Source organism: Halomonas binhaiensis (genome assembly GCF_008329985.2).
GTDB lineage: Bacteria > Pseudomonadota > Gammaproteobacteria > Pseudomonadales > Halomonadaceae > Halomonas > Halomonas binhaiensis.
Genome location: NZ_CP038437.2, coordinates 1,727,019 through 1,957,704 on the forward strand (window position 1 = coordinate 1,727,019; position 230,686 = coordinate 1,957,704).

General features: G+C 57.8%; 194 protein-coding genes, 1 tRNA gene and 1 riboswitch (2 of these 196 only partly in view). Of the genes, 133 read left to right on the forward strand and 62 right to left on the reverse strand.

The features are described 5' to 3' along the window. The 8 genes from E4T21_RS07555 to acpS all read left to right on the forward strand — a co-directional run. On the forward strand, nucleotides 1–680 hold the final stretch of the coding sequence (locus E4T21_RS07555) for a DegQ family serine endoprotease (protein WP_149284416.1). Its footprint begins 739 nt before the window's first position; only the last 680 of its 1,419 coding nucleotides appear in the window; the start codon falls outside the window, past its left edge; the stop codon is at nucleotides 678–680. 228 nt (nucleotides 681–908) lie between these two features. Then, nucleotides 909–2,726 (forward strand): translation elongation factor 4, encoded by a 1,818-nt coding sequence (lepA, locus tag E4T21_RS07560; RefSeq protein ID WP_149284417.1) that lies wholly within the window; start codon nucleotides 909–911, stop codon nucleotides 2,724–2,726. Nucleotides 2,727–2,737: 11 nt separating this feature from the next. Next, nucleotides 2,738–3,523 carry a signal peptidase I gene (gene lepB, locus E4T21_RS07565; RefSeq protein ID WP_149284418.1) on the forward strand — a complete coding sequence of 262 codons (786 nt, stop codon included), beginning with the start codon at nucleotides 2,738–2,740 and terminating at the stop codon, nucleotides 3,521–3,523. Between the two features lie 70 nt (nucleotides 3,524–3,593). Then, nucleotides 3,594–4,283, forward strand: a complete 690-nt coding sequence (rnc, locus tag E4T21_RS07570; RefSeq protein WP_149284419.1) for a ribonuclease III — start codon at nucleotides 3,594–3,596, stop codon at nucleotides 4,281–4,283. Continuing rightward, complete coding sequence (gene era, locus E4T21_RS07575) at nucleotides 4,280–5,179, forward strand: GTPase Era (RefSeq protein WP_149284420.1); 900 nt, start codon at nucleotides 4,280–4,282, stop codon at nucleotides 5,177–5,179. Before rnc ends, era begins: the two co-directional genes overlap by 4 nt. 211 nt (nucleotides 5,180–5,390) lie before the next feature. Next, a complete protein-coding gene (recO, locus tag E4T21_RS07580; RefSeq protein WP_149284421.1) occupies nucleotides 5,391–6,086 on the forward strand; it encodes a DNA repair protein RecO in 696 nt (231 codons plus the stop codon). Nucleotides 6,087–6,247: 161 nt separating this feature from the next. Next, a complete protein-coding gene (gene pdxJ, locus E4T21_RS07585; protein ID WP_149284422.1) occupies nucleotides 6,248–7,045 on the forward strand; it encodes a pyridoxine 5'-phosphate synthase in 798 nt (265 codons plus the stop codon). 24 nt (nucleotides 7,046–7,069) lie between these two features. Continuing rightward, a complete protein-coding gene (gene acpS, locus E4T21_RS07590; RefSeq protein WP_149284423.1) occupies nucleotides 7,070–7,483 on the forward strand; it encodes a holo-ACP synthase in 414 nt (137 codons plus the stop codon). Nucleotides 7,484–7,546: 63 nt separating this feature from the next. On the opposite strand, the gene E4T21_RS07595 is transcribed toward acpS, so the two are convergent. After that, on the reverse strand, nucleotides 7,547–10,303 hold the full coding sequence (locus E4T21_RS07595; protein ID WP_240349324.1) for an ATP-binding protein: 2,757 nt from the start codon (nucleotides 10,301–10,303) through the stop codon (nucleotides 7,547–7,549). Between the two features lie 214 nt (nucleotides 10,304–10,517). On the opposite strand from E4T21_RS07595, the gene cysM reads away from it, so the two are divergent. From cysM to ppc, 5 genes are all read left to right on the forward strand, one after another. Next, nucleotides 10,518–11,414, forward strand: a complete 897-nt coding sequence (gene cysM, locus E4T21_RS07600; protein WP_149284425.1) for a cysteine synthase CysM — start codon at nucleotides 10,518–10,520, stop codon at nucleotides 11,412–11,414. A gap of 1 nt (nucleotide 11,415) precedes the next feature. Then, nucleotides 11,416–12,852 carry a 23S rRNA (uracil(1939)-C(5))-methyltransferase RlmD gene (gene rlmD / locus E4T21_RS07605; protein WP_149284426.1) on the forward strand — a complete coding sequence of 479 codons (1,437 nt, stop codon included), beginning with the start codon at nucleotides 11,416–11,418 and terminating at the stop codon, nucleotides 12,850–12,852. Between the two features lie 349 nt (nucleotides 12,853–13,201). Continuing rightward, nucleotides 13,202–15,532: a GTP diphosphokinase gene (relA, locus tag E4T21_RS07610; protein ID WP_149284427.1), complete on the forward strand. Its 2,331-nt coding sequence runs from the start codon at nucleotides 13,202–13,204 to the stop codon at nucleotides 15,530–15,532. Further along, nucleotides 15,532–16,416, forward strand: a complete 885-nt coding sequence (mazG, locus tag E4T21_RS07615) for a nucleoside triphosphate pyrophosphohydrolase (protein ID WP_149284428.1) — start codon at nucleotides 15,532–15,534, stop codon at nucleotides 16,414–16,416. Before relA ends, mazG begins: the two co-directional genes overlap by 1 nt. A 223-nt stretch (nucleotides 16,417–16,639) precedes the next feature. After that, nucleotides 16,640–19,288, forward strand: a complete 2,649-nt coding sequence (gene ppc, locus E4T21_RS07620) for a phosphoenolpyruvate carboxylase (RefSeq protein ID WP_149284429.1) — start codon at nucleotides 16,640–16,642, stop codon at nucleotides 19,286–19,288. Between the two features lie 233 nt (nucleotides 19,289–19,521). Here the strand turns inward: ppc and E4T21_RS07625 are convergent, their stop codons facing one another. The 3 genes from E4T21_RS07625 to E4T21_RS07635 all read right to left on the reverse strand — a co-directional run bounded on the left by E4T21_RS07625 (nucleotide 19,522) and on the right by E4T21_RS07635 (nucleotide 23,414). After that, nucleotides 19,522–20,370, reverse strand: a complete 849-nt coding sequence (locus E4T21_RS07625) for a hypothetical protein (protein ID WP_149284430.1) — start codon at nucleotides 20,368–20,370, stop codon at nucleotides 19,522–19,524. A 105-nt stretch (nucleotides 20,371–20,475) separates the two neighbouring features. Then, a complete protein-coding gene (locus E4T21_RS07630; protein WP_149284431.1) occupies nucleotides 20,476–21,426 on the reverse strand; it encodes a ketopantoate reductase family protein in 951 nt (316 codons plus the stop codon). After that, complete coding sequence (locus E4T21_RS07635; protein ID WP_149284432.1) at nucleotides 21,423–23,414, reverse strand: DNA topoisomerase III; 1,992 nt, start codon at nucleotides 23,412–23,414, stop codon at nucleotides 21,423–21,425. Before E4T21_RS07635 ends, E4T21_RS07630 begins: the two co-directional genes overlap by 4 nt. Nucleotides 23,415–23,729: 315 nt before the next feature. On the opposite strand from E4T21_RS07635, the gene E4T21_RS07640 reads away from it, so the two are divergent. Next, complete coding sequence (locus E4T21_RS07640; RefSeq protein ID WP_149284433.1) at nucleotides 23,730–25,568, forward strand: SEC-C metal-binding domain-containing protein; 1,839 nt, start codon at nucleotides 23,730–23,732, stop codon at nucleotides 25,566–25,568. Between the two features lie 214 nt (nucleotides 25,569–25,782). Here the strand turns inward: E4T21_RS07640 and E4T21_RS07645 are convergent, their stop codons facing one another. Next, nucleotides 25,783–27,147, reverse strand: coding sequence for an AmpG family muropeptide MFS transporter (locus tag E4T21_RS07645; RefSeq protein ID WP_149284434.1), 1,365 nt, complete (start codon nucleotides 27,145–27,147; stop codon nucleotides 25,783–25,785). A 172-nt stretch (nucleotides 27,148–27,319) separates the two neighbouring features. Between E4T21_RS07645 and rfaH the strand changes: the two genes are divergently transcribed. After that, on the forward strand, nucleotides 27,320–27,847 hold the full coding sequence (rfaH, locus tag E4T21_RS07650) for a transcription/translation regulatory transformer protein RfaH (protein ID WP_149284435.1): 528 nt from the start codon (nucleotides 27,320–27,322) through the stop codon (nucleotides 27,845–27,847). 25 nt (nucleotides 27,848–27,872) lie between these two features. Next, nucleotides 27,873–28,379, forward strand: a complete 507-nt coding sequence (locus E4T21_RS07655) for an FKBP-type peptidyl-prolyl cis-trans isomerase (protein ID WP_149284436.1) — start codon at nucleotides 27,873–27,875, stop codon at nucleotides 28,377–28,379. Nucleotides 28,380–28,745: 366 nt separating this feature from the next. Here the strand turns inward: E4T21_RS07655 and E4T21_RS07660 are convergent, their stop codons facing one another. The 5 genes from E4T21_RS07660 to E4T21_RS07680 all read right to left on the reverse strand — a co-directional run bounded on the left by E4T21_RS07660 (nucleotide 28,746) and on the right by E4T21_RS07680 (nucleotide 34,115). Continuing rightward, a complete protein-coding gene (locus E4T21_RS07660) occupies nucleotides 28,746–30,467 on the reverse strand; it encodes a proline--tRNA ligase (protein ID WP_149284437.1) in 1,722 nt (573 codons plus the stop codon). 232 nt (nucleotides 30,468–30,699) lie between these two features. After that, a complete protein-coding gene (locus E4T21_RS07665) occupies nucleotides 30,700–31,605 on the reverse strand; it encodes an N-acetylmuramoyl-L-alanine amidase (RefSeq protein WP_240349325.1) in 906 nt (301 codons plus the stop codon). Nucleotides 31,606–31,688: 83 nt separating this feature from the next. Next, nucleotides 31,689–32,438 carry a DUF3307 domain-containing protein gene (locus E4T21_RS07670; protein WP_149284439.1) on the reverse strand — a complete coding sequence of 250 codons (750 nt, stop codon included), beginning with the start codon at nucleotides 32,436–32,438 and terminating at the stop codon, nucleotides 31,689–31,691. Continuing rightward, a complete protein-coding gene (locus E4T21_RS07675) occupies nucleotides 32,435–33,115 on the reverse strand; it encodes a sigma-70 RNA polymerase sigma factor region 4 domain-containing protein (RefSeq protein ID WP_149284440.1) in 681 nt (226 codons plus the stop codon). Before E4T21_RS07675 ends, E4T21_RS07670 begins: the two co-directional genes overlap by 4 nt. A gap of 73 nt (nucleotides 33,116–33,188) precedes the next feature. Next, the gene (locus E4T21_RS07680; protein ID WP_149284441.1) at nucleotides 33,189–34,115 is read right to left on the reverse strand and encodes an NAD(P)-dependent oxidoreductase; all 927 of its coding nucleotides are present in this window, start codon (nucleotides 34,113–34,115) and stop codon (nucleotides 33,189–33,191) included. 402 nt (nucleotides 34,116–34,517) lie between these two features. Between E4T21_RS07680 and E4T21_RS07685 the strand changes: the two genes are divergently transcribed. Then, the gene (locus E4T21_RS07685) at nucleotides 34,518–36,077 is read left to right on the forward strand and encodes an amidase (protein WP_149284442.1); all 1,560 of its coding nucleotides are present in this window, start codon (nucleotides 34,518–34,520) and stop codon (nucleotides 36,075–36,077) included. Here E4T21_RS07685 and E4T21_RS07690 read toward each other — a convergent pair. Continuing rightward, entirely contained in the window at nucleotides 36,001–36,936 is a 936-nt protein-coding gene (locus E4T21_RS07690) for a helix-turn-helix domain-containing protein (protein ID WP_149284443.1), read from the reverse strand. The two genes, E4T21_RS07685 and E4T21_RS07690, sit on opposite strands and share 77 nt — an antisense overlap. A 178-nt stretch (nucleotides 36,937–37,114) precedes the next feature. Next, nucleotides 37,115–37,337, forward strand: a riboswitch (cobalamin riboswitch). Between the two features lie 88 nt (nucleotides 37,338–37,425). Between E4T21_RS07690 and E4T21_RS07695 the strand changes: the two genes are divergently transcribed. The 10 genes from E4T21_RS07695 (at nucleotide 37,426) to cobJ (ending at nucleotide 49,980) form a co-directional block, all read left to right on the forward strand. Beyond that, nucleotides 37,426–37,563 carry a CbtB domain-containing protein gene (locus E4T21_RS07695; protein WP_205423516.1) on the forward strand — a complete coding sequence of 46 codons (138 nt, stop codon included), beginning with the start codon at nucleotides 37,426–37,428 and terminating at the stop codon, nucleotides 37,561–37,563. A 21-nt stretch (nucleotides 37,564–37,584) separates the two neighbouring features. After that, nucleotides 37,585–38,343 carry a CbtA family protein gene (locus tag E4T21_RS07700; protein ID WP_149284445.1) on the forward strand — a complete coding sequence of 253 codons (759 nt, stop codon included), beginning with the start codon at nucleotides 37,585–37,587 and terminating at the stop codon, nucleotides 38,341–38,343. Continuing rightward, complete coding sequence (locus tag E4T21_RS07705; RefSeq protein ID WP_149284446.1) at nucleotides 38,336–40,183, forward strand: AAA family ATPase; 1,848 nt, start codon at nucleotides 38,336–38,338, stop codon at nucleotides 40,181–40,183. Before E4T21_RS07700 ends, E4T21_RS07705 begins: the two co-directional genes overlap by 8 nt. Then, nucleotides 40,180–41,568 (forward strand): cobyrinic acid a,c-diamide synthase CobB, encoded by a 1,389-nt coding sequence (locus E4T21_RS07710; RefSeq protein WP_149284447.1) that lies wholly within the window; start codon nucleotides 40,180–40,182, stop codon nucleotides 41,566–41,568. Before E4T21_RS07705 ends, E4T21_RS07710 begins: the two co-directional genes overlap by 4 nt. Beyond that, complete coding sequence (gene cobW, locus E4T21_RS07715) at nucleotides 41,559–42,683, forward strand: cobalamin biosynthesis protein CobW (RefSeq protein WP_149284448.1); 1,125 nt, start codon at nucleotides 41,559–41,561, stop codon at nucleotides 42,681–42,683. The genes E4T21_RS07710 and cobW overlap by 10 nt, the downstream gene beginning before the upstream one ends. Further along, nucleotides 42,683–46,609 (forward strand): cobaltochelatase subunit CobN, encoded by a 3,927-nt coding sequence (gene cobN / locus E4T21_RS07720; protein WP_149284449.1) that lies wholly within the window; start codon nucleotides 42,683–42,685, stop codon nucleotides 46,607–46,609. Before cobW ends, cobN begins: the two co-directional genes overlap by 1 nt. After that, nucleotides 46,599–47,762, forward strand: a complete 1,164-nt coding sequence (locus E4T21_RS07725) for a cobalamin biosynthesis protein CobG (protein WP_149284450.1) — start codon at nucleotides 46,599–46,601, stop codon at nucleotides 47,760–47,762. Before cobN ends, E4T21_RS07725 begins: the two co-directional genes overlap by 11 nt. 81 nt (nucleotides 47,763–47,843) lie before the next feature. Continuing rightward, complete coding sequence (locus tag E4T21_RS07730) at nucleotides 47,844–48,473, forward strand: precorrin-8X methylmutase (RefSeq protein WP_149287097.1); 630 nt, start codon at nucleotides 47,844–47,846, stop codon at nucleotides 48,471–48,473. Next, on the forward strand, nucleotides 48,470–49,195 hold the full coding sequence (gene cobI / locus E4T21_RS07735) for a precorrin-2 C(20)-methyltransferase (protein ID WP_149284451.1): 726 nt from the start codon (nucleotides 48,470–48,472) through the stop codon (nucleotides 49,193–49,195). The genes E4T21_RS07730 and cobI overlap by 4 nt, the downstream gene beginning before the upstream one ends. Beyond that, complete coding sequence (cobJ, locus tag E4T21_RS07740) at nucleotides 49,192–49,980, forward strand: precorrin-3B C(17)-methyltransferase (protein ID WP_149284452.1); 789 nt, start codon at nucleotides 49,192–49,194, stop codon at nucleotides 49,978–49,980. Before cobI ends, cobJ begins: the two co-directional genes overlap by 4 nt. Here the strand turns inward: cobJ and E4T21_RS07745 are convergent. Further along, a complete protein-coding gene (locus tag E4T21_RS07745) occupies nucleotides 49,941–50,702 on the reverse strand; it encodes a cobalt-precorrin-6A reductase (RefSeq protein ID WP_149284453.1) in 762 nt (253 codons plus the stop codon). The genes cobJ and E4T21_RS07745 overlap by 40 nt on opposite strands. A 1-nt stretch (nucleotide 50,703) precedes the next feature. Here E4T21_RS07745 and cbiE point away from each other — a divergent pair, with 1 nt between their 5' ends. From cbiE to E4T21_RS07780, 7 genes are all read left to right on the forward strand, one after another. Beyond that, nucleotides 50,704–51,957 carry a precorrin-6y C5,15-methyltransferase (decarboxylating) subunit CbiE gene (cbiE, locus tag E4T21_RS07750; protein ID WP_149287098.1) on the forward strand — a complete coding sequence of 418 codons (1,254 nt, stop codon included), beginning with the start codon at nucleotides 50,704–50,706 and terminating at the stop codon, nucleotides 51,955–51,957. A gap of 26 nt (nucleotides 51,958–51,983) precedes the next feature. Further along, entirely contained in the window at nucleotides 51,984–52,361 is a 378-nt protein-coding gene (locus E4T21_RS07755; protein WP_149284454.1) for a cobalamin biosynthesis protein, read from the forward strand. Then, nucleotides 52,358–53,239 carry a precorrin-4 C(11)-methyltransferase gene (cobM, locus tag E4T21_RS07760; protein WP_149284455.1) on the forward strand — a complete coding sequence of 294 codons (882 nt, stop codon included), beginning with the start codon at nucleotides 52,358–52,360 and terminating at the stop codon, nucleotides 53,237–53,239. The genes E4T21_RS07755 and cobM overlap by 4 nt, the downstream gene beginning before the upstream one ends. Continuing rightward, a complete protein-coding gene (cobF, locus tag E4T21_RS07765) occupies nucleotides 53,236–53,991 on the forward strand; it encodes a precorrin-6A synthase (deacetylating) (RefSeq protein WP_149284456.1) in 756 nt (251 codons plus the stop codon). The genes cobM and cobF overlap by 4 nt, the downstream gene beginning before the upstream one ends. A 96-nt stretch (nucleotides 53,992–54,087) precedes the next feature. Further along, on the forward strand, nucleotides 54,088–54,732 hold the full coding sequence (locus E4T21_RS07770) for a LysE family translocator (protein WP_149284457.1): 645 nt from the start codon (nucleotides 54,088–54,090) through the stop codon (nucleotides 54,730–54,732). 170 nt (nucleotides 54,733–54,902) lie between these two features. Next, nucleotides 54,903–55,688: a metallophosphoesterase gene (locus tag E4T21_RS07775; protein ID WP_149284458.1), complete on the forward strand. Its 786-nt coding sequence runs from the start codon at nucleotides 54,903–54,905 to the stop codon at nucleotides 55,686–55,688. Next, nucleotides 55,685–58,078 carry a DNA polymerase II gene (locus E4T21_RS07780; protein WP_149284459.1) on the forward strand — a complete coding sequence of 798 codons (2,394 nt, stop codon included), beginning with the start codon at nucleotides 55,685–55,687 and terminating at the stop codon, nucleotides 58,076–58,078. Before E4T21_RS07775 ends, E4T21_RS07780 begins: the two co-directional genes overlap by 4 nt. Before the next feature lie 293 nt (nucleotides 58,079–58,371). Here the strand turns inward: E4T21_RS07780 and E4T21_RS07785 are convergent, their stop codons facing one another. From E4T21_RS07785 to E4T21_RS07805, 5 genes are all read right to left on the reverse strand, one after another. Then, a complete protein-coding gene (locus E4T21_RS07785; protein ID WP_149284460.1) occupies nucleotides 58,372–59,370 on the reverse strand; it encodes a nucleoid-associated protein in 999 nt (332 codons plus the stop codon). A gap of 73 nt (nucleotides 59,371–59,443) precedes the next feature. Further along, nucleotides 59,444–60,205, reverse strand: a complete 762-nt coding sequence (locus E4T21_RS07790) for an ABC transporter permease (RefSeq protein WP_149284461.1) — start codon at nucleotides 60,203–60,205, stop codon at nucleotides 59,444–59,446. Beyond that, nucleotides 60,202–61,209 carry an ABC transporter ATP-binding protein gene (locus tag E4T21_RS07795; RefSeq protein WP_149284462.1) on the reverse strand — a complete coding sequence of 336 codons (1,008 nt, stop codon included), beginning with the start codon at nucleotides 61,207–61,209 and terminating at the stop codon, nucleotides 60,202–60,204. Before E4T21_RS07795 ends, E4T21_RS07790 begins: the two co-directional genes overlap by 4 nt. A gap of 60 nt (nucleotides 61,210–61,269) precedes the next feature. Continuing rightward, nucleotides 61,270–61,812: a cytochrome b gene (locus E4T21_RS07800; RefSeq protein WP_149284463.1), complete on the reverse strand. Its 543-nt coding sequence runs from the start codon at nucleotides 61,810–61,812 to the stop codon at nucleotides 61,270–61,272. 216 nt (nucleotides 61,813–62,028) lie between these two features. Continuing rightward, complete coding sequence (locus E4T21_RS07805; RefSeq protein ID WP_149284464.1) at nucleotides 62,029–62,307, reverse strand: peptidylprolyl isomerase; 279 nt, start codon at nucleotides 62,305–62,307, stop codon at nucleotides 62,029–62,031. Nucleotides 62,308–62,509: 202 nt separating this feature from the next. On the opposite strand from E4T21_RS07805, the gene E4T21_RS07810 reads away from it, so the two are divergent. Genes E4T21_RS07810 through E4T21_RS07820 form a run of 3 tightly spaced genes read left to right on the forward strand, consistent with a single transcriptional unit; the run spans nucleotide 62,510 to nucleotide 64,893 of the window. Continuing rightward, nucleotides 62,510–63,085, forward strand: coding sequence for an HdeD family acid-resistance protein (locus E4T21_RS07810; protein ID WP_149284465.1), 576 nt, complete (start codon nucleotides 62,510–62,512; stop codon nucleotides 63,083–63,085). Further along, the gene (locus E4T21_RS07815) at nucleotides 63,085–63,606 is read left to right on the forward strand and encodes a 2-thiouracil desulfurase family protein (RefSeq protein ID WP_149284466.1); all 522 of its coding nucleotides are present in this window, start codon (nucleotides 63,085–63,087) and stop codon (nucleotides 63,604–63,606) included. The genes E4T21_RS07810 and E4T21_RS07815 overlap by 1 nt, the downstream gene beginning before the upstream one ends. 9 nt (nucleotides 63,607–63,615) lie before the next feature. Next, nucleotides 63,616–64,893, forward strand: a complete 1,278-nt coding sequence (locus E4T21_RS07820; protein ID WP_240349326.1) for a methyltransferase — start codon at nucleotides 63,616–63,618, stop codon at nucleotides 64,891–64,893. A gap of 73 nt (nucleotides 64,894–64,966) precedes the next feature. Here E4T21_RS07820 and E4T21_RS07825 read toward each other — a convergent pair whose 3' ends face one another. From E4T21_RS07825 to E4T21_RS07840, 4 genes are all read right to left on the reverse strand, one after another. Further along, on the reverse strand, nucleotides 64,967–66,211 hold the full coding sequence (locus tag E4T21_RS07825; protein WP_205423475.1) for a cation:proton antiporter: 1,245 nt from the start codon (nucleotides 66,209–66,211) through the stop codon (nucleotides 64,967–64,969). Nucleotides 66,212–66,801: 590 nt separating this feature from the next. Then, nucleotides 66,802–67,272, reverse strand: coding sequence for a secondary thiamine-phosphate synthase enzyme YjbQ (locus E4T21_RS07830; protein ID WP_149284468.1), 471 nt, complete (start codon nucleotides 67,270–67,272; stop codon nucleotides 66,802–66,804). A gap of 159 nt (nucleotides 67,273–67,431) precedes the next feature. Further along, nucleotides 67,432–68,559 carry an HlyD family secretion protein gene (locus E4T21_RS07835; RefSeq protein ID WP_149284469.1) on the reverse strand — a complete coding sequence of 376 codons (1,128 nt, stop codon included), beginning with the start codon at nucleotides 68,557–68,559 and terminating at the stop codon, nucleotides 67,432–67,434. Nucleotides 68,560–68,565: 6 nt separating this feature from the next. After that, on the reverse strand, nucleotides 68,566–68,928 hold the full coding sequence (locus E4T21_RS07840) for a DUF3302 domain-containing protein (protein WP_149284470.1): 363 nt from the start codon (nucleotides 68,926–68,928) through the stop codon (nucleotides 68,566–68,568). A 341-nt stretch (nucleotides 68,929–69,269) separates the two neighbouring features. Here E4T21_RS07840 and E4T21_RS07845 point away from each other — a divergent pair. From E4T21_RS07845 to E4T21_RS07850, 3 genes are all read left to right on the forward strand, one after another. Continuing rightward, a tRNA-Leu gene (locus E4T21_RS07845) sits at nucleotides 69,270–69,354 on the forward strand. A 483-nt stretch (nucleotides 69,355–69,837) separates the two neighbouring features. Beyond that, nucleotides 69,838–70,197 carry a phage integrase central domain-containing protein gene (locus tag E4T21_RS21645; protein ID WP_420827739.1) on the forward strand — a complete coding sequence of 120 codons (360 nt, stop codon included), beginning with the start codon at nucleotides 69,838–69,840 and terminating at the stop codon, nucleotides 70,195–70,197. Nucleotides 70,198–70,615: 418 nt separating this feature from the next. Then, nucleotides 70,616–71,023, forward strand: a complete 408-nt coding sequence (locus E4T21_RS07850) for a YybH family protein (protein ID WP_149284471.1) — start codon at nucleotides 70,616–70,618, stop codon at nucleotides 71,021–71,023. A 747-nt stretch (nucleotides 71,024–71,770) separates the two neighbouring features. Here E4T21_RS07850 and E4T21_RS07855 read toward each other — a convergent pair. Next, nucleotides 71,771–71,929, reverse strand: a complete 159-nt coding sequence (locus E4T21_RS07855; protein ID WP_187775132.1) for a hypothetical protein — start codon at nucleotides 71,927–71,929, stop codon at nucleotides 71,771–71,773. 269 nt (nucleotides 71,930–72,198) lie between these two features. On the opposite strand from E4T21_RS07855, the gene E4T21_RS07860 reads away from it, so the two are divergent. Further along, a complete protein-coding gene (locus tag E4T21_RS07860) occupies nucleotides 72,199–72,441 on the forward strand; it encodes a hypothetical protein (RefSeq protein ID WP_149284472.1) in 243 nt (80 codons plus the stop codon). A 179-nt stretch (nucleotides 72,442–72,620) separates the two neighbouring features. On the opposite strand, the gene E4T21_RS07865 is transcribed toward E4T21_RS07860, so the two are convergent. From E4T21_RS07865 to bioB, 6 genes are all read right to left on the reverse strand, one after another. After that, the gene (locus tag E4T21_RS07865) at nucleotides 72,621–73,232 is read right to left on the reverse strand and encodes a hypothetical protein (RefSeq protein ID WP_149284473.1); all 612 of its coding nucleotides are present in this window, start codon (nucleotides 73,230–73,232) and stop codon (nucleotides 72,621–72,623) included. A gap of 373 nt (nucleotides 73,233–73,605) precedes the next feature. Further along, nucleotides 73,606–74,301, reverse strand: coding sequence for a dethiobiotin synthase (bioD, locus tag E4T21_RS07870; RefSeq protein WP_149284474.1), 696 nt, complete (start codon nucleotides 74,299–74,301; stop codon nucleotides 73,606–73,608). 29 nt (nucleotides 74,302–74,330) lie between these two features. Further along, nucleotides 74,331–75,116, reverse strand: coding sequence for a methyltransferase domain-containing protein (locus E4T21_RS07875; protein WP_240349327.1), 786 nt, complete (start codon nucleotides 75,114–75,116; stop codon nucleotides 74,331–74,333). Nucleotides 75,117–75,202: 86 nt separating this feature from the next. Then, on the reverse strand, nucleotides 75,203–75,988 hold the full coding sequence (locus E4T21_RS07880; protein ID WP_149284476.1) for an alpha/beta fold hydrolase: 786 nt from the start codon (nucleotides 75,986–75,988) through the stop codon (nucleotides 75,203–75,205). Continuing rightward, complete coding sequence (gene bioF, locus E4T21_RS07885; protein WP_149284477.1) at nucleotides 75,985–77,130, reverse strand: 8-amino-7-oxononanoate synthase; 1,146 nt, start codon at nucleotides 77,128–77,130, stop codon at nucleotides 75,985–75,987. The genes E4T21_RS07880 and bioF overlap by 4 nt, the downstream gene beginning before the upstream one ends. Beyond that, nucleotides 77,127–78,278, reverse strand: coding sequence for a biotin synthase BioB (gene bioB, locus E4T21_RS07890; RefSeq protein WP_149284478.1), 1,152 nt, complete (start codon nucleotides 78,276–78,278; stop codon nucleotides 77,127–77,129). Before bioB ends, bioF begins: the two co-directional genes overlap by 4 nt. Nucleotides 78,279–78,369: 91 nt before the next feature. Here bioB and E4T21_RS07895 point away from each other — a divergent pair, with 91 nt between their 5' ends. From E4T21_RS07895 to E4T21_RS07915, 5 genes are all read left to right on the forward strand, one after another. After that, nucleotides 78,370–79,131 carry a ComF family protein gene (locus tag E4T21_RS07895; protein WP_240349328.1) on the forward strand — a complete coding sequence of 254 codons (762 nt, stop codon included), beginning with the start codon at nucleotides 78,370–78,372 and terminating at the stop codon, nucleotides 79,129–79,131. Nucleotides 79,132–79,165: 34 nt separating this feature from the next. Continuing rightward, nucleotides 79,166–80,176 (forward strand): serine/threonine protein kinase, encoded by a 1,011-nt coding sequence (locus E4T21_RS07900; protein WP_149284480.1) that lies wholly within the window; start codon nucleotides 79,166–79,168, stop codon nucleotides 80,174–80,176. A 61-nt stretch (nucleotides 80,177–80,237) separates the two neighbouring features. Further along, complete coding sequence (gene folE / locus E4T21_RS07905; protein WP_149284481.1) at nucleotides 80,238–80,795, forward strand: GTP cyclohydrolase I FolE; 558 nt, start codon at nucleotides 80,238–80,240, stop codon at nucleotides 80,793–80,795. 150 nt (nucleotides 80,796–80,945) lie between these two features. After that, complete coding sequence (folX, locus tag E4T21_RS07910; protein WP_149284482.1) at nucleotides 80,946–81,362, forward strand: dihydroneopterin triphosphate 2'-epimerase; 417 nt, start codon at nucleotides 80,946–80,948, stop codon at nucleotides 81,360–81,362. A gap of 92 nt (nucleotides 81,363–81,454) precedes the next feature. Continuing rightward, nucleotides 81,455–82,915 (forward strand): NAD-dependent succinate-semialdehyde dehydrogenase, encoded by a 1,461-nt coding sequence (locus E4T21_RS07915; protein ID WP_149284483.1) that lies wholly within the window; start codon nucleotides 81,455–81,457, stop codon nucleotides 82,913–82,915. 233 nt (nucleotides 82,916–83,148) lie between these two features. On the opposite strand, the gene purH is transcribed toward E4T21_RS07915, so the two are convergent. From purH to dsbD, 7 genes are all read right to left on the reverse strand, one after another. Continuing rightward, nucleotides 83,149–84,729: a bifunctional phosphoribosylaminoimidazolecarboxamide formyltransferase/IMP cyclohydrolase gene (gene purH, locus E4T21_RS07920; protein ID WP_149284484.1), complete on the reverse strand. Its 1,581-nt coding sequence runs from the start codon at nucleotides 84,727–84,729 to the stop codon at nucleotides 83,149–83,151. A gap of 97 nt (nucleotides 84,730–84,826) precedes the next feature. Beyond that, nucleotides 84,827–85,159 (reverse strand): DNA-binding transcriptional regulator Fis, encoded by a 333-nt coding sequence (fis, locus tag E4T21_RS07925; protein WP_149284485.1) that lies wholly within the window; start codon nucleotides 85,157–85,159, stop codon nucleotides 84,827–84,829. Beyond that, the gene (gene dusB, locus E4T21_RS07930; RefSeq protein ID WP_149284486.1) at nucleotides 85,156–86,214 is read right to left on the reverse strand and encodes a tRNA dihydrouridine synthase DusB; all 1,059 of its coding nucleotides are present in this window, start codon (nucleotides 86,212–86,214) and stop codon (nucleotides 85,156–85,158) included. The genes fis and dusB overlap by 4 nt, the downstream gene beginning before the upstream one ends. A gap of 104 nt (nucleotides 86,215–86,318) precedes the next feature. Further along, complete coding sequence (prmA, locus tag E4T21_RS07935; protein ID WP_149284487.1) at nucleotides 86,319–87,230, reverse strand: 50S ribosomal protein L11 methyltransferase; 912 nt, start codon at nucleotides 87,228–87,230, stop codon at nucleotides 86,319–86,321. A gap of 101 nt (nucleotides 87,231–87,331) precedes the next feature. Then, on the reverse strand, nucleotides 87,332–88,672 hold the full coding sequence (gene accC / locus E4T21_RS07940) for an acetyl-CoA carboxylase biotin carboxylase subunit (RefSeq protein ID WP_149284488.1): 1,341 nt from the start codon (nucleotides 88,670–88,672) through the stop codon (nucleotides 87,332–87,334). A gap of 62 nt (nucleotides 88,673–88,734) precedes the next feature. Continuing rightward, on the reverse strand, nucleotides 88,735–89,202 hold the full coding sequence (gene accB, locus E4T21_RS07945; RefSeq protein ID WP_149284489.1) for an acetyl-CoA carboxylase biotin carboxyl carrier protein: 468 nt from the start codon (nucleotides 89,200–89,202) through the stop codon (nucleotides 88,735–88,737). Nucleotides 89,203–89,418: 216 nt separating this feature from the next. After that, nucleotides 89,419–91,389, reverse strand: coding sequence for a protein-disulfide reductase DsbD (gene dsbD / locus E4T21_RS07950; RefSeq protein ID WP_149284490.1), 1,971 nt, complete (start codon nucleotides 91,387–91,389; stop codon nucleotides 89,419–89,421). A gap of 318 nt (nucleotides 91,390–91,707) precedes the next feature. On the opposite strand from dsbD, the gene E4T21_RS07955 reads away from it, so the two are divergent. Beyond that, on the forward strand, nucleotides 91,708–93,252 hold the full coding sequence (locus tag E4T21_RS07955; protein ID WP_187775133.1) for a DUF2333 family protein: 1,545 nt from the start codon (nucleotides 91,708–91,710) through the stop codon (nucleotides 93,250–93,252). A 100-nt stretch (nucleotides 93,253–93,352) separates the two neighbouring features. Here the strand turns inward: E4T21_RS07955 and ppa are convergent, their stop codons facing one another. Further along, on the reverse strand, nucleotides 93,353–93,880 hold the full coding sequence (gene ppa / locus E4T21_RS07960) for an inorganic diphosphatase (protein ID WP_149284492.1): 528 nt from the start codon (nucleotides 93,878–93,880) through the stop codon (nucleotides 93,353–93,355). 377 nt (nucleotides 93,881–94,257) lie between these two features. On the opposite strand from ppa, the gene E4T21_RS07965 reads away from it, so the two are divergent. Continuing rightward, nucleotides 94,258–95,979 carry a bifunctional protein-serine/threonine kinase/phosphatase gene (locus E4T21_RS07965; protein WP_149284493.1) on the forward strand — a complete coding sequence of 574 codons (1,722 nt, stop codon included), beginning with the start codon at nucleotides 94,258–94,260 and terminating at the stop codon, nucleotides 95,977–95,979. On the opposite strand, the gene E4T21_RS07970 is transcribed toward E4T21_RS07965, so the two are convergent. Beyond that, nucleotides 95,976–96,935 (reverse strand): LysR family transcriptional regulator, encoded by a 960-nt coding sequence (locus E4T21_RS07970; RefSeq protein ID WP_149284494.1) that lies wholly within the window; start codon nucleotides 96,933–96,935, stop codon nucleotides 95,976–95,978. The two genes, E4T21_RS07965 and E4T21_RS07970, sit on opposite strands and share 4 nt — an antisense overlap. 179 nt (nucleotides 96,936–97,114) lie before the next feature. Here E4T21_RS07970 and E4T21_RS07975 point away from each other — a divergent pair, with 179 nt between their 5' ends. Further along, a complete protein-coding gene (locus E4T21_RS07975) occupies nucleotides 97,115–98,056 on the forward strand; it encodes a DMT family transporter (RefSeq protein ID WP_149284495.1) in 942 nt (313 codons plus the stop codon). A gap of 68 nt (nucleotides 98,057–98,124) precedes the next feature. On the opposite strand, the gene E4T21_RS07980 is transcribed toward E4T21_RS07975, so the two are convergent. Continuing rightward, a complete protein-coding gene (locus E4T21_RS07980; RefSeq protein WP_149284496.1) occupies nucleotides 98,125–99,384 on the reverse strand; it encodes a 6-phosphofructokinase in 1,260 nt (419 codons plus the stop codon). Nucleotides 99,385–99,775: 391 nt separating this feature from the next. Between E4T21_RS07980 and mpl the strand changes: the two genes are divergently transcribed. The 3 genes from mpl (at nucleotide 99,776) to E4T21_RS07995 (ending at nucleotide 102,513) form a co-directional block, all read left to right on the forward strand. Further along, the gene (gene mpl, locus E4T21_RS07985) at nucleotides 99,776–101,158 is read left to right on the forward strand and encodes a UDP-N-acetylmuramate:L-alanyl-gamma-D-glutamyl-meso-diaminopimelate ligase (RefSeq protein ID WP_149284497.1); all 1,383 of its coding nucleotides are present in this window, start codon (nucleotides 99,776–99,778) and stop codon (nucleotides 101,156–101,158) included. After that, nucleotides 101,151–101,795, forward strand: coding sequence for a flavin prenyltransferase UbiX (locus E4T21_RS07990; protein ID WP_275898221.1), 645 nt, complete (start codon nucleotides 101,151–101,153; stop codon nucleotides 101,793–101,795). Before mpl ends, E4T21_RS07990 begins: the two co-directional genes overlap by 8 nt. A 94-nt stretch (nucleotides 101,796–101,889) precedes the next feature. Then, on the forward strand, nucleotides 101,890–102,513 hold the full coding sequence (locus E4T21_RS07995; RefSeq protein WP_149284498.1) for a LysE family translocator: 624 nt from the start codon (nucleotides 101,890–101,892) through the stop codon (nucleotides 102,511–102,513). Nucleotides 102,514–102,560: 47 nt separating this feature from the next. Here the strand turns inward: E4T21_RS07995 and E4T21_RS08000 are convergent, their stop codons facing one another. From E4T21_RS08000 to E4T21_RS08010, 3 genes are read right to left on the reverse strand one after another with little or no spacing between them, the layout of a single operon-like run. Continuing rightward, entirely contained in the window at nucleotides 102,561–103,970 is a 1,410-nt protein-coding gene (locus E4T21_RS08000; protein ID WP_338036117.1) for a bifunctional DedA family/phosphatase PAP2 family protein, read from the reverse strand. Between the two features lie 34 nt (nucleotides 103,971–104,004). Next, on the reverse strand, nucleotides 104,005–104,976 hold the full coding sequence (locus E4T21_RS08005; protein ID WP_240349329.1) for a diguanylate cyclase domain-containing protein: 972 nt from the start codon (nucleotides 104,974–104,976) through the stop codon (nucleotides 104,005–104,007). Then, entirely contained in the window at nucleotides 104,973–105,836 is an 864-nt protein-coding gene (locus E4T21_RS08010; RefSeq protein ID WP_149284499.1) for a hypothetical protein, read from the reverse strand. Before E4T21_RS08010 ends, E4T21_RS08005 begins: the two co-directional genes overlap by 4 nt. A gap of 94 nt (nucleotides 105,837–105,930) precedes the next feature. On the opposite strand from E4T21_RS08010, the gene E4T21_RS08015 reads away from it, so the two are divergent. From E4T21_RS08015 to E4T21_RS08095, 17 genes are all read left to right on the forward strand, one after another. Continuing rightward, nucleotides 105,931–107,229, forward strand: a complete 1,299-nt coding sequence (locus E4T21_RS08015) for a glutamate-5-semialdehyde dehydrogenase (RefSeq protein ID WP_149284500.1) — start codon at nucleotides 105,931–105,933, stop codon at nucleotides 107,227–107,229. A gap of 47 nt (nucleotides 107,230–107,276) precedes the next feature. Then, the gene (gene nadD, locus E4T21_RS08020) at nucleotides 107,277–107,921 is read left to right on the forward strand and encodes a nicotinate-nucleotide adenylyltransferase (RefSeq protein ID WP_149287103.1); all 645 of its coding nucleotides are present in this window, start codon (nucleotides 107,277–107,279) and stop codon (nucleotides 107,919–107,921) included. Between the two features lie 71 nt (nucleotides 107,922–107,992). Beyond that, nucleotides 107,993–108,394 (forward strand): ribosome silencing factor, encoded by a 402-nt coding sequence (gene rsfS, locus E4T21_RS08025; protein WP_149284501.1) that lies wholly within the window; start codon nucleotides 107,993–107,995, stop codon nucleotides 108,392–108,394. Next, on the forward strand, nucleotides 108,391–108,858 hold the full coding sequence (gene rlmH, locus E4T21_RS08030) for a 23S rRNA (pseudouridine(1915)-N(3))-methyltransferase RlmH (RefSeq protein ID WP_149284502.1): 468 nt from the start codon (nucleotides 108,391–108,393) through the stop codon (nucleotides 108,856–108,858). Before rsfS ends, rlmH begins: the two co-directional genes overlap by 4 nt. A gap of 34 nt (nucleotides 108,859–108,892) precedes the next feature. Continuing rightward, nucleotides 108,893–110,806, forward strand: a complete 1,914-nt coding sequence (mrdA, locus tag E4T21_RS08035; protein ID WP_149284503.1) for a penicillin-binding protein 2 — start codon at nucleotides 108,893–108,895, stop codon at nucleotides 110,804–110,806. A gap of 2 nt (nucleotides 110,807–110,808) precedes the next feature. Then, entirely contained in the window at nucleotides 110,809–111,966 is a 1,158-nt protein-coding gene (gene rodA / locus E4T21_RS08040) for a rod shape-determining protein RodA (RefSeq protein WP_149284504.1), read from the forward strand. A gap of 56 nt (nucleotides 111,967–112,022) precedes the next feature. After that, complete coding sequence (gene mltB / locus E4T21_RS08045; protein WP_420827730.1) at nucleotides 112,023–113,114, forward strand: lytic murein transglycosylase B; 1,092 nt, start codon at nucleotides 112,023–112,025, stop codon at nucleotides 113,112–113,114. Then, on the forward strand, nucleotides 113,111–114,097 hold the full coding sequence (locus tag E4T21_RS08050) for a septal ring lytic transglycosylase RlpA family protein (protein WP_149284505.1): 987 nt from the start codon (nucleotides 113,111–113,113) through the stop codon (nucleotides 114,095–114,097). Before mltB ends, E4T21_RS08050 begins: the two co-directional genes overlap by 4 nt. 151 nt (nucleotides 114,098–114,248) lie before the next feature. Next, nucleotides 114,249–115,403, forward strand: coding sequence for a D-alanyl-D-alanine carboxypeptidase family protein (locus E4T21_RS08055; RefSeq protein ID WP_149287105.1), 1,155 nt, complete (start codon nucleotides 114,249–114,251; stop codon nucleotides 115,401–115,403). Nucleotides 115,404–115,565: 162 nt separating this feature from the next. After that, on the forward strand, nucleotides 115,566–115,898 hold the full coding sequence (locus tag E4T21_RS08060) for a YbeD family protein (protein ID WP_149287106.1): 333 nt from the start codon (nucleotides 115,566–115,568) through the stop codon (nucleotides 115,896–115,898). After that, nucleotides 115,834–116,502, forward strand: a complete 669-nt coding sequence (gene lipB / locus E4T21_RS08065) for a lipoyl(octanoyl) transferase LipB (RefSeq protein WP_149284506.1) — start codon at nucleotides 115,834–115,836, stop codon at nucleotides 116,500–116,502. Before E4T21_RS08060 ends, lipB begins: the two co-directional genes overlap by 65 nt. Nucleotides 116,503–116,541: 39 nt before the next feature. Then, a complete protein-coding gene (lipA, locus tag E4T21_RS08070) occupies nucleotides 116,542–117,543 on the forward strand; it encodes a lipoyl synthase (protein ID WP_149284507.1) in 1,002 nt (333 codons plus the stop codon). Nucleotides 117,544–117,894: 351 nt separating this feature from the next. Beyond that, a complete protein-coding gene (locus tag E4T21_RS08075) occupies nucleotides 117,895–120,681 on the forward strand; it encodes a DUF3141 domain-containing protein (protein ID WP_149284508.1) in 2,787 nt (928 codons plus the stop codon). Between the two features lie 403 nt (nucleotides 120,682–121,084). Beyond that, on the forward strand, nucleotides 121,085–123,730 hold the full coding sequence (gene topA / locus E4T21_RS08080) for a type I DNA topoisomerase (protein WP_149284509.1): 2,646 nt from the start codon (nucleotides 121,085–121,087) through the stop codon (nucleotides 123,728–123,730). Further along, the gene (locus E4T21_RS08085; protein WP_149284510.1) at nucleotides 123,727–124,200 is read left to right on the forward strand and encodes a DUF6586 family protein; all 474 of its coding nucleotides are present in this window, start codon (nucleotides 123,727–123,729) and stop codon (nucleotides 124,198–124,200) included. Before topA ends, E4T21_RS08085 begins: the two co-directional genes overlap by 4 nt. A gap of 157 nt (nucleotides 124,201–124,357) precedes the next feature. Beyond that, complete coding sequence (locus E4T21_RS08090) at nucleotides 124,358–124,999, forward strand: L,D-transpeptidase family protein (RefSeq protein ID WP_149284511.1); 642 nt, start codon at nucleotides 124,358–124,360, stop codon at nucleotides 124,997–124,999. A gap of 199 nt (nucleotides 125,000–125,198) precedes the next feature. Continuing rightward, a complete protein-coding gene (locus tag E4T21_RS08095) occupies nucleotides 125,199–125,462 on the forward strand; it encodes an Lpp/OprI family alanine-zipper lipoprotein (RefSeq protein ID WP_149284512.1) in 264 nt (87 codons plus the stop codon). 350 nt (nucleotides 125,463–125,812) lie between these two features. Here the strand turns inward: E4T21_RS08095 and E4T21_RS08100 are convergent, their stop codons facing one another. Both E4T21_RS08100 and mfd read right to left on the reverse strand, forming a co-directional pair. Then, on the reverse strand, nucleotides 125,813–126,856 hold the full coding sequence (locus tag E4T21_RS08100; protein WP_240349330.1) for a L,D-transpeptidase family protein: 1,044 nt from the start codon (nucleotides 126,854–126,856) through the stop codon (nucleotides 125,813–125,815). A 183-nt stretch (nucleotides 126,857–127,039) separates the two neighbouring features. Next, nucleotides 127,040–130,489, reverse strand: a complete 3,450-nt coding sequence (mfd, locus tag E4T21_RS08105; RefSeq protein WP_149284514.1) for a transcription-repair coupling factor — start codon at nucleotides 130,487–130,489, stop codon at nucleotides 127,040–127,042. A gap of 181 nt (nucleotides 130,490–130,670) precedes the next feature. Between mfd and E4T21_RS08110 the strand changes: the two genes are divergently transcribed. From E4T21_RS08110 to sthA, 9 genes are all read left to right on the forward strand, one after another. Beyond that, entirely contained in the window at nucleotides 130,671–132,128 is a 1,458-nt protein-coding gene (locus E4T21_RS08110) for a glyceraldehyde-3-phosphate dehydrogenase (protein WP_149284515.1), read from the forward strand. A 323-nt stretch (nucleotides 132,129–132,451) separates the two neighbouring features. Next, nucleotides 132,452–133,804: a Na(+)-translocating NADH-quinone reductase subunit A gene (locus E4T21_RS08115; RefSeq protein ID WP_149284516.1), complete on the forward strand. Its 1,353-nt coding sequence runs from the start codon at nucleotides 132,452–132,454 to the stop codon at nucleotides 133,802–133,804. After that, nucleotides 133,804–135,030: an NADH:ubiquinone reductase (Na(+)-transporting) subunit B gene (locus E4T21_RS08120; RefSeq protein ID WP_149287107.1), complete on the forward strand. Its 1,227-nt coding sequence runs from the start codon at nucleotides 133,804–133,806 to the stop codon at nucleotides 135,028–135,030. The genes E4T21_RS08115 and E4T21_RS08120 overlap by 1 nt, the downstream gene beginning before the upstream one ends. Next, the gene (locus tag E4T21_RS08125) at nucleotides 135,030–135,857 is read left to right on the forward strand and encodes a Na(+)-translocating NADH-quinone reductase subunit C (RefSeq protein ID WP_149284517.1); all 828 of its coding nucleotides are present in this window, start codon (nucleotides 135,030–135,032) and stop codon (nucleotides 135,855–135,857) included. The genes E4T21_RS08120 and E4T21_RS08125 overlap by 1 nt, the downstream gene beginning before the upstream one ends. Before the next feature lie 2 nt (nucleotides 135,858–135,859). Then, nucleotides 135,860–136,528, forward strand: coding sequence for an NADH:ubiquinone reductase (Na(+)-transporting) subunit D (locus tag E4T21_RS08130; protein WP_149287108.1), 669 nt, complete (start codon nucleotides 135,860–135,862; stop codon nucleotides 136,526–136,528). 1 nt (nucleotide 136,529) lies between these two features. After that, on the forward strand, nucleotides 136,530–137,147 hold the full coding sequence (nqrE, locus tag E4T21_RS08135; protein WP_149284518.1) for an NADH:ubiquinone reductase (Na(+)-transporting) subunit E: 618 nt from the start codon (nucleotides 136,530–136,532) through the stop codon (nucleotides 137,145–137,147). A 64-nt stretch (nucleotides 137,148–137,211) separates the two neighbouring features. Beyond that, complete coding sequence (gene nqrF, locus E4T21_RS08140; RefSeq protein WP_149284519.1) at nucleotides 137,212–138,444, forward strand: NADH:ubiquinone reductase (Na(+)-transporting) subunit F; 1,233 nt, start codon at nucleotides 137,212–137,214, stop codon at nucleotides 138,442–138,444. A gap of 288 nt (nucleotides 138,445–138,732) precedes the next feature. Beyond that, nucleotides 138,733–138,990: a (Na+)-NQR maturation NqrM gene (gene nqrM / locus E4T21_RS08145; protein WP_149284520.1), complete on the forward strand. Its 258-nt coding sequence runs from the start codon at nucleotides 138,733–138,735 to the stop codon at nucleotides 138,988–138,990. Nucleotides 138,991–139,090: 100 nt separating this feature from the next. Then, complete coding sequence (gene sthA, locus E4T21_RS08150; protein ID WP_149284521.1) at nucleotides 139,091–140,494, forward strand: Si-specific NAD(P)(+) transhydrogenase; 1,404 nt, start codon at nucleotides 139,091–139,093, stop codon at nucleotides 140,492–140,494. Between the two features lie 129 nt (nucleotides 140,495–140,623). Here the strand turns inward: sthA and E4T21_RS08155 are convergent, their stop codons facing one another. The 3 genes from E4T21_RS08155 to E4T21_RS08165 are packed head-to-tail and all read right to left on the reverse strand — an operon-like array spanning nucleotide 140,624 to nucleotide 142,550. Continuing rightward, nucleotides 140,624–141,127, reverse strand: a complete 504-nt coding sequence (locus E4T21_RS08155; RefSeq protein WP_149284522.1) for a DUF488 domain-containing protein — start codon at nucleotides 141,125–141,127, stop codon at nucleotides 140,624–140,626. Beyond that, entirely contained in the window at nucleotides 141,124–142,140 is a 1,017-nt protein-coding gene (locus tag E4T21_RS08160; protein WP_149284523.1) for a PA2778 family cysteine peptidase, read from the reverse strand. The genes E4T21_RS08155 and E4T21_RS08160 overlap by 4 nt, the downstream gene beginning before the upstream one ends. A 20-nt stretch (nucleotides 142,141–142,160) precedes the next feature. Next, a complete protein-coding gene (locus tag E4T21_RS08165; protein ID WP_149287109.1) occupies nucleotides 142,161–142,550 on the reverse strand; it encodes a PA2779 family protein in 390 nt (129 codons plus the stop codon). 745 nt (nucleotides 142,551–143,295) lie between these two features. Between E4T21_RS08165 and E4T21_RS08170 the strand changes: the two genes are divergently transcribed. The 34 genes from E4T21_RS08170 (at nucleotide 143,296) to ypfJ (ending at nucleotide 184,118) form a co-directional block, all read left to right on the forward strand. Next, nucleotides 143,296–143,817, forward strand: coding sequence for a copper resistance protein NlpE N-terminal domain-containing protein (locus E4T21_RS08170; protein ID WP_149284524.1), 522 nt, complete (start codon nucleotides 143,296–143,298; stop codon nucleotides 143,815–143,817). A 60-nt stretch (nucleotides 143,818–143,877) separates the two neighbouring features. Further along, nucleotides 143,878–144,627 carry a hypothetical protein gene (locus E4T21_RS08175; protein WP_149284525.1) on the forward strand — a complete coding sequence of 250 codons (750 nt, stop codon included), beginning with the start codon at nucleotides 143,878–143,880 and terminating at the stop codon, nucleotides 144,625–144,627. Between the two features lie 54 nt (nucleotides 144,628–144,681). Beyond that, complete coding sequence (tssB, locus tag E4T21_RS08180; RefSeq protein ID WP_149284526.1) at nucleotides 144,682–145,212, forward strand: type VI secretion system contractile sheath small subunit; 531 nt, start codon at nucleotides 144,682–144,684, stop codon at nucleotides 145,210–145,212. A gap of 15 nt (nucleotides 145,213–145,227) precedes the next feature. Beyond that, nucleotides 145,228–146,733 (forward strand): type VI secretion system contractile sheath large subunit, encoded by a 1,506-nt coding sequence (tssC, locus tag E4T21_RS08185; protein ID WP_149284527.1) that lies wholly within the window; start codon nucleotides 145,228–145,230, stop codon nucleotides 146,731–146,733. 142 nt (nucleotides 146,734–146,875) lie between these two features. Next, nucleotides 146,876–147,337, forward strand: a complete 462-nt coding sequence (gene tssE, locus E4T21_RS08190) for a type VI secretion system baseplate subunit TssE (protein ID WP_240349331.1) — start codon at nucleotides 146,876–146,878, stop codon at nucleotides 147,335–147,337. Beyond that, nucleotides 147,337–149,172, forward strand: coding sequence for a type VI secretion system baseplate subunit TssF (tssF, locus tag E4T21_RS08195; protein WP_149284529.1), 1,836 nt, complete (start codon nucleotides 147,337–147,339; stop codon nucleotides 149,170–149,172). Before tssE ends, tssF begins: the two co-directional genes overlap by 1 nt. After that, the gene (gene tssG / locus E4T21_RS08200) at nucleotides 149,136–150,215 is read left to right on the forward strand and encodes a type VI secretion system baseplate subunit TssG (RefSeq protein WP_149284530.1); all 1,080 of its coding nucleotides are present in this window, start codon (nucleotides 149,136–149,138) and stop codon (nucleotides 150,213–150,215) included. The genes tssF and tssG overlap by 37 nt, the downstream gene beginning before the upstream one ends. Next, nucleotides 150,212–152,839, forward strand: coding sequence for a type VI secretion system ATPase TssH (gene tssH, locus E4T21_RS08205; protein ID WP_149284531.1), 2,628 nt, complete (start codon nucleotides 150,212–150,214; stop codon nucleotides 152,837–152,839). The genes tssG and tssH overlap by 4 nt, the downstream gene beginning before the upstream one ends. Nucleotides 152,840–152,849: 10 nt before the next feature. After that, a complete protein-coding gene (tssJ, locus tag E4T21_RS08210; RefSeq protein ID WP_149284532.1) occupies nucleotides 152,850–153,467 on the forward strand; it encodes a type VI secretion system lipoprotein TssJ in 618 nt (205 codons plus the stop codon). 46 nt (nucleotides 153,468–153,513) lie between these two features. Beyond that, entirely contained in the window at nucleotides 153,514–154,857 is a 1,344-nt protein-coding gene (gene tssK, locus E4T21_RS08215; RefSeq protein ID WP_149284533.1) for a type VI secretion system baseplate subunit TssK, read from the forward strand. Between the two features lie 8 nt (nucleotides 154,858–154,865). Continuing rightward, nucleotides 154,866–155,585 (forward strand): type IVB secretion system protein IcmH/DotU, encoded by a 720-nt coding sequence (gene icmH, locus E4T21_RS08220; protein ID WP_240349332.1) that lies wholly within the window; start codon nucleotides 154,866–154,868, stop codon nucleotides 155,583–155,585. A 9-nt stretch (nucleotides 155,586–155,594) separates the two neighbouring features. Then, a complete protein-coding gene (locus E4T21_RS08225; protein WP_149284535.1) occupies nucleotides 155,595–159,542 on the forward strand; it encodes a type VI secretion protein IcmF/TssM N-terminal domain-containing protein in 3,948 nt (1,315 codons plus the stop codon). 67 nt (nucleotides 159,543–159,609) lie between these two features. Beyond that, nucleotides 159,610–160,548 carry a type VI secretion system-associated protein TagF gene (gene tagF / locus E4T21_RS08230; RefSeq protein WP_149284536.1) on the forward strand — a complete coding sequence of 313 codons (939 nt, stop codon included), beginning with the start codon at nucleotides 159,610–159,612 and terminating at the stop codon, nucleotides 160,546–160,548. Further along, nucleotides 160,548–163,013 (forward strand): type VI secretion system membrane subunit TssM, encoded by a 2,466-nt coding sequence (gene tssM, locus E4T21_RS08235; protein WP_149284537.1) that lies wholly within the window; start codon nucleotides 160,548–160,550, stop codon nucleotides 163,011–163,013. Before tagF ends, tssM begins: the two co-directional genes overlap by 1 nt. A 204-nt stretch (nucleotides 163,014–163,217) precedes the next feature. Further along, nucleotides 163,218–163,763, forward strand: a complete 546-nt coding sequence (locus E4T21_RS08240) for an Hcp family type VI secretion system effector (protein WP_149284538.1) — start codon at nucleotides 163,218–163,220, stop codon at nucleotides 163,761–163,763. 221 nt (nucleotides 163,764–163,984) lie between these two features. Further along, nucleotides 163,985–165,088 (forward strand): type VI secretion system protein TssA, encoded by a 1,104-nt coding sequence (gene tssA / locus E4T21_RS08245; RefSeq protein ID WP_240349333.1) that lies wholly within the window; start codon nucleotides 163,985–163,987, stop codon nucleotides 165,086–165,088. Nucleotides 165,089–165,091: 3 nt separating this feature from the next. Next, the gene (locus E4T21_RS08250) at nucleotides 165,092–166,261 is read left to right on the forward strand and encodes a hypothetical protein (protein WP_149284540.1); all 1,170 of its coding nucleotides are present in this window, start codon (nucleotides 165,092–165,094) and stop codon (nucleotides 166,259–166,261) included. A gap of 5 nt (nucleotides 166,262–166,266) precedes the next feature. After that, complete coding sequence (locus tag E4T21_RS08255) at nucleotides 166,267–168,924, forward strand: type VI secretion system Vgr family protein (RefSeq protein WP_149284541.1); 2,658 nt, start codon at nucleotides 166,267–166,269, stop codon at nucleotides 168,922–168,924. 38 nt (nucleotides 168,925–168,962) lie between these two features. Then, nucleotides 168,963–169,817 (forward strand): DUF4123 domain-containing protein, encoded by an 855-nt coding sequence (locus E4T21_RS08260; RefSeq protein WP_187775134.1) that lies wholly within the window; start codon nucleotides 168,963–168,965, stop codon nucleotides 169,815–169,817. Further along, nucleotides 169,817–173,185, forward strand: coding sequence for a T6SS effector BTH_I2691 family protein (locus E4T21_RS08265; RefSeq protein WP_149284543.1), 3,369 nt, complete (start codon nucleotides 169,817–169,819; stop codon nucleotides 173,183–173,185). The genes E4T21_RS08260 and E4T21_RS08265 overlap by 1 nt, the downstream gene beginning before the upstream one ends. Further along, on the forward strand, nucleotides 173,163–174,068 hold the full coding sequence (locus E4T21_RS08270; RefSeq protein WP_205423476.1) for a tetratricopeptide repeat protein: 906 nt from the start codon (nucleotides 173,163–173,165) through the stop codon (nucleotides 174,066–174,068). Before E4T21_RS08265 ends, E4T21_RS08270 begins: the two co-directional genes overlap by 23 nt. Before the next feature lie 136 nt (nucleotides 174,069–174,204). Then, the gene (locus E4T21_RS08275) at nucleotides 174,205–175,062 is read left to right on the forward strand and encodes a tetratricopeptide repeat protein (protein ID WP_149284545.1); all 858 of its coding nucleotides are present in this window, start codon (nucleotides 174,205–174,207) and stop codon (nucleotides 175,060–175,062) included. Between the two features lie 69 nt (nucleotides 175,063–175,131). Further along, nucleotides 175,132–176,055 (forward strand): tetratricopeptide repeat protein, encoded by a 924-nt coding sequence (locus E4T21_RS08280; protein WP_149284546.1) that lies wholly within the window; start codon nucleotides 175,132–175,134, stop codon nucleotides 176,053–176,055. 184 nt (nucleotides 176,056–176,239) lie between these two features. Next, nucleotides 176,240–176,521 carry a PAAR domain-containing protein gene (locus E4T21_RS08285; RefSeq protein ID WP_149284547.1) on the forward strand — a complete coding sequence of 94 codons (282 nt, stop codon included), beginning with the start codon at nucleotides 176,240–176,242 and terminating at the stop codon, nucleotides 176,519–176,521. Between the two features lie 20 nt (nucleotides 176,522–176,541). Next, the gene (locus E4T21_RS08290) at nucleotides 176,542–176,856 is read left to right on the forward strand and encodes a hypothetical protein (RefSeq protein WP_149284548.1); all 315 of its coding nucleotides are present in this window, start codon (nucleotides 176,542–176,544) and stop codon (nucleotides 176,854–176,856) included. 49 nt (nucleotides 176,857–176,905) lie between these two features. Beyond that, on the forward strand, nucleotides 176,906–177,391 hold the full coding sequence (locus tag E4T21_RS08295; RefSeq protein ID WP_149284549.1) for a hypothetical protein: 486 nt from the start codon (nucleotides 176,906–176,908) through the stop codon (nucleotides 177,389–177,391). A 370-nt stretch (nucleotides 177,392–177,761) separates the two neighbouring features. After that, the gene (locus E4T21_RS08300) at nucleotides 177,762–178,148 is read left to right on the forward strand and encodes a DUF2170 family protein (protein WP_149284550.1); all 387 of its coding nucleotides are present in this window, start codon (nucleotides 177,762–177,764) and stop codon (nucleotides 178,146–178,148) included. 13 nt (nucleotides 178,149–178,161) lie between these two features. Then, nucleotides 178,162–178,845, forward strand: coding sequence for a PspA/IM30 family protein (locus E4T21_RS08305; RefSeq protein WP_149284551.1), 684 nt, complete (start codon nucleotides 178,162–178,164; stop codon nucleotides 178,843–178,845). A gap of 8 nt (nucleotides 178,846–178,853) precedes the next feature. Further along, nucleotides 178,854–179,915: a potassium channel family protein gene (locus tag E4T21_RS08310; protein WP_187775135.1), complete on the forward strand. Its 1,062-nt coding sequence runs from the start codon at nucleotides 178,854–178,856 to the stop codon at nucleotides 179,913–179,915. Continuing rightward, nucleotides 179,893–180,657: a YjfK family protein gene (locus E4T21_RS08315; RefSeq protein ID WP_149284552.1), complete on the forward strand. Its 765-nt coding sequence runs from the start codon at nucleotides 179,893–179,895 to the stop codon at nucleotides 180,655–180,657. The genes E4T21_RS08310 and E4T21_RS08315 overlap by 23 nt, the downstream gene beginning before the upstream one ends. A 45-nt stretch (nucleotides 180,658–180,702) precedes the next feature. Next, nucleotides 180,703–181,119: a DUF350 domain-containing protein gene (locus E4T21_RS08320; RefSeq protein WP_149284553.1), complete on the forward strand. Its 417-nt coding sequence runs from the start codon at nucleotides 180,703–180,705 to the stop codon at nucleotides 181,117–181,119. Between the two features lie 10 nt (nucleotides 181,120–181,129). Continuing rightward, on the forward strand, nucleotides 181,130–181,747 hold the full coding sequence (locus E4T21_RS08325) for a DUF1190 domain-containing protein (protein WP_149284554.1): 618 nt from the start codon (nucleotides 181,130–181,132) through the stop codon (nucleotides 181,745–181,747). Nucleotides 181,748–181,750: 3 nt separating this feature from the next. Then, complete coding sequence (locus tag E4T21_RS08330; protein ID WP_149284555.1) at nucleotides 181,751–182,917, forward strand: glutathionylspermidine synthase family protein; 1,167 nt, start codon at nucleotides 181,751–181,753, stop codon at nucleotides 182,915–182,917. 304 nt (nucleotides 182,918–183,221) lie between these two features. Beyond that, complete coding sequence (gene ypfJ, locus E4T21_RS08335) at nucleotides 183,222–184,118, forward strand: KPN_02809 family neutral zinc metallopeptidase (RefSeq protein WP_149284556.1); 897 nt, start codon at nucleotides 183,222–183,224, stop codon at nucleotides 184,116–184,118. Nucleotides 184,119–184,150: 32 nt separating this feature from the next. On the opposite strand, the gene holA is transcribed toward ypfJ, so the two are convergent. From holA to leuS, 3 genes are all read right to left on the reverse strand, one after another. Continuing rightward, a complete protein-coding gene (holA, locus tag E4T21_RS08340; protein ID WP_149284557.1) occupies nucleotides 184,151–185,203 on the reverse strand; it encodes a DNA polymerase III subunit delta in 1,053 nt (350 codons plus the stop codon). 7 nt (nucleotides 185,204–185,210) lie between these two features. Beyond that, nucleotides 185,211–185,705 carry an LPS-assembly lipoprotein LptE gene (locus E4T21_RS08345; protein WP_149284558.1) on the reverse strand — a complete coding sequence of 165 codons (495 nt, stop codon included), beginning with the start codon at nucleotides 185,703–185,705 and terminating at the stop codon, nucleotides 185,211–185,213. Between the two features lie 137 nt (nucleotides 185,706–185,842). Then, nucleotides 185,843–188,410 carry a leucine--tRNA ligase gene (leuS, locus tag E4T21_RS08350; RefSeq protein ID WP_149284559.1) on the reverse strand — a complete coding sequence of 856 codons (2,568 nt, stop codon included), beginning with the start codon at nucleotides 188,408–188,410 and terminating at the stop codon, nucleotides 185,843–185,845. 224 nt (nucleotides 188,411–188,634) lie between these two features. On the opposite strand from leuS, the gene E4T21_RS08355 reads away from it, so the two are divergent. Then, nucleotides 188,635–189,165: a zinc ribbon-containing protein gene (locus E4T21_RS08355; RefSeq protein WP_149284560.1), complete on the forward strand. Its 531-nt coding sequence runs from the start codon at nucleotides 188,635–188,637 to the stop codon at nucleotides 189,163–189,165. 36 nt (nucleotides 189,166–189,201) lie between these two features. Here E4T21_RS08355 and E4T21_RS08360 read toward each other — a convergent pair whose 3' ends face one another. Both E4T21_RS08360 and E4T21_RS08365 read right to left on the reverse strand, forming a co-directional pair. Next, nucleotides 189,202–190,596, reverse strand: a complete 1,395-nt coding sequence (locus E4T21_RS08360; protein WP_240349334.1) for a hypothetical protein — start codon at nucleotides 190,594–190,596, stop codon at nucleotides 189,202–189,204. Between the two features lie 10 nt (nucleotides 190,597–190,606). Then, entirely contained in the window at nucleotides 190,607–191,533 is a 927-nt protein-coding gene (locus E4T21_RS08365) for a LysR family transcriptional regulator (RefSeq protein WP_149284561.1), read from the reverse strand. A gap of 548 nt (nucleotides 191,534–192,081) precedes the next feature. On the opposite strand from E4T21_RS08365, the gene leuC reads away from it, so the two are divergent. The 16 genes from leuC (at nucleotide 192,082) to E4T21_RS08445 (ending at nucleotide 209,788) form a co-directional block, all read left to right on the forward strand. Further along, the gene (leuC, locus tag E4T21_RS08370) at nucleotides 192,082–193,524 is read left to right on the forward strand and encodes a 3-isopropylmalate dehydratase large subunit (RefSeq protein ID WP_149284562.1); all 1,443 of its coding nucleotides are present in this window, start codon (nucleotides 192,082–192,084) and stop codon (nucleotides 193,522–193,524) included. Nucleotides 193,525–193,526: 2 nt separating this feature from the next. After that, nucleotides 193,527–194,180 carry a 3-isopropylmalate dehydratase small subunit gene (leuD, locus tag E4T21_RS08375; RefSeq protein WP_149284563.1) on the forward strand — a complete coding sequence of 218 codons (654 nt, stop codon included), beginning with the start codon at nucleotides 193,527–193,529 and terminating at the stop codon, nucleotides 194,178–194,180. Between the two features lie 45 nt (nucleotides 194,181–194,225). Continuing rightward, on the forward strand, nucleotides 194,226–195,299 hold the full coding sequence (gene leuB / locus E4T21_RS08380) for a 3-isopropylmalate dehydrogenase (protein ID WP_149284564.1): 1,074 nt from the start codon (nucleotides 194,226–194,228) through the stop codon (nucleotides 195,297–195,299). Between the two features lie 180 nt (nucleotides 195,300–195,479). Beyond that, on the forward strand, nucleotides 195,480–196,592 hold the full coding sequence (gene asd / locus E4T21_RS08385) for an aspartate-semialdehyde dehydrogenase (RefSeq protein ID WP_149284565.1): 1,113 nt from the start codon (nucleotides 195,480–195,482) through the stop codon (nucleotides 196,590–196,592). Between the two features lie 244 nt (nucleotides 196,593–196,836). Continuing rightward, nucleotides 196,837–197,877 (forward strand): tRNA pseudouridine(38-40) synthase TruA, encoded by a 1,041-nt coding sequence (truA, locus tag E4T21_RS08390; RefSeq protein ID WP_149284566.1) that lies wholly within the window; start codon nucleotides 196,837–196,839, stop codon nucleotides 197,875–197,877. 6 nt (nucleotides 197,878–197,883) lie between these two features. Further along, nucleotides 197,884–198,531: a phosphoribosylanthranilate isomerase gene (locus E4T21_RS08395; protein ID WP_149284567.1), complete on the forward strand. Its 648-nt coding sequence runs from the start codon at nucleotides 197,884–197,886 to the stop codon at nucleotides 198,529–198,531. 217 nt (nucleotides 198,532–198,748) lie between these two features. Next, entirely contained in the window at nucleotides 198,749–199,774 is a 1,026-nt protein-coding gene (accD, locus tag E4T21_RS08400) for an acetyl-CoA carboxylase, carboxyltransferase subunit beta (protein ID WP_149284568.1), read from the forward strand. A 9-nt stretch (nucleotides 199,775–199,783) separates the two neighbouring features. Next, nucleotides 199,784–201,103 (forward strand): bifunctional tetrahydrofolate synthase/dihydrofolate synthase, encoded by a 1,320-nt coding sequence (folC, locus tag E4T21_RS08405; protein ID WP_149284569.1) that lies wholly within the window; start codon nucleotides 199,784–199,786, stop codon nucleotides 201,101–201,103. After that, nucleotides 201,100–201,768, forward strand: coding sequence for an SPOR domain-containing protein (locus E4T21_RS08410; protein WP_149284570.1), 669 nt, complete (start codon nucleotides 201,100–201,102; stop codon nucleotides 201,766–201,768). The genes folC and E4T21_RS08410 overlap by 4 nt, the downstream gene beginning before the upstream one ends. Beyond that, nucleotides 201,768–202,400, forward strand: coding sequence for a CvpA family protein (locus E4T21_RS08415; RefSeq protein ID WP_149284571.1), 633 nt, complete (start codon nucleotides 201,768–201,770; stop codon nucleotides 202,398–202,400). The genes E4T21_RS08410 and E4T21_RS08415 overlap by 1 nt, the downstream gene beginning before the upstream one ends. Nucleotides 202,401–202,524: 124 nt before the next feature. Beyond that, nucleotides 202,525–204,048 carry an amidophosphoribosyltransferase gene (purF, locus tag E4T21_RS08420; RefSeq protein WP_149284572.1) on the forward strand — a complete coding sequence of 508 codons (1,524 nt, stop codon included), beginning with the start codon at nucleotides 202,525–202,527 and terminating at the stop codon, nucleotides 204,046–204,048. Between the two features lie 11 nt (nucleotides 204,049–204,059). Further along, nucleotides 204,060–205,253, forward strand: coding sequence for an O-succinylhomoserine sulfhydrylase (locus tag E4T21_RS08425; protein ID WP_149284573.1), 1,194 nt, complete (start codon nucleotides 204,060–204,062; stop codon nucleotides 205,251–205,253). A 306-nt stretch (nucleotides 205,254–205,559) separates the two neighbouring features. Continuing rightward, complete coding sequence (locus tag E4T21_RS08430) at nucleotides 205,560–206,114, forward strand: cytochrome b (RefSeq protein WP_149287112.1); 555 nt, start codon at nucleotides 205,560–205,562, stop codon at nucleotides 206,112–206,114. Between the two features lie 85 nt (nucleotides 206,115–206,199). Beyond that, on the forward strand, nucleotides 206,200–206,778 hold the full coding sequence (locus E4T21_RS08435; RefSeq protein WP_149284574.1) for a YceI family protein: 579 nt from the start codon (nucleotides 206,200–206,202) through the stop codon (nucleotides 206,776–206,778). A 209-nt stretch (nucleotides 206,779–206,987) separates the two neighbouring features. Next, nucleotides 206,988–208,292 (forward strand): MATE family efflux transporter, encoded by a 1,305-nt coding sequence (locus E4T21_RS08440; RefSeq protein WP_149287113.1) that lies wholly within the window; start codon nucleotides 206,988–206,990, stop codon nucleotides 208,290–208,292. Between the two features lie 236 nt (nucleotides 208,293–208,528). Continuing rightward, entirely contained in the window at nucleotides 208,529–209,788 is a 1,260-nt protein-coding gene (locus E4T21_RS08445; protein ID WP_149284575.1) for a D-amino acid dehydrogenase, read from the forward strand. Nucleotides 209,789–209,886: 98 nt separating this feature from the next. Here E4T21_RS08445 and moaB read toward each other — a convergent pair whose 3' ends face one another. From moaB to E4T21_RS08480, 7 genes are all read right to left on the reverse strand, one after another. After that, a complete protein-coding gene (gene moaB / locus E4T21_RS08450) occupies nucleotides 209,887–210,447 on the reverse strand; it encodes a molybdenum cofactor biosynthesis protein B (protein WP_149284576.1) in 561 nt (186 codons plus the stop codon). A gap of 204 nt (nucleotides 210,448–210,651) precedes the next feature. Continuing rightward, the gene (locus E4T21_RS08455) at nucleotides 210,652–211,458 is read right to left on the reverse strand and encodes a peptidylprolyl isomerase (protein ID WP_149284577.1); all 807 of its coding nucleotides are present in this window, start codon (nucleotides 211,456–211,458) and stop codon (nucleotides 210,652–210,654) included. Next, on the reverse strand, nucleotides 211,458–212,147 hold the full coding sequence (gene narI, locus E4T21_RS08460; RefSeq protein WP_149284578.1) for a respiratory nitrate reductase subunit gamma: 690 nt from the start codon (nucleotides 212,145–212,147) through the stop codon (nucleotides 211,458–211,460). Before narI ends, E4T21_RS08455 begins: the two co-directional genes overlap by 1 nt. Beyond that, nucleotides 212,144–212,899 carry a nitrate reductase molybdenum cofactor assembly chaperone gene (gene narJ / locus E4T21_RS08465; RefSeq protein ID WP_149284579.1) on the reverse strand — a complete coding sequence of 252 codons (756 nt, stop codon included), beginning with the start codon at nucleotides 212,897–212,899 and terminating at the stop codon, nucleotides 212,144–212,146. The genes narI and narJ overlap by 4 nt, the downstream gene beginning before the upstream one ends. Next, nucleotides 212,892–214,457, reverse strand: a complete 1,566-nt coding sequence (gene narH / locus E4T21_RS08470; protein WP_149284580.1) for a nitrate reductase subunit beta — start codon at nucleotides 214,455–214,457, stop codon at nucleotides 212,892–212,894. Before narH ends, narJ begins: the two co-directional genes overlap by 8 nt. Further along, a complete protein-coding gene (locus tag E4T21_RS08475) occupies nucleotides 214,454–218,215 on the reverse strand; it encodes a nitrate reductase subunit alpha (protein ID WP_149284581.1) in 3,762 nt (1,253 codons plus the stop codon). Before E4T21_RS08475 ends, narH begins: the two co-directional genes overlap by 4 nt. A gap of 54 nt (nucleotides 218,216–218,269) precedes the next feature. Next, nucleotides 218,270–220,984, reverse strand: a complete 2,715-nt coding sequence (locus E4T21_RS08480; RefSeq protein ID WP_149284582.1) for a nitrate/nitrite transporter — start codon at nucleotides 220,982–220,984, stop codon at nucleotides 218,270–218,272. Nucleotides 220,985–221,189: 205 nt separating this feature from the next. Here E4T21_RS08480 and E4T21_RS08485 point away from each other — a divergent pair, with 205 nt between their 5' ends. Further along, the gene (locus tag E4T21_RS08485; RefSeq protein ID WP_149284583.1) at nucleotides 221,190–222,992 is read left to right on the forward strand and encodes a histidine kinase; all 1,803 of its coding nucleotides are present in this window, start codon (nucleotides 221,190–221,192) and stop codon (nucleotides 222,990–222,992) included. Between the two features lie 29 nt (nucleotides 222,993–223,021). Next, complete coding sequence (gene narL / locus E4T21_RS08490; protein ID WP_149284584.1) at nucleotides 223,022–223,666, forward strand: two-component system response regulator NarL; 645 nt, start codon at nucleotides 223,022–223,024, stop codon at nucleotides 223,664–223,666. A gap of 114 nt (nucleotides 223,667–223,780) precedes the next feature. On the opposite strand, the gene E4T21_RS08495 is transcribed toward narL, so the two are convergent. The 3 genes from E4T21_RS08495 to phhA form a co-directional block, all read right to left on the reverse strand. Then, nucleotides 223,781–224,977, reverse strand: coding sequence for an amino acid aminotransferase (locus tag E4T21_RS08495; RefSeq protein ID WP_149284585.1), 1,197 nt, complete (start codon nucleotides 224,975–224,977; stop codon nucleotides 223,781–223,783). Continuing rightward, nucleotides 224,978–225,316 carry a 4a-hydroxytetrahydrobiopterin dehydratase gene (locus tag E4T21_RS08500; protein ID WP_149284586.1) on the reverse strand — a complete coding sequence of 113 codons (339 nt, stop codon included), beginning with the start codon at nucleotides 225,314–225,316 and terminating at the stop codon, nucleotides 224,978–224,980. Nucleotides 225,317–225,393: 77 nt separating this feature from the next. Continuing rightward, nucleotides 225,394–226,278, reverse strand: a complete 885-nt coding sequence (gene phhA, locus E4T21_RS08505; protein ID WP_149284587.1) for a phenylalanine 4-monooxygenase — start codon at nucleotides 226,276–226,278, stop codon at nucleotides 225,394–225,396. A gap of 343 nt (nucleotides 226,279–226,621) precedes the next feature. On the opposite strand from phhA, the gene E4T21_RS08510 reads away from it, so the two are divergent. Beyond that, nucleotides 226,622–228,181, forward strand: coding sequence for a sigma-54-dependent transcriptional regulator (locus E4T21_RS08510; protein ID WP_149284588.1), 1,560 nt, complete (start codon nucleotides 226,622–226,624; stop codon nucleotides 228,179–228,181). A gap of 32 nt (nucleotides 228,182–228,213) precedes the next feature. Here the strand turns inward: E4T21_RS08510 and E4T21_RS08515 are convergent, their stop codons facing one another. Next, complete coding sequence (locus tag E4T21_RS08515; RefSeq protein WP_338036118.1) at nucleotides 228,214–230,463, reverse strand: RecQ family ATP-dependent DNA helicase; 2,250 nt, start codon at nucleotides 230,461–230,463, stop codon at nucleotides 228,214–228,216. A 1-nt stretch (nucleotide 230,464) separates the two neighbouring features. Between E4T21_RS08515 and E4T21_RS08520 the strand changes: the two genes are divergently transcribed. Then, a protein-coding gene (locus E4T21_RS08520; RefSeq protein WP_240349335.1) for a hypothetical protein crosses the window boundary here: on the forward strand, nucleotides 230,465–230,686 show its start. Its footprint extends 1,197 nt past the window's final position; only the first 222 of its 1,419 coding nucleotides appear in the window; its start codon is at nucleotides 230,465–230,467; its stop codon lies off the right edge, out of view.

Genomic DNA, 230,686 nt, shown 5'->3' on the forward strand with positions numbered 1-230,686 from the left:
CTATCAACGTGGCAATGGACGTGGCTGATCAGTTACGCACTGAAGGACATGTAACGCGTGGCTGGCTGGGCGTCATGATTCAGCCCGTGTCTCGTGATCTGGCTGAGTCCTTTGGCATGGACAAGCCTGAAGGTGCATTGATTGCCGACCTGGATCCAGAAGGGCCAGCAGCCAAAGATGGCCTGAAGGCCGGTGATATCGTGCTGTCAGTGAACGGTGAAGCCGTTGATCGTTCCAGTTCTCTGCCGCGCCTGATTGGCCAGGTCAAACCGGACCAGGACGTCGAGCTCAAGGTGATGCGAGATGGCAAGACGCTGACCCAGACGGTCACGGTGGGTGATTGGCCTGATGAGCTGAGCGGTGGTGACAGCAGTGGGCATGGTGGCCAGACCTCTCCTGCTCGCCTGGGGGTGGCGGTGCAATCCCTGAGCGATGACGAACTGGAACGTTATGGCGTAGACGCTGGTGTTCTGGTGGCTGATGTGGATCCTCGCGGTGTTGCTGCCGAGTCTGGCATTCGTCCTGGAGACATCATCGTCAGCGTCGATCAGCAGGCCGTTGAAAGTGGCCGTCAGTTGAGTGAGATCGTGTCCAAGCTGCCCAGCGACCGCGCAGTACCGGTGCGCATCTATCGCGATGGCAGCTCCTTGTTCGTTGCCCTGAGACTGGGCGACGAATAAGTTTTCTCGCCATTTTTCCGCAATGTTCTGCAGCGCCCGAGACCATTTCTCTATGGTCCGGGCGCTGTTGTTTGTAGCAGTTCAGTGCTCTCATGTCGGCTCGGGGTGCGTTGACAGGGGGATGCCGGTACAATATCGCCAACTTTCTTTGCGCGTCGCCGAAATTTCGCTTTCTTCAACCGCGAACCCTTCGCCGTCCGGCGCGTTCATATGACGGAAATACAGTGCATGTCACAAGCTGATAACCGCAAGGTAATCAACAATATACGCAACTTCTCCATTATCGCGCACATCGATCATGGCAAGTCGACGCTCTCTGATCGATTGATTCAGAGCTGTGGTGGCCTGAGCGAGCGTGAACTCAAGGAGCAGGTCCTGGACTCCATGGACCTTGAGCGCGAACGTGGCATTACCATCAAGGCTCAGTCGGTGACGCTGGATTACCAGGCGGCTGATGGTGAAATCTACCAGCTGAATTTCATTGACACCCCTGGGCATGTGGACTTTTCCTACGAAGTCTCGCGCTCCTTGTATGCCTGTGAAGGGGCGCTGCTGGTGGTGGATGCCGCTCAAGGTGTCGAGGCGCAGTCCGTGGCCAATTGCTATACCGCCATTGAGCAGGGCCTTGAAGTGTTGCCGGTGCTCAACAAGATGGACCTACCGCAGGCGGATCCGGAAAAGGTCAGCCACGAGATCGAGGAAATCATCGGTCTCGATGCCACTGATGCCTGCCAGGTTTCGGCCAAGAGCGGTTTGGGTATCAATGAGTTGCTTGAGCGCTTGGTGCGTGACATTCCGCCTCCCAAGGGAGACAAGGAAGCACCGTTGCAGGCACTGATCATCGACTCATGGTTCGATAATTACCTGGGGGTGGTATCCCTGGTACGGGTGTTCGATGGCACGCTGAAGAAAGGCGACAAGATTCGCATTCTGTCCACCGGGCGCGACTGGCAAGCCAATGAAATTGGCATCTTCACTCCGCTGCGCAAGGAAACCAATATCCTGCGCGCCGGAGAGGTTGGCTTCGTGGTCGCGGGTATCAAGGATATCCATGGTGCACCAGTGGGCGATACGATCACGCATGCCAAGACGCCGGAGGTGAAGCGCCTGCCGGGGTTCCTGAAGGTCAAGCCGCAGGTCTATGCCGGCATGTTCCCGGTCAGTGCCGATGATTACGAAGACTTTCGTGATGCACTGGCCAAGCTGGCGCTCAATGATGCTTCCCTGGATTATGAACCGGAAAATTCCGATGCCCTTGGCTTTGGTTTTCGTGTTGGTTTCCTTGGCACCCTGCACATGGAGATCGTGCAGGAGCGTCTGGAGCGTGAGTACGATATCGACCTGCTGACCACTGCACCGACGGTGGTCTACGAGCTGGCCATGAAGAATGGTGAAGAGCGCTATGTTTCCAACCCATCCAAACTGCCAGACATGGCCGATGTGGAGGAAATGCGTGAACCCATTGTTCGAGCCAGCATTCTGGTGCCTCAGGAATTCGTCGGTAATGTGATTGCCGAATGCGAAAACCGCCGCGGAACTCAGAAGGACATGCAATTCCTCGGTAGTCAGATCCAACTGACCTATGAGCTGCCGATGAGTGAAGTGGTGATGGACTTCTTCGATCGTCTCAAGTCCATCTCCAAGGGATATGCTTCCCTGGATTACAACTTCGAGCGTTTCGAGGCCGCCAAGCTCGTACGTCTCGATGTGCTTATCAATGGCGACCGGGTCGATGCGCTGGCTGTCATCATTCATCGCGACCATGCTCACTCCCGTGGCCGGGTGTTGGTGGAGAAGATGAAGGAATTGATTCCACGCCAGATGTTCGACGTGGCAATTCAAGCAGCTATCGGTGGTCAAGTCGTGGCCCGCTCCACCGTAAAGGCGCTGCGCAAGAACGTGACAGCCAAGTGTTACGGTGGTGACGTGACCCGCAAGAAGAAACTGCTGGAGAAGCAGAAGGCAGGTAAGAAACGGATGAAGCAGGTCGGCCGGGTGGAAATCCCCCAGGATGCCTTCCTTGCTGTGCTCAAGGTGAATGACTAGGAAGGACGTATATGGATTTTTCCCTGATGTTGGTGATCGCGGTGGCGGTCACGGGCCTGGTCTGGCTGGTGGGGGTGGTTTGGTGGCGGCCACGTAATGCTGCGGCGACCGCCGGGGCTGATGGTGATGGTGTTTCTGCAGCGAAGCCGCACAAGGACCCCTGGCCGATCGACTATGCGCGCTCCTTCTTTCCAGTGTTGCTGGTGGTACTGGTCGTGCGTAGCTTCATTGTCGAGCCGTTCCAGATTCCTTCTGAGTCAATGCGCCCAACCCTGGAAGTAGGGGACTTCATCCTGGTCAACAAGTTTTCCTACGGTCTGCGCTTGCCGGTGGTCAACACCAAGATACTCGACCTAGGAGAACCTGAGCGCGGTGATGTCGTGGTGTTCCGCTATCCGCAGGATCCATCTGTCGACTATATCAAGCGTATCGTGGCAGTGCCTGGTGATCATGTCAGTTATCTCGGCAAACAGCTCTACATCAATGGCGAGCCGGTGCACAAGACTCAGGTAGATGCGTCTCCCGAGGCTGCTCCCGGAAATGTCCTGTTGCGTGAGCAACTGGGAGAACACGACCATCAGATCTACAATACTCGTGGGGCCTTCAGCCCGCAGGTACGTGATGTTGTAGTGCCCGAAGGCAGCTATTTTGCCATGGGGGATAACCGAGACAACTCCAAGGACAGTCGTTATTGGGGCTTCGTTCCGGAGGAAAATGTCGTGGGCAAGGCCTTCGCTGTATGGATGCATTGGGAAGGCTTTATTCCGAGTTTCTCCAGCGTGCGCCTGATTCGTTGAGGTGTATCGCGATGAAGCCGGGCCCAAAGGCCACTGGCCTCAATTTCAACAATGAATGAGCAGGAGCGTCGTGAGCAATCCCCTGACCGCTTTTAGCCACCGTATCGGCCATGAGTTCAAGGATTCTGGACTCCTGGAGTTGGCAATGACCCATCGTAGCTACGGTGGTCGCAACAATGAACGTCTGGAGTTTCTCGGTGACTCGATTGTGAACTTTGTCATCGCTGAAGCTCTGTTCCAACGTTTTCCCGAGGCGCGTGAAGGCCAGCTTTCCCGCTTGCGTGCTCGTTTGGTCAAAGGGCAGACCTTGGCTGAGCTGGCGCGCGAGATGAGAGTTGGTGAATGCCTGCGGCTTGGCTCTGGTGAAATGAAAAGCGGGGGCCATCGCCGTGAGTCCATCCTGGCGGATGCCGTTGAAGCGGTGATCGGGGCCATTTATCTGGATGCCGGTATGGATGTGGCTCGAGCCCGTGTACTGGCGTGGTTTGCCGAGCGCCTTGGCAACATCAATCTCAAGGAGTCCCAGAAGGACCCCAAGACGCGCCTTCAGGAATTCTTGCAATCGCGTCAAGCACCACTCCCGCGTTATGAAGTGACTTCGGTGGAGGGAGAGGCGCATGCCCAGACCTTCACTGTGGAATGCCACGTGGAGGTGCTCGACAAGCATACTATTGGTAGCGGCTCCAGCCGTCGCCACGCAGAACAGCAGGCAGCCGAGCGTGCCTTGGCCCTGCTCGACCCCAAGGGAGTCAGTGCATGACCCAGACCTGTGGCTTCGTTGCCATCGTTGGTCGCCCCAATGTCGGCAAGTCAACGCTGATGAACCGTATTCTGGGGCAGAAAATTTCAATTACTTCACGTCGACCCCAGACGACACGACATCAGGTCATGGGGATCAAGACTGAAGGCGATGCCCAGTTTGTCTACGTGGATACTCCGGGTATCCATATTCTGGCCAAGGACCGCAACAAGGCGATCAACCGCTTCATGAACCAGGCTGCCGTACAGGCCTTGCGTGATGTGGACTGTGTCGTGTTCATCATCGACCGCACCCGCTGGTCAGATGAAGACCAGGTGGTTCTGCAGCGTCTTGAACATGTCGATGCCCCAGTGATCCTGGCGGTGAACAAGGTGGATCGCCTGCAGGACAAGGCCAGCTTGTTGCCCTGGTTGCAAGAGGTGGGGGCGCGGCGCGAATTTGCTGCCGTGGTGCCGATTTCCGCCAAGCACGGCACCAATGTCCCCGAACTGGAAGCTGAAATCGCCAGGCACCTTCCGGAAAGTATTCATTACTTCCCTGAGGACCAGATCACCGACAAGAGTCAGCGCTTTCTTGCCGCTGAGATGGTTCGCGAGAAAGTCATGCGCCAGCTTGGCGATGAGCTGCCGTATCAGATGACCGTAGAAGTTGAGGAGTTTCGTGATACGCCCAAGGTCGTGCACATCAGTGCTCTGATTCTGGTCGAGCGTCAGGGGCAGAAGAAGATTCTCATTGGTGAGAATGGCGAGCGCATCAAGAGCATCGGCCGAGAGGCTCGCATCGACATGGAGCGTTCTCTGGACAAGAAGGTCATGCTCAATCTGTGGGTCAAGGTCAAGCGTGGCTGGTCCGATGACGAGCGGGCTCTGAAAAGCCTGGGTTACGACCTCGACTAAGCCGTTAAGGAAACACTGATTTCATCAGTGTGAGGCTGCTGACAAAGGTCACGAGCGATGGTCAGGCAAGGAAAATCCGCCGAGAAAGCGCAGTTTACAAGGTGTAAATGAGCATTTTGAGGTGGATGTTAACACCGCATGGCCGAGCACAGTAGTTTGTCAGCAGTCTCTGTTTTCCTCTCCTCCCCGCCAACTTACAGCGCCACTTCCCATGCAGCCACAGCCGGCCTATCTGCTGCACAAGCGACCCTATCGGGAAACCAGTGCCCTGGTGGACATCCTGACCTTGAACCACGGGCGGATACGAGCCGTGGCTCAAGGTGTTCAGCGTCCGGGCAGTCGTTCACGCAGCCAGATGCAACCATTTGCGCCCTTGCATATGACATGGCAAGGGGAGCGTGAACTGAAGCGCTTGCGCCTGATCGAGTCCCGAGGTGCCGCGGCCATGCTGGTCGGAGAAGGATTGTTGTGCGGCTTGTATGCCAACGAACTGCTGACTCGTCTGTTACCCATGGAGCTGCCGGTAGCCGATGTGTTTGCTTTTTATACGGCTGCGATGACCGAGCTTACGGTGCCGGCTTCTCGGGCTCCGGCCTTGCGGCGTCTGGAAGTGGCGTTGCTGGATGCACTGGATGCTGCTCCGCGCTTTACGACTCCGGGAGGAACCACACTGGACCCTCAGGCACGTTACCGCTATGAGCCTCATAGCCGTGGCTTCACGCCTGCAGCAGAAGGCATGGATGGGCGAACCCTGCGCTTGCTGGCTCACTGTGATTGGGGAGAACCTGGCTTGGCAGGAGCTGCCAAGATCATCACCCGTGCAGCACTCGCCCCATTGTTGGGTGATCGGCCATTGCGCTCCAGAGCCTTGATGCAGAGTCTGGTCGAGCGTCGACGACAGCCCTGAGCGGTTTTTGGGAACAGCCCTGAGCGGGGTTGAGAACAGCCTGGGTTGAGGTTAAGCACGACCCGCACCAGTGTTATGATAAACCTCTTTTCTTCCGGCATAAGTGCTCAATGGCGATATGCCAGGCATGAGTGCTCACTATCCCCAGATGGAGATTGACGATGCATCCTCCTCGAATGCTGCTTGGCGTTAACATCGACCATATCGCCACCCTGCGTCAGGCCCGTGGTACCCGCTATCCGGATCCAGTTCAGGCAGCATTGTTGGCCGAGGAAGCTGGTGCCGACGGCATTACCGTGCACCTGCGTGAAGATCGCCGGCATATTCAAGAGCGCGATGTGCGTATTCTGGCCGAGGTCTTGAATACTCGCATGAACCTGGAAATGGCCGTCACAGAGGAAATGCTCCGCCTTGCTGAAGAAGTGTGCCCAGCACATGTGTGCCTGGTGCCAGAGAAGCGAGAGGAACTGACCACCGAGGGCGGTCTCGATGTGGTGGGGAATTTCGATGTGGTGAGTGCAGCATGCAAGCGCCTGGCTGAGGCGGGGAGTGAAGTTTCCCTGTTCATCGATCCTGATCCAGAGCAGATTGAGGCTGCATTGCGTGCCGGGGCTCCTGTCATCGAGTTGCATACGGGGGCCTTTGCCGATGCCGAATCAAAGGAACTGGCTGCCAAGGAATACCAACGCCTGATCGCTGCTGCGGAAATGGCAGTGGAGCTGGGAATCATTGTCAATGCCGGGCATGGTCTGCACTATCACAATGTGGAAGCCATTGCGGCCATTCCCGGGCTGAATGAGTTGAATATCGGCCATGCCATCATCGCTCGTGCCTTGTTTGTTGGCCTCAAGGAGGCTGTGTCCGAGATGAAGCGGCTGATGATCGCGGGCTATGAAGCCGGCCTGGTCGCTGCCATCGACGAGTTTGAACACGCTCATGATCATGATCACCATGACTGAATGTCCACCAGAGGGAGTGAGCGCGTGATTCTGGGCATTGGAACCGATATAGCCCGGGTCGAGCGTTTTGAAGCGGCAATGCGTCGCCATGGCGACCGTTTTGCCGCTCGAGTGCTGGGCCCCCATGAAGCACAGCGATTTGCCCAGCATGTGGCTCCGGCAGCGTTTCTGGCCAAGCGTTTTGCGGCCAAGGAAGCATTCGTCAAGGCGCTAGGCACTGGCCTGCGTGAAGGAATGCGCTGGACTGACATCCAGGTCGTCAACGATGCTTTGGGGCGGCCTTCCCTGATGCTGAGTGGCGAGGCCGCGGGTTTGGCGGAAAACCTCGGAGTGACGCGGATGCACCTGAGCCTCAGCGATGAACATGATGTGGCCGTGGCGTTTGTTGTCCTGGAAGGAGAGCTTCATCGCGAGCATTGCGAAGGAAATGCTGTCTAGGTAAATGCCGCCAGGTCCGCTGAATGGATATTCCATGTACGGACCTGGCGGCGAACATGGCCATCAGCTACTGGGTTCTCTCAGTGAGGCCTCGACGCCTCCTTCCCCGTGTTCTGCCTGCCATTGGCGCAGATCGTTCATGGCTTCTGTCAGACTCCCCAGCATGGGGCGAATGCCCTCAATGCCGCGGGAACGCAGGCGGGTCTCCAGCGTTTCCACCAGAAGCCCCAGGCGCGGCACCCCGCAATAGCGACAAGCCCCGTTCAGTGCGTGGATGGCATCGAGAAGCGCCTCCTCGTCTGCGCGAGACATGGCATCATCGACAGCTGCCTGTGTGTCTGTCAGCGAAGCGGTCAACTGTTCGATCAATTGGCGGGCCAACCCTTCGCGCCCACCCGCGAGGCGAATACCCAGGGTCAGATCGACCGTCGCCAGCTCATCTTCAGCGGACATGGAGGGCGCAGGTGCATGGGGTGTCTTGTCGGTGATCTGTATACCCAGCCATTTTTGCAGCAACTGATCGAGCATGGTGGTATCCAGCGGTTTTATCAGGACTTCATCCATGCCATTGGTCAGAAGTTCACGGTGTTCGTCTTCCAGTACATGGGCGGTTACTGCAATGATGGGGCACTGGCGCCACTGAGCGTTGATGCGGCGTAGTGCCTGGGTGGTCTCCAGGCCATCCATGCCTTCCATGCGAATATCCATCAGTACCAGGTCGAAGTCTTGCTCTTGTGCCAGGGCCAGGGCGCCTTCGCCACTGTGCGTCATGGTGATCTCGCGACCAGGCCCTTCAAGCAGTTCCTTGAGCAGCAGGCGGTTGGTTTCACTGTCATCGACCACCAGCAGACGAGTCGTTGCATGAGCAGGCGGTGTTGTCGGGATAGCCTGAGGAAGAAGCGTTTCAGCAGCCGGTCTATAGAGCGCAGTTTCATTGATCATTCCCATCGCTGGGTTCACCGCTGAACCCGGCGATGGGGCAGGCGATGGAATTTCTGCCTTGACTCCCAGGCTCTGCTGCACGACCTGGGCCAGGAACTGTCGTGAGATAGGTTTCGAGATGATCGTGGCATCAGCAGGCAGTGCAAGGCTGGCCATGTCGGGCAAGCCTCCATTCAACAGCAGGATGGTAGGAAAGCGGCGCAAGGAAAGCTTTTCTCTCAGGCGCTGTAGATGCTCACCCTCGATATCGGTCTGGTCAATGGCCTCCAGGGCAAGGAGTGCATGCTGTGGCGTCTTCACAGTATGAACTTGCCAACGCTCAAGCAGATGCAGCAGAGAACGGCGCGTCGGTCCGTGGGGCTCCTCGACATAGATGGCTGTTCCCTGGAGATCGAGTTCTGCCGGCCGCTCCCGATTGGGGTTGCCGTGCAGGGACAGCGTGAAATAGAAGGTGGAGCCGTGCTCAGGTGTGCTGTCGACGCCAATGGTGCCCCCCATTTGCTCGACCAGCTGGCGTGAGATGGTTAGTCCCAAGCCGGTTCCACCAAAGCGTCGAGGATGGCTGGCGGAGGCTTGATGAAAAGCCTGGAACAGTATGCGTTGCTGGTGTTCCGTCAAGCCGATGCCGGTGTCACTGATACTCAGGCGCAAGGTGACCTGATTGTCATGGAATTCCTCCACCATGACTCGGACAATGACTTCGCCATGTTCGGTGAACTTGATGGCATTGTTGATCAGATTGGTCAGAACCTGGCGGATACGCATGGGGTCGCCATTGAGTTCGGGCGGAACATCGTCGTATACCAGGCCAAGCAGCTGCAGGCCTTTTTGCTGGGCAAGAGGAGCCTGCAGTCCGAGGACTTCATCGACCAACAGCTGGATGTCGAGAGGAACGCGTTCCAGCACCAGTCGACCCGCTTCCAGCTTGGAAAAGTCGAGTACATCATTGACCAGTGACAGCAAGTTGTCGCAGGCCCGGTGTACCTGGTCGAGCCATTCACGCTGGCGTGGATCCAGTGGCGAGCGCCCGAGCAGGCGGCAGAAGCCAATGATGCCATTGAGCGGCGTTCGAATCTCGTGGCTCATGTTGGCCAAGAATTCGGACTTTACCTGATTGGCCTCGACAGCTTGGCGGCGAGCGATGTCCAGTTCGATATTCTGGACTTCAATGGTCTCCATGGATTCCTGCAGTTCTTGCGTTGCGTGCTCGATCTGGCTCTGCAGATCTTCCTGGGCGGCAGCCATATGATCGATCAAGGCGTTGACACGCTCGGCTAGTTCGGCCAGCTCCGGAGGTTGATCCAATGGCAGATGAGATGGGGTGCGGCCAGCACTGAGCTGATCAAGCAAGCGCCGTATGTCATCGACTGGCTGCAGGATACGTCGCCCCAGAGAATAGGCAATGAGGAAAAGCAGTAGTCCGGAAACCAGCAGGATGAGGCCGCTGCGTGCCAGGTCACTATACGCTGCGAGAGGGAGCAGAGAGGCGTCCACATCAAGTGTCAGCCATGCATCATCAGTCCGGGAAATGGGAGCAGTGACGACCCATTGGCGATAATGGCGCTCGATACGCGGCGCGTCAGGGCGACGAGTCGTTAATGCTTCGCCTCTCAGGCGACCCAGCTCCAGTAACGATCCCTGCGAGTTCTGGATGCGTAATGCACGCACAGATTGAACGTCCATCAGGCTATTGGCCACGGCCTGCAAGGTGGTGCTGTCGTTGATGCTCAGTGCATTGCCGAGCTGCGGTGTGATCAGGCTTATGGCAGTGGTCAGTTGATCCTGCAAGGCCTTGTGACGTAGCTCACTGCCTTGGTGCAGGGTCAACCCGACAAGCACTGTCAGTAGCAACAGAGGCAAGCCAAGCAACGCCAGCATCAGGCGAGTTCTCAAGGTAGATCTGAAAAATGATCTGAAAAGCATCTGGGAGCCGGAATTCCTGCATGGATAAAGGCGCAATGAAGTGTCAGGACGGTGCTCAGGGCATGTTGCCCTGAGACCTTATCTTCATGTCAGCGCATGAGCTGATGCCTGTCCAGTATGGATGGGCGCCGATATAATGGCCAAAAGATACCTCCATAAGGAAGCATTCATGCAATTTCCGACCCTCGATCAGGTGGTGGGCCACACGCCTCTTGTTCGTCTCAAGCGTATTACCGCGGGCCGCAACAATGTCCTGCTGGCCAAGCTGGAGGGCAATAACCCTGCCGGTTCCGTGAAGGACCGGCCCGCCCTGTCCATGTTTGCAGAAGCGGAAGCCCGTGGCGAGCTTGCCCCAGGAGATACATTGATCGAGGCGACATCAGGTAATACCGGAATTGCCCTTGCCATGGTAGCGGCTATGAAAGGGTACCGCATGATATTGATTATGCCGGAGAATGCCTCTGAAGAACGCAAGCAGGCCATGGCTGCATATGGTGCGGAGCTCATAGAGGTGAGCAAGGACGGAGGCATGGAAGAGGCCCGGGACCTGGCCGACACCATGATTGCTCGTGGCGAGGGCAAGGCGTTGGATCAATTCTCCAATCCAGACAATCCATTGGGGCATTATCGTACCACTGGGCCTGAGTTGTGGCAGCAGACCCACGGCACGATTACCCACTTCGTCAGTTCCATGGGCACAACCGGCACGATCATGGGCGTGTCTCGTTATCTCAAGGAGCAGAATGCCGGCATCCAGATCGTCGGATTGCAGCCTGAAGATGGCGCAAGTATTGCAGGTATTCGGCGCTGGCCCGAAGCCTACCTGCCGAAAATCTTTGATCCATCCCGTGTCGATCAAGTGATCGATATTGGTCAGCAGGAAGCAGAAGAGCACATGCGTCGTCTGGCGCGTGAGGAAGGTATCCTGGCGGGTGTTTCTTCCGGAGGTGCTCTAGCAGGCGCCCTGCGAGTGGCGGAAACAGTGGAGAATGCCGTGATAGCGTTCATTGTCTGTGACCGGGGTGATCGCTACTTGTCCACCGGTCTGTTTGCCCCGGAGCAGTAAAGTGTCAGGACTTGGAAAGCGGCGCCCTGCAAGAGCCCGGTCAGGTACTTCCGGCCTGACCCAGAAGCGTTCAATCTCAGAGCCAGGCAGCAGGCACCAGGCATACGATACAAGCACGCCTGCTGCTGTCTCCTCGACAGAGGTGCTGGAAGTCACTGCGCTGGCGCATGATGGACGTGGAATTGCGCGTACCTCGCAGGGCAAGACAGTGTTCATCGAAGGTGCACTGCCTGGAGAGCACGTTACGGTGGCGGTGCATCGCACACGGAAGCGCTTCGATGAGGCCCATGTGCGAGAGGTGCAGATTTCTGCTGCACAGCGCGTGACACCACCATGCCCATATGTGGATCGCTGTGGAGGTTGTGACCTCCAACACCTGGCTCTGGATGGCCAACGTCGTCACAAGGTGGCGGTACTGGCCAATCTTCTGTCCCGCCAGGGCATCGAACTGCCAGGCGAGATACAGGTGCTGTCGACGGCAACGGTGGGGTATCGCCGTCGTGCCCGCCTGAGTGTACGTGTGGGTGCGGATGGAGAAGTGCAGCTGGGATTTCGAGCCCGTCGTAGCCGTCGCCTGGCAGAGGTGGATGCATGCACCACTCTGGTGCCGGAACTGTCGGCCATGCTTCCTGCTCTATATACGCAACTGGTTGCTCTGGAAGCTTCACGCCATGTAGGGCATATAGAGCTTCTTCATACAGAGGAAGGCGTCACGCTAGTGTTGCGGCAGTTGCGCCAGCATGTGCAGGATCTGGCCAGTTGGCAGCAATGGGCAAGGAAGCAGGGAGTTCGCTTGGCCATGCGGGTAGGCCGTGATGCGCCAGAGTTCAAGTGGCTGGAGCCTGAAAACGTGGATCCTTCACTGACTCTCAAGGTGCCATCAATGGCGCAGGATCTGACGCTGAGGGTCGTGCCTGGTGACTTCTTCCAGGCGAATGATGGCGTCAATCGGTGTTTGATCGAGACAGCGGTGGCATGGCTAGGAAAGCCGGATGGTGGGCAATCTCTACTCGACCTGTTTGCTGGTGTCGGTAATTTCAGCCTGCCGCTGGCCGCGGCGGGTTATACAGTGGCTGCCGTGGAAGGGCAGCAGGAAATGGTGGCTCGCCTGAACGACAACGCACGTCGGCTCGAGCTCGAGGTGCATGCACGACAGGCTAACCTGCATGACCCAGTGAGTGTGAAACAGCTGCTGGATGAGATGCCCGCAGATGTCGTAGTGCTGGATCCTCCTCGGGAGGGCGCGGAAGCCTTGTGCCAGGTACTTGCTGAGCGTCCGGTTTCCAAAGTGTTGTATATCGCCTGTGATCCGGCGACGATGGTACGCGATTCGGCACATTTGTTGCAGGGAGGCTATCGCTTGGAACGGGCCGCCATGGCTGACATGTTCGTCCATACCTCCCATCTGGAGTCGATGTTGCTGTTTGTTCGTGATTGAGTCGTCGGTGATTGAAGCGTTCGTGACTGAACCATCGACGTGGTCACGTTATTGAAGGGAAACATAAGAGGCGTATGGAGATCACGCACGCTGCCATAGCACTGATAAATGAGAAGCACTGACAAATGAGAAGCGCCGATGAATGAGATTCCTGTCACTTTGTCATATGTGCAAGTAATCGCTGGGCAAGCAATGAGCTGTGCGAGCAATGAGCTGTGAAAATGATGGGTTGAGCAGGTGCTGAACAGCAAGCAGGGAAACAGGCAGGAAGGAAAAGAGGCCACCAGGGACGGTGTCCTGAACGTTCAATAACAGTGACAACATAGAATCTCGCAAGGAGTTGCACGCAATGGTTAAAGTACGCGAGGACCAGCCGCTTACGACGGAGGGCCTGGTCGACATCGATCAGTGGGTCGCGCGTTTGCAGGAAGACGTCAAGGTCCCAAGTCCACAGGAACTGATCGAGGCCTGTCGCCTGGCCCATGCACTGGAACGGGAATCGCCGCATCCACACAAATCCTGGCTCAAGGATGGTTCGAGTTTCCGCATGGGGTTGGAAATGGCGGATATTCTCGGCGAACTGCGCCTGGATCAGACGGCTATCGAAGCTGCAGTGCTGTACCGTGCTGTGCGTGAAGAACTCATTCCTCTCGAGCAGGTGGCCAAGCGCTTTGGTGAGGAAGTGGCATCGCTGATCCAGGGTGTGTTGCAGATGGCGGCCATCAGCAATCTTCACCCCAATACTCCTGGATTGCAGCAGCAGGATCAGGAAGACAATCTGCGCAAGATGCTGGTCAACATGATCGATGATGTGCGTGTTGCATTGATCAAGATTGCCGAGCGTACTTGTGCCCTGCGCCAGGTACGTGATGCTCCTCGGGAAAAGCGCCTGCGCGTGGCGCAGGAAGTCTTCGATATCTATGCACCTCTGGCCCACCGCCTTGGTATTGGCCAGCTCAAGTGGGAGCTGGAGGACCTGTCGTTCCGCTATCTGCACGAGGACGATTACAAGACCATTGCCAAGCAATTGGCCGAAAAGCGCCTTGATCGTGATCGTTATATCAATGATGTGGTGGAGACGCTCAAATCGTTGATGGTGGAGCAGGGCATCGAAAGCTATCAGGTCGATGGTCGGGCGAAGCATATCTATTCGATCTGGCGCAAGATGAAGCGCAAGCGCATTGCCTTTTCCCAGGTCCACGATATTCGGGCCGTTCGTATCCTCGTGCCCACTGTGCGTGATTGCTACACCATGCTGGGTATTGTGCATTCGCGGTGGCATCACGTTCCTGACGAGTTTGACGACTACATCGCCAATCCCAAGAAGAACGGCTATCAATCGTTGCATACGGCGGTCTTCGGGCCGGAAAACAAGGTGCTGGAAATTCAGATACGTACCTTCGAGATGCACGAAGAGGCTGAACTGGGCGTATGTGCCCACTGGCGCTACAAGGGGCATGACACCAGCGCCAAGAGTGCCAGCTACGAAGAAAAGATTGCCTGGTTGCGCCAGGTGCTCGAGTGGCATGAAGAAGTGGGTGAGCTGGGCGATCTGCGTGAAGGCTTGAACACCGATGTGGCGCCGGACCGTATTTATGTCTTCACTCCTGATGGCCACGTGGTCGACCTGCCACGCATGGCAACCCCGATCGATTTCGCTTACCGGGTACATACCGAGGTAGGGCATCGCTGCCGTGGGGCCAAGGTCAATGGCCGTATCGTGCCCCTGACCTATCGTCTCAAGACAGGGCAGCAGGTAGAAATCCTCACTGGTAACCAGAGTGCTCCGAGCCGTGACTGGCTCAATCCGACGCTGGGGTTCGTGCGAACTTCTCGAGCTCGGGCCAAGATCCAGTCCTGGTTCAAGCATCAAGCCCGAGATCGTAATCTCGAGGAAGGTCGGGCCCTGTTCGAGCGTGAAATGAAGCGTCTCGACGTGGAAGACATGGATCTCGACCAGTTGGCCAAGAAAGTCAACTACACCGGTGCCGAAGATATGTATGCCGCACTGGGGGCTGGCGATCTGCGTATTGGCCAGGTTCTGCACCAGGCTCAGCAGTTGTTCGGGGAAAACGATGACCAGGAGCGCCTGGAGCGCTTGCTGGCCAAACCTCGCAAGCCCAGCAAGGGCGCAGAGAGTGATATCACCGTATTAGGTGTAGGCAATCTCAAGACCAGCATGGCCAATTGTTGCCACCCTGTGCCTGGCGAGCCAATTGTCGGTTTCATCACTCAGGGGCGCGGGGTCACGGTACATCGTGAGGATTGTCCGAACATCCTCCAGTTACGCCTTGATGAGCCGCAGCGGGTGATTGAGGTGGAATGGGGAGAGCGGGCGAGGACCCAGTACCCTGTTGACGTCGAGGTGCTGGCGTGGGATCGATCCGGGTTGCTGCGCGATGTCACGGCAGTCCTGGGCCATGACAAGGTTAATGTACTGGCTATCAACACCCGTACCAATACCGATGATGGCATCGCGCGCATGTCGATCACTGTGGAAGTGGATGGTCTGGAAACCTTGGGACGACTGTTTGCGCGTATTCAGCAGCTGTCCAACATCATTGAGGTCAAGCGCCTTCGTGGTACTGGCGGAGGGGCACCTGCCTCACCCCAGCGACATTCACAGCATAACCCTTCGCACCAAGGGACTACGCATCATCGTAAGGGAGGGCGTACCTGATGAGCGATGAGACTCGTTACACAATTGATGACCTCCTGACATTGATGGCGGTGCTGCGTGACCCTGACCAAGGGTGCCCTTGGGACGTCAAGCAGAATTGGGATAGCATAGTTCCGCATACCATCGAAGAAGCCTATGAGGTGGCTGATGCCATTGAGCGTCGCGCATTCGATGAGTTGCCAGGAGAGCTTGGGGACCTGTTGTTTCAGGTTGTCTATTATGCACAGTTCGGTCATGAGGAAGGGCGTTTCGACTTCGATGATATCGTGCATGTGCTCACCGCCAAGATGGTGAATCGGCATCCTCATGTCTTTCCGGATGGCAGCATGGCATCGCGACGTTCAGGGATCAGTGCCGCAGAGCTGGAAACTCAGCAGGTGCATTCGCGCTGGGAGGCGCTCAAGGCGCAGGAGCGTGAGGCGCGTGCCGGGGACAGTAGCCTGGTTCAGGGTGATGTGGCAGGTGATACTGCCAGCCAGGCGTCGGCACTGGATGATGTTCCGCGCACGTTGCCTGCGTTGAGCCGTGCGGCCAAGCTTTCCAAGCGTGCTGCACGGGTCGGTTTTGACTGGCCGGATACCCAGGGGGTGATGGCCAAGCTTGCCGAGGAATTGGGCGAGATCCAGCAGGCGCTGGATGCAGGTGATCGTGAACATGCCGCAGAGGAAGTGGGAGACCTGCTGTTTGCTGCGGTCAACCTGGCGCGTCAGCTTGGCGCGGATCCGGAGCGTTGCCTGCGTGGCACCAACGAGCGTTTCGAGCGCCGTTTTCGTTATTTGGAAAAGGCCCTGGCAGCGGAGGGGGTTGCTGTCCAGGAGGCCGACCTGGAGCGCATGGAGAGGCATTGGCAAGCCGCCAAGCGTACAGAGAGCGTGGCGTCATAATAATCGAGGAAAATATCTACCATAACCTAAGGAAGCGCTGCATGAATGCCTGCGCGTGCGAAGCACCGCGTTGCGCGGAACTCACCATCCTCACCTATACCCAATAGGTTCCGGTTGTTGTGCTCCGTGCGCCTTGCGCTTCATCTCGCTCGGCTGATTCATTCAGCGTTTCCTTGACCTCGGTGACATCTTTTGCGTTTGCTCATGACAAGGAGTTTCCCGAATGAGCCACGACCTACATGAATCATTGCGTGACAACGTGCGTGTTCTTGGCGATAGCCTTGGACGCACCATCGCGGATGATCTGGGACCTGCCTTCGTTGCTCGCATCGAGACGATTCGTAGTCTGGCCAAGCGTGGCCGGTCCGGAGAAGAGGCCGGCCAGCGCGAGCTGATCGATTACCTGCGTCGTCTGCCCGAGAAAGACCTGCTACCTGTCACGCGAGCCTTCAACCAGTTTCTGAACCTGGCCAATATCGCTGAACAGCACTATCGCGCCCGTTTTCGTCGGGTCGAAGACTACAAGCCCGGTACACAACCGGTGTTGGGTGAATTGCTGCAACGTGCACAGAACGAGGGGCATTCTCCGCGCAAGCTGGTGGAAACACTGGCCAACATGCGTGTAGAGCTGGTGCTGACAGCGCATCCTACTGAAGTCATTCGGCGTACCTTGATTCGCAAGTACGATGCCATCGATGAGTGTCTTACCACCATTGAGTCATCCAGCGAATATCCCGAGCGTGCGGTTCGTGCAAAAGGGCGTCTGGAAGAGCTGATCAGTCAGGCCTGGCATACCGATGAGATTCGTCACGACAGGCCGACTCCCGTGGACGAAGCCAAATGGGGCTTCGCTGTGATCGAGAATTCCCTGTGGCAGGCCGTTCCAGACTTCCATCGTGACCTGGATAACCTGCTGCTGGAAGCCGCCGGTGAACGCCTGCCGCTGGATGCAGCACCGATCCGCTTTGCTTCCTGGATGGGTGGTGATCGCGATGGCAACCCCAACGTGACGGCACGAGTTACGCGAGAAGTTCTGCTGCTGGGTCGCTGGATGGCAGCGGACCTGTATCTGCGTGATCTGGAACAGCTCAAGAGCGAGCTGTCGATGTGGAATACCAACAGCGCATTGCGTGCCGAGGTAGGCAATGTGGCTGAACCCTATCGAGAACTGCTCAAGCGTCTGATTGTGAGAGTCGAGGCAACGCGCGACTGGGCCAAGTGCGAGCTCGATGGACGCAGTTTCGAAGGTGGCCCGATCATCGAGACCCGTGACCAGCTCTATGCTCCGCTGCTGGCCTGTTATCGTTCGCTGTGCGATGTCGGACTGGACACGATTGCCAATGGGGTGCTGCTCGATACGTTGCGGCGCATTGCCGTGTTTGGCGTTACTCTGACCAAGCTGGACCTGCGTCAGGAGTCAGGGCGACATTCTCAGGTCATGGAAGAGCTGACACACGACCTTGGCCTTGGCAACTATCGCGAATGGAACGAGGAACAACGCCAGGCATTCCTGCTTGATGAGCTCAGTTCTGCTCGTCCATTGATTCCTCGTCGCTGGGAATGTTCAGCCGAGACCCGCGAGACGCTGGACACCTTCAGTGTGGCGGCCTCCGAGTATGGCGAAGCCCTGGGTACCTACATCATCTCCATGGCGGGTCAGCCTTCTGATGTGCTGACCGTGGCACTGTTGATGAAAGAAGTGGGCGGTAGTGTGGAAATGCCTATAGCCCCGCTGTTTGAGACGCTGGACGATCTCAACCGGGCCGGCGATGTCATCGACCGCTTGCTGGCACTGCCGGGCTATCGCCAACTTGTCGGCGATCGCCAGGAAGTCATGATCGGCTATTCGGATTCAGCCAAGGATGCAGGGCAACTGGCGGCTGCATGGGCTCAGTATCGTGCCCAGGAAGCCCTGGTGGATGTCTGCAAGCGTCATGGTGTCGACCTGACACTGTTTCATGGTCGGGGAGGCACTGTAGGCCGCGGAGGTGGCCCCTCGCATGCGGCCATCCTGTCGCAGCCGCCTGGGTCAGTAAATGGCAGCCTGCGGGTGACGGAACAGGGCGAGATGATTCGTTTCAAGTTCGGTCAGCCGGATATCGCTTTGCGCTCCATGGAAATCTATACCTGTGCAGTGCTCGAAGCGTCGCTGCTGCCTCCGCCCAAGCCCAAGCCGGAATGGCGTGAGGAACTGGACCGCCTGGCTGAAATTGCCCATGAAGCCTATGTGGGGCTGGTGCGCAAGGATCCCGAGTTCGTGCCATATTTCCGCGCAGTGACACCAGAAACAGCATTGGCACGCCTGCCTCTTGGCTCGCGTCCGGCCAAGCGGCGCCAGGATGGAGGGGTGGAAACCCTGCGCGCCATTCCCTGGATCTTCGCCTGGACACAGATTCGACTGATGCTGCCCGCCTGGCTAGGGACTGGACAGGCTTTTGCCACTCGACTGGAGGAACCTGGTGGGCTCGAGGTGCTCCAGGAGATGCGTGCCGAATGGCCATTCTTCGGCACCTATCTGGACATGCTGGAGATGCTTCTGGCCAAGGCCGATGTGGATATTGCTGCATATTACGAGCATCGCCTGGTTGATGAGCCGGCGCTCGAAGCGCTGGGTGGGCGCTTACGCCAACGTTTCTATCACCTGCAGGAAGCACTGCTCAAGGTCCTGGACCAGGATGAACTGCTGGAGAAGACTCCGCTGATTCGCCAGGCCATTGATGTACGCAATCCATACATCGATCCGTTGCATGGCCTGCAGGCGGAACTTCTGCAGCGTAACCGGGATGCGGATGGCGCCATCAGCGCGGATCTCTCCCGTGCCCTGATGGTCACCATGGCCGGGATCGCTGCAGGTTTGCGCAACACGGGCTGATCCCGCTATCAGCCTAGACGACATGACATCGCCCGGCTCTCGAGCCGGGCGATGTCATTTGGCGATATCTGTCAGGGATTGTATAAGCCAAACCACCTGTGGCCAGTGAGTTTCCAGTAGTCAGGGCGAGAGGGCAGAGGACAGAAAGCCTAGAGAGACAAAGCGAGAGAAGGTTGGTTCAGGGGCGAGAAAGGTCAGGAGCTAGACAGGTCAGAGGCTAGACAGGTCAGGGGCTAGAAAGGCACGTGGATCGAGGCAGAGACCATGTTGAGATGCTCCAGTTCAGGCGCATCGGATTCCTCGAACTCGAGCTGGCCGATCCAGTCTTCATTCAGCCAGCGAGCACCGATTCCCTTGGTGCGGGCCATGCCGCTGGATGAGGCAATGCTGTTGGTTCCTGTTACCGGATCGGTTGCCCACTGGGAGACACCTGTCTTGCCGTACAGGCCGAAGCTGCCAAAACGCAGGCCTGCGATAAGGCTGCCGCCGAGGCTGGTGACATCCTCCACATGACGGTTGCCGCCATGGCTGGAGGCAACGTCGTCACTTTCCCTGTAGCGCAATTCTGCCCCCAGGTCGAAAACCTCGTTCCAGTCGGGGGAGAAGCCTGCGGACAAGCGGAACCCAGATGTCTGCCCATCCTGCGAGCTGACTTCATCACCCTGGATCAGGACTCGCTCTCCCAACTGGCCCAAGCGCTGATCCATGGTGACGAAGGCGAGTACCGGAGGCTCCAGCAGCTCCTCGTTCAAGATCCTCTCGGATGCTGCCGGGGAATTCTTGTCCGATGGCTTGGCTGAGAAGTGGCCTTGGGAGCGAGCAGCTTCTTCGGAGTGCTCTGTCGTGACTGCCGCCATGGCACTAGCTATCGCGGTGGCGCCAATCTGTATCGCTGTCGTGTCATGCGCTGCGTTTGCCTCATGCTCCCCTTCGATAGCCGCCATGACCTCCTGGAGAGGAATCTCATTGGCCTGGACGCTTGAGGACATGGCCAGTACACAGCCAAATAACGCTGCTGCCAACACGAAGCATCCTGATCGTCGTAGATGACGAGGGTGAATGTAGCCGAAATGATGGTGCATGGGTTGTCCCGAAGCGAATGAGCCCCAGCGCATGAATGATGTCAGTGGCCTTCAGATCATCATATTAGCGTTTTCGAGGCAGAGCACAACTTCTGACTGGAACGTCTACGAAAAGTGCCATTGTTGCCATAGTTGGTCCAGCCAGGGTATTGCGATGTCTTGCTCGATGGCAGCTTCGCGCAATGGGCCCAGAATCGCGTCATATTCGGTTGGTCTGCCTGCCAGCACATCCTGCAGCATGGAAGCGCGATTATTGGCTGTGTTGGTGATGACCTGCCAGACGAGCCGTCTCCAGCTATCGGGGTCATCTGGCTGTGGAGCGGGGATGTCGAGGGCAGTCATGAGCTGGGTCAACTCGTTCAGGGTTGCCTCGACCATGGTGCTAAAGGGGCGGTCTCGCAGTTGGCCATTGCGAATGCGGTATTGGGCCACCAGTGGATTGATGGCGGCATTGACGACCAGCTTATGCCATAGCCGGACTTCCATGTCCTCGACGGCGGTGGCCGGTAATCCGGCATGGGTCAATGTCGTGGCTATCTGCTCGGCAAGTACCTGGTGCTGACCATCCAGGTGGCCAATCACCGTGTGTCCCCGTCCTGCATGGATGACCTGAGTGTCATTGTGAACATAGGCACCTTCGGTGGTCGACGCGCACAGGACAGGACCGCTCCAGGAACGGGTCAAGGGGCGCTGCACTCGCATACCGTTCTGCCATAGAACGATGGGCGTATCACCAGGCAGGTAGGGAGCGATGGCGGAGAAAGCTGCATCGGTGGCATATGCCTTGGTAGTGACATGTACCAGAGTGGCATGGCGAGCTGCGGTGCTCGGGTCATTCAGGGTCGCGATCTCGATAGATCGGTGCTTGCCATCTGGGTCAGTGAGGCTCTGCCGGGTTGGTAGAGTACGCCGTCCGAGCAGGCGCACTTCTATCTGCGTGTCGCGAGTGAGTGCGTTGACGTTGTGATCCTGCAGATGGAGGGCGACCAGGCGACCAATCGAGCCAGGGCCGATCACCAGAGTGACAGGAGCTTGCCTGGTATCGTGCGAGCTCATCGGGATCCCTCTCCTGAAGTCTGTCTGCTGGTTCTGCGCGTTTTGCTGGAGCGGCTACTTCGGGTGCCTTTTGCGCTCTTTCTGCCCTTGCCGGTATTGCTGGCGCCGGTATTGCTGGCGCCGGCTTTGCGGCGACGACCTTTGCTTGCCGGCGCCATGCTTTCACCCTGCGCCGTCGCCATGGCTTGGCTCAGGGCCGCAGCATCCGCCGAGCCAACCAGGCCATGCAGGTCTTGCACCAGAGCGTCTATAAAGGAAGACGGGTCAGCCTGGTTGGTAATTGCCTCCAGGCGTTGCTCCCATAGTGCGGTGCGTTCGGGGCGACTGACCGCCTCCGGGAGGGAGTGAATCAGTGCCACTCCCAATCGGGTAGCACGCAGTGCCTTACCTTGGCGAACCAGATATCCGCGATCCAGCAGGGTTTCAATGATGCTGGCCCGTGTCGCTTCGGTTCCGAGGCCGTCTGTATCACGCAGTGTCTTGCGCACGTCGGGGTCGTCGACATAACGGGCAATGTTCATCATCGCCTTGATAAGGCTTGCGTCAGTAAAGGGCTCGGGAGGTGTGGTTTCCTTGTCCTCCACCTCGGCAGCATTGACGTGGCAGGCTTCTCCTTGATTCAGGGCGGGGAGAGGTGGTGCTTCCTCGCGAGTGGTAAACAGAGGCTTCCAGCCTGGTACCAGAACCTGCTGCCCAGAGGCTCGGAAACGCTCTTCGAGGATCAGGAACTCAGCCTTGACCTCGCAGGTTTCCAGGGGTGGGTAGAACTGAGCGATCACATTGCGCGCGATCAGACGGTAGACATCGGCTTCCTGGGATGACAAGCGCGCAGGTTCGAAGGGCCTGCCGGTGGGAGCCAGGGCATGGTGGGCGCTTACCTTCTTATCGTTCCATGCCTTGGAGCGTCGTGACAGGTCAGCTCCTCGCAGCCAGCCTGCAAGAGTCGGGTCGTTGGTACAGGCAGACGCCAGCTGGCGGGGCAGGGTCGTCAGGTGTTCTTCCGGCAGGTAGCGACAGTCCGAACGAGGGTAGGTGATCAGTTGGTGGCGCTCGTACAGCCGTTGGCAGATATCCAGCACGGCCTTGGCCGAGAGTCCATGGCGGCGAGCCGCATCGACCTGCAATGCCGACAATGAATAGGGCAGGGGCGGAGCCTGCCGACGTTGGCGGGTCTCCACGCTTGATACCAGCCCTTGGGCGCCGACGAGGCGCTGGGCCAAGGCCTCCGCCGGCGTCCGTTCCAGCAGTCGGCCCCGCTCATCGAGACGGTGTTGTTCGCCAGGTACCCACCAGGCCCGAAGCGTACCTGCTGCAACGGAAAGATCAGCCCAGAGGACATGAAACGGGTAGGGAACAAAGCGGCGTATCTCTTCATCGCGGCGCACCACCAGCCCCAGCACGGGAGTTTGCACCCGGCCCACCGACAGGACACCATCGATCCCTGCCTGGCGGCCAATCAGCGTCCATGCTCGTGTCAGGTTGATGCCGTATAGCCAATCGGCCCGAGCACGGCTCTCGGCAGCCTGATACAACGGCTGGAAGAGAGCATTGTCTTCCAGCCGCGCCAAGGCTCTGGCCACGGCAGGTCGGTTGAGGTCATTCACCAGCAGGCGGGCGACGGCCCCTTTCCAGCCGAGGTATTCGATGACCTCCTGTACCAGCAATTGCCCTTCGCGGTCCGGGTCACCGGCATGGACCACCACGCTGGCCTGCTTGAGCAGCGAACGAATGACCGATAGCTGACCTCTGGCCCTGGGGCGGGGAGTGAGCTTCCAGCGGCTTGGCACAATTGGCAAATGATCGCGCCGCCATGGCTTGTAGGCAGGATCATAGGCATCGGGAGGTGCCTGTTCGAGCAAGTGACCGAGACACCAGGTGACAGTGGTATCTCCAGCCACCAGGTAACCCTCCTGTCGCTTTGCTGTTGTCGGCAGTGCGGCCGCGATGGCACGTGCCAGACTAGGCTTTTCTGCAATGATGAGGCGCATGGCATCCGGCTTGGTTGGGTAGTGAGTAGAATCTATGGGTATTTTTACAGTATGTTGCGGCAAAATGTCAGGTTTACCATGGAATGTAGAGTGTATAACTCTGATATCTGTAACCGGTATCAGTAGCCGATGCCAGTAGCCAATGTCAGAAACCCCATGGTCAGTGAGTCGGCGTTGGGAGAGTGGCAAGGCGAGGTGGTAAGGTGCAGTTGCAAAGCGAAGATGCAGCAGGAGTTGATCTTTCGGTCATGCCCCCCTGCCCAGGCGTATGGACCACTGGTAGACTGTGCTGCTTTTGAATTTTGGGAGATGGCGATGCTGGCAGTATGGGTGGATCAACTGCTGGGCTTTGCCTCCGGCGCCCTGGCAGCCATTCGAAGAGATGAGCATTATCCTTACTTGGTGAGTTGGGCAAGAGAAACAGGCCCTGACCGAGTGGGAGATAATGCCGCGTTGGCCCAGGCTCTCGCTCCAGAGCTGTGGTCGCAGACTCCTCTGGAGCGGCTGAATTTTGCCTGCGAGTCCTTGGCTCGCCCGGGGCGAAACGAGCTTTGCTGGTGCGATTCAGGACGCAAGATGAAGCGTTGCTGCGGCGCAGTGGAGTTTCCCGGACCAGTGCCTCCGCACTTGATGTGGATGCTTTCTCTGCGCGAGTGGAAAGGCGCAACTCTGAAGGCTGCCCTGGCAAGTGGACAGGCGCCAGCGCAAGCCTTGCTGGAAGCCGGGCTGATTGCTGCCGAGTCAGGACAGCGTGGGCGTGCTCAGCAGATTCTTGAGTCGTTGTTCGAAAATGCCGACTGGGAACGTCTGCCTGAGCAGGCAGAGCCTGCTTTCGAAATACTGCTCGATCTGTTTCAGGAGCGTGGCTTTTACCGCAAGCGTGAGGCGCTCCTCGACGAAGTCCTTGAGCGCGGCCCGTTATTCCTGCGGGGAGCAGCTCTTGAACAGTTGTGCCTGACACATCTGGACAACGATGACCTGGATAGTGCTCGCTTGGCTTTCGTCCGGGCCCAGCAGGCGTTGCCGGATTCCCCGACCCTGGCCTATATCGAAGCCATGCTGCTGTTGCATGAAGGCAATGAAGAGGAAGCCATCGAACGTTCCCGCTTCTGGTTGCGACGCCTGACACGGCAGGGTGACCTGGATTCGGAACAGTTGGAGTTCCTGGCCGACCTGGCCGACGACCCTGGCGCAACGCTGGCCGAGCAGTTGCTCTCTGCCGAAGAGGACCTCGGCGATTCACTGGTCGGGTTGCAGACGCTGCTGGCCGAGTTGCCACCTCCACCGCCACTGCATGCCGAATGGCAGGATGGACAGTTGGTCTATCGTAGCTCGGAACGTGAAGACGCTTTGCATGACGCCTTCATGGAAGGCTTTCAGGTAGAAATAGATCTTGATTCTCCGATGGGCTTCCTGGGTGACCCATGGGTCAATGCAGGCCAGTGGTTGCCCGGCCTGTGTGCCAACCCTGAACAGCTTGATTCTCCTGCGGTCCTGCAATGTGTGTCGTTGGCGCTTACCGGCCGCTTCGGGCGCCTGCCGTGGATGGCGCCTAGTCTGTTTGAGCCTCTGGCTGAGCGACTGGAACGTTGGCTGTTGCAGGTGCGTCAGGTGGGAGATGGCAATTTCGCCTGGGACGAGGGTGACAATGCCCAGTTGTTGAGGGCGGGACTGTCGCTGGTGTTGGGCATGGAACGTGGTGCACGCCAGCAGTCGCGGGAACTGGCCGAACTGTTGCTGAGCCTGGATGAGAATGACAGCCTGGGACTCCGTGAACTGGTACTTGATCAGCTGTTGAGAGAAGGGCGCGACGATGAGGCTCTGGAAATCAGCTGCAAGGCCCTGGATGCCGAGGACAATGACAAGGAAGAGGACGAACCTCTTCTGGGAATGTACATGGGGCAAGTGCTGGCACTGTATCGCCTAGGCAAGCTCGAGGAAGCGGCCCAAGCCCTTGAACGTGCCCAGCGCCATAATGGTCATGCTGCAACGTTGCTGCTCAGCGAGAACCCTCGGCCAAGTCCAGGCATGACCCGCCCAACTGCCAACCCCGGCAGCATAGCTGAGGCCTGGCAATACCGCACCATGATGCGTGATCAGTGGCGCAGTACCCCAGGGGCGCTACAGTGGCTGGATCAACAGGCCAAGGCTTGAGCCCCTATGTTGCGTTGCAGGACGGGTGCTGGAATGCGCCGGCATGGCAAGAGCGATGAGATGCAAAGCGCAATGACAGCAGGACCCACCAACAAACAGGCCCGCCGATTGACGGCGGGCCTGTTTGTTGATTCAAGCTGTTGGCTCAAGCGTTATTCTTGTCAACTCATCCAGATGCTTCATCATTTCCGTTGCCGCCTTGGTCTTGCTGTCATCAGACGGTTGGGCGTGGTTCGCTGATGGTTGCGTGATGACGCCAGATCCAGACTGCCATCAATAGCGCGGGGATGCCCAGTGCCGAGGCAAGGATGAAGAAGCTGGAATAGCCCTGGGCTGTGACCACCAGGCCGCCGAAGCCGGACAGGAATTTGCCTGGCAAGGTCATCAAGGATGAGAACAGGGCATATTGGGTCGCGGTGTATGCCCTGGACGTCAGGCTGGACAGAAAGGCAATGAAGACGGCACTGGCCAGGCCATTGCTCAGGTTGTCGCCAGCGATGGTCAGTACCAACAAATGTATCTGGGCGCCGCTGACCGCAAGAAAGGCAAACATCAGATTGGTCAGTACGGTTGCTGCAGCACCTGCTATCAGAATGGGACCAACGCCATAGCGGGCGACCAGCACGCCGCCAACCAAGCCACCCAGCAGGCTCATGATGACCCCGAATACCTTGGTGACCGTGGCAATGGTTTCCAGTGAGAACCCCAGGTCCACGTACAGCGGATAGGCCATGGAAGCCATGGCCAGGTCACTGATGCGGTAGATGGCAATGAAGATAAGCAGCGCGAGGGCCTTGGTACCGTAGCGGCTGAAAAAGTCGATGAAAGGGCATACCACAGAGCCGATGAGCCAGGCCCCCAAGCGACGTAGCCAGGTGGGCTGGTGGCGGCTGGCGCGCAGGAAGGCGCGCACCCGGGGTTCTTTGATGAGTCGGCTGGCCAGCGTCTGGCGCTTGGGCTCCGGGCGCAGCAATATGGTGATCATGCCAACCACCATCAAGGCTGCCATGGTCAGGTAGGCCAGATGCCAGGATTGCTCGGCGGCAATATAGAGCGCGCCGGCTCCTGCCATGATCAGGCCGCCGCGATAGCCGATGATGTACATGGAGGCCATGGCGGCCTGGGCCTTCTCCTCGGCGGATTCGATACGAAAGGCGTCCAGGGTGATGTCCTGGGTGGCCGAGCCGAAGGCGACCAGCAGGGCAAAGGCCGCTACCAGAGGCAATTGGCCAGCTGGGTCCAGGGTCGATAGCCCAGCAAGTCCTGCCATGATCATGGCCTGGCCTGTCAGCATCCAGCTGCGCCTCTGGCCTAGCCAACGGGTCAGCAGTGGCAGAGGCAGAGCGTCGACGACAGGAGCCCAGAAGAACTTGATCGAGTACAGCAGTCCAATCCAGGAAAAGAAACCGATCGCTGCCACTTCCACGCCACTTGAACGTAGCCAGGTAGTGAGTGTCGAAAACACTAGAAGGAAGGGCAGTCCTGCAGAGAAACCCAGAAACAGCATGGCCAGCACTGGAGCACGAAGATAGACGGTTAAAGCCTCGAGCCAGCTTTGCTGTGAAGAAGATCCGGGCATGTAGTGGCCTCCTGCCAGGTCATGCGGAGGAAAGCCCTCCGGACGGATGGTAAAATAGGTGCTTTGCGCAAGCTGTTGAATTGTTACAGAGCCGCGTTGGTGATACCAGCCGTTCCATCGATGCAGTCGAGGAATGCTGGAAGTATGGCCACGGGCCGTTATCAGGAATGTTATGAGCCTCACCGATAAAGTGGCTGCCGAACCGCGTTGGTATGTGATTCAGTGCAAGGGTGGAGAATCCTTCCGTGCCGTGGAGCATCTTGCCAACCAGGGCTATGAACTGTTCCATCCGGTACTTGAGGTGCAGAAGAAGCGCCGCGGGCGCCTGGAGTGGGTGCAAGAACCGCTGTTTCCCTATTATCTGTTCCTGCGACTTGATCAGGTAGAAAGTAACTGGCGTCCGATCCGCTCTACTCGAGGCGTCCTCAAGATCGTGACCTTTGGCAAGTCGATGCCGGTACCGGTCAGTGACGACTTCATTGCCTTGCTGCGTGAACATGGCTCGACACGTCCTGAAGATGAGCGCCAGCTCTATTTTCGAGCAGGAGAAACGGTGGAGATCAGCGAAGGTCCCTTCAAGGATCTTCAGGCCATTTTCGAGAGCCACAAAGGGGAAGAACGGGCCATTGTGCTGCTCAACATGCTCCACCGCCAACAGCGTCTTGAAATGCCCGTGACTGCGCTCAAGCGCAGTGACTGAGGCCGAATGTATGACAGGAGGGCCAATGAAGATCTCCCCCCAGCGAGTCGTGACCTTGCACTATGTACTGACCAATGCGCAGGGTGAAGTGCTGGATGATTCGCGCAAGCGTCAAGAACCGATGGAATACCTGCACGGCCATGACAACCTGATGGCTGCCCTGGAGCAGGAATTGGAGGGAAACCAGGCTGGTGCGACATTGAGCGCTACGTTGCCGGCTGAGGATGCCTACGGTGCGCGCGACGAAGCGCTGGTACGCAAGGTCAGCCGGAGTGCCTTTCCCGTCCCTGAACTCAAGCCTGGCATGTCATTTCAGACCCGCGGCGAGGCTGGCCCTCAGATCGTGACGGTGCTGGAGGTGAATGACAGCAGCGTACTGATTGACACCAACCACCCATTGGCTGGACAAGCGCTTTCCTATGATCTGGAAGTGCTGGATGTACGTGAGGCAACGCGAGCAGAGTTGGCGAAAGGCCATCCTCTGCCTCCCGGTACGGAGCATTCACAGGTCGAGGACAAGAAAGTCTTGTGATGAGAAAAAATCCTGTGATGAGAACGCTCTATGATATCAATTGAGACTTGGGAGCTTTCCTTCTCTTGACCTGGGTCAGCATGTGAGATCTGAGCCGGCGTTAACATGTGCTCTATCGAAACGCGGCAATTCATACCCCTCTGCCGCGTGGCCCAAAAGGCCGTTCGACCCTCGTCAGGGGAGGGGGAATACCCCCTTTTTTCAGCCGATCCTTGGATCGGCTTTTTTTTGCGCTCAAAGTTATAGGAAAAGCCCGAAGTGTGGTCAAAACCCAAAAACGTGGGCGGAGAAAGGTAGACGAGCACAAAAAAGCCTGCGGGACATAGTCCCGCAGGCTTTTATTCAGACATTCATCAGAACCCGGTATCAACGCTTGATGGCATTGCCCAGGAACTCGAGGATGCTGTTCAGCGGGACCATGGTGGCATCACTGTCACGGCGTCCCTTGTATTCCAGCTCGCCGTTATCGAGGCTGCGGTCTCCCACTACCACACGGTGAGGAATACCCATCAGCTCCTGATCGGCAAAGCGTGCGCCGGGGCGCAGGTCGCGATCATCCAGCAGCACGTCGTAGCCTGCTTCAGTCAGGGCGTCGTGAAGACGCTCTGACTCTTCACGCACACGCTGGGACTTGTGGGCGTTCATCGGCACGATGGCGACCTGGAAAGGTGCCAGGGCATCCGGCCAGATGATGCCGTTGGCATCGTGATTCTGTTCGATGGCAGCCGCCACGACACGGGTCACGCCGATGCCGTAGCAACCCATCCAGGGATGGATGGCGCGACCTGAGTCATTGAGCACTGTGGCGTTCATGGCTTCACTGTACTTGCGACCCAGCTGGAAGACATGGCCCACCTCGATACCGCGCTTGATCGCCAGTACACCCTGACCATCGGGAGAGGGATCACCCTCAACCACGTTGCGGATATCGGCAACTCGGGGCAGTGCAGCATCGCGTTCCCAGTTGATGCCGAAATAATGTTTGCCATCGATGTTGGCGCCTGCGCCGAAATCGCTCATCAGGGCCACGCTGCGATCGATGATGATCGGCATGTCGAGTCCTACTGGACCCAGGGAGCCAGGACCAGCACCCACGATGGCACGAATCTCTTCCTCGTTGGCCATGGTCAGAGGTGTCGCCACCTCGGGTTGCTGCTCGGCCTTGATCTCGTTGAGTTCGTGATCGCCACGCACCAGTAATGCGACCAGACCGCCTTCGGCACCATGTACCATCAAGGTTTTGATGGTCTTCTCGATGGGCAGGCCGTGCTGCTCGACCAAGGTGGCGATGGTCTTGGCGTTGGGGGTGTCGACCAGGCGCAATTCCTCGCTTGGTGCCGGACGCTCGGGGTTGCTGCCCACAGCTGCAGGCAAGGCCTCGGCCTTCTCCATGTTGGCGGCGTAATCGGACTCGGTAGAGAAGACGATGTCATCCTCGCCGGATTGCGCCAGCACGTGGAACTCATGGGAACCTGTACCACCGATGGAGCCGTTGTCCGCGATGACCGGACGGAAATCCAACCCAAGGCGAGTGAAGATGCGTGTATAGGCATCGTACATCTTCTGGTAGGTGTCCTTGAGTGATTCCTCGTCGACATGGAAGGAATAGGCATCCTTCATGATGAACTCGCGAGAGCGCATCACACCGAAGCGCGGGCGGATCTCGTCGCGGAACTTGGTCTGGACCTGATAGAAGTTGACCGGCAGTTGCTTGTAGCTGGAGATTTCCCTGCGCACCAGGTCGGTGATCACTTCCTCATGCGTAGGGCCAACACAATAATCACGCTGGTGACGGTCAATCAGGCGCAGTAGTTCTGGGCCATACTGCTCCCAGCGGCCGGATTCCTGCCACAGTTCCGCAGGTTGTACGGATGGCATCAGCACTTCCTGGGCTCCGGCCCGGTCCATCTCTTCGCGAATGATGCGCTCGACTTTGCGCAGGGTCTTGAGGCCCAGCGGCAACCAGGTATAGAGCCCGGATGTCAGGCGGCGAATCATGCCTGCGCGCAGCATCAGCTGATGGCTGATGACTTCAGCGTCGGCAGGGGTTTCCTTCATGGTGGCGATGAGTAGCTCGGTGGCGCGCATGGGTCCGCGGATTCCTTCAAAGCGAGATAACTGGGTTGCCGCTTGATCCCCGGGGAGGCGTATGTCCGGAGACTTTCGGCAAAGTGACAAGCATTGTACGGCTAACCCGGTATCGCAGCAAAAGGGAAGCGTTCATACGGCCTGTGCATGGCACGGCTGGGAGAGTCTGGAGATCAACCGCTGGGAGATTAACCGCAGGGAGAAGAGATCTGCTGGAAAAGGCGGCTTGGCATCAGCTATCGAGTTCCTGCCAGGCGTCATCTTGGTAACGCTCCAGCAAGGCCCAGAGAATGGCGCTGGTTTCGGCATCGGGCAGGCCGCGGTAGTCCGTGGGGCGAAAGTGCATCTGGAAGGCCCGTAGTGTGGCGCGGGTGGTATCGTCCAGTTCGCCGCTGATGTCGAGTGTATAGCCCCAGGCAACCAATGCTCGTTGCAGCGTGGCGAGGTCAATCGGTGCTGCTGTAAAGCGGGCTCGGTAGTGGTCTACCCGCTCCGGCTCGGGCCAGGCGCCAATGCCGGCGTCGTGAAGGCGTTTCCAGGGAAAGGCGGGACCTGGATCGAGCTTGCGTTCGGGAGCGATATCCGAATGAGCCAGAACGTGTTGCGGAGGAATATGGTGGCGTTTGATGATATCCCGAGACAGTGCGATCAGGGCATCGATCTGTTTATCGGGATAGGGCATCCATTCAAGTCCGGGGGGAGTGGTATCGGGAGCATGGCTGCCCACCCAGGGGTGGTTTGGGCCAGTGTTGACGATCTCGATGCCGATGGAGGTGTCGTTGAGCCTGCTGCGTTGGCCCCATCGGCTGTCGCCGGCATGCCAGGCGCGGCGAGATTCATCGACCAGTTGCAGGATGACGGGCTGGTCCTGCAGGTGTCGCGTCGGCAACGTCACGAGATAGTGACTGCTGACATGGGGGCCGGTGAGAATGCGCAGGGAGTCGGCCTGGTTCTCATCGGTGTAATGCAGCACCAGAAAATGGATCCTGCTGCTGTGTCCCTGGGCGGGATGACGATGATCGACGATATAGCCATCTCGTTGTTCTACTGCTGGCCTCGCCTTGTCGTGAAACTCATGCGGTACCTTGTTCCGGGCGCAGCCAGCAAGCAACAGGGCAAGTGATAGTACGGCAAGCAATAGTATGGCGCCATGTACAAGAGTTTTTTGGAGCACAGACGTTTTTTGGAGCACAAGTGCTTTATGGGGTGATGTTCCTGAGGTCATAGCAAGGTCCTGACCAGAAGCCCCAGGATGAGTGTACTGGAGACACTGATAAGAGTGCCGAGAAGGACATATTCGGTCAGCTTGCGGTCTCGCTGCTCCTTGAGGTCGCCATAGCGCAGCACCGATTTGGCTGCGATAACGATGCTGGCGGCCATCAACTGGTCGAACAAGGTCAGCGTCAGCAGCAGCAGGCGTTCGAAAATGCCGATGCGGGCACCGGCTCGGCTCAAGGTGCCAGGGGCATCCAACTGGTCAGCCAGTGGTTTCATGATCATGGCGATGACGACCGACATGGGGCGAGTCACGATCAGGTAGGCTGCGATCAGGCCCAGCGCCTTGGGCGATGTCAGCTGGGTGAAGGCGGATTCGAGAGGAGCAAGGCTACCGCTGGCCATCAGCCAGAGAGCCAGGATGATGCTCAGGTGCAGGGTCTGATCGAGCAGGAACAGGGCCAGAGGATGTCGTGGGTAGCGTTGCTCCAGGCTTACCTTGCCGAGATCGATCAACCAATGGCTGGCACCCAGTATCAGTGCCATCAACAGCAGCATGCCGCCTAGTGACGTGGCCGTGATCGACATGGCCAGCAGGGCCAGAAGTGTATGCAGCAGCGCATGCTGCGCCAGGCGCCGGGAACGCATGCCGTGTTCGCGACGATCATGGATCCAGGCAGTCGGCTGGAGGATAAAGTCACCGACCAGGTGCGCGATCAGCAGGGCAAGCGGCAGGCTGGCATCCAGATCTGTCATGCGTTCGACTCCGAGCCGGTGAAAGGCAGGTGGCGGAAGTGATTCAGAGTAGCATCAAGCAATTCCCAGCGGGCAACCTGCAGGCGCTTGTGTACGCTAGGCTGGCGGATCCCCAAGGCTTCGGCGAGCTGTCGCTGAGTGATGTTCTCTATCGCGAGTTTCATGGCCACGACTTCGGCCGATGCGGGCGACCAGCCATCGATCATCTCATCCACATAGTGGATCAGGAGTGCATCGGCGGCCTGCAGTCGAGCGCCGTTGCCCGAAGGGTTCGGCGGCATTTCGCTGAACGCATGGACGAGATGTCGCTGATCCTGGGACAGCATATCCAGAGCCTGTCCGGAGGTGACAAAAGGGGCATCGTCGGCATCGGTCAAGGAGCTTGACGGTGTCCAGCTCGAGGGACCTACGGCGATGCTGAGACGTGCATCCCAGCGCTGGCCCTTGGGGCTGGCGGCAATCAGCTCGGCGCGTAGCATCACGGCAGCGTCGAGAGCGTTGCTGGTCATGCGCATGGCGAGTTGAAAGCCATCTCCGCGAAAGCGTGCGTGGGCGCCCTCGAAATGGCTTGCCAGTCCATCGAGGGTGTTGTCCAGGTGGCGATAGATTGCCTCGCGATCGGTTCGGCGCGAGGCAATCAGGTCACCCGTGATGACAGCAACGGCAGATGTTGCCATGAGCAAGCAACTCCTGAGCCTGTGGATGACATTAACTATAGCCCCTTGAGGCTATATTTCAAATTTATAGCCTTTATGGGCTATTTTTCCCTTGGCTGGTAGCAGAGCTGCCCGACACAGAATCTTCCCGATAGGCACTGATCAGCGTGGAGGGGTCATGCTCGCCATGGCCTTTGGCGACATGGTTGCGCATGATCTGGGCGGCCAGGCCGGTCATGGGCGTGGCTGAAACCTCGCGATGGCTTTGAGCGACTGCCATGTCGAGGTCCTTGAGCAAAGTGCGCAGATGCCATTTGGGATCCGCAAAGTCCCGGGTGGCCATGCGTGGGGCCAGCATCCTGAAGGGGGTGGAGTCGGCAAACCCTCCTGCCAGGGCCTCGCTCAGCCGGGTGGCGTCCACACCACTGGCCTCGGCCAGGGCAACCACTTCAGCAATGACTGCAGCTGCACAGCCGACAATCATCTGGTTGCACACCTTGGTGGCCTGTCCCGCACCTACATCCCCCATGTGCGTGATGCGTGCCGCCAGTGGTGCGAGGATAGGGCGAGCGACTTCCACGTCCGCAGCTTCACCTCCACACATGATGGCCAGGGTACCCGCTTCGGCACCCGCGACGCCGCCGGATACCGGTGAATCGACCCAGGAGACACCAGTACGGGCCTTCAATTCGGCAGCCATGTCCCGAGTGGCGGCTGGGTCGGAGCTCGACAGGTCGATCACGAGCAGGCCTTCTCGGGCGCTTTCCATGATGCCTCCAGGCCCCATGACCACTTCGCGCACAACATCCGTGTTGGCCAGGCACAGTAGTACCACGTCGACGTTCTCGACCAGTTCCGCGATGCTGCGGGCAACACTGGCATGGGCCTCCCTGGCCACCTGTTCGGCCTTGTCTCTCGAGCGGTTCCATACCACCAACTCGAAGCCAGCTTGTGCCAGGCGGCGTGTCATGGGGTCGCCCATCAGGCCGATGCCGAGAAAACCGAGACGGGGTTGAGACATGGGCAAGTGTCCTCCTGTTGTTATGTATGCTCTGTTATGTATGGACTGCTATGTACGGACTGTTATGTACGAACAGTTATATGTGATCTGTTGGGTGCGCTAGATTGTGCGTCATGGCGATGTAATGGAAATGTTTTCCGTTGTTTTTATCACAATATGGCAAAGCCTCGTAGTTTCCTTATTCCGGATAAACAATGCATCCACCAGCACCTTCCTGGAAGCCTGGTTCCAGGATGTGGAACCAATCTGGCTTAACGCCCCATTGCCGTCTCGCTATGGTCATTTTCTGGTGGTAGTTGGACGCCGCCAATGACCAATAACAAGGAACCCTGAAAAGGAAATTCTGCATAAAGGCCACTTTGGCCGATTTATCCAGTGTTTCCTCGTTGCGAGGCCATCATCATGACAACACCGTATTCGCTGGATCGACGTGATTTTCTCAAGCTGTCTGCGGGGGCCAGTATGCTTGCAGCTTCTGGACTGGGGGTGAGCGCCAGTGCTCATGGAACTACGCCGCAGCCAGGCACTCCCTCCGAGATCGTGGCCCTGTCGGCCAATGAACTTTCTTCCGCCATTCGTCAGGGCAATGTCAGTTGCCGTGACGTGATGACGGCTTACCTGGACCATATCGAGCGTTACAACCCGACCTATAACGCCATCGTTGCACTGCGATCTCGAGAAGTGCTGATGGAAGAAGCTGGAGCTGCCGACGATGACCTGGCACGGGGTAATTATCGCGGCTGGATGCATGGCTTTCCCCATGCCGTAAAAGATCTGGCGGCAACGAAAGGCATCACGACGACGCTTGGCTCGCCACTGTTCAAGGAATCGGTGCCGGAGCAAGATGCCATCTTCGTCGAGCGGCTGCGTAATGCCGGGGCGATTCTGATCGGCAAGACCAATACGCCGGAGTTCGGTCTCGGTTCGCAGACCTACAACCCCGTCTATGGCATCACCCGTAACGCCTATGACCCGGCGCTATGTGCAGGTGGCAGTAGCGGTGGTGCAGCGGTTGGCCTGGCGACGCATATGCTGCCGGTGGCGGATGGCAGTGACATGATGGGATCGCTGCGCAATCCTGCGGCCTACAACAACGTCTTCGGCTTTCGCCCGAGCCAGGGGCGGGTTCCCGGAGGGCCGTCGGGAGAGAAGTTCTATCAGCAGCTAGGCTATGCAGGCCCCATGGGGCGCACCGTGGCTGATGCGGCGCGCCTGCTGTCGACGATGTCTGGCTTCGATTCTCGCGCTCCGTTATCCCTGGAAACCGACAATGCCCTCTACGCCGGTAATCTGGATATGGATACCGCTGGTCTCAAGATTGCCTGGCTGGGGGACTTCGACGGCAGCTTGCCTACCGAACCCGGCGTGCTGGATGTCTGCCGTCAGGCCTTTGCTTATTTCGAGGATATGGGGGCCCAGGTCGAAGAGGCGAAGCCAGACTTTTCCATGGATGAGCTGTGGGAGACCTGGCTGACATTGCGCCATTTTCTCGTCAGCGGTGGGCTTCACGACCTGTACGTGGATGAAGCAAAGCGTGCCCAGATGAAACCTGAGGCAGTGTGGGAAGTGGAAGGGGGATTGCGCTTGACCGGTCTGGAGGTGTTCCAGGCGTCGGCTGCCCGTAGCCGTTGGTATGCAGCGATGGATGCACTGTTCGAGCGCTACGATGTCGTTGCACTACCTACCGCGCAGGTCTTTCCTTTCGAGGCAGAAACGCATTGGCCGCAGGAAATCGATGGTCGGCGCATGGACACCTACCACCGTTGGATGCAGATAGTGACACCGGGCACGCTCAGCGGGTGTCCGGTGGTCAATGTGCCAGCCGGTTTCGACTCCCGGGGGCGACCCATGGGAATCCAGCTGATCGGTCCCATGCATCAGGATCTCAAGGTTCTGAAGATTGCGCATGCCTACGAACAGGCCTCGCGGTTGACGCAGCAACGTCCCCAGTTGATTGGCTGAACGCAGGTTGAAAGGCAGCTGAAGCCGGCATGCCGGGCCCTGGAAGCAAATCGCGTTGCGACAAGGTTTCCAGGGTCGCGACATGTCTTTCTAGAACGGGCATCAGTTGCTGCCCGATGGCCTCCAGGCGTGACAGGTAGCGCTTTTCTACCGTCTTGTACGTAAAGCGCTGCTTATCCCAATACAGATTGAGGGAGGCCATGGTGCGCTGCTTGATGGATAACGCAATGGCGATGGCATCAATCTTGAAAGGAAAACGAAAGCCATATTCCCAGTTTCCGGATAGGCGACGGAAATAACCGTCCCGGTACTCATCGGCAAGTTGGCGAAGCTGGCTGTCACGAAGCGGGTTGTCTTGAGGTTGATTGTCTCGAAGCTGATTGTCTCGAAACCCAGGAGCCAGCCATGAACTGGAGCCATTCAATAGCTGGTGAGCACACAAGGCGCGCCCCGAAGCGGCATGCAAGGGGCAGGGGCGGGCTCCGATCAGTCGGTCCCGGCCAGTACGGATGCCCAGACGTGAAAAGTTGCTTTCGAGAATACTTGGACCACTGGCGGTTGCAATCACCAGGTCGGATGCCAAACCCGTTGATTCAAATAGCTGGTCGAGAAAGGGGTGTGCTTCCTTGGCCAGGTGGTAGCGGGAATCGCCTGGACCATGGATATTCGACAGTGACACATAGCGCTTGTCACCCAGGCGGCGATAGAGCCAGCCCATTTCCTCCAGGTCATCCAGGAGGCGCTTGAGGGTCGGCTTTGGCAGACCGAGCAGCAAATACAATTCTTCGAGGCCAAGCGCCTGATGTTCGTCGATGGCTTTCAGTACCCGTGCTGTCTTGTGGAGAAGTTTGTTGTGCATTCATGAGGCTCCGCTCAGGCTCCCCGAGGGGAAAGTGCCGGCAAGGAAAATTGCTCGAAGCGTCGAGCTAATCCTCTGAAAATCTAGCTGTCATTCCGCAAAGGTGCCTGGATATCTTGTCCAGGTGTCGGGGAGTGCTTGCCTTTCGCTGTTCCAGACAAGCAGCAATTGCTTTAGGATGACCGGCTGAAGGATAGGTGCCCCTGTAACCTGGGGATAATCGGGAAGTATGGTGCGGCTGTGTCATTGGCCAATCCCATCGCTGCCCCCGCAACGGTAATAAGAGCGGCCTGCGAAGACCACTGACATATGTCGGGAAGGTGCAGGCGCTGATGCATGGCAACGAACACGCATGTGCATCCTCTTTGAGCCCGGAGACCGGCCTGTCATTTCCTTTCATCCACTTACGGTGCGGCGGGCACCAAGGATAATGTCATGTCTGCTATTCCTGTTTCTTCCCCCTCTCGGTCTTCTCGTTCTGCTTCCAGAATGGCGTCGTTGTGCCAGCAAGGGGCTGTTGTGCTCTTTGGAGTGCTCGTCCTTTATGCCGTCGGTTTCCTGCCGATGAGCGCAGCGCATAATGCAGCGCATGATACCCGGCATTCCTTCGTGTTTCCGTGTCACTGAAACACCTCCGGAGGAAAGCTGATGTTGCGTTCACTTGTATTGAGTGCCTGCCTGATAGGCATGGTGCTTGGATTGATCATGACGGCCATGCAGGCGGTCGGCGTCACTCCGATCCTGCTGGCTGCCGAGCAGTATGAAATCGGCAGCGACCATCACGCTGAGGCAGACTATTCGCATGAAGTGACCGGCATGGCCGAGCACCATCATGATGAAGAAGCCTGGGCGCCTGCTGATGGTGCCGAGCGTTATTTCTATACCGCCGTTTCCAATGTCTTCGCCGGGATCGGTTTCTCCGCCATTCTCCTGATACTCATGAACCAGCTATGCGAGCGCTCTCGGCTGGCATTGACGCCGGGTCGAGGCCTGCTGGTAGGGGGGCTGTGCTATTTGGCGGTCTTTGTGGCTCCGGCACTGGGGTTGCCTCCTGAAATTCCCGGTGCTGCAGCGGCTGCCCTCGAGTCACGCCAGTTATGGTGGATCACCACGGTCGCGCTTGCTGCTGCAGGCCTGGGGTGGCTGTTTCTGGCGCGGGGCAGGAAGCGCTGGCTGGGGTTGCCCATTCTGCTGCTGCCCTATGTCTGGGTGCCTGCACATGATGGGCCACTGTTCTCTCATCCCGATCCCCAGGCCGTCGTGGCGCTGAATTCGCTGCAGCATGAATTTATCTGGGTGTCTGGATTTACCAACCTCGTGTTCTGGTTGCTGGCAGGGCTGCTGTGTGTCATTACCCTGCGGCGCCTCGGCAGCACGGCAAGTGTCGATGAGGGCGTTCATGGTTGAGTTTCCCTTTACCGCCGTTGTCGGTCAGGAGGCGTTGAAGACGGCATTGCTGCTCAATGTCATCAATCCTCGTGTCGGCGGGCTACTGGTCAGTGGTCCACGGGGAAGTGCCAAGTCCACCCTGGCACGTGCGTTGGCCGCGATTCTGCCGGATGACGAGCAGGGTAGCAGGCCTCCGTTTGTCACCTTGCCGCTGGGCGCCAGCGAGGATCGTCTGACCGGTAGCCTGGACCTGCAGCGGGTGCTGTCCGAGCGTGAGGCGACCTTCCATGCAGGGCTGCTGGCCAAGGCTGATGGCGGTGTGTTGTATGTCGATGAAGTCAACCTGTTGCCCGACAGCCTGGTGGATCTGCTGCTCGATGTGGCCGCAAGTGGCATCAATATCGTCGAGCGGGATGGTATCAGTCATACGCATCCCGCTCGCTTCAGTCTGATCGGCACCATGAATCCGGACGAGGGTGAACTGCGCCCTCAACTGCTTGATCGCTTCGGCCTATGCCTTGAGCAGGACATGGCAGTGAGCGTGCGAGAACGGATTGCCATCGTCCAACAGCGCGAGGCCTATGAACGTGATCCACAGGCCTTTGTGGTGGAGCATGAGCTTGCTCAGGCCGAGCTGACCCAGCGTATTCGTACCGCCCAGGCTGCGCTGGCCGACATCACCGCTGAGGCCTGGGTCTATGAGCATGTTGCTGTGCGCTGCGAGGCTGCGGGTGTCGAAGGCATGAGGGCGGATGTCACCTGGCACCAGGCGGCACAGGCCCATGCCGCCTGGCGAGGTGCAGAGGCGGTAGGTCGTGAGGACCTGGACACGGTCGAGCCTTGGGTGCTGGCACATCGCCGAGTGACGACGCCTGATTCAGGTACGCCACCCGCTGGCCCCGGATCGTCTTCCAGGGACTCAGGAGCGACGGATTCAGCAACAGCTCTCTCGACCTCGATGGCCGGTCGGGATGATGCAGGCAGCATTGGTGAGGCATCGACGGGGAGCGAGCAGACCCAGGGGGAGCAGACCCAGGGTGAGCAGACCCAGGGCGAGCAGGCTCAAGGCCAATGGGGGGCCATGCCTCCCGTGGCGCACGAGAGTATCAAGGTACCTCCCGTCGCCTGGACGAATAGCGTGACCGGCAAGCCGAGGAGGCGGTTACTGACGACACCGTCCCGGGGTCGCAAGGCCCAGCAGGAAATCCACCACCAGGCTCAGCCATCAGGACGCTATTCCGCCCACAACAGAATGCAGCGCGAGGCGCAGTCCCTGAACTGGTTCGCGACCCTGGTCGCCAATCGTGGCCAATGGCCCTGGCAACAATTGCGCTATCGCAAGCCTCGCATTGGACAGCAGGTGCTGCATTTCATCCTGCTGGATACCTCGGGCTCCACCTTGGGACGCCGCCTGCTGGGACGAGCCAAGGGGCTGGTCGATCAATTGGCCCACCAGGCTTACCTGGCCCGGGAGCAGATGGTGGTACACGGCTTCGGCAATGATCGTGTCACCCCGATCCTGCCACGTCGGCGCGCTCCCAAGGACATGCTCCAGCGACTCGATGACACCGGGGGCGGAGGTGGCACACCATTGCGTGAGGCCGTGCTACAGGCTGCGCGGCTGATTCGCCAATGGCAGCGACAGGATGCAGGCCTGCATGTGCGTACTTACCTGGTCACTGATGGCCGTACCCGGCAGTCCCTGCGTGGTCTGCCGTCACTGGGTGACTGTGTGGTCGTGGATACTGAGCAGTCCTCGGTCAAGCTAGGGCGAGGAACGCTCATTGCCCAGCAACTGGGAGCCCAGTACCGATTATTGCCGACTATGCAGTTACCCGCGGATATGGAGTCACGATGAGCGATACGACACTCGCCTCGAGCGGGCACGCAGCCTGTCCTGCCATTTTCATTTCCGCGCCGGCATCAGGACAGGGCAAGACGACGGTAACGGCAGCGCTGGCACGCATGCTGCGCAACCAGGGCAAACGGGTCAGGGTATTCAAGACCGGGCCCGACTACCTCGACCCACTGGTGCTTGCCCAGGCCTCCGGCCAGCCGGTCGAGCAGCTCGATCTGTGGATGGCGGGCGAGGCCTATTGTCGGCAGCGGCTGCATGAGGCGGCACGCGAGGCGGATCTTATTGTGGTGGAAGGTGCCATGGGACTGTTCGATGGCGAACCGTCCAGTGCCGATCTTGCCGTGTTGTTCGATCTGCCGATGGTCATTGTCATGGACGTCAAGGGCATGGCGCAGACCGCTGCTGCTCTGGTGGCGGGAATGGCTGGGTTCCGTGATGACCTGCGCATCGCCGGGATGATTGCCAATGCCTGTGGTTCGCAGCGTCACAGAGAGTTGATCGAAGCCGCATTACCGGCATCCGTTCCGCTGCTGGCGGCAGTGGAACGCAATGCGGACCTGGCCTTGCCAGAGCGGCACCTGGGGCTGGTCCAGGCCGAGGAAATTCGCGATGACCTGGAAGCACGTTTCGAGGTGGGCGCCAAGGTGCTGCTGGCCGAGGGCCTGGCCGATAGGTTGGAACGATTGCCCCCGATCAGCTTTGACGCCGTGCCTGAGTTGCACACTGTGGCGTTGCCATCGCTGCATGGCTGGCGTATTGGGGTTGCCCGGGATACGGCTTTCAGCTTCATCTACCAGGCCAATGTAGACCTGCTGCAACGCATGGGGGCGACGCTTCACTTCTTCTCGCCGCTGAACGATGCACGCCTGCCTGCGTGTGATGCGTTATGGCTGCCTGGCGGCTATCCCGAACTGCATGCTGCCCGGTTGGCGGCTAATGCCACCATGCAGGATGACATCCGTCGCTTTTTCGCCGCGGACAAGCCCATCATCGCCGAATGCGGCGGCTTGCTCTATTGCCTGGAAACCCTCACCGACTATGACGGTCAGGCCCACGCCATGCTGGGCTTGTTGCCTGGACATGGCGCCATGCGTGGACGACGAGGTTGCCAGGGCATGCAGACGGCGGTTCTGCCCGAAGGTGACATCAAGGGGCATGCGCACCACCGTTCGGTTGCCGAAGGCACGCCTGAGCCAATCGCTCACGGGCGTCGCCAGCGCCACCCCGCTCCCGGGGAAGCCATCTATCGCCTGCGTGGTTTGACGGCGTCCTATCTGCACCTGTTCTTCCCTGACAACCCAGCCGCTGTTGCTCGCCTGCTGATGGGCGATGCCACGGAAAGGCGTTACGACATCGAGACTGAGGAAACCAACGGATGCGACTGAACAAGATCCCTGCCACGGTAGTGACCGGCTTCCTGGGGAGTGGCAAGACCACACTGCTGGCCAGCATTCTGCGCCAGGTCAGCGGCAAGCGCATTGCCGTCATCGTCAATGAATTCGGCGAGCAGGATATCGACTCCAGCCTGTTGCGCAGTTGTGCTCTGGGATGTGAAGAAGAGCAGGCTCAGCAAGGTGCCAACAGTGGTAGTGATGAACAGAGTGCCGACAGCGGTATCTACGAGCTGGCCAATGGCTGCATCTGCTGTACGGTGGAGGAAGAGTTTCTGCCCGTGATGCAGAAGCTCGTGGCCCGCCGCGATGACATTGACCACATCCTCATCGAAACCAGCGGCCTGGCACTGCCCAAGCCCTTGGTGCAGGCATTCAACTGGCCGGAGATCCGCCAGCATTGCACGGTCGATGCGATCATTACCGTGGTGGATGGGCCTGCGGTTGCCGCTGGCCGTTATGCGAGCGATGTCGACAAGGTCGAGGCTCAGCGGCAGGCTGATGAAAACCTTGACCACGACCCAAGCTTGCGCGAACTCCTGGATGATCAGTTGAGTGCCGCGGACCTGGTGCTGGTCAGCAAGACCGATCTGCTTGGCGCCGAAGAAAAAGAGCGAGTCGAGGCCCTGGTGCGTGCTCGAGTCCCCGCAGCGGTCAAGACCCTGTTCGTGGATCAGTCCCTGACCACGGATACGGCGCAGCTGGAAGCGCTGATGGGCATCGGTGCGGCAAGCGAGGAGGGCATCGATCATATCGATAACCATCATGACCGTCATCATGCAGTGGGTGCACACCACGACCATGCCCATGACCACTTCGATTCCTGCGTGATCAGGTTGGGAGAAGTCGATGGCGCAGCCCTGGCGGACAAGCTTCAGCAGTTGCTGAAACGTCATGAGATCTATCGTGCCAAGGGCTTTGCTGCCCTCCCGGGAAAGCCCATGCGTCAGGTGATCCAGGCCGTGGGTGAACGTCTGGAGGGATACTTTGATCGTCTGTGGGGGCAGGATGAACCGCGACTGACTCAGCTTGTCATCATCGGCAAGGAACTGAACCGCGATGAGTTGCAGGCAGTCCTGTCCAGTGCCGAGACTGCGGCGGCCGACTGATGCATCTGTTTGCCGCCAAGCCGGGTGGCTTCGTCGATGACGAGGGCATCGTCGACCTGCAGCAGAGTCCGGCAGACATCGTCATCCTGTCAGCCGCCGACAGCAGCCTGTCGGCCCTGGCGCAGGCAGTCGATCATCTCGGTGATCACTATCCGGCGGTGCGGCTGGCCAATTGGATGAACCTGGTCAAGCCGGCAGCCTACGATCTGTATGAGGATCGTGTGCTGGACAAGGCCCGTGTGGTGATCGTCTCGCTGCTGGGAGGCAGTGGCTACTGGCGCTACGGCCATGAGCGCTTGCTGGCCTGGGCGGCGCGTGACCAGGGGCGTCAGTTGATCATGGTGCCTGGCTGTGATGCCCCCGACGATGCCTTGCTGGATGATTCCAGTGTGCCTTTCGAACTGGCGCATGGCGTCTGGCGCTATCTGCGTGAAGGTGGTGTGGACAATGCCGAGCAACTGCTCCGCCGTGTAGGTGCGCAGTGCCTGGGACTGGCTCTCGAATGGCATGAACCAAGGACAATTCCCGCCGCAGTGCTTTATGCACCGCAGAAGAACAAGCTTTATGCACCGCAGAAGAACAAGCTTTATGCAGCGCAGCAACAAGAGCCTCATGCAGCGCAGGCGACAGGGTCAGGGCACCGGGTCGGTCGACACGAAGCGAGCCTGGCGGAGTGGCAGGCACAGAGAACACCTGGACGCCCGGTCTGTCTGCTGGTGTTCTATCGTAGCCACTTGCAGGGCGCCAATACCGCTGTGCTGGATGGCTTGATCGAAGCACTGCAGCATCAGGGCATCGAGCCGTTGGCCGTCGCGGTGGCCTCGCTGAAGGAAGCATCCTGCGTTGCCTTCATCAATCATCTGCTTGAGCAGACGGGCGCTCCTCTCGTTGTCAACACCACAGGGTTTGCGGTCAACCGCAACTCGGCTGACGAGGTGTCGGGGGATACGGCACCAGATGATCTTTTCGTAGGGCGGCCAGTGGTGCTGCAGGCCATCCTGTCGAGCAGCAGTGAAGAGGATTGGCAATCCATGGCCGCGGGGTTGCGCAGTCGCGACGTCGCCATGCAGGTGGTACTGCCGGAGATGGATGGGCGCATCATCACCCGGGTGGTGGGCTTCAAGGCCGAGGCCCACTATAACGAGCGCTGCCAGACGGCGGTGATCCGGCATGTTCTGCACCCCGAGCGAGCGGCCTTCGTCGCCCAGCTGGCCCGCCGCTTCTGTGAACTGCGGCGGACGCCGAACCAGGCCAAGCGCCTGGCGCTGGTACTGGCCAATTACCCCAACCGTGATGGTCGTATCGGCAATGGCGTGGGCCTGGACACTCCGGCATCGACGCTGCAGATTCTGCGGGCACTGCACGCGGCAGGCTATCCGGTAAGCGACATTCCCCAGGATGGGGATGCGTTGATCCAGCTGTTGCAGGGCGCCATCACCAATGACCATCGTATGCTGGACCAGCGCGGCTGCTGGCAGAGTATTGCGCTCAATGACTATCTGGCCTGGTTTCAGACCTTGCCGGACTCCGCTCAGGAAGCTGTATGGCAGCGCTGGGGAGCGCCTGAAGATGACCCCAAATGCCGCCATGGGCGGCTGATGATTTCCGGGGTTCGCCTGGGCGAAACCTTTGTTGGCATTCAGCCGGAGCGGGACTTCATCGACGACCTGACACAGAGCTATCACGATACGCAGCTTGTGCCGCCGCACAGTTATCTGGCGTTCTATGCCTGGTTGCGCGAGCACTATCGCGTGGATGCCGTCGTGCATGTCGGCAAGCATGGCAACCTGGAATGGCTGCCGGGCAAGAGTACCGCCTTGAGCGCCACCTGCTGGCCGGATATCGCGCTGGGGCCGGTGCCGCATTTCTATCCCTTCATCGTCAACGACCCGGGCGAGGGCGCTCAGGCCAAGCGCCGCAGTCAGGCCGTCATCATTGATCATCTGATGCCACCGCTAGCCCGCGCCGAGCTGTATGGGGCCATGGCGGAACTGGAATCACTGAGCGACGAATATTACCAGGCACTGGGCATGGATCCGCGGCGCGAAGACCTGCTGCGTGAGCGCATTCTGCAACACCTGCGCGACACCGGTATCGACCAGGAACTGGCGCACAAGGTGGATAGCACGGACGACATGCAACTGCTTAATGAGCTGGACACTTATCTGTGCGATATCAAGGAAGCTCAGATTCGTCATGGCCTGCACATATTGGGTACGCTGCCGCCACGCGAAAAGCTGCCCGGTACGCTGGTCGCGATCCTGCGTCTGCCGCGTGGAGAAGGGCCGCTCCGGCGGGGCCTGTTACACAATCTGGCTGACGATCTGGGCTTGCTTCAGGACGGAGATCGACCGTTCGATCCGCTGATGGCGGGCAACGAGACCTGGAGGGGCCCGAAGCCTCAGGTTCTGGCTGAGCTGAGTCCTTCTGTCTGGCGCAGTGCTGCGGATACCCGAGAGCGCCTGGAATTGCTGGCTCATCAGCTGGTGGCGGCCTATGTGGTGGAGCAGGGATGCCTGGATACGCTGGCGGTTGATTATCCCTCTACTGCCGAGCAATGCCGCCATGCCCGGGAGACATGGTGGGTGGCCATGCAGCAGGGTGTCAGGATGGAGATTCAGTCTTTGTTGGATGGGCTTGAAGGGTACTTTGTACCACCTGGCCCTAGTGGTGCTCCCAGCCGTGGGCGTCTGGATGTTCTGCCCACCGGACGCAATTTCTTCAGCGTGGATAATCGTTCTATCCCGTCGCCGGCGGCCTGGTCGCTGGGCGAGAAATCGGCCCAGGCATTCGTGGAGCGTTATCTGCAGGATAACGGCGACTACCCGCGTCGGCTGGGGCTGTCGATCTGGGGAACGGCCACCATGCGTACGGGAGGCGATGACATTGCCCAGGCATTGGCCCTGATGGGGGTGCGTCCGGTGTGGTCGATGGGTTCCCGGCGGGTCATCGATGTCGAGGTGATCCCGGCCATGCTGCTGCAGCGTCCTCGGGTGGATGTCACTTTACGAGTATCCGGGTTCTTCCGTGATGCCTTTCCCAATGTCATTCGCCTGTTTGATGCTGCGGTACAGGCGGTAGCCAGATACGAAGAGCCTGGCAACGCCAATACCATTCGTGAGGCCGTCCTGGAACGACGCCAGCAACTTGAGCGCCAGGGTGTGGCGCGCGATATCGCCGAGCGTGAAGCCAGTTACCGGGTGTTCGGCAGCAAGCCTGGAGAATACGGGACAGGACTAAACCGTCTGATCGACAATCGTGCTTGGGATGACGCCGACGACCTGGCGCAGGCCTACCTCAAGGCCGGGGCCTATGCCTATGGTCAGTCCGGCGAGGAGGGTGTCGTCGCCCGGGACGCGCTGGAACAGCAGCTCAAGGGGTTGGAGGCGGTGCTTCACAATCAGGACAACCGCGAACACGATATCCTCGACTCGAACAACTATTACGCCTTTCAGGGTGGCATGGCCAATGCCAGTCGTTTTCTTGGCGTGAGTCAGCCGCTCATCTATCACGCCGATCATGCCAATCCGGCTCATCCGAAGATCCGCACGCTCAAGCAGGAGCTTGCCCGGGTGATGCGTTCCCGTGTGCTCAATCCCAAATGGATCCATGCCATGCGCGAGCATGGCTACAAGGGGGCTGCGGAGATGGCGGCCACGGTGGATTACCTGTTTGCCTACGATGCCACCACCAATCTGGTCGAGGACTATCAGTACGCCCAAGTCACCGATGCATTGGTACTGGATCCCGGCAACCAGCAGTTCCTGCGTGCACATAATGCTGCGGCATTGGAAGAAATGGCCGAGCGCCTGCTGGAAGCTGCCCAGCGTGGATTGTGGCAAGACCCCGAGCAACGTGATCTGGCCTTGCAGGACCTGTTGCTCGAGATGGATGAGAGCAGGGAGGCGGGTACGCATGGCCGTTGAGCAGCCGCGCATCAAGGGCTGGTGTCCCGGAGCATGGCGACCGATGCCGACTGGCGATGGTCTGCTGGTGCGCATACGTCCCCCTCTCGGCCAATTGACGCGTATCCAGATGCTGGCGCTGTGTGAGGCAGCAGAGCGCTTCGGCAGTGGGCTGATAGAGCTCACCAATCGGGCCAACCTGCAGCTGCGGGGTGTATCCGAAGCTGTCTGGCGTAGTTTGATGGCGTTCCTTGTCGAGCATGCACTGGTTGACCCGGATCCTCGTTGCGAACGCCTGCCGCCCTTGCTGTTGGCACCTGATTGGCAGGCCGGTGATGCGACACATGAAGTGGCTCGCCTATTGTCCGCGCGTCGTGATGAACTGCCGGAATTGCCGGGCAAGATAGGCTTTGCCATTGATGCCAGCGGATGCCCGCTGCTGAGCGAAGTCTCGGCGGATTTTCGACTGGAACAGAGCGCAGCGGGAACGTTGCTGGTGCGGGCCGACGGGTATGACTTGGGTACCCCTGTGCCCTCGGTCGACGCCGCAGTTGAGCAGCTGATTCGCCTGGCGCACTGGTTCGTCGAGAGTGGCGGGCGGGATGCTGGACGCATGTGCCGTCATGACGCGCCATTACCCTCCTGGGCGCTGGCAACACAGGCACCAGCCAGGGCTCGCGACGGCTTGGCTCTGGGCAGCCTGGTTCAGGAGAAGCAAGCGCAAGGCATGTTGCTGGGCCTGCCATTCGGGCGGGTCGCGGCCAGCGTGTTACGCACTGCGCTTGAACCTGAGTCCGTTACCTCTGTACGGGTGACGCCCTGGCGTCGTTTGCTGATCATCGGCGCTCCCGCCATGCCTGTTGCTGGCCTGCTGCACGATAACAGGGATCCCCGCTTGTCGATGGATGCGTGTCCTGGGTCTCCGTATTGCGAACAGGCCAGCGTTGCGACTCTGGGCCTGGCCGAAGGTATCAGCCGCCTGGCCCAGGGCACGCTGCATGTGTCCGGGTGTTCCAAGGGGTGTGCCCGTCGCCAGGCGGCCGAGGTAAGCCTGGTGGGGCGCGGCGGTCGTTACGACGTGGTGCTGAATGGCCGTGCAGACGGCACACCAGACATGACGGGCCTCAGCGAATCCGACGTTATTGCTTATCTGAAGAATCGACTTGAATTTTGATCACTTAACTGAATTTTAAGTATCTACTTGAGCTTTAAGTAGCTGCTTGAATTTGAAGAACCTACATGAAGAGGATGGATGATGCCCCACGTCTATGAAACAGATGGACCGGCGATCTACCAAGAGTCCTTCGCCACCATTCGACGTGAGTCCGAACTGGAACGCTTCTCAGTAGAAGAAGAGCCGGTGGCGGTACGCATGATCCATGCCAGCGGGCTGGTGGAGCTTGCTGCACACATTCACTTTCGCGGCGATGTGGTGAACAGGGCGCGGCAGGCGCTGGAGCAGGGCGCGCCGGTTCTGTGTGATGCGCGCATGGTTTCCGAAGGCATCACGCGCAAACGCCTGCCGCGGGACAATGCGATTGTCTGCACCCTGCACGATGAGCGCGTGCCCAGCCTGGCCCAGGAAATGTCCAACACGCGCTCTGCGGCTGCCGTGGAGCTGTGGCGCCCTTATCTGAAGGACGCGGTCGTGGCGATAGGCAATGCGCCGACGGCACTGTTCCATCTGCTCAACATGCTGGAAGACCCGCAGTGCCCTCGTCCTGCTGCCATTATCGGTTGTCCGGTCGGTTTCGTCGGGGCGGCTGAATCCAAGCAGGCGTTGTGGGAGCGCGCATCACTGGCATGCTGCATCGTCGAAGGGCGGCTCGGTGGCAGTGCCGTGACGGTAGCCGCGATCAATGCCATGGCGGACCGCAGCGAATGACACAGGGAACCATATACGGGGTTGGCCTTGGGCCCGGCAGCCAGGATCTGATGAGCGTGAGGGCAGATCGCCTGATTCGCCAGGCGTCACATGTCGCCTACTTCCGCAAGAAAGGCCGGACGGGTCACGCGCGCAGCATTGTCGAAGGCCTGCTGGCAGAGGGCGCTGTCGAACTGCCGATGGAATACCCGGTCACCACTGAGATTCCCTTCGATGACCCCCGCTATAACGAGCTGCTATCCGCTTTCTATGCACGCAGCGTGGCGCAACTGATTGAGATTACCGATGCAGGCCGTGATGTGGTGGTGCTGTGTGAAGGCGATCCTTTCTTCTACGGTTCCTTCATGCACTTGTACACGCGTTTGCAGGGGCGGGTGGCGCTGTCGGTGGTACCTGGCATCACGGGGATGTCCGCGGCGTGGACGGCATCCGCACGGCCGGTGACCTGGGGCGATGATGTGCTGACCGTAGCGATGGGCACATTGCCGGAAGATGCTTTGGCTGAGCGCATTGCCCAGACCGATGCCCTGGTGGTGATGAAGATCGGTCGCCAGTTGGACAAACTCCGGCGGGCATTGGCACGGGCAGGGCGAGAAGATGAGGCCTGGTTGATCGAGTATGCCGCCATGCCCCAGGAACGGGTGGTGCCATTCACTGAGGTCAGCGGCAGTGTGCCGTATTTCTCCATTCTGCTGATCCATGGCAATGGGAGAAGACCATGAGTGGCTGGCTGAAAATTGTCGGGCTGGGCCCGGGTGCCGAGACGATGGTCACACCAGAAGTGTCTGCCGTACTGGCGCAGGCAACCGATGTCGTGGGCTATGTGCCGTATGTCGGGCGAGTGCCGGCACGACCAGGGCTGGTGCGTCACGGCTCGGACAATCGTGAAGAGATCCGGCGTGCCGAACATGCCTTGCAGATGGCCGCCGATGGCCACCGGGTGGTGGTCGTCTCTTCGGGTGATCCGGGGGTATTCGCCATGGCGGCGGCAGTGTTCGAGGCTTTGGAGAACTCGGCACCAGAGACGCCTGACTGGCGATCACTGGATATCCAGGTATTACCGGGTATTTCCGCCATGCTGGCGGCCAGCGCTCGGGTAGGGGCTCCGCTGGGGCATGACTTCTGCTGCATCAATCTGTCCGACAACCTGAAACCCTGGACCTTGATCGAAAAGCGGCTGCGTCTGGCCGCCGAGGCGGATTTCGCCATGGCGTTCTACAACCCGCGCTCCAAGGCCAGGCCAGAAGGGTTCGGACGTGCCCTGACGGTATTGCGGGAAGCCTGTGGTGCACAGCGATTGATCGTATTTGCCCGGGCGGTATCCACGGCCGAGGAACGTATTCAGGTCACGACGCTCGGTGAGGCTACGCCAGATATGGCCGACATGCGCACGCTGGTGATTGTCGGTTCCAGTCTGACGCGCTGTATCCAGCATGCTGGAGACCCGCTGGTCTATACGCCTCGTTTTTATGCACCTTGTTCAGTCCCATCAGAGACAGTGTCATGAGCGAGCCAGGCCAGAACGCGGTCAACGCTATGGACTTCCTGCCGCTGCGGCGGCGAGTGACGCTCGACCATTACCACCGACAGCCCCAGTTGGCGGGCGGCGATGAGCTTGGACATGGCCCCTTCTCCACCGGAGTTCTTGCACACCAGGCATTCAATGTGATGCTCCCGCAGCAGTTGCAGGTCGTTGTCGAGCGTGAAGGGACCTCGGTCAACGATCACGCGGTGATGGGGCAGTGGTGGTGGCGTACTGGGTTCATCGACCAGCCTGAGCAGATAGTGGTGCTGGGGCTGGGAGGCAAAGCTGGCGAGGTGCATGCGGCCGATGGCCAGCAGTATCCGTCGGGAAGGGCCTGCCAGAGCGTCGACAGCGGCCTCTATGCTGGCAACTCGATTCCAGCGATCGCCAGACACCGGTTGCCAGGGTGGCCGAGTCAACGCGATGCAGGGAATGCCACTGAGCCTGGCCGCCGCGACGGCATGCTGGCTCATCTGGGCGGCGAAGGGGTGGGTAGCATCGATCAGGTGAGTGATGCGCTGTTGCGCCAGGAAAGCCGCCAGGCCGTCGACGCCACCGAATCCGCCAATACGTGTCGGCAATGGCTGCACCTTGGGTGTTGCCACGCGACCGGCATAGCTGAACAGCGCAGGGATTGCGCGCTCGGCCAAGGCATTGGCCAGGGCACTGGCTTCAGTGGTTCCCCCCAGAATCAGGACTCTCATGATGGCTGACGTTGACAACGCTCCCTGGCTGACCTTTCTCGGTTGGGGCGAGGGTGGCACAGAGAGCCTGACTCCAGCAAGCCGATATGTGTTGGAAAGTGCTGATGTCATCTTCGGTGCGCGTCGCCATCTGCGTCTGCTGCCGCCGCTGGATGCCGAGGTACGGGAATGGCCGGTACCCTTTGCCGACGGCATTCCGCTTTTATTGGCTGAACGTGCATTGGCCGAACGTGCATGGGCTGAGCGCGTATTGCCCAAGCGCAGACGCAAGGTCGTGATGCTGGTATCCGGGGATCCGTTCTGGTTTGGCGCTGGCTCGATCTTGGCGCGTCATCTGCGAGCTGAAGAGTGGCAAGCGATGCCACAGCCTTCCACTTTCAGCCTGGCGGCAGCTCACCTGGGCTGGCCGCTGGAACGCTGTTCATGCCTGGGGCTGCATGCCAGGCCGCTGACGCGCATTCGGCCATACTTGCATCGTGGACGCCGTTTGCTGGTGCTGTTGAGAGACGCCGAGGCAGTAGCCGAACTGGCTGCCTTGCTGGTGCGTCTTGGCTTCGGGGCCTCACAATTGCACATATTGGAAGCCCTGGGCGGAGAGAGTGAACGGCTACGTTGCGTGCGGGCAGATGCCATCTTGCCGGATGACATGGCGCATCCGCTTGCCGTGGGCCTGAGTGTGGATGGCGACGGTTTGGCTATACCGCTGACACCCGGCCTGCCGGATGACCTGTTCGAACATGATGGCCAGATCACCAAGCAAACGGTGCGCGCCATGACACTGGCTGCGTTGGCCCCTGCACCAGGGGAGCGGCTGTGGGATATCGGCACAGGATCCGGATCGATTGCGATCGAGTGGTTGCTGGCGCATCCGCATAATCAGGCGCTGGCATTCGAGTGCGATGAACAGCGTGCGGCCAGGGCGCGGCGCAATGCCGAGGTACTGGGAGTCGACTGGCTCGAAGTCGTCGAAGGACGAGCCCCGGAAGTATTGAGCAATCAGCCCCTGCCAGACGCGGTATTTGTCGGAGGCGGGCTATCGCAGACACTGCTGGAAACGTTGTGGCAGCAGTTGCCGGCTGGCACTCGCCTGGTGGCCAATGCCGTGACCCTGGAGTCGGAATCCTTGCTGGCTCATTGGCAGCAGCAAGCAGGTGGCGAACTCCTGCGCCTGGAACTGGCATCCGCTGCAGCACTTGGCACACGGCGAGGCTGGAAGGGCAGCTATCCCATCGTGCAGTGGCGGGTAACGCGATGACGTCGTGGGGGGAGGCGATAACGGTAATGGATAACCTGGTACTGGTGGCAGGTTTTGGCTTTCGCCAGGGGGCGTTGCTGTCATCGTTGAGTGAAGTGCTGGATCAGCTTGAAACACAGTTTGGTGGTGTCGACCGCTTGGCGGTGGCCGACAGCATGTGCTCGCTGGTCCAGCAATTGGGGCATCAACGTGGCACCGAGGTGCTGAATATTCCAGATGCGGTTCTGCCGGCGATGACCACGCTCACCCGTTCCACGCATAGCCTGAAGGCACGGGGCTCGGGCAGTGTCGCCGAGGCCGTGGCGCTGGCAGCCGCGGGCCCTGGCGGGCAACTGCTTGGCCCACGCCTGATTTCGGCAGACCGTATGGCAACGGCTGCAGTGGCAAGAGGAGTCATGACATGACAGTACATTTCATCGGTGCTGGCCCCGGCGCCCCAGACCTGCTGACATTGCGCGGGCGAGACCTCATCGCCGCGTGTCCGGTATGCCTTTACGCCGGATCATTGGTGCCGGAGCAGATACTCGAGCATTGCCCGCAAGATGCTCGTGTCATCAATACGGCTCCCTTGTCCCTGGACGAGATCATTGCAGAGATGCGTCGTGCACATGCCGCCGGTCTGGATGTGGCTCGACTGCATTCCGGCGACCTGTCCGTATGGTCTGCCACGGGTGAGCAACTGCGTCGGCTGCGCGAACTGGACATCCCCTATACGCTGACGCCTGGCGTGCCATCGTTTGCCGCCGCTGCGGCGGCACTGGGACAGGAATTGACGCTGCCAGGGGTCGCGCAGTCTGTTGTTCTGACCCGAACCTCGGGGCGTGCCAGCCCTATGCCCGACGGTGAGACACTGGCCAACTTTGCGAGAACCGGCACTACCTTGGCCATTCATCTCTCCATCCACAACCTTGCCCGACTGGTGGAGGAGTTATTGCCGTTCTATGGCGTGGATTGTCCGGTCGCCATCGTCTGGCGGGCCAGCTGGCCTGATCAACGCATCGTTCGGGGACACCTCGCAAGTGTGGCATCCCAGGTGGATGAGAGCATGCAGAGAACGGCACTGATTGTGGTTGGGCCGGTGCTGCAAAGCGAAGACTTCCAGGAAAGTTGTTTGTATGCGATCGGCTATGACCGCCGCTTCCGTCCGCAGTCTGCTGATTCCCCTTTTGCGATGCCTGCTACCGATGAAGTTGAGATCGGCAAAGATGAACATGGGAACAGCAGGAGTGAGACAGGCGGGCGTGAGAAGGTCGGGTGTGAGAAAGGAGAAAGGGGCGCATGATCCAGCTTTCCCTGATTGGCATCGGTACCGGCAACCCCGATCATGTCACCCTGGCCGCAGTGCGTGCGCTCAATGCCGCTGATCTTGTCCTGCTGCCGCGCAAGGGAGAGGCCAAGTCGGACCTGGTGGACCTGCGACGTCTGTTGTGCCGTAACCTTGTGACAGACCTCGAGCGTACTCGGATCGTGGAGTTCGATCTGCCAGGGCGCGATGCACAGGCTGAGTACCTGGACGCGGTGGATGCTTGGCATGCTGCGATTGCCGATGTCTGGGCGGAACTGATGGACCGGTATCTGCCCGAAGGTGGCCTGGTCGGCATGCTGGTGTGGGGCGATCCGTCGCTCTATGACAGCAGCCTGCGTATTGCAGGACGACTGAGTGCCTCCGGGCGAGAGGTCGAGGTAAAGGTGGTGCCGGGCATCACCAGCCTGCAAGTGCTCACGGCAGAACACCGCATACCCCTCAATGCACTCGCAGAACCCATACAGATCACCACCGGACGTCGTCTGCGCGAGCGTGGCTGGCCTGATGATGCGGCTACGGTCGCTGTCATGCTCGACAGTGGGGGAGCGTTTGAAGCACTGCCTCCTGAAGGCTTGTATATCTGGTGGGGCGCCTATCTGGGGATGGGCAAGCAAAGCCTGATTGATGGCCCACTGGCCGATGTCGGTCCATTGATCACCGAACGCCGGGCAGCCCTGCGCGAACAGCACGGCTGGATCATGGATATCTATTTGTTGAGGAAATGCTGACCTCGTCCACCGAACTGGATTTTGTTGTGCCGCGCCTATAATCTCAAATGTCTCGTCTATCCCTTCCCCGTTCTTCACGTATCCGCAGGCACGGCAATGCTCGACTACTCCTTGGCGCACTGGACCACCTTTCTGATTGCGGCGATCTTGCTCAATCTGTCTCCTGGGCCGGACATGGCATTTATCCTTGGCCAGACGGCGCGGCATGGGCGACGTGGTGGTTTCGCCGCCATGTTCGGTGTGTGGAGTGGTGCAGGGGTGCATGTGTTGATGGCGGCACTTGGCCTGTCGGCGATTCTGGCGACATCCGCCACGGCCTTTACCATTGTCAAATGGGTGGGGGCGGCTTATCTGGTATGGCTGGGTATTCAGGCGCTGCGCGCACGTCCTGCTGCTGAAGGGCAAGCGCATCAGGCCCCACCGGCGCTGCGCCCGGGCAATATCTATCGCCAGGGTATCCTGATCTCGTTGCTCAACCCCAAGGTGGCCATCTTCTTTCTGGCCTTCCTGCCTCAGTTCGTGGTGCCGGGGGCTGGTCCCGCCAGTCTGCAACTGGCGTTGCATGGCTTCCTGATCATTGCGGTGGCCGCTGTGATCGAACCCCCTTTGGTAATGGCGGGGGCACGCCTGGTGAGCGCACTGAAAGGCAATCAGCGCCTGGGCTTATGGTGTGAGCGTGGCCTTGGAGCGTTGTTCATCGCCTTGGGCGTTAAGCTGGCCATGAGCAGCCGTGCTATCTGACGGCAACCCCGCCCGAAAACGTTACCGATAGCATGGAAAGCGAGGCCATTCTATAATTGTTCACTGTATGGATAGCCAGTTGTTGGCCGGCAGTGTTTCCAGACCTTCGAGCGTGAGTGGGTGGTGAGCACGGCCGCAACCCCTGGTTCAAGGCAACTCGGAGATAGGTCATGCGCCTCAGGATACTGTCAGACCTGCATCTGGAGCATTTCGGTGGGGAGCGGGAGCTACCTGACGTCGATGCGGATGTGGTGGTGCTGGCTGGCGATATTCATGTCGGTCTGGCTGGCCTGGATTGGGCTGCGCAGCGTTTTCCCGGACAGCCGGTCATCTATGTGCCAGGCAACCATGAGTTCTATCGTCATCGCATGACGCCTCTGCGAGCCGAAATGCGCGAGCATGCGGCACGCCTGGGAATCCATCTGCTCGATAACGAGAGTGTCGACATCGGCGGAGTGCGTTTCCTCGGTACGACACTATGGACCGATTTTGCACTCTATGATGAGCGTCCGCAGCAGCAGCGTGAGGAGATTCCCGCAGAGACGCTTTCCGCAGCATTACGCTTGATGCCGGATTTTGCCATCGTCGAACAACCGGATGGTGAAGTGTACTCGCCAGAAGAAAGTGTGCGTCTGCATCAGCAGGCGTTGAGCTGGCTGAGCGAGCATCTGGCGAAACCTTTCAACGGGCTTCGCGTGGTGGTCAGTCACCATGCACCGCTGGCGGCCTGCATTCCCGAGCGCTACCAAGGCGATGAGCTGTCGCCGGCCTTTGCTTCGGACTTGAGCCATCTGATGGGCTCTGCCACCTTGTGGTTGCATGGCCATGTGCACGACTCGGTGGATATCGAAGTGGCTGGTACTCGGGTGCTGGCGAATCCTGGTGGCTATCCCGACGAATTCGATCCGCCGATGTTCATTCCGGACATGGTCGTCGAGGTGGGAGACCTCAGGTGAGTATCCCACGACAGGCTTTTGTATTGACGCGGCATTGGCAGGACACACCACAAGGCACCAGGGTCGAGCTGTGGCTGGCCAGCGATAATGGGCCTGTTCGGGTATGTCTGCCAGCCCAGACTGCAGTGGCCTTTGTGCCTGCAGACAAGCGTGCTGTGGTGGAATCGCTGTTGGCAGACGGTGATGGGTTCTCTGCTGTCCAGCTACGTGAATTGAAGCTCAAGGATTTCCATCAGCGTCCGGTGCTGGGGCTGTACTGCGCGCATTATCGCCAGTTGGTGCAGCTGGAAAGGCGCCTGAATGAACGGGGCGTGACCTGCTATGAGGCGGATATTCGTCCACCGGAGCGCTACTTGATGGAGCGCTTCATCACCGCGCCAGTCTGGGTGGTCGGGGAAGCGGATGGTAACGGAGGGCTTCATCACGCACGTTTGCGTCCTGCTCCGCGATATCGCCCCACATTGACGACGGTATCGCTGGATATCGAGACCAGCGCCAGGGGCGAGCTGTACTCCATCGCTCTGGAAGGTGTCGGGCAGCGTCAGGTCTACATGCTGGCAACCGTGGAGCAGCTGCCACCGGGGGACGACATCGATTTCGCGCTGGAATACTGCTCCAGCCCCGGGATGATGCTCGAGCGGCTCAATGCCTGGTTCAGGGAGCATGACCCGGATGCCATCATTGGCTGGAACCTGGTGCAGTTCGATCTGCGTATTCTGCGCGAACATGCCTTGCAACTCGGCATCCCTCTGCGCCTGGGGCGTGACGGTGCGGAGCTGGAGTGGCGTGCTCATGGCAATCGCGAAGGCTATTACTTTGCCGAGGCTGCGGGGCGCTTGATCATCGATGGCATCGAGGCACTGCGTTCGGCAACCTGGCATTTTCCTTCGTTCAGCCTGGAAAGCGTGGCACAGAAACTGCTGGGCGAAGGCAAGAATATCGACAACCCCTACCAGCGCCTGGCGGAAATCCAGCGCATGTTCGAGCAAGACAAGCCTGCCCTGGCGCGTTACAACCTGCATGATTGCGAGCTGGTGACGCGTATCTTCAGCAAGGCTGAATTGATGGACTTCCTTCTCGAGCGGGCAACGGTCACCGGGCTGCCGGTGGATCGTAGCGGGGGCTCGGTGGCTGCTTTTACCCATCTCTACCTGCCTCAGATGCATCGCCTTGGGCTGGTGGCGCCCAATCTTGGCGATGGACTGAAGGGGGAAAGTCCTGGCGGCTTCGTCATGGACTCGCGTCCGGGGCTCTACGATTCGGTGTTGGTACTCGATTTCAAGAGCCTCTATCCCTCGATCATTCGCAGCTTCCTGATTGATCCTGTGGGGCTGGTGGAAGGCCTGGCCGATAGCAACGAAGATGCCACGGTGGATGGCTTCAGGGGGGCGCGCTTTTCGCGTACCCGGCATGCGCTGCCGGCTATCGTGGAGCGTGTCTGGCAAGGCCGCGAGCAGGCCAAGGCAGATGGTAACGGGCCCCTGTCCCAGGCATTGAAGATCATCATGAACAGTTTCTACGGTGTACTTGGCTCCAACGGGTGTCGCTTCTTCGATTCGCGGCTGGCATCCTCTATCACCTGCCGGGGGCACGAGATCATGCAGCAGACTCGGGGGCTGATTGAAAGCGAAGGGTATACCGTGATCTATGGGGATACCGATTCCACCTTCGTATGGTTGGGCCATGCCCATGAAGAACAGGAGGCGGCAGCCATCGGCGAGGCGCTGGCGACACGGGTCAACCAGTGGTGGCGCGAGCATCTGAAGCAGGCATTTGGCCTCGATAGCGTGCTGGAGTTGCAGTTCGAGACACATTACCGCCGTTTTCTGATGCCGAGAATTCGTGGCGCGGAATCCGGCAGCAAGAAACGCTATGCGGGTCTTGTCCAGGCTGCCGAGGGTGAGCGGGTGGTGTTCAAGGGCATGGAAACGGTGCGTACCGACTGGACGCCGTTGGCCCAGGAGTTCCAGCGAGAGCTCTATCGGCGCATCTTTGTCGGTGAACCCTACCGGGATTACGTGCGCCAGTATGTGCGCGATCATCTGACCGGCCCTCTGACGCAAGACAGTGAAGCGCACCTGGTCTATCGCAAGCGCTTGCGCCGCAAGCTGGAAGAGTATCAGCGCAATGTGCCGCCTCATGTTCGCGCAGCACGGTTGGCCGATGCAGAAAATCAGCGTCTAGGGCGTCCGAGACGCTATCAGAGCGGGGGCTGGATCAGCTATGTGATGACTTTGGCGGGCCCTGAGCCACTGGAGGCTCGCCATTCTTCCATCGATACCGATCACTACCTGACTCGTCAGTTGCAGCCGGTGGCAGATGCCATCTTGCCTTTCGTCGGCGATGATTTCAGCGCGCTGGTCGACCGCCAATTAGCCTTGTTCGAATAGAGGAAACACTGCATAAATGCCTACGCGTGCGAATCACTGGGCTATAGCCGCCATCCATGGCAGCTACCCTTCGGGCCATCCGAAGGATGTTCCAATTCGCTCCCGGCGAATTGGTGTGCGGTGCTCACAATCCTCACCTATACCCCATAGGCTCCGGTTGTTGCGCTCCATGCGCCTTGTGCGACCCACATGGATGTGGGAAGTGCGATGGTTCGTCGGGAACGAACATAGCCTTCATCACGCTCGGCTGATTTATTCAGCGTTTCCTTCGGGAGGAAGTTAGAACTGTTGCATCACTTGCTTTGGAGTTGTTCCTTGAGCTTGTTGGGCAGCTTCTTGATGATCAGTCGATCGCGCTCTTCGTCGTATTCGATGCTATTGCCGAGCAGGTGGGAGTCAAAGCTGATCGATACGCCTTCCGCGCGTCCGGTGAAGCGCCGGAATTGGCTGAGCGTACGCTTGTCTGGTGGAATTTCCGGGGACAGGCCGTAGTCGGCGTTGCGAATGTGCTCATAGAAGGCCTTGGGTTGCTTGTCATCGACCAGGGCTGACAGCTCTTCCAGGGTGATGGATTCGCCACGGCTGGCCTGATCGCTGGCATAGTCGATCAGCGCATCGGTCTTTTCCCGGGAAGCCTGTTCTTCCATGTCTTCCTTTTCGACGAAGTCACTGAATGCCTTGAGCAGTGTGCGTGTCTCGCTCTTGGGATCGACGCCATCAGTGATGCCGAGCAATGCCTGCATGTCATCGGCGAGTTTCTGGCCGCCACGGTCGGCGAGCAGGGAAAGGTATTGGCTGGAAGGACCTCCCTGTTGCCACTGGCTTAGATTGATGCGCAGTGCCAGTGACATCTGGGTGTGATTGATCTGGCCGCTGATAGCCACCTGCTGGTCATTGCCGATGACAAAGCCATCACGATGATGGACCAGTGCCAGCAACAGGCTGCGGGTTTCGCCCTGTTGCTGGTCGGCCAGGATCAGATGGCCTCCCGTGGGCAGATGGTCGTCCACCAGCCCGGTCAGGCGCTCGCCAAGCTGGTTGGCCAGGGCTACCAGGCCCAGCGAGCCTTCTGCATAGGCGGCCAGTTCGGCGGGAAACGGACTTTCGCTGTCGCTCGGTTCGACAAGACGTCCCCAGCGCTTGGACTTGCCATGGTAAGCGTCCGAAAGCCGTGTGATCAGGCCATCGAGTGCATCGCTTTGCGGATGTGGCTCGGAGGCGCTGACCAGGCGGGCAGGGCTGTCGCTATCGGCTTTGTCGAGGCGCTGGATGACACAGGCGGAAATGGGCATGGATGCTTCTCATCCTGAATTCAATCAATAAGGGCGGCGTCATCGAATGCGATGCGGCCGCCGATGATAGCACTCAAGGCTTGAGTCGATAACCACTGCGGAAGATGGCATGAATCACCAGCAGGGCCAGCAGCATGAACAGAACGATCATCAGCAGGCTGATCCAGATGCTGACATCGCCCTGGCCGTAGAAGCTCCAGCGGAAACCCGAAACGAGATAGACCACGGGATTGAATAACGTCACGATCTGCCATGTCGGTGGCAGCATGTCGATAGAGTAGAAGGTGCCGCCGAGAAAGGTCAGGGGAGTGATGATCAACAGTGGCACCAGCTGCAATTTCTCGAAGCCATCGGCCCAGATGCCGATGATGAAGCCGAGCAGACTGAAGGTCAGCGCGGTCAGCACCAGGAACAGCAGCATCACGGCGGGGTGCTGGATGGTGAACGGCACGAACAGGCTGGCAGTGGCCAGTACAATCAGCCCCAGTACAACGGATTTGGTCGCGGCGGCGGTGACAAAGCCCAGCACGATTTCCAGCGGTGAGATAGGGGCCGATAGAATCTCGTAGATGGAGCCAGTGAAGCGAGGAAAGAAAATACCGAAGGAAGCATTGCTCACGCTTTGGGTCAGCAGCATGAGCATGATCAGACCAGGGACAATGAACGCGCCGTAGGGAATGCCTTCCACTTGGGTGATACGGGCACCGATCGCGGAACCAAAGACAACGAAATACAGCGATGTCGATACTACGGGGGAGACGACACTCTGCAGTATCGTACGCAGGCTGCGAGCCATTTCGGCGACATAGATCGTCTTGATCGAGGTGACGTTCATTCCTTGCGCTCCTGCACCAGGCTGACAAAGATCTCTTCCAGAGAGCTTTGCCGGGTATAGAGATCCTTGACGCCGACACCGGCATTGTCGAGTCCGGCCAGCAGCTTGGCGATACCGCTTTGTCCTTCAATGTCATGTTCTTCTGTGCCATGTTCTCCGCCATCATGGCCATCGCTGTCGCTCGTGACGCTGGTATCGTCGTAGGTATACACCAGGGCATGACCATCATCGGCCAAGGCCAGTCCGAAGCGGGTCAGGGATTCCGGGACTTCATCGAGCGGCTGGCGCAGCTGCAGGGTAAGCTCCTTGCGTCCGAGGCTGCGCATCAGGGCGTGCTTCTCTTCCACCAATACCAGCTCGCCGGAGCGGATGACCCCGATGCGGTCGGCCATTTCCTCGGCTTCTTCAATGTAATGCGTCGTGAGAATGATGGTGACACCGTTGTCTCTCAGCTCGCGCACTACCTCCCACATGTCGCGGCGCAGCTCGACATCAACACCGGCAGTGGGCTCATCGAGGAACAGGACGTCAGGCTCGTGAGCCAGTGCCTTGGCGATCAATACCCGGCGCTTCATGCCCCCGGACAAGGTGATCAGGCGGTTCTTGCGCTTGTCCCATAGGCTCAGCGAGCGCAGCACCTGCTCGATGTGAGCAGGATTGCGGGGTTTGCCGAACAGACCACGGCTGAAGCTGACGCTGTCCCATACGGTGGAGAAGGCTTCATTGGTCAACTCCTGCGGGACAAGGCCGATATACGAGCGCGCGGCACGAAAGTCGCTGATGATGTCATGACCCGCTACCCGAACATGGCCAGAGGATGGGTTGACCAGGCCGCAGATGATGCTGATCAGCGTGGTCTTTCCCGCACCGTTGGGCCCAAGCAGCGCAAAGATTTCACCACGGCGAATGTCCAGGTCGATGCTCTTGAGCGCCGTGAAGCCTCCACCATAGGTCTTGGTGAGCCCTTTGACCTCGATCATTGGCGCTGGCCGTGCTTCCTGCATGGGTGACTCCTTGAACGTCATGACATGACCCACATCCGCTGGAAGAGATGGGAGGCTGTCTCAGCGGGACGATACATCCAGCATGCGTGGCATTACATCTTCGCTCTTGCGGCTGAAGCGGCGATGGAACGTCATCAGCACATGCCCCAGTGCGAGAACGAACAGTGTCCAGCCCAGCCAGCCATGCAACAGGTTGGCAGGAGCCATCATCCATTCGATCTTGCCTCCTTCGAAACCGGACATCAGAGGCAGGCCGAAGGGCTCGAAAGCGCGTCCCGAACCATACTGACGCAGCAGTGCCAGTGCCGGGATGATCAGCAACAAGGCATACAACGCGATATGGCCCAGGCGGGCAAGGGCGCTGATACTGGCCGGGCGGCGAGAGAGGTTGAACAATGCCCAGATCAGGCGCAGTACCATCAGTGTCAGAATGGTGAAACCGACAGGTTTGTGAGTCGCCCAGAGCAGCTCATCCAGGGCGGAGTCTTCTGCCAGAGCGGTAACGGAAGCTGTGACCAATTGCCAGATGACCAGAATGGCCACGATCCAGTGCAGAAAGCGAGTGAACGTTCCGTAGCGTTGTGGCGTATCGATGACGGGCATGCTGAACCTCCTGTTCATTGGTCGACGATGCGAATGCCAACTCCAAGTAGCTTCTCCAGCATAGCCGGAGAATCCTTCCCTGGACGACACGAGGGGAACGCTGAATACATCAGCGTCCCCCGCAGACACATGCAGTGTCAGGCATTTTCCAAGAGTGGAGCGTTCATGGAGAGGATAGTTCCATGCCGGCGTCCTCTTAGGGAATCGCTGAATAAATCAGCCGCGGCTGGTGATTTCCAGCAGATGATAACCAAACTGCGTCTTGACCGGGCCGTGGACCTTGTTCAGTTCACCAGAAAACACCACTTCGTCGAACTCACGAACCATTTGACCCGGGCCAAAGCTGCCGAGCTCGCCACCCTGACGACCGGATGGGCAGCTGGAATGCTCGCGAGCAGCATCGGCAAAGTCGAGCCCATTCTCGATTTCGCTCTTGAGGGCCAGGCACTGGGCTTCGGTGTCGACCAGAATATGGCGGGCGGTAGCTTGTACCATGAGGAGTACTCCTGATGAGAGGGATTGGAGCAGCGCAGCTTAACATGGGGCAGAGAGAGATGGCATGGCAGTGCAATGCTAGAAACAGCACATACATGAAGAGTGTTTATTCACTACGTTGAGTAAAGCAGGTGGTCAGCGGGATGGAAGGTGTCTCGCCGCTACATTGCTTCTTGCGATTCTCATCTCACGGACGAATATCATGACGACACAGACTCTCGATATGTCTCGCCTGGCAGGGCTGTTGGCCCAGCATTGGTGGGTACTGTTCTTGCGTGGTTGCGCTGCTATTGCATTCGGAGTGCTGGCCTGGATATACCCTGCCATGACGGTGGAAGTACTGATTATCATGTTTGGTGCATACTGCCTGGTCGATGGCGTATTAGGCGTGATCACTGCCGTGGCTGGCCGGAAGCATAATAAGCACTGGGCTTGGTTGCTGCTATGGGGATTGGCAAGCATCAGTGTGGGCGGACTTACCTTTGCCTCACCTGGTATCACGGCTCTGGTTTTGTTGGTGTATATCGCTGTCTGGGCCATGGTTACAGGGCTTTCACAATTGGTTATGGCCTTTCGTTTGCGCAAGGAAGTGCGTGGTGAGTGGTTGATGGGCCTATCGGGTCTGGCTTCAGTGGTCTTCGGGATTCTGTTGATTGTCGTCCCGGGGGCCGGTGCCATAGCGCTACTATGGTTAATCGCTTTTTATGCCGTATTGTTTGGTATTCTGCTCGTCGTCCTTTCTATGCGGATACGCAAATTTGGTAAGCGGGAGACCTGATGCCCATTCCCTATGATAACGAGCCTCATACTGAAGGGGCTCGTATTCTGGTAAGCGCTTGCCTGCTGGGTGAGCCGGTACGCTATGACGCTGGCCACAAGCGGCTGTTGGACGAGCGCTTGGCGCACTGGCGCATGGAGGGGCGGCTGGTCCCGGTATGCCCAGAAGTTGCTGCTGGACTACCGACACCAAGGCCTGCCGCCGAGATTCTCGGGGGGAGTGGCGTCGATGTGCTGGCCGGGCGTGCCCATCTGGTAACGCAGGAAGGTGACGACCCCACTGATGCTTTTCGACGGGGGGCGGAACTGGCCCTGGCCATTGCCCAGCGTCACCATTGTCGCTTGGCGCTGCTGACAGAAGGCAGCCCTTCCTGTGGCAGTTCCACCATCTACGATGGAAACCTTCAAGGTGTGAAAAGGCCCGGTGAGGGAGTGACGACCGCCTTGCTGCGGGCTCATGGCATCACGGTCTATTCCCCTGATCAGCTGGATGAGCTGACACAACATCTCGAACGACTCTGATTCTTTTACATGTCATACCCATCCATGTTTCCCACTCACGTTGAGCGCCTGGAGCGATTGACGGAGCTGTTGGCCGAGTGGCAGTGGCTGTGGGCTCCTGCGCCTTTCATGCACCGTCAGAGCCCCTGGCAACAACATGTTTCCCGGTATGGCTGGGTAGCGCATCTGGCCGAGTGTCTGACTGAGCTGGATGATGAAACGTGCATGCGTCTTCAGGATGATCCTTTTGATGACTCGCCCTTGGCGGCATGGTTGCCCGTGTCTGAGCTGGCCGAACTGGTCGCAGTGCCCAATGGCGTGGAATCTGAACGACTGTCGGCCATCATGGAGGCGCCATCACGCTGGGCGGACCATGTCGGTGGGCGAAAGTGGCAGCAAATGGCGGCGTTTGCTGCTCATATGTTGCCACCCGGTTTGCAACCCGGTTTGCAACCCATGGTGGAATGGTGCGCAGGAAAGGGACACTTGGCACGTCTGCTGTCGCGCCTGCATGGTGTCGAGGTGACCGGCCTAGAGTGGCAGCGGGTATTGTGTGATGAAGGCCAGCGCCTGGCGGATAGGCAGGGGGTAGCGGTGCAACTTTCCTGCCAGGATGTCATGCAGGACGACGTCGTGACTTGGCTTGAAGGTCGTTCAGTGGTTGCCTTGCATGCCTGTGGAGATCTGCATGTGCGGCTATTGGAACTGGCTCGTCAGCATGCTACGACGGTCACGCTGGCACCATGCTGCTACCAACGTACCCGGTATACGGATTATCGCCCTCTGTCGCATCTGGCTCGAGAAGAGACCACACGTCAAGGGTTGTGCTTGAGTCGGGAGCATTTGGCTCTGTCTGTACAGGAAACCGTGACAGCGTCTCATGGCGAGCGTCGCAAACGTGAACGTGCCAGTGCATGGCGGCTGGGCTTTGATGAACTCCAGCGCGAGATATCAGGTATCGACGAGTATCTGCCGATTCCGAGCCTGTCGCATGGGCGGTTGCCCCAGGATTTTGCAGGTTTCTGTCATTGGGCTGCGGACCAAAAGCACGTGGCGTTGACACCATCCATTGATTGGTCGGCCTTCGAGGCGCAAGGCTGGGAAAGGCTGTCTCGTGTACGTCGCTGGGAACTGGTGCGCCATCTGTTCCGCCGGCCACTGGAAATGTGGTTGGTGCTGGACCGTGTGGTATGGCTTGAGGAAGCAGGCTTCGATGTTGAACTCTGCGAGTTCTGCGAACGTCACCTGACTCCCAGAAACCTGCTGATCAGGGCGCGCCCTGTAGTGGATCCATCTCTGGGTCACTGAAAAGGGCGGCCATGTGGGCCGCCCTTTTTCTTTCGAGAACACGCTGTCTGGAAAAGCCTGCCAGGCTAAGCGATCAATTGCGCTTGCCGCGGCGGAACTGTTCGACTTCCCATTCCTTGGCGCGCTCGATCATTGGGGTGATGCTGGAGCCCTGGATCAAGATGGAGAACACCACGACGGAGTAGGTCATCACCAGAATGATCTCACGCACATCGATATGCTTTTCCGGTATGACCATGATGCCGGCAGGAATAGACATCGCCATTGCCAGAGCCAGTCCACCGCGCAGACCGCCCCAGGTGAGGATGCGTACCGACCAAGGGTTGTAGCGACGGAAGCGGTTGAAACCTACGTAGGCGGCACGCACGCTGATGTAGCGACCCAGCAGGACGAGAGGAATGGCAGTCAGCATCAGCACCCAGTCTTCGGGATGGAAAGTGAACGCGATCATCGTCATGCCAATCAACAGGAACAGCACTGCATTGAGGAATTCATCGACCAATTCCCAGAAATGGTCCAGGTGCTGTTGGCTTTCTTCGGAAAAGCCTTTTCGACGGGTTCGGTTACCAATGATAAGGCCAGCCACGACCATGGCCAATGGGCCAGAGACATGTAGCACTTCAGCGAATACATAGCCGGATGTTGGCACTAGCAGGGTCAGCATCAACTCGATGGAGTGCTCTTTTGTATTCCGAATCAGATAGTGGAACAGCTGGCCCAGTACGAAGCCATAGAGAATACCCCCGACGGCTTCCTGCAGGAACAAGTGAGAGACACCGAGTAGCGTAGGCTGTGTTCCGCCGAAGGCTATGGCGTAGATAGTGACGAAAACGACCAGACCGAAACCATCATTGAACAGTGATTCACCTTCAACCTGAGTCGATATTCGGCGCGGGGCGTTCATCTTCTTGACGATCGCCAGCACGGCAATAGGGTCCGTCGGCGAGATCAGGGCACCAAACAGCAGGCAGTAGACCAGGCCGAAATTGATGCCGAGGACTTGCACAACCCCCCACAGAGCGAAACCGATGAAAAAGGTTGAGATCAAGGTGCTGCCCATAGCCAGCACAGCGATCTCCCATTTCTGGTCGCGCAGGTGGGGAAGCTTGGTTCCCAGTGCGCCGGCAAACAGCAAAAATCCGAGCATTCCCTTCAACAGGAAATCCTCGAAATTCAACTGATTTATGGCGTCTGCTGCATGATCGTCAAGAGTGATCCAACTGGCGTGGCCGGCAATGACGATGATCAACGACAGAATCAGAGCACCGGCGGTGATCGCTATGGTGGTCTGAAACTTGATGAACTTTTCGTTGATCATGGATATTGCCATCGCCATGGCAGCGAGTAAGCAAAGGGTGGCGTACACCGACATTTAGGTTGGCCTCAGAAGTCAATGAATGAAGCTGGTGTGCCCGGCCGCAATGCGTCCGAACAGAAATGTCTGGGAAAGAAGGGGTAGAGAAATTCGAGAGGAGGGCGGATGGCGAAAACACAAGCACACACGGCCGAACCGAGTCGGTCTGCGGGAGTGTGATGAGCGATATTGACGTATCCATCGCCTTAAGCAGTCCTGAACGTGACATCTACCCGGGGCTCTGTTGGGGGGAGCCTTGACGGGGGAAGGGACGATACGCGGCAGGGCAGTGACCCAATCCCTGTTGCTGATCTAGATGGTTGATCCAGATGAATTGGGGAGGCTCAGGTTCAGAGCCTTCGGCCATTGTCGCGGTGCAGCGAAGTATACGCCTCTCGTTGTCCAGGTGCAGCCGGCAGGTCGCAATTTTTGAAGTTTTTCTTGTTTAATTTGACATTGAATGCGAGTCATTCGACCAAGGTAGAGGGCAGGTGTGGGGCATTCTCCCTTCAATGAAAACTTGATGCCGATGTGTCACCAGGGTTGCCTGAGTATCAGCGGCGCCGGTAAGGATCGAGCGTCTGCTGCTCGGGGCGCCAGCGTTGCCGTTCCCCATTCAGCGTCAGCACCAATTGACGTGCACCGCCATGGTTGCGGTGTTCACACAGATAGATGCCTTGCCAGGTACCCAGCGCCAGACGACCTTCGCTGACAGGAATGGTCAAACTTGGTCCCAGCAGGCTGGCTTTCAGGTGAGCCGGCATATCGTCACTGCCTTCATAGGTGTGGCGATAGTAGGGCGCATCCTCTGGCACCATCTGGTTGAAGTGGCTTTCGAAGTCCTCACGCACCGTGGGGTCGGCATTCTCGTTGATGGTCAGCGAAGCGGAGGTGTGTTGAATGAACACATGCAGCAGGCCATGGCGCATGTCACTCAACATGGGCAGCGCAGAGATGACATCTTCCGTGATCAAGTGAAAACCGCGTGGGCGCGGGGAAAGGCGAAGGGAAGTCTGGAACCACATGTATGGAATATGTCTCGTGGTGAAGGAATGGAACTTTGTCCCTATAAAAATAAAGCCCTTCCCCGGCTGGGGAAAGGGCTGTGAGAAAAGGGCTGTGAGAAAAGGGCTTCAAGGAAAAGCTCCGTTGTTGGGTAATGTAATCAGTTGTCCATGTAGATATCAGTGATCCACGTAAAGATAGTGCTGCCAGCTGACCATGCGCAGCAGGATCTTGCGCAGAATGGACAGATGATGGAAGTGGTGGCTGTACACCGCGGCCTGGGCTGACACGCCCAAGGGCAACGGTGGCAATTCCTGGCCGTCTTTGAGGCGCAGGGTGACCAGTGCACGGTTGCCCATCTGAGTGAAGGCTTCTGTGCCGCGCAGGCGGTCGGAGGGGGTGATCTGCGACTCAGCAATGGCTGGCAGCACTTCTATCACTGTCGCTTCGAAGACCTTGCCGGGCAGGGCATCAAAGATCAGCTCTGCATCGGCACCTTTCTCGATGCGGATGAGGGACTGCTGACGGAAAGCTGCAGTGAACACACCTTCCTGTTGGTGCAGGAAGACCCCCAGGGGGCGTAATGGCAGGGGGACTGCCATCATGCCGGGGCGTACCGCCAATTGGGTCAGATAACCCTCGGTGGGAGCGCGCAACACGGTATCGCTCAGGTTAAGCTCTGCTTCTTCCAGGGCAGCCTGTTTGGCAAGCACAATCGGGTCAATGCCGCTGTCGTCGGTTTCCTGGGCCGAACGAGCACGTTCCAGTGCCGCTTGCGCTTGCCCCACCTGAGCCTTGGCGGTATCGAGATTCTCGCGTCCCTCGTCGATACGTTGCTGACTGAAGGCTGATGAGGCACCTAGCATGCGGTTCAGGGTGCGTTGGGCTTGGTCACGGCGGGCTACGGCGGCAGCCAGGGCCGCCTCGGCTTCTGTCACGCTGGCCACGCGGCCTTCAGTGCCGCGCAGGGCATCGCTCAGCTCGGCGCTGGCCTGGGTGACGCGTTCCTCGTAACGTGTTGGATCCAGGGTGATCAGTGGGTCTCCTGCCTTGACCAGGGTATTGGGAGTGGCATTGACCTCCTGCACCCGAGCACGTACTTCGGAGACGATGGGAGTGACCACATAGGTCTGGCGTACCAGGCGGGTGAACGGGTGGTTGTAGTTCATTACCAGGATCAGGGTGGCGAGGATGATGATGCCACCCAGGGCTGCCGTGGGGATCGTCCACTTGTTCTTCGGGATACGGAAGATCTTGAAGATTGCGACGCATAGCGCGGTATAAGTCAGTATGATCAGCGTTTCCATCGCGCTTTATTCTCCCTTGTGTCCCATGCGTTCTTCGAGGCGTGCTTCGAGGACCGCGATACGATGCTGCATACGGCTCAGTTCGTTTTCCATGCGCGAGAGTTCATTGCGTTCGCGTTGCTGCTCTTCCTCGATCTTGTTGAAGCCCCAGCCACGTTCCGGCCGGTAAAGCGTCGCCCAGATCCAAAGGAAGGGCCACAGGACATGGAGGGTGAAGAGGCTGACCCAGCCGGCAACGTGGATAGCATCCTGATGAGGGTGTTCTCGTTTCTTGGCGATTTCGTAGGGAATATCGTGAATGGCGATGATGCCGTAGAACAGGACCAGGACGACGAAAACCATCATTCCCAGGGCGATATTGTTGAGCATGGTCGGATCTCCACTCCATGGTTGCGTGTTAGGCCTATGCCGGCAAGGACGCAGGATGCTTCTTACAAGATACTCAAAATACCGACAAAAAAATCCTTCGATGCCCACAAAGAGAGGGCTGTGCTGATAAGGGCGGCGTATTTTAATAGGGCCCGAGTCAATACTCCTCGCTTTGCTGTGGTTTTGTTGATGCAGATCAAAAAATGCAGCGTGTTGTGGATCCATAAAACCAGGGATCAGGGTGTATAGCATGGCAGTACCTCGTGCCGCCATGCCCGATGTGGTCAGTAATGGATTGACTTGCAAGCCTGGTTGCGTAAAATACGGCCCCGCCTACCCATGCGGATGTGGTGGAATTGGTAGACACGCTAGATTTAGGTTCTAGTGCCTTCGGGCGTGGGAGTTCAAGTCTCCCCATCCGCACCATATTCAATATCTCAGAATCTCCTGATGTATCCCGAACCCCTTGTCTTTCCTGTATTTTCCCGTAGTCCTATCATCTGACGTAACCTGGTTTATTTATTGCACCCCTCTTGGTGTACGCCTGCGCGTATGCCCAAGTTTGAGGCATACATGATGGACTGCGTAGGGAAACGGGAATGAAGCGAACGCAGATCAAGCGTGGGCCGCTTGCTGATACCGTCTTGGTAGCATTGGAGCAAGAGGCAAAGGATTACCGCGAGCTGGACGGGCAGGGCTGTACTTCCGGGTAAAAAGCAACGGCTCGACATCCTGGGCTCAGGTATGAGCGGTCTAATGGTAAATGGCCTTGGAAAGAGCTTGGCGGGTTTCCTACCACCTGCGGAAAAGCCGATCGCAGAGAAGCTGGGGATCGACGTTGGCTACTGGCCGATGGTATAGACCTTGCCACGGTTGGCCAGCACACTAAGCCTCAGTGCTTGTTTCGAGATGCTGCCGAGGCTTTGGTACCAGAGAAAACTGGATTCAGGTCGTTCCCGTGGCACCACCAGTCATATGCGCCTATATCTCGACCAGGACATCCTGCCTGCTATTGGTAGTCATCCTCTAGACGAAATCACGCGCCAACATTGTGCAGATCTCCAGCGTACTCTCGTGAATAGAAGTGCCCATAATATCGCCGAGAAAGTGCGTGGATGGGTAAGTCAAACCTTCTTGCTAGTAATCTCTGGTGGAAAGTGTGAGATGAATCCCGCAAGCGAGCTTCGCCACGTTGCAGCACCGCCCTCCGCAACATCCTATTATCCCCATCTTCTGGACCAGAGCTGCCAGGCTGACAGATATCATTGATGCGTCGGAACATCCGCGCTGCAGTGGTGTACAGGCCAGGTATTTGGTGTGTGCATTGATGATTTAGTTTAGGGTAACCACTGCAAGGTGCGTCTTGCCGATCCAGCGTTTGACGGTGGGCTCTTCGTTCATTCTGTCCTCCTGATGGCTGCACTATAACCTGTGCAACTCTGGAGGGGATCACTTCATCAGTGGAGGCCGGTGTAGTGGCAAGCGATGTGTCCATACAGGATTGTATCAGTTGCTTTTCTTGGCTTTATGCGGCAGATTCATGCCATGAACAGTTACAGTTTCCGTTGCGCAAGTTCAATTATTACCGCCTTCATATAGGTGGTGGGGCTGCGAACGATCAGCCGAACCCCGCCTCAAAAGCGGGGTTTTTCATTCCTGCTTCTGAGGCTCATACAGGAGCACAGGAATGGACGCACTTACCCGAACTCTCAAAGAGACAATCGAGGCCGCTGATCGCGCTATCACAGCCGAAGACTTCGACGAGCTGATGAAGTTTTATGCGGATGACGCCAGTCTCGTGGTCAAGCCAGGATTGACCGTCGTAGGCAAAGAGAGCATCCGCCGAGCTTTTGTCGCCATTGCGGATCATTTCAACAACAGCATCGTTGTCACACAGGGGGAGATCCAGGTTATACAAGGAGGTGATGTAGCTCTCGTTATCATGGAGACTTTGCTACAGGCCACGGATAAAGCCGGTGCGAAAACTGAGATTTCGCGCAGGGCGACCTACGTGTTTCGACAAATCTCGGAAAAGTGGCTATGCGTAGTGGACAACTCCTATGGGACGGCGCTACTAGATAGCGTCGGATCGTAGGACATTAAAAGGGTGGTGGTTACCTCCTGTAAGTACGCTCAATCACCCACAAACGGAAGGCGGCAATTTAGCTATCAGCACTGCAGACGCTTACGATTGATGTAACTACAAAGCTGAATGTGGCGATTATGTATTTGTAAATATTCATTTTTGTTTCCTGCTGATGCGCTTGTTTCTGCATAGCCGTAACTGGCCATCTCTCGGTGGCCTTTTTCATACATGAAAGATGCAATGCGAACCAAACCACAACAACGGTTTCTCGACTAAGGGCTGGCGATTGTTTGATGGTACCCCAGTACACCGACGAACGATTGAGTCGTTGTCCATGCAAGGCTAGCTGGCACCGAGCGAGGTGCACGTGTACTGTTTCGCCTTTCTGAGGCATACCAATATAGCGAAACCCTGATTGAGCGGTCCCAGGCTTAATGCCTGGGAGGCAGAATTGTGAATCAATTCAAGAGCTATATTCTTGTATGCCCAGCTGTATGTCTAATGCAAATTCATCGGTTAATTTGCTGTTTTGTGAAGGTAGTTAAAGTCTCCTCATTCACACCATGATTTCCTTGTTTTTCAATCGATTATACACATGTCGATTACCATGATGTAGTTTGCTTTGGACATGGCGTGGTCTGTTTTTGGTCAGCATTTATTATCGGCTCCGGCTCACGGGCTGCGCAGCCACGACACCCGATAGCATTGCTCTCAGCTTCGACGCTCTCAGCTTCGACGCCCTCAGCTTCGACGCCCTCAGTTTCGACGGCGGAAGCGAAAGGCGCGCAGGCGAGCCATGGCCTTGCGCGGGGCACGCCCTATACAGCGAAACAGCTTGGCAAACAGTTCGGCACGCAACTGTGCGTTGCGCCGCTCTATTGCTCGGATCTTCCGGTTTGGAGTATGGAAGGCCATTGCAGACAACCCCATCTCGTTGCACTCTGACTGGTGCGATAACGCCCAAATTACCACAGGGACGAAGCTTCTCCCACAGAGACTTCTCCTACAGAGGATGCGTTGTAAATGGATAGAGATCGATAGTGAAGAAAGGCGTCTGAGTTTAATGATTGAAATATAAAAATACTGGAAAAGAAATATCCACATATTATTATTGCACGGCGTAACACTTCTTTGTTGATGAGAGACTAGAATCAGAGACCCACATAGACGCTCTGGAGGGCACTATGAAAGGCTCAACCATTCGTACTCTCAGTAATGATGAACTTGATATTGTCACCGGTGGCATTCTTGAGCCTTGGTTGGCCGAACCAGATGGTGGTTCTGGCCTCTCGCCAGGTATCGACGGTAACAATGGTATTCTTCCCGGCGGCTGTGTGAGACCTGGCCCTTTTGCTGACCATGGCGCCATCATCGATGGCTTTCTTGATGGTTCCCTTGAAGGATGGACAGTAAAGATTACCTGGTGATGGGCGCAAGATGTGTGTAACTTCAGGTAGATATGCAACTTGTTGTTCATTTCTCTGATCAGGAGAAAGCGACCCTTACACTTCACGACCAGTGAACCACGCCGCTTTACCATGGAATGCGTCGCCCTGGCCATAGAGCCAGGGCGTTTTGTTGCTGGCTTTACGGTGCCAGGCGACGGTCACTTCATGCCATAGATCCGGTATGCTCGTTCAAGAAGTACCTGCCAGTCTGCTTCCGTCATCGCCGCCCTGGCCTGACAGGTGATACTTTCCAGATAGGTGCCTGCAAACAGGTACCGGGAGTCAGGTGACAGGCTGATCAGCTCTACGCCAATTCCGCAGCCATCGGCAAATGGCTGGACCTGGATACCCTTTGGGTCCGACCTGGCCGCAGAGGTTGACATGAAAACGTGTCGAACCTTCTTGCCGCCAATGAATTGATAACCGGAAGTGTCTGGTAGTTTATAGCGAGTTTGTAATTCCAGAAGGCTGAACTCGGTATCCATCAGTCGGCTACCATCCTGATTAGACTTCCATACGAAGCGGTAGGACTTTTCAGTGATATTGCCTGAGTTGCTGGCCATGCTGGGGTCTTTCTTTGTGTAATCTTGGCTGGCCGAAAAGTAATGAAAGCCAGGGGGCATATCAACTCGTTCTATTGGATAGCCCTTGGCAATGATAGCTCGTTTCTGGTAATCGTAATAGGGAGGATTTGACACTCCAGGTAAGGAAGAACAACTCGCCAGAGTAGCTGATATGAAAAGTGAAGAAATAATAAAGAACGGTCTCATGGAATTATCCCTGCATGGAAATTATCGTATACATGCTGAGTGATGTTTCCTTTTTATACTTAAATTCTATTCGGAGTTTTCCATTTATTTTATTTCCATTACCCATGTGATTCAGGGTTTAAATAATTTGTCGAAAAAATGGGCCGGTTTTTTTGTCTAGAGCGGGATACGTAATTGGGGATATGAAACCAGGCTGCTTGAGCCTGCTTCCATGAAAGATACTCAGGAAATAGAAGTCTGTTAAGTGTTTAAGGAATTATTCGATATGCGGGTATATAAATTCAGCCAATTCCTACAAGGAAAGTAAGAGCTGGCTGAAGATATTGGTCTTTGTGTGGTCGCGCTTTGTGCCGTTATATGCAGAGATTGACGGTCAGGAAGGCAGCGATAAGTGATTGGCTGCTGCATCAGCAAGTGCCTGGTGCCCGCTGACAGGCAAGCGGGGAACGATGCCCAGGCAGGGAGCGGAGATCCGCTGCTCGAGGTGGCGAATATTGTCTTCGTAAAGGCGCTTGTCTTCGGCAAAGCCAGGGTCGATGACATTGCCTACCCATCCTGCCAGGGGCCGCCCGTCGCGAAGTATGGTTTCGGCACTGAGTACGGCATGGTTCAGGCATCCCAGCTTGAGTCCCACGACCAGAATCACGGGCAGCGATAGACGCGTTGCCAGTACTGCAATGTCCTCTTCATCATTGAGTGGCACTCGCCAGCCCCCGGCGCCTTCGATCAGGACCAGATCACGCTGCTCAGCGAGCGGGGCTGAAAGCGCGCTTTCCAGGTCTGCCGCACACAATGTTCTACCGGCGTAGCGCGCTGCGAGATGTGGGGCAATAGGGGGCGCGAAAGCGAACGGATTGATAACGTCATAGGGGAGCTCGGGCCTGGTCTGCGCCTGCAGGGTCAAGGCATCGATATTGCGCAGGCCATCCTGGGTGTCATCGCAACCGGAAGCAACCGGCTTCAGCCCCAGTGTGCTCAGCCCCTGACGTCTTCCCAGGGCGAGCAGGCCAGAACAGATGAGCGTCTTGCCGGCATCCGTATCGGTGCCGGTGACAAAGTAACAAGGCATTTCAGTAGCTCTCCAGTCTTCTCATCGTCTCAGGCTTGCAGTACCAGGGTCAGTAACTCGTAACTGACAGGGAGTCCTTCGGGCTGGCGCAGCAGTTCGTATCTAGCGCGGGCTGTAGCGACGTCGCGACGAGTTAAATGTGCCCCTTGGCGCGCAACCTGTGCGCCAACTCCCTTGACCGAGTCCATGACAGCCTTCAAGTCCGGATAGAAGAAGCGCTGCCGTTGCTGGTTGACGGTGACCTGCGACCAGCCTGCGGCATAGGCTGCATCGATGTGGGTCTGGCGGAGGTGAAATTCCAGAACCCCCGGGGTTCTGGTAGAGCTGTCTGCAGGTGAAGGCGACCATGCCTGCTGGATTTCCTGAAGCGTGCCTGGCGCCAGAGTGTTGATCACCGCCTTGCCGCCAGCCTTTGTTACCCGGCGTATTTCCTGCAGCGCCAGCATCATGTCGGGGCACCACTGTATGGCCAGATTGGAGATCACCAGGTCCTGGCTGCCTCCTCCCAGAGGCAGTCGCTGGGCATCACCGCACAGCCACTGAATGTGCTCGGAGAAGGGAGCAGCAGTACTGCGCTGGGCCTCTGCCAGCATGGCAGCGGAGAGATCCAGTCCCGTCACAAAGGCTTGTGGATAGCGACGGGACAGTGCTTTGGTCAGGTCGCCAGGTCCGCAACCGACATCCAATATGTGTTGGGCTGAAGAAGGCAGATAGGGGAGCAGCGCGTCTGCCATGACGGCCTGAGCCCGAGCCAGTTCGCGATAACGTGGCGCTGCTCTGGAGAAAGCGTGAGCGACACGGCGCTGCCAGTCCATGGAGGGGGCTTCCTGACAAGAGAGGACTTCTCGGCAAGGTGCGGTCTCTGGATGCGAGCCATGAGGCAAGGACGGGGCGAGGGCAGTCATGAGGATATGGGCTCCCTGTCAGACGAGATGGCATGACGCATCTGGCGGGCTTGGTGCACGATAGTATCTGCCAGAGCTTCAGGCTGGCTGAGCATGGGGCAGTGGCCGGCCGAAGGCAGTTGTACATTCATGCCATCGCGGACCTCGGGAGCAAGCAGTGGGTCCTGTGCTCCGCATAGCGTCACCACGAAGCCTGGAAAGTTCGTGAGAGTCGCTGAGATATCGGCATGCGTCAGTAGCTTGAGCCCTGCCTCCAGGGTTTCCACATCGGGCGGGGAATCTGCTGCCAATAGTGTCCGGAGCTGGCGCACTGCATCACGAAGTGAAGGTTCGCCACTGGCTTGCCAGCGCAGGAAGGACTCTCTGGCGGCAACGGGGTCATGCAGGAAAGCGCGGTGAAACTGCGCGAGCTCGCTCTTGCTGACGCCATGGGGATGGCAGAAGCGATGACCCATTCCGAGCAGCATCAATCCCTGGGGAGGCGACAGTGTCTGGCTCAACAGGGCTGCTTGCAGTGCTCCCAGAGACCAGCACACCCAGATGGCATCAGCAGGCAGGTCGTCCTCCATGGCCTTGGCCAATGCCTCCGGGGAGTCGGGCTGGGCCAAGGCAGGGCGCTTACCCATGCCGGGCCAGTCTGGCGCTGTCACGGATATGTCAGCAGGCCAGTAAGGCGCGAGAGGTTGCCAGATGCGTGCATCAATGCCCCAGCCGGAAAGCAGGACGAGCTTGGTGGAGGGGGCAGTGGCCGGGTTGGTGTCAGGTTCCTGGAGGTGATTCATTGCGCCTCCTTGTGCAGACAGGCTGCCAAGGCACTCAATAGGTGATCCAGCTGTGCGTCACTGTGTCGAGCGCTCAAGGTGATGCGCAAGCGTGACTCGCCTTTGGGTACTGTCGGTGGACGAATGACGCCGACCTTGATGCCTGCCTGGGCCAGCCACTCACCCCAGCGCAGAGCCCGCGCCTCGTCTCCCAGCAGGATGGGCTGGATCGGTGTGGATGAGGGGAGGAGGCATAGCCCCAGGTCGCTGGCCTGCCGGCGGAATTCGCTGGTCAGGTGGCTCAGGCGCTTGCGCCGTTGAGGCTCCTGGGTGCAGATGCGTATGGCCTCCATGGTCGCTGCCGCGACACCTGGCGGCATGGCTGTCGTATAGATGTAAGGACGAGCGAACTGGATCAGGTGATCGATCAGGTTGCTGTCACCGGCGACGAAAGCGCCGGCCGTGCCCAGAGCCTTGCCCAGGGTGCCGACCAGCACTTGCACGTGTTCGCTGCCATGGCGCTGACCCGTGCAGCCGCTGCCATGCTCGCCCAGCACGCCCAGCCCGTGGGCATCATCGATCATCAGCCAGGCCGAATGCCGGCTGGCCATCGTGGTCAGTCCGGTGATATCTGCCTGATCGCCGTCCATGCTGAACACGCCATCGCTGACAATCAGCTTGCGGGCGTCTGTCGGGGCGCGCTGCAGCAGTCTGTCGAGGTCATCAATGTCCTGGTGATGGAAGCGCCGTGAACGCGCTCCTGACAGGCTGGCGCCATCCAGCAGCGAAGCGTGGTTGAGACGGTCCTGAAAGATGTATGTGTCAGATCCACAGAGCGCTTGAAGCGTGCCTAGGTTGGCCATGTAGCCAGTGGAAAACAGCAGTGCCCTGGGGCGTCCAGTCAAGCTGGCCAGCGCTTCTTCCAAGGCTTCATGAATTTCCAGGTGGCCATTGACCAGATGAGAAGCACGGCTGCCGCTCCCATAACGACGGGCACCTTCTGCCTCGGCCTCAGCCAGGCGTGGATCGCTGGCCAGGCCAAGGTAGTCGTTGCTGGCAAAGTCGATGACATCGTTATCATGATGGATATGGCGTGCCCGCCAGCGGTGAGCTTCACGCCGCTGGCGCGCGGCCTGTTCCAGATAACTTGCCCAAGCGGTCATGCTTGAACCGAGGCGTCGTAGAAGAGTCGGTCGTTGGCCTGGCGCTCCATGGCGGCTTCCAGTTCGCGCTGCTGATCGGTGTCGCTGCGGCAGCTCTCGCGACGCTCGGGATGCAGACCAAGCTTATCGAACAGGAGGCGATCGCGTTCCACCTGAGGATTGCCGGTAGTCAGCAGTGTGTCGCCATAGAAAATGGAGTTGGCTCCGGCCAGGAATGCCAGAGCCTGGGTGGATTCGTCCATTTGCGAGCGCCCTGCGGACAGTCGCACATGGCTTTGTGGCATCAGGATTCGAGCCACGGCAATGTTGCGAATGAAGTCAATGGGGTCAAGATCTTCAACATCCTCCAGAGGGGTGCCGGGAACCTTGACCAGCATGTTGATCGGTACGGACTCAGGATGAGGATTGAGCTGGGCCAGTTGCTGCAGCAATCCTGCCCGGTCTCGAGGTGTTTCACCCATGCCGATGATGCCGCCGGAGCAGATCTTCATTCCGGCATCGCGCACATTGCCCAGAGTCTCCAGGCGGTCGCCATAGGTGCGTGTCGTGATGATCTCTGCGTAGTAGTCCGGAGAGGTGTCCAGGTTGTGGTTGTAGTAGTCGAGCCCGGCCTCGGCCAGTTGCTTGGCCTGGTCTCCGTCGAGCATGCCCAGCGTCATGCAGGTTTCCAGGCCGATATCCTTGACCTGGCGCACCATCTCCAGCACGACATCCAGGTCCTTCTGTCGTGGGCTGCGCCAGGCCGCTCCCATGCAGAAGCGGCTTGCACCAGCTTCCTTGGCGGCCTTGGCCTGGTTTACGACTTTCTCTATCTCAAGCAGTTTTTCCTTGTCCAGACCGGTGTTGTAGTGGCCAGACTGAGGGCAGTACTTGCAGTCTTCCGGACAAGCGCCTGTCTTGATCGACAGCAGCGTGGAAACCTGCACGGCATTCGGGTCGAAGCATTGACGGTGGACCTGCTGAGCCCGGAAAAGCAGATCATTGAAGGGCAGGGCGAACAGGGCCTCGATTTCTTCCAGGCTCCAATCGTGCCGAATTGCGCTGTCAGCGTTGCCAGGCGTTGCATTGCTGTCCTGGATGACGGTATCTGCCAGAGAAAGGTCTGGCGAAGAAGCGTTGGCGGCAAGAGAGGACGAGGTACTAGGCATGGTCAACTCGAATCTAGGTATTAGGTTGACTGAAAGGATAAGGGCTATAAATCAGCTGTCAACTAGGTTTGTAGCCAAAGTTGACAGCTGCATGGCTCGTTGCCTGCCTGGGTGCTGCCCTCTATGCCGGGCCCCTCTGCAGACTCGGGATGCCCTGGTATGCCGTCATGGACCCATCTGCGAGCGTTGCTATGTGTCCTTGCCCTTCAACAGGCAGGCCTGCGAGCGTTGTGCAGAGCCACTGGTGATGTATGCGTCTCAGGGCTGTGCATCCTGGGCCGATGAGATTGCGGGCAGTGCGTCTCGCCTGTGTGGGCGTTGTCTGACCCGCCCACCCGCTTTCATGGCAACGCGGGCGCCCCTGCTGTATCGCGGAGAAGTGCGCACATTGATGCAACGCTTCAAGTTCGATGGCGACCGACGTTCCGGGCAGATGCTGTTGAGTGTATTTCTTCAGGCCGAATCCATTCATGAGGCGATGGGGCATGGCAATGAGGCAACAAGCCACTTGCCTGAAGCATTGGTGGCCGTTCCACTGCATTGTGGGCGCGCGCGGCAGCGTGGCTTTAATCAGGCGCACTGGCTGGCGACGAGGTTGGCCGATCGATTGGGCATTCCGCTGATGGTCGCGCAACGCAAGCGCGATGACCTGTCACAGAGGAAGCTGACCAGGGCAGGGCGGCAACGCAATTTACGTGGCGCTTTTGAAGTGTCTGGGTCGCTACCACGCCATATTGCCCTGGTTGATGATGTGATGACGACCGGGGCAACACTCGACAGTCTGGCGCGGGCCTGTCGCAGAGCTGGGGCGAAACGGATTGAGGCCTGGGTGATGGCGCGGACACCGCGGTAGACTATCAGTCTGAAACGCTTTTTCTGGAGCCATCATGTCTGATTCCCGCGCAGCAGAACCTCGCCCACCTTTTGCTGATCTTTCGCCTATGCGGGTCGTGGAGGCCATCGAATCCCTGGGCCTGTGGCTACCAGGAGAGCCGTTTGCACTCAATGCCTATGAGAACCGCGTATACCTGATCCATGACGATGAGCGCAGACGTTGGGTGGCCAAGTTTTATCGCCCTGGACGCTGGAGCGACGAGCAGATTCAGGAAGAGCATGACTTTCTTGATGAACTGTTGGCGTCGAATGTTCCCGTGGCTGCACCCTGGCGCAATGGGGACGGTCGTAGTCTGCATCATGTCGATGGCTATCGACTGGCGCTTTTTCCTCACCTGCCGGGACAAGCGCCGGAGCTCGATAATCCTGAACATCTCTTTGCCTTGGGCGAGCTGATGGGGAGTGCTCACAAGGTGGGGGAGCGTCGGAGCTTTCAGCATCGACCACGCCTGGATCTATTGGCCATGGTGAAGGAAGCCAGAGAGGTTGTGCTGGATAGTCCTTGGCTGGATCGCCGTCAGCGTACTGTCTATGAACGTACCTCCACAAAGTTGCAGGATCTGCTGGCTGGCGCAGTATGGGCGGATGACGCGGCCATTCGTGTCCATGGTGATTGCCATATAGGGAATATTCTAGGGCGGGATGCCAGTTTTGCACTGGTGGATTTCGATGATGCATTGATGGCGCCTGCGGTTCAGGATCTGTGGATGTTGCTGACGGCTGATGCGCCTGAGGAGCGTCAGATGCAACTGTCCGAAGTACTTGAAGGCTATGAACAGGAACGTGATTTTGATCGTGGTGAATTACGCTTGATAGAAGCCTTGCGCACCTTCCGCTTGATTCGCCATAGCGCCTGGCTGGTATCGCGTTGGAATGACCCTGCCTTTCCTCTGGCTTTTCCCTGGTTGGCCGAAACCAGTTACTGGGATACACATATTCGTCAGCTCGAACAGCAACGAATCGCCATGGATGATAGTGAGCGCTGGATGGCTGGGGTAGACTAAGCGGCTTTGCCGACAAGGCATTGAACGATAACCAGTTGTTGCTCTCCTAAAGGGCCTGATAATGACCGACTCTCTCGCCAACCATTACCGCAATATAATCAAGGAACTGGGTGAAGACCCGGATCGTGAAGGGCTCGTGGATACGCCGCGTCGTGCGGCCAAGGCCATGCAGTTTCTCAATCGCGGTTATACCCAGTCGCTGGAAGAAATCGTCAATGGAGCGGTGTTCAGTTCCGAGACCGATGAGATGGTGCTGGTCAAGGATATAGAACTGTATTCCATGTGCGAGCACCATTTATTGCCTTTCATCGGCAAGTGCCATATTGCTTACTTGCCCAATGGCAAGGTGCTGGGGTTGTCGAAGTTCGCGCGTATCGTCGACATGTATGCCCGTCGCATGCAGATCCAGGAAAACCTGACCAAGCAGATAGCCGATGCCGTGCAGAGCGTTACTGGTGCTCGGGGGGTTGCGGTTGTCATTGAAGCTCGTCACCTGTGCATGATGATGCGAGGAGTCGAGAAACAGAACTCCAGCATGACGTCTTCGGTGATGCTCGGCTCCTTCCGTGACAAGGCGACTACTCGCCAGGAGTTCCTGACCTTGGTCAATGGGCGTTGACAGAGGGCGGGATACATCCCAGTTCGAGATGGCGTCATTGGGCTAATACGCAGGCATTTATATAGAATTTTCAGAGATTTTTTTCGACAGGGACTTGTTTTCAGCAGGGACAAGGTGCGTCGAGAAAAAAACAACAATGGAGGCGAAGCCATGGCGCTTCACATACTGGATGATCAGCACTTCGATCATGATCTGGCGACCATCCGCATCAAGAATCTGCGGTTGCGCACCTACATCGGTATCAAAGAAGAAGAGATCCAGAATCGCCAGGATGTGGTGATCAATGTGTTGATCCGTTATCGCGCGGACAAGGCTGTGGCGTTCAACCATATCGAGCAGGCTCTCAATTACCGCACCATCACCAAGGAGATCATTGCTCATGTGGAGGGAAATCGCTTTCTGTTGCTGGAACGCATGACGCGTGAAGTGTTGGACCTGGTCATGAGCCATGAACAGGTGCTGACCACTCAGGTGGAAATCGATAAACCCCATGCTTTGCGCTTTGCTGATTCTGTATCGATCACCCTGTCGGACTCCCGCTTGCCCCGGCGAATCAACGAGGCATGAACGTTTCTGCTGCATGGGCCGACGTTTGCATAATTTGTATGCCGCAAGCGCAACGCTTAGCATGAAAGTCTGCCCATGATCAGGAGCTCTTCATGAACGTCCTACAGGATATGCCGCTGTACCGTCCCTTCGCCTATATCGATGGCAGTTGGGTTGCCGCTGACAGTGGTGAGCAGATTGATATCCTCAACCCAGCCAGCGGCGACCTCATTGCCAGAGTGCCGCGGCTTGGGCGCGCGGAAACCGAGCGGGCCATTGATGCTGCTGCGTCTGCCCTTCCTGCATGGCGTGCCTTGACCGCTCAGGAGCGCGCCGATGTCTTGATGAAGTGGTATGACCTGATGCTCGAGCATCAGGAAGAACTTGCAGCCATCATGACGCTGGAGCAGGGCAAGCCACTCAAGGAGGCGGCAGGGGAAATTGCCTATGCGGCAAGTTTCCTGCGTTGGTTCGCCGAGGAAGGACGGCGTGTCTATGGCGAGACCATTCCTGCGGCCAATGCCAACCAGCGGATTGTCGTCACCAAGCAGCCGGTGGGCGTGGTGGGTGCTATCACGCCGTGGAATTTCCCTGCTGCCATGATTACTCGTAAAGCCGGTGCCGCATTGGCTGCTGGCTGTACCATCGTGGTCAAGCCTGCCAGCCAAACCCCGTTGTCGGCTACCGCGCTGGCGCTGCTTGCCGAGCGCGCTGGTGTGCCTCGCGGTGTGTTCAATGTCGTGCCGGGCGCTGCCGGTGAGATTGCGAAAGCGCTGACGGAATCCTCTGTGGTGCGCAAGATCACCTTCACTGGGTCCACGGAAGTTGGCCGTACCTTGATGGCCCAGGCGGCTCAGCATATCCAGAAGATTTCTCTGGAACTGGGTGGTAACGCTCCCTTCATTGTCTTCGAAGATGCTGACCTCGATGCTGCGGTCACTGGTGCCATGGCCGCGAAGTTCCGCAATGCGGGGCAGACTTGTGTGTGCACCAACCGTTTCCTGGTTCAGTCCAGCGTGGTCAACGCTTTCTGCGAGAAGCTTGCAGTGGCCATGAACAGTGAGCTGACTGTAGGCGATGGCATGCAGGATGGCATCAACATTGGTCCGCTGATCGATGACAAGGCGGTGGCCAAGGTCAATGAACATGTACAGGACGCTGTTGATGGTGGTGCCGAGCTGTGGATAGGCGGCCATGCTCATCCGCTGGGTGGCAATTTCTTCACCCCGACGCTGATCAGTGATGCAACGGACCAGATGAAGGTGGCCAGCGAAGAGACCTTCGGCCCCCTGGCTGCGGTGTTCTCCTTTGACGATGAAGCCGATGCCATTGCCATGGCCAATGATACTGAATATGGCCTGGCGGCCTATTTCTACTCCCGGGATCTTGGTCGTGTGTGGCGGGTTGCCGATGCCCTGGATTACGGCATGGTGGGTATCAATACCGGCCTGATTTCCAATGCCAGCGCCCCGTTTGGCGGCGTCAAGGCGTCAGGGCTTGGTCGTGAAGGTGGCCATCAGGGACTGGAGGAATTCCTCGAGACCAAGTATCTGTGTATTGATCTAGGGGAATGATGGCTACGAGCTACGAGCTACGAGCTACGAGCTACGAGCTACGAGCTACGAGCGACGAGCTGTAAGTCGTAAGCTATGAGCTGTAAGCCGTAAGTAAGCAATAAGCCGCAAGGTGAATCCTGAAACAGGACCTTGCGGCTTATTTATGAGCGTTCGAAGCTCATCAGGGCTCTTGTCCATAACCCCCGAGGCGGCACCGTACAGCTCGTCGCTCGAAGCTCGCAGCTTAAAGCTTAGTGACGGAAGTGACGCATGCCGGTGAAGACCATGGCGATGCCGGCTTCATTGGCTGCATCGATGACTTCCTGATCGCGCATTGAGCCACCCGGTTGAATGACGGCGGTAATGCCGGCAGCAGCCGCAGCATCAATGCCATCACGGAAGGGGAAGAAAGCATCGCTGGCCATGACGGATCCTGGCACAGAGAGACCTTCATCCTCAGCCTTGATGCCGGCAATCTTGGCAGAATAGACACGACTCATCTGGCCGGCACCGACTCCGATGGTCTGACCGTCCTTGGCGTAGACAATGGCATTGGACTTGACGAACTTGGCCACTTTCCAGGCAAAGGCCAGATCGCGTAGTTCCTGCTCGGAAGGCGCGCGCTCGGACACCACCGTCAGGTCATCGACAGATACCATGCCCAGGTCGCGATCCTGGACCAGCAGGCCGCCAGTGACGCGCTTGAAGTCATGGCTGGCTTCACGCTTGCCCGGCCAGTTGCCACTGACGTCGAGCAGGCGCACGTTCTGCTTTTCGGCGACGATGGCCTTGGCTTCATCGCTGACGCCAGGTGCGATGATCACTTCGACGAACTGACGATCGATGATGGCACGGGCCGTATCTGCATCGAGAGGTTTGTTGAAGGCAATGATACCGCCGAAGGCGCTGGTCGGATCGGTGGCAAAGGCCATGTCGTAGGCGGCCAGGGTGGTGTCTGCCACGGCCACGCCACAGGGGTTGGCGTGCTTGACAATGACGCAGGCCGTTTCTTCGAAGCTCTTGACGCACTCGAAGGCAGCATCGGTGTCGGCCACGTTATTAAAGGACAGCGGCTTGCCTTGCAGGGTGACGGCTGTGGAAACGCTGGGTTCGGTGGTGCCTTCCTCGACATAGAAAGCGGCCTGCTGGTGAGGGTTTTCACCATAGCGCATGGACTGCTTCTTGGTCAGTTGCAGGTTGTAGGTGCGCGAGAAGCCGTCATCGCTGCCTTCCACCAGGCGTCCCAGATAATTGGCAATGGCGCCATCATAGCCGGCGGTGTGCTCGAAGGCCTTGACCGCCAGATCAAAGCGGGTGGCCTGGCTCAGAGCTGCGCTGTTGCCACGCATTTCATCGATCACGCTGGCGTAATCGGAGGCATTGACCACGATAGAAGTATGGGCGTGGTTCTTGGCGCAGGCACGCACCATGGTCGGGCCGCCGATATCGATGTTCTCGATGGCATCTTCCAGGGTGCAGTCTGGCTTGGCCACGGTAGCGGCAAAGGGATAGAGATTGACCACTACCATGTCGATAGGATCGATGCCGTGCTTGGCCATGACCTCATCATCCTGGCCGCGACGACCGAGAATGCCGCCATGAATGGTCGGGTGCAGGGTCTTGACGCGGCCATCCATGATCTCAGGGAACCCCGTGTGCTCGGACACCTCGGTGACAGCGATGCTCTGTTCGGACAACAGGCGGTAAGTACCACCGGTGGACAGCAGTTCGACACCCAGCTCGCTGAGTGCGCGGGCGAAGTCGACAATGCCAGTCTTGTCCGACACGCTGATCAGGGCGCGGCGGATGGCAGGAGAGGGAGTATGGGCCATGGGTCGGTCTCTATAACGGACAGAAAAAGCGAAAGTTCGGGCGCTGGCTCCTGGTTGGCCAGCGCATAGAAGGGAGCCGTAGGCTCCCTTCGCGGTGTTATATCAGATTGTAATGCTTAAGCTTCTTGCGCAGAGTGCCACGATTCAAGCCAAGCATTTCGGCGGCGCGTGTCTGGTTACCATGGGTGTATTCGAGCACCGATGACAACAGTGGCGCCTCGACCTCAGCCATGACCATGGCATGCAGGTCGGTGACGGTACCACCATCGAGATGATCGAAGTAGCGCCGCATGGCGCTGAAAACGGCCTCTCGCAACGGTCGGTCATCCTGGCCGGTGGTGGTGGACGGAGCAAGGCCGTTAAGCTCGTTGCTGGCGGCGTCCAGGGTAGTGATTGAGGACGTCTGGTCAATGGCTTGTCGGCTGGTCATGCGGCACGGGTTCCATGCTGTGCCACGGCCTTCGCCACATGCACCGAAGCTGTGGCAGGGTCGTGACGAAAAAGTTCGTCGATAAAGTCTCGTTGCCCCTGGGTATCCTCCAGGCCGTTGAAGATGGCTCGAAGGGTACGGCGTGTCTGGTCATCGAAACGTGAGTCACCGTCCAGATACCAGCCCAGGTGCTTGCGCGCGATGCGCACTCCCATATGTTCGCCATAAAAGGCATGCAGGGCATCAAGGTGTCCGCCAAGCACCTCCTGACGCTCCTCGGCGTCAGGGGCGGACAAACGACTGCCTTGGCGCAAGAAGTGGTCAATTTCCCGAAAGATCCAGGGGTTGCCCTGAGCGCCTCGACCAATCATGACGGCATCTGCACCAGTATAGTCGAGTACTGACCGTGCTTTCTCCGGAGTTGTAATATCGCCGTTGGCAAAGACCGGGATATTCACTTCGGAGACGACAGCAGCAATGGTGTCGTACTCGGCTTCGCCCTGGTATTTCTGCTGACGATGGCGGCCATGCACGGCCAGGGCCTGGATGCCGGCATCTTCTGCCATGCGTGCAATGCGCACGGCGTTGTTGCTGTCGGCACACCAACCGGTACGAATCTTCAGTGTAACCGGTATATCGACGGCAGCGACCACTGCATCGAGGATTTCTCCGACCAGGGGTTCATCGCGCAACAACGCGGAACCTGCTGCCTTGTTGCACACCTTCTTTGCTGGACACCCCATGTTGATATCGATGATCTCGGCACCCTGGTCGGCATTCAGCTTCGCTGCCAGCGCCAGCATGTCGGCATCGCCACCAGCGATCTGTACCGAGCGTGGGCCAGGCTCACCGCGGTGATCCATGCGCAGGCGAGATTTTCGCGTATGCCACAGACTCGGGTCGCTGGTGACCATTTCACCCACTACCAGACCCGCTCCCAGCTGTCGACACAGCGAGCGAAACGGGCGGTCGGTGACACCGGCCATTGGCGCGAGAATCACGCGATTGGCCAGTCGGTACGGACCGATACTGGGTAATGGACGAGAATCAGGCATGGGCATTGGCTCGTTCGGGGCTGCATATCATACGCGTCGAAAAGGCCTTCGTGAAGGCGGAAAGTCGCGCTATAAAAGGTTTATCTTTCGGTCGGAAAATTCCCTTAAGCAGGGCGCTGTCCGCTCAAACGCACCCAGCCTTCGCGATATTCCGGCTCCTCCATGATCAGCCCTTGAGCGTGGTAGGCATCCATGACCTCATCCGCCTGGTCGGAAAGAATGCCGGAAAGGGCCAGGCGCCCGCCATTTGCCACGTGGGCGGCGATGACAGGAGCCAGCTCGACAAGCGGGCCTGCGAGAATATTGGCGATCACCAGAGGAAATTGCTCACCGCTCATTTGCTCAGGGTAGCGCAAGGTCAGGCGCTGCTCTTCAATATCATTGCGCTCGGCATTTTCACGGCTGGCAGTGAGTGCCTGTGGATCAATATCCGTGCCTATGGCCTTTTTGACACCGAGCTTGAGCGCCGCAATGGCCAGAATGCCGGATCCGCAACCGACATCGAGCAGTTCAATGCCTTCGAGCGCTCCCTCCACCGACAGTGTGTCCAGCCATTCCAGACACAATGCGGTAGTGGGATGAGTGCCTGTGCCAAAGGCCAGTCCTGGATCCAGATGAAGGTTGACGGCCTCCGGGTCCGGTGGTTCGTGCCAGCTGGGCACGATCCATAGCCGCTGTCCCATTCTCAGTGGCTTGAAGTCATCCATCCATTCCCGCTCCCAGTCACGGTCATCGAGCAGTTCGTACTCGATCTGTGGACAGGGCTCATCGGAGACATGCTCGGCCCAGGCCGCTGCCAGGCGCTCGAGCATGGCGTGGATGCCCTCAAGATCATCATACAGCCCTGTCAGGATGGTCTGATCCCACAGCGGTGTAGTGCCACGGTCTGGCTCGAAGACCGGATCGTCGTGGGCATCCTGAAGGGTGATGGCGGTAGCGCCTTCTTCAAGCAGCAGCTCTTCGAGCAATTCGGCGTGTTCTGGTGGAATTTGGGCCTTGAGTTGTAACCAGGGCATGGAGGGAAGGCTCCTGAAAGTCTTGCGCAATTGTCGTTGCCACGGCACTCGAGAAATCAAAAGGGGCGGCTGCAAGCCGCCCCTCGATACCAGGCGCTGGGTCAGAGTCCCAGTTTCTTTTCCAGATAGTGAATATTGACACCACCCTGCTGGAAATAGCCATCGCGGACCAGATCCTTGTGTAGATCAGTGTTGGTCTTGATGCCTTCCACCAGTAGTTCATCGAGGGCATTGCGCATACGTGTCAGCGCTGTCTCACGATCCACGCCCCAGGTGATCAGCTTGCCGATCAGGGAATCATAGTGGGGGGGCACGCTGTAGCCAGTATAGATGTGAGAGTCCATGCGCACGCCCAGTCCGCCCGGAGGATGGTAGAGCGTGATCTTGCCCGGTGAGGGCATGAAAGTGCGCGGATCCTCGGCGTTGATCCGGCACTCGAAGGCATGCCCGCTGACTTCAACCTGGTCCTGCGAGATGGACAGGGGCAGGCCTGCAGCGATACGCAGCTGTTCTCGCACGATATCGACGCCGGTCACCATTTCAGTAACAGGGTGTTCCACCTGGACGCGGGTGTTCATCTCGATGAAGAAGAAACGTCCATCTTCGTAGAGAAATTCGAAGGTGCCTGCGCCGCGATAGCCGATCTCGATACAGGCCTGGCGGCAGGCTTCCAGGACTTCTGCCCGGGCTTTCGGGTCAAGACCAGGAGCGGGAGCCTCTTCCAGCACTTTCTGGTGGCGGCGTTGCAGGGAGCAATCGCGATCATACAGGTGGATCGCATTGCCCTGACCATCAGCCAGTACCTGGACTTCCACGTGGCGCGGCTTTTCCAGGAACTTTTCCATGTAGACCGTACCATCACCGAAGGCTGAATGGGCTTCGGTACGCGTCACATTGACGGCAGAGATCAAGTGGCCCTCGGTATGGACCACGCGCATGCCGCGTCCACCGCCGCCAGCAGCAGCCTTGATGATGACCGGATAGCCAATGCGCTGGGCGGTGGCCAGCAGCTCGCCTTCGTCATCGGACAGCGGGCCATCGGAACCCGGCACCGTGGGCACTCCGGCTTCTTTCATGGCCTTGATGGCACTGACCTTGTCGCCCATCAGGCGAATCGTGTCGGCACGCGGCCCAATGAAGGTGAAGCCGGAGCGCTCGACCTGTTCGGCGAAGTCGGCATTCTCGGCAAGGAATCCATAGCCGGGATGAATGGCGCTGGAGTCGGTGACTTCAGCGGCGCTGATCAGGGCCGGAATATTGAGGTAAGACTGGGCTGAAGCCGCAGGGCCAATACACACGGCTTCATCGGCCAGGCGTACATGCATCAGTTCGCGGTCGGCCTTGGAGTGCACTGCAACGGTCTTGATGCCGAGCTCCTTGCAGGCACGCAGGATTCGCAGGGCAATCTCGCCGCGGTTGGCGATAAGAACTTTGTCCAACATGGTGATATCCGCCGATTGGATGGATAAACACTGAGAGTGCCGGGCAATGCCCGGCACGAGGCTCAGGCGATGACGAGCAGAGGCTGGTCGAATTCGACCGGCTCACCATCCTCGACCAGAATCGCCTCGACGACGCCATCACGGTCGGCTTCGATCTGGTTCATCATCTTCATTGCCTCTACGATGCACACGGTCTCGCCCTTGCGCACGGTGCTGCCCACTTCAATGAAGGGCTTGGCACCCGGTGCGGGAGAGCGATAGAAGGTTCCCACCATGGGCGACAGGATTTCCTGGCCCTGGAAGGCGGGAGCGGCTGCCGCAGCGGGAGCTGCTTCTGCCGGAGCTGCCGTTGGTGCGGGAGCTGCAACAGGTGCCGTAGGCCAAGGCTGAGCAACGGCAGTCGGTTGCCAGGAGCCACCCTGGGGATGGCGGCTGATACGGACCGACTCTTCACCTTCCTGGATTTCGATTTCGCTGATGTTGGACTCTTCCAGCAGCTCAATCAGCTTTTTGACCTTACGAATATCCATGATGTTGTCTCGACCCTTTAAGCAGAGAAGGCCGGGCGCTGTAAACCCGGACGAAGTTTATATAGATCGGCGCAAGATATCGGCTCTTGCCGTCTCTATCGTGTAAGAATTCGGAGTAGTGCGAAAGTTTGCCGAAATTCCCAAAGGTTGTCCAGCGCATGACGAACGCTGTTCGTGGGAGTCTATTTTGCACCTATTCGGCTGACGCCTTTTCCGTTATTCCTGGGCATTTTCCGCCAGCCATTGGTTGACCTGATTGACATGCCGCGTCAACTGATCTGCGGTGACTTCGCCCTGGATGCGGGCGGCGCTGATCTCGTCGCTCCCGTCGAAGAACAGCAGGCTGGGAGGGCCAAACAGACGGAGCTCCTGTAGCAGTTCCCGGCTTGTGGCATTACTGCTGGTGACATCGGCCTCGATCCAGCGATAGTTGGCCAGAGCCTGTTGCACGTCAGGCGAGGGAAATACGTCCCGTTCCATCACCTTGCACGAAATGCACCATTCGGCGGTGACATTGACGATGGCTGGAGATGAGTCCTTGGCCAGTGCGGAATGTAATTCGTCCAGGCTGCGGACAACGGTGACAGGGGCAACTGGCGTGCCTGCCTGTGTAGCTCCAGCGACGGCCGATGTCATGGCCAGCGGTCGCAGTGGGTCGCTGGCCCCGCGTGCGGCTCCGATGACCAGTGCGATACCCCATACCAGCAGCATGATGCCGGCTCCCTGGCGCACACGCGACCAGCCAGCGGATGCGGACAGGTTCAGGGCGCCCAGGGCCAGGGCTGTGCCGATGGCCAGTCCTGCCCACAGAAGCAGGGAGATCTGACTGGGCAGCAGGCGCTCGATCAGCCAGATTGCGACCCCGAGGAGGAGAATGCCAAAGGCTATCTTGATGCCATTCATCCAGGCCCCTGAGCGGGGAAGCAGAGTCGTACCGAAGCCACCGACCAGCAGCAGAGGCACGCCCATGCCCAGGGCCAGGGCCAGCAAGGCTGCACCGCCGACCAATGCATCTCCTGTAGTGGAAATGAACACCAGGGCACCGGCCAGGGGTGCTGAAACGCAAGGGGAAACGACCAGTACAGACAAGGCCCCAGCCACTGCCAGGCCTACGGGACCACTCTGCTGGGCCCTGGTCTGCCAGGCATCGATGCGGCTGCCCAATCGTGAGGACAGGCTCAGATTGAACACTCCGAACATGGCAAGTGCGAAGAGTGTGAACAGGATGGCGAAAAGAATCAGCACCGGCGCTGATTGCAGTCGGGCCTGGAGGTTTAGCCCGGCGCCAAACAGCCCCATGAGAACACCGATCAGGGCATAGGTCAGCGCCATGCCGGCCACATAGCTACCTGACAGGGCCAAAGCGCGGCCGCGAGTAGGATTCTGCCCCACGATGATCGAGGACAGGATGGGTAGCATCGGCAGTACGCAGGGCGTGAACGTCAGTCCCAGGCCGGCGAGGAAGAACAGGCCGAGCATCAACGGTACGCTAGTATCGCGCATCAGCGTGCTGAAATGGCTGTCTTCGCTGAGCGGTACGGCAATCTCAGTCGTGCTCGGGTCCTTGGCAACGGTGCTTCTGGAGCCTGGGTTGCTGGTGGCTGCGGAGTCGGTGCTGGGAGTGCTGCTGTTGCTGGCCTGTGTGTCCCCCTGGGCGTCCTTGTCCTTGGCGCTGTTCTCGGTGGCGTTGTCAATATCTGCCATCAAGGCTTCGACATCTGCCGCAAACTGAGAGGGCGCTGACGCTTGCGGGGCTTCCAGATGCACGGTTTCCGGTGGATAGCACAGGCCTGCATCGGCACAACCTTGAAACGTCAGGTCAATATTCACCGGGCCTTGCTGAGGCGTAGTGAAAGGTACGGCAAAGACCATCTTGTCGTAGAAGACGAAGACATCGCCGAAGAATTCGTCTGTCTTGGCCTCCCCGGGAGGCAGTTGGGGTTCTCCCAGCATGTCCGGTGCATCAGGGGCTGAGACGGAGAAGCGATGGCGGTAGAGGTAGTAGCCATCAGCATTCTCGAAGCCGATGTAAAGATGTTCTCCATCATGCCAGGCGTTGGGGAAGAAGGCCTGATCCACCGGCAGGAATTCGGAAGAGTTCGATGAGGAAGAAAAGAACTGTGCCTGGGCCGTAAAGGGCAGGAGTATCAAGCAGCACAGGGCAAGCAGACGTATGACAAACGGCACGATGTATCCTTAGTAGAAACAGTTGCAATCAGCTGCGGCATAAGGGAAGCACATGCTTGAATGCCTGTGCTACCCACGCATTGCGCTTGAGTCATGTTTGTCGATTTGTTGCGCTTTTTCTGAATGACTCATTCGAACAAGCCTATGCCCCGCAATGAGACATCCTGGTGATGTGCAGGGTTCCCGTATGAGACACGTTATGATCAGATGCAAGGGAAGGGACCCGCACATCTTGTCAGCCTTGTGCAAGTCGCCAAGGGGGATGGGCCGATCTTGTGTACAACATCATCCTACTGCATCTCCAAAGGAGCGCCACCTATGATAAGCCGCCGATTGCGTGACGAACGCCGTCGAGAGCAACTTGAAACGCCCCAGTATGGGTGGATATGGAAGCCCTTGGCGGGCTTGGCCATCCTGGTGATTGTAGTGGTGGCTGGATTGACGATCTGGTGGAGCCTGGCGCCATCACGGTTTGATGTGAATGCCGCAACGCTCGAACGCAGGGAGGCGGCTTCGGCTGATGCAAAGGGGGCCATGGCGGTGGCCACTCTGGCCGAGGTGGTGGATACATTGCTGGACAAGCCCGGTGGCTACTTGCGCGATGACATCCTTCCGCCAGGGCTGCTGATGGACAATATGTCATCCTGGGAAGCCGGGGTGCTGAGTCAGGCGCGCCTGTTGGGTGCGGCGCTACCCAAGCTGGATGCGCAGGCAGGGGAGTCCGTGGCGCAAGTGAACGAGCTGCTGCAGGGAGACGATAGTCAGTGGTTTGGCACTTCGACCGGAAAACGTCTGGCAGATGCCAGCACTCAGCTTGATACTTACCTGGCTCAGTTCTCTACCCAAGGAGGATCTGTTTTCGATAGTGCAGGGCTCAAGCCTTGGCTGGAAAGTGTGCGTGATGAACTACAGCGCATTACCTTGCGCCTGTCAGCTTCGGTGGAGGATATCGATAGCCTGAAGGAAATGGGGATATCGGTGGCGGATGTGCCCCAGGATGCTGATGTGCCTTGGTATCACGTGGACAATGACTTTCACCAGGCTCGCGGTGAAGCCTGGGCGCTGATCCTGTTGCTTGAAGCGGTGTACCGTGATGAACAGGGGGTCATTGCCGCTGCCGGTCTCGACAACAATTGGCAGCGCCTGCTGGCCGAGCTTGAGCGAACCCAGCGACAACTCTGGAGTCCTGTCGTGTTGCGAGGGTCAGGGTTTGGCATCTTTGCCAATTATCCCTTGACCATGGCGCATCAACTGAGTCGGGCGGGGATTACTCTGGACATGTTGATTGACGACATGTCGGAGCTGCCTGAAGAGCCCCATCAAGGCAAGCCGGCGGGACAGAAGACGACTCGCTCGTTCATCGATGAGGTGGTCACTGAGCAGAAGCATGACCAGGGCTCCAAGCAAGACAAGGCGGCGGACTCCGGTCAGGAGCAGGCTACTGAATCCGAGCAGGATGAGGCGGCGAATGCTGGTCAGGAACAAGCTGCTGAATCCGAGCAGGGAAAGGCGGCGGACCCCGGTCAGGAGCAGGCTACTGAGTCCGAGCAGGATAAGGCGGCGAATGCTGGTCAGGAACAAGCTGCTGAATCCGAGCAGGGAAAGGCGGCGGACCCCGGTCAGGAGCAGGCTGCTGAATCCGAGCAGGATAAGGCAGCGGACTCCAGTCGGGAGCAGAATGCCGATTCCGAGCAGGGAAAGGCGGCGGATGCCGGGCAAGAACAGGGTGACAGCGATTCCGAGAAGAAACAAGGCGCGGAATCTGAACAAGGCAAGCCAATCATGCCAGGCGAGGCTGGAGAGCCAACCTCGCCAGAATCAGACGCCACGCCCAGGCAGGATGCCAGCGAGCAGGCTGAGTAAATCTGAACCTGCTACTGCAATGAAATAAGCCGCTCGGAATGAGCGGCTTATTTTCTTCTGGCTGAGGCGAAGGCACTTTGGCAATAGCGCCTGGCCTGGATCAGCCCTTGTAGGCAGCAGCGGACTTTTCGATGGCAGCGCGGGCGGCGTCAGCACCTTCCCAGGACTCCACCTTGACCCACTTGCCCTTCTCGAGGTCCTTGTAGTTCTCGAAGAAGTGAGCGATCTGCTGCAGCAGCAGCTCAGGCAGGTCGTTAACGTCTTGAATGTCATCGTACAGCGTGGACAGCTTGGGATGCGGTACACATACCAGCTTGGCATCTTCGCCCGCTTCATCCGACATGTTCAGTACGCCTACGGGACGGGCACGGATGATGCTGCCTGGTGCGACCGGGTAAGGGGTCACGACCAAGGCGTCGAGAGGGTCGCCATCGTCAGCCAGAGTATGGGGGATGAAACCGTAGTTGGCTGGATAGAACATCGGGGTGGCCATGAAGCGGTCGACCAGCAGGGCGCCCATGTCCTTGTCGATCTCGTACTTGATCGGCGCGTGGTTGGCCGGAATCTCGATAGCGACATAGATGTCGTTGGGGAGTTCCTTGCCAGCAGGGATGTTGTCGAAGTTCATCGTCGCTTCCTTGGTTAGAGGGAAACACTGCATAAGTGTCTGCGCGATCCAATCACAACGCTACGCGGTGCTCGTCGTTCTCACATGTCGCCATATGTTCAGACTCCTGTGCTCCGGGCGCCTTGTGCTTGAACATGCTCGTCGACTTATCGCGTGTCTCCTGAGAACCGCTGGGTAAATGCTCGCGTGTCGCCACGCATGTCTGCTTTATTCAGCGGTTCCTTGGCGGATGTTCGGAACAGTAAAAAAGCGGGCGAATTATACGAATCCCGAGCACCGATTACCATTCCTGGCGTGTATGATGGCAACCTTATACATGCCAGGGGCAAGGCGATCCACAGCTCCTGGGGCCTGAAGTCGATGATCAGGAGGGTTTCTTGGCCACCCCGCGTTTATCACTGAGTTATGGACAGGCTTTTGTTGCGCCGGACCGGCGCCATCATCGCAGCTCCATGTCGGTAAGTATGCCGGATGAACGCCAGATGCAGTCCAAGGGGGCTGCGGCACTGGTCAGTGATTCGGCATCCCGCAATGCTCTGGCCAAGCAGGCCAGTGATCTCAGTGTGCGTGGCTTTCTGGCTGATTATTACTCCACCCCCGAACACTGGGAGATAAAGATCTCCGTCCACCGGGTGCTGCACTCACTCAACGCATGGTGCCATGGGCAGACCCGCCAGGTTCAGGATGGTAGCTATGTATCTTCGCTGTCGACGCTGATCTTCCTTGGTCGCGATGCTCACCTGTTTCATGTCGGTGATACGCTGGTGTTCCGCCTGCGTGGAGCGGAGTTCGAGCAACTGACACGAGATCATGTTACTGATCTTGGCGGGTACCGCTATCCGGCTCGGGCACTAGGCATGGATGCCAGGGTTGATGTTGACTATGCAGCGATACCGTTGAAGCAGGGAGATATTTTCCTGTTCACGACCCAGAGTGTGCGCGGCACCTTGATGCCTTCGGACTATGTCGGCCTGATTCGCCAGGATGCCAGCGATCTGGATGCAGCATGCGAGCGCCTTGCCCAGGCTGCCAAAGAACGGGCCGGTGAGCGGGGTTATGGCAGTGACTCTTTTTGTTTCCAGTTGGTCCGGGTCGATGAGCTGCCGGATGCGACTCCTGATCGTCCCAGCCGCGTCTATGGAGACCTGCCTATTCCCCCGGAACTGAACAAGGGGGATCGTCTCGACGGTTTTGAAGTGGATGACGTGCTCTCGCGTACGGCGCATTCCCGTGTCTATCGAGTGCATGACATCAAGAGTGGCCGAACATCGGTGCTCAAGGCACCCAGTCCCGAACTTTCCAATCGCAATGTTTACCTGGAGCACTTTCTGCTGCAGCAATGGGTGGTGGAAAGAGTGCATTCGCCTTTCGTTGTCCGGGTCGTAGAACCTTCTCGTCCGCGCCGCTATCTCTATTATCTCATGCGTCATGTCGAGGGCGTGACCCTGACGGAGTGGGTGCGCCTTCATCCCATGGCCAGCCTGGCGCAGCGTCTTGATCTGGCATCACAGCTTGGCAAGGCGTTGCAGGCACTGCATCGTAGAGACCTGATTCACCAGCAGGTGCATCCGGACAATGTGCTGATTGACCCACATGGGCAAGTCATTCTAGCGGACTTCAGCGCATGCCATTTGCGTGATGTGGATGGTCATCGCCGTTCTCGTCGCCTGGTTCAGCAAGTAGGGCTGAATGAACATAGTGCTCCGGAATACGCGCTGGATGACGAGGTAGGGAGACGCAGTGACCAGTATGCTCTGGCTTCCACCATCTATTGGCTGCTGACGGGAGATTTGCCCTATGCAGTGCCGACCAATCGTCTGCGCAGCCATACCGACCTTGAACAGCTCAGCTACCGCAGTGCCCGTAGCTTGAACCCAGAAGTCAGTGATGAACTTGATGAGGCCCTGCGTCGTGCGCTGGACCCTCAGCGTTCGCTGCGTTTCCGTCGCTTGTCGGAATTTCTCTATCACCTCAAGCCCGTCAGGCATGGTCGTGAAGAGTCCTCAATTCCTGGGGAGAGGAAAGAACCTACCAAGCTTTGGCAATGTATTGCAGCCTTGCTGATGCTGTTGTTGGTGCTTTCCTGGTGGCTACGCTAGAGCGACGTTGGGCGATGAGGTGGCCATTTGTGTTGCCGGAAATGTTTGGCGGTTGCCAGCAACCAGTCGATGAAGCTGTCGATGCCGGCTGGGGGGGTGCCATGGCGGGGCATGACGAGCTCATAGGTGAATGGTGAGGCAAGCTCATAGGCATCGCCAAAGGGGCATGCCAGTACACCACTTTCGAGACGGTCGGCGACCAGCGGATAGCTGGCCAGCATGACGCCACGTGCAGCGATGGTCTGATCCAGGGCAAGCCCGTACAAGGAGTAGTGGCGCAACCCGGAGAGAGAGGCGTCTGTCAGGCCGGCAGCTGCAAACCAGTCGCGCCAACCCGGGAAGCCTCCACGTTGCTGAGTGCGCCAGCTGACTTCGAATAATGTATGGTCGAGCAGGTCGGAAGGCTGGCTGATGGGGCTGCGCTCGAGAAGGTTGGGAGAGCAGACAGGTATCAGGACGTCTTCGAACAGTTGAACGCCTTTCACACCACTCCAAGGAGCTCGGCCGTAGCGTAGTGCCAGGCGCGCTCCTTCCTCATGCCACGACGGCTCGCTGAATGACTGGCTTGCATCCACCGAAATGGCCACCTGTTCCCCACGGGTTTCAAAATCTTCCAGGCGTGGCAGTAGCCACAATTGGGAAAAGGACGGCGGTGCACTGATCAACAGGGAAAAAGCGACCTGGGATTGTGTATGGAGCGCTGCGACCGCATCGGCGATTCGCTGCAGGCCGGCATCAATATCCTGAGCCAGCAGTTGTCCCTTTGCCGTAGGGCGGACGCCATTGGGCTGACGCTCGAACAGCACCGTGTCCAGGTATCCCTCAAGCTGCTTGACCTGCCGGCTCACCGCGCCAGGTGTGACGTTGAGTCGAGTGGCTGCTGCCTTGAAGCTACCCTCTCGAGTCGCCTCCGCAAATGCCCTGAGAGCATTGAGTGGTAGTCGCTCTATTTTCATGGGTTGAGTTTTCCTGAGCCTAAGTGCCCACATTAATCGTTTGGACACGAGACGGGCAAATGTTGAACTAGCGCTACTTGATATCTCTGCTCGACTAACCCAGCTCAGCTATCCCGGTTCGCTGTATCTGCCCGGTTATCTCTGATCGAAACGCCTATCACCAGGGGGGGGGAAGGAAAATGGCGGAATCACGATGTGTTGCTGTCGGCGGCGTTCAGGTATCGGCGCTTCATCACTCTCGCCGTCCTGTGGACATGATGGCTGGCGTGGCCATGCTGGCTTTCTGTCTGGCCCTTGGTCTGCAGCAGGTTGCCATCAAGGCGATTGCCGCGGAAGTGTCGCCACTGACGCAGATTGCCATTCGCTCGTTTCTGGCAGCACTGCTGGTTGGAGGGTTGATGGTTTGGCGTGGTGTCCGCTTTGCCGAACTGCGAGCAGGGGTGGGGCCGGGCCTGCTGGTCGGGTTGGGGTTTACCTTTGAATTCGTGTTCGTGGCAATAGGGCTGAATTACACACTGGCGTCGCATATGTCTGTCTTTCTCTATACGGCGCCCATCTTTGCCGCCCTGGGGCTGCATTTTCTCGTACCAGGTGAGCAACTGGTAAAGCGCCAGTGGCTGGGAATGATGATCGCATTCGGTGGGCTGGTGGTGGCAATGGCGCCGATAGGGGGCGTGTCCGTCAATGGTGCCACGTTACTAGGGGATATGCTGGGCCTGCTGGCCGGTGTTTCCTGGGCGATGACCACGCTGGTCTTGCGCCGCTCGTCCTTGTCTGAAGCGCCGCCATTGCAGACGCTGTTCTATCAACTGGTCACGGCAGCAGCGCTGCTGCTACCTGTTGCGGCGCTGAGGGGGGATCTTGGAAACATGGCTGTCACGACGTCGGCAGTGACCAGTCTGGCTTTCCAGACCTTGGTGATTTCCTTTGGCGTATTGCTGTTATGGTTTGCCTTGCTACGCCGCTATCTGGCATCACAGTTGGGTGTGCTGTCGTTTCTGGCACCGATCTTCGGGGTGATGTTCGGCGCTATGCTGCTTGAAGAGCCGCTGACGGCAAGCTTCCTGGTTGGTGGTGTCATTCTGCTGGGAGGTGTGATGCTGGTGACACGTCCGACATGATGCCCTCGCCCCGCCATGATTGGCGGGGCGAGGGCTTGCTGTCAGGAATGTCGCTGTAAGCCGATGGCTTACAGAGAGAATTCCGGAAGGCGTTTTTCAACGCGGGCAAGCTTGAGCTTGGCGACCTTGGGCAGGCCGTTTTCAAAGGGAGGGAAATCCTCGCCCTGAATCAGCGGAGACAGGTAGGAGCGGCAGGCATCGGAAATACCGAAGCCATCTGCACTGATGAATTCCGGCGGCATGAACTTTTCGCGGTTGGCGACCTCTGCCAGGGGAGCCGCTTCGATCTGCCACTGGTAGGGAGCATCGCTGATGCGCTTGATGGCAGGCATCATGGAGTTCTGGCCGGCCAGAGCCAGCTCTACGGCTTTTTCGCCCACGGCATAGGCCTGCTCCACATCGGTCTTGGCGCCAAGGTGACGAGCCGCACGCTGCAGATAGTCGGCTACCGCCCAATGATACTTGTAGCCGAGGTCCTGCTTGACCATGCCCGCCAAGGTAGGAGCAACCCCGCCCAGTTGGCGATGGCCGAACGCATCGGTGTTGCCGGAGTCGGCCAGGAAGGTCCCGTCTTCGTAACGGGCACCTTCGGAGACCACGATCACGCAGTAGCCATAGTGCTTCACTGCGTACTCGACCCGCTCCATGACCTTGCGACGATCGAAGGGAACCTCAGGGAAGATGATCAGATGCGGAGGTTCGCCTTCGCCTTGGCCAGCCAGGCCGCCGGCGGCTGCAATCCAGCCAGCATGGCGTCCCATGACCTCGAGCACGAATACCTTGGTGGACGTGGCGCACATGGAGGCGATGTCCAGGGAAGCTTCGAGAGTGGAGGTGGCAATGTACTTGGCCACGCTGCCGAAGCCAGGGCAGTTGTCGGTGATCGGCAGATCGTTATCGACAGTCTTCGGCACATGGATGGCGGTCAGCGGATATCCCATCTTCTCAGACAGCTGAGACACCTTGAGGCATGTGTCTGCGCTGTCTCCGCCACCGTTGTAGAAGAAGTAGCGGATGTCATGGGCCTTGAAGACTTCGATCAGGCGCTCGTACTGGGCACGATGGCTGTCGATGTCCTTGAGCTTGTAGCGGCAGGAGCCAAAGGCACCGCCCGGAGTGTGGCGCAGGGCCGCGATGGTTTCGTCGCTCTCCTGGTTGACGTCGATCAGGTCTTCGGTGAGAGCGCCGATGATACCGTTATGGCCGGCGTATACCTTGCCAATGCGGTCACTGTTACGGCGACAGGCTTCAATGACGCCACAGGCACTGGCATTGATCACGGCAGTGACACCACCGGACTGGGCGTAGAAGGCGTTGTGCTGAGCCATGGGGCTGGGACTCCTGAGGGGATGACTTCGGCGCCAGGAAGCAGTGTATGACGGGCTATGCAAGAGGGGCTGCGGGAACCCAGACACGCTCCGTGCGTCTGTGCTCCCGTCAGGTGTGGTGCATTTTCACGCGTGACCTTCCGCGCCAAAACTTCCCACATACTAGCGGCAGTACCTCTCTGCCGCTTCATCCCGTTCGCCTATCGATTCATTGCTTCCCTGGTATCTATGGCGCCAGCGTAATTGTGTTGGGCGCGATTCTAGCCCATTGGTTCCCCAGGTGCACCCGGGATAGCACGGATTGTCCATGCCTCGGCGCTGCTGGAGGGCTTCTGAGTAGCGTGATAGTCTGCCCGCTTCGGGTTGGTCATGTGCGCTCGGAGGCGCCCCCATGCATCTTCATATTGTCGGAATCTGCGGAACCTTCATGGGCAGTCTGGCCCTGCTGGCGCGAGAGTTGGGTCACCAGGTCAGTGGCTCGGATGCCAATGTCTATCCTCCCATGAGTACCCAGCTGGAAGAGGCTGGCATTGCTCTGATGTCAGGCTATGGCGCCGATAATCTGGTTCCGCGGCCTGATCTGGTGATCATCGGCAATGCGCTGTCGAGGGGCAATGCCGAGGTGGAAGCAGTGCTTGATGAAGGGATGGCCTATGTCTCCGGTGCACAGTGGCTTTCTGAGCATGTGTTGCCCGGCCGGCCTGTGATTGCCATTGCTGGAACTCATGGCAAGACCACGACAGCCAGCCTCACTGCCTGGATCCTGGAAAGTGCAGGCCTGAACCCAGGTTTCCTGATTGGCGGTGTGCCACGTAACTTCGGTGTTTCAGCCCGGCTTGGCGATCCCGAAGGTCCATTCGTGGTAGAGGCCGACGAGTACGACACAGCCTTCTTCGACAAGCGCTCCAAGTTCGTTCATTACCGGCCAACTGTGGCGGTAATGGGCAACCTGGAGTTCGATCATGCTGATATCTTCCCCGACCTGGCAGCCATCGAACGCCAGTTTCACCATCTGGTGCGTACAGTGCCGAGCAAGGGGTGTCTGCTGGTTGCGGATGGTGAACCGGCTTTGGACCGTGTGCTGGCGCAGGGAGCATGGACACCCATCGAGCGTTTTGGCACTCAGCCTGATTCAGCATGGAGAATCGAGCTGGAGCGCGAGGACGCCAGCCGTTTTCGAGTCATCCATCGCCTGGAAGATGGTAGCGAGGAGGACGCTGTGGTGGACTGGTCGCTGACAGGCACTTACAACGCTCGCAATGCGCTGGCGGCATTGGCGGCATCGGCACATTTCAGGGTTGATCTGGCGCGCAGTGCGGCGGCCTTGTCTCGCTTCGAGACTCCGCGCCGGCGCCAGGAAGTGCGTGGTGAAGTGGCGGGTATTCAGGTCATTGATGATTTTGCCCATCACCCTACTGCCATTCAGGCAACCCTGGAAGGCTTGCGGGCAGCGACACAGCGAGGCCGGGTTCTGGCCGTGATCGAGCCGCGTTCAAATACCATGCGTCTGGGAACGCTCAGTTCACGCCTTGCGGACAGCGTGGCGAGTGCCGATGCAGTATGGTGGTATCAACCAGAGGGCCTGGACTGGTCACTGGATAGGGTGATTGCCGAGTCGCCGGTGCCGGCGACCTGCCTTGGTGACATTGATGCGTTGGTCGCCGCTGTAGTGGCAGAGGCCCGACCCTATGATCGTATCGTGGTGATGTCCAATGGAGGCTTCGAGGGCATTCACGAACGTCTATTGCAGGCATTGGAGACTGCCCATGATTGACGCCTCGCCCAAGCCGTCGATGACGGAGGGCTTCAATGCTCCCATCAGCGTGGCCCTGACGGGTGCCTCCGGGGCGCAGTATGGGCTGCGCCTGATAGAAATGCTGGTGGCGGCAAAGCATGAAGTCTGGGTGATGGTATCCAAGGCGGCCCATATGGTCATTGCCACGGAAACCGATGAGGCTTTGCCTGCCAGGCCGGAGCGTCTGGCTGAAGTGCTGGAAAAGCGCTATGGGGCGACGCCAGGACAGCTGCGCTGCTTTGCTCGTGAGGACTGGATGGCTCCCGTCGCTTCGGGGTCCGGGGCTGCTGCGGCCATGGTCATCTGTCCGTGCTCGACTGGCACTCTGTCGGCAGTGGCGACGGGGGCAAGCAATAATCTGATAGAGCGGGCGGCTGATGTGGCACTCAAGGAGCGTCGCAAGCTGGTGCTGGTGCCGCGAGAAACTCCGCTGTCCGCAATTCATCTCGAGCATATGTTGAGCCTGACGCGCATGGGAGCCGTGATCCTGCCAGCGGCACCGGGCTTCTATCATCAACCGAAGTGCGTTGAAGATATGGTCGACTTCATTGTGGCTCGCATACTTAACCAGTTGGGTATCGAACAGCAACTGGTGCCTCGTTGGGGGGATGATTGACGGGGCTGGCATGATGGCTCGGACAGGCAAGCATCATGATCCGGGGCGATATTCCGTTGTAATTTCATTCCATGTGCTGTGGTAAGGAAACCTGATGCCTTCTTTGGCGGTGCTGTCTGTCTTCGTCCCTACCTTTCTATTCGTTTCTCTGACACCAGGGATGTGCATGACCCTGGCGATGGTGCTGGGCATGACCCAGGGGGTGAAGCGTGCCCTGTGGATGATGATTGGTGAGTTGCTGGGTGTTGGCCTGGTGGCTTTTGCTGCAGGGGCGGGTGTGGCTGCGTTGATGCTCAAGTTGCCGGCCATGTTTGCCGTGTTCAAGTGGGTTGGCGGTGCCTATCTGTTCTACCTGGGCATACAGATGTGGCGTTCAAGAGGCCGCATGGCCATTCCCGACGACCTCTCTGACGTGGCCCCTACAGCCCGCAAGGAACTGGCCATGCAGGGGTTTGTCACGGCGGTTGCCAATCCCAAGGGGTGGGCCTTTTTCGTGGCGCTTCTGCCTCCTTTTCTTGATGCCACACGCCCTTTTATAGGGCAGTTGCTGGTGTTGATCGTGATGATCCTTGCCATCGAGTTCTGTGCCTTGATGTTATATGCCAGTGGTGGCAAGAGCCTGCGCCATCTGCTGGCCAAGGGCGGTAACGTACGTTTGCTCAACCGTGTCGCAGGCACGTTGATGTTAGGCGTAGGGTTGTGGCTGGCGCTTGGCTGAAGAAGAAGGCGAACAACGCGAAAGCTATCTTCTCCTTCCGATGGTATTTAGACGGGTGGTAGCCACAACACTCTTGCACAGACCAGCAGCAGTGAAGCAAGCAGCAGAGCAGGCAGGGGGCAGGGCGAGAGAGGCTTGCGCTCCTGACGTAACCACGCCAGTTGCGTCATGGCGCAAACCACCAGGCCAAGCAAGCTGCCGCCGATCAGGTCACTCAACCAATGCACTCCCAAGGTAATGCGTGACAGGGCCATGGGCACCACGATCAGAATGGCTGCCCAATATGGCCAATAGCGCTGGTGTCGCGGCAGGGCCTGGGCGATGAAAGTGGCTGCCAGGCCGAAGACCACTACGCTGGCCGAGGTGTGGGCACTGGGATAAGAGAAGGAATTGGCTAGATAATCTGGCGTGTCGGGTCTTGCTCTACCGATTAGTTCCTTGCCCAGTGTATTGAGGGCGGCAACGCCTAATAGGGCAGATAGAACATGGCCCAGGGCTGCCCAATGGCGTTTCACAAGCAACCAGGCCAGCCAGGGCAATGCGATGATCGTAATGCCGAGCATGTCACCGGTCTTGGCCATGACTTCCGAAAATGTCGGCAGTAATGGTAGGTCGAGGCCGCTGACGATGGCATTCAGCCGCGCGTCCATGGGCATGGGGCCATCAGCATCCAGTACGATCAGGGTCCAGGCAGATAGCCCGGCCAGGGAGCCGAGTAACAGCAGCCAACTGGCAAGAGGTGGCTCGTCCTCATGATGAGGGGCCAGGATGCGCCATAGCTTGTCACCACCTGGCAGGCGGGCGGTTAGCCAAGCCAGGCCGCGATAGAGCAGTCCCTCCGGGTTGGCATGATGCCGCACCAGAGAAAACAGCAGGGCAAGCACCACGACGGTAATGCCCAGGCCAATGAGCCAGGGATTCAGAGCCTTCGGAAGTGCCTGCCACTGGTCCCAGGTGCTGCCGAGAAAGTAGCCTGGCAGCACGTAAGCCGGCGCCCATAGCACTGCCGATCCTACATTGGCCCAGGTGAAAGTGGCTGGCGGCATGTGCATGATGCCGGCTATCAACGGCACGATGGGACGTACGGGGCCGACGAAACGGCCCAAGAGTACCGAAAGCGGGCCATGGTGATCGAAGAAGCGTTTGCCTCGTTCCAACCATTCAGGATGTTTCGACAAGGGCCACATGGAAGTGACCTGATCGCGGTAGCGATAGCCGAGTGTATAGCTGGCACCGTCGCCGATGATGGCGCCTAAGAAGGCACAGGCTATCACCCAGATCAGTGCGATCTCGTAGTGCCCGGCCAGGGACGCAGCAGCCGTGATCAGGACCACGCCAGGTACCAGCAGGCCAATCAGTGCCAGTGACTCCACCAAGGCGATTGTGATGATCAATGCCAGAAGTACGCCTGGAGATGGCATCATCTGGTACAGCCAGTTCCCTAGATCCACTTGCATGATTCCTTGGTGGGCCCATGCCAGCCTCTCGATGTCAAGAAGATGGCGTGAGCGCTTGCGTTCCGCTATGACAGGAGATGTTCAGGTCGAAGGTGCTCTTTTCCAGGCGCTGTTCGAAGTCAGGCCAGGTTTCACCCGGGCGCAGGGTACACAGACATGAGCATAAGGTCACGGGGATAGTATCGGTAAGCCGGATATTGTCCAGCATCTGCTCCAGGCGCTTGAGTACCAGCAGTGCACCACTTTCTGACGTGTTAGGCAGGACCAGCCAGAAATCGGCGTGATTCTGGCGACCGAGAATATCATGGTCGCGGCAACGGGAACGCACGGCCCGGCATAGTAAATCGAGCTGTGACAGTTGGGCCCTGGGGCCGAATTGCTCGCTGGTAATGTCCAGTTGAGGAAGGTGCAGAATCAACACGACCAGGCCTTGTTCCAGGTGCCGTGCCCTGTCGACCTCTCCCTCCAGGCGCTCGTGCAGAGTGTGGTGATTGACTGCGTCGCAGTCGGGGTCGTTTGGATCGGTTGCCCGGGCCAAAGCCCGCTGGCGTTGGAACTCCCAGCCACATAGCGCAACGATGGCCACCATGGTCAGGTAGGGCTGGGTGTGATTCCATGCGGCGAAACTGCCCTCCAGGCGGACGATCCATGCTGGCATCAGCACCAGATTCAGGGCCAGTGTCAGCAAGGGCGATAGCGGCAGGAGCATCAGGTTGAATACTACCAGGGCGCATAGCCACAAGGTGTGGAAGTCGTCCAGGGTCGGGAGCTGCATGAAGGTGACCAGGTAACCGCAGACCAACAGCAAATAATCCATGGTGCGTGTAGGCCGGCGCAACGTGCTGAGAGTGGTGATCAGCAGCAGGCAAGCTACCGCTGCTGGCAGGGCAATCAGTCGGTAGTCGCCGACGAGATAGTGCCAGATTGACAACCCTGCCAGCATTAGTGTGGCAACGATACCGGCTGCAGCTCGTAACTCGGGAGCCCAGTGAGGATGGTCGGTCATGCGCTGCCCTCCACAAAGTGTGTCGAAGGCGCTTGCTTGTCCAGCGCGGCCAGGGCTTGGGACAGGGAGTTGAGGCCGGAGAGTTGAACGACGCGAACGGTGACTGGGTGGTCGATCGCTTCGAGCATGTCATTACGGCGCTGCTGGGCGTGCTTCGATGTGGTGCTGGTCAGGATCATGCCAAGCGTCCGGCCGTTCAGGTGGTAGACGTTTTCGAAGCGATGAATGAGTTTGCATAAGTGGTGGGCCAGAGGCCACAGGTGCAGTGGGCTGGTCTGCACTAGGACCAGTTCGGTGTGTACGCCATCACGGGTGGCGCGGCTGGTTTCCCTGGGCAGGTCACGCTCGAGTTGTGCCAATGGCCAGAGCGGCAATCCAGGAGCCAGTCGCGCGCGCTGCAAAAAGCTGCGCTGGCGTTGCGTGATAGGCAGGGAATGGGCCACGGCAAGCAGCATGAATATGCTCAATATGGCCCCGGCAAACAGCCAATGATGCAGGCTCAATGACCCCAGTAACCACCACCAGGAGAAACCTGCCAGGCAAATGTTCAGTACCAGCATCCATTGGTTCTGGGGAAGCAGCAGAAGGCATGGCCAGACCCATAGCCATTCGCTGTTCTGTGCAGGGCTCAGGGTCAGCAGGCTGGCCAGGAGAATGCTTGGCACCATTAACCACGGGCGGTAGGCATGACGCCTGTGGCTGAATTCAAGCAGCAGAGCGCTGACGACCAGCCAGACTGTTGCCAGACCTAGCAGTCCGGCGTCTATGGGATGTGCGACGGTGACGGCCTGATAACCGAGCAAGCCAGCAACGATAAGAAGATTGAGCCTGAATAGGGCGACTTTGTACTTGTTGCGCATGCTGATTTAGTATGGTGCCTTCCATTGACAAGAGTTCGAGAAGCCGCTGACTGACAAGTCGCTAGCGCTTCCCTCCGAGGAGATCCTTTTCGGCATGACCGCCCAAGCCAACGCCAATGATGCCATCACCCAGGTCGCCGATGTTGACGCCTACATGACACAACTGGGCCAGTCGGCTCGTGATGCGGCTACTCAGCTTCGTCGCGCCAGCACTGCCGTCAAGAATCAGGCTCTGCTGGCCGTCGCCGCACACCTGCTTGCAGCTCGTGAGCTGATCAAGGCTGCCAATGCCCAGGACCTTGAGCGTGGTCGAGACAAAGGTCTGGATGCTGCGCTTCTTGATCGCCTGGCACTGAATGATGCGCGCATTGATGCCATGATTGAAGGCCTGCATCAAGTCGCGGCCTTGCCTGACCCTGTGGGCGAGATCGATGGCTTGCGTACACTCCCTAGTGGTATTGAGCTGGGTCAGATGCGTGTTCCTCTGGGTGTCATTGGCATCATCTACGAGTCGCGCCCCAACGTCACTCTGGATGCGGCCAGCCTGTGCCTGAAGTCGGGCAATGCCTGCATACTGCGTGGCGGCTCCGAAGCCAATGCTTCAAATATTGCATTGAGTGAGTGTATTACGAAAGGCCTGGCAGATGTTGGATTGCCTGCAGCCGCCGTACAGATGGTGGAAACCACTGATCGCGCCGCGGTTGGTCGCCTGATTGCGATGCCTGAGTACGTGGATGTCATTATTCCGCGGGGCGGCAAGTCATTGATCGAGCGCATATCCTCCGATGCCCGGGTGCCGGTGATAAAGCACCTGGACGGAATCTGCCATGTCTATGTGGATGCTAGCGCTGACCTGGACAAGGCTGAAGCCATTGTGATCAATGCCAAGACGCATCGTTATGGTGTGTGTAACGCCATGGAAACCTTGCTGGTGGATGAACCTGTTGCAGCACAACTGCTGCCACGCCTGGCAGCGGCATATCTCGAGCACGGCGTCGAGTTGCGTGGTTGTGAACGAGCCTGTGCCATTGTGCCGCAAATGAATGCGGCGAGTGATGAGGATTGGGCCACCGAGTATCTGGCCCCCATACTGTCCATTCGCGTCGTCGACGGCATTGAAGAGGCCATGGCACATATTGAGCGCTATAGCTCGCGCCATACCGATGCCATTGTCACCGAGAGTTATACCCTGGCACGGCGTTTCCTGGCGGAAGTCGATTCCAGTTCAGTGATGGTCAACGCTTCGACACGCTTTGCCGATGGCTTCGAATATGGCCTGGGCGCCGAGATCGGCATTTCTACTGATCGCCTGCATGTGCGCGGTCCTGTGGGCCTTGAAGGTCTTACTACGCGCAAGTATGTGGTGATGGGCGATGGACAGATTCGCCAGTGACACTGAAGTTTGAAGTCGGTGATGAAGAGGTGCCGGCACGCATTGCGATGCTTGGCGGTACCTTCGATCCCGTTCATCTAGGCCATCTGCGCACTGCTGTCGAGCTGCGCGAGGTGCTGGGGTTGCACGGTGTTCATATGATTCCTGCAGCCCAGCCACCCCTGCGTGATCAGCCACAAGTATCCCCTGAGCAGCGCCTGGCCTTGCTGCGCCTGGGCATTGGCGATACACCTGGGGTCGTGGCTGATCCTCTGGAGCTCGAGCGGGCAGGACCTTCCTATAGCGCTGATACCTTGGCGGTGCTGCGTCGCCGCTATGGGAACGATGCGTGTCTGGTCATGGCGCTGGGCCATGATGCCTTTCTCAAGCTGGCTGGCTGGCACGAACCAGAGCGCCTGTTCGAGCTGGCCAACTTGGTGGTGGTCGATCGGCCGGATCATGGCAGCCCTCTGCCGCCGGCCTTGCGTACCTTGCTTGCGGGTCGTGAAGTGGAGAGTGTCGAGGCGCTGATGGCACGCCCTTATGGTCGACTGCTGCGCCTGTGCCTGCCGTCGCGCATGGCGATTTCCGCGACTTTTGTGCGTGAGCGGCTGGCACGAGGAGGCAGCGTCAGATACCTGCTAGCAGAGGCAGTGGAGGCAGAAATCCAGGCCAAGGGACTTTATCTGCAATGCGATTGCCGAGAAGGGTGAATCAGGCGCTGCCAGTTGCGAGCCAAAGGTTTACAATATCGGTTTACGGTAATTCCCATTGATGAGGGACTATGCAGATCGACGCTTTAAAAACACTGGTTATCGAGGCGCTTGAAGATGTCAAAGCCAATGACATCACTATGCTCGATGTTTCCCGTCTGACAAGTGTCACCGATTGGATGGTGGTGGCCAGTGGTACTTCCAGCCGCCATATCTCGGCACTGGCTAACAGCGTGATCACAGCAGCCAAGGAGAATGGTGTTCCTCCCCTGGGGGTCGAGGGCGAAAATGGTGCCGACTGGGTGCTGGTCGACCTTGGCGACCTGGTGGTGCACCTGATGTTGCCGCAGACTCGCGAACTCTATGACCTGGAACGCCTGTGGGCGGACCTTCCTACGGACAGTACGGATGTCGGTGCGGGGGAGTGTGCCGAAGACGGTGCTGAAGAAGTCGGGGAAGAGGTCAAGGCATGAAGGTCCGCCTGCTGGCGGTCGGTACTCGCATGCCGGCATGGGTGAACGATGGTGTCGAGGAATATCGCAAGCGTTTGCCCAGGGACTTCTCCCTCGAGATTGAAGAAATTGCCCCCGGTCATCGTGGCAAGAATGCCGATGTGGCGCGGGCAATAGCTCAGGAAGCCGAGCGTATAGAGACACGCCTCAAGGGGGACGAGCACATCGTCGCTCTTGAGGTGCTGGGCAAGGCATGGACAACTGAGCACCTGGCTCAGGAGGCCGACGCCTGGCGCATGGAGGGACGCGATGTGGTGCTGCTGGTAGGTGGCCCGGATGGACTGTCGTCCGAGTTGTCGGCCAGGGCTCACCAGCGCTGGTCGTTATCTCCTCTGACTCTCCCGCATCCCGTGGTACGGATAGTGCTCGCAGAGCAGCTGTATCGAGCTTGGACATTGATGGTGGGTCACCCCTACCACCGTTGATTCCCGAACGAGTTTGTCAAGGATTGCTTCTCGCATGCGTGAGCGTCGTGAAACCCTGAAAAATCCCGAACACGCATCGCGTACCTTCCGTCTGCGCGCCGCTCTGGCAGCGATTGTCGTGGTTCTGCTCTCTGCTACGTTGGTGGGGCGCTTGGTGTATCTCCAGGTCGTCCAGCACCAGACTTACGTCACTCGTTCGGAAAACAACCGTGTGCGGGTCGAGCCGCTGCCTCCGACCCGGGGGCTGATCTACGATCGTAATGGCAAGCTGCTTGCGGAAAACCGCCCAACGTTCAACCTGACGCTAGTGCGTGAGCGGGTCGATGACCTGGATGCCACCCTGGAATTGCTGGTCGATCTTCTCGATCTGCCCGAGGCGGAAGTCGAAGAGTTTCGCGAGCGTTCACGTCAGCGTCAGCGTCCTTATCAGCCGGCATTGCTGATGACCGACCTGACCGAGATTCAGGTCGCCAAGCTGGCACTCAACCGCCATCGTCTTCCCGGAGTTGAAGTCCAGACGCAGTTGCTGCGCTATTACCCGGATTCCGAGATCATGTCGCACGCCCTGGGCTATGTGGGGCGAATCAATGCGGAAGAACTGAAACAGCTGGATCCTGGCAACTATGCCGGTACCCACTTTATTGGCAAGACCGGAGTGGAGTACTTCTATGAGGATCAGCTGCATGGCCGGGCTGGCCTGCGCAAGGTTGAAACCAATGCGCGGGGTCGGGTGTTGCGTGAATTGGGGCATACCGACCCAACCCCTGGGGCAGACCTGACCCTGACCATCGACAAGGATATGCAGCAACTGGCCTATCAGTTACTTGATGGGCGGCGTGGAGCTATCGTTGCCATTGCTCCTCAGAGCGGCGAGATCATCGCCATGGCTTCGGTGCCCGGCTTCGATACCAATCAGTTCGTCACAGGAATTGACGTCAAGTCCTATCGTGATCTGCAGGAAGATATCGATCTTCCTTTGTTCAATCGGGCGACACGCGGCAGCTATCCAGCAGGTTCCACGATCAAGCCCTTCATGTCCATCAGTGGGTTGCGGGAAGGGGTCATCACGCCGGATACGGTGATCTTCGACCCTGGTTACTATCAGCTACCCAATGATGATCGCCGTTATCGCAACTGGCTGCGCTGGGGGCATGGTCGAGTCAATCTGGAGCGAGCTCTGGCCGTGTCCAACAACACCTATTTTTATTCTCTGGCCCATGAAATGGGCATTGACCGTATTCATGACGACCTGCTGGATTTTGGCTTTGGCACCAGAGTGGCCGCTGACGTGGCAGGACAGGGAGATGGCCTGCTGCCATCACGGGACTGGAAGCGGGCGCGTTTCAATCAGGCCTGGTATCCAGGGGAGACCCTGTCGGTAGGTATCGGCCAGGGATATTTGCAGATCACTCCGTTGCAACTGGCTGCCGCCACTGCAACTCTGGCCAATCGTGGTCATTGGGTGCGCCCTCGCCTGGCCAAGGAGATAGGCGATAATCCTGTGCCCGTGAACCTGCCCGATACGCCGCCGGATATCGAGATCGGCAATGATGCCTATTGGGATAGTGTCTTTAGCGGGATGCAGAAGGTGCTGTCCGGAGTTGAAGGGACGGCGCGCCGCACCGGTGCGGGCTTGAAATACCATATGGCCGGAAAGTCGGGTACCGCCCAGGTTTTCTCCCTGGGGCAGAACGAAAAATACAATGCTGCCGAGTTGCGCGAGCGCTTGCGCGATCATGCGCTTTTCATGGCTTTTGCTCCGGTAGAGGACCCTCAGATTGCCATTGCGGTAATCGTGGAAAATGCCGGAGGAGGCTCAACTCATGCGGCAGGGTTGGCTCGAGCCATGGCAGATGCCTGGATCCTTGATCACAACTCTGGACGCCCTGTAGATGATGACAGCGCAGCAGCAGGCGATGACCTGGCTGCCCGTCGGGAGGACGACTGAACATGCCAATCGACTTCGTGCGCTCCCTGCGTGGATATCCGGTGCGTCCTCCGGTAGGCGGTATTTCCCGTCGCAAGACCATCTGGCAGCGCCTGCACATTGATCCCTGGCTGGTCGGGCTGTTGTTGCTGTTGATGATGGGTGGGCTTGTGGTGCTCTACAGTGCCAGTGGTGAAAACATGCACATGGTCATTGCCCAGGCAATGCGCTTTGGCGTGGCACTGCTGGTGATGCTGGTGCTGGCGCAGTTTACACCGTCGGCATTGATGCGCTGGGCTTTCCCTGCCTACCTGGTGGGCATCTTGATGTTGCTGGCCGTCGAAATTCTTGGTGACATCGGCATGGGCGCCCAGCGTTGGTTGGTCATTCCGGGTGTGGTGCGCTTTCAGCCGTCAGAATTGATGAAGCTTGCCATGCCGATGATGGTGGCGGCATGGATCAGTCGTCACGAATTGCCGCCCAACTGGAAGGTGCTGCTGGGTTGTGCCGCGCTCATTGCTGTTCCGGTCGGGCTCATCGCTCGACAACCAGACCTGGGGACCTCCCTGCTGGTGGCGGCTGCGGCAGTCTTTGTGGTTCTCCTGGCAGGCCTGTCCTGGAAGTTCATCGGGGTAATGGTGGCGGGCGTCGGAGCGGCACTACCCGTGCTGTGGATGAACATGCATGACTACCAGAAACAGCGGGTGCTGACCTTTCTTGATCCGGAAAGCGATCCCTTGGGGGCCGGATGGAACATCATTCAATCCACCACGGCGATCGGCAGTGGCGGCATATGGGGTAAAGGGTGGTTGCATGGAACCCAGTCGCAACTGGAGTTTCTACCTGAACGTCACACGGATTTCATTGTCGCTGTTCTGGGCGAAGAATTTGGCCTGATTGGCATGCTCGTGGTGTTGGCGCTGTATCTGCTGATCATTGCGCGAGGCATGTGGCTGGCGGGAGCGGCGCAGGACACTTTCGGGCGCTTGCTGGGTGGAGCCATCATCCTGACCTTCTTCATCTATGTCTTCGTCAACATTGGCATGGTGAGCGGCATCTTGCCTGTCGTGGGGGTTCCGTTGCCACTTGTGAGTTACGGAGGGACGTCCAGCGTGACCTTGATGGCTGGTTTCGGTATCCTCATGGCGGTTCACGCACACCGCCGTTTGTTGCCGCGCTAACCCTTGCTCAAGCAAGCTGGCAGGCGTCAACGGGTGCTGATTCAGGGAGAGGTCGAATGAAAGTGCCCCCGTTCCAGGGAAAAGGTGGCGTTCGTGTAGCGCTGTGTACATTGATGGTCGGCTTGCCGTGGATGGTGCCGCTGGCAGCCCAGGCCCAGGATTTCGATCCCGCTGGGATGCCCAAGGTTCAGGCCATGGTAGAGCGCCTGGCAGGACAGGGTATTGATCGAGGTTGGTTAAACCACGCCATGGGCGAGGCCCATTATCAGGCTTCAGTGATCGAAGCCATGAGCGGTGCGGCCGAATACAATCTGACGTGGCATAAATACCGTGACATCTTTCTGGGCGAAGAACGCATCCAGGAAGGTGCGGACTTCATTGCGGAACATCGCGATGCCTTTGAGCGCGCTCAGGCACGTTACGGGGTTCCGCCAGAAATCATTGCTGGCATTCTCGGTGTCGAGACCCGCTACGGTCAGATTACGGGCAAGCACCGTGTGCTCGACTCACTGTCGACTTTGGCCTTCCATCACCCGAGTCGAGGCAAGTTCTTCCTGGGTGAACTGGAGGCTTTCCTGACCATTGCCTATCAGCAGCATGTAGACCCCGGCGAGCTCAAGGGTTCCTATGCCGGTGCGATGGGCTATCCGCAGTTCATTCCTACCAGTTACCAAGCCTATGCCGTAGATTTCGACGGCGATGGGCAGCGCAATCTGTGGACTGATCCGGTCGATGCCATTGGCAGCGTGGCCAACTATTTTGCGGAGCATCGCTGGCAGCCTGGCGGCACGATCTATTGGGAAGCCGAAGGGCCGGCGACGCCACCTGCGTCGGTGGACTTCAATCAGGCCAAGGCGCCATACGTGAGTGTGGCTGAGCTGGCTGCAAAGGGGGTTCATCCCCAGGAAGCGATAGCAGCGGACCGGCGTGTCATTCCATTGGCCCTGGAAATGGCCGATGGCAGTACCAAGTATCGCCTGGGTGGTGATAATTTTTATGTCATAACCCGTTATAACCACAGTCATTTTTATGCCATGGCCGTTACTGAACTGTCCGAGGCCATCGCTCTTGCGCTCGAACAGCAGGAGAGTGGCGAGATGGGAAAGGGCGGATGGCTGGATGCCACAGTGAAGGAGACGGCTCCATGAATCGACGCAGTTTTGCTCTGCCGACCCTATCATTGTTGCTGGCCCTTGGCGGGTGTGCGAGTGATGGGGATAGTGGTGCGGCATCCGGCCCGGCCCAACCCAAGGCTTCCGCCAGTGCCCCCGCTCCGGGGACTGCGGGTGGGCGCTATGCCATGAGTGGTGATGCCTATCCCGAATCGCCTCCGGATGTCAGTCAGGTGCCGGATGCGGTACCCAGAGTGGAATCGCGGTCGTCTGCGGGTAATCGGTCTACCTATGAGGTATGGGGACAGACCTACCATGTGCTCGATGATGCGACGGGTTACAGCCATGAAGGAACGGCATCCTGGTACGGGAATAAATTCCATGGCTACGCCACGTCCAATGGCGAAATCTACGACATGTACAAGATGTCGGCCGCCCACAAGACACTGCCGTTGCCAACCTATGCCCAGGTGACCAACCTGGACAACGGACGTTCAGTCATTGTGCGGGTCAACGACCGCGGTCCTTTCCATGATGACCGGGAAATAGACCTTTCGTACGCTGCTGCATCGCGTCTGGACATCCTTGATCATGGTACTGGCCGAGTGCGGGTGACGGCCATTGACCCGCAGCAATGGCTGGCCCAGCACTCCGGCGGCTCGGGAGCGCAGGTTGCCAAGGCTGCTCCTGCAGCGGCACCGGTGACGAGAAATTCCGCCGTGAATACTTCGACGGCGGCACCGCGTGACTCTCCTGCTCCCGCTGCCAGTGCGCCTGCTGCTGCCACGAGCGGCGAGGATCTATTCGTGCAGGTCGCCGCTTTGGGTTCCCAGGATGGCGCACGAACCTTGCAGAAGGATCTTCAGCGCCGTCTTGAGCGCAATGTTCGTGTTGCCAGCGAAGCAGGGATGTACAAGGTTCAGGTAGGGCCGCTGCCCGATCGAAACCAGGTAGAGCCTTTGCGCCAGGCACTGGCCCAAGCAGGCTACCCCCAGACCTTTGTCGTCGGAGACCGTTGAGGCTCCATGACGCGAAGACGAGACCCGGCGATGTCATGTCGCCGTATTTTCTGTCAGTGAGAGACACCCAAAGATGATTGCCAAGCTGTTTTCTCGCCGCCGAGTATTGCCGGCAGCTCTGCTGTGCTGTTCTCTGGTTGCGCCCTGGACCATGGCTCAGCAGGCCAATCCGCAGCCGGATGCGCCCAAGCCTGATGTGCCAGAGCCCCAGGTCATGATTCCGTCGCCGCCTCAATTGGCGGCCAAGTCCTGGATCCTGGTTGATGCCGATAGTGGACGTGTCATTGCAGAGCACAACTCTGACGAACGTCTGTCCCCGGCCAGTTTGACCAAGCTGATGACTGCCTATCTGGTCGAGCGTGAGCTTGAACGTGGCAACATCAAGCCTGATGACATGGTACCGATCAGCGAGAAGGCCTGGCGGACAGGAGGCTCGAAGATGTTCGTTGAAGTCGGTACTCAGGTACCGGTGGACGAGCTGCTGCATGGCATCATCATCGTTTCCGGCAATGATGCCAGTGTGGCGATGTCAGAGTACCTGGCCGGTGGTGAGGCCCAGTTCGCGGACTTGATGAATCAGCATGCTGCGCAGTTGGGCATGGAGAATACGCACTTCTCCAATGCAACTGGTTTACCGCACGATAACCACTATTCTTCTGCGCGTGATTTGATGCGCCTGGCTCGTCACATCATTCGGGACTATCCCGACCATTATGCAATGTATAGCCAGAAGACTTTCAACTACAACGGCATCGAGCAGAACAACCGCAATCGCCTCCTGTGGCGGGATCCGAGCGTCGATGGTCTCAAGACAGGTTGGACCGATGATGCCGGATACTGCCTGGTATCTTCTGCCAAGCGTGATGACATGCGCTTGATTTCAGTGGTAATGGGGACCAGTTCTGAAGAAGCCCGAGCCCAGGAAACGCAGAAGTTGCTGAGCTATGGCTTCCGTTACTTCGAGACATTGAAGCTTTATGATCAGGGCGCTGTGCTTGATACTCCGCGTATCTGGGGTGGGGCCACTGATCAGCTGCGTGTCGGCGTCGATCAGGCTGTCACCATGACCGTGCCACGCTCGCGCAAGGATGAGTTGACTGCCAAGCTGAACATTGATTCTGACCTGGACGCTCCCATCGCTGCGGGACAGAAAGTTGGTACCATGGAAGTGCGTCTGGGTGATGAAGTCGTTGGTGAACGCCCATTGGTCGCCCTGGAAGCAGTGGAAGAAGGTGGCTTCTTCAAGCGCATGTTCGACAAGGTCCATCGTTTCTTTTCTGAGCTTGTCGGCAATTGGTTCGACTGAGCCGATCGCTATGCAGGGCCATGAGGCCCGCATTGAAAAACATGGGGCAGCCTCGGGGCTGCCCCATTGTATTGTGTTTCTTTATCGTGAACTTCCGGGTTTCCCTTGGTTGGTGCCGTGCGGTTGAGTAAAATGTTCGAATATCCTTCCACGGGGACCATGATGAACGACCGTTCCTTTCGCGATCTTCGCTCTGAGGCGGGACCGAATCCAACCGATGTCACGATCACCTTTCCCTGCGACTATCCCATCAAGGTGGTGGGTGATGCAGCCGAGGACTTTGCTGCTACTGTGGGCTTGATCGTCAAGCGACACGACCCTGGTTTCGATATCAGCAAGCTTGAAGTGGTCAACAGTCGTAATGGTCGTTTTCAGTCTGTGCGCCTGACATTGTGGGCCACAGGTGAAGAACAGATAACGGCGCTGTTCAATGATCTCAAGGCGACCGGGGTCGTCAGCCAGGCCTGTGTGGCAGGCCATGCGACATCTCACTGATACGCGAAATGCAGAAACCGCGGACCAGATATGGGTGGTTGAGCATGATCCGGTGTTTACCCAGGGACAGGCGGGCAAGCCAGAACATGTACTGATGCCCGGCGACATTCCGGTGATCTCCACTGATCGCGGAGGCCAGGTGACTTACCATGGCCCGGGGCAACTGGTGTTGTATCCGTTGCTTGATGTACGCCGCTCGCCCATGGGAGTACGTGACCTGGTCACCGCTCTGGAGAACAGCGTCATCGATGCACTGGCTGAGCATTCCATCGAGGCCTATGCGCGTCGTGATGCCCCGGGTGTTTATGTCGATGGGGCAAAGATTGCATCCTTGGGATTGCGTATTCGTCGTGGCGCCAGTTTTCATGGCGTGGCAGTGAATATCAGTCTCGATCTGGAGCCTTTCTCGCGGATCAATCCGTGTGGCTATGCTGGTCTGGCCATGACGCGTCTGGCTGACCTGGTAGAAGGCCCGGTAGATCTATGGGGCGAGGGCGAACGCTTGCTGCGGACGCTGGCCCTGCGTCTCGGTGAGCGTCAACTGGTGCCACGCAAGGGCCTGCCCACAATGATGGCCGCCCCCGATACACTCATCAGCGAATGATCGGTGAAATTGTGAGCCGATCCATCACAGGACAGTGACATGACAGACAGTTCTGCCATTGCCGCGGCTGCTGCTGCCGCAAAGGCCAAGAAGAATGCCCGTGTCGAGCGGGGAGTGAAACTACGCGGTGCCGACAAGGTTGCACGTATCCCGGTCAAGGTAATTCCTACCGAGGAGATCCCGCGCAAGCCGGACTGGTTGCGTGTGCGCATGCCGGTGTCCAAGGAAGTCACGCGGATCAAGGAGACCTTGCGTCGTCATGGTCTGCATACCGTGTGCGAGGAAGCTTCCTGTCCGAACCTGGGCGAGTGCTTCCATGGTGGCACCGCTACCTTCATGATCATGGGGGATATCTGCACGCGTCGCTGCCCCTTCTGCGATGTAGCGCATGGTCGCCCCAATGCCCTGAATGAGCGCGAGCCCCGTGAACTGGCCGAAGCCATCGCTGAGATGCGTCTCAATTATGTCGTGGTGACGTCAGTGGATCGCGATGATCTGCGTGATGGCGGTGCCCAGCACTTTGCTGACTGTATCCGCGAGATTCGTAACGATAGTCCCAATATCGAGATCGAGGTATTGGTGCCGGACTTCCGTGGGCGCATGGATGTTGCTCTGGACATTCTTGAAACCACGCCGCCTGACGTCTTCAACCATAACCTGGAAACTGTGCCGAGCCTGTATCGCAAGGTTCGCCCTGGTGCGGACTATCAGTGGTCGCTCGACTTGCTCAAGGGCTACAAGGAGCGCCGCCCTGAAGTAATGACAAAGTCGGGGTTGATGCTGGGTGTCGGCGAGCAGGATGATCAGGTCATCGAAGTGATGCGCGATCTGCGTGCCCACAATGTGGACATGTTGACGTTAGGGCAATACATGCAGCCATCCCGAAATCACTTGCCGGTGGACCGCTGGGTGACACCTGCCACGTTTGACTGGTTTGCAGAGCAGGGCAAGGCCATGGGGTTCACCCATGTGGCTTCCGGCCCTCTGGTACGCTCTTCCTACCATGCCGATCAGCAAGCTCATGGCATCGAAGTCAAGTAGACAAGACATCGCCCGGCTTTCGCCGGGCGATGTCTTTCTGGGTATGGAGTCTCGCGGGTGGGACTGGGACAGCCGTTTCTCGGAAGCGCTGATCATGCAAAAACATGCATGATGACGCACCAGGGTTTTGCAGATTGGGTCTGGTTAGGTATATTGCAGTGCAACAATGTGATTTTTACAGCAAGCACCGTGACCGCAAGCACTGCAATGAAGAGCACTGCGTGCGACGAAACGCACTGATGACCTTCTGTACAAGTTCTCTGCTGGTGGGAAAGGTTCCTGGCAGACAGTCTCAGTGAAAGCGGGCGTCCTCCTCGGCGCCTGCGCACCGGGTACCTCTTGGGAGCTCCTATGACTGCACAGATGTCGAAAGTTACTCAGCCGCTATATCCTCTATTCGATCCTTTTGGCTTTGGGCGAGCTGCCGTTGATTACTGGCGCGACAGTGTCGAGCGCAGCATTCTGTATTGGGATGTCATGCGCCAGCGGGGCAATGAATATCTTGAGCACATCGAGAAGACTCGTCCCAGCGTGCTTGGCTTCGATGCTGATATCATCATGTACGGCCAGGATCTGCCTCGTCCCGTCAACTACGAACTATTACGTATCCATCCTCCAGAGGGGGTGGAAATCGATGAGCAGGCGCGACCTTTTGTTGTTGTCGATCCTCGTGCAGGCCATGGTCCCGGTATAGGTGGTTTCAAGGCGGACAGCGAGATTGGTGTTGCTCTGCGTGCTGGCCACCCCTGTTATTTCGTCGCTTTCATGCCATACCCGGTACCCGGGCAGACAGTAGAAGATGTCGTCGAAGCTGAAGTCGCTTTCCTTCAGCATGTCAATGAGTTGCATCCCGATACGGAAAAGCCTGTCGTCGTCGGTAATTGCCAGGCTGGCTGGCAGATCATGATGGCTGCTGCCCTCGAACCACAGCTGTTTGGTCCCATATTGATTGCTGGTGCACCGCTTTCTTACTGGGCGGGCGAGCGAGGGTATGCTCCGATGCGCTATACAGGGGGGCTGACTGGTGGAAGCTGGATAACCCACCTGCTGTCCGACATGGGGGATGGCCTGTTTGATGGTGCCTGGCTGGTGCAGAACTTTGAGCGCCTCAATCCGGCCAATACATGGTGGGACAAGCAGTACCGCCTTTATGCCAATGTCGATACCGAAGCCGAGCGCTACCTTGGCTTCGAGCGCTGGTGGGGAGGACACGTGGTGCTTGGGGGGCAGGAAATCCAGTACATAGTGGATAACCTGTTTGTCGGTAATCGATTGTCCACGGCCAAGCTGGTTACCTCAGATGGGCGCCGTATCGACCTGCGCAATCTGCGCTCTCCCGTGGTGCTGTTTTGTTCGAAGGGGGACGATATCACTCCTCCGCCACAGGCTCTGGGGTGGGTGCGCGACCTTTACGCCGGCGTCGACGACATCATTGCCAACGACCAGACCATCGTCTATTGCGTGCATGACAAGACCGGTCATCTCGGCATCTTCGTCTCGGGCAGTGTCTCGCGCAAGGAGCATACCGAGTTCACTGCCAACATGGATTACATCGATGTCTTGCCGCCCGGTCTCTACGAGACTTCGGTGTCCAAGGCAGCGGACAGGCCGGATGCAGAACTGATCGAGCGCGATTACCTGCTCGAGTTCTCCACCCGTGACTTCGACGATCTTGATGAGGTTGTGCAGCACAACCCCGAAGATGAGCGGCGCTTTGCTACGGTAGCTCGTGTTTCCGAGATAAACCTGGGGCTGTATCAACAGTTTCTGCAGCCTTGGATCAAGGCATTGTCCACCCCAGAGAGCGCCCGTTGGATGCGCAAGATGCATCCTAATCGTCTGGGCTACCGCATGCTGTCCGACCGTAGTCCTTGGATGGCGCCATTGCCCGTACTGGCCGACATGGTGCGCAAGGACCGTCAGCAGCTTGATGAGAACAATATCTTTCGGGCCTTTGAGGATATCTTTTCCCAGCAGGTTTCGCGTTCCCTGGATGCTTGGCGTGTGTTCCGGGATAGCGCCATCGAGAAAGTCTTTCTCGATGTCTACGGTCAGACCATGTTGCAGTCTCTGGTCGGCCTGCATGGTACCAGCAAGGAGGTTCTGCCTCGTCCGGGTCAGGAACCTGAACATCTGCGCTTCATTGCCCAGCGTCAGGCAGATATTGCAGCACGCGTTGCCAAGGGTGGCAGTCATGAGGCGGTGATGCGTTCGGTGATTTATGTGTTGGGGGGCGCTCCGGCAACGGATGGTCGGAACTTCCGCCGCCTGCGTGCTTCGCGTTCCGAGTTGGAGCCGCGTCTGGATATGACGCTGTTCAAGGAGCTGGTGCGTGAACAGTTCTTCATCCTCAAGCATGACAAGGAAGCTGCCTTGGCTGCCATCCCTGCCTTGCTCAGGAAGGAAAGCGCAGAAGTCATTGATGCTCATATTGAGCATATCGAACATGTGCTAGCCGCTAGTGGTGAGTTGAGCGCCCATGCCGCAGCGCGCCTGGACAAGGTCAAGGCGTTGTTTGCCGTGGCGCGCACGGCAGCGGCTGGCGATAGCGGCGGTGGGTCCACGGCGACAATACCGACCGTTGCAGCCACTGCCTCGACCAAGACAGCAGTGAAGACCAAGACAGCAGTGAAGACCAGGCCGGCGAGTGATGAGCCTAAGGCAAAGTCGGTACGTGCTAGTGCTTCCAGCAGCACAAGTAAGGCAAGTGCTAATGCCGGCACCAAGACAGCAAGTGCCAAGACAGCAAGTGCCAAGACAGCAAGTGCCAAGACAGCAAGTGCCAAGACAGCAAGTGCCAAGACAGCAAGTGCCAAGACAGCAAGTGCCAAGACAGCAAGTGCCAAGACAGCAAGTGCCAAGACAGCAAGTGCCAAGACAAGTGCGAAAACTGTCGCCAGGTCGGCAGATGTTGATGCTGGAGGCAACGAGTCAGAAGATGCCAAGGCAAGCAGGAGTTCCAAGGCGCGAAGCTCGCGTGCAAAGAGTGCGATGTCAAAAAATGCTCAGGAAAGTATCGAGGCATCTAGTGCTGTCAAGTCTTCCTCGAAGGACGCGGCCACTGAGGACACTGTACAAGCCCCGACGCAACGCACTTCTCGCCGGCGTGGTACGACTCGAGGTACGACCAAGAGCTGATTCAGGGGGTTCTGGTTGTCTGAAAGGAAGTGGTTTGATGCCCTCCAGGGTTTCTGGGGGGCATTTTTCGTCAGAGAAATGCATGAAAAAGAGATGCTTTCCATCTGGTGTGCAATGCAGTGGGGTTGTCGACGGGCGTACCTTGCGTCTAGTCTCTTGGCGAAGCTTCTGGTTTCCTTGTCAGGAGTTATGAGCGGGCAGGTATGCCGTGTAGATGATGAAATTGGCAGGTAAATGCCATGTCGCGTGGGCTTCGACTGGCGTGTTGTGCAACGCTGGGGTAGGGTAGGCGCATTTTTCCGTCATCCGGATCATGGGGAGCGCAGGGGATTGCCCTCTGGATGGCGTGTCTTTCAGATTGGCGTGCGCACCAGTTGCAACGCCACGACTATTGTGGAGTGCTATGGGCAAGTCTCTGGTCATCGTCGAGTCTCCCGCCAAAGCGAAGACGATCAATAAGTATCTCGGCAGCGATTTCATCGTGAAGTCGAGCGTGGGTCATATTCGCGACCTGCCGACCAGTGGCTCTGGCAAGACGGCCTCCGATCCCAAGGAGAGGGCGCGCCAGGCTGCTGCAACACGCAAGATGTCTGCTGAAGAGAAGGTGGAATACAAGAAGCGAAAGGCTCACGATCAACTGATCCGGCGCATGGGAATAGATCCTGCCAATGGTTGGCAGGCCAACTATGAAGTGTTGCCTGGCAAGGAAAAGGTCGTTGCCGAGCTCAAGAAACTGGCAGCAAAGGCTGATACGGTATATCTCGCGACCGATTTGGATCGCGAAGGGGAAGCCATTGCCTGGCATTTGCGCGAGACCATTGGTGGAACGGAAGATCGCTACCGTCGGGTAGTGTTCAACGAGATCACCAAGAATGCCATTCAGGAAGCCTTCAAGGACCCAGGTTCGCTTAATATGCCACGGGTCGAGGCACAGCAGGCTCGGCGCTTCCTCGATCGTGTCGTTGGCTTCATGCTTTCGCCGTTGCTGTGGGCCAAGGTTGCCCGTGGTCTGTCCGCAGGCCGAGTGCAGTCGGTGGCTATGCGCCTGATCATTGAGCGTGAGCGCGAAATCCGTGCCTTCGTGCCAGAAGAGTTCTGGGATGTACATGCAGACCTGATGCCCAAGGGCGTAGCCGGTCAGGTAGAGCCGGTGCGCTTTGAGCTGGCACGTCAGAACGGTGAAACCTTCCGCCCGACCAGTGAAGAAGAAACGCTCAAGCGCATTGCAGCCCTCAAGAGTGCGAGCCTGAAGATCACTGGGAGGGAAGACAAGCCGACCCGTTCCAAGGCTACGGCTCCCTTTATTACCTCGACGCTGCAGCAGGCTGCCAGCGGGCGCTTGGGCTTCTCTGTGAAGAAGACCATGATGCTGGCTCAGCGCCTCTATGAGGCAGGCTATATCACTTACATGCGTACCGATTCCACCAATCTTTCTGCGGAGGCGGTGGAGTCGGTTCGTGGTTACATTGGCAGTGAGTTCGGTACTCGTTATCTGCCTGATGCTCCCAACCGTTATTCAAGCAAGGAAGGCGCTCAGGAAGCCCACGAGGCTATTCGTCCTTCCGATGTTAAGCACCGTGGTGCGGACCTGGCGGGGATGGAACGGGATGCTGAGCGTCTCTACGAGTTGATCTGGCGCCAGTTCGTTGCCTGCCAGATGACGCCGGCAGAATACCTTTCCACCACACTGACAGTGTCCGTGGATGGCTATGAGCTCAAGGCCAAGGGGCGGGTGCTTAAGTTTGATGGCTATACCCGCGTCATGACACCGCTTGGTCGCAAGGAGGAAGACCAGGCATTGCCGGACCTGGCCGAGGGTACTGTCATGTCCTTGCAGGCGTTGGATCCCAGGCAGCATTTTACCAAGCCTCCGGCCCGCTATACCGAAGCCAGCCTGGTCAAGGAGCTCGAAAAGCGTGGCATCGGTCGTCCTTCTACCTATGCCGCCATCATTTCCACCATTCAGGATCGTGGCTACGTCAAGCTGGAGAATCGTCGCTTCTATGCAGAGAAGCTTGGCGATATTGTCACCGAGCGTCTGAAGGAGTCCTTCCCTGACCTGATGGACTATTCCTTCACCGCACGAATGGAAGATAACCTGGATGAAGTGGCTGAAGGGGAGCGTAATTGGCGTGCTTTGCTGGATGCTTTCTACAAGGAATTCAGCGCCGAGCTGAGTGAAGCAGAAAGTGAAGAGGGCATGCGTCCCAATCAGCCAGTGCCAACGGATATCGACTGTCCTGCCTGTGGGCGCAAGATGCAGATTCGAACAGCTTCAACAGGTGTGTTTCTTGGCTGTAGTGGTTATAACCTTCCGCCCAAGGAACGCTGCAAGACCACCATCGACCTGTTGCCGGGTGATGAAGCGGTGGCCGCAGATGCTGGTGAAGACGCCGAAACTGATGCCCTGCGTGCCAAGCAACGCTGCCCGATCTGCTCCACTGCCATGGACAGCTACCTGATCGATGAGCATCGCAAGCTCCACATCTGTGGCAATAGCCCTGACTGTGCCGGTTATGCCGTGGAAGAAGGCAAGTTCCGCATCAAGGGATATGATGGTCCCGTCATCGAATGCGACAAGTGTGGTTCCGAGATGCAGCTCAAGTCCGGGCGTTTCGGAAAATATTTCGGCTGCACCAACGACAGTTGCAAGAATACGCGCAAGTTGCTGCGCAATGGTGAAGTGGCCCCGCCCAAGATGGACCCGATCTCGATGCCGGAACTGGCCTGCCAGAAGGTCGAGGACCATTACGTGCTGCGTGATGGTGCCAGTGGCCTGTTTTTGGCTGCCAGCAAATTTCCCAAGAATCGTGAGACACGTCCGCCGCTGGTCAGAGAGCTCAAGGCACATGCAGATGAGCTGCCTGAGAAATATCACTACTTGCTCTCTGCCCCCGAGCAGGATCCCGATGGCCGTCCGAGTCAGATTCGTTTCTCGCGCAAGCTCAAGGAGCAGTTCGTGATGACGGATGATGACAATGGTAAGGCGACGGGATGGAAAGCATCATGGGATGGCAAGGGCTGGCAAGTGGAGGACAAGCGTAAGTGACACCGCGAGCAAGAACCAATCAACTGCTATATCAGGCTGAACTCTTGCTGACCATGGCTTCGGGAAATGGCGGCGAGGTTGGCGATGAGCATAGCGATGCTCGTCGCCGCGCCCGCGAGGAAGGGGCGCTAGCCTTGATGGAACTGGCATTGAATGCCTTGCTGCGCGATGTCACCTTCCATGCCCATTTGACGCAACATCATTGGCGTGAGCTGTTATTGGGTGAATCTGCTCCAGGAGTGGCGGAAGTGGTGCGGCTCCGCAGTCTGGTGGAGGACCCTGACAGCTGGCTTTCATGGTTATTGGCTCGGATTGAAGCCTTGCATGGTGATGAAGGTGCCAGTAAAGCGAGTGCTGCAAGTGCTCGCTTGATAGTCGGAGGGGGGGGCTTGACTGAGTCACTGGCCGACTGTCTTGCTTCCATGAAGGCAGAAGTCGCTGCGCTGCGGGAAACGAGTGAGGAATGGTAAGTTTGCCTTGTTCCTTTTTTGCGACACTTCGTGTGCCTTTTTTCTTGCCCTGCTCAGATTAGGAACTGGCATCATTTCCAATCCGGGCATACCTTATTGGATGGCACTTACGGTCTGTCACCAACGATTTCAACTATCGACAGTGAGTCTGATGTGCATGGATAAATTTTCTCGTCGCCATATTATCCGAATGATACTTGGGGCAGGTTTGCTACTGCCATCTCTCGGTTGGGGGTATACCGGTACCAATACAAATACCAGTAGCGATGCCCAGTTGAGCGAGCTTCTTCGTCAGGCGGATACTCCTGCTTCGGCTAATGAGGTCTGGGTGCTGATCGAGGACCAACAGTCGCTCTTGACCGTTTATCGTGGCAATGCCGAACTGGCGCGTTTTTACGATGTTCGTATTGGTCGGGGCGGGAGCAAGCTGCAGCGCGTGATGGGTGACAAGGCGACCCCGCAAGGGGAATTCCATGTCAATCGCTTCAATTTCAATAGCAAGTTCGACATCTTTATCGGATTGGATTATCCAACGCCGAGGCATGCCAGGATGGCCCTGGAGAGTGGGCTTTATACCCAACAGGATTACGATTCCTATTTCGACTACTACCGCTTGCATAGTAGTCCGCCTCAGGAAACGGTGCTTGGAGGTTACATCGGAATACATGGTATTGGAGAAGGCGACGAGAACATCCATCGCAATTTTAACTGGACCAATGGATGTGTCGCCGTGTCCAATCAGGAAATTCAAGAGCTCGCATCATTAATTGATGTTGGCACCCGCGTCGTCATCCGCTAATCTTTATTGGGTGCAAAGGGCATTCAAGGCTCTGGACAAGCGCCGTTGTGTGTTATAAAACAGCGTTTGACTCAGTGTGCTATCGCAGCACCAGTCGCTGCAAGAAAGTCCTGCCTTTGCAGGAAGCCAGATGTGAATCTATCCTCCGATATGTTTGCATCATTAAACGTAGTACCAAGGAAGACTCAAGGAGAACACCATGACTCTCAAGACTACTCTGAAGCTGACCGCTGCTGCTGCCTCTCTGGCTGTTCTGGCTGGCTGCGCCTCCTCCAGCGCTCTGGAAGAAGTTCGCACCACAGCTGAATCCGCTCAGGCTGACGCTGCTGAAGCTCGTAGCATCGCTACTCAGGCTCAGAACACTGCGAACCAAGCTCAGCGCGACGCTCAAGCAGCTCTGCAGCTGTCTCAGCAGAACCGCGAAGAGATGAACCGCATGTTCCAGACCTCCATGCGCAAGTAATCATGGTTGGTTGATCGTTGTTGTCGCCCCTCGGGACGATAACGCGATTCAGATTGAGGCCCCGCCTTTTTGGCGGGGCCTCAATCGTTTGTGGTAAAGGGATAATGCTGAGGTGGAAAGTTGTATCCCCCCTGGTTTGATGTCCTGATGCAGTAAGGTGGTTTGAAAGAGTGGGCCAGGTGGGCTGTAGGGCCTTGTAGAGAGTTTTTTCTGGTCTCTATAGGGAGAGAGGCAGGGCAGTGTTACTTCGCCTTACAACGCCTCTATGGGCGTTCTAGCTGAATCAAATATTGCGTTCAACATAAAAAAAGCGCTCCTGAAGGAGCGCCTTTTTTCCATCAGGCTGTAAATTAGCCCTTGGCTTTTTCCTCGGCCTTGATATCGGCGCGGACCAGTTCGACATGGTCATACAGTGAGCCAGGCAATGGCTGGGGCTCTGTAACACCAGGAACCAGAGCAACAGGCAGACCACTGGAGTCTTCCACGGCCTGAGTCAGGATGTCGTAATCGACCTGGAAGTCGGTATCTTTGGCTGCAGCATCCGCTTGATCGATAGCGGCAGTCACACGCTTGAGATCAGTAGTTTGCTTTTCATCTTCATCCAGCACCGGATAGGCTTGGGTGTAGAGAGCGCCATCGAGCCAACCCATCTTGACCGGTTCGTTGACGATGTTTACCTGGGTACCAATCGATACCTGGTCGAACAGATGTTCGACATCTTCTGGCAGCATGCGTACACAGCCATGAGTGACGCGCATGCCAACACCTTCCGGCTTGTTGGTGCCGTGAATCAGATAACCGGGAATGCCCAGGCGCATCTTGCGCGTTCCCAAGGGGTTGTCCGGGCCAGGTTTGACCACGGCAGGTAACGGATTGCCATTTTCAGCGTGCTCACGGCGAATGGATGCCGGCGGGACCCAGGAAGGATTGCGTTCTCTGGTGGTGATATGGGTTACACCTAGCGGAGTCTTCCAATCCATACGGCCCACAGCGATGGGGTAAGTCTGGACCATGCCGGGGTCATTGGGCGGATAGTAGTACAGACGCATTTCCGCCACGTTGATCACGATGCCCTTGCGCGGTGCATCGGGCAGGATGAACTCTCCTGGAATCACGACTTCGGTGCCTTCGCCAGGGTACCAGATGCTCACATCCGGGTTGGCGCGGACCATGGCGTTATAGCCGAGACCGTGCTCATGACCGATGGAAATCAGCGTGTCTTCTTCCTTGGCTTTCACGGTATAGACACTGCCGACCACATCGCCGTTTTCGGGTAGGTGGTAGTAGCCGCGGCGTAGATCATCGGCCGCCGCAAATGGAGTGGCCAGGGCTGCGGTCATGCCCAGAATCATGGCCATCATGGCCAATGGCCGTCGGAAAGAGTTGAGTTTCATTGCTATCAGTCTCGACATTGGGGAAACAGCAAGCTCCCTGCTTCGATGGTACGAAAAGCGGGATGGCATAAGCATAGTTTGACGTCTCTTTCGCGGCGGCGCTAGTCCCTGGCCAGGGACATACGCGCCAACCGCTTCCCGAGCCAGGTGAAATGGCTCGAGTCGTGCTTATCAGCCCTGCTGTCAGGCGGCCTCTGCCTTTCGGTTCAGAGCATCGAGCAATTGCTCGATAGCCTGGAAGCGAGCCTCTTCATTGTTCATGGGAGTGGTGAAACGAAGTATATCTGCACCATCCAGGCGATAGACCTGAGGGGACTTCTGAATCAGTTCCACCAGGGTCAATGGGTCCACATTGGTCCTGTGACTGAACAGGATGCGGCCACGCTCCTCTCCGGCTTCCAGGCGGCTGATGCCCAAGCGTTCAGCACGATGACGCAGTCGTGTCTGGCGCAGCAATGTCTTGACCGGGCCTGGCAGGAGACCAAAACGATCGATCATTTCCACCCGCAGTTCCTTTAATTCAGCATCATTGGTCGTGTTGGCAATGCGCTTGTACATGACCAGGCGTTGCTGCACATCATGGAGGTAATCATCAGGGATCAGTGCGGGCAGGTTGAGGTTGATTTCCACCCCATTGTCCAGAGGGTCCTCGATATTGGGAGTTCGACCTTCACGGATTGCCTGCACTGCACGGTCGAGCATCTGCATATAAAGGCTGTAGCCAATGGCTTCCATCTGACCGCTTTGCTCGTCGCCCAACAGTTCTCCAGCCCCTCTGATTTCCATGTCGTGACTGGCGAGCGTGAAGCCTGCGCCGAGATCTTCTGCCTGGCTGATTGCTTCAAGGCGCTTGACGGCATCCCGGGTCATGGCGCGAGGAGGGGGTGCCAGCAAATAAGCATAGGCCTGGTGGTGGCTGCGACCGACTCGTCCACGCAGCTGGTGGAGTTGGGCCAGGCCGAACTTGTCAGCACGTTCAATAATGATGGTATTGGCGTTAGGTACGTCGATGCCGGTTTCAATGATGGTGGAACACACCAGCACGTTAAAGCGCTTGTGGTAGAAGTCCGACATCACTCTTTCCAGGGAGCGTTCTGGTAATTGGCCATGGGCGACACCGACCCTGGCTTCGGGGACCAGTTCACGTAGCTTTTCTGCAGCTGCCTCTATTGTCTTGACCTCGTTATGCAGGAAGTAGACCTGACCGCCACGCAGGATTTCGCGCAGGATGGCTTCCTTGATGGTGGGCTCTTCGCGCTGTTGAATGAAGGTTTTTACCGACAGGCGGCGTGCAGGAGGTGTGGCGATGATCGACAGATCGCGTATGCCGCTCATGGCCATGTTCAGTGTTCTGGGAATAGGGGTGGCGGTGAGCGTCAATACATCGACTTCGGAGCGCAAGCCCTTGAGGTGCTCTTTCTGGGAGACGCCGAATCGATGTTCCTCATCAATGATGACCAGTCCCAGGCGAGGGAAGCGCAGCTGTTTCGACAGCACCTTGTGGGTGCCGATAATGATGTCTGTCTTGCCGTCCTTGATGCGAGCAAGAACATCGTTCTGGCCGCTGCCTCCGGTGAAACGCGACAGCAATTCGATGTCCACTGCGGTATCGGCGAAGCGGTCACGGAAGTTCTCGTAATGCTGACGAGCCAGTAGTGTGGTGGGAACCAGTACCACCACCTGGCGCCCGGACTGTACCGCCAGGAATGCCGCGCGCATGGCAACCTCGGTCTTGCCAAAACCTACGTCCCCGCACACGACGCGATCCATGGGTTTTGGGGTGGTCATGTCCGAGATGACTGCCTGAATGGCCTGGCGCTGATCTGGCGTTTCCTCGAAGGGGAAGTTGGCAACGAAGCGGGCATATTCATCATCAGGAGGTTCGTTGGCAAAGCCTTCTCTGGCTTCGCGGCGAGCATAGATATCCAGCAGCTCTGCGGCGGTGTCGCGGATCTTTTCGGCAGCCTTGCGCTTGGCCTTGTCCCATTGTTCGGAGCCGAGACGGTGCAAGGGGGCGAGCTCTTCGTCAACGCCAGAATAGCGGGAAATCAGATGCAGGCTGTCCACAGGGACATAGAGCTTGCTGCCTTCGGCATATTCAAGGCAGACAAATTCGGCTGCCTGCCCGCTGGTTTCCAGGATTTCCAGTCCTCGATAGCGACCGATTCCGTGGAGCTGGTGAACGACGGGGGCGCCTTCCCGTAGTTCGGACAGGTGGCGTACGGCCAGCTCGTTGTCATCTGTGGCCTTGCCCTGGCGACGGGTCTGGCGTACGACGTCACCGATCAGCTCGGTTTCGGTGATCACGGCCAGGTCAGGTGTAGTCAGGGTCAGGCCTGATGCTAGATCGCCTTCACCGATGGCCAGGCGATGCTCGCTCTCCAGGAAAGCAGAGAAGCTTGCTATCTGCGGTAGATGGGGCGTCGCTGGGGCCAGAGTTTCTTCGAGCGCTTCACGGCGACCACGCGACTCGGCAACGAAAAGAACACGACGTTCGGGATTGTCGGTCAGGTATTTCTGCAGGGCAGCCAGAGGTGACTTCGTCCGGGCATTGATGGCCACCTCGGCTGGTGGTTCTGTCAGAGAGGCTGCTGCATGCGGGTGCGCGGCATCACGTGTCAGCTCGATGCGAGGGTGTTGCTTGATCAGGCCAAACAGTTCGGCTTCGGGAATGAAGGCCCTGTGAGGTGGCAGCAGTGGTCGAGTGGGGTCGACGCCGAGGTTTTCGTAGCGACTGGTGATAGCCGCCCAGTGATGCTCGGCAGCTTCCCGGGCGCGGGGCATGAGCGCGATGCGTGTGCCTTCGGCCAGATGGTCGAGGAGGGAGGCGGTTTCCTCGAAGAACAGTGGCAGGTACTGCTCCAGGCCTGCAGCGGGGATGCCCTTCAATGCATCCACATACAGGGGGCACTGGCGCGGGTCCACGTCGAAGAGTGTCTCGAATCCTTCGCGGAAGCAGGCGATGGCAGAGCGTGACAGCGAATATTCATGGGCTGGTAGCAGCTCGATACTTTCCACCTTGTCTGCACTACGCTGGGTGTCAGGGTCGAAACTGCGCAAACTGTCGATTTCATCGTCAAACAGATCAATGCGCAGTGGCGAGTCATTGCCCATGGGGAAGAGGTCGATCAGTGCGCCTCGCAGGGCATATTCTCCGGGCTCGTAAACCGTTTCCACTGCGCGATATCCCGCTCGAGACAGTTTGTCCCGGAAGGCTTCCCGGTCCAGCGTGGCGCCCACTTCCAAGGTCAGCACGCGTCCCGCGATGTAGTCAACGGGAGAAAGTCGCTGCATCAGGGTATTGATCGGCACCAGCACGATGCCATGCACGCCATCCTGCAGGGTGCGTAGCGTGCGCAGGCGCGCCGATACAATATCCTGATGGGGCGAAAAACTATCGTAAGGCAGCGTTTCCCAGTCAGGGAAAGGCAGGACGGGTACCGTGGAGAAGAAGGCAAGCTCATTTTCCAGCCGCAGGGCCTCGGCGGTATCGGCGGTAACAACCAGCAGCGGGGCATCGTTGGCCAGGCGTGACAGGGCCAGGGCTGTGGCAGATCCCGGGGGCTCCAGCCAGTAGAGGGTGTCGCGAGTGCCCTTGGGGTGTGGAGGTTCGAGCGGCGAAAAAGTCGGCATGTTGACGTCGTATCGCTGTCTGGGTGAAGAGGGTTGCATCATACCAGCCCTATTTGCGTCCTGTAGTCAAACTGTGATTTCTGTAATATCCCTACATCTTGTGCGACCATCCAGCGATTGCGAGTGTGAGGTATGGGCCAGATAATACAGGCGTTTTCCATTCCCCACATTGAGGTATCCCGTGAGCCAGCAATCCGACGCAGTCTTCCAGGAATGGCACGATAACCAGGCTATTGTGGAGCAGATGATTCCACTGATCGGTAGCCTGTACCGCCATAACAATGTGGTTACCACCATGTTTGGTCGCTCGCTGTTCAACCGCAGCGTCATCCGTATCCTGAAGGATCACCGTTTTGTTCGGAAGGTCGAGGGCACTGAGCTGTCCGTGACGGATACCTTCCCCCTGGTGCAGGCCATGACTGAGCTGAACCTGGGGCCGGCCCATGTCGACGTGGGTAAGCTGGGCGTGGCATTCAAGAAGCAAGGGGGCGGCGATGCCGTTGCCTTCATGCGCGAGCAACTTGCCGAGATCGTCGACGGCCATGATCCCCAGGCCACTGGCGAGCCCAAGGATGTCGTCCTGTATGGCTTCGGTCGCATTGGTCGAATTCTGGCCCGTGTGCTGATCGAGAAGGCTGGGGGCGGTAACCTGCTGCGTCTGCGAGCCATCGTGGTGCGTGGTCGCGGCGATATCGCCAAGGATCTCGAAAAGCGTGCCAGCCTGTTGCGTCGTGACAGTGTTCATGGTCCTTTCGATGGCACCATCAGCGTGGATGCCGAGTCTCGCAGCCTGATCGCCAACGGCAATGTCATTCAGGTCATCTATGCCGATTCGCCCAGCGAGATCGACTATACCGCCTATGGCATCAATAACGCTGTGGTGGTGGATAACACAGGTATCTGGCGCGACGAAAAAGGGCTCAGCCAACACCTCGAGTGCAAAGGGGTATCCAAGGCTCTGCTGACTGCGCCAGGCAAGGGAGATGTCAAGAATATCGTCTTTGGTATCAACCACGGTGATATCAGCAATGATGACCGCATCATCTCTGCGGCTTCCTGTACCACCAATGCCATCGTGCCTGTGCTCAAGGTGCTCAACGACGAATACGGTATCGAGCATGGTCATGTCGAGACCGTACACTCCTATACCAACGACCAGAACCTGATCGACAACTATCACAAGGGTGATCGTCGTGGCCGGAGCGCCCCGTTGAATATGGTGCTGACGGAGACTGGTGCTGCCAAGGCCGTTGCCAAGGCGCTGCCCGAGCTGGGTGGCAAGCTGACCGGTAATGCCATTCGGGTGCCGACTCCGAATGTGTCCATGGCGATTCTCAACTTGTCTCTCGACAAGGAAGTGGATACAGAAAGCCTGAATGGTTACCTGCGTCGCATGTCCATCGATTCTGACTACCAGAAGCAGATTGACTACGTGGACTCTCCGGAAGTGGTGTCCAGTGATTTCGTCGGCAATCGCCATGCGGGTATCGTCGATGCTCAAGCGACCATTGCCCAGGGCAAGCATGTCGTACTGTATGTCTGGTATGACAACGAGTTTGGCTATAGCTGTCAGGTCATTCGCATCTTGCAGCACATTTCCAACGTATCTTTCTTGAAGTTGCCGCACAGCGCCAACTAATCAAGGGCATTAAGCGCTTTCCTGCTTCATGTTGGGAGTAAAGGGAGCGTTTATCGGGAAATGCTGATACCCCTTGTAGCCATTGATCTACAAGGGGTTTTTTATGCCTTTTTGAACCCGTTCTGTCGTTGTTAGATGGATCTGCTACGTTCGATCCTGTAGTCATTCCATCGCCTTGTCTTTATAATGCTGGGGATTTTTCGGGGGGGTTCGTGCTCTCTCGGCGCAACTGGTAATGCGACTCATTATAAAAAAAGAACGGCTCTCATTTCCAGGCGTTCCCCCGTCCAAATTATCTACCGATCCATCAACTGGGCGAGACTATGATCGAAGTCAAAAAAGGCCTGGATCTCCCCATCACGGGAGCACCAGAGCAGCGCATTGACGATGCGCGGCCGGTGCGCCACGTGGCACTCCTGGGTACCGATTACATCGGCATGAAGCCGACCATGGCGGTCAAGGAAGGGGACAAGGTCAAACTGGGCCAGCTACTGTTCACTGACAAGAAGATCGAAGGTGTTCGCTTCACGTCGCCTGCGGCGGGTGAAGTAGTCGCGGTCAATCGCGGCGAGAAGCGAAGGCTTTTGTCGGTTGTCATCAAGGTCGACGAGAACGAGGACGCCGAATCGTTCACTGCTCATGGCCGTGACGGTCTGGACAAGCTGGATCGCCAGGTCGTGGTCGATCAGTTGGTCGAGTCTGGTCTATGGACAGCGTTGCGCGTGCGTCCTTTCTCCCGCACTCCTGAGCTCGACGCAGTGCCGTATGACATCTTTGTTACCGCAATCGATACGCATCCGCTGTCTGCTGATCCGAGTGTGATCATCAATGAGCAGCAGGAAGCCTTCGAGGATGGTCTCAAGGTGCTGACTCGCCTGACCGAAGGCAAGGTGTTCCTGTGCACAGCCCCTGATGCCAAGGTGCCCGGTACTGGTATCAGCGGTGTTCAGCACGAGACCTTCGGCGGCCGCCATCCTGCAGGCCTGGTGGGAACCCATATCCACTTCCTGTCGCCGGCATCCATCCAGCGTCGTGTATGGCATATCGGTTATCAGGACGTTATCGCTTTCGGCAAGCTGTTTGCAGAAGGTAAACTGGATGTCAGCCGTGTCGTGGCCATCGGAGGCCCTCGTGCCGAGAAGCCGCGCCTGCTGCGTACCCGCTTGGGTGCCAGCACGGATGAGCTGCTGGCTGGTGAAGTCGTGTCTCCTGACGATACCCGTGTGATCAACGGCAGTGTCTTCTCCGGTTTTACCGCCGAAGGCAAACTGTGCTATCTGGGACGCTTCTGCCAGCAATTGAGCTTGCTGGAAGAAGGTCTCAAACGTGATTTCATGGGCTGGCTGTCGCCGGGGTCAAAGCGTCACTCCGTGCTGGGTATCTATCTGTCCAGCCTCAAGGGGCTTGGTAGTGACTATGCTCCGACGACGTCCACCAATGGTTCTGAGCGAGCCATGGTGCCGGTGGGTTCCTACGAGAAGGTGATGCCGCTGGATATCCTGCCCACGCAGCTTCTGCGCTCCCTGATCGTTGGCGACATCGAGACCGCCATGCAGCTCGGCTGTCTCGAACTGGATGAAGAAGACCTGGCGTTGTGCACCTATGTGTGCCCTGGCAAGTACGAGTACGGTCCCATCCTCCGCGACAACCTCACCATGATCGAGAAAGAGGTATGATGATGGGTATTCGGCAGACACTCGACAATCTCGAGCCGCATTTCCATAAGGGCGGCAAATACGAGAAGTTCTATCCGCTCTATGAAGCGGTGGACACCATCTTCTATTCTCCGGCAAGCGTGGCCAAGACGGCTTCTCATGTGCGTGATGGTGTCGACCTCAAGCGCATCATGATCACCGTATGGCTCTGCACCTTCCCGGCCATGTTCTTTGGTATGTGGAACACCGGCTGGCAGGCCAACGAAGCCATCGCCGCGGGCTATGAGTCCATGGCTGGCTGGCGTGAAATGGTCCTGCTGACTCTGGCTGGTGGGCATGATGCTGGTAGCCTGTGGTCCAACTTCGTGCTTGGCGCAACATACTTCCTGCCGATCTACCTTGTGACCTTCGTGGTCGGTGGTTTCTGGGAAGTCCTGTTCGCCATCAAGCGTGGTCATGAGGTCAACGAAGGCTTCTTTGTTACTTCCGTGCTGTTTGCCTTGATCCTGCCGGCAACCATTCCGTTGTGGCAAGTCGCCCTGGGTATCACCTTCGGTGTAGTGATCGGCAAGGAAATCTTCGGTGGTACCGGCAAGAACTTCCTTAACCCGGCGCTGACCGGTCGAGCCTTCCTCTACTTTGCATATCCGGCACAGATCTCCGGTGATGCGGTCTGGGTTCCTGCCGATGGATTCACCGGTGCAACTCCGTTGTCCGCCGTCTACCAGAGTGGTATGGCTGCGCTGCAGGATCAGTTCAGCTGGTGGGATGCCTTCCTCGGCTTCATTCCGGGTTCCGTGGGTGAAACTTCGACCCTGGCCATTCTGATCGGCGGTGTCGTGCTGCTGGCGATGGGCATTGCCAGCTGGCGTATCGTGTTGGGTGTGTTCCTCGGCATGGTGGCGATGAGTTCCATCCTCAACCTGGTCGGTTCTGACTCCAACCTGATGTTTGCCATGCCCTGGTACTGGCATCTGGTGGTGGGTGGCTTTGCCTTCGGCATGATCTTTATGGCCACTGACCCGGTATCGGCTTCAATGACCAATCCGGGCCGCTATATCTTTGGCGCGCTGATCGGTGTGATGACGGTGCTGATCCGTGTGGTCAACCCGGCTTTCCCTGAGGGCATCATGCTGGCGATTCTGTTCGCCAACCTGTTTGCGCCGCTCATCGATCACTTCTTTGTGCAGGCCAACATCAAGCGTCGTGCCAAGCGTACTGCTGTCCTGGCCGAGGAGACTGAGTGATGGCTAAAGACAATAACTCTATCGGGAAAGTCCTGACAGTTGCTTTCTCGCTCTGTCTCGTCTGCTCGATCATCGTATCGACGGCAGCCGTGGCATTGCGTTCCAAGCAGGCTGAAAATCAGGAACTCGACCGCAAGACCAACATTCTGGCCGTTGCTGACCTGCTTGAGCCGGGTATGGATGTGGGGCAAGAGTTTGCCAAGGCGGTGACGCCCAAGGCGGTGGAGCTGGCCTCTGGTGAATATACCGATGCCGTGGATGCGACCAGCTATGATGGCTTGACTGCTGCCAAGGACCCGGAGCAGTCTCGTAAGCTGACGGCTGAGCAAGATATTGCTGGCATCGGTCGTGAAGAGAAATTCTCTACTGTCTACCTTGTGGGAGACACTGAGAACCCCGAGAAGATTATCTTGCCGATCCGTGGTCAAGGCCTGTGGGGATTGATGCAGGGCTACCTGTCTGTGCAGGGCGATGGTAACACCATTACGGGTATCACTTTCTTCTCCCATTCCGAAACTCCTGGCCTGGGCGGTGAGGTGGATAACCCCCGCTGGAAAGCCAAGTGGGATGGTAAGGAAATCTACGCTGCCGATGATGGTGATGCGCCAGCCATCGAGCTGGTCAAGGGTGGGGCGAGCAACCCCAACCAAGTCGATGCACTGTCTGGTGCCTCTCTTACCAGTCGTGGTGTGACTCACCTGGTGCAGTTCTGGATGGGCGCGGAAGGCTTTGGCCCATATCTGGAGCGCTTCCGTTCTGGCGGCGCTAGCGCTGCGGATGAGTCTCAGGCCGCTGCCGTCACCACCGACGAGACCGAAGGAGCTTGATGATGGCTGAACCGACTCCCAAGGGCGTCCTGCTGACGCCTCTCTTCAGGAACAACCCCATTGCTCTGCAGATTCTCGGTATCTGCTCGGCATTGGCGGTGACTTCCAGCCTGAGCGTATCATTGGTCATGACCCTGGCCGTGATGTCAGTGACGGCTTTCTCCAGCATGTTCGTGTCGTTGATTCGGAATCATATTCCTTCATCGATCCGAATCATCGTTCAGATGACCATCATTGCCTCTCTGGTCATCGTGGTAGACCAGGTCCTCAAGGCCTATGCCTATGACATGTCCAAGCAGTTGTCGGTGTTCGTTGGTCTGATCATCACCAACTGTATCGTGATGGGGCGTGCAGAAGGCTTCGCCATGACCAATACACCAGGCCTGTCATTCCTCGATGGTATCGGCAACGGTCTTGGCTATGGCTTCATCCTGATGACCGTAGGCTTCATCCGTGAACTGTTCGGTTCTGGCAGCCTGTTTGGTGTGACCATTCTGGAAACCGTTCAGAACGGTGGCTGGTATGTGCCCAACGGCTTGCTGCTGTTGCCGCCGTCCGCGTTCTTCATCATTGGCCTGATCATCTGGGTGCTGCGTAGCATCCACCCGGAACAGGTCGAGAGCAACGAGTTCGTGATGAAGCACAACACTGAGCCGAAGGAGGCCGTGTAACATGGAACATTACCTGAGCCTGTTCGTTGCCTCCGTGTTCGTCGAGAACATGGCCTTGGCCTTCTTCCTCGGCATGTGTACCTTCATGGCGGTATCCAAGAAGGTATCCTCGGCCATCGGCCTGGGTATTGCCGTGGTGGTGGTTCTAACCGTCACCGTGCCGGTGAACAACCTGATCCTGAAGTATCTGCTGGCGGAAGGCGCACTGTCCTGGACAGGCATTCCCGGTGCAGAGAACATCGATCTGACGTTCCTTGGGCTGTTGTCCTATATCGGCGTTATTGCAGCGCTGGTGCAGATTCTCGAGATGTTCCTCGATAAGTTTGTACCGTCTCTGTACAACGCTCTTGGTGTGTTCCTGCCGCTGATCACCGTGAACTGCGCCATCCTGGGTGGCACCCTGTTCATGGTCGAGCGTGACTATAACTTCGGCGAGTCCGTGGTCTATGGCTTTGGTGCTGGTTTCGGCTGGGCACTGGCCATCACAGCTCTGGCAGGTATTCGCGAGAAGTTGAAGTACAGCGATGTGCCAGCGTCTCTGCAGGGACTGGGCATCACCTTCATCACTGTGGGTCTGATGTCCCTGGGCTTCATGTCCTTCTCTGGCATCCAGCTCTGAGCGCGATCCGGCGGTTCGCCGCCGGATACCAGGAAACGCTAGCAAATAGCAATAGGAAACCGACATGGTTGATACAACAGTCATCGTGCTCGGCGTGGTCATGTTCACCGTCATCGTCATCAGTCTGACGGCGGTGATCCTGGCAGCCCGAAGCAAGCTGGTCAGCACCGGCGATGTGTCCATTGAGGTCAATGGAGACCCTGCCAACACCATTACCACCCAGGCAGGCGGCAAGCTGCTCAACACTCTTGCAGCCAACGGCATCTTCCTGTCTTCCGCCTGTGGCGGCGGCGGCTCTTGCGCTCAGTGCCGTTGTCGTGTGGAAGAGGGTGGTGGTTCCATCCTGCCCACCGAAGAATCTCATTTCACCCTGCGTGAAAAGAAAAGCGGCTGGCGCCTGTCGTGCCAGGTGCCTGTCAAGCAGGACATGAAGATTCAGGTGCCGGAAGAGGTGTTTGGTGTCAAGAAGTGGGAATGTGAGGTCATCAAGAACCCTAACGTTGCCACCTTCATCAAGGAACTCAACCTCAAGTTGCCTGAGGGAGAGGAAGTGGCGTTCCGCGCTGGCGGTTATGTTCAGCTGATTGCGCCGCCTTATGACATCAAGTTCTCCGACTTCGATGTCGAGGACGAGTACCGTGGAGACTGGGACAAGTTCGGTCTGTTCAATATCTCTCACAAGAACACCGAAGAAGTCATCCGTGCATACTCGATGGCCAACTATCCGGAAGAGAAGGGTATTCTCAAGTTCAATATCCGGATTGCCACGCCTCCGCCCAACTCCAGTCATCCGCCTGGCTTGATGTCTACCTATGTCTTCAGTCTGAAGCCGGGTGACAAGGTCACTGTGATGGGGCCCTTCGGTGAGTTCTTTGCCAAGAAAACCGATGCCGAGATGGTCTTCATTGGTGGTGGTGCCGGCATGGCGCCGATGCGCAGCCATATCTTCGACCAGCTCAAGCGCCTGAACAGCACGCGCAAGATGTCCTTCTGGTACGGTGCTCGTTCCTGGCGTGAAACGTTTTACAACGAGGAATATGACCAGTTGGCCAAGGAGCATTCGAACTTCGAATGGCACCTGGCACTGTCTGATCCTCTGCCCGAGGACAATTGGGAAGGCCCGACGGGCTTTATTCACAATGTGCTCTACGAGAACTATCTCAAGGACCATCCGGCTCCTGAAGATTGCGAGTTCTACATGTGCGGACCGCCCATGATGAACGCTTCCGTGATCAAGATGCTGCTGGACCTTGGCGTTGAGCCAGAGAATATCCTGCTCGACGACTTTGGTGGCTGATTCATCAGTGTCATCAACAAAACCGGCCCTTCTGGGCCGGTTTTGTTTTATGCGTGATAACGTTTCGTAGGCTATAAAAGCGCAGCACCGAGGACCGAAATCTGGCATAATGGGACCAGAAACGATGGAACCTGCCACCGTCATGAGTCGTCCGATATCTGGGGCAATGTCTATTTGAGGTAAGGTTCCCTCGGTTCCGGCAACTAACCCCATAGGCAGCGGTTGATGTTGATTCCTGTTGCCTGGATTCATTGCGTGTTGCCTGTGATTTATAGCAAGGAGTCTGTCATGACCATCTTTTTCGTTGTTCTTGCTGCCATGTTGCTGATTACCGCTGCCATGGCCATTGGTGTCATCATGGGGCGCAAGCCCATTGCCGGCTCCTGTGGCGGCCTCAATGCTCTGGGGCTCAAGGATGGGTGCGAGATCTGTGGTGGCAAGGATGAGGTTTGCGAGGAAGAGTCTCGCAAGCGTGCCGTCAGTACGCGCCGACGTGCCGATGAAAATCGTGGTCTTGATCTGGGCTACGACGCTACTCGTCGTTGATCGCGCGGCAGTTGATTGAATCGAATGAATGATGACGGCGCCCCGAGGGGCGCCGTGCTCGGTTCTGGGGACCGGGAAAGACAGGAATAAGGGAGAAACGATGGTAGTCCACAGCTCGGTGCACAAGTACGATGTCGTGGTTATTGGTACTGGTCCTGCCGGTGAAAGTGCGGCGATCAATGCCGCCAAGAATGGCAAGCGCGTGGCCATCATCGAAAAGCAGGCCCGTGTTGGCGGCAATTGCACGCATTGGGGCACGATACCTTCCAAGGCATTGCGCCATCAGGTTCGCCAGATCATGTCATTCAATACGAACACCATGTTCCGTGACATCGGTGAGCCACGCTGGTTTTCCTTTCCCAAGGTGCGTGAGCGTTCCCGGCCTACGATCGATCGGCAGGTGGCAATGCGTACCAACTTTTATGCGCGTAATCGCATCGACCTTTACCATGGGGTGGCGCATTTCAAGGATGAGAACACTCTGGTAGTGAGGGGGAGCAGCGAGAAAAACGAGGAGCTGGTTGCGAAAGAGATCATCATTGCCACGGGATCTCGTCCGTACCGGCCTGCCGATATCGATTTTCGTCATCCGCGAATCTATTGTTCCGACAGTATTCTGGGCATGGGCCACACTCCACGGACCCTGATCATTTTCGGGGCTGGTGTGATCGGGTGCGAGTATGCCTCGATCTTCTCCGGGCTGAGCCTCAAGGTCGACCTGATCAACAACCGCGATAGCCTGCTGTCCTTCCTTGATGACGAAATCAGTGACGCCTTGTCCTATCATCTGCGCAAGCATGGTGTGTTGATTCGTCATAACGAAGATTATGAGCGAGTCGAAGGCGATGATGAGGGTGTCACGGTCTATCTCAAATCGGGCAAGCGCCTGCGAGCCGATGCCTTCCTGTGGGCCAACGGACGTACCGGCAATACGGATGAGCTAGGGCTCGAGAATATTGGCTTGACCGCCAATGGGCGCGGGCAGTTGCAAGTTGATGAGCACTATCGCACGGCCATTCCGCATATCTATGCGGCTGGCGATGTCATTGGTTGGCCTAGTCTTGCCAGCGCGGCTTACGACCAAGGGCTGAATGCCTGCAATACGCTGCTGGACAAGAAGTTCCGTTACATCACTGAGGTACCGACCGGAATCTACACCATTCCGGAGATCAGCTCCTTCGGTCGCACCGAGCGTGAGCTGACAGAAGCCAAGGTGCCCTATGAAGTCGGCCACGCGTTCTTCAAGGACACCGCTCGAGCACAGATCACTGGCGATACGGTGGGGATGCTCAAGATCCTGTTCGATCAGAGCACGCTGGAGATATATGGCATTCATTGCTTTGGTGACCAAGCTTCAGAAATCGTGCATATCGGCCAGGCCATCATGCAGCAGGAGGGGGCGGCGAATACGCTGGAGTACTTCGTCAATACAACGTTCAACTATCCGACCATGGCGGAGGCCTATCGGGTTGCCGCGCAAAATGGCCTGAATCGAGTGTTCTGAGTGCTCCTGCCTATGCATTGCCGCTCCATGATGGATCGACATGCAGACGCAAGACGGCGCCCATTGGGGCGCCGTCTTGCGTCTTGATCATCGTTCAGGGGTATCACCCCGGAGCAGGGCTATGGCTGGTCAGGATGATGGGGTGTCATCCGAGAGATTCTCATCGGTAGAGGATTGACCAAGAGATTGATCGTCATCGAGATGTTTTCCGCCGAAGTGCTTCTCGTTGCCGTAGCAGGGCGGTGAAGACGGCAGGACATCTGCCTGGTCTTCCTTGTGCAGGGCCTCGAGGATGGCGTCACGTAAAAGAGGCAGGTAAGACTCTTCCACGTCGCGGGTGGCTGTCAACAGGGTCAGGCGTCCGCGTCTAACCAGGCGCATCAGTGGCACCAGGTTCTCGGGGTTGTCGCGCAACTCTCCGCGATAGCGAATTTCAAATACCGCACGGTTTATCGCTTCGTCGTGATAACGGCGGCGCAAGGCGTTGCTGGGAGATGCGTCTCGATACCAGTCGGTCAGCGCTAGGGCCTCGCGTGCTCGTCCGCGTGGCCAGAGACGGTCGACCAGGATGCGGGCACCGTCAGACTCGTCGATGGGCTGATAGATACGCTTGACGACGATGTCATAGCTCATAGGGGCTTCTCCTTAAGTCCCGGTGTCTTGTTGTGTTGTGGTGTGCTGCGATCATCTAATCCGCCAGCGTCGAGCTCAGTCAGCGCACGTTGAGCAGTTTCCTGCCATGGTCCACTGATGGTTGCGGCCTGGCGCAGTGCGGTGCGTGCAGCGCTTTGCTGGCCCAGGTCGGCCTGGGTCAGGCCGAGATTGAGCCAGGCGGGGGCCAGCATTGGATCAAGCAAGGTTGCCAGCTGCCAGGCATCGATAGCGTGCTCGGTGTCATCCGTTGCATGGTAGGCGTTGCCCTGCGCGAAAGCGCCCATGGCATTGTTCGGGAAGCGTTCCGTGAAGGCTCGCCAGGCCGGGAGTGCGCTGGCAGCTCCTTGGGAGCTTTCAAAGTCGGAAATGGCCTGCAGGGCATTCTGGGCTTCGATATCGACCGGAAGCTCGCCGGGAGCAAGAGCAACGAAGGCCCAGCGCTTGCTGCGCGCCCAGGTGGCATCGAAGCGGCTGAACGCTATGTGATCCTGGCGAGTAACACCTGTGCGCATCGACAGTTCTTCATTGCTCAGGTCGTAGCCATTGACGACAGCAAAGTGCCACAAAGGAAAGGCGGGTAGTGACAGATTTTGCAGTACGGCGACAGGGTGGCCTGCATCGACTTCGCCCAGTACGGCATCAAGCCGTGCCGGTAGCACAAAGGGGATGCGTCCGTGGCGTCGAGTCGCAGCCAGCATTTCTGGCTGCAGGCTGCCCTTGCGGCCAGGAACGTAGACTTCAGGAATCAGGGTGTCGACACTGACATCCACGTTGCTGTCGTTAAGCAACATAGCGAGGGTTGCTGGGCCGCATTGATAGTCCCGCTGCGGGTGGAAGGGGACATCTTCGAGCAATACCTTGGGCTGGATTCTGGTGCCGAGCCCGGGATCAAGCTTTGGGCTGCTGGCACAACCTGTCAGCAGGAACAAGACTGCCAATGCTATAGCGCCCGCGAGGCGGGCGCTATAGAGAGGGTGTGATAAGCGCGGCATGCGGTGCTCGCTGGATATCATCAACGGACGAAGGGGAAGACGTCAGTCAGCCCGAGAATATCAGTCACCAGCAGGATGACGAAGACGGCGAACAGTACGCCGACAACACTGGCACCTGCCGGCATGTTGTCAAGCTGGTCTGCCATCTGCTGAGCCTCACTGTCGGATAGAGCTGCCACGCGTTTTTCCACTTCGGATGGATCGACGCCCTGGGCGACGAGCTGGCGTTGGACGTCTTCGCGGGCAAGTACCTGGGTGATACGGTCACGCGCATCATTTTGGCTCTGTGCAGACAATACATCGGCGGTGGATGCTAGTGGTGTAGGGGATGCGGAGGCCATCACCGGCATGGCGCCAAAGGCCAAGGTAACAATCAGCATGGAGCAAAGGAGTCGGCGCAGTCGGAAAATCATTTGCAGCTTCCTTGATTATATGGGCGACGGGCCCTGGAGTTATCGGTTAAACATTGTTACTGCCTGCAGGGGCAGCAGTAGGACGAGATGCACTTGCCAGCGCCAAGCATCCGGCTAAACGGCGCGGTTGCGACTTCATAGAGTATAACCAACATGAGGGCGGCATTTCACTAACGGCAGGCGTGTGGAAGGCGCCTTTCGGGCTGGCTATCTGTCCTTGCTTCAAAATGGAAGGATGCATGGTTGCATGAGGCGTTGCACAAATTGCAACATTGCCAATGTATCTTCATGAGACCTTCCTTTACGCAAAAGCACGGTTATGCACATAAAATTTCAGAAATTACTGATTCAAAAGAAGAAAAGAACCATGTGTGAGATATCTCTTACAAACAAATAATATATCGCTTACACATGTCCACTCGTAGGTAAGCTGTCGGAGAACATGGGCATCTGGTATTGTGCACCGCAAGGGGACGGTTCGGCAGTTCTGTATATCCTGGCACGGTTGCATGAAGGGATTACACATGTCGTCATGTGCATGACAAGTGCACTATGTAACAAGTTGCGCCAAGATAGATGCATTGAGCTGACCGAACGAGAAGGAAGAGAAGAAGCGCATTGAAGCACTTCTTTGAATAATTAATGGACCATGATGGAGTGTTGCTGTCTTGGTTGTGGATGATGTCTATGGGGCTTGTTTTTAGGGCTTGTATAGATAGTGTCTGTGACTGGCAGATCTCTTATGTCTAACATTAATCAAACGCTACGCAGGGTAGCGACGCGTTCATTGCTTGTTTCCGACAGTGCTGTTCACGGCAGAACCATCGCTGCTTCATCGCTGCTGCTGGGGGTTGCCCTTGCCGCGCTGGGGGGCTGTGCTTCTACAGATGAACAGGGCGGGGGGCAGCGCTCGGAGCCCGTGACTCGTTATGTAGGCACGTTGCCTTGCGATGACTGTCGCGAGATTCGTGCCGACCTGACATTGCATCGCGACCCTGATGATGGTCATCCGATGAACTATGTTCTGCAGCAGACTCACGTCGATGCGATTGGTGGGGATTTTACCTCAACGCTCTGGGGGAGTTGGGAACAAGCTGTATCGGGTGAGCAACGCTTTTATCGTTTCGACGGTAAATTGCAGCCATTCATCTTGCGCCTGGATGATGATGGTCAACGGTTGAGCTGGGTCGACACCGTTCAAGATTCCAATGGCGGATCCGATATCAAGACCTATGAACTCAAGCGAGCTGAACCCTTGTACTAGTTTCGTCAACTAGTCTCATCAATAGATAAATAAACAAGGGCGGCAGGAGGGAATCTGGAAATGGAACGAACGTTTGACATAGAGTCGTTCATCAAGGCCCGCAAACAGACGCGAGTCGTCGGTGATCTCCTGCATGAACAGGCAACGGATTACCTCGATACGCTGGGGTTACTGATTCGCCCCCAGACGATCTTTGGCGAGTATCTTCAAGGTGCGCCACGAGGCAGTGGCAGAGAAGCCCAGCATGCTTTCAAGGAATTCAAGTCCCTGTTTGAAAACACTGCAGGGGCAGCTCCATTTCGACTGATCCAGGAACTGGATGTTCCTTTGGAAATCCTCAGTTCTACCCCCCAACTGTATCCCTACGAATACGACGTGTCCCTGGCGGGACGTAACAAGCCTCTGCGCGTCACCAGTCCGGTGCGCTGGATCGTCGGTTTCAAGGGCTTCGAGCTACAACAGTTTCGCCAGATCATCAAAGACCCTAATCGCAGCACCGCCGAACTGTTCCGCTTTGTCGTGCATTACCTGATGCTCTTTTATTGCATCAATCGTGCACCAGGTCTGGGTCGTTTGCTGCTGGGGCTGCGTTTTCCCGTCAGTTTCGAGAAGCTGACGGATTTCGGTGACATGCCATTCTGTGTCATTGGTTCTCCGGTGACATCACATCTTCCGGATGAAGGCCTGATCCTGCGAAGCACTGAGATTGCCGGTAACAACACTTTTGAAGAGCTGATTGACGAGGCGGACGTCGCCGAAATGGAAGACGCCGTCAAGGAACGCCTGATGAAGGCCATCGCCGCGATTTGAGGTCGTCGGCACTGAAGCGAACGAATCATATCAACGCATGAGGATATCGACGCCATGGCGGAAAGGGATAGCACACAACACAAGCTGGGACGAATTCGCGCACCGCGTGTTCACATTACCTACGATGTGGAGATTGGCGATAGCCAGGAGCAGAAGGAGCTTCCCTTCGTGGCTGGCGTGGTGGGGGATTACACCGGTAATCCACTGAGCCCGCCTCCCAAGCTCAAGGATCGCAAGTTTGTTGCCATCGACCGTGACAATTTCAACAGCGTGTTGAAGGGGTTCAAGCCCCGCTTGGCTTATCGGGTCGACAATACGCTGTCGAAAGATGGTTCTCAATTGCCGGTAGAACTGAACTTCAATGCACTGGAAGACTTTGAACCACAAAACGTGGTTAAACAGGTCGAACCGCTGCGCAAGCTGTTGGAAGTGCGTAACAAGCTGGCCGACCTGCGCAACAAGATGGGCGGCAACGACAAGCTGGAAGAACTGCTGATGGACGTGCTGCAAAACAGCGAGAAACTCAAGGCCCTGGGCGAAGAGTTTGGTCGCGAACAAGCGGTACGCTCAGACGACGACAAGTAACGGCGGAGTCACGACATGTCAGAGAAGAATACCGAAACCCAGGCAGCGGCGGCTCAGGACGTTCAGGAAACGGTTTATGCGCCACAGTCGTCGCTGCTTGACAGCATCATTTCCGAAAGCCGAGTGGCTCGCTCGGAGACTGAGCGTAACCGCGCTCGTGACCTGATTGAGGAATTGGTGGCTCAGGTGCTGGAGGGAGAAGTTCTTCCCAGCAAAGACCTGATTGCCGTGCTTGATGCCCGCATCGCGGAAATCGACGCCATGCTCTCGGAGCAGATGAACGAGATCATGCATGCCAACGAGTTCCAGCAGCTCGAATCATCCTGGCGTGGTCTCAAGTATCTGGTTGACCAAAGTGAAACGGGCACCAACATGAAGATTCAGGTGCTCAATGCGACCAAGAAAGATCTGGTTCGCGATATGAAGTCAGCTCCGGAATTTGATCAAAGTGCGCTGTTCAAGAAAGTGTACGAAGAAGAGTATGGCACTTTCGGTGGTGCCCCCTTCGGTATGCTGATCGGTGATTATGAGTTTTCTCGTAGCCCCGAAGATATCTACCTGCTCGAGCAGATATCTCACGTGGCAGCTGCTGCCCATGCTCCGTTCATCTCGGCGTCTTCCCCCGAACTGTTCGGCTGGGACTCCTTCACTGAAATGAGTGGGCCACGAGACCTCTCCAAGATCTTCGATACGGTTGAATACGCCAAGTGGAAATCCTTCCGCAATTCGGAAGATGCTCGCTACGTAGGCCTGACCCTGCCCCATGTGCTTGGGCGTCTGCCGTACGGCCCAGACACTGATCCGGTTGAAGAATTCAACTTTGTCGAGAATGTCGATGGCCGTGAGCACAACAAGTATCTGTGGATGAATGCCGCATATGCTCTGGGTGCACGGGTGACGGACGCTTTCTCCAACTATGGCTGGTGTGTGGCGATTCGTGGTGTCGAAGGCGGCGGCCTGGTCGAGGATCTGCCGACTCACACTTTCCAGACCGATGATGGAGAAGTGGCGCTCAAGTGTCCGACAGAGATCGCCATCACCGATCGCCGGGAGAAAGAACTGGCCGATCTTGGCTTCATTCCGTTGGTGCATTGCAAGGGTACCGATTATGCCGCCTTCTTCGGCGTGCAGTCTTCCCAGAAGCAGAAGCATTACAACACGGATGTGGCCAATGCCAATGCGCGTCTGTCGGCACAGCTGCAGTACATATTCGCCACTTCACGTATTGCCCATTACATGAAGGCCATCATGCGTGACAAGGTGGGCAGCTTTGCCTCGCGCACCAGTGTCGAGCGCTATCTCAATGACTGGTTATCCCAGTATGTACTACTTGATGATAACGCTAGCCAGGAGGCCAAGGCCCAGTTCCCGCTGCGTGAAGCGCGTGTGGAAGTGGCCGAGGTGCCGGGCAAGCCAGGTGTGTACAAGGCGGTGACTTTCTTGCGTCCTCACTATCAGCTTGATGAGTTGACAGCGTCTCTGCGCCTGGTAGCAGAGCTTCCCCAGTCAACTCGCAATTGATCGCGGTTGATGCCGTTGAGTAGGGGCATCGTCGAGAGCTGAAGTTGTTGAGGGTCTGTGCCGACCGAGGGAGATAGCCTGAAGTCGGCCGTCATGGTTGATGAGGTAAGCCGCCGTGCAAGTCAAAGGCACAAGGATGTTCGTGCCCACACTCTGGGATCGTCTACTTGATGACGAACCGCATCGCAGTGTGGAAGCCGTGGAAAGGCAATGGTGCTCACTCGAGGAGTACAAGGCCTCGATCGTGAGTGATCTGGAATCCTTGGTCAACACTCGTCGAGAGCTCCTGGCATCCCGATTGTCGGGATATCCACTGCTGCATGGTTCGTTGCTGGAGTTCGGTTTGCCTGACTTTCTTGGTCGGGGGCTGCACAGCAGTGAAGACCGTCAACTGATTCAGCGCCAACTCGAACATGCCATCGAAAGCAACGATTGTCGCTTTCGCAACGTGCGTGTCCGGCTGCTTGATCAGGACAACCAGGACCGTCTGTTGCGCTTTCGAGTGGATGCCTTGCTGGTACTGGTGGATGCCTCTCAGCAAGTCGCTTTTGATGCGGTGCTTCAAGCCGAAACCCAGAGTTATAAAGTACAGAATCTGACCTGATGCTAGACGAACTGCTGCCGTATTATGAAAAGGAACTTTCGCACCTGCGCTTTCTGGGCCAGGAGTTCGCGCGTGAGTATCCGAAAGTGGCTGCTCGTCTCCAGCTCGAAGAGGATGGATGTGCCGATCCGCACACCGAACGCCTGATCGAGGCGTTTGCCTTCCTGTCGGCTCGTGTCCACAAGAAGCTCGATGATGACCTGCCGGAAATCGTCGAGTCCTTTCTTGATGTGTTGTATCCCCATTACCTGAGGCCCACGCCTTCGCTGTCGATTGCCCAGTTTGACCTTGGTGATCGGTCGACACTGGATTCACGCTACCGAGTGTCGCGGCATACAGAACTGTTTTCTCGCGCGGTCGGAGGCACGGCCTGCCGCTTCCGCACCTGCTACGACGTGAGTGTCTGGCCGATCAAGGTGGAACAGGCACGTTTCAACTTGCTGGAGCGTTCGGCCTTCAATGGACGTGACCGGGACAGCGTTGCGCGTCTGGACCTTGACCTGGCAAGCCTGGCAGGTCAGAGCGTCGGCCCCCTGGGTATTGATAGCCTGCGCTTCTTCCTCGATGGGGAAGGGGCCTTGATGCATCCATTGCATGAACTGCTCTTCAATAACCTGTCACGGCTCAGTGTCAGCTTCCATGAAGGTAGCCAGCGCCGTGAAGTCAATCTGCCTCTCGATGCTATCCAGGCAGTAGGGTTTGGCGTGGATGAAGGGCTTATCGAGTATTCCGAACGTTCCTTCCTCGGTTATCGCCTGTTGCATGAGTACTTCATCTTCCCGGAGAAATTCATGTTCTTCGATATCCGGGGATTGGAGCGAGTGTTGGCGAGAGTCAAGGGCTCGGGCTTCCAGCTGCATTTTCATTTTGCGGACTATACCCAGAGTGAGCGCCTGGCACGCCTGGCTCAGAACCTCGGGCGCAATCATTTTCGTCTTGGCTGTACCCCAGTGATCAACCTGTTCCAGCAATTGGCGGAGCCGATCAAGCTGACCCACACCCAGCATGAATACCCGGTGGTGGCCGATGTTCGTCATCCCTATGGGGTGGAAATCCTGTCCATCGACAGCGTCAAGAGGGTCAAGAAAACCGCTGAGCGCGATGTGGTGTCAGTGTGTCACCCATTCTTCGAACCACGTCGCCGGGATACCCAGCGCGGTGAGAGTTACTGGGTCGCCAGGCGAGTGCCTTCGGAACGCCGCCAGGATAATGGTACCGAGTTGCAACTGCGCCTGGTGGACCGAGAGCTGACCCGAGTCGATACCGCCAACGATGTGCTCAGTCTCAAGCTGACATGCAGTAACCGGGATCTGCCACAGCAGTTGGGCTTCGGGCAGCCGCAAGGCGATTTCACCCTGCCTCAGGAACAGGTCGTCAAGACCATTCGTTGCCTGCGCAAGCCGACCACCGCAGTGCGTCCCCCGCTGGGCAAGGGGCTGATATGGCGCTTGATTTCTCATCTGTCGCTCAATCACCTGTCGCTGGTATCCCGTGGCCGAGAAGCCTTGCTGGAAATCCTCTCGCTGTACAACTATCGCGACACGGAAGCAGCCCGTCGCCAGATCAATGGCATCGTGTCAATTGACAGCCAGCCAGCCATGACCCGAATCGGGCATCCTCGCCCGGCGTTCGTGCGTGGCCTGGGCATTACCCTGGAGCTCGACGAGCAGCAGTTCATCGGTAGCGGTATCTATCTATTTGGCATGGTGCTGGACCATTTCTTCGGACAGTACTGCTCCATCAACAGTTTTACTCAACTCACCTTGCGTAGCCGCCAGCGTGAGAAGGATGTGGTGACATGGCCGCCCAGAACCGGCTCTCAGCCCCTGGTCTGATCGATCGAGCTCGGGCTGAGCCATACCGGTTCGGCTTCTTCCAGCTCGTACGCTTGCTCAGGCTGCATTACAGCCATCAGGGGCGGCTTGACCCTGAGTCACGCCCCCATGAGGATCCGCTGCGCTTTCGTACCAAGCTGTCGCTGGAGTTTCCGGCCAGTGAGATCAGTGACCTGACCTTTGAAAGTACCAAGCGTCTGTCACCCCTGGAGCAGCCACTGACCGAGGTCCAGGTCACCTTCATGGGCCTGATCGGGCCTTCGGGTGTTCTGCCACGGCCTTATACCGAGACGCTGATCGATCGCCACATACAGCTGCGTGACGATGCAGCTCATGCGTTTCTTGATCTGTTCTCACATCGCATGACAGCGCTGTTCTACCAAGCCTGGCAGAAATACCGCTTCTTCATCGAATACGAGCGCAAGGGTGAGGCTGACTTCGAACGTCAATTGCATGCACTGCTGGGCCTGACGGAGCGCTCCACGGCACTGCTGACTGATCGCCATGCCAAGGGTGAGGGAGAGGCGAACCTGCCCAGGGAGTTGTTTGGTTACTTTGCCGGTCTGCTCGGGCAACGTCCACGCAACACCCACAACCTGCAGGTGATGCTGGGCTTCTATTTTGGCGTGTCCTGCCAGGTACGTCCTTTCTCGGGGCGTTGGCTGGATATTCCCGAGCGTGAGCGCACATGCCTGGGCTCGCGCAATGCCCAGTTGGGGCAGTCGGCCGTGGCAGGCAATCGAGTGTGGGACTACCAGTCCTGTGTACGAATAGCGCTAGGGCCACTTCTCCGGGAGGATTTCCAGCGTTTTCAGCCAGGTTCTCCTGATTACGCTCAACTGGTGGAACTGATCCGCTTCTATCTCGGTGCTGAGCTGGATTTTGAAATTGAACTTGAACTCGAAGCTCGTGAAGTACCTGCGGCCCGCCTGGGCGGGAGCGATGGAGTGACGCTTGGTCGCATGGGCTGGCTGGGCAGTCAGGCGCGTACATGCAACGGTCATGCACTTTTCCAAATCCCCTTTAATGGAGCCACAACGTGAGCCTCAAGACACTGTTTGCCAAGCTCAATGATGTCAGCCGCGGTGCCATGGAAGAGGCCGCTGGCCTGTGTCTGGCTAAACGTCAGTACGAAGTCGATGTCGAGCACCTGCTGCTCAAGCTGCTCGATGCTGATGACAACGATGTGCTGCGCATTGTCCGCCATTATGAACTGGCCCTGGATCGGCTCGCCGATCAGCTTGATCAGGCACTGGAATCCTTCAAGACAGGCTGTACCCGCACTCCGGCGCTGTCACCGCATATCACTCGCCTGATAGAGCGGGCCTGGGTGATTGCTTCCATCGAGCAGGAAGTTTCATGCATTCGCAGCGGGCACCTGATGCTGGCCTTGCTGAGTGATCAGGAGTTGCGCCGGATTGTAGTGGAAAGTGCTCCTGAGCTGGAGCATCTGGATGCCGACGACCTGCGCCTGAACTTCAATGATCTGCTGTCAGCCAGCCCCGAGCAACAGAGTGCTGGCCAGGCGAGCTCCACCACAGCGGGGAAGGAGGGGACAACGCGCCGCGGCGGCAAGACGCCGGCCCTGGATCAGTACACCATCGACCTGACGGCCAATGCCCGGGAAAAACGCCTCGACCCCGTACTCGGCCGGGATGCTGAAGTTCGTCAGATGATCGACATTCTTACCCGTCGTCGCCAGAACAACCCGATTCTCACCGGAGAGGCCGGGGTCGGCAAGACAGCAGTGGTCGAGGCCCTGGCGCTGAAGATAGTTGCCGGAAATGTGCCCGATGCGCTGGCTAACGTCGAGCTGCGCACTCTGGACCTGGGCTTGCTGCAGGCCGGTGCCGGGGTGAAAGGGGAGTTCGAACAGCGTCTCAAGAATGTCATTGAAGAGGTCAAGCGCAGCCTGCACCCGATCATCCTGTTCATTGATGAAGCGCATACGCTGATCGGCAGTGGCGGGCAGGCAGGCCAGAACGATGCTGCCAACCTGCTCAAGCCAGCACTGGCTCGGGGCGAGCTGCGTACCATCGCTGCCACGACCTGGGCGGAATACAAGAAGTACTTCGAAAAAGACGCCGCGCTGGCACGGCGCTTCCAGGTCATCAAGGTCGATGAGCCGACAGAAGAGGTTGCCATTGATATGCTGCGCGGCCTGGCGGGGCGCATGCGTGATCACCATGGTGTGGAAATTCTCGATGATGCCGTGATCCAGGCAGTGCGCCTGTCCCATCGCTACATCACGGGTCGCCAGTTGCCGGACAAGGCGGTCAGTGTGCTGGATACTGCCTGTGCACGCGTGGCTCTGGGCCAGGCGGTAGCCCCGGCGGAGTTGGAAGATGCGCGTCAGCGCCTGAGTGACCTCGATGCCGAGCAGGCGGCGTTGTTGCATGAGCAGGAGCGCGGTGAAGACGGCCACGGCGCTCGCCTTGAAGAACTGGCAACCAAGCGTGCTGAACTGGTCGATACGATCGCCGACCTGGAACTGCGCTGGCAGCAGCAGCGCGATGGTGTGGCGGCGATTCGTGATGCAGAGAAAGCTCTGAGTGAGGCAGAAGACGAGGCGGCCCGTGAAGTCGCCCGCGAGAACCTGCTGAAGGCGCGTCATGCACTCGAGGATATCGTCGGTGACAGCCCCATGGTGCATCCCTGTGTCGATGGCAATGCCATTGGTTCAGTAGTGGCTGCCTGGACGGGGATTCCGCTGGGCAAGATGCAGCGTGACGAGATCGACACAGTACGGCGTCTGCCGGAGCTGCTGGGAGAGCGCGTCATTGGCCAGGACCATGCCCTGGTCGAGATCGGCAAGCGCATCAGCCTTTCCAGGGCCAAGCTCGAGGACCCCAACAAGCCCATCGGCGTCTTCTTGCTGCTCGGCCCCAGTGGTGTCGGCAAGACCGAGAGCGCCTTGGCGCTGGCCGACACTCTGTACGGCGGTGAACGTAATCTGATCACCATCAACATGTCCGAATACCAGGAAGCACATACCGTTTCCTCGCTCAAGGGCTCGCCGCCTGGTTATGTCGGCTATGGCGAAGGTGGTGTGCTGACCGAGGCTGTCCGGCGCAAACCCTACAGCGTAGTGCTGCTGGATGAGGTCGAGAAGGCACATCCAGATGTGCTTGAGCTGTTCTTTCAAGTGTTTGACAAGGGCGTCATGGAAGATGGCGAAGGACGCGAGATCGATTTTCGCAACTGCGTCATCCTGCTGACTTCCAATGTTGGTACAGACTGGATCATGGAGCGTTGCCTGGGGGCCGAGTCTCTACCTGAGGCAGAGTCACTGGTAGAGGAAATGCGTGATTCACTCAATGCCATCTTCAAGCCGGCCTTCCTCGGACGTCTCAAGATCGTGCCCTATTACCCTGTGCAGGGTGATGTGCTCACGCGAATCGTCAACCTCAAGCTGTCTCGCCTGCAACAGCGCTTCTCGCATAACCATGGGGCTCAACTCAGCTTCGAGGAATGTGTGGCGGAGCATATTGCCGAACGCTGCACCCAGACCGATAGCGGCGCCCGCAGTATCGACCACCTGTTGACCGGCTCCTTGATGCCGCAACTGGCTGAACGGGTATTGGAGCGCATGGCGGAAGATACACCTATCGATAGCATCGAAGTGGGTGTCGACGAGCATAGCGACTTCACCTATCGCCTGATGTAGGAAAAGAAAAATGACATCACGCAGGGAATCTTCAGCATTCATTCGCCATAAGGCCTGTATTCGCCATAGGGCTTGGCCACTAATCGTTGGGGGATTGGTGGTCACGGGCCTGCTCAGTGGTTGCGGTGTAGGGAGCCGTATCGGCAACCAGATGGACGGCACGGTCGGGGATGTGCTGTTCGGCAAGAACGAGCGTGTCATTGTCACGCTGGACGCCGACGAAAAGCTCAACCCGGATGCCGAGGGCAATCCGCTTTCCGTTGTCGTGCGTATCTATCAGCTTGACTCTTTGACGGCCTTCAACGCGGCTTCGGCAGACGAACTCTGGCGCAATGGCAAGGACAGTCTGGGGGAGTCGCTGCTGGCCGAGCGTGAAACCGTCATGTTGCCAGGGAAACAGGTCACGGATAGCGCCCCAATGAATCCAGGCACCAAGTATGTCGGCGTGGCGGCTTTTTTCCGCCAGGTGCCGGACCAACGCTGGCGCCTGGTATTCAACGCTGCCGAGATGCGCAAGGACGGCATTCTGACATCGCCGGATGGGGTGGCCCTGCATCTGGCAAATGATTACATCGAACCTGCGGACGATGACAGCCTGGAGTTGCTCGTCGCGGATAACGACAGCTGATGATGCTCTCGTCACAAGCGGTGAGCGACCAGGAAGGAAGGGATCAGTGAGCAAGCATAACCGTGTCATGTGGTCGGAAGGCATGTTCCTTCAGCCGCAACACTTTCAGTATCAGGACGAGTACCACCAACACCAGCTCGGCGAAGTCAGTGCGCGAGGGGGCGCCTTCAATTGGGGGGTGCAGGAGCTGGTCGTGGATGAAGACGCTCTGGCTCAGGGACGTTTGCAACTGACCCGGCTCAAGCTGGTATTCCCCGATGGCACCCTGGTCGATGCTCCACAGCATGACCCGTTGCCCCCGGCGCGGGACCTTGGCGAGCTGAATGGCACAGCGGAGTGCAAGATCTACGCGGCTCTGCGTCTGGTCGAGCTGCATTCGCCCAATGTGGTGGACGAGCAGCACCGGCGTGGCAATAACCGCCGTTTTCGACAGCGTTTCGAGCATGTGCCGGACCTGCTTGAGGGTGAAGTGGAAAACGAGCTTTCCCTGCTGGAGCTGAATGTCCTGCTGCTGCTGGAAGGGGACGACCTGGATGGCACCAGTCATTGCCCGTTGGTGGTGCTCAAGCGCAACGCTGCAGGTGGTTTTTCCGTAGAACGGGACTATGTGCCACCGTGCCTGCACCTGAGCAGTAATGATACTCTGCTGTCCCTGGCTCAGCGTCTGATCGGTGTGCTGCAGGCCAAGAACGAGGCACTTTCGAGCCGTCGGCGAGAACGTGCGGACCAGGTCGCCGAGTTCGGTTCCAGTGACGTCACACTGTTCTGGCTGTTGTACACGGTGAATCGGGCTTACCCCGATCTGGCGCACCTGCTCCAGCATCCGCGACTGCACCCTGAGCAGTTGTTCCGCTTCCTCAACGACCTGGTCGCCAGCCTGATGACTTTCTCCATGAGTCATCGGCTCAGCGATCTGCCCATGTATCGCCATGAAGATCCGGCAGCTTCGCTCTTCCTGCTGGACAGCATGGCTCGGGAACTGCTCGATACGGTCGTTCCCAATCAGTACATCCCCATTGCCCTGGAGCAGACCAAGCCTTCCTATTATGTCGGTCGCTTGAACGATCCACGCCTGGCTGATGCGGACTTCTATGTCTGCGTACATGCGGACATGCCGGGCGCCAAGCTGATCGAGCTGGTACCCCGTGCCTTCAAGGTCGGCTCTCCGGAGGACATCGAAGTCGTGGTCAACAGTGCCATGCCGGGCGGCACCCTGGTGCATGCCAGCCGTCTGCCGGTGGCCATCCCCGTGCGTCTGGACAACCATTATTTCGCGCTCGAACCGCGTGGGCGGATGTACGAGCGAATGATGGCAGCGCAGGCCATCTCCTTCTACGTCCCAGGCGGTTTTACCAATCTCAAGATTGAACTCATGGCGGTGCTGAAATGAACCAGTACGTGGCGAACCAAGACCATACCCAGGAGCAGGATGCGACGGATAGTACCCAGGCAACGCTGCGTACCCTGACTCAGGACTTCTTTTCCATGGTGCTCATGGTCCGGCGTGGCAGTGAAGCACAAGGCGTCGACGAGTTTCTCGAGCGGGTCGAGAACTACTTCCAGGACCTGGAAAAAAGAGCATTGGCGGCCGGCTATACCCTGGAGCAGTTCCGTGATGCCCAGTATGCGCTGTGTGCCTTCCTCGATGAGAGTGTGCTTGGCGCGGTAGAAAGCAATATTCGCCACCACATCGAACTGCACCCATTTCAGTACAAGTATTTTGGCGTGCACCTGGCAGGCGAAGGTTTCTTCGAGCGCCTCGAGGCCCTGCGCAGCGACGTCAAGGGCAATCTGGATGTGCTGGAGGTCTACCATCTGTGCCTGGCGCTGGGGTTCGAGGGCAAGTTCCGTCTCGAGCACCGCGACCAACTGCGTTATATCGCCAATACCCTGGGACAGGACATTGCACGCTATCGCAAGGTGCCTCAGGAACTGGCTCCTGACTGGAAGCTGCCTGACCAGGTAGGGCAACTGCTGCGCTACGAAGTCCCGGTATGGGTCTATCTCGTGCTGATTGCCCTGCTGTGTGGTGTGGTCTACCTGATTCTCGGCGGCATTCTCGACGCTCGTGTCGATGCGTTGGTCGAGTCTCTGCAATCTCTGTTCGATGGCTCCTAGGGGCGTGTCATGAGGCGATTACTAGGAGTTCTGAAGAGTTTCTGGCTGGTATCGATCGTGCTGTGGCTGATCGGTGTCGGATTGTGCGTGTGGTGGATTCCACGACTCGGTGGCGGTCCCCAGCGTCTGGCCATTGCCGTGGCCCTGCTCACAGCTGTCTGGCTGCTGGCCGTGGTGCTGCGCAAGTATCGCAAGGTGCGTGCCGACAGGGGCATCGAAGAGCTGGTCACGCTCGAAGTCAACCGGGAGGCTGCCAGTGCGGCCTCGCAGTCGGGAGACTACGAGGTCCTGCGCGAACGCCTCAAGGCTGCGCTGGGCATGCTCAAGGCGCGCGGTGGCAGTAAAAGCAGTTTGAGCGAACTGCCCTGGTTCCTTGTGCTCGGTCACTCGGCCTCGGGCAAGACATCACTGCTGAGCCGTTCCGGCCTCAATACCAGTGTGGCGGGGATTGGCGCGGAAACCGGCACTCAGTATTGCGATTGGTATTTCGGCAATGACGCGGTATTGATTGATACCGCCGGGCGTTATATTGCCGAGGAACAGCCTGCCCAAGAGTTTGCCGAGTTCCTCAAGCTGCTGGCCAAGCGACGCAAGCGTAACCCGATCAATGGCCTGGTGGTGGTCGTCGATCTGCCTGCGTTACTGCGTGGTTCTCGGGAGGATAGCTACGCCCTGGCTCAGCAATTGATCGAGCGTATCGACGAATACCACGCGGCGATGGATGCGGCTCCGCCAGTCTATCTGTGTTTCAGCAAGGCCGACCTGGTGCCGGGGTTTGTCGAGGCTTTCTCACGCCTGGACAGTGATGCACGCCAGCGCCCCTGGGGGATGTCTTTCTCTCTGGCGGAAATTCGCGGCAAGGGTATGCGCCAGGCTTTCTCCGAGCGCTTCGAGTCTTTGATAGCTTCCTTGCGTGCCCATGTGGATCGTCGGGTCATCGAGAGTGGGCTGGAGGCCAACAGCGAACTGTTGCGTTTCCCGGACTACGTGAATGAGATCAGAAATCCTCTGATGGATTTCCTCGAACCGTTCGACCTGCGTCATAACCCGGACAGCGCACCGCTGGCTCGTGGCCTGTATTTCACCAGTGCATTGCAGCGTGGTGATGTCATCGCGCCGGTCTTCAATCAAGCAGCCAGCAAGATGTTTGCCTTGAACAGAACCACGGAGACGGCATCACAGGCGCGGGGTGAACGCAGTTACTTCATCCAGGGGCTGTTCCGCGATGTGGTGATTGCTGATCGCAACCTGGTGGAACATCACTCACGTAATGGCCGTCGACGTTCTCTCCATCTCTGGCTGGTGGGGGCAGGGGTGTTGGCAGGATTGGGTGTTATCGGTCTGATGGCCCATGCCTTCTGGAATAACCGTGCAGGGCTGATGAGCTTCGAGGAACAGCTGGCAAGTGTGGAGCAGGCTGACGATGCCACCAAGCTCGAGACGCTGCAGGGAGAGCTGGCGCGCTTGCACCAGCAGCAGCGCGAGGGAGTGGCGCTATGGGAGGATGCCGGCCTCGATAGTGGTGACAAGCTCCGTCCGGATCTGGAAGACACCTATTTCTCTGCTCTGAAAGGCCAGGTTCTGGCGCCCATCGCGGCCAATCTGGGACAGCAACTGGCCGAGGTCGGGGCGCTGGCGGATTCCCTGGGGCTCGACGTTGAACTGCCATCTGCGGCTGCGGATAACCTGGATCAGCAGGATTACCTGGCCAATGCCGCAGGCCAGGGAAGCGAGATGCTGGACCGTACAGGCGAACGTCTGCAGGACCGCCTGACTCAGCGTCCGACCCTGGGCAGCGTGCCGCGCTCTCCTGGTGAGCTGGCCAGTCGCCTGCGTGGTGAAGCCGACTATCGCCTGCGTGGCAGTGTCAATGATGCCTATTGGAGCGCGCGTTCCGATGGACGTGAAGCGCTGCGCGAAGGTGCGCGCAATGCCTGGGAGAATGCCCAGAACGGTGGACTGGAAGAACAGTTGGCAGAAAGCGAAGCCCTGTCGGGGATTGGTCCGTCATTCTCGGCGGCTGCGCTCAGCGAGCTTGAACCCAGTCAGGTTTCCGATCTAATCGATGCCTACGACGCATTGAAGCTTTATCTGGTGCTCACTGATCCTGAAGCTCATCCAGAAGTGGACTTCGTCAAGGAAGCGTTGCCGCGAGCCTGGCAACGCCTGGCCGAGCATGACAGTCAAGTGCCCCAGGGCGACCAGCTGATCAGTGACAACGTGGCGTTGTATGCGGCTTACCTGGAAGAGGGCAAGGCACCGGCCCTGGACAGGGACGAGCGTCTGGTGGCTCAGGCACGTGCCAATCTCAAGGCCTTTCTGGTGCAGGCATCGCCAGCGGACCGGGAGTATCTGCGCCTGCGTCTGGCAGCGGAGAAACAGTTCCCCGCATTGACACTGTCCGACATCCTGCCCAAGGCCGATCTGCCGTTGATGTATTCCGGAGAAGCGGTACCTGCCTTCTTCACCCAACGGGTGTGGCAGGAATTCGTCCAGCCTGAACTGGCGAAGACATTGGCCTCAGACCTGAATGTGGAGCGTGACTGGGTGCTGGAAGGGGACTCCGAACTGGATGCCGTGCAAAGCAAGGCTCAGTTTGCTCGGGCAGTGCTGGCACGCTACAAGCGTGACTACATCTATGCCTGGGAACGCTTCCTGGCCGGTGCTGGGGTACGTCGTTTCGAAGGGCTGGAAGCGTCGCGCAAGAATCTCACCCAATTGAGCGACTATCAGCGCTCTCCGCTCAAGATCCTGCTACAGGTCGTGGATGCCAACACGCGTTGGGACAATCCTGATGCCGAGCAGCGCCAGGCAAGCGGAGACAGTGAGGAAAAGGCGCCGCAGGACAGCACTTCTCCAGGCTTCTGGAAGCGCACCATGAACTGGGTGAGCGGATCAGACCAGATGGCTGAACAGGCGCTGGCACAAAGCAGTGACATGCCTTCGATTCATGATGGCATCCTGGCACGCCATTTCGAGCCTGTGGGTCAGTTGTTCCGCACCGATGCCGGTGCTGAGGACGATGCTACGCACATGGATCGCTATCTGTTGCTGCTGCGTCAGTTCAAGGTGCGTCTGGATAGCCTGGAACGCGGCGATGTCGGCAAGCGCACCAAGCAGTTGGTGAGTGATGTGATTGGTGGCCGTCCCAACGAGATCACCGAGCTGCACAACTATGTGGCAGCCAATATCGACACTTCGCGTGACGAACTGGTGCAGTCCGTGCAGCGTCTGTTCCGCGACCCGGTGGACTTTGCCGTGGCCAGCCTCGATGGCCCGATATCCGGCCAGCTTGCTGGTGCCTGGGGTGAACAGATCTCGAGGCCCTGGAACAAGATGGTGGGAGGACGTTATCCCGTCAGCAATTCCAGCAATGAGGCCTCGGTTCGCGACTTGCGTCACTTCGTCGATCCGAATTCCGGCCTGCTGGCCAGCTTCGATGAGAACGAGGTAGGCAACCTGGCGGAAGCCAACCGCAATGGCGAGCCTCTGGTCGACCCGTTGATCACTGCCACCATCGCCCAGGGTACCGGCGTAGGGGAAGTGCTCGATAGCCTGGCGGATGTGGAGAATGGATTCGAGATCATGATCCAACCATCTCCCAATCTCACTGCCATCACTCTGTCGCTGGACGGGCAACAACTGGAATACCGCAATGGACCTCAGTCCTGGCAGCGTTTCACCTGGCCAGGCGATGGACGCCAGGCGGGGGCACGGATGGATGTGATGACCTTTGGCGGTACTCGGGTCAAGGTATTCGATTTTCCCTCCCGCTGGGGGCTGCTGCGCATGGTGGACTCCGCCGATGTGGCCAACCTCGATGACGTGCGTCAGCGTCTGACCTGGTACACCAGTGTGGGGCCTGTGAGCATCACGGTGCGTAACTTCGGTGGCGTCAAACTGACTGATCTCGACAAGGTCCGGCGCCTGCGCATTCCTGCGCTGGGAGCTCGATAGCGTAGATGGATTCGATAAGGATGGAAGAGCAGAACATGGCAATGGCAGAGCGCAAGGAGGCTGCTTGATGATCGGGTATTTCGGCAAGGTGCCGGGAAGCGCCGACTTCGTAGCACATAACGCTGCCTACAAGGATGTGCGTGAGCTAGATAGCTGGCTGCAGGATGCACTAGCCTGGATGGCCGAGTGCGATGCCGGCTGGCATGAGCGCTTCGATGCCCTGCCGATGTGTTTCTTCCATTTCCGCGCAAGCAATGGCCACTGGCTTCTGGGCGGAATGCAGAGTTCGCGAGATGCCAGTGGCCGGCGCTATCCCTTGCTGGTCTTCCAGCGCCTGGGCGTCGCACCCGGAGTGGAAGGCAGTGTGGGAGTGCACACCCTGAGCGAGACCTTTTGTGGTCAGTTGCGAGGGCTTTTGCAGCGCCTGATTCATGGTGATGCCGGCGTGCAGGAACTGCATCGCTCCATGGAAGAGCTACGCGAACTGGGCGAGGGCGACCTGAAATTGCAGCAACGCCTGTTGCAGCGCTTTCTCGAGGATGTGCGTTACAGCGATCTGTCGCGGGCACTGAACCCCGGCTTTCCGGAGTTCGTTGCCAGTGCCTTTGCCCTGCGCATGCAAGGTCTGCGGCAACGCCTGCTGGCGGGTGAGGCGTTGCAGGCAGTCATGCCATTGCCCGCCGAACGTGCGCTCAAGCGCCCGGCCGCGGATCTGTGGCTGCACTGGCTGGATAGAAATGGCCCAAGGGCCAAGGCCAGCCTGCTGGTGGATGATTTCATGCGTCCTCATCTATGGCGCTTTGCTCGTACCGATAGAGAGGCCTTTCGACTGTTGGCGGGAGTGGCGCCGCAGGAGACACGCTTTGATGTCCTGGAGTCCTTCGAGCATTTCGATCCGCAGTGGGCGTCTGTGGAGCCGCCTTCAGCGGAGTTGGACATGGGTACTTATATAACGCGGTTTCCCGGTGAGGAGAACGCTATGCGAATGGATGGACCCGCGTTGTGATGAACCGATTGAAATATTACTTCGTGAAATATCGTCCCTATGTATTGGGCGTGGCCTTCTTCCTGCTGATCTTCGTGATCTGGGGTTTGGGGGCGCTGATGGGCTTCTCCTCGCTGGATAGCCTGCTGGTGGGTATCGTGGTCTTCCTGGTGGTGTCGGCCTTGTATCTGCTGCTGCTCTATCGAGGTGTAGGCGACAAGAAGGACGATGTAGAGTCCCTGCTGATCCAGAATGCCGACGATGCGGTGCTGGGAGCCGCCCCGGAGGATCGCGAAGAGGTCAGCCTGTTGCGTGAGCGTCTGCTCAATGCCCTGGAGAGAATGAAGAAGGGGCAGGGTGGCAAAGGGCGCAAGCGTGACCTGTTGTATCGCCTGCCTTGGTACCTGGTCATTGGTCAGCCCGCGGTAGGCAAGAGCACGTTGGTCTACCGCTCCGGCCTGGATTTTCCATTCGCCGACCGTGAAAGTGCCCGGGTTGCCGGTGTCGGTGGTACCCGTCATTGCGACTGGTTCTTCAGCAGCGAAGCCGTGTTGCTGGATACCGCTGGTCGCTATATCAGTGATGAGGAAGAAGCCGGCAAGTGGCGGGCTTTCCTTGATCTGCTCAAGCGGTATCGTCCACGCCGCCCACTCAATGGCCTGATCGTGGCCGTGAGCGCCGATGAGTTGATCGACAGTTCTGCCAGTCAGCGTGATGTACTGGCTCGCCGCCTGCGCGAGCGCATTCAGGAGACTCACGAGCTGCTGGGTACGGTACTGCCCATCTATCTGGTCTTCACCAAGAGTGACCTGATTCCTGGCTTCCGCCAGTTCCATGAGCAACTGGACCCAGCCCAGCGTGAAGAAGTGCTGGGAATGTCCTTCCCTCATCAGGACTTTGCCAATGCGGACTGGCGCCAGCGTTTCTCCACGGCGCTCAAGCGCATGGTGGTGCGTTGCCAGGCCATCGGCACGCAACGCTTGATCGAAGGTGATATCCAGCATACCCGTGCTGAACCTGCCGCATTGGAATTCCCGCTGGAGCTGCGTGCTCTGTCGCCATTGCTATCGGACTTCGTCGGCGCATTGCTGCAGTCGAACCCCTATCAGTCATCACCGCTGTTGCGTGGTTTCTATTTCACCAGTGCGCTGTCCGATGGTCAGCCGGCCCTGGGCGAACATGCGCAGAACGTCGAGCGTCGCTTCGCACTTTCCGGAGCCCGTCCTGCCAGTGCCAACCGGGATGGCAAGAGCCTGTTCGTGAAAGGGCTGTTCTCCCAGGTCATCCTGCCCGACCAGCACCTGGTCGGCCTGTATGCTGGCCCTAATGGCGCGCGTCGACGTCAGTTGCGTTGGTGCTGGGCGGCTGGTGCGGCGGCATTGGCGCTCTGTATTGCCTGGGGCGTGTCCTTCTTCCACAACGCCGACGAGCTCAGTGCCATTGACGCAACGCTGGCGCAGGCCAAGGCATCGGATACCGACCATACAGCGTATACCCAGTGGGAGACACTGGACGCCCTTCGTGGTGTGGCCCAGACCTATAGCCAACGTCATGAACAGGGGGTTCCCTGGTCCATGGGCTTTGGTCTCTATCAGGGAGATGAAGTGGAGCCAGTCATCCGTGACACCTACTTCACGCGCCTGAAACGCGACATGCTCGATCCGGTGGCGGATAACCTCAATCAGTCTCTGTTCGTGCTTCCGACCATACCGGTGTATCGCTCCGGTGAAGGCCAGCGCATGACGGCCATCGATATCGAAAGTGTCGAACCCAATGCCTTGCCGCCGGACAATTCGCCCCAGGCGCTGGCCGGGTTCGGCAATGCCACGCTGGGTACCTATCTGGAGCTGTCACGCACGCCGCGGGACAAGATCGATGCTGACTTGCTGCGGGCCCATCTGCCGGATTACTGGTATCCGTCCATCACCCAGGCCCGTGATGGTCAGCGCGACCCGCGTGATCTCGGTTATGCCAGCCGTCAGATCGACTTCTATGCCGAGCAGGTGCATGCCGATGATGTGCCTCGCATCGATGACAACGCCTTCCTCATCTCGTCGAGCCGCAATTACATCGACGGACTGCTGGATCGTTCTCTGCGCACCGTGGAAACCATCACCCTGGAATCCGACACCTTGTTCGCCTTCGGCCGTGCGGACTTTGCCGGCCTGCAGGGTGAAGGGCAGCGTCAGCTCAATCGCATTGCAGAGCGGCTCAGCAATACCCCCAATGTGGGGCGCATCACCATTACCGGGCATGCCGACCAGATTGGTTCGGCATCGGCCAACAAGCGTCTCTCGCTGGAGCGGGCGCAAACGATACGGACGTACTTGATCGGCAAGGGCCTCGCGCCTGAGCTGGTCGAAGCCGTCGGGGCTGGCAATGAACGCCCCCTGGTGCAGTGCGACGGCAGCATGAGTCGTACCGATAGGATTCGCTGTCTAGCACCGAATCGCAGGGTGGAGATTGAGGTTCGTGCACTCAACTGAGGGCAGGAACTGGCGTCATTGTCGCCAAAAGAAGGAAGTTCACCACTTCCAGGAAGTGGTCGACGACCGCAGGCCATACCTTCCGGGGCCATGGATGCCCCTGGCGGTAGCGTGCCTGGAAAAGGGCCCGACGAGTCACGGGAGTGAGTTTTCGAACTCGCCGGGCCAAGCTCATCAACATCGCAAACTAGGGAATGACACATTATGGCATTTGATGCATATCTGAAAATCGACGGTATCCCGGGCGAAAGTCTGGACGCCAACCACAAGGACTGGATCGAGCTGCTGAGCTTCGAGTTTGGCGCCAGCCAGGCCACTTCCGCGACTGCCAGCTCTGCTGGTGGTGCTTCTGCCGAGCGCGTCAACGTCAGTGACTTCGCGATTTCGAAGTTCATCGACAAGGCATCTCCTAAGCTGTTCGAGGCTTGCTGCCGCGGCCAGCACATCAAGGAGATCACGCTGCATGTCAACCGCGCTGGCGGTGATCAGGTGCGCTATCTCGAAGTGAAACTGGAAGAAGTCATCGTGTCCTCCACTGAAATGGAAGGCATGAGCAGCTTCTCCCAGAATGCTGCTGGTGGTGCTACCGATTCTGTGCACGATTCGCGTCATGATCTGCCTTCCGAGGCAATCAAGTTCAACTTCGCGCGTATCAAGGTCACCTACACCCAGCAGAAGCGTCAGGACGGCCAAGGTGGTGGCAACATCACTGGTGGCTGGGACCGTACTCGCAACCGCGTTTACTCCTGATCGTCATGCCCAAGGCCATGGGGGAAACCCCATGGCCTTCTTGCTCATGCAGTGTTTACAGGCTTGGCGAATACCTGCAACAGGCTTGGATAGCTAACGCTTGAATAGTGATGCTTTCAACAGTTGACGCCTTGAATGACCGGCGTTCTGGATCCAGGGCTGTCGCAGGTGTTTTTCAGCGCTAAACGGCAATGGCCGAGAGTCAGTGAAGAGGAATGAACATGGCCGATGAATGGGATCGCGAAGCACTGCTGGCGCCGATCGGTGACAACGGTGCCGGGGAAGATCTGAGCTTTTCGCTGCTGATGGATCAGATCAAGGAGGCGCGGCGTGCCGATCCGACTTACCTCAGTCAAGGTGAGTGGCAGGCCGATCTCAAGAAGTCCGACTGGAACGAGGTCATCGCGCTGTCCACCGATGGACTTGCCTACCAGAGCAAGGACCTGGTGCTGGCCGGATGGTTGTGCGAAGGGCTTTCTCATCGTCATCACTTCGTTGGCATGGCCTACGGCCTGGGTGTCGTCACGGCGCTGTGCGAACGTTACTGGGAGTCGCTCTTTCCGACCCTGGAGGATGGCGAAGAAGAGCGAGTGGGACGGCTGATGTGGCTGGATAACACACTGGCCGGCATGGTGGGTGATATCCCGTTGCTTGAAGGTCAGGGCTATGGCCTGAATCGCTATGAGGAGTCCCGGCAGGTCGAGAACCTGGCACGCAATGATGTCGATGCCATGGATACGGCCTTGTCGGAAGGCAAGATCAATGCCGAGATCTTTCAGCGCAGCGTGGTGCTCACCGAGACCGATTTCTTCAAGCAGCGCCATGATGAGATCCAGCGCTGTCAGCAGGCACTGGAGGCGCTCGATCAGGCCCTGACTGAACACCTCGGTGACCAGACCCCGGCCTTTACCCAACTGACGGTTGTCCTTGGCGACTGTACCCGGTTGATTGAACGTGTGCTCGGCGAACGTGGCGTCAGTCTTGGCGGCGAGTCAGGAGAAGGCAATGAGAGCGCGGCATCCAGTGTCGAAACCGCGGTAGAGCATCCGCGGGTGGCTCCCGCGGCACCGGCCAAGCAAGCGTCAGCCGGCGCGGCCTTGCGCACCGTACCGCAAAGTCGCGAAGAAGCCTTCGAAATGCTCAATGGTGTCGCCCAGTTCTTCAAGGGCAGCGAACCTCACAGCCCGGTGCCATACCTGGTCGAGCGAGCCGTTCGCTGGGGTCGCATGCCGCTGGAAGAATGGCTGCGTGATGTGATTCGTGAAGACCACATCATCGACAGTATCCGCGACACTCTGGGCACGCAGCGGCGGGATGAGGACTAAGACATGTCCGGGGCATCGATCTACGACCTGCTGCACGAGTATGAAGCGCCTGTTGTCGAGGAAGAGGAGGTTGCACCGCAGAACCTCACTTACCAGGCCGACCGGCTGTACCTGATCAGTGGAATCGCCCTGACAGCCGCCGGTTCGGTGGCCATGGGAAAAATGCCAAAACAGGCAGTGTCGGAGCTGTCCCCGGATCTGAAGGACGCGGGAGGCCAGCGCTTGCCAGTCTATGGCGTGAAGAAGGCCATGTCGGTGGAAAGCCTTGCAACCCAGGGCGTGGAAGACAAGGCACAGCGCCTGCATGAGCTGGTTCAGACGCTGATGCATGATGTCATGCTGCTGCTGAGTGATCTGCCCCAGGGTAACGGTTGTGACATTGTGCTGAGCGCTCCGCTGCACTCGACAGAAGCGCAGCGCCTGATCCTTGAGCACATACGCAGTGCCATGATCAAAGGTGGGCTCGAGGCGTGCCTGGGCGATATTCGTCATGTTGCCAGTGGATGGGATCCGCATGCGGTGCTGGAGACAGGAGAGGAAGGTGGCCAGCCCTATGTGCTGTGGCTCAGTGTCGACTCGCTGCTCAATCGAGCAGGCGTCGCAGCGCTGCGCCAGCGCGGCATCCTGAGATCGCCGGAACAGCCGACCGGTGTCTGTCCGGGAGAAGCTGCCGTGGCACTGTTGATCCGGCGTATGCCCGAGGAAGAAGACGTGGACCTGAAAGGCTGGCAGCTTGATCGGGCTCAGGTCATGGAACGTCCACCACGGCCCAAGGGCCGTAACAGCAAAGCCACTGGTAGTGGTGATCTCGACAAGCTGCTCGAATTGCTCTGGCCCGAAGACAAGGTGCCTGAAGGGCCTTCCTGGGTCGTGGTGGATGCACTGAGAACGGCAGACAGCAGCCAGGAAGTATCGAATAGCTTGAGCGAACGCTGGCCAGGGCTGCACATCGTCACCGGTGGCCTCAGCGTAGCCAACTGGTGTGGCTGGCCGGGAGAGGCACTGACAGCACTTCAACTGATATTGGCAATGGCCGATCTGCCTGCCGAAGACAGTGCGCTGGTGCTCAATGTATGTGAAGACAAGCTCGCTCGCGCCTTGGTACTGCAAACCTGTGCGCAGCCCCCGGAGCCTGAACAAGAGACCGCAGGCACTGCTGGCAAGGAGAACTGAACAACATGGCAGAACGCAAGAACGTATCCTCGTCTGGCTTGCTGGACAGCATGCTGTCGTCGTTTGACGTATCGCTGTCGCAAGAGCAACGCCTGCTGCAGCTGTCCTTGGCCAGCACCGACCTGATTCCCCACCGGCTGGTGGGTGAAGAGCGCTTGTCGCAGCCTTTCTCTTATGTCCTGGATTGTGTCTCCCAGCGCGGCGATATCGAGCTCAAGAGCCTGATCGCGCAGCCTGCCGAGCTGAGCGTACGCCAGGCCGATGGCCATTATCGCCGGCTGTCGGGCCTGGTGGAGTCGGCCGCCATCCTGGGTGAGGATGGCGGAGTATTTTATTATCAGGTGACGCTGGTGCCGTGGCTGGCGATGCTGCAGCTGGGCCTCGACAGCCGTATCTTCCAGGACAAGAACGTTGTCGAGATTCTCGAGGCGATGTTCGAGCCTCTGGCCATTGCCCAGGGGCGCTGGCGTTTCGACTTGCGCCGCGAGTATCCACCGCGCTCGTTCGAGGCTCAGTATCGCGAATCGGACTACCACTTCATCAGTCGCCTGATCGAGCAAGAAGGTATCTGGTGGTATGCAGAGCATGCCACTGAAGATGACGATTTCAGCGGCCATCGCATCGTGTTCACCGACGACCCGGCGACCTGCTCTGCGGTGGCACCGCAGACCATTCGCTTTCATCGCCAGGCGGCCACCGAAACGGAAGATACCATCACCCAATGGGCCGGCAGGCGCCGCCAGCAGCCCAACCGGGTCAGCTTGGGCACCTTCGATTACAAGCAGCCGCGGCTGGAGAAGCGTACTGGGCTGGACACCATTCGTGAGCAGGGCAACCTGCCGGATGTCGAGGTCTACGATTACCCCGGCGAATACCACTATCGTGACTATACGCGAGGCGAACGCCTGACGGTCAATCGCCTGGAAGCTCTGGAATCTCAGGCCAAGCGCTTTCAGGGCGCGGGTGGAGCCCGCCAGCTACAGGCGGGCCAGTGGTTCGAGCTCAGCCAGCATGCTCGTCATGCCTCAAATTCCAAGAACAGGGGGCACGAGGATGAGCGCCAGTTCCTGGTGCTCGGCCTGACCATTCATGCGGAAAATGCCCTGCCGATCTCCACGCACCTGCGTACCTTGCCGGGCAGCCTGCAGCCTCAGTTGGAAAAGGCCCGCAAGGCCCATGGGCTGGAAGACGACAGCTATCACAAGGACGACTACCAGCAGGCCGGCACCGGCCATTATCTGGTCGATTTCGAGGCCCAGCGTCTCAGCCAGCCATATCGCTCGCCGCAGGTGCATCTGCCCACGCGGGTGGATGGCCCCCAGACGGCCATCGTCGTCGGCCCGGAGGACGAGGAGATTCACACCGATCACCTCAACCGCGTAAAGGTGCAGTTCCATTGGGACCGCCAGGGCCAGCGTAACGCCTATTCCAGTTGCTGGCTGCGCGCTTCATCGCCCAATGCCGGGGACGGTTGGGGCGGCGTGTTCGTACCGCGTATCGGCCAGGAGGTGATCGTTGAATTCCTGGAAGGCGATCCGGCAAGGCCCATCATCACTGGCCGGGTGTACAACGGCGACCAGACTCCCGAGTGGCACAGCAACGGCATTCTGTCTGGGTTCAAGACCAAGACCTATCGCGGCGGCAAGTTCAATGAGCTGGTATTCGATGATGCTACCGACCAGGAGCGGGTGCGGCTCAATTCCGAGTACGACAAGAGCCAGCTCAACCTCGGCTACCTGATTCACCAGAACGGCAATACCCGAGGTGCCTTCCGCGGCACCGGCTTCGAGCTGCGTTCCGATGCCTACGGTGCCATTCGTGCCAATCAGGGCCTGCTGTTGACCAGTTGGGGCCAGCCCGGCGCCGCGGGTGAACAGCTCGACCTGAAACCTGCCACCGAGCAGCTGCAGGGGGCGTATCGCCTGGCCGATGCACTGAGCGGCAGTGCCACCGAGCACAATGCCGAGGCCCTCGACGCACGCAGCAACCTCAAGCAGGCCGGTGACGACACCCAAGGCACATACGGAAGCGCAGAAACAGGGAGTGGCAGTGGCGCTACCACGTCGGATCAGTCCACTGCCCAGGGCGCCAGTCAGGCCGGACGCGGTGAAGCCACTCGGCTCAATGCTCCCTGGTTGCACCTGAGCTCGCCAGCAGGAATTGCCGTCAGCACCCCGGCATCGACCCACCTGGCCCAGGGCCAGTCATTGAGCGTGACCAGTGGCGAGGATATCAATCTGGCCGCAGGCAAGAGCCTGATAGCCGCCATCAGCGAAAAGCTGTCCCTGTTCGTGCAGAACGCCGGCATCAAGCTGTTCGCCGCCCGGGGCAAGGTCGATATTCAGGCCCAGAGCGATGAACTGGCCATGACCGCCGAGAAGGATGTCATCGTCACCTCCACCGAAGGCAAGGTACGCATCGATGCGGCCAATGAAGTCCTGCTCACCAGCGGCGGCGGCTATATCCGCATCAAGGACGGTGATATCCAGATTCACTGCCCGGGCAAGGTCGACGTCAAGGGCGCACAGCACAGCTTTGCCGGGCCTGCGAGCATGCAAGGCGACATGCCTGAACTGCCGGAGTTTGATGGTGAGCTGTGTCCCTTCAAGAAACAGGATGCTGCAAAGAGAGGGGCGGGCATCGTGGAAGGTTCAATGGAATGATGGCGGAGTTAAACGTAAAAGCCTCAACAGAGGTACTGATGACGACATTGGCCCGGTTTCCTGAACCGGGCAGGCTCTACCGTTTGGTCGACCCTTCCGATGCACCTGCGCGGGTGCTGTCACCCGAAGCCCTGGAAGAGTGCGGTTTGCTACGCAACCCTTTCTTTGCCGAGCCCCAGCAGCACCAGCTCTACCTGCAGCCAGTGAACACCCATGCCGATGAACTTCATCGCATGGTGGCCGAGGAGCATGCGGCATTACCTGGCAGCCGTGTAGAGCCTGTGGCTTTCTGTGGTTGGCTCTACTCCAGCGAACCCTTGTTTCGGGTAGTGGCCTATCTGGAAAGGCAGTTCAGAGTGATCAGCCCGGCAGGCCGCAACTGCCTGCTCAGATTCCAGGATCCCAGAGTCCTGGAACGGCTCGAAGACATTCTGGATGCCGAGCAACTGTCGCGTCTGCTGTGGCCCATTGATAGCTGGTGTTATTTCGACCATCTCGGAAAGCTGCGGGAACTCTTGCCACACAGAGAAAAGCGCAGGGCAGGCAAACTGCAATTGACGGAAAAACAGTGGCAGGCCATCAAGCGTATCGAGAGAGTCAACAAGGTGCTCGATAACTGGAACTCGCTGAAACCCGCACCTCCCCATGCGGCCTCTCCCGCAGATGTCGACCGGATGCTGGAGTATGCCGAACAAGCTGGCATCAACACGGGAGCGGACACGAATCTCTTTGCCATGCAGGGGCTTTTCTATGGCGCAGGCTTTCATCGTCATCCGATCATCCAGGCCATGTTGCGCAAAGTGGCAAGGGGAGAAAGCTACAGAATGCAGGCGAGACAACTCACACAGAATGACTGGGATGTCATAACCCGGGATGTGAAGGGAGTAGATTGATGGCGAAGGAATTTGATCCAGCCGGGCTGGATGCCGCAGCGTCAGCGGGAGAGTCTGCTGTGCTGGAGGATGGAAGGTGCCCGACATGTGAACGCAAGGGATTGCCGATTCTTCCCGTGCGGCTGGCCGTCTGCCAACGCACTTCCCTGAACAGTGGCATTCCTGAACTAGCGGCGGAACGGGTTGCAGCGTTTACCGACATCACCCTCGACAAGTCGCTGGAAAATGGCGAGGAGCGCACGCGAACGCTGTCCGATGAGGTCAAGGAAGAGATTACAGAAGCGCAGGGCGGCAAGGCCAATAAGTACATCCTGCGCCAGTTGCGACCGGGATATCTGTATTTTTACGACCCGTCGAATCCTGAGGGCTATCACTGGACCTCCTATGTGATCAATGAAGATGGCATGTATCGCTTCTTCTCGGTGCGTGACAACCCGCCATCGGTCAGTGATGCCGCCTTTGATTGCCGGGAAAAGGGTGAAGAGGAACAGAAGACCAAGGCGCTGAATGCCTGTGTCGTCACCCTGACTCACGTAGAAGCCATGCAGGATCTTTTCTACGCCTTCACCGAACACCCCTGGTCGAGAGAACACCGGAAAATGATCGAGGGCGATGCCGAGTGGCGTGAAGCCCACATGCAGAAGATCAACATTCCGGCATGGATCGCAGGGCAATCCCAGTCAGGAAATGGTCCTGGCTATGGCTTTACCATCGATGAACTGGACCAGGTCGCTGAGTTCAGTGATGGCGCTGCCGGCATGGAAAAGCATTTCTGGCCCAAGAGCGATCGCCAGCTGTTCACTCGCGAAGAGCTGCAGGAGGTCATGACGATACGTCTGTCTGCCGCTCCGCAAGGCATGAAGGACAAAGGTCTGATTCTCGCGGTCAAGGATGAACTAGGCGTCATCGAGGAACTGAATGCCTACCGGCATAATGCGTTGGGCATGGTAGATGAATTCCTGAAACAGGGCGACGGTGATAATCGCAGGAAGCTGGTTGCCATGCAGGCCATCGATGCCTTCAAGGAAAACTTCAAACGTGCTCATGTAGAGAGAGCCAACCAGCAGTATGAACAAGGTATCGAGTCTCTTGAGGAGGAGAGACGCCCGAGTGATGAAGCTATGGCCCGTTTGAATACCCAGATCGAAGAAGCAAGGGCATCGGGTAATGAACGTGAATTGGAGCGACTGGAGTCTCAGAAGTCACGGGCTGAACAGCTCAGGGAGCCACTTTTTGGTTTACAGGAAGACCGCCTGGAGCTGTTAAGGCATCATCGACTCAATAGCGCTGAAAACCTGGCGGACAGCCATGATCAGCAGTTGCTGGAATATTATGATGCCGCTGCACTGGAAGGTTTCAGAGAGGACTACTACAAGGAACTGGAGAAGAGCGAAGCGCTGATAGAAGTCCTCGATGCGGATTACGCCTTCTGGCTGCGTGATCATGTCAGACCCTTGATGGATCGTTACAGCAAAACCGACTATGAGACTGGCTTGCGCCTGAGTAGCCTTCTTTCCAACGGTCTGCGCGGTGGCATTCTTGCACCGGCAAGTGCTTCCGTATGGATGCTGTGGGCCAGAGAACTGGATGGCGAAGACTCTCTGTTGAGACGAATGCTGTTTCTCAATATGCAGGACATGGCCAGCCAATCGCTCAGCGACCGGCAGTCACTTGGAGATGGCGACTTTTTCGGTAGGGAAGCGTTACTTGGCTGGGCGGAGCGCTTTGCTGAAAAAGATGAGGCACTACCTGCTGGGCAGCGGGAGGAACGGGCGAACAAGTATCAGACCACTATGCCGTTGCTGGTATCGGTAGCCGGCAATTCCCTTTCCGCACTGGCAATCAATGAGTGCCATCATACTTGTGTCGCAGGTGGAAACAGTGCTCTGAAGTCCTTCCTGCGCTATACCCAACTGATCTACGTCGGCGATCCTGATGTTTGGCAAGGTAACAAGAGCTTGCCGTTGATGCAGAAAGTGACCTTGACCAAAGGGGAATATCACGCCTGGTTGACCTACATCTCAGAGCATGTGACCAAGGCAAGCGGCAAGCGGCTGAATGTTGATGATGCTTTACCATTCATCGAAGGTACCGGCGGTAACTTTGCGGTCAATTCGGAAGACAATGACGCCTTGATCAGCGTCGCCTTGCCAGTATTCGACGAACAAGGTAACGCTCTCGATATCTTTGATGCCAAGGATGTCGGCAAGCGGAGCGATGATCTGTGGCAGAACGCCCGCGACGTGACCGCAAAGATCGTGGGCGAAAAGCCGATGAACAAGACCATTGCCGCAGGCCTGGTGACGTGGAATGCCGTTGGCACTGTCTGGGATGAACTGACAGGAGAGGCGGACGCCGATATGCTCAAGCTCTCAGGGGCTATCGTGAACCTGGGAACATCGAGCATGCAGCTCATCGAGGAATATGCTGTCATCAGGACGGCTGCCGTAGGGCCAAGTGGCAGTGCAGCCGCGAACTGGGTAGGCAGCGGCGCCTGGGCGCTGGCAAAGCCGGTGTTGAGTGTGGCGGCTGGTGTGCTCTCTATCGTCGATGGCTTCAAGAAGCTGAGTGAAGCAGCTCATGGCAAACGGTTGGGCATACCGGATAGCTTGATCTCAAGACGAGAACTTGTCGGGGGCGCGACCATCGCCGGTGGGGTTCTCGGGTTGATAGGGCTCGCCGTGCCTGCTTTGGGAATACCAGCCGTTGGTATCATTATTGGCATTGTGATGCTGGTGATAGCGTTTGCCTTCGTCGAGCTGGTGGCGCCTTCCGTGGGCATGTGGATCAACCGTAGTATCCTGGGTTATCACAGAGGCCAGGTGGAAGAGTTCAAGAGTGCCGATGAGGAACGCGCTTCCCTGGATATGGTCTTTAGGGGAGTGACGGTTGAGCTGACCTGGGAGAATGCCCTGAACGCCGGACCTGCCGTGATGCCGCATATGATGCCAGCGGAGCAGCAGCCAGCCCGCGTAAGTGGCTACCCGGCAATTGCCGGCCAGAACGAGCCAGAGTACACCGCGAAGCGGATTGCGTTGAAGGTAACCGTGCCAAAGCTGGATGAGGTGTACATTGCTTTAAGCCTTGATGGGAATGTAGGGGAAAAAGAAAGGCCAGAAAATCTGTATCGATACGAATTAAAAAAGGAGAAAGGAAACTCCGGTCTTGCAATACTAGAGGCTGGGAAAGATCCAGAATCCAATGTTGCACCAATATCTATCAACACAAAGGACGATAGCTATAGCATTGAAATAGTGCGCACTCGTGATAACTCTACATTAGGTAATGGAGTGAGGTTGAGTGTGGTATTCCAAGGAGCGGGGGTAGACAATGAGAGAAAACAAGATGTCTTTACAATACATTTTTAGAAAAATATTTATTCTGTTGTTTTTTCTCTATACGCCGTTATCAATGGCGGGGGTTCTATATGAGAATCCCATTGAGAATGGTCCTGGTCATGACTTGTTTGAGACTTCATTTCATGAGCTATTGACTGATGTGGAACGGAAGCCTGTAGATGAGTCGGTTATAAAGGCTCAATACCTCCTTGGGCTAGTATATATGAATGGGTCATCAAATTGGGACGTCGATCGCGATATAGAGAAAAGCATAAAATACCTCTTGAGTGCTTGGAGTAATGAAGTAGCGGATTCAGGCTATACCCTTGCACGCATATATTATAATGGTGCTGGGGTAGAAAAGGATAACCAGACAGCTTTAGAGTATTTGCAAAAATCAGCCGAGATGGGATTCCTGATTTCCCAGCAAGCGTTAGGAAAAGCGTATCTTGGTGAAGATGAGTGGGAAGGACTGGTCTCACAAGATATACCAAGAGGAATTTGTTGGTTGGAAAAAGCAGGAAATGCTGGAGATTTAGAATCCTCTATAACTTTGGCTTATCTATACTGGCAAGGAGAACTGGTTGAAGAAGATGATGAGGCAGCCCTTCAATGGATGTTAAAAGGATTTTCGTCAAAATATGGCGTTAGTGATAGTGGTGATGCCGGAGCCCGACTGGCTGAATTCTATGAAAAAGGGATAGGCACAGAAATAGATTTAGTACAAGCCTACAAATATTATGACCTTCAAGGGACTGCGGGTCTTGATGACAAGGCCAGACTTGCCGAAGAAATGACACAAGATCAGATCGATGAAGCTATCCGTCTGTCACGTGAATGGCAAGAAAAGCATAATACATTCGTGCCTAGCTATGATGGACTCGAGCATCAACCCGATGGTAGCTATCGCTAATACTCGCTCTAAAGTCTTTATCTGAATAATAAGCCTTATGCACTCAAGTGTACATAAGGATTATTATTGATTGTATTGTTCTGGCAGGGTAGACGAGAAATTGATTTTTCGTTGTAATTTCATCTTGTTTTTCTCGATGCTTCTTTCGCTCTCTGCGCATGCTGAGGTGCTGTATGAGAATCCTGTTGAAAATGGTCCAGGGAATGATTTGTTTGAATCATCGTTTCAAGCACTATTAAATGATGCTGATCGTCATCCTGTAGATGAGTCATCAATAAAGGCTAAATATCTCCTTGGTCTAGTATATTTGAATGGATCTGCAAATTGGAACGTAGAGCGTGATGTTGATAAAAGTAAAAAATATCTTTTGGATGCCTGGGCTAGTGAAGCAGCAGATGCTGGCTATACTTTGGCTCATATTTATTATATGGGGTTAGGAGTAGAGAAAAACAACAAAAAAGCTCTGGAATATTTAAATGAGTCGGCAAGAATGGGATATCTCCCTTCGCAGCGAGAGTTGGGAAAATCATATATTGGTTATCATGAAAGTTGGGATGGATTGGTTGAACGAGATATTTCTGAGGGATTGTGCTGGCTGAAAAAGGCCGCTAATGCGGGGGACTTAAAGTCTGCCAGAGCGGTTGCTCAAGTTTACTATGCCGGTGACCTTGTCCCACAAGATTATGAAGCTGCTTTTGATTGGCTGAAGAAATCTTCCGAATCTAAATATGGTACAGACTCTTTTGCATTTGATTCATTAGCAATGTTCTATGAGAAGGGACTTGGTACAGAAAAAGACCTAGTGCAAGCCTATAAATATAGTGACTTGCAAGGAACGGCTGGTGTTGATGATAAGACTAGACTTGCCAAAGAAATGACACAAGAGCAGGTCGATGAAGCTATCCGTCTGTCACGTGAATGGCAAGAAAAGCATAATACATTTGTGCCTAGCTATGATGGTCTTGAACACCAATCTGATGGTAGCTATCGCTGATACTCGCTATAAAGTCTTTGTCTGAATATGAAGCCTTATGTACTCAGTGTACATAAGGCTTCATATTGATTGTATTCTTCTGGCAGGGTAGACGAGAAATTGATTTTTCGTTGTTTTACCGTCCTAAGTCTCTCGGTATTTATTTCTCTCTCAGTGTATGCTGAGGTGCTGTATGAGAATCCTGTTGAAAATGAGCTTGGAAGAGAACTGTTAAACACCACCTTCGAGGAACTGCTGGAAGAAGCTGAGAAAGATATAGATGATGAGTGTGTAATAAAATCTCAGTACTTGCTTGGTGTTGTATTTCTCAATGGAGATGATGACTGGGGAGTTGATCGAGACCCTCATAAAGCAGGAGAGTATTTGATTAAATCTTGGGAGAATGGGGGAGTGGATGCAGGTTATCTTCTTGCCAAAATGTACTATCAAGGAATTGGATTTGATGAAGACAATAAAGAAGCATTAAGATATTTGGCTGATTCAGCGGAAATAGGGTTTCTGCGCTCTCAAAGAGCCTTAGGTAGGGCGTATCTCGGATACTATGATGATTGGAAAGGCTTGGTACAACAGAATACCGAGAAAGCTATTTTATGGTTAGAAAAGGCAGCTAGTGCAGGAGACTTAAAGTCTGCAAGAGAGCTCGCGCAAGTATATTATTCTGGTGATTTGCTCCCTCAGAACTATGAGACTGCCTTTGACTGGTTGAAGAAGTCTTCCGAATCAAAATATGGTGTGGATCCAATGGCATTCGGTTCTTTGGCGATGTTTTATGAAAAAGGCATTGGGACAGAAAAAGATCTCGTCCAAGCATATAAATACTATGATCTTACTAGTCCTGCCGGTGATGATGATAAAGCAAGAGTCGCTAAAGAAATGACACAGGAACAGATTGACGAGGCGGTTCGACAGTCACGAGCATGGCAAGAAGAGCATAATATTCTTGTGCCTAGTTATGACGGCCTTGAGTACCAAGAAGATGGTAGCTTCCGCTGATCCGTTCTTGAATGTAACTGTTATCATCAAAAGCCTTATGCTCTCAGCCGTGCATAAGGCTAATTTTTTGAGCGCTTGGCATTCTGTTTGTGGGTTTAAAGGGTAACATCAGTTGGAAAATCCTGGTTCACCTGGCATCAGCATGGAGCCGGGAGTGTATCGTCATTTATATGGGAGACAGCACATGTTCAGTCCTGGAGATGGTGTGATTCTGGAAGGGGATGCCACTACGCATGGTGGTCGGGTGATTTCCGGTCAGTCGAACTATCAGGTCAATGGCAAGGCGGTGGCGGTGGTGGGGGATATGGTGTCCTGTCCGAAGAAGGGCCACGGGGTATGTCCGATTATCGAGGGGCATCCCACCATTACCGTCAACGGCAAGGCGGTGGCCTTCCATGGCTGCCACACGGGATGCGGTGCACAGTTGATTTCATCTTCGGCGAATATGCATTCGCTGGGTGACTGAACAAGGCGTACAGGGACGACATGAAAACAACGTTGGTAGGGCTGCTGCTTAATCTGCTGTTTACGCTTGCCCTGATGGGAGGCATTTTCACGGATTACGACACCGACTTTGCCAGTTCATTTGGCACTGTGCTCCTGGGGTTGTGGGGGCTGTCGGTGCTGGGCTTTGTGCTCGCCATGGCAGGAAGCCGGAAATGGGGAAGCATTCTGGTGATCGTCGGATCCATTGTTTTTATCCCTCTGGGGATCGTGGCCATGATCGGGGCCAGAAAGCTTAGGGAAGCGGACGCTAATGATGACCTGGAAGCTCGACGCAAGTTGAACAGCCAGCATTGATGATGGCTGAACGTCATTGAAGACGAATAGAGAATAGGGAAGGGACGCGGTGGAAATGGAAAATGAGAGTGGCGTTGCCAAGTTTTATGCAAAGCGCCAGGTTGTCATGTATGTGCTTGGCATTATCGCTTTTGTACTGATGGGAGGCTGGGCGCTGGAAAATATTGGTGAAATTCCCAGTTTGATCATCATGTTTACCATCATATTCACCTTCATGGCCATCTGGATGAGCACCGTGCCGATGGCAGAGTTTCATGATGATCATGTCATCTTTCGCTTGAGCCCCGTGCGTGCCAAGAAATCATTTCTGTATAGCGAGATCACCTCGGTAGACTGGAAGAAAAGTAAGTTTCTTGTCCACTATTCCTTGCATTCGAAAGATCCAGGAATTGCGTCAAAAACACTCAAGTTCCCTTTCAGTGTGTTCAATAAAAGTGATCATACACGTTTGATTTTTGTCATGCAGAACAAGCTGAAGTCTTGCAAGGAAGATAATAAGACAGCTAACGAAAACATAATCGAACATGGTATGTAGCAAGGACTGATCAGCGATGGCGTCTGGCAAAACGGAAACCCGGGTGGTTTCCGTTTTTGCTTATATCAAGCCCACGCTGCCTTGCAGCGCGGATGTGGTGGAAGGCGGACAGCATCAAGGGTAGGCTGGTGCCTTGCCTTCGGGGTGTCATGCCGGTGACACTGGTACGACGGATACTGGCTGAGTGAAGGGACGCCCTTCATATGAGCATGTGATAAGGTTGATGGCCACCTAACACATTGATTTATAGAGAATTAATTTCGATGGCGTTAATGCCGGTAGTGTCGGTGGTGATAGTATTAATGGTGATAGTATTAATGGCGATGATGTTAATGCCGATAGCATTCATGCCGATAAAGGAGTAAGCCGTATGTCCTGGAATCTGGATAGCCTCAAGGATTGCCTGCGCAGAGAAGAGTGGGAGATTGCCGAGGAAGGCGATTGCCTGCGTATCACCAATGAAGATGGACTGGATGCGTATCTGGCCGTCAGTGGTGAGCAGATCGTGGTGGAGAGTGTGCTGTTCTCCACAGAGGATGTGAAAGACGAAGCTGGATTGAATGAAAAGATTCTGCGTACCCACCAGATCTTCCCGCTGACGACCATCGGCATTTCAACCATTAATGGCGAAGATTATTATATTGCCTTCGGTGCGCTTTTTTCTGAATCAAAACAGGAAAGCGTTATCACCGAAGTAGAAAGTCTCTTCGGTAATATTCCTGCGTTTCTTGAAGCATACGAAGAGCATCTGATCTAGAGGAAGGCTGACCATGAGTGTATGGAAGAAACTGTTCACGGCGGTAAAGGGCGGTGTCAATGATGCTGCCGAAAACGTGGCCGACGGCCAGGCGTTGCGTATTCTTGATCAGGAAATTCGCGAGGCGCGGGAAGAGCTGAAGCGCTCTGATCATGCGCTGACCCAGATCATCGCCAAGCGCAAGCTGTCCGAGCAGAAGATTGCCAGCCTGACGAGTTCCAGCGCGGAATATGAAGCCCATGCCAAGGCGGCAAACAGCAAGGGTGACCAGACCCTGGCGCTGGATTGTGCACGCAAGGTGGCGGAGCTGCGTACCCAGGTGGAAGCCGAGCAGCAGTACCTTGAGCAGTTTGCCAATTCTGAAAGCTCACTGCGCAGCAATATTCGCCAAGCCAAGGATAACCTGCGCCGCATGGAGCAGCAGGTGGATATCGTCAAGGCCACGGAATCCGTACAGAAGGCCCAGACGGCGGTGTCGTCCAGCCATCTTGGTGCCAATAGCCGCATGAAGACGGCAACGGAATCCCTCGATCGTATCCAGAAGCGTCAGCAACAGCGTCAGGCGGAGCTGGAAGCTGCATCGGAACTGGCCAGCGAAGCGTCTGGCGACGATCTGGAGAAGCGTCTTGCCGAAGCTGGCATCAAGGGTGGCAAGACCTCAGCTGATGAGGAACTGGCTCGTATCCTCGGTAGCTGAGTGTATCAATGACCATGATCGAAAAGGTTCGTTCGCTGCTTGTCCGGCACTTTTATGAGATGAAGTGGCACACGATCCTGCTCTCCCTGCTGATCTATCTGGTGGTGAGCTGGATCCTGCTGTGGCTGTGTGGTGAGTGGGAGATCGTCGGTAACTTCGATTTCTTCTACTGGATCGTGGTGACGGCTTCCACCGTCGGATATGGCGACCTGTCGCCGGCAAGCCTGTCAGGGCGCCTGGTGACTTCGCTGTTCGTGATTCCTGTTGGTCTTGGCATCTTTGGCTTGACTATCGGACGCGTGGCTGCGTATGTGTCCCACCAATGGCGAAAGGGGATGAAGGGATTGAAGGCTCTGGACTATCACGATCATGTGCTGGTGATCGGCTGGCATTCAGACCGTACCATTCGGCTTTTGAAGCTGCTGTTGCGGGAGATTGACACCCACACTGATGCCAAGCACTTGGCCCTGTGCGTGCGTGAGTACATCGAGAACCCGATGCCGGGGCGAATCGGGTTCGTCAAGGTGTCGAACTATACCGATGAGCAGGAAATGGAACGGGCGTGCGTCGGCACGGCTTCCTGCGTGGTGATCGACTGTGCCGACGATGATGTCACGGCAGCGGCGGCCTTGTATGTGTGCAACCGCAATCCTGATGCGCACGTCATCACCTACTTCAATAACCAGCAAATGGGCAGCCTGCTTCAGAAGCACTTCCCGAATATCGAGCCGATGCCATCGGTGGCGACGGAAATGCTGGCCAAGTCGGCGATGGACCCGGGTTCCAGTGCGCTCTTCCATGAGCTGCTGAATGTGGACCGGGGCATGACCCAGTATTCGGCCGAGTACCAGGGCCATGCCGGCATCGAGCTTGGTCTCCTGTTCCACAGCTTCAAGGAACGTTATGAAGCCACCATCATTGGTGTGTGCGATGGCCGGGGAGAGAGCATTGCGATCAACCCACCGCTGAGCACCGTGGTCATGCCGGGCATGCTGATCTTCTATATTGCCGATGAGCGCATCAAGCACATCGAATGGGAGAAGATGAATGTTCAACCGGTTATTCGGTAAAACCGTATTTGGTAAGCCTTTATTTGGCAAGGCACAGGCGCCATCCCGGGTGCTGGCACCGGAAATTCTGGGCCTCCACCTGGGAGGCTCCTTCTCCCTTGACGAGCTCAAGTTACGTCTGCTTGCGCCGGAGCTGGTCAGCGAGAACATGTCCAGTGTGCATATCATTCAGGCGGTGGGTGAAGTCCGCCTGGATGAAAGCAGCAAGGTGCTGCGTTTTTACACTGATGATGACGGTTTTCTTCAGGTTGTGCTGGATGGCGGCGATAGCGATGAGCATGTCACTGACGTCAAGCTTTACTACTTCTACGAGACCCAGGGCATCGGCTCCGATGCCGACTGGGAGAAGGTATTGAAGGAAACGATCAGCCAGCCACAGGCGGTGCTGGAAGCTCATCAATACACGCAGGTTTGGCAGGGCGTCGGAGAATCATCGCCTCCTGTTGCCATGACAGAAACAACACATCATGCGGATGGCTCGGTCAGTTCCACTGACCAGTTTGCGATGTTGTATGAAAGAAAGTTGTATGAAGGAAAGCTGGATGAAAGAACGTTGGGTGAAAGATCGTTGGGTGAAAGAAAGCAGGATGAGACAGCGCCAAGCGGCAGTGAAGTGGGTGGAGAAAAGTTTGAGTACCTGATGAAAATCGGGGAAGAGAAAATGAACAATGGGCAGCTTGATCGTTGTCTGGTTGTCAGTACCGGGTTTGATATTGAACCTTCGGATATCAGCTTCAACTGATCGAATGATCTAACCGATAGTGTTAATTGACAGGGAAAATCTATCATGTCGCATCTTTCTGCCTCGCTCGCTGGGTTGTTGGGATTTGTCGTCTATTTTGCTATCTCGCTCGTCATGCTGGTGGTGTTCAAGTATGTCTATACGTGGATCACTCCCCACGATGAGTGGAAGTTGGTCAAGGATGACAAGAACACGGCAGCGGCCATTGGTCTGGTCGGGGCTGTCATCGGTTTTGCCCTGGCGCTGGCGAGTGCCGCGACGAATTCGGTGTCGTTGATGGACTTCGTCATCTGGGGCATCGTCGCGTTGATAGCGCAGACCTTGGCCTTTGCTATCGTGCGCTTCCTGCTGATGCCGCGTATCGTTCAGCGCATCAACGATGGTGAGGTGGCCGCCGGTATCGTCCTCGGCGGGACGTCGGTGGCAGTCGGTCTGCTCAACGCTGCCTGCATGACGTACTGAGGAGGCGGTGATGAAAAGGACGGCATCGATCAATCTGGCGCGGATGCGCAAGGCACCGGTACCCAAGCGACTGGCGATGGCAGTTGCCATGGCCACCGCAGCCATTGCCACCGCTGGTTGCAGCAACAACGAGCGTGAAGCCAAGGTCTACTTGAATGCGGAGGATTGCACCCAGGTGAACCCGGGCATGGAAGAGGAGTGCCAGGCGGCTTATCAGAGCGCTCTGCAGGAAGCGGCCTCCAGCGGGCCGAAGTATGACCAGCGTATCGATTGCGAGAGCGATTTCGGCCCGAACCAGTGCGTTGCCTACCAGCCCGAAGGGGCTACGCATTCCTGGTTCATGCCGGCCATGGCAGGCTTCCTGCTGGCCAAGGCGTTGGATCGCAACCGCTACCAATCCACTGCGCTGTATACCTCCGGGTATTATGGATCGCCGATCTACGGCAAGTGGTCGACTGTGGATGGCTATAGCTTCAGGCGAGGAGGGCGAACCTTCACCGTCGATGACAGCGCCTTCAAGCCCAAGCCGGCTGTCACTCGGACAATCTCGCGCGGTGGCTTTGGCTCGAAGGTGTCGGCCAAGTCCAGCTTCGGCGGAAGCCGCTCCCGCAGTGGCTGGGGTGGCTGATTCGTGATCCGCTGCAACAGCCGTGAAAGGCCAGGCTGGAAGCGCAGAGCCGAAGAGTTCGGCTTTCGCTTCCACAGCATGTATGGCCAGGTCTACTGGGACGAGAGCGTCCACTATCAGTTCACCCTGGAACAGATCGAGCGAGACCTGGAAGAACCGACTGCAGAGCTGCACCAGATGTGCCTCTCGGTGGTGGAAGATGTCGTCAACGATGAGCGCTTGTTACGGCAGTTTCGTATTCCCGAAGAGCATTGGTCGCTGATTGCCGGGTCCTGGCGTGATGGCGACAAGAGTCTCTATTCGCGCCTTGACCTGGCCTATGATGGTCGTGGCCCGGCCAAGTTGTTCGAGAACAATGCCGATACCCCGACCAGCCTCTACGAGACGGGGTTCTGGCAATGGCTATGGCTGGAAGACATGGTCAATGCGGGAGAGATTCTGCGTAGCGCCGATCAGTTCAACTCCGTCCAGGAAAAGCTGGTCAATCGCTTTGTCGAATTGCAGCGGGGACGTCCGGGGGAAACGCTGCACCTGGCGTGCTGCAAGGACAGTGAGGAAGATCGCGGCACCGTTCAATATCTGGAAGATTGTGCCAACGAGGCCGGTATTCCGACCCGGTTCGTGTATATCGAAGATATTGGCCATGGTGAAGGAGATGTCTTCACTGATCTGGACGACCAGGTGATCACCTGGATGTTCAAGCTCTATCCCTGGGAGTTCATGCTGCGTGAGGAGTACGGCAGCCTGCTCTCGGCGTCCCCGACACAATGGCTGGAGCCACCATGGAAAGCGGTGCTGTCCAACAAGGCGCTGTTGCCTCTGCTGTGGCAGAAGTTTCCTGGGCATCCCAACTTGCTGCCGGCCTACTTTGAAGAGAGTCTCGCCTCCAGCCGGCTGAACCGTTATGTGAAAAAGCCGATCTTTGCCCGGGAAGGTGCCAACGTCAGTATCCATATCGATGGTGAGCAGCGTTACTCATCTCCCGGACCTTACGGTGAAGAAGGCTTCATCTATCAGGAGTATTGTCCGTTGCCCAAGTTTGGTGACAACTACGCACTGATCGGTTCCTGGCTGATTGATGACCTTCCGGCGGGTATTTCGGTGCGCGAAGACAAGGATATCGTGACGCAGGATCTGTCACGCTATATTCCGCATGTCATCCTGGGCTGATCATCGAGACGGTAAGAAGCAATACAAGCAGGAAGCAATACAGGCAAGAAGCCAAGCAAGAAGAAAACCAAACAATCAAGAATATAGAACCAGCAGGAAAGACAAGGGGCGCACTCGAAGGAGGCGCCCCTTTTTCGTTGCCATTCATTTGTCGTGCCGAGCCAAGCCAATCTGTGAAGGGTTGTGCCTTGATGATGCAGATGAGTGGAACAGGTAGTGAAAATCCGCTATCAGGTTGGAAGATGGTGTATCTTGTCTGCAATGTTCAACTTTTACGGCCCATGCCGGAATCAAGGAGTACACCATGCGTTGGCAAGGAAGGCGGCGTAGCCAGAATGTAGAAGACCGCCGTGGGGAAAGACTGGCAGCGGGAACGGGTGGTGGGGCGATAATGCTAGTGTTGCGTTTCCTGCCGATGCTGCTGCGAAGCAAGGGTGGAAGAATCATTCTGGGGCTGGGTGTGGTGGCCTACTTCGGTGCCAGGTTGATGGGAATTGATCTGCTGTCATTGGGGCAGCAGGACACCGCCAGTGTCGACCCCAACTCTCTGACCCAGGGGCAACAGGAACAGGTCGAGTTCGTTTCGGTGGTGCTGGGGGATACAGAAGAAGCCTGGAACAACATCTTTGCGGAACAAGGCCAGACCTATGAAGAGCCGACATTGGTGCTGTTCACGGGGGCCGTACGCTCGGCCTGTGGCACGGCCAATTCCGCGGTAGGTCCCTTCTATTGCCCGGGTGATCGCAAGCTCTATCTGGACTTGTCGTTCTTCGAAGAGATGAAGCGGGGCCTTGGTGCTCCGGGCGACTTTGCCCAGGCATATGTGATTGCCCATGAAGTGGGCCATCATGTGCAGACGCTGCTGGGTATCAGCCAGCAGGTTCGGGAAGCGGGAGCCGGGCGTTCACAGGCTGATGTCAATGCGCTGTCAGTGCGCCAGGAACTGCAGGCAGATTGCTTCGCCGGCATCTGGGGGCATTCCGCCAATCTCGACAGGCAGATGCTCGACAGCGGCGATCTGGAAGAAGCCCTGAATGCAGCCAGTGCGATTGGTGATGACCGCCTGCAACAGCAGGCTGGCAAGGCTGTGGTGCCGGACAGCTTTACTCATGGCAGTTCGGCCCAGCGAGTGGAATGGTTCAAGCGCGGCTTCGAGAGCGGCAGCCTGGAAGCTTGTAACACCTTTGGCAGTGATCTATGAGCTGACAACACGGAAACGCAACGAGGCTGGCCTCATCGATACGATGAGGCCATCTCGGCCAGCAGGCCGCGTCCACCGGCGAGGGTGAGCGCGAGATCCTGAAGTCCTTCGCGCAGGGGCAGGTCATTGCTGCCCTTGACCGAAAGATCGAGGCGCTGGGCAAACATCAGCAGCTTGTGCAGCCGGCGCAAAGGCAGGCGGCGAATAGCCTCCTGATAGGCGGGGCGGCGCTTGTCGAAGATGGGGGGCTTCTGAGCCTTGCAGGCATGTTCGAAGCTTTGTCCCTGGTCGAGATGCTGATGCAGTGACAGCAGGGTGCGGATTTCCCGGGTCAGCGCCCACAGCACGATAGGCGGCTCTGTCCCTTCGGCCTCCAGGCCGACAAGGATGCGCAATACCCTTTCGCGTTCGGCCTTGAGGCAGGCATCGATCAGGTTGAACACATCGTAACGGGCACTGTTTTCTACACCGCCGGCGACATGCTGTGGGGCAACCTGGGTCCCTGGTGGCAGTATCAGAGCCAGCTTCTGCAGTTCCTGGTCAGCCGCCAGCAGGTTGCCTTCAGTACGTTCGCCAAGCAGGCGAGCGGCATCCAGGTTCATCGACAGCCCGTGGCGCTCTGCCCGGTCGCGTAGCCAGAAATGCAGGCGGGAGGCATCCACGGGCCATACCGGTACGAACAGGCCGATCTTGTCCAGCGCCTTGAACCAGGCACTTTTCTGTTCGCGGGCATCGAGCTTGGCGCAACTGATTAGCAGAATGTTGTCGCTGCCTTCCGCCTGTTCAGCGTACTCCTTGAGTGCCTTGCCACCTTCCTGACCGGGCTTGGCGCCGCCCAGGCGCAGTTCGATCAACTTGCGCGAGGCAAACAGCGACAGGCTGGCGGCGGACTCGGTCAGGCGCCCCCAGGCAAAGTTCGCTTCCACATGCAGGATATCGCGTTCCTCGACGCCATTGTCCCTGGCTCGGGCACGCACCAGGTCACAGGCTTCCATATGCTGCAGCGGCTCGTCACCGGCGACGATGATCACCGGGGGCAGGGACTTGGCCAGCGCATCGGGGAGCTTGTCGGCAAAAACCTTCATGCGTGATCTACGAACCCTGTAGCGAGCGCAGGCGCTCGATCATCTGGCGAACGGCCTCGCGGCGGGCATTTTCTAGGGCATCTTCACGGACATCATCCTGAGACAGCAGGTTGTCGCTGGCCAGGGAGTAGTCTTCCACGACCTCGACACTTTGCCGATCCTGCAGATAGGCATTGTCGGAAGTGCGTTGGATGGAATACGGCACATTGAGTACCAGTTGGCCGTCCTGGGTGCCGGAATCCAGGGTGCTGAGCTGGCGGTAGGAGGCGTTCTCCGCGCTGAGATTGAGGCGCAAGGGCGCATCGTCGCGAACCTGAACCCCGTAGTCTTCAAGGCGCTGCACCAGCATATCGGCGAAGGGGCCTTCGTTGCCGGCCACTGCCAGTTGTTCCAGCGTCAGTATGCCCCCTTCCTCCAGACCGCGGAGGTGGAAGCCACAGCCGGACAGTACCAGGGCGCCAGCGGCGGAAAGCGTCAGGCCGAGAAATTGACGGCGTTGCATGAAACCTCCTTGAGTCATTCGATCGCAAATCCTTGAGCCGAGTTGTCATCATGGACAACGGCCCGCTCGCGTGAACATCTGGTGGCTGATGTCTGGTCGTTCCACGAGCGGGCTGGCCTGGGCCCGTTGGCTACGAGTCAGTTGGCCACGATATTGACCAGTTTACCCGGTACCACGATCACCTTGCGTACGGTCTTGCCTTCGATATGACGTTGCACGTTCTCGCTGTCCATGGCCTGAGCCTCGATGGCATCCTTGGCCGCATCGGCAGCGACCTCGATGCGTGCACGCAGCTTGCCGTTGACCTGCACCACCAGCTCGACGCTGTCGCGGGCCAGAGCGGACTCATCCAACTGCGGCCAGTTGGCGTCGATTACAGCTTCATCATGACCAAGTTCCTGCCACAACGCATGGCAGGCATGCGGAGTGATCGGAGCCAGCAGCAAGACACAGGCTTCCACAGCTTCGCGAACAACCGCCAGGCCTTGCGGGCTGGTATCGGTGAACTTGGAAATGGCGTTGGTCAGCTCCATCACCGCGGCGATGGCGGTGTTGAAGGTGGTGCGACGACCAATGTCATCACCTGCCTTGTGAATGGTCTCGTGGGTCTTGCGACGCAGTTCGCGCTGAGCATCGTCGAGAGCATTGACATCCAGGCTGCCCGGGGTGCCGGCTTCGATGTGCTCTGCCGCCAGGCGCCACAGGCGGCGCAGGAAGCGGTTGGCGCCTTCGACACCGGAATCGGACCATTCGAGAGACTGCTCGGGCGGTGCGGCGAACATCATGAACAGGCGCACGGTGTCGGCGCCGAAGCGGTCGATCATGGACTGGGGATCGACGCCGTTGTTCTTGGACTTGGACATCTTCTCGATGCCGCCCATTTCCACCGGCTGGCCGTCGCTGATCAGCGTGGCGCTGACCGGGCGTCCCTTGTCATCGCGCTTGACCTCGACATCGGCAGGATTGAACCATTCCTTGCCACCGTTGGCGGCGGTGCGATAGAAGGTCTCGGCGATCACCATGCCCTGGGTCAGCAGGCGCTTGAACGGTTCGTCTGATTCGACCAGGCCGAAGTCACGCATCAGCTTGTGGAAGAAGCGTGCATACAGCAGGTGCAGAATGGCGTGCTCGATGCCACCGATGTACAGGTCCACCGGCAGCCAGTAGTTGGCGCGCTCATCAAGCATGGCATCCTGGTTGTCCGCGCAGCAGAAGCGGGCGTAATACCAAGAGGATTCCATGAAGGTGTCGAACGTATCGGTCTCGCGAATCCAGCCGTCACCCAGCTCGGAGAATTCCGGCATCTTCTTCAGCGGTGAGCCGGAAGCATCCACGGTGACTTCCAGGGGCAGGGCGACCGGCAGCTCGTCATCGCTGAGCGGGACAGTCTGGCCCTCGGGGCCATACTTGACCGGAATCGGAGCGCCCCAGTAACGCTGGCGGGCGACACCCCAGTCGCGCAGACGGTAGTTGGTCTTGACCTCACCGTGACCTTCCTGCTCCAGGTGCGCCGCAATGGCGTCGAAGGCTTGCTGGAAGTCGAGGCCATCGAACTCGCCGGAGTTGATCAGCTTGCCATGCTCGACGTAGGCCGCTTCGGAAAGGTCCGGAGCATTGCCGTTTTCGTCGGCGATCACCGCAGTGATGGGCAGGTCGTACTTGGTGGCAAATTCCCAGTCACGCTGGTCGTGGGCAGGCACTGCCATCACGGCGCCAGTACCGTACTCCATCAGCACGAAGTTGGCGACATACACCGGTACGCGCTTGCCGCTGAGCGGGTGCACGGCTTTGAAGCCGGTCGGCATGCCGCGTTTTTCCATGGTGGCCAGCTCGGCCTCGGAGGTGCCGCCCTGGGCGCACTCTTCAATGAAGTCGGTCAGTTCAGCGTTGCCTTCGGCGGCTTTCCTCGCCAGCGGGTGGCCGGCAGCCACGGCTACGTAGGTCACGCCCATCAGCGTGTCCGGGCGAGTGGTATACACACGCAGTGGCTCGTCGCCTTCTACATCGAAGGCCAGCTCGACGCCCTTGGACTTGCCGATCCAGTTGCGCTGCATGGTCTTGACCTGCTCGGGCCAGTCGACCTTGTCCAGGTCGGCGAGCAGTTCATCGGCATAATCGGTGATCTTGAGGAACCACAGCGGGATTTCCTTGCGCTCCACGGGCGCGCCGGAACGCCAGCCACAGCCGTCGATGACCTGTTCGTTGGCCAGAACGGTCTGATCGACCGGGTCCCAGTTCACGGTGGACATCTTCTTGTAGACCAGACCTTTCTCCACCAGCTTGGTGAAGAACCACTGCTCCCAGCGGTAGTAGTCGCTGTCGCAGGTGGCGAATTCGCGGTTCCAGTCGTAGGCGAAGCCGAGAGCCTTCAACTGCGAACGCATGTAGTCGATGTTTTCGTAGGTCCACTTGGCTGGTGGGACCTGATTCTTGATGGCCGCGTTTTCCGCCGGCATGCCAAAGGCATCCCAGCCCATGGGTTGCAGCACGTTCTTGCCCTGCATGCGCTGAAAGCGCGATACCACGTCGCCGATGGTGTAGTTGCGTACATGCCCCATGTGTAGCTTGCCGCTGGGATAGGGGAACATCGACAAGCAATAGAACTTTTCGCGACTGGCGTCCTCAATGGCTTTGAAGCACTGGTTCTTGTTCCAGAATTCCTGGGCGTCGCGTTCGATGTCGTGGGGCTTGTACTGGGCGTCCATCGCGGTCTACAGGTACCTTGCAAGTCAGGCGCGCCGAAGTTTCAGCGCGCAGGGAAATGGAGTGCAACCAGCGGCGGCAGAGGCTGCCTGAGGGGCTCAGGTCTTCCACGCCAGCTCATCGGTGCAGCATTGATGCTCGCAAGGATACCCCAGCAGCCGGTGATAGGGCTATGGTAGGGAGTGAACCCAGTGACAGTCATGAGTTGTCCAAGGAGAGAAAAGTTATGAGCGAGCGACCCAAAGGCGGTTCCGATCATCGTCTGCGTGATGGTTACGAACGCATGCTGTCTCGGCTTCGGGAAGGGGCGGATGAGCTGACCTGGGACAATCTGCAGCGCGACCTGGATGAGGCAGTCGAGTTCGAAGCAGAGCTGGAGGAGTACACCAAGGATGAACTGGCGCTGATGCGCGCCTGGCTGGAGCGGGACCTCAAGGACATGCGCCGCTATCTGGCTGCTGGAGGCGAGGGAGTGGCCAGTTGGCTGGGTATCGACCTGACGATCCTTTCACGCAAGATCGTGGACTCGCTTCTGTCCATTGCCGATCGTAGTGTGGTTGAGCGTGAACAACTGGAGGATGACCTCGAGGCCTCCCGGGCGGACTATGCCGCTGGTGAAATGGCGGTGCCCGGGCGGATGATGTGTGTTCACTGCGACGCCGTGGTGGAACTGAATGACGTCACGCGCATCGAGCCGTGCCATCAATGTGGGCATCGCTACTTCGTGCGGGCCGGTGACGTGGCCTCGCGTCCTTGAAGCCACTTGTCTTGATGTCATTCAACCGGATGCCACTCAACCTGTGCTGTTGGCAAGGCAGGTGATGGCGACCATGACCAGCAGGGACATGAACAGGGCGTAGAGCAGGTTGTTGCGCATCATGCGATAGCCGCTGATGCCATAACGTCCCTGCAGTGACAGATTGGTCCCCGAAAGGGGGCCAACGGCGGTGCCGACACCCCAGGATGCCAGAGCGACGAAGCCGAACAGATTCTGGTTGATGCTGCCCAGGTCAAGCATGGAAGCCAGGACCGAGACACCGATGATCGGGTGCAGGCCGGCGATGGCGCTGGCCACGATGCCCAGGAAGCTCAGTATGGCGGCGCTGGTATCGAAGACAGGGAAGAGTGTCCAGTTGCCCTGGGTTGCGGCAGTGACCAGGCTGGACATACCCTTGGTCAATAGCCCCGCGCACAGGAATAGAGTGATTTCTCCACGCATGGCCGGCAGGCGGAAATGGCGATGGCGCTGGATGCGCTGGCGCAACACCAGGGAGCCGCGCAACAGGTTGGCCAGGATGGCAATACCGGGCATCAGGAAAGTGATGATTGCCACGATGGTCAAGTTCGGGGTGATTAGATAGTGGAACAGTAGGACCAGTGCGGCCATGCCAGCAGGCATCAGCAGGCTACGCGGTGAAAGAGAGAAGCCCGGCGTGGTGGATAGATCGAAACGGCGCGATAGCTCGAAGATGCTGAACAACCCGCCAGCCAGCGCGACTGGCAGTCCCACCATGACCATGGTGGTGAACTGAATGTCAGGAGTCAGGCTGATGACCACCCCCATGGCGGCAAAGAAAGGAGACCACATGGCGGCGCTGCACAGGCCTCGGTTCAGTGCCAATAGCTGTGGGTCATTCAAGGGGCCGCGGCGCTCCAGGCGATCACCGATGACGAACATGGTAGACAGGTTGAGAATGGCGCCGAGCAGGTGAACCCCCAGCCAAGTGCCGATCAAGCCACGCTTGCCCGTGATGGGTGGCCCTTTGGGCTGGCTTTCCTGGGGCGGCCTGCCAATCAACGAAATGAAACTGACTCCCACCAGCATGGTCACCACGAAGGTATTGCCATCCAGGACATGCCAGGCGTCGATGTCACCGCCGTATACCAGCTTGGCGGCCATCAGCATCAACACACCCAACCCGGCCAGAATGCCGGCCTGCCACTGGTTGCGCCGTGGGATGTCCGGCCACAGGGTAATGGCACCGCTCCATAGCAGCAGGCTGACAAGGGGAGAGGGTAGCCAGGGAAGCATGAAAGAGGCGATCTGAAGCACCAGGCCTGTCAGTATCAGCCAACCTCCCAGCTGATGACGCAGCGAGGGCAATGGGGTCTCGGGCTGGCTCGAGGCAACCTGAGCGGCAGGTGGGGCATGTTCTGGCAGTGTGGAAGAAGGCGATTCGGTGGTCATCCTTGGCACGTCATGTTGTAAGTGTGGGCAGGTCCCAATCGATCGCCTCGCCGTCACGCGCAGCGTCAAGACGCTCCAGCATGGAGCGGGCGGCATTGGAAAGCGTTCGCTCGCGATGCACGAGATAGCCCAATGGACGCCGAATGGGGGCAATGTTCACCGGCAGGCGAACCAGGTCATGGCGGGCCACATCTTCTTCCACCATGCGTTCCGGCAGCAGGCTCCAGCCGAGGCCTGCATTGACCATCATCTTGAGCGTTTCCAGATAATTCGTCGACTGGCCGACCTTGAGATGCAGGCCGTGGGAGGCCAAGTGTTCGTTGATCAGCTGGCGCGTAAAGGTCAAAGGCCCAGGCAGCACAGCATCATGTTGACATAATAGCGCGAGTGACAACTCTTGCTGTTGGCTCAGAGGATGATTGCTGCAGGCGACGAACCACAGTTGGTCGATCCACAAGGGTACTACACGAAGTTGAGGATCGGGATGTGCAGCCAAGGTGACGATGGCCATCTCGATGTCGCCATCGAGCACCCCCTGATAGGCTTGCTCAGAGTCAAGAAAGCGCAGGTCCAGGCGTACATCGGGAAAATCCTGAACGTAGGCCGACAGGATGGGAGGTAGTCGGTGTAGGCCAATATGGTGGCTGGTGGCCAGGATCAGTTCTCCCCCGACATCACCACTCAAGTTTCCCAGAGCCCGGCGGCTGTCATCCACCATGACCAGGATAGCCCGAGCGCGAGGCAGCAGCATATGACCGGCTTCGGTCAAGGTTACCTTGCGTCCGATACGGTCGAAAAGACGTGCCCGGATCTGACCTTCCAGGCCGGCGATACGCTTGCTTACCGCGGGTTGGGTCAGGTGCAGCTGCTCGGCTGCACGCGAGAAACTACCGCTGTCAGCTACGGCAAGAAAGGCCTGCAGGCTTTGGGTATCCATGGTGGCTCCTTGAGAGCTACAGCTACAGCTACAGCTACGAGCTACGAGCTTCGAGCTACGAGCTACGAGCTTCGGGCTACGAGCTTCGGGCTACGAGCTACGAGCTTCGGGCTACGAGCTACGAGCTACGAGCTTCGGGCTACGAGCTTCGGGCTACGGGCTACGGGCTACGAGCTACGAGCTACGAGCTACGAGCTACGAGCTTCGGGCTACGAGCTTTGAGCTTCGGGCTACGAGCTTCGAGCTTTGAGCCGAGCGCTACGCTCGGGTGTGATCCTTGAGCTCAGGGGAAGGGCTCGGCGTTCTCGGTTTGGCTCTGAACTGCTCGTGGCTCGTGTCTCGATCTTGTATTCCTTTTGGGAATTGATTGGATAAATAACATGAATTGATTTTATTTGTCAGTGGGGAGAGACTCTTCTACAGACAAACTTTCTTCAAACCAACTTTCTTCAAACCAAACAACGCCCGCTTGGATGTCTGGCGATGATCAGCCCGCAGACATTCCGTCGACATTTAAAGAGAGGCTCCAGCCTCCGGAGGAGAAACCCATGAGCCAGACGTTATATGACAAGTTGTGGCAGCAGCACCTGGTCAAGGAGCGCGACGATGGTACTGCGCTGATCTACATCGATCGCCAGTTGCTCCACGAAGTGACATCTCCCCAGGCCTTTGAAGGCTTGCGTCTGGCAGGGCGTCAGCCCTGGCGCCTCGACGCCAACCTGGCAACGCCGGACCATAACGTTCCGACCACCGTGAAGGAGCGTGCCGAAGGCAACAGCGGTATCAAGGATCCGGTGTCCTTGATCCAGGTGCAGACCCTGGATGACAACTGCGAGGCCTTTGGTATCGAGGAATTCCGCATCAATGACCCACGCCAGGGCATCGTGCATGTGGTCGGCCCGGAGCAAGGCGCGACATTGCCCGGTATGACCGTGGTCTGCGGTGACTCGCACACCGCCACGCATGGCGCCTTCGCGGCCCTGGCTCATGGCATCGGTACTTCCGAGGTCGAGCATGTGCTGGCGACTCAGTGCCTGTTGGCGCAGAAGATGAAGAACATGCAGGTTCGCGTGGAAGGCGAACTTGGTCAGGGCGTGACCGCTAAGGATGTGGTGCTGGCCATCATTGGGGAAATCGGTACTGCGGGTGGCACCGGCTATGCCATCGAGTTCGCTGGCAGTGCCATCGAGAGCCTGTCGATGGAAGGTCGCATGACGGTATGCAACATGGCCATCGAAGCGGGTGCTCGTGTCGGCCTGATTGCCGTGGATGACACCACCATCGAATATCTCAAGGGGCGTCCCTTTGCCCCTCAGGGCGAGCAGTGGGAAGCCGCCGTGGCCGATTGGCGTCAGCTCAAGTCCGATGATGGAGCCGCCTTCGACAAGGTGGTGACACTGGATGCTGCCGCCATCGAGCCGCAGGTCAGCTGGGGTACCAGTCCAGAGATGGTTACGGGTGTCAGTGGCGAAGTGCCTGATCCGGCCAAGGCTGGCGATGACACGGCGCGCAGTGGCATCACCCGTGCACTTGAATACATGGGACTGTCACCACGCCAGAAGATCACCGATATTCGCCTGGACAAGGTGTTCATCGGATCCTGTACCAATTCCCGTATCGAGGATCTGCGCGAGGCAGCGCAGGTGGCGAAAGGCCGCAAGGTGGCCGACAGCATTCAATTGGCCATGGTGGTGCCGGGTTCTGGTCTGGTGAAGCGTCAGGCCGAGGAAGAAGGGCTGGACAAGATCTTCATCGCGGCAGGTTTCGAGTGGCGAGAGCCAGGTTGCTCCATGTGCCTGGCGATGAATGCCGACAAGCTTGGTGCCGGTGAACACTGTGCCTCCACTTCCAACCGCAACTTCGAAGGCCGCCAGGGTTACGGTGGGCGGACTCACCTGGTCAGCCCGTCCATGGCTGCCGCCGCTGCCATTGCTGGTCACTTCGTCGATGTGCGTACCTTCGATTCCTCTGCCGCTCGCCAGGAGGCCTGATCATGAAAAAGTTCGAACGACTCGATGGCATCGTGGCACCGCTGGATCGGGCCAATGTCGATACCGATCTGATCATTCCCAAGCAATTCCTCAAGTCGATCAAACGCACCGGCTTCGGTGTCAACCTGTTCGATGAACTGCGCTATCTCGACGAAGGTCAGCCAGGCCAGGATTGCTCGAAGCGTCCGATCAATCCGGACTTCGTGCTTAATCAATCGCGTTACCAGGGAGCCAGCGTGCTGCTGGCCCGCCGTAACTTCGGCTGTGGCAGTTCCCGTGAACACGCCCCCTGGGCGCTGGAGGATTTCGGTTTTCGCGTGGTGATCGCCCCGAGTTTTGCCGACATCTTCTATAACAATGCATTCAAGAACGGCATCCTGTTGATCACTCTGGACGAAGGGCAGGTTGATCGCCTGTTCGGCGAGGTGGCGGGCAACGAAGGCTACCGTCTTGATGTGGATCTCGAAAACCAGCGCATCACCACGCCGTCTGGCGAGATTCTCGAATTCGATGTCGACCCGTTCCGCAAGCACTGCCTGATCAACGGCCTCGATGATATCGGCATCACCCTGCAGAACGAAGATGACATTCGCGCCTTCGAGGCCCGTCATCGTGCCGAGCGCCCCTGGCTGTTCCGTGACGGTGCTGGCGCCTGAGGAAACGTTTCCTCTGATATAAGCAGAATTTCAAGGATACTGGATATGACACGCAAGATTCTCGTTCTCCCCGGCGATGGCATCGGGCCTGAAATCACAGCCCAGGCGGTCAGAGTGCTGGAGGCCTGTCAGGCGCTTGGCCTGGATGTCGAGGTGGAGCAGTCGCTGGTCGGTGGCGGTTCCTATGACGTGCACGGTGTGCCACTGTCCGAGGAAACGCTGGCCAAGGCCAAGGCGGCCGATGCCATTCTGTTGGGTGCCGTGGGTGGCCCGAAGTGGGATACGATCGAGGATCTTTCCAAGCGCCCGGAAAAAGGCCTGCTGGGGTTGCGCAAGGAACTCGGCCTGTTCGGCAACCTGCGTCCGGCCATTCTTTATCCGCAGCTTGCCGAGGCGTCGACGCTCAAGCCTGAAGTGGTGTCCGGTCTGGATATCATGATCGTGCGTGAACTGACGGGCGGCATCTACTTCGGTCAGCCGCGTGGCATCGAAGAGCGTGATGGTCAGCGAGTAGGCTTCAACACCTACGTCTACAGCGAAAGTGAAATCGAGCGTATCGGTCGAGTGGCCTTCGAAATGGCCCAGAAGCGCAACAAGAAACTGTGCAGTGTCGACAAAGCCAACGTGCTCGAAGTCACTATCCTGTGGCGTGAAGTCATGGAGCGCCTGGCGCCTGAATATCCGGACGTCGAACTGTCGCACATGTACGTGGACAATGCGGCCATGCAGTTGGTTCGTGCGCCGAAGCAGTTCGATGTGGTGGTCACGGGTAACATGTTCGGCGACATCCTTTCTGATGCTGCTGCCATGCTGACGGGCTCCATCGGTATGCTGCCGTCCGCATCGCTCAATGAGCGTGGGCAGGGTATGTATGAGCCATGTCATGGCAGTGCTCCGGATATTGCCGGTCAGAATATGGCCAATCCTTTGGCCACCATTCTGTCCGTCGCCATGATGCTGCGTTATTCTCTCGATGAGGCGGCATTGGCCGAGCGCATCGAGGCTGCCGTGGGCAAGGTGCTGGACGAAGGGCTGCGCACGGCTGATATCGCCAGCTTCGGCACGCGTCAGGTATCCACCAGTGAGATGGGGGATGCGGTGCTGGCGGCGCTGCAGTAAGAGGCAGTTAGAAAAGCGTGCAGTAGGGAAAAGTGAGAGAAAAGACGAGGAAGAAAGCTTTCCACGTGTTTCTATCATTTTCAGCTATTAGCTAAGAAAGATCGATTCCAGGCGCTTCCCTGAAGGGAGGCGCTTGTTTCTGTATAATATATGGCTCACTTGAATTTTGGAGGACTTCACATGTTGAAGGTCGGTTTCGTCGGATGGCGTGGCATGGTGGGCTCTGTGCTCATGCAGCGTATGGTGGAGGATGGAGATTTCAACGGCATTGAGCCGATCTTCTTCACCACATCGCAGGTCGGCCAGACCGGTCCCGACGTTGGTGTGGACGTGCCTCCGCTGAAAGACGCCTTCGACATCGAAGCGCTCAAGGCGCTGGATGTGGTGGTGACCTGCCAGGGCGGCGACTACACCAAGCAAGTCTACTCCGACCTGCGTGGTAGTGGCTGGAAAGGCTACTGGATCGATGCTGCCAGCGCCCTGCGCATGGAAGATGAAGCGACCATCGTGCTGGACCCGGTCAACCGCAACGTCATCGATGCCCAACTGGCGGCTGGCGCCAAGACCTTTATTGGTGGCAACTGCACCGTCAGCCTGGCGCTGATGGGACTCGGCGGTCTGTTCGAAGCGGATATGGTCGAATGGATGACTTCCATGACCTATCAGGCGGCTTCCGGCTCTGGCGCCAAGCATATGCGCGAGCTGCTCTCCCAGATGGGCGCGCTGCGCGACACCGTCGCCGACGAACTCAAGGATCCGGCCAGTGCCATCCTCGATATCGATCGCAAGGTGACAGCCGCCATGCGCTCGGGTGATTTTCCCACCGACAACTTCGGTGCGCCCCTGGCGGGCAGCCTGCTGCCATGGATCGATACCAAGCTCGACAGTGGCCAGAGCCGTGAAGAGTGGAAGGGTGGCGTCGAGACCAACAAGATTCTCGGTCGCATGGACAACCCGGTGCCGATCGATGGCCTGTGTGTGCGTATCGGTGCTATGCGTTCCCATAGCCAGGCATTCACCATCAAGCTCAAGCAGGACGTGCCGCTGGACGAGATCGAGGAGCGTATCGCCACCCATAACGATTGGGTCAAGGTGATTCCCAACGACAAGGATGCCACCATCGCTGGCCTGACGCCGACTGCTGCGACTGGCACCCTGTCTGTGCCGGTGGGCCGTCTGCGCAAGTTGAACATGGGCGGCGAATACCTGTCCGCATTCAGCGTTGGTGATCAGCTTCTGTGGGGTGCAGCTGAGCCTCTCAAGCGTATGCTGAAGATCCTGCGCGAGCAGTAAGGCATGGCGCTGGAGCGATAAGTGGCAGTGAGCCGGAACGCAGGCATTGCTGCACTTTTATTGCGCTGAACCATGTGCTGTTCTGAAGCATGCATCGTTCTGAAGTATGTATCGTTCTGAAGTATGTATGAATGACGGGGTGCCTGAGGCACCCCGTTGTCATTTGCTGTAGCGGTAGCCTCTGGCTGGCGGAAAGAGGATAATGTCCCGGCGATTCACCAGACCTTGATGACAAGCAGGCGGCATGACCCTTTTTTACCACCTCGATGAACGAACCCCTCTGAAAGGCCGTCTGGCGCTTTCTGTCGAATATGATGGCACCCATTACTGTGGTTGGCAGCGCCTCAAGCATACGGCATCGGTACAGGGGGCCGTGGAGGATGCCCTGGCCAGAGTGGCGGGGGCTCCAGTCACGGTACATTGCAGCGGGCGCACGGACTCCGGCGTCCATGCGACCCGGCAGGTGGTGCATTTCGATCCGCCTGCGCAGCGTTCTGAAAAGGCGTGGGTATTCGGTGGCAATGCCAATCTGCCCAAGGATATTGCCATTCGCTGGGTCCGTGAGGTACCCGATGAGTTTCATTCACGCTTCAAGGCGCTGGCTCGGCGATATCGTTATGTGATTCTCAATCAGCCGAGTCGGCCGGTGCTGGAGCGGGCCAATGCCACCTGGTGCCGCGACCCTCTGAATGCGGAAGCCATGCATGAGGCCGCGCAGGCATTGGTGGGGGAGCACGACTTTTCCAGCTTCCGCGCCGCAGGCTGTCAGTCCAAGACCCCATGGCGTCACCTGCATTTCATCGAAGTACATCGCCATGGCCCGCTGGTGGTGATCGATATCCAGGGCAATGCCTTCCTGCACCACATGGTGCGCAATATCGCTGGAGCCTTGATCACGGTAGGTCGTGGAGAACAGGGCAGCGATTATATGGCACGCCTGTTGGCATTGAAGGATCGCACCCAGAGCGACGTCACTGCCCCAGCCTGTGGCCTGCACTTCGTCGATACCATCTACGATGAGTCCTGGAACCTGCCGCAGGAACCGCTGGGTCCCAATCTGCTGGCGTTTCTGGGAGAGTGGACGGGCCAGCGGCCGTTACCGGACTGTCCCATGGTGGAATTCCGTAGAGGCCGGCCGGTAGCAGAAGAGCGCTTGGCGGCCTGGAAGGCGGGCAAGCGCGTCGGGGGCGACATGAATGAGCATGGCAGTGCCGATGACGCTACAGAATTCGACAGCCCAGTTGCTTCGCAACGGCGGAAACCGGAACCGGACACCAAGGAGTAAGGGCGCATGGCTATTGATATGTGTGATGAGCCTGTTCGCACTCGGGTAAAGTTTTGTGGCTTTACCCGCCCAGATGATGTCGATGTCGCCGTCAGGCTGGGGACGGATGCCCTGGGTTTCGTGTTGTGGCCGGGAAGCAAGCGCGGGATCGACCAGCACACGCTGCCCATGTTGGCATCGCGTGTGCCCGCTTTTGTCACGCGAGTTGGTCTGTTCGTGAATCCGTCCAGAGAAGAGGTCGAGAGCTGTCTTCCGCACCTGGATCTGTTGCAGTTTCATGGAGATGAATCTCCGGAGTTCTGTGCGCAGTTCGGTAGCCACTGGATCAAGGCGCTGCGTATGAAGGATGACCTTGACCTGTACCAGGCTGCCGAGGACTACCGTGATGCACGCGGGCTGCTGCTCGATGCCTATCGCCCAGGCGTGCCTGGTGGCACCGGGGAGACATTCGACTGGTCGCGGATTCCCAGTGATTTGCCAAAACCTGTTATCCTCGCTGGCGGATTGTCGGCGGATAATGTAGCGGAAGCCATTTCCCGGGTACGACCCTTTGCCGTGGATGTCTCTGGTGGTATCGAGTCTGCGCCGGGTCTCAAGGATGCCGCTGCCATGCGTGCCTTCATCAGCGCTGTGAAGCGTATGAGTGGTTTCTGAGCCTGAGCACAAAGGCGATGGAAAAGGTTGCGGTGAACTGACCTACCAATTACCCGGAGCGAGCCGCTACAATAAGCGCCCAACACGTCTGGATATCTATTGTCTTTCCCTGTACGGGGAGGTGACCCCCCTTGAAACATCGGGATGGTTCCGGACAACCGATTCGAATACGTTGCAGGCCTGTTTCTGCGACCGCATTTAATGGAAGACTTCTGAGATGAGCTGGTTAGACAAGATTGTGCCCTCGGTGGGCCGCATTCAGCGCAAGGAGCGACGGGCTAGCATACCAGATGGCCTGTGGCGCAAGTGTCCCAAGTGCGAATCGGTGCTTTATCTCCCTGAGCTCGAGAAGAACAGCAATGTCTGTCCCAAGTGCGACCATCATCTGCGCCTGACAGCACGCAAGCGTCTGGACTGGTTCCTCGACAAGGAAGGGCGTGAAGAGATTGCGGCTGACCTGGAGCCAGTTGACCGTCTCAAGTTCCGCGACTCCAAGAAGTACAAGGACCGCCTGAATGCGGCCCAGAAGGAGACCGGAGAGAAGGATGCGCTGGTTGCCATGCGTGGCACCCTGGATGGTCTGCCGGTGGTGGCCGTGGCCTTCGAGTTCACCTTCATGGGTGGTTCCATGGGCGCTGTGGTCGGCGAGAAGTTCGTGCGTGCTGCCAGCCTGGCCCTGGAAGAGAACCTGCCATTGCTGTGCTTTTCTGCCTCTGGTGGCGCGCGCATGCAGGAAGCCCTGTTCTCCCTGATGCAGATGGCCAAGACATCCGCGGCACTGGAAAAGCTGCGCCTGGCGGGTGTGCCATACATTTCCGTGCTTACCGACCCGGTGTTCGGTGGCGTCTCGGCATCCCTGGCCATGCTCGGTGACCTGAACGTGGCCGAACCCAACGCACTGATTGGTTTTGCCGGACCACGCGTCATCGAACAGACAGTACGCGAAAAGCTGCCGGAAGGTTTCCAGCGCAGTGAGTTCCTGCTTGAGCACGGCACTGTTGACATGATCCTGCATCGTCACCAGATGCGTGAGCGCCTGGGTTCGGTGCTGCGCAAGCTGACGGGACAGCCAGCCATTGGCGTGTCCGAGGATGAAGCAGTAGTTGGTGATGTCGAGGCCAGTGACAACGAAGTGCCGGGCGATGGAGTGCCGGTGGCAGATAGCGTCGTTGACAGCTCGGTAGAACATGCCAGCACTGACGCGTCCAAGGACGCTGAGTCCTCCTCTGACAAATCGCGTTGATCTCTCGCCATGACTGACGATGCTCCTATGACCCTCGATGCCTGGCTTGCCAGGCTCGAGGCCGCTCATCCCGTGGGTATCGACCTGGGGTTGGACCGAGTGTCCAAGGTGGCTGAGCGCATGGGCCTGCTGCAGGCACCTATTGCTGAGCGGGTCATTACCGTCGCGGGCACCAATGGCAAGGGCTCGACGGTCGCCATGCTCGAATCGCTGGCCCTGAAGCATGGGCTGAGCGTGGCGGCCTACACCTCTCCTCATTTGATTCGTTACAACGAGCGCCTGCTCCTTGATGGGGTAGAAGCCGATGATGAACTGCTGATGGCGGGCTTTGCTGCCGTGGAGCAGGCTCGGCTGCAGCAGGAGCCGGTCAGCCTCACCTATTTTGAAGTCGGCACCCTTGGGGCGCTCTGGGCCATTGCCCAGAGCCGTCCGCAACTGGCGGTGCTTGAAGTCGGCCTGGGTGGTCGCCTGGATGCGGTCAATGTGATCGATCCGAATGTGGCGGTCGTTACCACCGTGGCTCAGGATCATGCTGCTTTTCTGGGCAACGATATCCAGGTCATTGGCCGCGAGAAGGCTGGCATCATACGCAGTGATCGGCCTGCCGTCCTGGGTAGCCAGACACTGCCCCGAAGTGTGCATGAGCATGCCGAGCATATCGGTGCTCTAGTACATGCCCTGGGCCAGGATTTCAACCACCAAGGCAAGGAAACATGGGCCTGGCGGGGGCGGGATGCCTCGCAGGCACAGATAGAGCTTGTCGATCTTCCGGATCCCCATCTGCCCAGGGACAATGCGGCCACCGCGCTGCAGGCTTTTATCCTGTGTGATATCGATGTGCAGGCCGATGCCTGTCGACGTGCCTTCGCTGAGGTGCAACTGGCAGGGCGAATGCAATGGCATGGACAGTGGTGTCTGGATGTGGGACACAATCCTCATGCTGCCGAGTACCTGGCCCGGCGCCTTGGTGAATGCTCAGGGCAACGGGGCTCGGGTCGCTTGCTGGCCCTGCTCGGCATGCTCGACGACAAGGACGCCGAAGGTGTCATGGCGGCCTTGGCACCGGTCGTCGATGCCTGGGTGACGGTATCATTGCCGGGAGAGCGTGGTCGTAGTGCAGAGGATCTTGCACAACGTCTGGGACACCGGGGGCTGACGGTGTTGCATTGCGCTGATGATCCTCTGGCTGGAGCCGAATGGCTGGAGGCCCATATGGAGGAGCAGGACCAGGTGCTGGTGACAGGGTCCTTCCTGACGGTTGGTGCCATACTGCAACAATGGCAAACCGAGGCCGGAGAACGGCCTGCGTCCATTGAGGGAGCAAGATGAAATACGGAATGCGTGAGCGGGTCAGCGGCGTCATTATCGTGATTGCCTTGGCAGTGATCTTTGTCCCCTTGCTGTTCAGCGACCCGGAATCCCCCAGGGATGAGCGCCCGGATCCGGTGCTGACCATTGATCAGCCGGTGGAGGTCGAACATCGCGATGTTCCTGAGCCAACCCCGCCTGAAGGATTGGGGCAGATACTTCAGCCTGAGGATGTTACCTCGGCAGGCTCTGCGCAGGATGGCAATCGTGAGGATGAGGAGCGTGGCCAGAAGAGTAGCGACACCGCTCAGTCATCCGACACGCAATCGTCTCGTACATCAGAACAGGACAATGCAGCGCAACAGGATTCTCCCGCTCGTGATCCGATAGCAGAACTGGCCAAGGCAGCCGAGCAGCGTTCCCAGTCGCAGGCCAGCACCAGTACCAATACCGGCGGTAGTGGATGGGCGGTGCAGGTCGGCAGTTTCGGTGAAGCTGCCAATGCTGAACGCCTGTTGGGAGAGCTGCGTGAGTTGGGTTATCCCGCTTTTACGCGTGCACGTGGCAATAACTTGACCACGGTGTATGCCGGGCCGTTTGGTGCGTCTGGAGATGCACAGCGCGTCGTCAGTGAGCTCAAGGCCAAGATCAATCAGCAAGGTCTGGTGGTAAGGGTGGATAGTTGATGCTGGCGACATGGGTAGACTGGGTCTTTGTCGCGATACTGGCACTGGCGGTAGCGGCAGGGTTCGTGCGAGGCCTGGTTCGCGAGGCACTGGGTCTTGCCAGCTGGATTGTGGCGTTGCTGGTAGCCAGGGCATTTGCGACGCCACTGGCTGACCATCTGACACCCTGGATCGATAGCCCAGATGGACGGCTGATCACTGCTTTCGTGGCGCTGATCATTGTCACTATCCTGGCTTCCGGCATCTTGATTCGCATGTTGCAGGCGGCAGTGGAATGGGTCGGCGCAGGTTTCCTCAACCGCCTGACGGGAGCCGCGTTCGGTGGCATCAAGGCGGCCGCAGTGCTCTGTCTTGTCACTGTTCTGATCGGCTTCACTCCGCTGCAACAACTCAGTGCCTGGCAGGATGCTGCCGTTCGTCCGCAATTCGAGCAGTTGAGTGCCTGGGCACTTGGCCAGTGGGACGAATTCGGAGGGCAACTGCCAGAACTTCCTGAAGCATTGCGTCAGGCTCCGCCATCCGAAGAAGCCCCTATGCAGGAAATGCCCACGGAAGAGGGTACAATGCCAGAGGAACCGGCGACGAATACAGTGACCGAGGGCCAGGCAATAGCCCCCGATAGCACCAGCTAAGGAAATGGCGAGCGGCTGCAGCACGTTTTTTGCAAAGCGTTTATGCAAGAAGCCGCGCATTTCTGAAAAAGATGTTTCTCGCGTCGTCCTATGACGGCGTATCAAGGCAAGCGAGGTAAGGTGAATGTGCGGTATCGTCGGCCTGATGGCCAATCAGGCGGTTAACCAGGCAATTTATGATGCCCTGACGGTGCTTCAGCATCGTGGTCAGGACGCTGCCGGGATGATGACCTGGAATGAAGGTCGTTTCCTGCTGCGCAAGAGCAATGGCCTGGTGCGCGATGTCTTTCACACTCGTCATATGGCGCGTCTGAAGGGCAACCTCGGGATCGGCCATGTACGTTACCCGACTGCGGGATCTTCCAGTGAGGCAGAGTCGCAGCCGTTCTACGTCAACTCACCCTACGGTATTTCGCTGGCCCACAACGGCAATCTGACCAATGCCGAGCAGATCAAGCAGGAGCTGTTCTCCTCCGATCTGCGTCATATCAATACCAGCTCCGACTCGGAAGTGTTGCTCAACGTTTTCGCCCACGAACTGGGCAAGCAGGGGCCGCACCTGCAGCCGGGCGATATCTTTGATGCGGTGCGCCGTGTTCATCGTCGTTGCCGTGGCGGTTATGTTGCCGTGGCGATCATCAATGGCGTGGGCATGGTGGCCTTCCGTGATCCTTGCGGCATTCGTCCAGTCGTGTTCGGTACCCGCCAGACAGAAACGGGGCAGGACGTGATGATCGCTTCCGAATCCGTGGCGCTTGATGTTGGTGGGTTTCAACTGGAGCGAGATCTGGCACCGGGCGAAGCCATTTTCGTCGACATGAATGCTCAGATTCATACCCAGCAGTGTGCCGACCGGCCACAACTGGTGCCCTGCATCTTCGAGCATGTCTACCTGGCCCGTCCTGACTCGCTGATGGATGGCGCCTACGTCTACGGCACTCGCTTGATGATGGGGCGCAAGCTGGCCGATCGGATCAAGAGCGAGTGGCCGGACCATGATATCGACGTGGTCATCCCGATTCCGGATACATCGCGGACCTCTGCGCTGGAGCTGGCCCAGCACCTGGGCGTGACCTACCGTGAAGGGTTCATGAAGAACCGCTATATCGGGCGGACGTTCATCATGCCTGGCCAGACGCTGCGCAAGAAATCCGTGCGCCAGAAGCTCAATGCCATTGATGTGGAATTCAAGGGCAAGAACGTGCTGTTGGTGGATGATTCCATTGTGCGTGGTACGACCTGCAAGCAGATCATCCAGATGGCACGCGAAGCGGGTGCCAACAAGGTCTACTTTGCCTCTGCTGCGCCGCCCGTGCGTTATCCCAACGTCTACGGTATCGACATGCCGGCGGCTTCCGAACTGATTGCCCATGGGCGCACCGAAGAGGAAGTCGGTGAGCTGATCGGCGCTGATCGCATCGTCTATCAGGATCTGGATGACCTGAAGAATGCCTGCCGGGAAGTCAATCCGGCCCTGGATGAATTCGACTGTTCTGTCTTCGATGGTGCCTATATCACGGGTGACATCGATGCGGCCTATCTCGCTGATCTGGAAGCATCGCGCAACGATATTGCCAAGCAGGAGCAGAGCGCGGGTGACCATGCGCTGGTCGGAATGCATAATCAGGACGATGATATCGACGATTAAGGACGCGACCCATGCACGACGATTTCAGTGCCGATGGCTGGGGTATCGAGACCCTGGCAATTCGTGCCGGACATGATCGGACTCATGAGCAAGAACATGCCGAGCCGATTTTTCCGACTTCGAGCTTCGTCTATGGCAGCGCCGCTGAGGCGGCGCGCAAGTTTGCGGGCGAGGAGCCGGGCAATATCTACTCGCGTTTCACCAATCCGACGGTGCGCACTTTTGAAAAGCGCCTGGCGGCTCTGGAGGGAGGCGAGCGCTGTGTGGCGACCAGTTCGGGGATGGCGGCGATTCTCTCTACCGCGCTGGCACTGCTCAAGGCAGGCGATGAAATCGTTGCATCACGTTCACTGTTCGGCTCAACGGTCAGCCTGTTCGACAAGTACCTGGGCAAGTTCGGCATCACTACGCGCTATGTAGAACTGTCGGACATGAGTGCCTGGGAAGCCGCCATGACACCGGCTACCAAGCTGCTGTTTGCCGAGACTCCGTCGAACCCGCTCTCCGAGGTGGTCGATATTCCGGCGCTTGCCGAAATCGCCCGGCGGCATGATGCACTGCTGGCGATCGATAACTGCTTCCTGACACCCGTGTTGCAACGACCCATTCAGTTGGGGGCGGACCTGGTCATTCATTCCGCTACCAAGTATATCGATGGGCAAGGGCGAGCCATCGGTGGGGCAGTGGTCGGACCGGACAAGTTGCTGGAAGAAGTGTTTGGCGTGGTGCGTACCTGTGGTCCATGCCTCAGTCCGTTTAATGCCTGGATTTTCACCAAGGGCCTGGAAACCCTGGGGCTGCGCATGAAAGCGCATTCGGCCTCTGCTCTGGAGCTGGCACGCTGGCTGGAAGCTCACCCCGCGGTGGAACGCGTCCATTACAGTGGCTTGGAAAGTCATCCGCAGCATGCGCTGGCCAAGCGTCAGCAGGATGGGTTCGGCGCCGTTCTCGGGCTGGAAGTGAAAGGTGGCCGTGAGGGTGCCTGGAGTGTGATTGATGCGACTCGGCTGCTGTCCATTACTGGCAACCTGGGCGATGCCAAGACCACCATCACTCATCCGGCCACCACGACACATGGTCGTTTGTCCGATCCGCAGAAGGCCAATGCAGGGATTGCCGATGGCCTGATCCGTATTGCCGTAGGTCTTGAGAGCCTTGACGATATCAAGGCTGATCTTTCCCGCGGCCTGGATGCCCTTGCGTAATCTATAGGCACTGCGTTTCTGGAGCTATGCTGCTTCGGAGATGACCATGTGAAAGTTAAACCCTCGACCTTGCACCAAATATCAAGGTCGAGGGTTTTTCATTGCCTGTTCTTGGCATTCCAATAGGTGTCATACGTAAATTCCGAATCATTCGTCCATAATTTTTCAACAGTTAGCTGCATTTGATTGGGTTAAGATCGATTTCATCGATAAGATTGTGATTCTTGATGAAATTCTGATCCATTATGGAATTTTGACCCATTATGGAATTCAGACTTAACAGCGTGAACTCATGTGAGGCTGATGATGTGGCGAAACACCCGTAGTGGTTGGGGGTTGGTGAGTATTCTCCTGCATTGGCTGAGTGCCATTGCCATTATCGGCCTGTTTGTTATGGGGTGGTGGATGACCGGGCTGGACTACTACAGCCCCTGGTATCACGACGCTCCCTGGTGGCATCGCAGCATCGGTATCCTGATATTGTTTGCTACCCTGTTTCGCCTGCTGTGGCGCCTCGTGCAACCGACACCCCATGCGCACGGCGGCTCTCTGGAGCGTAGTGCGGCTAGCCTCGGACATCTTGCTCTCTATGTATTGATGATGGCGGTACTGATCAGTGGCTATCTGATCTCCACTGCGGAAGGCAAGGGTATCTCTGTGTTTGGCTGGTTCGAGATGCCGCCACTGGTCAGCGGCCTTTCCGAACAGGCCAGTTGGGCGGGAGCCGTGCATTGGTATGCAGCAGTAGTGCTGATCGTGCTTGCTGCTGGCCATACTCTGGCGGCATTGAAGCATCACCTGATGGATCGTCAGGACACCTTGAAGCGTATGATCAATCCCGGGCATGCGCGCCGGGGATGATGACAAGCGGCTGTGTTTTCTAGTGTGACTGTTTGCTAGCGTGACTGTTTACAGTGAAGTGAAAAACCTATCCAGGAGTTCCAACATGAAGAAGATTGCCATTGCTGCCCTGAGCGCCACCGCGCTGTTTCCGCTGGCCCAGGCTCAGGCTGCCGACTATCAGATCGATACCGAGGGACAGCATGCCTTCGTGAACTTCAAGATCAGCCATCTCGGTTTTTCTTATATCCTGGGCAGCTTCGAGTCCTTTGATGGCACTTTTTCTTACGATCCGGAAAACCTGGAAGACTCCGCTGCCAATATCGAAGTGGACGTTACCAGCCTGACGACCAACCACGCTGAGCGTGACAAGCACATCCTCAGTGCTGACTTCCTCGACGCCAGCGAATATCCGACGGCGACCTTCACTTCCACCGGCTTCGAACCTACAGGTGACAACGAGGGTGTGCTGACAGGTGACCTGACGCTGCACGGGGTGACCAATACCATCGAGATGCCGGTAACGCTGCTGGGTGAGGGGGATGATCCCTGGGGTGGCTACCGTGCAGGTTTCGAGGGAAGCACTGAGTTGAACCTGGGCGACTATGACATCGACATGAGCAAATTTCCGGAGGGTATGCGCTCACTGGAACTGTATGTGACCTTCGAGGGTGTCCGCCAGTAGTGTCGGTGTGCTGCTGATACCTGCCTGATGGGCAGTATCCATCGGGCAGGCTGGTTCACCAAACCCCCATTCCCACAAGGAATGGGGGTTTGTGCGTCAATATATGGCCTGGCTTTATCCAGAATGCCAGGCATGAATAGGGGAATTACGTGGATCCATCGCAAACTGACTCTCGGCTGGGGAGGCAATTATGGCGCCAGACTTGGCCAATGGCGATTGGTGTGCTGTCGTTGCTGGGCTTCCAGTTGGTTGATTCGGCGTTCATTGCCCGCTTGGGTACATCACCCTTGGCAGCACAGTCGTTTACCTTCCCGCTGACGTTTCTGATCATTGGTGTGCAGGTGGGTATCGGCATTGCCATTGCTGCGCTGATCTCGCGCGCCCTTGGGGCTGGGGAGGAGTTGCGGGCGCGACGCCTGGGAACGCTGGTAATGGCTCTGGGCACGGCAGTGATCGGTGTTCTGTGTGTGTTGCTGTGGGTGGTGCAGGAACCCGTATTCACTACGTTGGGTGCTGATGCCCCTACCCGCGAGATGATACATGACTACTGGGCACCGCAGTTGTTGGCTGCCTGGGGAATGGCAATCGTCTATTTCGCATACAGCTTGTTCCGCTCCCACGGTAATACTCGCGTTCCCGGCAGCATGATGGTGCTCACCAGTCTGCTCAATCTGGTGCTGGATCCACTGTTGATCTTCGGTGTCGGGAGCTGGGATGGACTGGGCCTGGCGGGAGCGGCCTGGGCAACAGTTGGCGCATTTGTCGTGGCAGCCGGTGTGCTGGGCGTGCGCCTGGTGAAGCTTGACTGGCTGGCATTTTCTGGCTTGAAGCAGGAATGGCGTGCTTCATCCGGTGCTTTTGCAGGTGTCGCCGGACCAGCGATGGCAGGGCAACTAATGCCGCCTCTGGCGGCAATGCTGGCCATCTATCTGGTTGCCAAGTTGGGCGAATCTGCGGTTGCGGCATGGGGGTTGGCTGGCCGTCTGGAAACCGTGTCCTTGATGGTGGTGCTGGCGCTGACCATGTCGCTTCCTCCATGGCTGGGGCGTTGCTATGGCGCAGGTGACTGGAACCAGATACGCCGCCTGCTTCGCCTGACCCTCAAGGTCGTGGTGATCTGGCAGCTTTCCTTGGGTATCTGTATGGCATTGCTGGCTCCTTGGCTGGCCCAGGTGCTGGCAGGCAACCCGGAGGTGCGCAGCGATCTGGTGGTGTTGATTCGCTTCCTGCTACCGAGCTATGCAGCCCTTGGGGTATGCATGCTGGTCGTCTCTGCCGGTAATGCGCTGGGCTGGCCGCTCAGGGCCATGCTGCTGTCAGCGACGCGCCTGTTCATCTGTTATCTGCCATGCCTGTGGCTTGGCGTGACGCTGTTTGGCAACCTGGCCGGACTGGGGCTGGGAGCGGCATTTGGCAATGTACTGGCGGGAGCCGCCGCGTTCCTGTTGCTGCAAAGGACACTGGCTGGACCCAAGTATCAAAAGGCGGAGCAAGGCGCGACCAAAGTCGTATAAGTGGATTAATCTAAATCTTGATGATTTTTTAGTTTTATACAGAAGAGTATGGTGAAAAATCATTTTCTATTGCTATAAATAACGATAAAAACAGAATAATAAACTTAGTTTGTGCCTCTATACTCGCCGCCATCGATGAGGCCAGCTTCTCTGGCCCGATGTTTTCCTGAAATCGGCAACATGTCATTGATGCCCCGTCAGTGACAACGAACAGGTAATAAAACAGGAGCGGCGAGATGAAGATATTGGTACTTGGTGCAGGCGTCGTGGGTGTGACCAGCGCATACTATCTGGCTCGCCAGGGACATGAGGTAACGGTAGTAGACCGCCAGCCGTCACCGGCAATGGAAACCAGCTACGGTAACGCCGGCCAGGTGTCATTCGGCTTTTCCTCGCCATGGGCTGCCCCTGGCATTCCACAGAAGGCCGTCAAGTGGATGTTCCAGGAGCATGCTCCGCTCAAGATTCAGCCGCGCATGGACCCGACCATGGCCCGCTTCATGATGAAGATGCTGGGCAACTGCAATCCTGAAAGCTATGCGACCAACAAGGAGCGCATGGTGCGAGTAGCCGAGCATAGCCGCATGTGCATCGATGCGCTGCGTGCTGAGACCGGAATTCGCTATGAGGATCGTCAGCGTGGTCTGTTGCAGCTGTTCCGTAACGACAAGCAAGTGGCGGCAGCGGACAAGGACATGCAAGTTCTGGCGCAGTGTGGCGTTCGTCACAAGCTGTTGGGCGCTGATGAGCTGACTGCCATAGAACCGGCCCTGGCCCGGGTTCCCGGCAAGTTTGTCGGTGGCCTGCATCTGCCTGATGACCAGACTGGCGATTGCCATCTGTTTACCAACCGCCTGGCTGACTACTGTCGCGAGACGCTGGGTGTGACTTTCCTGTTCAACACCACTATCGAGCGTCTGACTCGGGTGTCCGGTCGTGTGGAGGCAGTGCATACCAGCGCAGGCAAGTTGACGGCGGACAGTTATGTCATGGCCTTGGGCAGTTACTCTCCATTCCTGGCCCGCGACCTTGATATTCGCTTGCCGATCTATCCAGTCAAGGGCTACAGCCTGACACTGCCGGTGATTGATGATGGTGGTGCACCGCAGTCCACGGTGATGGACGAGACGTTCAAGGTCGCCATCTCCCGCTTCGACAATCGCATTCGCGTCGGGGGCACGGCGGAGTTGGCATCCTATGATCTGAGCCTGGCAGAAAAGCGCCGCGCCACCATTGCCATGGTCGTGCGTGATGTCTTCCCGGAAGGTGGTGATCTGGCTCAGGCGGAATTCTGGACGGGGCTGCGCCCGATGACGCCGGATTCGACGCCGATCATTGGCGCCACCAAATACGACAATCTATGGCTCAATACTGGCCATGGCACACTCGGCTGGACAATGAGCTGCGGCAGCGCTCAGTTACTGGCTGATCTGGTGGATGGCCGCCAGCCGGCAATCAACCCGGATGGCTTGTCCGTGGCACGCTATGCGGCTTGAATTTGAGTCAGGCCGTGTACCAATCTGAACACTGAATGCTGAAGTGAAGACCCCATTGCCGTAGGCGATATGGGGTCTTCTGCTATTCAGGACCATGATCATGACTCGGCAATGGTCGAGCGTGAGCCGCAGCGCTGAATATCCTTGACCACCATGGCGACGAAGTTGCAGGGGCGGGTACGGGCATCCAGTTGGGCGGCAATGATGTCATCCCAGGCAGTGGCGCAGGCCTTGGGGGAGCCGGGCATGGCGAATACCACGGTCTGATCGATGATCCCAGCAATGGCCCGGGACTGGATCGTCGATGTACCAACCTGTTGGAAAGATATCTGGCGGAACAGCTCTCCATAACCTTCGATCACCTTGTCGAACAATGGCAGCAAGGCTTCTGGGGTACTGTCGCGAGCAGTGAAGCCGGTACCACCGTCGACCAATATGACCTGGACTTCCTCGTCGACCACCCAGCGGCTGACCTGGGCGCGGATATGATAGATATCGTCCTTGACGATGGTGCGTTCGACCAGGTGATGTCCGGCACTCTGCAGGCGGTCGATGAGCAAGGCACCGCTATCATCCTCATCAATGCTGCGAGTATCAGATACGGTCAGTACGGCAATGCCCAGCGAGATGAAATCGAGTTGGCGGGAATGATGAGACATGTCTAGCTCCATGCAGGCAGGACATCGAAGTACCTGTGTTGGACGAGCATTTGGATACGCAAACGCCACATTGATGAAATGCTACGTTGATGAGAGGCTCTCACGAGCCACCGGAATGGTGGCTCGTGAGATGTACTGGCTCAGATGTACTGGCTCAGATGTACTGGTTTAGATGTACTGGCTCAGATGGAATGGTTGGCCATCTCATTGGATCAGCACACTGTCCGGCTCAGACTCGGCCAGTGAGAACCCCTTGACGCCAATTCGGCTCTCCAACTCCAGCAGATAATGGCGAAGGGCCATGCGTGTGGCTTGTTCACGCAACTCATGACGCACATGCTCGACCACGTCTTCCCATTCCAGAGTCTTGGCCTCTTCGCGTGCATCCACATGCACTACGTGCCAGCCATAGCGCGATGGCAGCGGGCGATCGTGCAGACCCATCGGCAGGAACACCAGGGCCCGATCCAGCTCCTCGACGGTCTGGCCCGGAATCAACCAGCCCAGTCCTCCTCCTTCCATGGCGGAAGGGCAGCGTGAGTGGCGCTGGGCGAGTTCCGTAAAGCGCTCAGGGGTTGCCTTGAGCTCATCGATCAGTCGTTCGGCACGTTGAAATTCCGTATCTCTGGCACTGGTATCATCCGGCGCAGCGGCAAGCAGGATGTGGCGCACCTTGAAGCGAGGCGGATGGCTGAAACGTTCAGGGTGAGCCGCGTGGTAGCGCCGGCAGGCATTATCGTCAGGCTCGGGCACCGCCAGTTCACGTTCCAGCATGGCGGCGATCTCGCTTTCACACACTTCATCTGCAGGCTGCCGGTTCTGGTGGGCGGCCTGTTGACGAAGTAACTGCTGAATGACCAGGGCGCGGGCCGCCGCAATGGCTGCGGCCTCACGACTGGCAGCAGGGTGAAACTGCATCTCGCCAGCAATGGCGCTTTCCTCGATCTGCACATCCCCCACCTGAATGGTGGGGAAAGTGGTTGGTAAGGTCTCCAGCGGAATGCTCTGCATCAGTGGTCTCCTGCACTACGGCGTCTCACGATCTGGTAGCGGCGACCGAGATAGCCCAGAGGGGCGCTCCACACATGTACCAGACGAGTGAAGGGGAAAATCAGGACGATGGTCAGGCCGATGAAGATGTGGATGTGGTAGATGAACCCCAGACCTTCAAGATGAGACGCTGCGCTGCCCTGGAAGAACACAATGGCCTGGGCCCAGTCGGCCAGCTTGAGCATCACGCCGCCATCGAGGTGATGCATGGCGGCCGGAATGGTCAGTAGCCCCAGGGTCACTTGCACCACCAGCAGCACAATGATCAGGTTGTCGCTGAAGCTGGAAGATGCCTTGACTCGTGGGTCGGTGAAGCGGCGGTACATCAGCATGGCGCCGCCTACTAGACACATCACTCCAGCGATGCCGCCGATCAGTATGGCCATGATTTGCTTGTTGCCGGCACTGATGAAGGGGGCATAGACCCAGTGCGGTGTCAGCAGACCTACCAGGTGGCCGAAGAAGATCACCAGGATGCCGATGTGGAACAAGGGACTTGCCAGGCGCATGTGCTTCGATGACAGCATCTGGCTTGAACCGGTTTTCCAGGTGTACTGGCCATGGTCGAAACGCAGCAGGCTGCCGACGAGAAAGACAACACCGGCCACATAGGGATAGAGGCCGAACAGCAGGGTGTGAAGGTAACTCATGATAGGCCTCCAGTCGAAGAGGGCTGCGAGGATTCGGGCAGGCGAACGGTTTCCGCTTGCACCTGCTGGCGACGTTCGGCCAAGCGTCGGCCTTCAGCGGATTGCAAGGCGCAGTCCTGGTCTGATTTCGCACTGAAGCGCACGGCTTCTTCCTCCCACACGGCATCAATGGCGGCGGGGGTATTGTCTGCCGGTTCCTGGCTGACATCCTCGCTCAGGGTGTCGATGTCCGTTTCTGCACCGATCAGGCAGAGCAGGGTGCGAGGAACCAGCGCATAGTCGCATTCACGCTCTTCCAGGCGTGCTGCCAGCAGGGCCAGAATATGGCGGATCTCGCCTAGCCAGTTGGCTACATCCTGTTCCGGGCGAGTGGACAGAAACTCCAGCAGCAAAGGCAGATGGTCAGGAAGCTCGCGTTGTCCAATGGCGAAGCCAGCGCTCTCGTATTCGGCCAGCAGGTCGACCATGGCCTGGCCACGGTCGCGTGACTCGCCATGAACATGCTCGAACAGCAGAAGAGAGGTTGCGCGTCCACGGTCGAACTGGGCAACGTAGGCCGCTTGGAGGTCGAGCAAGGACCCGGCCGCCAGACGGGCACACCAGTCAAGGAGGGCCTGGCGGGGAGCGCTGGGAGGCATCTGCATGGCTCTGAGTGCGACGGCGATATCGGGTAATGACTCGACCATTTCCCGGTCGGGATAGTCGAGCATGCGTGCCAATGCACGCATGCCTCGGGCGAAGGATTCAGCCATGATTGATCTCCTTCACTTCAGGGTGGCTCGGGTCGTACTGTTCGACTTCGACCAGAGTGGTGGTCTGCTTGCGTCCGCCGAACAGGCTGGTGTCACTGGAGCCGCCCTGGCAGCCATTACCGAAGGTGAAGCCGCAGCCGCCACGCTCGGGGAAGGCGTCACGGGCCAGTTCGCGATGGCTGGTCGGGATCACGAAGCGGTCCTCGTAGTTGGCGATGGCCAGATAGCGATACATGTCCTCGACCTGGGCTTCGCTGAGGCCAACCTCTTCCAGCACATCCAGACGCTGTTCACCATCGACATGTTTGCCGCGCATGTACTCACGCATGGCGATCATGCGCTTGAGGGCCAGCACTACCGGCTTCTCGTCTCCTGCAGTGAGCATGTTGGCGAGGTACTTGACCGGAATCCGCAACGATTCCACGTCGGGCAGGATGCCCTTGTGCTCGACATGGCCAGCATCGACTGCCGACTGGATTGGCGACAGCGGTGGCACATACCAGACCATCGGCAGGGTGCGGTATTCCGGGTGCAGCGGCAACGCCAGCTGCCAGTCCATGGCCAGCTTGTACACCGGTGACTGCTGGGCGGCCTTGATCACGTTGTCGGTGATGCCGTCGCGCTTTGCTTGAGCGATGACCTCGGGGTCGAAGGGGTCGAGGAAGATCTCGCACTGGCGTTGGTACAGATCGCGCTCATCTTCTGCGGAGGCCACTTCTTCGATACGGTCGGCGTCATAGAGCAGTACGCCGAGGTAACGAATGCGTCCAACGCAGGTTTCAGAACATATGGTCGGCTGGCCAGACTCGATACGTGGGTAGCAGAAGATGCACTTCTCGGACTTGCCGGACTTCCAGTTGTAGTAGATCTTCTTGTACGGACAGCCGGATACGCACATCCGCCAGCCCCGGCACTTGTCCTGGTCGATCAGTACAATGCCGTCTTCCTCGCGCTTGTAGATTGCACCGCTGGGGCAGGACGCCACGCACGCCGGGTTGAGGCAGTGCTCACACAGGCGAGGCAGGTACATCATGAAGGTGTTCTCGAACTGGCCGTAGATGTCGGCCTGGATCCGGTCGAAGTTGCTGTCCTTGCGACGCTTGGCGAACTCGGTACCGAGAATTTCCTCCCAGTTCGGGCCCCATTCGACCTTGTTCATGCGCTGGCCCGAAATCAGTGAGCGCGGGCGAGCGGTGGGCTGATGCTCCCCCGCCTTGGCCTGATGCAGGTGCTGATAGTCGAAGGTGAATGGCTCGTAATAGTCGTCAATCTCCGGCAGGTCAGGGTTGGCGAAGATATTCGCCAGCACCCGCCACTTGCCACCGATGCGTGGCTCGATGCGACCGTCTTTGCGCCGGAGCCAGCCGCCTTTCCAGCGTTGCTGGTTTTCCCACTCCTTGGGATAACCGATGCCGGGTTTGGTCTCGACGTTGTTGAACCAGGCATATTCCACGCCTTCACGACTGGTCCAGACGTTCTTGCAAGTGATCGAGCAGGTGTGACAGCCAATACACTTGTCGAGGTTTAGCACCATGCCCACTTGGGAACGGATCTTCATTTGACGGCCTCCTGTACGCTGTCGTTGCCTTCTCCGTCGAGCCAGTCGATGTTCTTCATGCGTCGCACGATGACGAATTCATCGCGGTTGGAGCCCACGGTGCCGTAGTAGTTGAAGCCGTAGGACAACTGGCCGTAGCCGCCAATCATGTGGGTCGGTTTGGGGCACACTCGGGTCACCGAGTTGTGGATGCCGCCACGGGTACCGGTGACCTCGGAGCCCGGCATGTTGAGGATCCGTTCCTGGGCGTGGTACATCATCGCCATGCCGTTCTTGACGCGCTGGCTGACCACGGCACGGGCGGCGATGGCGCCGTTGGCGTTGTACAGTTCGATCCAGTCGTTGTCTTCGACGCCGATGGCGCGAGCATCATCCTCGGACAGCCACACGATGGGGCCGCCACGCGACAGGGTCTGCATCAGCAGGTTGTCAGAGTAGGTCGAGTGGATACCCCATTTCTGGTGCGGCGTGATCCAGTTGAGCGCGATTTCCGGATTGCCGTTGGATTTGGGCTCAGCCAGGCTGCGGGTGGCACGAGTGTCGATCGGCGGGCGGTAGACCAGCAGGCTCTCGCCGAAGTCACGCATCCAGGCGTGGTCCTGATAGAACTGCTGACGACCGGACACGGTGCGCCATGGAATGAGTTCATGCACATTGGTATAGCCAGCGTTATAGGACACATGCTCGTCTTCCAGACCTGACCAGGTGGGGCTGGAGATGATCTTGCGCGGCTGGGCCACTACATCACGGAAGCGGATCTTTTCCTCTTCCTTGGGGTGTGCCAGGTGGGTGTGGTCGCGACCGGTGATCTTCGACAACGCTTCCCAGGCCTTGACCGCCACCTGGCCGTTGGTTTCCGGGGCCAGCGACAGGATCATCTCGGCCGCATCGATAGCGGTGTCGATCTGTGGCTGGCCTTTGGCCGGGCCGTCGAGCTTGACGTGGTTGAGACCACGCAGCAGCTCGACTTCCTTGTCGGTGTTCCAACTGATGCCCTTACCGCCGTTGCCGATGCTTTCCAGCAGCGGGCCCACCGAAGTGAAGCGCTCGTAGGTCTCGGGGTAGTTGCGCTTGACCTCGATCAGGCTGGGCATGGTCTTGCCGGGGATCGGCTCGCACTCGCCTTTCTTCCAGTCCCGCACGTCAGGCTGGGCCAGCTCGGACGGCGTGTCATGCTGCAGCGGCAGGGTCACCAGGTCGGTTTCTTCACCGAGGTGGCCAACACAGACCTCAGAGAACTTCTTCGCGATGCCCTTGTAGATATCCCAGTCACTGCGTGCTTCCCAGGCCGGATCAGTGGCGGCGGTCAGCGGGTGAATGAAGGGGTGCATGTCCGAAGTATTGAGATCGTCCTTCTCGTACCAGGTGGCCGTTGGCAGCACGATATCCGAGTACAGGCAGGTGGTGGACATGCGGAAGTCCAGTGTGGTCAGCAGGTCGACCTTGCCCTCAGGTGCTTCTTCATGCCACACGACCTCTTCCGGTAGCGTCGCGCCGGTCTGTCCCAAATCCTTGCCCTGTACACCATGACGGGTACCCAGCAAGTACTTGAGCATGTACTCATGGCCCTTGCCCGAGCTGCCTAGCAGGTTGGAGCGCCAGATGAACATGTTGCGCGGGAAGTTCTGCGGGTTGTCCGGGTCTTCGGCGGCAAAGCCGAGGCTGCCCTGCTTGAGCAGGTCGACGGTGTAGTCGGCGGTGGACTTGCCGGCGTCGGCAGCCGCCTTGGCCAGGTGCAGCGGATTAGTGCCCAGCTGTGGAGCGGAGGGCAGCCAGCCCATGCGCTCAGAGCGCACATTGAAGTCGATCAGGCTACCGGAGTAGCGAGAAGGATCGGCCAGCGGCGAGAGGATCTCCTTGACCTGGAGCTTCTCGTAGCGCCACTGACTGGAGTGATTGTAGAAGAACGAGGTGCCGTTCATGTGACGCGGCGGGCGCTGCCAATCGAGGCCGAAGGCCAGCGGGGTCCAGCCGGTCTGTGGGCGCAGTTTTTCCTGGCCGACATAGTGGGACCAGCCACCGCCGCTCTGACCGACACAGCCGCACAGGATCAACATGTTGATCAAGCCACGGTAGTTCATGTCCATGTGGTACCAGTGGTTCATTCCGGCACCGACGATGATCATGCTGCGACCGTTGGTCTTGTCGGCGTTGGTAGCGAACTCACGGGCGATACGGGTGCACTGGGCGGCACTGACCCCGGTGATCTTCTCTTGCCAGGCCGGTGTATAGGGGCGCACCTGGTCGAAGCGGGTGGCACCATCGTCCTCACCTTCGGCGCCGAAACCACGGTCGATACCGTAGTTGGCACACATCAGGTCGAACACTGTCACCGCGAGCGTATCGCTGCCATCGGCCAGTTTCAGGCGCTTGGCCGGCAGGCAGTGATGCAGGATCTCGTTGCCTTCGACATGGTTGAAGTGCTCATGCTCGATGCCGCCGAAGTAGGGGAAGGCCACACGAGCAACGCTGTCGTGGTTATCGGCCAGGCTCAGGCATAGTTGCGTGTCCTTGCCATCGGCATCCAGCGCTTCGAGGTTCCACTTGCCTTTCTCACCATCCTCGCCCCAACGGAAACCAATCGAGCCGAGCGGAACCACCAGTTGGTCGCGCTTCTCGTCCCAGGCAACGGTCTTCCATTCGGGGTTGTTGGACTGGCCGAGGTTGGCGTCGAAGTCTGCCGCACGCAACTGGCGCCCCGGCACATAGCTGCCATCTTCACGCTGTTCAAGTTGCACCAGACACGGCATGTCGGTGTAGCGGCGGACATAGTCGGTGAAGTAGCTGCTGGGGTTGTCGAGGTGAAATTCCTTGAGGATCACATGTCCCATGGCGATGGCCAGGGCAGCATCGGTCCCTTGCTTGGCCGACAGCCACTCGTCAGTGAGCTTGGAGACCTCGGCGTAATCCGGAGTGATCGAGACGGTCTTGGTGCCCTTGTAGCGGACCTCGGTGAAGAAGTGCGCATCCGGGGTACGGGTCTGGGGCACATTGGAGCCCCAGGCAATGATATATCCGGAGTTGTACCAGTCTGCGGATTCCGGCACATCGGTCTGCTCGCCCCAGGTCTGGGGAGAGGAGGGCGGCAGGTCGCAGTACCAGTCGTAGAACGACAGGCATGCGCCGCCAATCAGCGATAGGTAACGGGCACCGGCGGCATAGGAGACCATCGACATGGCCGGAATCGGCGAGAAGCCGATGACACGGTCGGGGCCGAAGGTCTTGACCGTGTAGACATTGGAGGCGGCGATCAGTGTCTGGACTTCGTCCCAGTCGCTGCGCACGAAGCCACCCATGCCGCGGGCACGCTTGTACTGGCTGGCCAGAATCGGATCCTCGACGATGGAGGCCCAGGCATCTACTGGGTCAGCATGTTTCTCTAGAGCACGCCGCCAGAGCCTGACCAGTTCCTGACGAATCAGCGGGTACTTGAGGCGGTTGGCGCTATACAGATACCAGGAGTAGCTGGCGCCGCGGGGGCAGCCGCGCGGCTCGTGGTTGGGCAGGTCGGCGCGGGTGCGGGGATAGTCGGTCTGCTGGGTTTCCCAGGTGACCAGTCCGTTCTTGACGTAAATCTTCCAACTGCACGATCCGGTGCAGTTGACCCCATGGGTCGAGCGCACGACTTTATCGTGCTGCCAGCGGGCACGGTAGCCATCTTCCCAGTCTCGGGATTCATCACGAGTCTCGCCATGACCATCAGCAAACTGCGGGGGGCGTTTAGTCAGATATTTCAGTCGGTCGAGAAAGTGGCTCATTATGGCTCTTCTCCTCATTTGGTCGCCCTTCATTGGGCGACCCGGGTGGCGATCCTAGGAATGAACGGTCTTGACGCCGTTATCTTCAGCAGCAGGAGCTACTGGTTGTGTTGTCTCAAAGCGAATCTCTGCGCCTTTGCGGCTGTAGTAGAACCAGGTCAGTACCATGCAGGCGGCGTAGAACACGATGAAGCCGGTGAGTGCCGCACTCACGCCTCCGGTAAGGTCGATCGAGGTGCCGAAGGACTTGGGAATGAAGAAAGCGCCATAGGCAGCAATGGCGGAGGTAAAGCCGATGATGGCTGCTGACTCGCGCTCGGCATGAGGAAGCTGCTCTTCTGGAGGCAGGTGAGGCATCAAGCGTGCCACTTCCTCGCGGAAGATCGCTGGAATCATCTGGAAGGTACTGGCGTTGCCGACTCCCGTTGCGAGGAACAGCAGCATGAAAGAGGCGAAGAAGCCGTAGAAACCGAAGCTGGCATCCTTGTTGGAGAGGAAATACATCACTCCCATAACGCCGGCAATCATGGTGATGAAGGTCCAGAAGGTGACCTTGGCGCCACCAAAACGATCAGACAGGCCGCCACTCCAGGCGCGGCTCAGAGCACCGACCAGCGGGCCGAGGAAAGCGAACTTGAGAGCATCGACCTCGGGGAACTGGGTCTTGGTCAGCAATGGGAAGGCTGCAGAAAAGCCAATGAAGCTGCCGAAGGTGCCTGTGTAGAGAATACACATCAGCCAGTTATGCTTGCGCTTGAAGATGACGGCCTGTTCCTTGAAGGAAGCCTTGGCACTGGCAATGTCGTTCATGCCGAACCAGGCGGCCACGCTGCAAAGCGCGATCAGCGGTACCCAAATGAAACCCGCATTCTGTAGCCACAGTTCTCCACCGTTACCAGTGGTCTGGCCTTGGCCAGTGACAAAGGTGAACATGCCGGTGGAGATCACCAGGGGCACCAGGAACTGCATCACCGATACACCGAGATTGCCCAGGCCTGCATTCATGGCCAGCGCCTTGCCTTTCTCATGCTTGGGATAGAAGAAGGAAATGTTGGCCATGCTCGAGGCGAAGTTGCCGCCACCGAAGCCACACAGCAGGGCGAGGATGGCCATCACCAGATAAGGGGTGTCAGGGTTCTGCACGGCGAAACCGATCCAGATAGCAGGCAGCAACAGCGAGGCAGTGGAAATGGCCGTGAAGCGGCGTCCACCGAAGATCGGCACCATGAAACTGTAGAACACGCGGAAGGTGGCACCGGAAAGGCCAGGCAGGGCGGCTAGCCAGAATAGCTGGTTGGAGCTGTAGTTGAAGCCGACCTGGGGCAGCTTGGCAACGACGACGGACCACACCATCCATATCGAGAAGGCCAGCAATAGGCAGGGGATCGAGATCCATAGGTTGCGGGTGGCAATACGCTTGCCAGTGCTGGCCCAGAACGCTTCATTCTCGGGGAACCATTTTGTCAGCACGAAGCGCGATGGCGTGGATAGTTCGGGCAGGTCAGTGGATTCACAGCGGTCACGAATCTCGATGCGCTCAGCCCGGAGAATGGCATAGTGCATCCAGGCAAGGGCGGCGACGACGATAACAAACAGCAGCATGAAGCAGCTTTGCCAGATACCGATGACATCGTTGAGCATGCCGAAGGTCAGAGGCAGGAAGAAGCCGCCCAGGCCGCCCACCATACCCACCATGCCCCCGACGATACCGACACTCTTTGGGTAGTAGATGGGAATATGCTTGAATACTGCTGCCTTGCCCAGGGACATGAAGAATCCCAGCACCATGGTCAAGAAAATGAAGCCCATCAATGGCATGGCGAAAGAGAATGTCACCGGACCATGAACGCCCGCGACAATGTACTCTGTCGGTGGATAGCTGAGCAGGAACAGGCAGACGAATGAGGCAATGAAGGTCCAATACATTACCCGGCGAGCACCATAACGATCCGATAGCCAACCACCGAGAACACGAAACAGCGAAGCCGGGATGGTATACAGCGCAGCAACGATGCCGGCTTCTGCCAGGCCCAGGCCATAGACTTCAATCAGATAGTGAGGAAGCCACAATGCCAGGGCAACGAAGGCGCCAAAGACAAAGAAGTAATATAGCGAGAAGCGCCATACGCGAATATCGCCGAGCGGAGCGAGCTGTTCGACCAGCGTGGGCTGCTGTCCGAGGCTCTTCTGGCGTGCGGGATCATTCTGAGCGAACAGGAAAAACGCCACTCCCATGATGGCGAGCACTGTGGCATAGACCAGTGCCGTTCCTTTCCAGCCAGCAGCCAGCAACAGGAAGGGAGCTCCAAAGTTGGTAACCGCCGCCCCGACATTGCCAGCACCGAAAATACCCAGTGCCGTGCCCTGGTGTTCCTTGTCGAACCAGGTCGAGGTGTACGCCACACCAACGATGAAGGATCCTCCCGCCAGGCCTACACCAAGGGCACCGACCAGCAGCATGGGATAGCTGTTGGCAAAGGTCAGTAGATAGACACAAGTGGCTGTGGCCAGCATTAACAGACTGAATACCCAACGGCCACCGAAGCGATCAGTCAGGACACCGAGAAACAAGCGGCTGATGGAGCCGGTCAGTACCGGTGTTGCCATCAGCAAGCCGAGTTGGGTGTCGGAAAGACCGAAGTCCTCCTTTATTTGAATGCCAATGATCGAGAACAGGGTCCAGACGGCAAAACACAAGGTGAATGCCAGTGTTGATATTCCCAGCGCCCTATACTGCCTTGCGGGGGAGGGAGGGTCGTAGAGATTCATCGGCTTTCCTTCGCTTATGCTGATGCGGTACCTATGACTCTGCTACAACTGATTTAAGCGGTATTTGATTTGTGTCAAAAGATCACGTGCCGATTCGTGCGTCAATTTGTCCGACTCGGCGCTACTCTTTGCACATTCGTGCATTAACTGGCGATCAGGACTATTAATGGAATGACTGTGATCATCCTATCGGGGAGCTTTTAAATTGGCTGTTGCTCTCTCTCTACGCAGGTCGTTGATGCTACGTGTACTTCTGGTCATTACAGTGATTTCCAGCTTGGCACTGTTAAGTATATTTGGTTCTATTTTCGTCGTTGTGAGCAGTGTCGGGGTGGGGGATGCTATCGATAAAAGCAGCTCATTGAGAATGCACGCCTATCGCCTGATGGTGGCAGCCGAGCACCTTCCCCTGGAACATCCGCAACGGATTGCTCAGATGGAAGACATGCAGGCGCTCATCACGGCCCCCGCCCTCCTGCGCTTTATCCCTGAGCAGAAAGACAACGCCATGCATAAGGCATATCAGGATCTGGTCGATACTTGGAAAGTTTCACTTTATCCAATACTTTCGAACTACGAAGCAGGGGAATATAAGACACTCAAGAAAGAAACCGATGAGTTTATAGAAAAAGTAGATGTTCTGGTAATTAAGATTAAGGAAAGAATTAGTTGCAAAGTATTATTTCTTGAAGCATTTCAAGGTGGAATTCTCATTATTCTTGCTCTTGTCATCGGACTTTTTTTCTATCACTTCATTGTCAGTATTATGCCGCCATTTAGAGATCTGGTACGTGTGGTGGAAGGTGTCATGCTGGGGGACTTCAGCGGAAGGACCACGTATCAAGGTGGCGATGAGATCGGGTTATTGTCGCGTACAATCAACAGAATGAATGTCAGTCTGTCAGAGAAATACGGACAGTTGAAAAACAGAGTCGCAGCCAAGACCCAAGAGCTGAAGCTTAGTAATGATGCGCTGAGGATGCTATACCTCACCGCGCGAAGGCTGAACGGCATCACACCTTTGACCCATGAGGAGCTGATCGAAGTCCTTCGCCAGCTAGGCGCGGTAACTCATGAAGGACCCTTTGAGCTGTATTTGATCGTGGCAGACAATCCTCAGGAAATGGTGTGTCTGTCATCCGAGGGCGATGAACCTCATGTGGTATCGGCAATGCCTAACGTTGGCACGGCGAATGAGTACGCCGTGCGGGTATGTGAGGCTGACCGTGATTATGGCGAGCTGCGTGTCATGCAGCCTTCCGGTCAAATACTGGCTCAATGGAAGATTGAGCTCATCGAGACAGTAGCGGGGTTGATTGCGGCGGCTATCTCTCTGTCGGAAAAGGCCAACAAGCAGCGCCGGTTGGCATTGATGGATGAACGGGCCGTCATCGCCAGAGAGTTGCATGATTCGCTGGCACAGTCTCTTTCCTATTTGAAAATTCAGGTGACACGTCTGCAAGTGCGCCTGGATCAGCAGCGCCACGATGAAGTCTCCCTGGTAGTGGGAGAGCTGCGCCATGGCCTCAACTCCTCATATCGACAGTTGCGTGAGTTGCTCAACACCTTTCGTCTGCGAATCCACGAAGCCGGGCTGGAAGCGGCAATGAAGGAAACCGTGGCGGAATATTCCCGACGCGGTGACTTCAACCTGAGCCTGAAAGGCCAGTGGAATGGGTTGTTCCTGACGCCCAACGAGGAAATTCATGTACTGCAGATAGTGCGTGAGGCCTTGTCCAATGTGGCACGACACTCCAAGGCTCGCCATTGCGAGGTCAGCCTGGAGCAGAACGAATTGCATCAGTACCAACTATCGATCCGCGATGACGGTATTGGTGTCGGCCAGTCTGCCGGCTCTTCCATGTCCCATGGCATGACGATCATGGAAGAGAGGGCCAGAAGTCTATGTGGAACCTTATCCATCGGAGCTGCACTGCCTTATGGCACCGTGATAACGGTGTGTTTTCTCCCTCGAGGGTTCGACCGACTTTCCTCCGCGATCGGGTGAATCGAGCACCCCATAACAGGATAGTAGCTATGAGCATTATTCGATTGATGATTGTTGACGATCACCCCCTGTTCCGCCGCGGCGTGCGCCAGCTTGTCGACATGGATCCTGACTTGATCGTGGTGGCGGAGGCATCGGATGGTATCGAAGCCGTGAACAAGGCCGTAGAGCTGTCTCCCAACCTGGTTCTGCTTGATCTCAATATGCATCCTATGGATGGCATTGAAGTGCTGCGGCGTATGCGTGATGCCAAGGTCGATAGCCGTATTGTCATGCTCACCGTATCGGATGCTGATGAAGATGTGGTGCGTGCTTTGCGCGAAGGAGCGGATGGTTACCTGCTCAAGGATATGGAGCCGGAGGAAGTGCTACGCCAGATACGAGAAGCTGCTCAGGGCCAGGTCGTGATGGGCCCCAAGATGGCTTCCTTGCTTGCCAGCGTTGTGAAGGGAGAGCTGCCGGTGACAGGGGACGAGGTGTTGTCCTGCCTTACCGCCAGGGAACGTGACATTCTGCGTATTCTGGCGCGTGGTCTGTCGAACAAGATGATTGCCCGGGAGCTGGATATTTCCGAGGGAACGGTCAAGGTTCACGTCAAGCATCTATTCAAGAAGCTTGATCTGCGCTCGCGAGTGGAAGCGGCGGTATGGGCGAGCAAGCATGGGTTGGGGTGAGCGAGCGGCAATCCGCTCGAGCTGTAAGTCACCAGCTATAAGCTGTAAGTAACAGAAAACCCCGAAACCATGAGGTCTCGGGGTTTGATCTGCTTACAGCTTACAGCTTACAGCTTAGGCCTTGCCGTTGACGGTCGCGACAGCCTTGGCAATGTAAGCCAGGTTCTCATCAGAGAAGCCTGCCACATTGGCACGACCAGAACGTACCATGTAGATACCGAACTCATCACGTAGACGGTCGACCTGCTCCGGGGTCAGCCCGGTGTAGGAGAACATCCCGCGCTGTTCGGCCACGTGGGCATACTTCTCGTCGAGGCCGTAAGGCTTGAGTGCTTCGACGAAGTTGCGACGCAGAGTGTTGATGCGGTCGCGCATTTCGGTCAGCTCTTCGCGCCATGCTGCGGTCAGTTCTTCTGAATGCAGGATCTCGCTGACGATGGAACCGCCGTGGGCCGGTGGGTTGGAGTAGTTCTCGCGAGCAACGATGGCAATCTGCGAACGTACGTTCTGCATCTCTTCGTTGTCCTTGGCGACAACGATCAGTGCACCAGTACGCTCATTGTAGATGCCGAAGTTCTTGGAACAGGAGCTGGTGACCAGCACATCGTCGAGATTTTCGGCCAGCAGGCGCACTGCATAGGCATCCTCGTCGAGACCCTCGGCAAAGCCCTGATAGGCAAAGTCGACCAGCGGCAGCAGGTTGCGCTCCTGCAGAACCTTGAGCACTTCTTGCCACTGCTGTTGGTTGAGGTCGAAGCCGGTCGGGTTGTGGCAGCATGCGTGCAGTACGACCACATCGCCTTCAGGAATCTTCTTGAGTGCGCTCAGCATGCCATCGAAGTCGAGACGATTGTCGGCGTCGACATAGGGGTACTTGTTCAGCTTGATGCCAGCAGCGGTGAAGATGCCATGGTGGTTGGGCCAGGTCGGATCGCTGACCCAGATGCCCTTGCCAGGCAACTGGTGGGCAATGAAGTCGGCGGCCAGGCGCAATGCACCGGTGCCACCCGGAGATTGGGTGGCACTTGCACGACCCGCTTCGATGACCGGAGAACCGGCACCCAGCACCATCGGCAGCACCACGTCGCCGTAGGATGCGGCGCCGTGTGAACCAATGTAGGTCTTGGTGGTTTCGTTCTTGAGCAGCCGGGCTTCCGCTTCCTTGACCGCGCGCATCACTGGAGTGGTGCCTTTGGCATCGCGGTAGACACCTACACCAAGATCGACCTTCTGGGGATTGGTGTCCTTGTTGAAGGCGTCAATGAGACCGAGGATGGCGTCCCCGGGAACCCGCTCAATATGCTCGAACATTTACTTCGCTACCTCGTCGGTTCTGGCTGCCAGAATGAAGTCATTCTTGTGCAGGCCCTTCATCTCATGAGACCACCAAGTAACGGTCACCTTGCCCCATTCGGTCAGCAGGGCAGGATGATGACCGGCTTCCTCGGCGATAGCGCCAACCTTGTTGGTGAATTCCAGGGCCTGACGGAAGTTGCGGAACTTGAAGCTCCGCTCCAGTTGCATGATGCCATCGCGCTCGACGATCTGCCACTCAGGGATTTGTACTTTGTAGTCTTCAATTTCACTCTGAGTGACGTGGGGAGCGTCCCAGCTGCAGGCTTCGCACTGTTGTTCGGTGAGTTGGCTCATGTCGACTCCGTATGACGGGTGTTCAGAAGGAATAACTGATTTGCACTTGAAATGTGGCACAGACTGAGTGCCGGAGTTCAATGCGTTCCGGTCTTGGGCGGAAAGCGAGGCTCGAACAGCCCCTTGTCACGCGCCTGTTCAACCAGCGCCATGATGTCGCACTGTGACAGGTCGTGGAGGGTATCCAGACCGTCCAGCACGTAGTAGAGCGGCTGCAGGATATCGATACGATAGGGCGTGCGCAGTGCACTCACAGCATCAAAGGGCTCGTGTACAGGAGTATCGGACAGCGCATGTAGAGTTTCCTTGGGTGAGGAGATGATACCGCCACCGTAGATGCGTCGGCCCTGAGGGGTATCGACCAGGCCAAACTCCACTGTCATCCAGTACAGGCGCGCCAGATAGACGCGATCCTTGGGCTCGGCATTGAGACCCAGGCGCCCATAGGTAGCAGTGAACTCGGCGAACGCGGGGTTGGTCAGCATTGGGCAATGGCCGAAGATTTCATGAAAGATATCCGGCTCTTTCAGGTAATCGAGTTCTTCCGGTGAACGAATGAAGGTGGCGACCGGGAAACGACGATTGGCCAACAGCTCGAAGAAGGTATCGAAGGGAATCAGTGCCGGTACCTGTGCTGTCTGCCAGCCTGTTGCCTCAAGCAGGACCTTGTCCACGTCTGCCAGTTGCGGGATATGGTCGTTAGGCAAGGCCAGGTGCTCCAGGCCATCAAGGTATTCCTGGCACACCCGCCCCTGGACCAGCGACAGCTGGCGCTCCATCAGCGTTTGCCAAGTGGCATTCTCTACCTGGCTCCAGTGAATGATGCCGTGTTCATCCGGCAGGCGAGCCTGGTAGTGGGTGCCCTTGGATGCGACCTTCCCGTTGCTCGCGGGTTTGGTCGTGGAGCCATGTTGGCTGTGGTCGGAGCCACTGTGTGCATGGACTTCTGGTGCTGTACTCATGCTTTCTCCCCGTAGCAATACGGTGGCGTATCTTTAGACCGCCCGTTATTGAAATTGTTGAGGTTGCTTGAAAGAGGGATGTCCGAAGTCTAAGGCGCTTGAGGTCAACCTGAAGGGGGATATCGGGGACGAGAAGGAAGCGTCGGCAGCATCAAGCGTAAAGATTGCCTTACACTGGTGTCTGCCAAGGCCCCGATTTTGTGGAAAGGTGTGATGAACCGGCGAGACGCAAGGACGTTGGCCGCGTATGCTGTAACGTAAAGTTGACAGTCCAGTCAGCCCATCGTGACAACAGATTGGTTGTCCTGAGGCTGGTCTATGGTTGGTCCAAGAGAGATGAGCAATGCGTCTGAGATTTCACTGCCAGAACCGTATCGGCATCTTGCGCGATATTGTTGCCCACTTTGCCGATTATGGCCTCAATGTGGCGCGGGGGGAGGTTGGCGGTGAGCATGGCAATGCCATCTACCTCCATGTTCCTAACTTGCTGAACGCCCAACTGGCTACCCTCAAGCCTGAGCTGGAACAGGTGCCAGGGGTGTTCGGTGTCCGCCGTGTCAGCCTGATGCCCAGTGAGCGCCGCCATCTGGAATTGGATGCTCTACTGTCATCCCTGACCGATCCGGTCATGTCGATCGACATGGAGGGCCACCTGGTGGCGGCAAACCGGGCAGCCAGCCAACTGCTTGGCGTGCGTATCGATGAGGTACCAGGGCTGTCGCTGGACCGTTACCTGCCGGACCTGGATTTGCCGGAACTGATTCGGCGCAGCAATGCCCGGGTCAATGGCCTGCGTATCCATCTGCGTGATGCCACTTTCCTGGCCGATATCGCCCCCCTGCATCGGGAACATCACGATGATGTCGCCTCTCTCGCCGGGGCTGTGGTCACACTGCATAGCGTCGATCGTATCGGGGAACGTATCTATCAGGTCCAGCGTCAGGAGTTCCGCGGCTTCGAGGCGATGTTCTCGGCCAGCCCCAGGCTGGCTGCACTGATCAACGAGGCCCGGCGCATGGCGCCACTGGATGCGCCATTGCTGATCTTTGGCGAGACAGGAACCGGCAAGGAGGTCCTGGCCCGAGCCTGCCACCTGGCCAGCCGACGGGGGCAGGCACCGTTCATGGCACTCAACTGCGCGGGCCTGCCCGAATCCATGGCGGAAACTGAACTGTTTGGCTATGCCCCTGGTGCTTTTGACGGGGCCCGCCCTGAAGGCAAGCTCGGGCTGCTGGAACTGACGGCCGGTGGCACCATCTTTCTCGATGAAGTCGGCGAGATGAGCCCGCGGCTGCAGGCCAAGTTACTGCGCTTCCTGCAGGATGGCGGCTTTCGCCGGGTAGGCAGTGATGAGGAAACCTATCTGGATGTGCGCGTGATCTGCGCGACCCAGCAGGATTTGCTCGCCTTGTGCCAGTCAGGGTTGTTTCGCCAGGACCTTTATCATCGCCTCAATGTGCTGTCCCTGAACGTGCCTCCATTGCGCGATTGTCTTGATGGTATCGAGCCCATGGCCCGGCATTTTCTCGATCGTGCTTCTCGCCAGATCGGTTGCCCATTGCCCAGCCTGTCTCCTGCCGCGTTGGCACGCATGATGACATACCACTGGCCAGGCAATGTGCGGCAATTGGAAAATGTTCTGTTTCAGGCGGCCTCTCTGTGCGAAGCCGGTGTCATCGAACCTTCGCATCTGCGCCTGCCTGATTCCGGTGTGGCACCCGGCCTGGATGGAATCGATCTGGATGGTTCTCTCGGCGATATCCTGGCTGAAGTGGAACGGCGCGTGTTGTCTGCGCTTTATCCCGAGCATCCCTCCAGTCGTCAGTTGGCCAAGCGGCTCGGGGTTTCCCATACCACCATCGCCAACAAGCTCAATCGTCATGGCATCGGTCAAGAGCGCTAGGGATTTCTCGTATGGCATGTCATGTACAAGACCTATGACTTGTACGGCTGGTGCTTTCCGAGGTCGATTTCTTCCAGGGCGTGGCCCACAGCCTGAAATACCTGCATGTAGCGATGCTGTTCCAGGCTGGCGAAGCCAGGCAGGCGGTGGGCCTTGGCCCTGGTGAGAAGGGGGGAAGTGATGCCGCACAGGAAACGTGTGGCCAAGGTGGCGTCCAGTTTGTCGGAGGCTCCAGCCGTGACCAGGGCCGTGACGAGTTCGTCAAGCCAGGTGCGCAACTGCTCGGGGTTCGGCAGAGGCGGTGGGGTGACATCGAGAAGTTGCGCGGTGTCGCCTCGACAGGCACTGCAATGGCCACATTGCTGTGGCGCCTGGCTATCGCCGAACCATTGGGCCAGCCGGGCACTGAGGCAGTCCTTGGTCTCGAAAAGTTCGAGCATGGCGGCAAGCCGGCCAAGCTCCGCGCTAGCTCGTTCCACACAATCTCGATAAAGGTGTTCAGCAAGGGATATGTCCTGAGCCCCTGGCATTGTACTGAGGTTGCGGGTGATGACCTCGTACACCTCGGTCATCTGCTTGCTTTCCAGGCTGAGGAAACCTTTTTCGGCAAGATAGTCCAGTGCGCGAAGCACTCGCGGACGCGACGTATCCAGATTTCTCTCCTGACCCAGCCGATCGAGTGTTTCAAAGTCCAGGGTGCGCCAGGTACGGGCCTGTGGAGCAGCATCGAAAATAGTCTGCACAAATACGCCACGTTCGCCGGGGAAAGCGGCAATCACGGATTCGACAGACGTCTCCAGGCGCAGGCGATACTCGGCAAAGTAGCTGTGACTTGGGCGCAGGATACCAAGCAACTCGAGCTTTACCAGCAATGTCTTTAGCGGTAGTGGACGAATATCCGTGGCCTGGGACAGGGCATTGAGCGATAGCTCCCAACGCTGGTCCGACGACTGGATATCGTCCAGCAGCATCTGAATGCCGCTTTGGGGTGGAACGTCACCGAGGACAAAATTTTCCAGCACGGCCAAGTTCTCGCGGCCCGCCAGCATCAAGCATTCTGAGCGTTGGCCATCGCGTCCGGCTCGGCCGATTTCCTGGCTGTAATTCTCGATGGATTTAGGTAAGTCGAAATGCACCACATGGCGGATGTCCGACTTGTCGATGCCCATGCCGAAGGCGATGGTGGCGACAATACAGCGTTGTTCACCTGCCATGAACTGTGCCTGCAAGTTCTCGCGCTTTTCATGATCCAGGCCCGCATGGTAAGCCGCGGCAGAAATGCCGGCGGCCCGAAGATAAGCCGCCAGGCGTTCGGCGCTTTGCTGCAAGGTGACATAGATGATGGTGCCGCCACTGTCGGCCTGGCGAGGCTTGAGCCATTCGGCCAGGTGGCGGGGGCGCTGGTCACTAGGCACCGGCGTCACACTGAGGTCGAGGTTGGGGCGATAGAAGCCGGTGGCCACGACATCCTCATGGCGAATGTCGAAACGCTGACACATATCCTCGATGACTCTGGGGGTCGCTGTCGCGGTGAGCAGCAGGACTTGATCGATGGCAAACTCTCGACGGTAGCTCGGTAGCTTCAGGTAGTCGGGGCGGAAGTTATGGCCCCATTCGGAAATACAGTGGGCTTCATCGACCACCAGCAAGGAAATAGGGACTCGGCGAAGAAATTCGCGAAAGCGCTCGTTCTTGAGGCGTTCCACTGACACCATCAGGACCTTCAACTGGCCATCCACAGCGGCACGCATGGTAGCGCTGGTGTCCTCTCTGCTCTGGGTGGAGTCGATACTGGCCGCGGTGATGCCCTTGGCTTTCAATGCATCGAGCTGATCGCGGATCAAGGCCAGCAGCGGTGAGATGACCAGCGTCAGACAGGGCAGATGCAAGGCGGGCAACTGGTAGCACAATGACTTGCCGGAGCCTGTGGGAAAGATCGCCGCCGCAGAGCGTCCCTGGGTGACGGCTTCGATGACCGGACGTTGTCCGGGGCGAAACTCACGGTGGCCGAAGACCTCGGCCAGAGTCTGTTCGATAGTGGCGGGCATGAAGCCTCCCAGGGGGCACTGGCGGAAGTGTTCGCGACCAAGGGTTGATGGGGCAGGGGCTGATGGAATGTTGCAGCCTACCGGGAAAGGCGGTCCGGTGCGAATGCCGGGCTCCCGGCGTTGTGCCTGACCGCTGGCATTGTTCAGGTCATGACCCGCACGGCCGAGCTTGGCATAATGGCGATCATTTTGCGTGCTGTGGGGAAAGCATGGCGTTCGACCTTCAGGAATCATTATGACTGCATGGAGCAAGCTGCTCGTTGCCACGACCCGCTTGATTGACCTGCACGACAGTGCCCACGAACCTGGCTCGCCCTTCGTCCAGGTCAGTCAGGAGAGTCGCCGTGGATTGCGCGACGGCTACTGGCTGGATCTTGGCTGTCTGCTGCTGGATTATCTGCTGGATGAGGACTTTGCCACCAATAGTGCCTTTGTGTCGCAGACTCGCTGTCTGGCC

Excerpts from the sequence above, each read along its gene's own strand:
- lepA (WP_149284417.1), top strand. The coding sequence starts at position 909 with ATGTCACAAGCTGATAACCGCAAGGTAATCAACAATATACGCAACTTC.
- lepB (WP_149284418.1), top strand. The coding sequence starts at position 2,738 with ATGGATTTTTCCCTGATGTTGGTGATCGCGGTGGCGGTCACGGGCCTG.
- era (WP_149284420.1), top strand. The coding sequence starts at position 4,280 with ATGACCCAGACCTGTGGCTTCGTTGCCATCGTTGGTCGCCCCAATGTC.
- recO (WP_149284421.1), top strand. The coding sequence starts at position 5,391 with ATGCAGCCACAGCCGGCCTATCTGCTGCACAAGCGACCCTATCGGGAA.
- pdxJ (WP_149284422.1), top strand. The coding sequence starts at position 6,248 with ATGCATCCTCCTCGAATGCTGCTTGGCGTTAACATCGACCATATCGCC.
- E4T21_RS07595 (WP_240349324.1), bottom strand. The coding sequence starts at position 10,303 with ATGCTGGCGTTGCTTGGCTTGCCTCTGTTGCTACTGACAGTGCTTGTC.
- cysM (WP_149284425.1), top strand. The coding sequence starts at position 10,518 with ATGCAATTTCCGACCCTCGATCAGGTGGTGGGCCACACGCCTCTTGTT.
- relA (WP_149284427.1), top strand. The coding sequence starts at position 13,202 with ATGGTTAAAGTACGCGAGGACCAGCCGCTTACGACGGAGGGCCTGGTC.
- mazG (WP_149284428.1), top strand. The coding sequence starts at position 15,532 with ATGAGCGATGAGACTCGTTACACAATTGATGACCTCCTGACATTGATG.
- ppc (WP_149284429.1), top strand. The coding sequence starts at position 16,640 with ATGAGCCACGACCTACATGAATCATTGCGTGACAACGTGCGTGTTCTT.
- E4T21_RS07625 (WP_149284430.1), bottom strand. The coding sequence starts at position 20,370 with ATGCACCATCATTTCGGCTACATTCACCCTCGTCATCTACGACGATCA.
- E4T21_RS07630 (WP_149284431.1), bottom strand. The coding sequence starts at position 21,426 with ATGAGCTCGCACGATACCAGGCAAGCTCCTGTCACTCTGGTGATCGGC.
- E4T21_RS07635 (WP_149284432.1), bottom strand. The coding sequence starts at position 23,414 with ATGCGCCTCATCATTGCAGAAAAGCCTAGTCTGGCACGTGCCATCGCG.
- E4T21_RS07640 (WP_149284433.1), top strand. The coding sequence starts at position 23,730 with ATGCTGGCAGTATGGGTGGATCAACTGCTGGGCTTTGCCTCCGGCGCC.
- E4T21_RS07645 (WP_149284434.1), bottom strand. The coding sequence starts at position 27,147 with ATGCCCGGATCTTCTTCACAGCAAAGCTGGCTCGAGGCTTTAACCGTC.
- rfaH (WP_149284435.1), top strand. The coding sequence starts at position 27,320 with ATGAGCCTCACCGATAAAGTGGCTGCCGAACCGCGTTGGTATGTGATT.
- E4T21_RS07655 (WP_149284436.1), top strand. The coding sequence starts at position 27,873 with ATGAAGATCTCCCCCCAGCGAGTCGTGACCTTGCACTATGTACTGACC.
- E4T21_RS07660 (WP_149284437.1), bottom strand. The coding sequence starts at position 30,467 with ATGCGCGCCACCGAGCTACTCATCGCCACCATGAAGGAAACCCCTGCC.
- E4T21_RS07670 (WP_149284439.1), bottom strand. The coding sequence starts at position 32,438 with ATGACAGATCTGGATGCCAGCCTGCCGCTTGCCCTGCTGATCGCGCAC.
- E4T21_RS07675 (WP_149284440.1), bottom strand. The coding sequence starts at position 33,115 with ATGGCAACATCTGCCGTTGCTGTCATCACGGGTGACCTGATTGCCTCG.
- E4T21_RS07680 (WP_149284441.1), bottom strand. The coding sequence starts at position 34,115 with ATGTCTCAACCCCGTCTCGGTTTTCTCGGCATCGGCCTGATGGGCGAC.
- E4T21_RS07685 (WP_149284442.1), top strand. The coding sequence starts at position 34,518 with ATGACAACACCGTATTCGCTGGATCGACGTGATTTTCTCAAGCTGTCT.
- E4T21_RS07690 (WP_149284443.1), bottom strand. The coding sequence starts at position 36,936 with ATGCACAACAAACTTCTCCACAAGACAGCACGGGTACTGAAAGCCATC.
- E4T21_RS07695 (WP_205423516.1), top strand. The coding sequence starts at position 37,426 with ATGGCGTCGTTGTGCCAGCAAGGGGCTGTTGTGCTCTTTGGAGTGCTC.
- E4T21_RS07700 (WP_149284445.1), top strand. The coding sequence starts at position 37,585 with ATGTTGCGTTCACTTGTATTGAGTGCCTGCCTGATAGGCATGGTGCTT.
- E4T21_RS07705 (WP_149284446.1), top strand. The coding sequence starts at position 38,336 with ATGGTTGAGTTTCCCTTTACCGCCGTTGTCGGTCAGGAGGCGTTGAAG.
- E4T21_RS07710 (WP_149284447.1), top strand. The coding sequence starts at position 40,180 with ATGAGCGATACGACACTCGCCTCGAGCGGGCACGCAGCCTGTCCTGCC.
- cobW (WP_149284448.1), top strand. The coding sequence starts at position 41,559 with ATGCGACTGAACAAGATCCCTGCCACGGTAGTGACCGGCTTCCTGGGG.
- cobN (WP_149284449.1), top strand. The coding sequence starts at position 42,683 with ATGCATCTGTTTGCCGCCAAGCCGGGTGGCTTCGTCGATGACGAGGGC.
- E4T21_RS07725 (WP_149284450.1), top strand. The coding sequence starts at position 46,599 with ATGGCCGTTGAGCAGCCGCGCATCAAGGGCTGGTGTCCCGGAGCATGG.
- E4T21_RS07730 (WP_149287097.1), top strand. The coding sequence starts at position 47,844 with ATGCCCCACGTCTATGAAACAGATGGACCGGCGATCTACCAAGAGTCC.
- cobI (WP_149284451.1), top strand. The coding sequence starts at position 48,470 with ATGACACAGGGAACCATATACGGGGTTGGCCTTGGGCCCGGCAGCCAG.
- cobJ (WP_149284452.1), top strand. The coding sequence starts at position 49,192 with ATGAGTGGCTGGCTGAAAATTGTCGGGCTGGGCCCGGGTGCCGAGACG.
- E4T21_RS07745 (WP_149284453.1), bottom strand. The coding sequence starts at position 50,702 with ATGAGAGTCCTGATTCTGGGGGGAACCACTGAAGCCAGTGCCCTGGCC.
- cbiE (WP_149287098.1), top strand. The coding sequence starts at position 50,704 with ATGGCTGACGTTGACAACGCTCCCTGGCTGACCTTTCTCGGTTGGGGC.
- E4T21_RS07755 (WP_149284454.1), top strand. The coding sequence starts at position 51,984 with ATGGATAACCTGGTACTGGTGGCAGGTTTTGGCTTTCGCCAGGGGGCG.
- cobM (WP_149284455.1), top strand. The coding sequence starts at position 52,358 with ATGACAGTACATTTCATCGGTGCTGGCCCCGGCGCCCCAGACCTGCTG.
- cobF (WP_149284456.1), top strand. The coding sequence starts at position 53,236 with ATGATCCAGCTTTCCCTGATTGGCATCGGTACCGGCAACCCCGATCAT.
- E4T21_RS07770 (WP_149284457.1), top strand. The coding sequence starts at position 54,088 with ATGCTCGACTACTCCTTGGCGCACTGGACCACCTTTCTGATTGCGGCG.
- E4T21_RS07775 (WP_149284458.1), top strand. The coding sequence starts at position 54,903 with ATGCGCCTCAGGATACTGTCAGACCTGCATCTGGAGCATTTCGGTGGG.
- E4T21_RS07785 (WP_149284460.1), bottom strand. The coding sequence starts at position 59,370 with ATGCCCATTTCCGCCTGTGTCATCCAGCGCCTCGACAAAGCCGATAGC.
- E4T21_RS07790 (WP_149284461.1), bottom strand. The coding sequence starts at position 60,205 with ATGAACGTCACCTCGATCAAGACGATCTATGTCGCCGAAATGGCTCGC.
- E4T21_RS07795 (WP_149284462.1), bottom strand. The coding sequence starts at position 61,209 with ATGCAGGAAGCACGGCCAGCGCCAATGATCGAGGTCAAAGGGCTCACC.
- E4T21_RS07800 (WP_149284463.1), bottom strand. The coding sequence starts at position 61,812 with ATGCCCGTCATCGATACGCCACAACGCTACGGAACGTTCACTCGCTTT.
- E4T21_RS07805 (WP_149284464.1), bottom strand. The coding sequence starts at position 62,307 with ATGGTACAAGCTACCGCCCGCCATATTCTGGTCGACACCGAAGCCCAG.
- E4T21_RS07810 (WP_149284465.1), top strand. The coding sequence starts at position 62,510 with ATGACGACACAGACTCTCGATATGTCTCGCCTGGCAGGGCTGTTGGCC.
- E4T21_RS07815 (WP_149284466.1), top strand. The coding sequence starts at position 63,085 with ATGCCCATTCCCTATGATAACGAGCCTCATACTGAAGGGGCTCGTATT.
- E4T21_RS07820 (WP_240349326.1), top strand. The coding sequence starts at position 63,616 with ATGTCATACCCATCCATGTTTCCCACTCACGTTGAGCGCCTGGAGCGA.
- E4T21_RS07825 (WP_205423475.1), bottom strand. The coding sequence starts at position 66,211 with ATGATCAACGAAAAGTTCATCAAGTTTCAGACCACCATAGCGATCACC.
- E4T21_RS07830 (WP_149284468.1), bottom strand. The coding sequence starts at position 67,272 with ATGTGGTTCCAGACTTCCCTTCGCCTTTCCCCGCGCCCACGCGGTTTT.
- E4T21_RS07835 (WP_149284469.1), bottom strand. The coding sequence starts at position 68,559 with ATGGAAACGCTGATCATACTGACTTATACCGCGCTATGCGTCGCAATC.
- E4T21_RS07840 (WP_149284470.1), bottom strand. The coding sequence starts at position 68,928 with ATGCTCAACAATATCGCCCTGGGAATGATGGTTTTCGTCGTCCTGGTC.
- E4T21_RS21645 (WP_420827739.1), top strand. The coding sequence starts at position 69,838 with ATGCTGCCGAGGCTTTGGTACCAGAGAAAACTGGATTCAGGTCGTTCC.
- E4T21_RS07850 (WP_149284471.1), top strand. The coding sequence starts at position 70,616 with ATGGACGCACTTACCCGAACTCTCAAAGAGACAATCGAGGCCGCTGAT.
- E4T21_RS07855 (WP_187775132.1), bottom strand. The coding sequence starts at position 71,929 with ATGGCCTTCCATACTCCAAACCGGAAGATCCGAGCAATAGAGCGGCGC.
- E4T21_RS07860 (WP_149284472.1), top strand. The coding sequence starts at position 72,199 with ATGAAAGGCTCAACCATTCGTACTCTCAGTAATGATGAACTTGATATT.
- E4T21_RS07865 (WP_149284473.1), bottom strand. The coding sequence starts at position 73,232 with ATGAGACCGTTCTTTATTATTTCTTCACTTTTCATATCAGCTACTCTG.
- bioD (WP_149284474.1), bottom strand. The coding sequence starts at position 74,301 with ATGCCTTGTTACTTTGTCACCGGCACCGATACGGATGCCGGCAAGACG.
- E4T21_RS07875 (WP_240349327.1), bottom strand. The coding sequence starts at position 75,116 with ATGGACTGGCAGCGCCGTGTCGCTCACGCTTTCTCCAGAGCAGCGCCA.
- E4T21_RS07880 (WP_149284476.1), bottom strand. The coding sequence starts at position 75,988 with ATGAATCACCTCCAGGAACCTGACACCAACCCGGCCACTGCCCCCTCC.
- bioF (WP_149284477.1), bottom strand. The coding sequence starts at position 77,130 with ATGACCGCTTGGGCAAGTTATCTGGAACAGGCCGCGCGCCAGCGGCGT.
- bioB (WP_149284478.1), bottom strand. The coding sequence starts at position 78,278 with ATGCCTAGTACCTCGTCCTCTCTTGCCGCCAACGCTTCTTCGCCAGAC.
- E4T21_RS07895 (WP_240349328.1), top strand. The coding sequence starts at position 78,370 with ATGGCTCGTTGCCTGCCTGGGTGCTGCCCTCTATGCCGGGCCCCTCTG.
- E4T21_RS07900 (WP_149284480.1), top strand. The coding sequence starts at position 79,166 with ATGTCTGATTCCCGCGCAGCAGAACCTCGCCCACCTTTTGCTGATCTT.
- folE (WP_149284481.1), top strand. The coding sequence starts at position 80,238 with ATGACCGACTCTCTCGCCAACCATTACCGCAATATAATCAAGGAACTG.
- folX (WP_149284482.1), top strand. The coding sequence starts at position 80,946 with ATGGCGCTTCACATACTGGATGATCAGCACTTCGATCATGATCTGGCG.
- E4T21_RS07915 (WP_149284483.1), top strand. The coding sequence starts at position 81,455 with ATGAACGTCCTACAGGATATGCCGCTGTACCGTCCCTTCGCCTATATC.
- purH (WP_149284484.1), bottom strand. The coding sequence starts at position 84,729 with ATGGCCCATACTCCCTCTCCTGCCATCCGCCGCGCCCTGATCAGCGTG.
- fis (WP_149284485.1), bottom strand. The coding sequence starts at position 85,159 with ATGACCAGCCGACAAGCCATTGACCAGACGTCCTCAATCACTACCCTG.
- dusB (WP_149284486.1), bottom strand. The coding sequence starts at position 86,214 with ATGCCTGATTCTCGTCCATTACCCAGTATCGGTCCGTACCGACTGGCC.
- prmA (WP_149284487.1), bottom strand. The coding sequence starts at position 87,230 with ATGCCCTGGTTACAACTCAAGGCCCAAATTCCACCAGAACACGCCGAA.
- accC (WP_149284488.1), bottom strand. The coding sequence starts at position 88,672 with ATGTTGGACAAAGTTCTTATCGCCAACCGCGGCGAGATTGCCCTGCGA.
- accB (WP_149284489.1), bottom strand. The coding sequence starts at position 89,202 with ATGGATATTCGTAAGGTCAAAAAGCTGATTGAGCTGCTGGAAGAGTCC.
- E4T21_RS07955 (WP_187775133.1), top strand. The coding sequence starts at position 91,708 with ATGATAAGCCGCCGATTGCGTGACGAACGCCGTCGAGAGCAACTTGAA.
- ppa (WP_149284492.1), bottom strand. The coding sequence starts at position 93,880 with ATGAACTTCGACAACATCCCTGCTGGCAAGGAACTCCCCAACGACATC.
- E4T21_RS07970 (WP_149284494.1), bottom strand. The coding sequence starts at position 96,935 with ATGAAAATAGAGCGACTACCACTCAATGCTCTCAGGGCATTTGCGGAG.
- E4T21_RS07975 (WP_149284495.1), top strand. The coding sequence starts at position 97,115 with ATGGCGGAATCACGATGTGTTGCTGTCGGCGGCGTTCAGGTATCGGCG.
- E4T21_RS07980 (WP_149284496.1), bottom strand. The coding sequence starts at position 99,384 with ATGGCTCAGCACAACGCCTTCTACGCCCAGTCCGGTGGTGTCACTGCC.
- mpl (WP_149284497.1), top strand. The coding sequence starts at position 99,776 with ATGCATCTTCATATTGTCGGAATCTGCGGAACCTTCATGGGCAGTCTG.
- E4T21_RS07990 (WP_275898221.1), top strand. The coding sequence starts at position 101,151 with ATGATTGACGCCTCGCCCAAGCCGTCGATGACGGAGGGCTTCAATGCT.
- E4T21_RS07995 (WP_149284498.1), top strand. The coding sequence starts at position 101,890 with ATGCCTTCTTTGGCGGTGCTGTCTGTCTTCGTCCCTACCTTTCTATTC.
- E4T21_RS08000 (WP_338036117.1), bottom strand. The coding sequence starts at position 103,970 with ATGCAAGTGGATCTAGGGAACTGGCTGTACCAGATGATGCCATCTCCA.
- E4T21_RS08005 (WP_240349329.1), bottom strand. The coding sequence starts at position 104,976 with ATGACCGACCATCCTCACTGGGCTCCCGAGTTACGAGCTGCAGCCGGT.
- E4T21_RS08010 (WP_149284499.1), bottom strand. The coding sequence starts at position 105,836 with ATGCGCAACAAGTACAAAGTCGCCCTATTCAGGCTCAATCTTCTTATC.
- E4T21_RS08015 (WP_149284500.1), top strand. The coding sequence starts at position 105,931 with ATGACCGCCCAAGCCAACGCCAATGATGCCATCACCCAGGTCGCCGAT.
- nadD (WP_149287103.1), top strand. The coding sequence starts at position 107,277 with ATGCTTGGCGGTACCTTCGATCCCGTTCATCTAGGCCATCTGCGCACT.
- rsfS (WP_149284501.1), top strand. The coding sequence starts at position 107,993 with ATGCAGATCGACGCTTTAAAAACACTGGTTATCGAGGCGCTTGAAGAT.
- rlmH (WP_149284502.1), top strand. The coding sequence starts at position 108,391 with ATGAAGGTCCGCCTGCTGGCGGTCGGTACTCGCATGCCGGCATGGGTG.
- mrdA (WP_149284503.1), top strand. The coding sequence starts at position 108,893 with ATGCGTGAGCGTCGTGAAACCCTGAAAAATCCCGAACACGCATCGCGT.
- rodA (WP_149284504.1), top strand. The coding sequence starts at position 110,809 with ATGCCAATCGACTTCGTGCGCTCCCTGCGTGGATATCCGGTGCGTCCT.
- mltB (WP_420827730.1), top strand. The coding sequence starts at position 112,023 with ATGAAAGTGCCCCCGTTCCAGGGAAAAGGTGGCGTTCGTGTAGCGCTG.
- E4T21_RS08050 (WP_149284505.1), top strand. The coding sequence starts at position 113,111 with ATGAATCGACGCAGTTTTGCTCTGCCGACCCTATCATTGTTGCTGGCC.
- E4T21_RS08055 (WP_149287105.1), top strand. The coding sequence starts at position 114,249 with ATGGCTCAGCAGGCCAATCCGCAGCCGGATGCGCCCAAGCCTGATGTG.
- E4T21_RS08060 (WP_149287106.1), top strand. The coding sequence starts at position 115,566 with ATGAACGACCGTTCCTTTCGCGATCTTCGCTCTGAGGCGGGACCGAAT.
- lipB (WP_149284506.1), top strand. The coding sequence starts at position 115,834 with ATGATCTCAAGGCGACCGGGGTCGTCAGCCAGGCCTGTGTGGCAGGCC.
- lipA (WP_149284507.1), top strand. The coding sequence starts at position 116,542 with ATGACAGACAGTTCTGCCATTGCCGCGGCTGCTGCTGCCGCAAAGGCC.
- E4T21_RS08075 (WP_149284508.1), top strand. The coding sequence starts at position 117,895 with ATGACTGCACAGATGTCGAAAGTTACTCAGCCGCTATATCCTCTATTC.
- topA (WP_149284509.1), top strand. The coding sequence starts at position 121,085 with ATGGGCAAGTCTCTGGTCATCGTCGAGTCTCCCGCCAAAGCGAAGACG.
- E4T21_RS08090 (WP_149284511.1), top strand. The coding sequence starts at position 124,358 with ATGGATAAATTTTCTCGTCGCCATATTATCCGAATGATACTTGGGGCA.
- E4T21_RS08095 (WP_149284512.1), top strand. The coding sequence starts at position 125,199 with ATGACTCTCAAGACTACTCTGAAGCTGACCGCTGCTGCTGCCTCTCTG.
- E4T21_RS08100 (WP_240349330.1), bottom strand. The coding sequence starts at position 126,856 with ATGAAACTCAACTCTTTCCGACGGCCATTGGCCATGATGGCCATGATT.
- mfd (WP_149284514.1), bottom strand. The coding sequence starts at position 130,489 with ATGCCGACTTTTTCGCCGCTCGAACCTCCACACCCCAAGGGCACTCGC.
- E4T21_RS08115 (WP_149284516.1), top strand. The coding sequence starts at position 132,452 with ATGATCGAAGTCAAAAAAGGCCTGGATCTCCCCATCACGGGAGCACCA.
- E4T21_RS08120 (WP_149287107.1), top strand. The coding sequence starts at position 133,804 with ATGATGGGTATTCGGCAGACACTCGACAATCTCGAGCCGCATTTCCAT.
- E4T21_RS08125 (WP_149284517.1), top strand. The coding sequence starts at position 135,030 with ATGGCTAAAGACAATAACTCTATCGGGAAAGTCCTGACAGTTGCTTTC.
- E4T21_RS08130 (WP_149287108.1), top strand. The coding sequence starts at position 135,860 with ATGGCTGAACCGACTCCCAAGGGCGTCCTGCTGACGCCTCTCTTCAGG.
- nqrE (WP_149284518.1), top strand. The coding sequence starts at position 136,530 with ATGGAACATTACCTGAGCCTGTTCGTTGCCTCCGTGTTCGTCGAGAAC.
- nqrF (WP_149284519.1), top strand. The coding sequence starts at position 137,212 with ATGGTTGATACAACAGTCATCGTGCTCGGCGTGGTCATGTTCACCGTC.
- nqrM (WP_149284520.1), top strand. The coding sequence starts at position 138,733 with ATGACCATCTTTTTCGTTGTTCTTGCTGCCATGTTGCTGATTACCGCT.
- sthA (WP_149284521.1), top strand. The coding sequence starts at position 139,091 with ATGGTAGTCCACAGCTCGGTGCACAAGTACGATGTCGTGGTTATTGGT.
- E4T21_RS08155 (WP_149284522.1), bottom strand. The coding sequence starts at position 141,127 with ATGAGCTATGACATCGTCGTCAAGCGTATCTATCAGCCCATCGACGAG.
- E4T21_RS08160 (WP_149284523.1), bottom strand. The coding sequence starts at position 142,140 with ATGCCGCGCTTATCACACCCTCTCTATAGCGCCCGCCTCGCGGGCGCT.
- E4T21_RS08170 (WP_149284524.1), top strand. The coding sequence starts at position 143,296 with ATGTCTAACATTAATCAAACGCTACGCAGGGTAGCGACGCGTTCATTG.
- E4T21_RS08175 (WP_149284525.1), top strand. The coding sequence starts at position 143,878 with ATGGAACGAACGTTTGACATAGAGTCGTTCATCAAGGCCCGCAAACAG.
- tssB (WP_149284526.1), top strand. The coding sequence starts at position 144,682 with ATGGCGGAAAGGGATAGCACACAACACAAGCTGGGACGAATTCGCGCA.
- tssC (WP_149284527.1), top strand. The coding sequence starts at position 145,228 with ATGTCAGAGAAGAATACCGAAACCCAGGCAGCGGCGGCTCAGGACGTT.
- tssF (WP_149284529.1), top strand. The coding sequence starts at position 147,337 with ATGCTAGACGAACTGCTGCCGTATTATGAAAAGGAACTTTCGCACCTG.
- tssG (WP_149284530.1), top strand. The coding sequence starts at position 149,136 with ATGGCCGCCCAGAACCGGCTCTCAGCCCCTGGTCTGATCGATCGAGCT.
- tssJ (WP_149284532.1), top strand. The coding sequence starts at position 152,850 with ATGACATCACGCAGGGAATCTTCAGCATTCATTCGCCATAAGGCCTGT.
- E4T21_RS08225 (WP_149284535.1), top strand. The coding sequence starts at position 155,595 with ATGAGGCGATTACTAGGAGTTCTGAAGAGTTTCTGGCTGGTATCGATC.
- tagF (WP_149284536.1), top strand. The coding sequence starts at position 159,610 with ATGATCGGGTATTTCGGCAAGGTGCCGGGAAGCGCCGACTTCGTAGCA.
- tssM (WP_149284537.1), top strand. The coding sequence starts at position 160,548 with ATGAACCGATTGAAATATTACTTCGTGAAATATCGTCCCTATGTATTG.
- E4T21_RS08240 (WP_149284538.1), top strand. The coding sequence starts at position 163,218 with ATGGCATTTGATGCATATCTGAAAATCGACGGTATCCCGGGCGAAAGT.
- tssA (WP_240349333.1), top strand. The coding sequence starts at position 163,985 with ATGGCCGATGAATGGGATCGCGAAGCACTGCTGGCGCCGATCGGTGAC.
- E4T21_RS08250 (WP_149284540.1), top strand. The coding sequence starts at position 165,092 with ATGTCCGGGGCATCGATCTACGACCTGCTGCACGAGTATGAAGCGCCT.
- E4T21_RS08255 (WP_149284541.1), top strand. The coding sequence starts at position 166,267 with ATGGCAGAACGCAAGAACGTATCCTCGTCTGGCTTGCTGGACAGCATG.
- E4T21_RS08260 (WP_187775134.1), top strand. The coding sequence starts at position 168,963 with ATGACGACATTGGCCCGGTTTCCTGAACCGGGCAGGCTCTACCGTTTG.
- E4T21_RS08265 (WP_149284543.1), top strand. The coding sequence starts at position 169,817 with ATGGCGAAGGAATTTGATCCAGCCGGGCTGGATGCCGCAGCGTCAGCG.
- E4T21_RS08270 (WP_205423476.1), top strand. The coding sequence starts at position 173,163 with ATGTCTTTACAATACATTTTTAGAAAAATATTTATTCTGTTGTTTTTT.
- E4T21_RS08275 (WP_149284545.1), top strand. The coding sequence starts at position 174,205 with ATGCTTCTTTCGCTCTCTGCGCATGCTGAGGTGCTGTATGAGAATCCT.
- E4T21_RS08285 (WP_149284547.1), top strand. The coding sequence starts at position 176,240 with ATGTTCAGTCCTGGAGATGGTGTGATTCTGGAAGGGGATGCCACTACG.
- E4T21_RS08290 (WP_149284548.1), top strand. The coding sequence starts at position 176,542 with ATGAAAACAACGTTGGTAGGGCTGCTGCTTAATCTGCTGTTTACGCTT.
- E4T21_RS08300 (WP_149284550.1), top strand. The coding sequence starts at position 177,762 with ATGTCCTGGAATCTGGATAGCCTCAAGGATTGCCTGCGCAGAGAAGAG.
- E4T21_RS08305 (WP_149284551.1), top strand. The coding sequence starts at position 178,162 with ATGAGTGTATGGAAGAAACTGTTCACGGCGGTAAAGGGCGGTGTCAAT.
- E4T21_RS08310 (WP_187775135.1), top strand. The coding sequence starts at position 178,854 with ATGACCATGATCGAAAAGGTTCGTTCGCTGCTTGTCCGGCACTTTTAT.
- E4T21_RS08315 (WP_149284552.1), top strand. The coding sequence starts at position 179,893 with ATGTTCAACCGGTTATTCGGTAAAACCGTATTTGGTAAGCCTTTATTT.
- E4T21_RS08320 (WP_149284553.1), top strand. The coding sequence starts at position 180,703 with ATGTCGCATCTTTCTGCCTCGCTCGCTGGGTTGTTGGGATTTGTCGTC.
- E4T21_RS08325 (WP_149284554.1), top strand. The coding sequence starts at position 181,130 with ATGAAAAGGACGGCATCGATCAATCTGGCGCGGATGCGCAAGGCACCG.
- ypfJ (WP_149284556.1), top strand. The coding sequence starts at position 183,222 with ATGCGTTGGCAAGGAAGGCGGCGTAGCCAGAATGTAGAAGACCGCCGT.
- holA (WP_149284557.1), bottom strand. The coding sequence starts at position 185,203 with ATGAAGGTTTTTGCCGACAAGCTCCCCGATGCGCTGGCCAAGTCCCTG.
- E4T21_RS08345 (WP_149284558.1), bottom strand. The coding sequence starts at position 185,705 with ATGCAACGCCGTCAATTTCTCGGCCTGACGCTTTCCGCCGCTGGCGCC.
- leuS (WP_149284559.1), bottom strand. The coding sequence starts at position 188,410 with ATGGACGCCCAGTACAAGCCCCACGACATCGAACGCGACGCCCAGGAA.
- E4T21_RS08355 (WP_149284560.1), top strand. The coding sequence starts at position 188,635 with ATGAGCGAGCGACCCAAAGGCGGTTCCGATCATCGTCTGCGTGATGGT.
- E4T21_RS08360 (WP_240349334.1), bottom strand. The coding sequence starts at position 190,596 with ATGACCACCGAATCGCCTTCTTCCACACTGCCAGAACATGCCCCACCT.
- E4T21_RS08365 (WP_149284561.1), bottom strand. The coding sequence starts at position 191,533 with ATGGATACCCAAAGCCTGCAGGCCTTTCTTGCCGTAGCTGACAGCGGT.
- leuC (WP_149284562.1), top strand. The coding sequence starts at position 192,082 with ATGAGCCAGACGTTATATGACAAGTTGTGGCAGCAGCACCTGGTCAAG.
- leuD (WP_149284563.1), top strand. The coding sequence starts at position 193,527 with ATGAAAAAGTTCGAACGACTCGATGGCATCGTGGCACCGCTGGATCGG.
- leuB (WP_149284564.1), top strand. The coding sequence starts at position 194,226 with ATGACACGCAAGATTCTCGTTCTCCCCGGCGATGGCATCGGGCCTGAA.
- asd (WP_149284565.1), top strand. The coding sequence starts at position 195,480 with ATGTTGAAGGTCGGTTTCGTCGGATGGCGTGGCATGGTGGGCTCTGTG.
- truA (WP_149284566.1), top strand. The coding sequence starts at position 196,837 with ATGACCCTTTTTTACCACCTCGATGAACGAACCCCTCTGAAAGGCCGT.
- E4T21_RS08395 (WP_149284567.1), top strand. The coding sequence starts at position 197,884 with ATGGCTATTGATATGTGTGATGAGCCTGTTCGCACTCGGGTAAAGTTT.
- accD (WP_149284568.1), top strand. The coding sequence starts at position 198,749 with ATGAGCTGGTTAGACAAGATTGTGCCCTCGGTGGGCCGCATTCAGCGC.
- folC (WP_149284569.1), top strand. The coding sequence starts at position 199,784 with ATGACTGACGATGCTCCTATGACCCTCGATGCCTGGCTTGCCAGGCTC.
- E4T21_RS08410 (WP_149284570.1), top strand. The coding sequence starts at position 201,100 with ATGAAATACGGAATGCGTGAGCGGGTCAGCGGCGTCATTATCGTGATT.
- E4T21_RS08415 (WP_149284571.1), top strand. The coding sequence starts at position 201,768 with ATGCTGGCGACATGGGTAGACTGGGTCTTTGTCGCGATACTGGCACTG.
- purF (WP_149284572.1), top strand. The coding sequence starts at position 202,525 with ATGTGCGGTATCGTCGGCCTGATGGCCAATCAGGCGGTTAACCAGGCA.
- E4T21_RS08425 (WP_149284573.1), top strand. The coding sequence starts at position 204,060 with ATGCACGACGATTTCAGTGCCGATGGCTGGGGTATCGAGACCCTGGCA.
- E4T21_RS08430 (WP_149287112.1), top strand. The coding sequence starts at position 205,560 with ATGTGGCGAAACACCCGTAGTGGTTGGGGGTTGGTGAGTATTCTCCTG.
- E4T21_RS08435 (WP_149284574.1), top strand. The coding sequence starts at position 206,200 with ATGAAGAAGATTGCCATTGCTGCCCTGAGCGCCACCGCGCTGTTTCCG.
- E4T21_RS08440 (WP_149287113.1), top strand. The coding sequence starts at position 206,988 with ATGGCGATTGGTGTGCTGTCGTTGCTGGGCTTCCAGTTGGTTGATTCG.
- E4T21_RS08445 (WP_149284575.1), top strand. The coding sequence starts at position 208,529 with ATGAAGATATTGGTACTTGGTGCAGGCGTCGTGGGTGTGACCAGCGCA.
- moaB (WP_149284576.1), bottom strand. The coding sequence starts at position 210,447 with ATGTCTCATCATTCCCGCCAACTCGATTTCATCTCGCTGGGCATTGCC.
- E4T21_RS08455 (WP_149284577.1), bottom strand. The coding sequence starts at position 211,458 with ATGCAGAGCATTCCGCTGGAGACCTTACCAACCACTTTCCCCACCATT.
- narI (WP_149284578.1), bottom strand. The coding sequence starts at position 212,147 with ATGAGTTACCTTCACACCCTGCTGTTCGGCCTCTATCCCTATGTGGCC.
- narJ (WP_149284579.1), bottom strand. The coding sequence starts at position 212,899 with ATGGCTGAATCCTTCGCCCGAGGCATGCGTGCATTGGCACGCATGCTC.
- narH (WP_149284580.1), bottom strand. The coding sequence starts at position 214,457 with ATGAAGATCCGTTCCCAAGTGGGCATGGTGCTAAACCTCGACAAGTGT.
- E4T21_RS08475 (WP_149284581.1), bottom strand. The coding sequence starts at position 218,215 with ATGAGCCACTTTCTCGACCGACTGAAATATCTGACTAAACGCCCCCCG.
- E4T21_RS08480 (WP_149284582.1), bottom strand. The coding sequence starts at position 220,984 with ATGAATCTCTACGACCCTCCCTCCCCCGCAAGGCAGTATAGGGCGCTG.
- narL (WP_149284584.1), top strand. The coding sequence starts at position 223,022 with ATGAGCATTATTCGATTGATGATTGTTGACGATCACCCCCTGTTCCGC.
- E4T21_RS08495 (WP_149284585.1), bottom strand. The coding sequence starts at position 224,977 with ATGTTCGAGCATATTGAGCGGGTTCCCGGGGACGCCATCCTCGGTCTC.
- E4T21_RS08500 (WP_149284586.1), bottom strand. The coding sequence starts at position 225,316 with ATGAGCCAACTCACCGAACAACAGTGCGAAGCCTGCAGCTGGGACGCT.
- phhA (WP_149284587.1), bottom strand. The coding sequence starts at position 226,278 with ATGAGTACAGCACCAGAAGTCCATGCACACAGTGGCTCCGACCACAGC.
- E4T21_RS08510 (WP_149284588.1), top strand. The coding sequence starts at position 226,622 with ATGCGTCTGAGATTTCACTGCCAGAACCGTATCGGCATCTTGCGCGAT.
- E4T21_RS08515 (WP_338036118.1), bottom strand. The coding sequence starts at position 230,463 with ATGATTCCTGAAGGTCGAACGCCATGCTTTCCCCACAGCACGCAAAAT.